Below are 165,687 nucleotides of genomic sequence, written 5' to 3' on the forward strand. Positions count from 1 at the left end.
AGGCCAATCATGAAAGCACCCACAAGACGGGTGCTTTTTTTGTATTAAATTATCTTATTTAGAGTCATACCTTAGCTAAAATAGTAAAATGAACTACCTTTTCTTTTGTTTGAATCTTTTACCAAGTCTAAAAGAATAAAAAGAGAGCACCTCTATTTAACATGTTATTGGTACAATATAATTAACAGAAAGAGAAGGCAGGGAAAATCAGAGTTCAGAAAGGAGGAAAACGAGGTGTCACACCAAGTTAGAATGCTTCCGTTAGGGGACAGTGCAATAAGAATGGAAGTAGGTAAGACAATATCCAAAGAAACAAACAGTCTTATTAGAGCCTACTTATACTTATTAAAAGAAACAAAAATGGTTGGAATTAATGAATGGGTACCAAGTTACACAGCGATAACCTTCTTTTACGATCCTTTTTTAATAAGCTATGAAAAAGCAGCAGAATGGTTATATGAGCTGTCTGCTCATTTGCAGAAAGTAAAACTGCCTCCTCCTGTTATTTATGATATCCCTACTTATTACGGAGGAGAAAGTGGCCCTGATTTAAAAAGGGTAGCAGAAATAAACAACTTATCTCCTGAGGAAGTAGTCAGTATTCACTCAAGTGAAAGTTATCTTATTTACATGATTGGCTTTACACCTGGTTTTCCCTACTTAGGGGGATGTCTGAAAAAATAGCTGCTCCTCGTTTAAGTAAGCCAAGGGGAAAAGTAGCAGAGGGATCCGTTGGAATAGCAGGAGAGCAAACTGGTATTTATTCATTAGAGAGTCCTGGAGGATGGAACATTATTGGCAGAACACCAATAAAATTATTTGATCAACATAGAGAGCACCCTTTTTTAGTGGAAAGTGGTAATTATATTCGCTTTGTTCCGGTAGAAAATGAGGAATATGAAAAAATAAAAATAGAGGTCGATAGAAGAGTATACCAGTTAACCACAAGGGTCATGGAGGGGACACATGAATTATCAAGTGGATTTAAACAGTGATTTAGGAGAGAGCTTTGGTGCTTACACCATAGGGCAAGATGAACAGGTTCTGGAGTTTGTAAGCTCAGCAAATGTAGCCTGTGGATACCATGCAGGAGATTATAACGTTATGGACAAGACGGTTAAATTAGCTAAAGAGAAAGGAGCAGGTATAGGAGCGCACCCCGGATTTCCTGATCTTGCGGGATTTGGACGAAGAAAGATGGAGATGACACCTGGTGAGGTCCATCGTCTTGTGACTTACCAGATTGGAGCCATAGAGGCCTTTTGTCGGGTTCACCAGGTTTCTCTTCAGCACGTGAAGCCTCATGGAGCCTTGTTTAACATTGCATCGGTGGATACAAAAACGGCAGAGGCGATAGCAGAAGCAGTGTACGATGTAAATCCATCACTTATACTATTTGGTTTAGCGGGGGGAGAATTAATTACGGCAGGGAAGCGATTGGGACTCAGATGTGCAAATGAGGTATTTGCTGATCGTACGTACTTGCCTGATGGGACATTAACTCCAAGAAGCAATCCTGAGGCCTTAATCCATAGCACTGAAGAGGCAGTCGAACGGGTGATTAAAATGATTACAAAAAAGCAGACGGAAGCGTTAGATGGTACGGTTATTGACTTAGACGCTGACACAATCTGCGTTCATGGAGATAAGCCGGAAGCTTTGGAATTTGTTAAACATGTCAGAAAGGTTTTTTCAGAGAACAATATTACTGTCCAGCCAATAGGTGAATGGAAATGAGTAAACCTCTATTCCTTGTGAAAAAGCCAGGAATGCAAACAACTATACAGGATAAAGGGAGAACGGGTTATCAGCAGTTTGGTGTAGTGGCTTCTGGGGCGATGGATCAATTTTCTTATCAAGCAGGAAACTTATTAGTTGGTAACAACCGCGGAGATGCTGCACTGGAAATAACCATGGCTGGCCCGCATTTACTTGCCCAAAGTGATGCTGTGGCAGTCATTACAGGTGCTGACCTTCAACCTCAATTAAATGGCCAGCCGGTTTCCCGGTGGATATCTTTTTCTATAAAAGAAGGAGATGAGCTGATATTTCATGGAGCGAAAAAGGGAGTAAGAGCTTATCTATGTATTTCGGGTGGCATAGCAGGCGAGAAAACACTTGGAAGTCAGTCAACTTATATGAAAGCAAGAATGGGAGGTATTGAAGGAAGGTCTGCAGTAAAGGGAGATACGATCTATAAAAACGTGGAGGATAGAACCGTAAAGCCGGGCAAAGGACTTCATTACTCTTTTATTCCTGACTATGATGACCTTTCCCCTCTGAGAGTCGTTCCAGGTCCAGAGGAAGAAGACTTTACCAAGGATGGACTTCATGCTTTTTATAACACTGAGTATATTGTCACTCAGGAAGCCGACCGTATGGGTATGAGACTTGAAGGGACACCGATAAAGCATCTAGACAAAGCTGATATCTTATCGGATGCCGTAGCATACGGTACCATTCAGGTGCCTAAGAACGGACAGCCTATGATTTTAATGGCTGACAGACAGACTACAGGCGGATACACCCGTATTGCCAATGTAATAAGCACGGACCTTCCTCGATTAGCGCAGCTTCTCCCTGGTAAAAAATCTCATTTGAAAAAGTGAGCGTAGAGACTGCCCATTCTTTGATGAAAAAACAAGAAAAAACTCTTACACAAATTGAATTTCTCAACTCGGAATCATGATGAAAAAGAACGACCAAACATAGGCGAATGGAGAGAACGTTATGACTAAGCATTTTAATACACAAACTGTACATTTTCAAAAGGGGGATGGGGAGAAGAACGTAAGTAAAACAAAGCCTATTTACCAAACTTCAGCTTTCACATTTGAGAGCTTAGAAGACATGGAAAGCTATTTTAGCGGAGAGAAGGAATATCTTTATACTCGTTACAGCAATCCCAACCCTGATGACTTAGGTGCAGGCGTTGCTCAATTAGAAGGAGCTCCCGCAGGCGCAGCCAGTTCTTCAGGGATGTCTGCAATTCTTGCAGGCGTTATGGCAGCTGCAAATCCGGGTGAGCATATTATAGTGCCAGAAGACTTATACGGAGGGACGTACCAATTATTTGAACAGGAATTAAAAGAATTTGGATATGAAATTTCAGTTATAGATTTTACAAGTATTAAGAATGTTGAAGAGGAGATTAAAGATAATACTGTTCTTCTTTACTCTGAGTCCATTGCCAACCCCCTGCTTAGAGCCGAAAATTTGCAAGAGCTGGTCTCGCTCGGTAAAACTCATAATTTAACCGTAATGATTGATAACACGTTTGCTACACCTTATTTAATACAGCCATACAAACAGGGCGCAGACATAGTGGTACATAGTGCTACAAAATACATAGGCGGTCATAGTGATGTAACGGCTGGAGTGGTAGTGGGCAATGAAGAGCTGATAGCAAAAGCAAAGAAAAAGATAATTAACTTAGGGGGAAGTTTGAGTCCTTTTGAAGCTTGGCTTGCCTGTAGAGGGTTAAAAACTTTAAGTGTAAGAATGGAGAGACAATGCGCCAATGCTAATGAGCTTGCTGTCTGGTTTAGGGAGCAAGAGGATATTAAGAAAGTTTACTATCCGGAAGCAGTCTCTGAAAGAGGGAACGGGGCAATGGTTAGTATTGAGCTGGAAGAGTACATTGATTTGCATACCTTCTTTTCCTCATTAGATTGGGTGAAAATTGTTCCTACATTAGCTGGCGTGGAAACAACTGTGTCCTATCCACTTGGAACCTCACATCGGACAGTGCCAGAGGAAATAAGAAAGTCGTTAGGTATCACAGCAGGAATTGTACGAATTTCGGTTGGAATAGAAGAGTCCAAGGATATTATTGAAGCATTTAACAGAGCCTTACAAGCTGCTAAAAAATAAAAACAGACAGCCGTCTAAAAACGGCTGTCTTTTGTATTCATCCAGTCCTGAAAATTTTGGTAGACAGAAATATTGTCACTGAATATTAATATAGGCAGGAAAAGAAAGGTCGCAAGTAACGCCATGTTAGCTCCGATCGCAGCTTTTACACATTGGATAAGATCCATGATAAAACCCTCATTTATAATAATATTCTAAATATTCTTATTAATATAATATCAAAACAAGTAACTTTTGCAAAAAAAACAAACTTGTAATGAAAATATATATAAGTGCTTGCATTGCATTAAGAACCGTGGTATATTTATATACGTGACGTTGAGAACGTCATAAAAGGTCTGGTGGCGACAGCGAAGAGGTCACACCCGTTCCCATGCCGAACACGGAAGTTAAGCTCTTCAGCGCCGATGATAATTGGGGGGCAACTCCCTGTGAAAGTAGGACGTTGCCAGGCCTTATCTAATTTTATAATATCGCGGGGTAGAGCAGTCTGGTAGCTCGTCGGGCTCATAACCCGGAGGTCGGAGGTTCAAATCCTCCCCCCGCAACCAAAATAATTTCCGCCACTACGTCGAATGACATCATTGTCAGGAAATATCAGTGGTACTCGTCAGAGTACAACCAAATAATCATTTATTAATAAGCTGAAAGAGGCTTTTTTTTATTGGTTTCAAAATGAGGTACATATATTTCAAAGCCGGCAAAGCAATCAAAGTATTGTTTTGCTTTTTTTGTGCAAACGGCTATCGAGAAGTGAATTTTCCAAAAGAATACGTTACACTGTAGAAAGAAAATGGATGATTTCAACAATATTACCGTTGACACTTCTAATATTGGAAAGAATGAGATTAGGATTGTTATGCGGGCATCTAACCTTAAGAAATAGTGAGTGTGACCTTATGATTCATGATGAATTTGATTGGATAAACAAAATTAAGCCAAAATCACACTATCAAAGCCATTTGCTTGAAGGTATTGGCGATGATGCTTCTGTTTATAAAACCGATGCATCTTATGATGAAATTATATGTGTTGATACTCTGGTTGAGGATGTGCATTTTAAGAAGACTACTCTCTCTCCATTTGATATAGGGCACAAGGCACTGGCCGTAAATATCAGTGATGTAGCCGCGATGGGAGGGTGGCCGGTCTTTTATTTAGTCTCTGTTGCTATTCCTTCTGACTGGTCGGAGGAAGAAATGGAGGAGCTTTATAAAGGGATGTCATCCTTGGCAGAGGGGTACAAAATGGACTTAATTGGCGGTGATACGGTCTCCACTACTGATAAACTGGTGATCTCTGTCACGGTTACCGGCCGTGTGGAAGCTGGAAAACGCCTATTAAGAAAAAATGCTCTGCCTGGAGATATAGTGTTTGTCACAGGTTCTCTTGGGAAGTCCGCGGCCGGACTTGCTCTTTTGCTCAAGAGGTCAAGAAACGCGCACTTTACAGCAAGAGAAAAACGGCTGACGATAGCTCACCAACGTCCGCGGCCTAAAGTAGAAGAAGCAAGGGTGATCAATTCTTTGAATACTCGGGGAGCATTGAATGACATAAGTGATGGAATTGGCAGCGAAGCGCATGAAATAGCTGAAGCGAGTAATGTTTCCATAGAGCTGGATGAAAGCAGTTTCCCTATTGCCCAGGAACTGCAGAGTGTAGATGCGGCCAAGCGGCTTGAATGGATGCTGTTTGGCGGTGAAGATTTTGAGCTTGTAGGAACGGTTAGGGAAAACGATTGGGAGCTGCTATCGGAAGCGATGAAAAAAGAAGGCCTCTCTTTATATAAGATTGGGACCGTGAAAGAAGGCCGTGGGGAAGTGTGGCTTAAAAAAGAGAAGAACGGACTGGTTCGTCTTAATAAAAAAGGCTACAATCATTTTAAATCATAAAGGTAAGGGAAGTTGGTGAGGGTAATGGCTGAAAGCTTTACGTTTATCACTAGATCACCTGAGGAAACCATTTCGTTAGGAGAACGCCTGGGCCGTGCTGCGCAGCCAAGTGATCTCGTTACCCTCTCAGGAGATTTAGGAGCGGGAAAAACACACTTTACAAAAGGAATTGCTGAAGGGGTGGAAGTGAAACGAGTGGTAAACAGTCCGACTTTTACCATAATTAAGGAGTATAAGGGCAGGCTTCCCTTGTATCATATGGACGTTTATCGTTTAGAAGAACAAGGGGGAGAAGACCTTGGTTTTGAGGAATACTTTGAAGGTGAGGGCCTCACGGTAGTTGAATGGGCGGAAATTATTAAAGAACAGCTCCCTGATCACTTTCTGGATATTATAATAAGAAGAGACAGCGATACACAAAGGACATTTACTTTTACCCCTTATGGGGAGAGATATATTCAACTAAGCAAGGAGCTGCAGGGGAAATGAAGATCCTGTCTATAGATACAACAACATATACACTTGGGGTAGGGGTTTCTGCTGAGGGAGAAATCAAAGGAGAGGTAATAACGAACCTTAAGAAGAATCATTCTATCAGCTGATGCCAGCTATAGATTACCTTTTAAAAGAAGCCTCCATAAAGACAAACGAACTGGACCGAATTGCTGTAGCAAAAGGACCTGGTTCCTATACTGGGGTTCGTATAGGAGTGACCACTGCCAAGTCGATGGCCTGGGCATTACATATCCCGGTCGTAGGGATATCCAGCTTGAAAATACTGGCTCAAAATGGGAAGCATTTTCAAGGATTGGTCTGCCCATTTATAGATGCTCGCCGGGGACAGGTGTACACCGGGCTTTACCAGGGCAGCCATGGTGAGAGCGAAATGGTGGAAAAAGACCGGATTACATTAATGGAGGATTGGCTGCAGGGACTCAAAAAGACAGAAAAGGACGTATTGTTTTTAAGTCAGGATATAGAAAAGCACCGTGAATTGATTGAGTACACCCTTGGGGATAAAGCTCTGTGTGGTACCATGCAGGAAAATTCCGTCCGTCCTGGTGAACTGTTAGCGTTGGGTGAAAAAGCTGAGTCGGGTCCATCTGTTCACGAATTTGTCCCTGAGTACATTCAGCTTGCGGAAGCTGAGAAGAAGTGGCTTGCTGATCAGAAAGGAAAGACGAATGGGTGAGAAGGTATCCGTGCGGTTTATGACGGTAGAGGATATAGATGGGGTACTGGAGGTAGAACAGGATTCATTTACTCTTCCGTGGAGCAGGGCTGCATTTGAAAGCGAGCTGACATCTAATCAATTTGCTCATTATCTTGTAGCCGATTGTGAAGAGGAGATTGTTGGTTATTGTGGTGTCTGGGTGGTGATAGATGATGCTCATATCACGAATATTGCAGTCCATTCCAATCATAGAGGAAAGAGTATAGGGGAACTGCTCTTAGCTAACGCGTTAGAAATGGCAAAGTCCTATGGAGCGTTGCGTATGAGTCTTGAAGTAAGAGTAACAAACCATGTTGCTCAGTCTTTATATAAAAAATATGGTTTTCAGCCGGGAGGCATCCGTAAAAATTATTATACGGATAATCTCGAGGATGCTTTAGTGATGTGGGTGAATTTACATGAACAATCAATTAACGAAAAATGATGCTCCAATCATACTGGCCATTGAAACCAGCTGTGACGAAACTGCTGCAGCTGTGATTAAGGGAGGCAAAGAGGTACTTTCAAACGTAGTGTCTTCTCAGATCGAGAGCCATAAGCGCTTTGGGGGAGTGGTCCCGGAGATTGCATCAAGACATCATGTGGAACAAATTACATTTATAGTGGAGGAAGCTTGAGTGAAGCCAATCTCACATTTAGCGATTTGGATGCTTTGGCTGTGACTGCAGGACCAGGGTTGGTTGGCGCATTGCTCATTGGGGTTAATGCTGCAAAAGCGATTGCTTTTGCTCATGGTCTGCCTTTAATCCCGGTACATCACATAGCCGGTCATATTTATGCAAACCAGCTGGAGAAACCTCTGGAGTTTCCTCTTATCTCTCTTGTAGTTTCAGGAGGGCACACAGAACTTATATACATGAAAGAAGACGGGCATTTTGAAGTGATTGGAGAAACTCGGGATGATGCAGTGGGAGAGGCATATGATAAGGTCGCTCGCACTTTGAAACTGCCGTACCCAGGGGGACCGGAAATAGATAAGCTTGCAGCAAAAGGGGAAGCCAATATTGACCTGCCCCGTGCATGGCTGGAAACAGGGTCATATGACTTTAGTTTCAGCGGGTTAAAGTCAGCAGTGATCAACGTTCTTCACAATGCGTCACAACGAGGTGAAGAGGTAAAGCCTGAGGACCTGGCCGCTAGTTTTCAGGCCAGTGTCGTGGAAGTTCTTGTTACAAAAGCGAAACAAGCTGCAGAAGAGTATAATGTAAAGCAGCTTGTTGTAGCTGGCGGAGTGGCTGCTAATAAAGGGTTAAGAGATTCATTGGAAAAAGCATTAGAAAACAGTGAAGCAGAGCTAAGGATTCCATCTTTAAAGCTATGCACAGACAATGCAGCCATGATTGGTGCAGCTGCGTATACAGGATGGAAAAGCAACAAGTTTGCAAAACTGGATTTGAATGGAGAGCCTGGCCTTCCCTTATCATAGGGAGGGTCTTTTTTTGTCAAAAGCTGTTGAAAAAACAACTGTGGATAATGGGGATAAATCAGTGAATAACTTTATATACGGGACTTTTGGATGTGTACGGATTAAACTGTGGATAAGTGGAGAAGTTTGTGTATAAATGAAAAAAACCCTTTTTAGATGGGTATACTGTTGTTGATAAGTATGTGGATAGTGTGGATATGTTAGAAAATTAACAAAGATAAGGTTGTTTGTAAATATGAGAGTTAAATTTGTCCACATAAGTATTCTGTGCCTATGGTTAAGCACCTGCCTTATATCGACAACAATTTCTGCCAAAAGTATTTCAGGGGACCATCTCACTCTCGTAGTTGTTCCGGAACTGTCTCTTGAAGACATAGAGTTTCTTTCAGCTGATAATGAAAGTTTATGGGACGAAGTTTCAATGACAGGTATAAATGTAAAAGCAGCCGGGCCTTCTTCATACATAAATGAAGCTATCACATTAAGTACTGGAGCCAGAGGAACAGGTGTGGCTGAGTGGAATGCATATAATCGAGGGGAAAAGGTTTTATCAACAGGCAGCCTTTCCGCAGAAGTACAATATAGAAAGCTTCAAGGAACTGCCCCTGTTTCCTCTATTATTCATCCACTTATCCACAGTCTTTCTAAAAAGAATACCCTTGAATCATTTGGTTCTAAACCTGGTTTGTTAGGAGGTCTGTTAGAAGAGAACGGAATTATGACAAATGTAGCAGGGACCAGTGACTATGAAGAGAAAAAAGTAAGATATGGTTCTTTATTTACAATGAATGAAAAAGGGGAGGCAAGGGGCCAGCTTAAGGAAGGAATGGTAAAGGTCCCTCACGCTCCTGGAGGCTGGAAGGTTGATCGTGAGGCTTTAACCGAGTGGCTGGAGAAGGTACGTCAAGAAAACGAAAAGTCATTTAGCGTAATAGAATGGGGAGAATTCTACCGTTTTCATAAGGATAAAGAAAAGATGGATCCCTCCTGGCAAAGAAGTTATCAACAGCAGCTTAGAAAAGAGCTGCAAACCTTTCTCCTTACCTTAAGGAATAACGAGCAAAATTTTATGGTGCTAGGTGTTACCGTGCCTAAGGAATTAAATGATAAAGGGTACCGGATAGCACCGGTAGCTTTGTGGGAAAAGGGCCAGCAGCATGGCTTGCCACTGTATTCTCACACGACAAGGCAGCCTTTTATCTCTTCCAATGTAGACATTGTGCCGACTATTCTATCTTATTTTCAAATTGAGGTTCCAGGAGAGCTTACAGGCACTCCCTTGACAAGAAAGGAAACAGAAGGGGAAGAGGATGGCAGGGAAGCCATGTTTACTCATTTTGACTGGCTGGCTGTTATTTATTCAACAAGGCCTGAAGTCCTTTTATCCTATATAATTCTGCTGGCTTTTCTTTTGTTTAGTTCATTTCTTTACGTGTGGAACAAAAGAGAGGATTCATCTAAAGCAAGGTATTTGCTGCCAGGGGTGCTACTTGGAGGAATGAGTTCACCCTTTTGGTTTTTAGTTACCCCTGTCCTGCTTAAGTCCATTTCTATCTATTGGTATGTGGGCCTTATATTCCTGCTGTCTTTCTTAACGGGTCTTCTTTTAGCTGTGAGGTCTGAGAAGGGAGTCTGGCTGTCATCTTTATTGCTCTTTATCATGGTTTCGTTTGATTTGCTTCTAGGTTCGCCTCTTATGCAGCGATCTTATCTTGGTTATGATCCGTTAATAGGGGCAAGGTATTACGGAATTGGCAATGAATATGCTGGTTTTTACGTTATCTCTGCCTTGTTTATTATTCATTATTGTCTGCGTAAAAAGTTTTGGAAGGCAGGGGGGGTTCTGGCAATCCTGACGCTGTTTTTCCTGGGAGCCTCCTTTCTTGGCTCAAATGCAGGTGCCACATTGTCAGCTGGATTAATGTTTAGCTTTCTTTTCTTTCAGCTGTTATTTCCTTCAGCAGGAAAGCTAAAGAAGCTGGCCCTGGCAGGAGGAGCGTTGATCGGTGCTCTTTCTTTTTTAAAGATTGTGCAGCTTGCAGGTCCTGTCACTCACATAGGAGAGGCTTTCCGACAGCTTGAAGGGGGAAACTTTTCTTATATACTGGAGATCATGATAAGAAAAGCAGAGATGAATTTAAAAATACTTCGTTATTCAAATTGGACCACATTGTTTGTCACAAGTTATGTTGTAGCAGCGCTGCTCTTAATCAAAGGGAAATTCAAGCTTTGGGATGACAGAGACAAAGTGGTCATTAAAGGGGGAGCTGCTGGTTCTATATTTCTTTTGCTGTTAAATGATTCTGGTGTTACAGCCGCAGCCACCTCTATGTTTTTTCTCATATGCGGAGCATTAATTTGGAAACTGCAAAAAGAAGCGTAGATCCTTCTGCGCTTCTTTTTGATTAAGTGTTTTATTGGTCCTCTTCCAGCTGAAGTTCTTCCCATTTTTCCATAAGTTCTTCGGCTTTCAGTCGGGATGTATCTATCTTTTCCTGAAGTTCCTGTGCTTTTTGATGACTTTCATAGATTTCAGGGTCAAGGAGCTTATTCTCCATCTCTTCAATTTCCTGCTCCAAGTCCTCAATTTCTTTTTCGATTGTTTCAATGTCTCTTTTTCGTTTTCTAGCTCGTTTCTTTGCTTCTTTATCAAGAAAATAAGATTCTTTATCCGAACCATTCTGCTCCTCTTGAGAAGAGGAAGATGCTTCTCTTTGACTGCGCAGTTCCTCTCGCTGGCGCTCTTCTTCTTTTTTCATCAGGTAGTAATCGTAATCACCGAGATAGTCTTTTAACCCTTCGCTTGTCATTTCAACTATTCGCGTAGACATCCGATTCAGGAAGTAGCGGTCGTGAGACACAAATAAAAGAGTACCCGGGTAGTCAAGAAGCGCTGATTCCAACACTTCCTTGCTATCTAAGTCTAAATGGTTTGTAGGTTCATCAAAAATTAGAAAGTTAGCCTTTTTCATCATCAGCTTTGCAAGGGCAAGACGAGCTTTCTCACCGCCGCTTAGTTCAGAGACGTGCTTAAGCACATCATCTCCGCTAAATAAAAAATTACCCAAAACAGTGCGGATGTCTTTTTCATTTGTTAACGGGTATTCATCCCATAATTCCTGTAAGACGGTCTTATTCGAAGTAAGCTGGGTCTGCTCCTGGTCGTAATAACCGACTGTAACTTTGCTCCCAAAAGAAATCGTACCATCTGAAGGTTTGACTTTATCGATAATTGCTTTTAATAAAGTAGTTTTTCCAACACCGTTAGGACCAATGAGGGCAACGCTTTCCTTGCGGTTTAATTGCAGATTCAGGTTAGTGAAAAGAGGCTTGCTGCCATCATAGGATACAGTTAAATTATTTACCTTTACTACTTCATTCCCGCTTTGCCGGTCGATATCAAAGGAAAATTTGGCTGATTTCTCATCTCCCAGCGGGCGGCTGAGGCTTTCCATTTTTTCAAGCTGTTTTCGCTTGCTTTGTGCTCTTTTGGAGGTGGAGGCTCTGGCAAGATTACGCTGGACAAAATCCACTAAGCGGGCTCTTTCCTCCTGGTTTTTTTCAAAAGCCTTTTGTTCAAGCTCATAGCGTTTTGCTTTTTCATCAAGGTAAAAGCTATAATTTCCTTGAAAAAGTGTGACTTCCTTCCATGCTACCTCATATACCTTATGAACGATTTTGTCCAAAAAGTAGCGGTCATGGGAGACAATCAAAATCGCCCCTTTGTAGCCGGTTAAGTATTGTTCGAGCCACGTCAGGGTTTCGATATCCAGGTGGTTTGTGGGCTCATCAAGAATAAGAAGCTCTGGCTTGGAAAGAAGGAGTTTGCCCAATGCTAAGCGGGTCTTTTGCCCGCCGCTTAAGCTTGAAATCGGGGTGCTGTAGTCAAAGGAGGCAAAGTTTAGACCTGACAAAATGCTGCGGATGTCGGCTTCGTATTGGTACCCGCCTCTTTCTTTGAACTCTACCTGGAGTTCGTCGTATTCTTTTAGTATCTTTTCATACTGGGCAGTGTTTTCGTACACAGCCGGGGTGGCCATCTTTTCTTCCAGGCGGCGAATTTGTTTCTCCATTTGAATGACCTCAGTATAAATGGAGAGCATTTCATCCCAGATAGACCGATGCGATTCAAGACCTGTATGCTGGGCAAGATAGCCCATTCTAATTCCTTTTGGGGTAATAATCTCCCCACTGTCATAAGAAGTCTGCCCTGAGATAATTTTTAAAAGGGTCGACTTTCCGGCTCCGTTTCTTCCAACGAGAGCAACTCTTTCGCCTGATTTCACTTCAAGCTTTATGTTATCAAGGAGCGTTTCCGCTCCAAACGATTTGGTAAGGTTCACGCATTGCAACAATATCATGTCTCTTCATCCTTGCTATAGAATTGGCAATCATGTTTCACTTCTCTTTAGTGTATCTTATTTAGGTCCCTGCAAAAAGAGAGAGATACATTGAAACGGTCTGAGCTGGCTCAATCTTTTTTACATATTCGTGAATTATGTCGCCTGGGACTTCTGTTCCCATTACATTCAAGAATGAAATGTTGTACAATAAGGAAGGTGAACGGCAGGTCCAACCCAGCCTAGCAGTTTTATAAGTAGCGGCGGTGCAAGAGTTACTTACTCTCGTAAGAATGAACGATACGTTGGAGGCTGCTATGAACATAGATCAACATAAAATACCGCAAGCAACAGCAAAGCGCCTGCCTTTATATTACCGGTTTTTGGAGAACCTCCATACTTCAGGAAAGCAGCGTGTATCATCTACAGAATTAAGTGAGGCAGTGAAGGTTGATTCTGCTACGATTCGCAGGGATTTTTCTTACTTTGGCGCTCTCGGGAAAAAAGGGTATGGCTATAATGTAAGCTATCTTTTATCATTTTTCGAAAAACACTCGAACAGGACGAGCAGACGAATGTCGTTTTGATTGGCGTGGGAAATTTAGGCACTGCACTATTAAGATACAACTTTTCTAAGAATGACAGCACGAAAATTATTCGCGCATTTGATGTAAATGATGATATTATAGGACATGAAATCAGTGGAGTGAAAATTGACGATATGAAAGATATCGCTTCCATTCAGGAGCTGGATGCCACAGTTGCTATTTTAACTGTGCCGGTGGCTGTCGCTCAAAAAACAGCCGATAGAATTGTGGAAGCGGGCATCAAAGGTATCATGAATTTTACTCCTGCAAGGTTAACTGTGCCGCCGCACATAAGTTCATCATATTGATTTGTCGGTAGAACTACAGTCCTTGATTTACTTTTTAAAAAACTATCCTCTTGAAGAAAAAGAGGAACAACTATAAGCGGAGGTGACCCCCTATGCCATTGGGTCCGGGAAGTATTGCATTAATCGTATTAGTAGCACTGTTGATTTTTGGTCCGAAAAAGCTGCCTGAGCTTGGAAGAGCGGCAGGTAATACATTAAGAGAATTTAAGAGCGCTACAAAAGGGTTAGTTGACGATGATGATAACAGCAAGAAGAAGGAAGAAGCTAATCAGGAAAAGTAATAGATAGGATGGGAAAGTAATGTCACAGAACGATATGTCCATTTATGATCACATTGGAGAGCTTCGCAAACGTGTGATCATGATTGTGGTTTTGCTACTCGTGGCGATGATTGGAGGATTTGTTCTAGCTCCGGTGTTAATCGGGTATTTGCAGAGCACCCCTCAGGCCCAAGATTTTCCAATGAATGCTTTTAAGCTGACGGATCCGATTATGGTTTACGTAAACTTTGCATTCTTAACAGGACTCATCCTAATATTTCCATTTCTCTTATACCAATTATGGGCGTTTGTCAGTCCAGGTTTATTAGAAAAAGAGCGTAAAGCCACACTTCTTATATACCGATTTCAACCTTATTGTTTTTTGGCGGACTTGCATTTGCTTACTTTATTTTGTTTCCTTTTGTCATAGATTTTGTAAGCAGGCTGGCTACTACGTTGAATATTACTGAGCAATATGGGATCAATGAATATTTCACTTTCTTGTTTAAGCTGACGATCCCATTTGGTTTTTTGTTTCAGCTGCCAGTCGTGGTCATGTTTTTAACAAGGCTTGGGATTGTTACTCCAGCTTACCTAAGAAAGATAAGGAAAATTGCTTACTTTGTCCTGTTGGTCATTGCAGGCTTTATTACTCCACCGGAGCTGCTGTCACACGTCATGGTGACACTGCCGCTGTTTTTGCTTTATGAAATAAGCATTATTATTTCCAGAATTTCTTATAAGAAAGTCTTGAAAGCAGAACAGGAAAAAATGGAGCAGTGGGCAAAAGAGGATGAAGAAAGACAAGCAAAATAAGAAACCACACTCGTATAGAGTGTGGTTTTTTATTGAGTGTACCTGCCAGGGTTATGGTGGATGAGAGAAAGTTCGAGGCTTACATGGTGGAAACTGTGGTATAGTAATATTGATATTTAGGGAAGCGAAGCGGTGGAATAGTTATGAACAGATTATCTGGAAAATGGATGGTTGTTGTATCCTTGCTGTTTGGAACGTTTACGATGATTTTAAATAACAGCATGCTGAATCCTGCCATTCCTCTTTTCATGGAAGTATTTGAAGTAGATGCAGTAGCTGCAGGGTGGATCATTACGATCTTTATGGTTTCTATGGGAATGACCATGCCGGTTACTGGCTATTTAGGAGATAAATTCGGGAAGAAAAAAGTATATCTAATGGGGCTTTCGTTATTTGTTCTAGGTTCTCTGCTGGGCAGCTTTTCGTGGACCCTGGAGGTTCTTATTTTCTTTCGTGCTATTCAAGGTATTGCCGGCGGAATTATGATGCCCTTGTCCATGGCTTTAATCTTTGAGGCATTTCCTCGTAAAGAGAGAGGAATGGCTACAGGAGTATGGGGCGTAGCTGCAATGATGGCGCCAACGATAGGTCCTACTCTGGGTGGAGTAATTGTTGAAATGGCAACCTGGCATTTTCTCTTTTTAGTCAACGTTCCCTTTGGTTTGCTTGCCTTAGTGGTAGCAACTATGTACTTAAAAGAAGTGCCGACTAATCCTGGTATTCGCTTTGACCGCTGGGGATTTCTTTTTGTTACTCTCGGTGTGGGAGCTATTTTGTTTGCGTTAGGAAACACCTCTTCTCTTGAACATTTGCAGGATCCGTTAAACGTGACCTTGATTCTCCTGGGCCTGGTTTCTATTTATTTTTTCGTCAGGGTGGAGAAAAGGGCGGAATTTCCATTGCTTGATCTGTCTATTTTGCGTATTAAAGCATATTCCCTCAGCATCTGGGTAACAGGGGTTACAAGCGTTGGTCTGTTTGCAGGAATATTTTTAATTCCTTTACTGATCCAGCAGGTATATGGTTTAAGTGCGATCATCACTGGTTTAGTCTTTTTACCGGCAGCTCTGCTGAGCGGAATCTTCATGAGTATCGGGGGAAGAATACTTGATCGCAGGGGAGCGACGGGGATTGTTACTTCCGGAGTCCTTATTCTTGGTGGCGGTACGATCGCCCTTTCATTTATGTCTATGGAAACAGCTTTGTTCTGGATTTTCTTTTGGATGGCTGTAAGAGGAGTTGGGATGGGCTTTTCCAGCATTCCTGCGACTACAGCCGGGATGAATGCTATTCCGGAAAAGGTTGTTTCAAGGGGATCGGCGATGAACAATGTATTCAGACAAATGAGCAATGCCCTCGGAATTGTCTTTGTCTCCATTTATTTTGAAGTGAGGAGATCCCAGCTTTTTGCTGAAAATGGCTTTTCCATTGAAGAAGCAAGCCTGCAGGCGATTAATGAAGGGTTTTTGATTATTGGCATTCTTACTCTTTTGACGGTGCCGGCAGCTTTTATGCTTGGTAAGAAGTCAAAAGAGGCAGAAATGGAAATAGAAAAAGAAGAAGAAAGAAAAAAAGCATAGCTCTGTACAGAGCTATGCTTTTTGTATCATTCCTTGCTATCGGCACGTTTTAATCCGAAGAAACGAAGTCCCACTAATATATCTACAGCCGCAATAGCGGCAAAAAACCATGTCCACACATTCCAGGAATTTTCCCGGACATTTTGCACAGCTAACACGATAAACATAATGCCAATCACTATATACATGGTTCCCATAAATCTTGGGGAAAATCTCATAAAAATAAGCCTCCAATAAATCCTTGCATCTGCTCTAACTGCCTTTGCATATCTTCAAGCCTGTCTCCAAGCACTACCTGCATCAGCACCGCATAAGCATTCATTGCGACGTGGGCTAAGATAGGAACGATAATCCTTCCTGTTTTTACATAAAGGTAAGAAAATACAAACCCAACAGCCATATAAACAAGAAGGTGTTCAAAGTCCAGATGTACAACAGCGAAAATAAGCGCGCTTATTAAAGCAGAGAAAAAGAAATTCATTCGCTTATAGAGTGCCCCAAAAATGACTTTTCGAAAAACAATTTCTTCAAGGATCGGACCAATCAAAGCAACAATAATGGCAAAGAAAGGCATCATCCGAACGATCTCAAGAATTTCTTGCGTGTTTTCTGAACCCGGGTCAATTCCCAAAGCGTATGTTTCAATTAAAATGGCTATATATTGAGCGATAAAGGCGAGAAACACACCAATAATAGCCCATTTTGTCGCATGTCCTTTACTTGTTACTCTCATATTAGGGTGTGGCGAGGAGCCTCTTTCTGGCAGAAGAAGCAATAAAATAATGAGTAACCCGATGACAAAGCTGATGATCGTCCACCATGCGACCATTTGGTTTATATCTGTAAACCCTAATCCCATTAAAAGAGGGATACCAATAATACCTGACAAATGAATGAGGATATAAGTAATAACAATCCACCAGTAGCGTTTATTCAAATTTGTGTCATCCCTTCATACAAATGATGTTTCTCGATGAATACAGTGAATATTGTATCATAATGGCTCTTATAAAAGGAGTAAAACGGCCCGTTCGTCACTAAATCATCAGCAATGGCTAAAAAGAGGGGAGAGAAAAATATGAACAAGAACATCTTATTTCAAAATGCTGTTTTATATGCAGAAGAAGAGAAGGTTAAGAACCCTCTTTTAATAATAAGAGACGGAAGGATTAGTGAAATAGTCAGGAATACGGAGCACCTCTCTACTAAGGAAGACATAGAGCTTCTCCATTTTCAGAAGACGGTAAAGGTGGTTCCTGGTTTTATCGATCTTCATATTCACGGTGCAGCCGGCTCGGATTTCATGGACGGGACGGAGGAGGCCATACGAACGATCCAGGAAAACTTGCCTGCAGAAGGGACTACTTCATTTCTGGCGGCCACCATGACCCAGGGAAAGGAAAAGGTCATCTCAGCATTACAACAAATAAACCTTTCCTCTGGAACAGCTGCCGGAGGAGCAGAGCTGTTGGGTGTTCATTTAGAGGGACCCTTTATTTCTCGAAAAAAGCAGGAGCTCAGCCTACTCAGGAAATTGTTCTTCCTAGTATAGAATTATTTGAAGAATTTCAAGGAGCAGCTGGCGGAAAGATCAGCATTGTCACATTAGCACCTGAGGAAGAGAAGGGGGAGGAGCTTACAAACCACTTATTCAAGAATGGAGTGATTGCATCTATCGGCCATTCCAATGCAACCGGGGAAGAAGCGTTACGTTCTTTTGGGAAAGGGATCAGCCATGCGACCCATTTGTTTAATGGAATGAGAGGGATTCATCACAGAGACATCGGGGCTGCCGGTGCTGTTCTGTTGGATCCCGACGTTTCCGCTGAAATCATTGCTGACGGTGTCCATATTGAACCTTATATGCTTCGACTTATTTACCAGGTCAAAAAAGCTGATAAGCTTATTTTAATTACTGATGCCATCCGTGCAAAAGGGATGAATAAGGGGATTTATGAGCTAGGCGGGCAAGAGGTATACGTGGGAAAGGAAGCAAGACTGGAGGACGGGACCCTGGCTGGTAGTATCCTTCCCATGAATGAAGCCATACAAAATATGATTGAATTCAGCGGATGCAGCTTCGAGGAAGCCATTCAAATGGCATCACTCAACCTGCTAAGCAGGCAGGGGCAGACAGTTACAAAGGCAGTATAAAAGAAGAAAAAGATGCTGATTTTACCGTTTTAAATGATGAGTTTGAAGTAGAAGCAACCTACGTAAAAGGGAGAAAAGCATTTGAGAAATGAGCACCTTATAACTAACCGTGTCATGGAGACGAGGAAAATGTCTAAAGATTTTTGAGTACATTTAAAGGTTTAATGGTATGTATTTGAGGAATAATATAGGGGTGTGTTTTTTACCATGAATAATACGTTTAAGGGAAATTTGTGAAAAAATTAGTTTCAGTACTTGCAAAAAAACTTACAAGTGATTATTATTATAATTGGAATTAGCACTCGACAAACCAGAGTGCTAATAATTAAAAATGTTAGGGATGCGTGATGGCTTCCAGCTTCATGCAACAAATATTAAAGGAGGGTGTTTATCTTGTTAAAGCCTCTTGGTGACCGCATTATCATTGAACAAATCGAGTCTGAAGAAAAAACAGCCAGCGGAATCGTACTTCCTGATTCTGCAAAAGAAAAGCCGCAAGAAGGAAAAGTTGTAGCTGTAGGGAGCGGCCGTGTAACAGAGAATGGTGAAAGAGTAGCGCTGGAAGTAAGTGAAGGCAACTCTGTTATTTTCTCTAAGTACGCTGGGACAGAAGTGAAGTATGAAGGTAAAGAATACCTTATCCTTCGTGAAAGTGACGTATTGGCTGTTATTGGGTAAGACTTGAACACTGCTTACTACATAATTTACTAATAGGAGGTCTTTATTATGGCAAAAGACATTAAGTTCCGTGAAGATGCTCGTCGTGCGATGCTTCGTGGTGTAGATGAACTTGCGAATGCTGTAAAAGTTACTCTAGGACCAAAAGGACGTAACGTAGTACTTGAAAAGAAATTTGGTTCTCCCCTTATCACTAACGATGGTGTCACGATCGCTAAAGAAGTAGAACTTGAAGATGCGTTTGAAAACATGGGTGCACAGCTTGTTGCTGAAGTAGCCAGCAAAACAAACGACATTGCCGGTGACGGTACGACAACTGCAACCGTACTTGCGCAAGCAATGATTCAAGAAGGACTGAAAAACGTTACTTCCGGTGCGAACCCAATGGGAATCCGCAAAGGGATTGAAAAAGCAACTGAGCTTGCTGTAGCTGAGCTTGCGAAAGTTTCCAAGCCAATTGAAAGCCGCGAGTCTATTGCACAAGTAGCTTCAATTTCTGCAGCTGACGAAGAAGTCGGCCAAATCATTGCTGAAGCAATGGAGCGCGTAGGAAACGATGGAGTGATCACAGTAGAAGAATCCAAAGGTTTCTCTACAGAGCTTGAAGTAGTAGAAGGTATGCAGTTCGACCGTGGATACGCTTCTCCTTATATGGTTACTGACTCAGACAAAATGGTTGCTGAGCTGGATAACCCTTACATTCTTATCACTGACAAGAAGATCTCTAACATTCAAGAGGTTCTTCCAGTACTTGAGCAAGTGGTTCAGCAAAACAAGCCAATCCTTATCGTTGCTGAAGACGTAGAAGGCGAAGCTCTTGCTACACTTGTTGTGAACAAACTGCGCGGTACATTTAACGCTGTAGCAGTCAAAGCACCTGGCTTTGGTGACCGTCGTAAAGCAATGCTTGAAGACCTTGCTGCGCTTACTGGCGGAGAAGTGATCACTGAGGACCTTGGCCTTGACCTTAAATCTGCTGATATTTCTCAGCTTGGACGCGCTGGAAGAGTCGTTATCACGAAAGACGACACAACCATCGTTGAAGGTGCAGGAGACCCAAGTGAAATCTCTGCTCGCGTGAATCAATTGAAGGCTCAAATCGAAGAAACTACTTCTGACTTTGACCGTGAAAAGCTGCAAGAGCGTCTTGCAAAGCTAGCAGGCGGCGTAGCCGTAGTTAAAGTTGGTGCAGCTTCCGAAACTGAAATGAAAGAGCGTAAGCTTCGCATCGAGGATGCCTTGAACTCTACTCGTGCTGCAGTAGAAGAAGGAATTGTATCCGGTGGTGGTACAGCTCTTATGAACGTTTATAAAGCGGTAGCAGCTATTGATGCAGAAGGCGATGAGGCTACAGGTATCAACATCGTGCTTCGCGCTCTTGAAGAGCCGCTTCGTCAAATCTCTCAAAATGCGGGTCTTGAAGGATCTGTCATTGTTGAGCGCATGAAAAACGAAAAAGTCGGCGTTGGATTTAACGCAGCTACCGGCGAGTGGGTAAACATGATTGACGCTGGTATCGTTGACCCAACCAAAGTTACTCGTTCTGCACTTCAACATGCAGCTTCCGTATCAGCAATGTTCCTGACAACAGAAGCTGTTATTGCCGACAAGCCTGAAGAAGAAGGCGCTGGCGGCGGCGGAATGCCTGACATGGGCGGAATGGGCGGAATGGGCGGCATGATGTAATGTCGCTTCCCATCCCCTTATGTAACAAGGGATTCTCTTGCTTGAAGAGTTGAAAGTGGGGCAATTGCTCACAAATTGCTCACATTGAGGAAGATTTTATTTTAAGCTTCTCATGAGTTCACTGAACTTGTGGGAAGCTTTTATTTTCCATTAAAGACATTGAAACCATTGTGAATATCTGTGCCCATATCCTAATTCAGACGAATACTAATTTTTTATAAGAAGTATTTTTTTAATTTTCTTTGGTAAGGGACTGAGATAATGACATTTCCATATGTACAGTGAAACGTTAGTAAAGCAAAGTACCACCCTCTTAAAAAACCTTACAAATTTACATGCCACTGAGTTGATTAGTCATCCTTCGCATGATTAGAGTATTTTAGGTATAAGGAAAGACCCCTAGGAGAATAGAGGTCTATAAAGACTATTAAAAGGACTATTAGAATGTTTTATCTTTTGCAGGATTTAACAACTTGCTGAATAGCTTCTATTAATTCCTTTTTTTCAAGCCTATTACTAGTAAGAAATACATCAATTAATGCCTGCAACCCAAAATCGCCCAAGGTTTTGCCTGCGTCCTAACCAATATCCCCTATAATACCTATGCCCTCTAGATAGCCCCAGTAAAACACCAGCATAGCTTCAACTTCTGACTGCACCTTTGATAGTGTTAAGATTTTGTTTTAATGCCATGTAGTAGAAAAGGGACCTACTGTAGTTATTGGTCTTCCACTTCACTCAGAGGATTGGATCACTTACTGTTTTTATCATTGGTATCCAAGTGCTCAATAATATTTTTCAAAGTGTCCTTTGTACCGACATTTCCTGGGAAAATAATATATGGCAGGCCAGGAAATTTACTTCCCGCATCGGTTGTCCATACTGGCACCCCAGGAGAAATTTGACCGGCTACAATCGCTTTTGTAACTCCTAACCCATTTGTACCGATATCACTGGATGTGATTCCACCCTTAGCAATGATAAAGGAAGGGCGAACAGCAAATGACTTTACTACATCAGTGAGGGCATCTGCAATTTTTACGGAAACGGCAAGTTTTTCATCTGCAGAAGAATGTTCAAGATTAACAAGTTCTCTTCTTGTATAAATTACAGCGGTTTGGCCTTGTTCTACCGCTTTCTCTGCTTCATTCCTAATTCTGTTTTGTTCTTCCGAAAATGCCTCTTTATTAAAAACTAAGTGGCAGTCGAACTCAATAAATGCCAGGCTTGTTAGCTGTTTTACTTGCTCAAGCTGTTCGGTTGTCTTCCTAACATGAGAACCAACAACCACTAATCCCCCATTTTTGAAGAACTGTCTCTAAGCTCTTGGCTGCTCAAAAGAGGTCTCGAAGAGATGTTCCCGATGATTTTTGTGAAAGTAGCCCCAGTTCTGAATAAGAACTGTTTTTGTTTAAAAAGAGCTTTTAGCAAGCCAATGCTGAAAACTCGAATGTCTTCCTCATTAACTGCATTCACTATTATTTTTTGAAAAGAAGTCGCTTCCATTAACTTTTCTTTAACTGCTTCTGTATTACCGCTTCGTATGAGCGGCAGGTCAATCGAAATAGCTTCTTCTTTGCTGAATAATCCATTTGTTTTTTCTTCAATATATTCCGCTAAATCGCTTGATGAGAAGCCGAAAGAAGGGTCCTTGGCAAATTCCGTTTCACCAACAGGTATCAAGGTGTTTTCCTGCTTTACATAGTGAACGTTATCGATTGTCCAGCGTCCGCCTTGTTCAAAAAAGGGTATAATAATTTCACCATCAAAGGCAGTTTCTTTTGAACAAGCTTCCAAGGATTGTCTCAAGGTTTCCGTCTCTAAAGGATAGTGACCTCTCATAGTCGAATCACCGCGACTTATAATAAGAAAAGGAATACCTAGTTTTTGAGATACATGATTAATTCTTTTTGCTATCGTTTGATGTACATCTTCTGTTTCTTTCACAGAAAATGAACGGGAGTTAGTTAAAATGAAAAACATTTGGTTTTCTTCATTGAAACCATCCTCTATTGACGTTAGATCCCAGTTGGTATAAACAGAGACTCCGTGCACCGTCTGTACGCCAGTTGGATCATCATCCAGTACGATAATTTTATGTTTGAATTGCCGGTAAAGTTCATCCCATTCTTGTTGAATTGATTTGCTTTGCTGTTGGGGTAATGCTTCTAGTGTTTTCGTTGCATCTAGTTTTGAAGACATTTGAATTATCCTTTCTGTAAAGGGGTGTGCTTTTCGTAATATTTTAGGAGACCGGCATGGTCTAGTTCTGCTTTGCCATCATTTACTAATTCCTTAAACATATCTAATACTTGATTCGTAACAGGCAGGGGAATATTTAGTGTTTCTCCCGTTTCAACTACGTTAGTGAGGTCTTTGGCGTTAATATCAATGCGGCCACCAGCTTTAAAATTTTCCTCTAGTATTAATGGGATCTTAGCTTCTAATACTGCACTTCCTGCTAGCCCGCCTCGAATTGCTTGAAACATCTTCTCAATATCTATTCCAGCTTCTGATGCTAAATTTACAGCCTCAGACATCGCTGCGATGTTTGCGTTTACAATAATTTGATTAGCCAGCTTTGTTGTCGTCCCGGCACCGGTTTCGCCTACTAAAATGACACTGCCAGCAACTCTATCTAAGATAGGCTTAACTTTATTGAATGCAGCTTCTTCTCCGCCGGCCATGATTGAGAGTGTTCCGTCAATGGCTTTTGGTTCTCCGCCGCTTACGGGTGCATCAATAAATTGGGCATCTATTTCCAGAAGTCGTGCATGCAATTTACGAGACATGACAGGAGAAATTGAGCTTAAGTCAACCACAATATGGTCAGAATGAAGCCTGTGAATTAATCCGTCGGTTCCGGTAACTACTTCTTCGACATGAGTGGAGTTGGGCAGCATAGTAAAAATAACATCACTTTTAACTGCCACGTCTCCTGGATTTTTAGCAGGTAGTGCTCCTTTATTTTGTAGATAATCTACCGCATCCCGGTTTATATCAAAAACAGTCACTTGGTAACCGGCTTTTAATAAGTTTTCAGTCATTGGTTTACCCATAATTCCTAATCCGATAAATCCTAATTTCATAGTTCTTACCCCTTTCAAATGATAAGGCTTTCAAGGATATGTAATATTGTATACTATTTAATTAATAATGTATACATTTTGAAAATAATAGTATACAAAAGAAGCTTTTAACTTTATACTTTCAACGGTATAATATAGAAACCAGCTTTATAGATTGGAGGGTAGCGCAAGGTAGGTATCTTGTGGCTAGAATGATATGGAAAAAAAACAATCTGCTTCGTCAATTGCTTATGTATATATCAGAGATCAAATTTTAAATGGATCATTTCCCCGAGGGACGAAATTAACTGAAGTAATGCTTGCAAAGGAGCTGGGTATCAGCCGCACTCCGATAAGAGAGGGCATTCGGAAACTTGAAGAAGAGGGATTGATTCAAAAAAAACGAGTGATTAATCCTACTGAGAAAGATTTGATAAATACGTTTGAAGTAAGGATACTCCTTGAGAGCTACGCGGCGAGAAGTGCGGCTTCCTTTATGACGCCTGCTGAAATGGATGAATTATATAACTGTATTAAGGTTGCAAGAGAGGGTATAAATGATGAGATAATGGCGGCCAACAAGCGCTTCCATGATCTTATTGTTCAATCGAGCAGAAACCAAATATTAATTGATACGATTGAGAGAATGCAATCAATAATCTTTTTATTTAGAAAAACTGTTGTTTATCATAATCGCCCAAACCTCATTGAGGAACATGAAGAGATGTACCATGCAATAAAAAAGAGAGACCCAGACAAAGCTGAAATTCTAATGAAAGACCACTTGAAGGCAGACCTCCAATTCTCTCTTCATGCATGGTAAAGAGTCTAGGTAACCGGAAAGAGATGTGTCGATCTAATGGGAAAACACGTCTAACGAGAAAGTGGTTGAAGCGGGTAGAAATGGGTAATGATTGAAATAGAGAATGTAGACAGTTGTCTGCTTACGATAGGATCGGTGATGCTAGGGGCAGGAATAAAGAAAAGGGAGAAGGTAACAATATTACAGATTATCCAGCTGACTAACTAAACGGGACTCACTGTAGGGTCCCGTTTTTTAATAATAGGAAACTCTGTCTAGAGTAAAAAAGAAGGGCTTCTGTTCTTTTTTAAAGTCCATCATTCCCACGACGGTGTTGTCATCTACTTTTTTAAAAAGGTCCTGAATAGGGTGCTGATCATAAATCATGGCGGCTGTCAGCTTCCCATGGTTTTCATCCATTCGTAGTCTTGCTTTGCTTTCTGTTGTGTGGAGAAGAGGGGAGAAAAAAGGAAAAGCTTTTTTCATTGCTTTTTCAGGGATTTTCTCTAGAGGGAGCTGTAAAGGCAGCAGACCGGGATTCACGTTGTAGAGCAAGCCGGATTTCTTTTGAAACACGAGGGGATGAACGTCTTCATTGTTAATAAATCGTTTTCCGTACCAAGGAACTGCTTCCAGTAAGCCGTTCAGAGGGTGTTTTGTTTTCAGTTCCCTTCCTTTCCAGGTTCCATGCATAAAAGTACGATCCACACATTCCAGCCTTTTAAAAAAGGATGTCACTTCTTTTTCTGTAAGGTCGCTTCTTTTGTACATGGCTTCTAAATCAGCTTTATTCTTCACTCTTTTTCCCTCCTGTTCTTGATTGGTATAAAATAAAAAAACGGCTGGTTTTCCAGCCGAAGAAGAGGGGTTTCACATTATCATGTATTTTCCCAATCACAACGTTTTCTAAACAGGTAACATGAAAAAAGCCCCCATACAAGAGGGCGCGTGGGATCTGATCAATTATTGTAAGAAAGCTCTTTTGATTTATCTCCAAAGCTCTTAGCTTTCTCTTCTGCTTCGTTTTTCTCGGCAATTTTTTGTTTTAAAGTAGCTGATAATACACGATGTAACGATGATTGATAAAACAGAAGCGAATCCGCTTACTAATCCTATTGCGTACATGCCAGTCAGGACTACAAAGAAGTCAAAAAGAAAATTTACTTTTCCAGGGTTCCAATTAAATTTCTTATGAAGGAACAGAGCAAGAATGTTAGCACCGCCAAGAGAGGCGCCATTTATAAATAGTATGGAAATACCAAGCCCAATACTCATTCCGCCTACAACTGCCCCTACGAAGGTTCAATTGAAAAGTCCGGGAGAATAAAAGCTGAGCTGCCAGTCATTACTGATAAAACAGTGACTGCAAAGATTGTAGACAGGGTAAAGTGCCATCCCATTCGAAGAACGGAAAACACATAAAAGGGAATATTAAATTAAAAAGAAAACCAAAGCAAACTGTAATGAGGTAAGGTAGGATACGTTTAAGGAAAGTCCAGCAGTACCGCCGGTCACAATTTCAGCATGGTTAAGAATAACAACGCCCACACTTGTAAGTAAACAACCAAACAAAATATTTATTATTCTTACCATGTGTTGTGTTCTCCTCCTTGAATTTTTTCTCATATATCAATGTTAGAATATATTTTGGGTAAATTACATACAAAAAAGAATGTATTTCATTCCCAAAGCCTTCAATTTAATATAATATAACTTTAAAATCCTTCATTATGGAAAGTGGGTGTCCCATATGGATGAAATTGATACTAGATTGTTAGAAATTCTGCAATTGGATGGCCGTATAAAGATCAGCGACCTTTCAAAACGTTTAGCGTTAAGCAGGCCGAGTGTGGCAGAAAGGCTGCATCGTTTAGAAGAAAACGGTGTCATAGAATGGTACGGGGCTAAGGTTTCTCCAGCAGCAATTGGACGAGGAGTTATGGTCTTTATTCAGGTGAGTGATCTCAAAATAACTCCTAAGGATTTTGAGGAAATGATTAAGGAAGAAACCGATATTATAGAATGTCATCGTGTGACCGGCACCGTAGGCTATTTTCTTAAAGCGGCGTTAACAGATATGGACAGTATGAGGATTCTGATTGACCGGCTGATTCCTTATGGCAATATTAATACCTCTGTCGTTTTAACTTCACCAGTACCCTATCGGACCCTTCTCCCTAAAGCAAAAGAGTAAACACAAAAATCCCTGAATCCTGTGATTCAGGGATTTTTTATGGTGAAAAGGGACAGTCGAAATGTAAAATTTGTAAAAAACCGATAAATTATCTGACAATAAACGGTACAAATTTACAACAGCCATGTAAAGTATGAAGTATCTTTTCACACATTCCACAAAGAGAGGGGATTTGTTTTGCAGACAATAATTGATATGTTAAACGATTTTTTATGGACGTATGTGCTGATTGCAGGCTTACTTGGCGCTGGGGTTTGGTTCACTGTACGTACCCGCTTTATGCAGTTTCGCTACCTTGGCGAAATGTTTAGAGTATTGTTTGACAAAACAAGGGATGTTGAAGGGATGAAGAGTATCAGCTCCTTCCGGTCTTTCTGTATAGGAGCAGCAACGAGAATTGGAACAGGAAACCTTGCCGGGGTGGCGGTGGCGATCACGCTTGGAGGACCCGGGGCGATTTTTTGGATGTGGCTGGTGGCTTTAGTCGGCGGGGCAACAGGTTTCATTGAAAGTACTCTTGCCCAGGTATTTAAAGTTCGGGATAAGGATGCTTATCGCGGAGGGCCTGCGTACTACATTCAGAAAGGGTTAAATATGCGCTGGCTTGGTATTTTGTTTGCTATATTAATTGCTATTACGTTTGGTCTTATCTTTAACTCTGTACAAAGTAATACCATAGCAGGCGCTTTTGATAATGCGTTTGGTATCCCACCTGTTGTGATGGGGATCGTCATGACAGTTCTGACAGCCGCTATTATCTTTGGCGGTGTCCACCGAATTGCAAAGTTTTCGAGTATTATTGTGCCAATCATGGCTGTAGTATACGTAGCCATTGCTATGGTGGTTGTTGCGATGAACTTTAGTGAGATTCCAGCTGTACTTGGGTTGATTGTCCGCAGTGCTTTCGGCCTTGAGCAGGCATTGGGTGGAGGCATTGGCGCAGCAATTATGATGGGTGTCCGGCGGGGACTTTTTTCCAACGAAGCGGGGATGGGAAGTGCCCCGAACGCAGCTGCTACAGCAAACGTTACTCACCCGGCTAAGCAAGGGTTTATTCAAACCTTAGGTGTATTTGTTGATACGCTGATTGTCTGCTCAGCTACTGCCTTTATTATCTTGCTTAATGCTGACTTTGCTGGAACAGGAGCCGAAGGGATTGGCCTTTTGCAAGATTCCCTGAGCCTTCAAATAGGCGGCTGGGCCAGTTACTTTGTTGCTTTTGCGATATTTACCTTTGCGTTTAGCTCCATTATTGGAAGTTACTACTATGGTGAAACAAATATTGAATTTATAAGAAAGAACAAAGCATTTGTGAACATTTACCGTTTATTAACTATGGCGTTGGTAATGTTTGGTTCCACAGCCAGTCTAGGACTGGTTTGGGACTTAGCAGATGTATTTATGGCCTTGATGACAATTATCAATTTAGTCGGGATTGTGCTGTTAGGTAACATTGCATTCAAGGTTCTAAGGGATTACGAAGAACAGCGTAGAGAAGGACTTGATCCTGTATTTTCTCCTTCTAAACTAGGGATTGAAAATACGGAAGCATGGGAAGAAGAAGAAAAATCAGACAAAATGGTTGTATAAGAAAAGAGTTAAAAGCCGTTGATACTGGTTCAATTTTGCTTTTAAATTTCATTCAAAATGGTATTGATTATCTCATGAAGGTGGTGTATTATATTTTCACAAGCTGCTTTGTGCGTGACTAATATATGTTTCAACCTTTAAGCTAAAATAGGGAGTTTTACATTGAGGTATGGAAGTCAAGCCTTCATGAAAGTAAGAAGGAAGACGGAAGTATTTCTGCAAACACCCACTTTCTGAAGTGGTGGTTTGGAACTCTATTATTAAGCGGCATAGCGGCCAAACTTTATCTGCAAAGGTCAATTCCTATATGGAATTGGCTTTTTTTACATAAAAAAATAAGAGCTTTCTATAAGAGAAGCTCTAATAATCTTTAAGTACAGGTCTGAAGCTTTCTTTTGTTTGGTCTATTCCTTGATATTCATTTAAGAGAACATCAAGTTTTTGACTACAGGTTACTGTTTTGGTGTGAGTCAGACCGAAACGTTTCGCTGTATAGAGCATTTCTTTTCTTTTTAGTTTGATCAAAAGCTGTAATAAATATTTCCTTTCATTCATTTCCTTTTCCTCCAGCTAGTAGTTGCTTTTGGTCTAGGCATATCTGAAAAAAACTCAGCTGTTCAAAAGCACATAGCTCATCATACATGCTGCCGAATAAAAATTCTGTCGAAATGTAGGATGTTCAAATATTTTTTCAGGAATATTTTCTTCTATAGAACTTTTTTACCGTTCTTTGAAGTTGTTCTGCTTTCATCCCATATCAGCTTCTCTACCAAGTAAAACTTAGAACCTGATAGCAGAGTTTATCTTACCTGAATCTTACCAAAACGGTTCCGTAGACTAGTGTTCCTCCAGGTTATGAACCTGCTTCAAGGGTGAAATTGAATAGAGAGTTTTTTTTAATTCTATCAATTTTTGGATGTAAAAAAGAAGCCAAAGAAACGAGTAGAATGTTATGATAAGGTGGAGCAGTTGTGCTCGCAGGTAAAGTGAAAAATGGAGGAATAGATGTGAAAATAGATCGTTCCGCACTTCAGACAGTGATAGAGAATATAGAGCGTGTGGTTGTAGGTAAGCGGAAAGAAATAGAATTAAGTCTCACCGCTCTTTTGGCTAAAGGACATGTACTGCTAGAGGATGTTCCTGGGGTGGGGAAAACAATGATGGTTCGGGCCATTGCCCGTTCAATAGGCTCTGAATTTAAGAGGATTCAATTTACCCCTGACCTTCTTCCATCGGATGTTACAGGGGTTTCTGTATACAACCAAAAGTCTATGAGCTTTGAATATCGCCCGGGACCGGTAATGGGCAATGTAGTTCTGGCAGATGAAATCAACCGAACATCTCCTAAGACTCAAGCCGCTTTACTCGAAGCGTTAGAAGAGAGCAGTGTAACGGTTGATGGAGAAACGAGAAAGCTTCAGGAATTGTTTTTTGTGATGGCCACTCAGAACCCTATTGAATATGGTGGCACCTATCCACTTCCTGAGGCACAGCTTGACCGCTTCTTATTCAAATTAAAAATGGGTTATCCAGACTATGAGGAAGAGCTGGAAGTGTTAAACAGGATCGAACAAGGTCATCCCATTGAAGAAATTGAACCAGTGTTAACTATAGAAGAAATCATAGATATGCAGAATGAAGTGAAAGAAGTTTACGTGGATCAGGTTGTTAAACACTATATTATTTCACTTGTGAATGAAACAAGAGAACATAAAGAAGTCTATCTTGGAGTGAGCCCACGAGGATCAATTGCATTAATGAAATCTGCCCAGGCTTTTGCTTACATTAATGGAAGAGAATATGTGATTCCAGACGATGTTAAGGAATTAGCTCCTTATACTTTGAGTCACCGTATGATCCTGCGGTCAGATCTCCAAATGACTAATCGGACTGGTGAAGATATCGTAAGGGACATTCTTTCACAATTAAAGGTGCCTGCCACCAGGAAAGAAGCTGTTCGCTAATGGAGGAAAAGGGCCGCCAGGCTGTAAAGGCCATGAAATTCTTTTTCCTCCTTTTGCTTCTTGCTGGCTTATATGCCTATGCCATGTTTCAAGGCGGATTTGTAAGCTGGTTTTTGTTTTACAGTGCTGTTTCTTTGGTAGGGATAAATCTTCTATTTGTTCTATTTCCCTGGAGGATGGTAGAGGTCAAGAGAAGTATTGAGACAACGACGCTTCCTAGCGAAGGAATTTGTGAGGTTACCTTAACTGTTACAAAAAAAGCTCCGTTTCCCCTTCTTTATTTCGCCGTTAAAGACAATGTGCCTGAAGGATTGCAGGGGACTGGGAAACCTGCAGGCATGGTCTTTTTTTCCCCATCGGAAAGACGTTCACCTATTCCTATGAGGTAAAGGGTGTACAACGAGGTGAATATGTTTTCTCTTCAATTGATCTTCAGGCAGGAGACATGTTCGGCTTCTTTAAAAGGCAAAGAAGAGCAGAAGAAAAGACAACACTCCTCGTTTATCCTTCTATTCACCCTTTGCGTAGTTGGAAGACTCACATGGAGAAGGATGCTGAGACTGAGGCTATTTCAACAAAAGTTTTAGAAGAAGCCTTATCCGTAGCAGGGGTCAGAGAATACGTACCTGGGGACAGAATGACAAGTATTGACTGGAAAATTTCTGCCCGGGCTGGAAAGCTGGTAACAAAGGAATTTGAGGCTCAAGAGGGAAAAGGCTACACGTTGTTTTTCGATCCATTTCAAAAAACAAAGGACCATACGTCATTTGAACTTGCCATAGAGTTTTCAGCTTCATTAGCTGATTTTTGTTTAAAGAAAGGAATACCATTGGGCTTCTTATTGATGCAGGTTGATAAAGAGAAACTGGAAAAGGCAAGCAGTAAAGCTCATTTTAAAGAGGTTTTTGAAGAGCTCTCAAAAGCCTCTCCCCAGTTACATTCATCCGTGCTCCATTCCCCGCCCAGCCTCGAGAAGAAAGATGGAGTTGTATATGTAGTTACTGATGTAAATGAGAAAGTAAAAGATCATATACAGCAGCTTTTATACCAGAGAAGAGAGGTTATCGTAATCTTTGTAAATACACGGTCCTTCGATGATAAGAGCGGTGAATTAAAGATACTGGATAATATAAAGCTTCAGGGTGCACAGGTGTTTCATGTGAAAGATTATCAATTTAATATAGATGCTAGGTAAGGACAGGTGGGAAAATATGAGGAGATTAGTAGGGTCCTTGCGTACACCCCGTCACTTTTTTGTTTATATGCTTGGTTTTTTACTGTTAACTGAGTGGCTGATGCCTCTTCCTGCTGTATCGGATACAGGTTTCATCTCTTTGTATGTAGGGGCAACAGCGCTCTTTTTTATGCTGACTTTTTTTAGAATTCCCTGGTGGCTCTCATCCCTTTAATGGGGATCATTATTATGTACGGGCTCCATCTTATATTTTTTCCGTATACATTTATGAGTGGTCCCTGGTGGCAGTTCTTCCTTTCTGATATAGGAGCGAACCTTTCATTAATAGCAGGTGGAGAATGGTTTTTCCTAACGGAAATGTTCAGGAGTTTTCTCTTTTTTATTTTAATGGCTATTATGAGTTATTTGATTTATTTCTGGGTGATTTACGTCCGGCGTATTTTTTTCTTTTTTGTAGTGACAGTAACGTATATTGCGGTTATGGATACTTTCCTTCCATACGACGGAACGTTTAGTATATTAAGAGTGTTTTTCATAGGGTTTCTTTTACTTGCTGTCCTCCAGTGGGACCGTGTGACAGGGGAATTTCCTGGCAGGGTAAAGTCCGGCCTGTGGGTTAAGTGGACATCTCTGGCTTTGGTTCTATTGTTCGTAGCAGGAAGCGTGGGAATCGCTGCTCCTAAAGAGGAACCTCAATGGGAGGATCCGATGCCGTTTTACAAAACCAGTCTGGGGTGAACCCAGGAGGGAGTGGAGAGACGGTAGAAGGCACACAGCGCATTGGCTACGGAGATAATGATGAAAGGTTGGGCGGAGGATTTGAGATGGATGAGTCCCCTGTCTTTCGAGCCTGGGCAGAACGAGGCCACTATTGGCGCGGTGAGTCAAAGAATGTCTACACAGGTCACGGCTGGGATGCTGATACTCCGGAAGAAAGAGCTCCTCAAAGCATGCACTATGAGGAAGGCATTCCTGTAGAGGAGCTGGACACAACGATAGAATTTGCGGAAGGAAGATCCTACGGCTTGCTATTCTATCCAGGGGAGCTTAGAGATGTGAACGTTCCCGGTGCTGACGTCACTCCATCAGTTGACCGGCATACAGGCCAGGCGGAAGTCCACTCAGAAGGATCGCATCTTGAATCTTCCCCCTATGAAGTATCTTATTCTTACCCTCAATTTCCTATCGAGAGAATGAGGGAGAATGCTTCAAGTGATCCTGATGATATTGAACACTATTATTTACAATTGCCAGACGAGCTTCCAGAACGGGTGGCAGATTTAGCTGAAGAATTGACTTCCGGGCACGATAATCGATATGACAAAGCCCGGGCAGTAGAAAGTTATTTAAACAGTTCAGAGTTCACTTATGAGACAGAAGATATTGCTGTGCCTGAAGAAGGACAGGATTATGTTGATCAATTTTTATTTGAAACCCAAGAGGGTTATTGTGACAACTTCTCTACCTCTATGGCTGTCCTCCTTCGTTCAGTTGATATTCCGACGCGCTGGGTCAAAGGGTTTACGAGGGGAGAAGAAGTAGAATATACAGCAGAAGGTTCTCTCTACGAGATTACAAATGCAAACGCTCATTCCTGGGTAGAAGTTTATTTTCCGGATGTAGGATGGGTTCCTTTTGAACCGACTCGGGGATTTTCATCTTCCTTTGATTATATTTTTGAAGAAACAGGCTTCCAGGATGAGGATTGGGAAGCAGAACAAACGGATCCATCTGAGGCAGACGTTGAGGAAGAACAAGAAGAGGGAGCTGCAGAAGAAGAGGAAGAAGAGGAAGCAGGAGCGGCTTCCGTAGAGGGGAGTATTCCCTGGTGGGTCTTTGCACTTCTGGCTGTTTTAGCTTTAACAGCGTTTATTTTTAGGCATTCGGTAATGAAACAAGTGACTCTCCTTCGATATAAAAAGGTTGAAACAAGCGAGGCGGCCTCTTTCATGAAAGCCTTTGAATCCCTCCTCTGGCTTTTAGGGTTTAATGGTATGAAAAGGGAAAACGGAGAAACACTCCGAGAATTTGCTGGCAGAGTCGATGAGGCATATGGGACAAAGGAAATGAGCTTACTGACAAGCTATTACGAAAAAATGTATTATGGAAATAAAACCACAGGCCCTGCAGACTGGAGCAGTGAAAAGAATGTCTGGGCAGGCCTCGTGAAGCGAATCGAGCCTTGACCGCAATAAAAGCGGTTGATAGAATATAACTCGTGTTTTAATGCAGAGAAGTCAACGTCATACACCTTCGTATATCCTGGGGATAGGGCCCAGAGTTTCTACCTGGTTACCGTAAATAACCAGACTACGGAGGCAGAGATATAATAGCTGAAGAATAAGCATGAGAAGCTAGAATCTGCCTTTGTTTTATTAGGTAATTCTGGCTTCTTTCTATTTAGGGGAGTTATTTTTGAAAATAGTATCCTGAATTTCAAGAAAACTTTTCTTTTTCTTCACTTTTCGTTAGGATAGTGGAGAATAATAAGAACATATGTCGGTTTATACAGAGCTTATTCATATCAAAGAAATACAGATAAAGGTGGAGAGAAAATGGAAAACATCCATGAGAAAATCATTGTGTTAGATTTTGGCGGTCAGTACAATCAGCTCATTACAAGAAGGATTCGGGATTTGGGAGTCTACAGTGAGCTTCATCCCAATTCTATATCTGCTGAAAAGGTAAAGGAAATGAAGCCGACTGGAATTATCTTCTCCGGCGGGCCAAATAGTGCTTACGTGGAAGGAGCACCAGGCTGTGATGCGGAAATCTTTGAACTTGGCATCCCTATCCTTGGTATTTGCTACGGCATGCAGCTTATGACTCACCATTTTGGCGGGAAAGTAGAAGAAGCCTCTCACCGTGAATATGGAAAAGCTCTTATTACTGTCGAAAACAACTCCCTTCTTTACAAAGATCTTCCAGAAGAGCAATCTGTATGGATGAGTCATGGTGATTTAATTAAAGCTCCTCCAGAAGGATTTACGGTTGATGCAACCAATCCATCCTGCCGGTAGCGGGAATGAGTGATGAAAGCCGGAATTTTTATGGCGTTCAATACCATCCAGAGGTAAGACATACACAATTTGGAGACGACCTGCTAAAAAACTTTGCATTTGAAATCTGCGGGTGTAAAGGCGATTGGTCCATGGCCAATTTTGTTGACGAGCAGGTTGAGCTGATCAGAGAACTTGTAGGCGAAAAGAAAGTACTGTGCGCCTTGAGCGGTGGAGTAGACTCCTCAGTTGTAGCTGCTTTAATCCATAGAGCCATTGGCGATCAGCTTACGTGTATGTTTATTGATCATGGTCTTCTTCGTAAAGATGAAGCCGAAGGTGTAATGGAAACCTTCAGCGGTGACTTTGATATGAATATGATTAAAATCGACGCGCAGGAACGTTTTCTCTCTAAGCTAAAAGGGGTTTCCGATCCTGAAGAAAAGCGTAAAATCATTGGTAATGAATTTATTTACTTGTTTGAAGAAGAGGCCGGCAAGCTGACAGATATGGATTATTTAGCACAAGGAACTCTCTATACTGACATTATTGAAAGTGGAACAGATACGGCTCAAACAATTAAGTCTCATCACAATGTGGGCGGCCTTCCTGAAGACATGAAGTTCGATTTAATTGAGCCTTTAAACACTCTCTTTAAGGATGAAGTACGTAAGCTTGGAACCGAGCTTGGGGTGCCTGATGAAATCGTATGGCGTCAGCCATTCCCTGGGCCAGGCCTTGGTATCCGTGTTCTTGGTGAAGTCACAGAAGAAAAATTAGAGATTGTCCGCGAATCCGATGCCATTCTTAGAGACGAGATCAAAAAAGCCGGCTTGGACCGTGAGATTTGGCAGTACTTTACGGCTCTTCCTGATATGCGCAGTGTAGGGGTAATGGGAGATGCTCGTACGTATGACTATACAGTAGGTATCCGTGCTGTGACTTCCATTGATGGAATGACTTCAGACTGGGCTCGTATCCCGTATGACGTGCTTGAGAAAATATCAACTCGAATCGTAAACGAAGTAAAGCATGTAAATCGAGTAGTGTACGATATTACTTCAAAACCGCCTGCGACAATTGAGTGGGAATAAATTACCGAATAATTACAAGGGAAATATAAATATTGTTCGTTTTTTCTGTTGACTCACGACGTGATTGCTGATAAAGTAAAAAATGTCGAAAGTCGTCATGTAAATATGTTCGTATAATCGCGGGAATATGGCCCGCGAGTCTCTACCAAGCTGCCGTAAATGGCTTGACTACGAAAGATCTACTGCAGAAAAACGAACGGACTATTTTCTGTAAGGATTTTTTGTTGTTGATGCTTCAGGTAGATACCTGAAGCATTTTTTATTGCTCCCAGGAGACCATGGTGCTAGATAGAACATACTTTCAACGGCTGCAGGCAATAAAAAAGTTCTGTAAGGAACAATATATTATAAAAGCACTGGAGAAAAGAAAGTAGGGGAAAAGCATGGATCGGTACTTTAATTTTAAAGAACATAACACCAGCTACCGCCAGGAAGCGGTTGGCGGGTTAACGACATTTTTGGCCATGGCTATATATTGTTTGTCAATCCACTGATATTGGCGGACGCAGGCATGGATGAAGGGGCGGTTTTTACAGCAACAGCGTTAGCTGCGGCTTTAGGAACTCTCATTATGGGACTTGTTGCTAAATATCCAATAGCTCTTGCACCTGGAATGGGTCTCAACGCATTTTTTGCATATACAGTCGTGCTTGGAATGGGGATTGAATGGCAGCTTGCTTTGTTTGGAGTATTTGTTTCAGGTATTATCTTCATTATCATTTCATTATTAGGAATCAGGGAAGCTATCATTAATGCAATCCCTGCTGAGTTGAAGTATGCTGCTGCAGCTGGTATTGGTCTTTTCATCGCTTTTATCGGCTTGAAAACGCCGGCATCGTTGTGCCTATGAAGCAACCGCAGTTACGCTTGGAGACATGAGCGAGGCAACAACACTGCTGGCAGCCTTTGGTCTTGTGGTAACTGTCATTTTAATGGTTAGAGGATTTCGTGGAGGAATTTTCTACGGGATGATTATCACGTCAATTGCTGGAATCATTGTTGGCTTAATTGATATGCCAAGCCAAGTAGTAGGTTCTGTACCAAGCCTGGCACCAACCTTTGGTGTCGCGATTACCAGCTTGTTTGAAGTCGAATGGACCACTACCTTAATGGTCCAGCTGTTAATCGTAATATTAACTTTCTTGTTTGTGGACTTTTTTGACACCGCTGGAACACTATATGCGGTAGCAAACCAAGCCGGTTTTGTAAAAAATAATAAGCTTCCTAGAGCTGGTAAAGCTTTGCTGTCTGACTCTTCTGCTTCATCTATTGGAGCACTGCTTGGAACATCAACAACAACAGCTTATATTGAATCATCGGCAGGTGTGGCTGCCGGAGGGAAAACCGGGTTCGCATCAGTCGTGACAGCTGGATTATTCTTGATTGCTATGTTCTTTTCACCGCTATTAGCTGTGGTAACAGAGGAAGTAACATCCGCTGCATTAATTATTGTAGGGGTGTTAATGGCAGCTTCCCTTGGCCTTATCGATTGGAAGAAGCTTGAAATTGCTGTTCCGGCTTTTCTAACGGTTGTCGCCATGCCTTTAACCTACAGCATTGCAAACGGAATTGCCCTTGGTTTTCTTTTCTACCCAATTACGATGGTAATGAAAGGACGTACAAAGGAAGTTCATCCTATCATGTTTTTATTGTTCTTTGTTTTCCTTGCTTACTTTATCTTTCTTGGAGAATAAATAAAATGCCTGCCTGCTTTCCCTTATTGAGGAAGCAGGCTTTTTTGTATCTTGATAAAATGTTCAAGTCAGGTGAGGGGGAAGAAGGGGAGGACAACCTTGAAATTTGAGCATCTCACTATGTACAAAGGATTGCTTTACAGCAGACCGAAAAAATCAGTCATAAACATAAGAAATAAAATGGCAGCAAAAAAGAACATTTGACTTACTGTGTAAAGGCAGGCTTTTGGATGAGACGCGTATTTCCACTCCATCACCGCTCGAACACTTTCAACCAGAAAGTAGTAGCCCAAAGGTATAATCAAAGGTGAGTGCAGCCAGGTGAGCTCTGCAGGCTGCTTTGTTGGTTCTCGTCCGTTATAAGCCGTGACAAGCACACTCAATGCTAACAGTCCAAGAAAGGTGAATTGGAGAAAAGAGTCGATTTTCTTATGAGTATCGTTGACATAGTCATTGGTAAACCACGGTTTCTTCTTCAGGTTAAGCCATTTTCTCATCCCTGCATTAAACATAAGAAACAGCAGGCTAATACCACTTAAAAGAATAATCAAATTTACCCAAAATAATAGATCCGTGCCATACATAAACAATTTTCCCTCTCCATTATCTCGTAGAATAATCTTCAACCAGTGTAACAAGAAAAAAATAGATAAAAAAGAAATAAAAGGAATAAAAGAGCTCTGTTTCTCTTTTTAAAATCCATATATTTTTATTCTAATACTGGAAGTGAAGAGAAAATAAAAAGTTTTAAAAAATAAAAAGAAGGATAGAATAAATGTTGACTTATGTCGAAAACCTTGTTATATTTTAGAAACATTCTTCTTGCGAGATAATATAACAAAGAACGCAAATGATCTGAATCTCATCATATAATGAGAAAAATGGGGCATTAGCTCAGCTGGGAGAGCGCCACACTGGCAGTGTGGAGGTCAGCGGTTCGAGCCCGCTATGCTCCACCAATACAAATGAACATTCTTGAATACAGCAAGTTGAATTTATGAAACCACGCAGTTCTCCAATCGGGGGGCTGCGTTTTATTATGGATACGGGTGTGGCCATTCTGCACCTGTATTTTTTTGTAGTTTAATAATTTTAGTTCAGTATAAATAAAGCGCTTCCCTTATTCATTGATAGATGCCCTTAAGAGGCCTTATAATATAGGTGAGTCTGTAAGGAGTGGAAAAAGAGAGAAATGCATACAAATACGAGGAAAACTGGAGGCGTATGATGAATTCTTTCAAAGCATTAGTTGTGGATAAAAGCGGAGATGAAGAGGTAAGTGTCAACGTAAAAGAGCTCCAACAAGATGACCTTCCTGCAGGTGATGTACTGATTAAAGTCCATTATTCCAGTGTGAACTTTAAAGACGGACTTGCTGCAACCAAAAATGGAAACATCGTATCCAGTTATCCGATGGTGCCCGGCATTGATCTTGCCGGAGTCGTAGAGTCATCGGATAGCAGCTCATTTTCTAAAGGTGATAAGGTCATTGTAACAAGCTACGATCTTGGCGTGGATCATTTCGGCGGATACAGTGAGTACGCAAGAGTTCCATCGGAATGGGTAGTGCCGCTGCCTCAAGGTCTATCCTTAAAAGAAGCAATGATTTTTGGCACAGCTGGATTTACTGCAGGGCTGTCTGTCATTAGGCTTCAAGAGGAAGGTGTTACTCCTGAAGATGGGCCGGTTCTAGTATCAGGAGCTACCGGAGGAGTCGGAAGCATGGCTGTGGCTATGCTTGCTAAGCTTGGATATGAGGTGGTAGCAAGCACAGGCAAAGAATCAGAACATAATTATTTAAAAGAACTGGGAGCATCTGAAATTGTGTCTCGTGAAGACTCAACCCTGAAAAAATCAGGCCCCTTGATAAACAAAGATGGGCAGGAGCCGTCGACCTGTTGGCGGGGAGACATTGTCTTATATTCTAAGCACCGTAAAGTATGGTGGGGCAGTCGCGGTAAGTGGACTGACTGGAGGCACAAAGGTACCGACGAGTGTGTTTCCTTTCATTTTGCGAGGCGTAAATCTAGTTGGAATAGATTCGGTCCATTGTCCAATGGAACGTCGTCAGAACGTATGGGAACGTCTGGCAGGTGATCTTAAGGTAGAAGATTTGCTTGAAACCATAGAGGATACAATTACTCTTGAAGAACTGCCTGACACGTTATCAGAGATTTTACAAGCAAAGGTAAGAGGAAGAAAAGTGGTAGAGCTATAACCTAAGAGTAGTGCTGCAGCCATAGAGAGTGGCTGCAGTTTTTATGGGGACTTGTGCCTTAGTAGAGATCGTGAAGAAGGGAGACCGGGAGCTGGAGCATAAGAAGCTCGGGTTTTGATATAAATTTGAATGTATTTAGCATTTAATTTTACATATTTTTTTGCTGTTCCTTAAGCCAGACAAATCTTTGAAAACCGAAATCAACAACAAAGACATCTGTTGGTTCTCGGGTCTCTACCTTTTATTTTAACTACTCTATTTTTTCCTTACTGTCATCCATATCTCACTTTTATTCTCTTTACTCGCAAGTATTTCCGGCCCCTCTACATGCTCGTATCCAGAGGAAGGAAACCATTCCGAATAGATTCTTCCCCAGGCATCTTGCACTTTATCCCAATCGCCCTCCACCTCAAACACCGCCCAAGTATTCTTTTGAATCTCAAGCTCTTCCAAATTTTCTGGGCATTGTTTCGTTGTAGCAGCTGCAATGTAGTAATCCAGTTCGCCATGTTGACTTCGTTCCTCAGAAAAATTTGTACATACATTGATGATCCCTCTAGGTTCTAATTCAGCTAAGCTTTCAATTTGTGTATATGTTTTATCACTAATAGACTCCCACATCCCCGATATTTCAGGGTTTGTACCTGCAGGCACCAGTGTAATCCTTTTTTCCAACCTGCCACTCGAAATGCGCTTTTCTCCTCAATTCTGTAATTCAATTCTGTTCCTCCTTTTATTGTTAGTTGGAAGGTCATTTTTGGAAAAGCTTTGAGTGAATGAGCATGGAGGCGTGCCTCTGTCGGAGTAACTCCATGAAGGCTTTGAAAGGCTCTTGTAAAGGCATCTGGTGAATGATAGCCATATTTCATTGCTATATCTATCACCTTTTCAGTGCTATTCTTCAAATCAAAAGCAGCATGTGTCAGTCGACGTCGTCTGATATATTCTGAAAGTGACACGCCAGCCAGGAATGAAAACATTCTTTTAAAGTGGTATTCCGAACATTGTGCAATTCTTGAAACTTCTTGAAAATCGATTTCATGCATCAAATTATCTTCAATATAGCTTATTGCTCCATTCATATTTTCCAGTGAATCCATCATCATGACCTCCCTTTCAACAATAGAATAACAATTATGGTGCAATGGACCCGACTATTGGTGCACACTTCTGCAGGGTTGATGATCATGCTCTTACATACAAAAATCATTACACACGTTCGTAATATATGGGTATCCAGGCATAATTCCAGGTGACTTTTTCTTATTTGGGCTTATTTATCGGTAGTCTGGATCGAAATATTTGTCCTTGCTTCAGTTGTTTCATTCTAGCGTTTTAAGCAAAAACTCATTTATTTATACCACTTTGCTTATAAACAATCTGCTAAAACCTACATTGAATAAAAGCCTATACATCCTGAAAAACATGTTTGCAGGATAAAAATCGGGTATAGGACAAGTAAGAGTATTTACTGACTCAAGTATTACTGCGTATAAGGAGGAAAAAGCATGAGTCTGGAAATCAAAGGGCTTGGGAAAGAAATAGAAGAAACACTTATAGAATACAGACGTTACTTTCACGAAAACCCAGAATTAAGCCAAGAGGAAGAGCATACCTCAAAAACGATTCAGAAATTTTTAGACGAGCATGACATACCATATGAAACTGGGTTTGCCACCCATGGTATCCTGGCGATTATTGAGGGAGAAAAGGAAGGGAAAACGATCGCTCTTCGTGGGGATATGGATGCATTGCCTATCGATGAAAAAACCGGACTCCCTTATGCTTCAAAGAAGGAAGGGGTCATGCATGCGTGCGGGCATGATGCTCATACTGCCATGTTGATGGGGGTTGCGCTTATCTTAAAAAAGAAGCAGGATAAGCTGCCCGGCAAGGTTCTCCTTGTCTTTCAGCCAGCGGAGGAGCTTTCGCCTATCGGAGGCGCTGAAGATATGATGAAAGACGGGGTGTTTTCTAAACACAAGCCTGATGCCATCTTTGCCCAACACGCTCAGCCAGAATTGGAAGTGGGAGAGGTAGGGGTGCTTTCTGGACCCGTTCAAGCGAATTCTGACCGCTTTAAGATAACTATTAAAGGAGAAGGAGGGCATGCCAGCAAGCCTCATCAAGGGAAGGATGCAATTGTGGTTGCAGGACAAGTGATTAGTGACCTGCAAACCATTATCAGTCGAAGCGTGGACCCTTTAGAGTCTGCTGTGCTGACTCTTGGAGAAATCCATGGTGGGAAACGCTATAACGTTCTTCCTGGCGAAGTAACCATAGAAGGAACACTTCGCACGTATAAAGATGATGTAAAAGAAACAGCAAGAAGCCGAATGGAAGACATTCTCTCAGGCCTTGAAGAAGCAATGGGGGTGACAATTCAGCTGGAATATCTGGATGGATATCCTGCAGTGGTAAACTCCAAAGAATGGGAAGAGACATTGCGTTCTTCCGTAGAAAAAATTGTCGGGCAAAAATCAATGCCAGAAGTACAGCCGAGCCTTGGTGGAGAGGACTTTGGGCGGTTTTTAGAAGAATATCCGGGCTTCTTTTATTGGATTGGCACAGCCATTCCTGGAAGGGAAAGACAGAAGCCTCTTCATGATGAGGAATTTGAATTTAACGAGGATACGTTAGTACCAGGGACAGAAATCATGGCCCAGCTTGCAGTGGATGCCTTGGAAAACCTGGCACAGAAGTAATGTCAAAAAGGACTTCGCAACATGCGAAGTCCTTTTTTAAATCATTATTCATTTTTAAATTTTTCTTCAAGGACACGGCAAAGCTCGGTTCCAACGGCGCTAGTCGAAGCATCGCCCCCTAAATCAGGAGTATTTGCTTTTTTCTCAGTTAGTACAGTTTCGATTGCTTCTAAAACGCGTGCACCCCAGTCTTCGTGACCAAAGTGGTCTAAAATCTGACTGACTGACCACACGGCAGCCAGAGGATTTGCAATGCCTTTTCCAGCAATGTCAGGAGCGGAACCGTGAACAGGCTCAAACATGGATGGGTAATTTCGTTCCGGGTTAATGTTTGCTCCGGCAGCCAGACCAAGTCCTCCGGCTAAGCCTGCCCCTAAATCTGTTACGATATCTCCAAACAGGTTGGAGGTGACAACGATTTCAAATCTTCCGGGGTCAGTGACAAAGAACATGGCCGCTGCATCAACCAAGTAAGAATAAGTGGTGACTTCCGGATAGTCCTGACTTACTTCTTCAAACACTTCATCCCAGAATACCATCGAGTAATTGAGGGCATTCCCTTTGCTTATGCTTGTTAATGATTTACCGGATTCTTTCGCAATTTCAAAAGCGTGACGGATAATTCTTTCCGTTCCTTTTCGGGAAAAGACCCCAGTCTGCAGAACCACTTCTTCAGGCTTTCCTTTAAAAAGCCAGTCGCCTGCACCGGCATACTCTCCTTCACTATTTTCACGTACAACGAGCATATCGATGTTTCTGAGCTTTGGATCGTCCTTTAACGGAGTGGATGAGCCATTTAATAGTTTTATAGGGCGGAGGTTCACATACTGATCAAAGCCTTTTCTTATTTTCAACAAAAGGTCCCATAAAGAAATATGATCAGGAACACCTGGAAATCCAACAGCTCCTAAATAGATTGCATCAAAGTCCTTTAATTTTTCAATGCCGTCATCATCCATCATTTTTCCGTTTTCCGTGTAATATTCACAACCCCATGGGAAGCTTTCAAACGAAAATGACAGGGAAGGATCTAACTCTTCAATCGTTTTTAACACCTTAAGCCCTTCAGTGGTTACTTCTGGTCCAATACCATCCCCTGGTATCACTGCAATACGGTATGTCATACAATCAACTCCTGCTATGTATAGATTAAAAAAGAAATGTCCGTGGAACGAAAATAAGACCAGGCGGACAGAACCTAGTCTTATTTTACTTTAAAATCTATCATAAAAGCGAATTCAAATGTAAACGATTAAAAATTAAGCAGATGCCAACACTTCTTTTACCGTCTCAGTAAAGGTTTCAAGCAGGAATTTATAATCTTCATCGTTTAAATTTAAAGGAGGGGAAAGTGCCAGAATATTATTATAGCCGGCAACTGTATCTGACGTTTTTCCAATAATAAGTCCTTTCTTTTTGCAAGAGCCAACAATTTTGGCTAGAATCTTTTCATCTAGTGGTTCCTTGGTCTCTTTATCCTGTACAAGCTCTATCCCGGCAAGGAGACCCTTTCCTCGTATGCTTCCCACGTTCGGCAAGGATTCAAGCGTCTTTAGGTCTTCGAGAAGTTTTTTGCCCAGGGTTGCAGAGTTTTCAACTAACTTTTCACTTTCCATAATCTCCAGATTTTTCAAGGCTGCAGCACAGGCCGCTGGATTGCCGCCAAATGTGTTTACATGACGGAAGTGGTCATGCTTGTCGTCTCCTTTAAAAGCTTCGTATATATCCTTGCGGACAGCAGTGGCTGAGAGCGGGAGATAGCCGCTTGTAATTCCTTTTGCCATGCTAATAATGTCCGGTTTCACATCGTAATGCATGAAACCAAACGGTTTTCCAGTTCTCCCAAAGCCGCAGATTACTTCATCAGCTATAAGGAGGGCATCATGTTTATCGCAAATTTCTCTCACTCTTTTCATGTAATTATCATGTGGAACAAGGATGCCCCCTCCTGTAATGATAGGCTCCATTATAACCCCGGCTACTGTATCACTTAATTCCCAGGTCATCGTCCGATCAATTTCATTTGCACACTCCAAACTGCAGGATTCAGCTTCCTTCCCAAAAGGGCAGCGGTAGCAGTCAGGTGGGGTCACGTGAAGAAAGCCTTGGGCTAGCGGTTCGTACTTGTAGCGTCTTTGCGCCTGACCGGTTGCCGCTAATGTTGCTATCGTATTTCCGTGATAGGAACGGTAACGGGAAATAAACTTATGTTTTCCGGGGCGTCCTGTTTGGTGGAAGTATTGACGCACAAGCTTAAACGCTGTTTCATTGGCCTCAGAGCCGCTGTTGGAGAAAAAGAACACATACTCATCACCAAGCCATTCGTTAAGCTTTTCTGCAAGCATAATAGCAGGGACGTGACTTTGGGTTAACGGATAATAAGGCATATCCAGCATTTGTTCATAGGCAGCCTCTGCAATCTCTTTTCTTCCGTACCCAGCGTTTACACACCACAAGCCAGACATTCCATCCAGATAGCGATTACCTTCAATGTCAGTAACCCATGAGCCTATAGCATGTTCGATAATCATTGATGGGTCAGGGCTGTGGGGACGCATGCCATGCCAGATATGTTCCTGGTCTTTCTTTTGAAAATCCTCGACGCTTGGAACACTTTTATGATCAGACATAAAAAACCTCCAGTTTTTAAATAAGTAATTTGTTCCTACTACACATGCTTATGAAGGCGCAGTTTCTTCATTGATTAAATGTTTTGGCTGCTTTCCTTGAAGGGCAGCACGCAGATCTTTTTCAGCCAGTCGAGACATATTTAGTTCATTCTCATGAGTGGAAGAACCAAGGTGAGGAGTGGTTACCACATTTTCCATATGCAGCAGCGGGTTATCTTTCTCAACAGGCTCTTGCTGGAAAACATCCAGACCGGCAGCCTTTATTTCCCCGGCTTGCAGAGCTTCAATAAGCGCTTTTTCATCGACTGTTTCGCCTCGTGAACCGTTAATAAAAATTCCTTCATTCTTCATTTTTTGGAAACCGTCACGGTTCATCAAATGCCTTGTCTCGTTGGTCAGAGGAGTCATTAAGCAGACAAAATCACTGCGCCCTAAAAGCTCATCAAAGGAGACAAACTCAGCATCATATTGATCCTCGGCTTCGGGTTTTTGAGAACGGTTATAGTAGAGGATGTTCATATCAAAGCCGAATCTGGCACGCTTGGCAATGGCTTGTCCGATTCTCCCCATACCTATAATGCCAAGCGTTTTATGGTGAACATCGGTTCCGAATTTTTCCTCCGGAAGAACCTTTGTCCATTCTCCATTCTTTACGTATTGATCTAGCTCGGGGATGCGGCGGGCTGTGCCCAGTAATATAGAGAAAATCGCATCAGCGGTTGTGTCAGTCAGCACACCTGGGGTATTTGTTGCCATAATGTTACGCTTTGTAAGAGCCTCTATATCCAGGTTGTCGTAGCCAACTGAGACATTACATACAACCTTTAAGTTAGGAGCATGGCTCAATAGTTGTTCGTTTACTTCCATTTCCACATTAATAATTCCTTCAGCTTTTTCTAATGCTTCTTTGAAGTCAGGATTGTCCAAACCTTCCAACTCAGTAAAATAGGAAAGATTGAAATCCTTTTCTAAGTCATTTATGACAGGAGAGGATATTCGATTATAAGCGAGGACATAAGGTCTATTGCTCACATGTCTTCACTCCTTTCACAAGGCTATATTGAATGTCGACAAACGACAAGACAGGTTAATGTTAAGTTGACACAAGATCAATGATTTGTCAAATACTATTTAGAAAATTCTGAAATGAAAAAAGGGATTAAGTTATTAAAATTAATAAAATATTCAAAAAATAATTTGACATATAAAATTAGTACCGATAAGATAAAAAACAACAATTGATTGTCGACAATCGTTATAAAACATTGCTTTTTTGGCAAAGTGACTGCTAGGTGTGGGCCAGAAGGTAGTTCTCTATAATCAACTGGAATGGATCAGGACAGGATAGTCAACAAAAATAAAATTACAGAAAAGGGAGAAAATTATGGTTAAAAGATCGTTGCCATCAAATCCCATAAAACAAAAGCCATTAAGTCAAGTGGCAGCAGAGGAATTGAGACGCAGAATATGGAGCGGTGAAATATCTTTTGGGCAAAGGCTGTTGGAGGCTAACCTTGCTTCCGAACTTGATATCAGCAGAAGCTCCTTGCGAGAGGCCTTGCAAACCCTTGAGTATGAAGGTTTAGTCATCAATAAAGCCCGCAAAGGCACATTTGTAAGTAGTTTTACTGATGATGATCTTCGTGAAATTAATGAAATAAGATTACATCTGGAGGTTCCGGCAATTGTGAAGGCTGCAGAAAATATTATAGAAAAGGACATTCAGTATCTGGAACTTCTCATAAGACACATGGAAGAGGAGAGTCAAAAAGATGACTGGCAACTTATGTTTAATTTAGATATAAGTTTCCATTTATACCTTATAAATTGCTGCGATAACTCAAGAATTAAAAAAATGTATAACATTATTCAAATGCAGATTCGAACATTTCTCTCCCAGTTAGGTAAGTACTACAGTAAAAATGTAAATCAATTTATTGAAGAGCATAAGGAACTTTTAGAAGCGGTAAAATCAAGGGATAAAAAAAGAGTTGAAGCAGTAGCATCGGCGCACATTTTGGATGCAGGGGATTTTTCTTTCGAGCATTAGCTTTAAAGAATGCATCTGTAAACAATAAAGTTTTCTTCCCGTTGAATTTGCAGAATATTTAAATAAGGAGGATTAGTCTTGAAATCAAAACAAAAGATACATAGTTATATCCAAAAGGAAAGAGAAAATTATATTACATTTTTCAAAAAAATGATAAAAGAGCCAGTGTTGCAGGAGCCGAAGAGGGAGTACAGTCTCTTGTTGCCGAGCGTTTAAAAGAAAGTGGACTGGAAGTAGAGATGTGGGAACTGGATTATAAGGAACTATCGCAAAGTCCCTTTTTTAACTCTGAAAGAACAGATTTTAATGGAAGTCCTAATGTAGTAGGTGTGTGGAAAGGGAGCGGTGGTGGCAGGTCGGTTATCTTAAATGGACACGTCGACGTGGTTCCTGAAGGGGAAATAGCCCAGTGGAATGATGACCCTTTTTCAGCAAAAGAAGAGAACGGCAGGATATATGGAAGGGGGACGACAGACATGAAGGGAGGGAACCTTTCTGCTCTAATAGCGTTGGAGTCCCTTCTGCATAATGGGTACAAGCTAAAAGGAGACGTAATCTTTGAAAGTGTAGTTGAGGAAGAGAGCGGAGGATCAGGCACCCTGGCAGCCATTCAAAAAGGGTATAAAGCAGATGTTGCGCTTATTCCTGAACCAAGTGAGTTAAGGATTTTTCCAAAACAACAAGGGTCTATGTGGTTTGAGGTTTCAATCAAAGGGATCTCTGCTCACGGAGGAACAAGGTATGAGGGAGTAAGTGCAGTTGAGAAAGGCATAATTGTTTATCAACATATAGCGGAGCTTGAAAAGAAAAGAAATGACCGAATAACAGATCCTTTGTATGAAGACAATCCTATTCCAATTCCAATAAACATGGGGAAATTTCAAGGAGGTTACTTCCCTTCTTCAGTACCCGACCGTGCCACGATAGAAGGAAGAATGGGGATAGAACCAGGGGAGACCATAGAGGAGGCTAAAAAGGAGTTTGAGGAGTGGCTTGACGGGCTTTCCTCCAAAGATGACTGGTTCAAAGACAACCCTGTGGACGTTAAGTGGTTTGGTTTAAGATTGCCGCCAGGAAATTGCGATCTTGATCACCCAATGATGGATATTTTACAGAAGAGCTATAAAGAGACTAAAGGGAAAGAAGCTGTTGTAGCTGGTTCAACCTGGGGAACTGATGGCGGCCTTCTAACACAAGTGGGGAACATCCCCTCTATCATTTTTGGTCCAGGAACAACAAAGGTATGTCATTATCCAAACGAATACATTGAAATTGAACATATTTTTGAAGTGGCAGAGATCATGGCGCTTGCTATTCTCCAATGGTGTGGTCACACAGAGCAGTAAAAGGAAAGGGTCAGAAAAAATGCAAGCATTACATTTTATTAATGGCAAATAGACAGGCTCGCAGTTGAGAAGAAAAGAGGTCATAAACCCGGCAACCCAAGAGGCGGTAGGGAGTATTGCCTATTAGTTACAGGAGGTGAAAGAAAATCAGGAAGCGGATATTCCGCTCCAACCGTATTAAAGGATGTTAATAAATGATGCTTGTCATGAATGAGTAAACCTTTGGACCTGTAGCTCCTGTTAAGGAATAAGACTTGCTAATAACTCTCCATATGGGCCTGGCAGCTTATGTTTTTACCGAAAGTTTTTAGACTCAACGAAAAGCTGGATTACGGTATTGTAGATTGGAATGATGGCACTCCATCTGTTCCTCAAGCACCGTTTGGAGGCATAAAAGAAAGTGGCATTGGAAGAGAGAGACCAGCAAGGAATAAAAAATATTTTAGAAACACAGTATGTTTTTCTTAGGGTTGTAATAAGAGAGGTCCCTTAAAAGGTTTATACGCGGAAGAGAATAAATAAAAATAAGGAAGTGGTGAGCCGATGAAAAAGTGGATAGCGTGTATAGGGGCAGGAACTTTACTAACGGTTGCAGGTTGTGGGAACGGCGGGGAGGAAGTGGACCAGGAAGCGGCAGAGGGTTCTACAGGTGGAAATGGCGGGAGTGATGAAGAATTCACTATTGGCGTTACTCATACGGTTCCTGAAACAGGATCTACCCATCTAGGCATGGAGCGTTTTAAGGAACTTGTTGAAGAGAATACAAACGGGCAAGTTACAGTGGAAGTTTATCCGAACGGCCAGCTTTATGCGTCAGAAAGAGAAGCAATTGAGGCAGTCCAGTCAAGAAACATTGAAATGACTGTTACAGCTTCTGCTCCTGTGGCTGGATTTGACAGTAAATTCTTAGTTCTGGATTTACCATTCTTATTTCCGGATCATGAGACCGCCTATGAAGCTCTAGATGGAGATTTTGGACAAGAACTGCTTGACCGTCTTCCAGACGTTGGATTAAGAGGGTTGGCCTATGGGGAGACAGGTATGCGTCAAATTACCAATAACAGCCATCCCATTGAATCGCCAGATGATTTAGATGGATTAAGTATACGAACAATGGAAAACCAGGTGCACATTGAAACGTTTAATGCCTATGGAGCCGATGCCTCACCGTTTGCTTTTGGCGAACTTTATAGCGCTTTGCAGCAAAATATTTATGATTCTATGGAAAACCCTATTAATTTGATTGATCAAATGAATTTTTATGAAGTACAAGAATACCTTTCAATCACCAATCATGCATACACGGCAACGGTAGCATTTATTAATGATGACTTTTTTATGGACATGCCCGAGGAGTATCAAGGAATTGTACAAGATTCCGCTAGAAAAGCTCTTGATTATCAAAGAGGACTTGCAAGAGAGCAGGATGAAGAGGGCCTAGAAGTCATTCAGGATCATATGGAAATCAATGAACTCACAGAAGAACAAATCAACTCCTTTATTGAAGCTTCAGAGCCTGTATATGAAATGTTCCAGGATGATATTGGTGAAGACCTCCTAGAGCAGGCACGTTCCTTCAGCCAGTAATATTGTTCCCTATCCTTTGCCATGTCATTGCTTTGTTTTATTTGTTTTTAAAACCTTCTTATTAATTTTTTCATCAAAGAATTGTGGTGTTTGCTGTCAGCTTCTCCTTGCTCCCTTCTGAATCCATTGTATGGACGCTGAGCCCATTAGTGGTACTGCAGAACTGGATACCTGTTTACATCCAAAGTTTTGAAGCTACCAAGCATCCACAAGGAGGTTTGTTGTAACTGTGCCCTAGCCAGAGATGGAGTGGTGCAAAAGCTTTTTATAACTATTGGGCGGGGAGAAAATAGGAGCAGGTTTCCATCAGGCAGAGTCAGTAGCACCGACTGATTCTTCAATAGAAAGGAAGAGAAAACCGGACTTGGCTGGATGATAGTTGTTAAAAATCACTATATATTCTTTTGCAGAGCCTTTTAAGAAGTAAAAAAGATTGCCTGTTAGATGGAGGGGAGCTAGGAAAGGGGGAAAGGTAATGTGGAGGATATTAGATGAAAGATTTGAAGAGATAATCCTTGTAACAACAATGGTAATTATGGTTTTCACAATATTTGCTCAAGTATCTTCGATTTGTTTTAGGCAGTTCGTTTAGCTGGGGAGCTGAGCTGGCCCGGTACATGCACATATGGCAGGTATGGATGGGAGCAAGTTTAGGCATTCGGCGCCAAGAACATGTGCGAATAGACGTGTTTGTTAATAAGTTTCCTCCGATGGCGCGGGTGGTTATGGATATAACTGCATTGCTTGTTTGGTTTGGTTTTGCAATGTTCCTTGCTATACAGGGGACAATCTATATAAATGGTATATTTGAGAGCGGTCAACGAAGCCCCTCATTAGAAGTTCCTATGTGGGTTCCTTATTTAGCAATTCCACTTGCAGGTCTGCTTATGGGAGTACGCCTTGTGCAGCAAATTATAAAAAGAGTAAGAGCTCCTTATGAAGTGCAGGGAAAGGGGGAGATGTAGTGTGACCATAGCAATTTTATTTGGGTCATTTTTCTTCCTGGTTTTAATCGGGCTTCCTATTGCTCTTTCATTAGGAGCTGCTTCTCTCTTAACTATTGTGTTAACAACAAATATGCCCACGAATACAATCATCCAAAATGCTTTTACTTCTTTGGACTCCTTTCCGTTAATGGCTATACCGTTTTTTATTTTAGCTGGGGCACTCATGAGCAGCGGAGGAATCTCCAGAAGACTGCTTGACCTGGCCAGTGTTCTAGTTGGCTACTTAGTTGGTGGCCTTGCCATGGTTACTGTAGTAGCGAGCATGTTTTTCTCTGCGATTTCAGGTTCAGGCCCTGCTACTGTAGCAGCAATTGGTTCTTTTATGATTCCCTCAATGAAACAAAGGAATTATGGTGAAGGGTTTGCAGCGGCAATTACTGCAGCTTCTGGTTCAATAGGCGTCCTGATCCCCCTTCTATTCCTTTTGTAATGTATGGGTGGTAGGGAGTGTCTCAATCGGCTCTATGTTTTTGGCAGGTATCCTTCCAGGTATTATTTTAGGGTTTTGTTTACTAATAGTAGCATATGCCATCTCGAAGAAAAATAAGTATGTAGGTACAGGTAAACCGCCAACATTTATGGATGTACTAAAAGCGTTAAACGAAGCAAAATATGCTCTTCTCATTCCGGTCATTATCCTGGGCGGCATTTATGCTGGAATATTCTCCGCTACTGAATCCGCAGCAGTGGCGGCTGTATATGCTTTATTTATTGGAGTGTTTGTATATAAAGAGTTGAATATTAAAAGCTTATACCAAAGCATAGCGCAAGCAGCTATTACTAATTCTACAACCGTTATAATCATTGGCTTCTCTATATCTTTTGCTTATTTAATGACAATGGAAAGAATCCCGAACACAATTGCTGACTTTATTGTAGGGATTTCAGAGAGCCCTATTATTATTATGTTAGTGATTAACGTTTTTCTTCTTATAGTAGGAATGTTTATAGATACCATTTCAGCATTGGTTATATTGACGCCTATCCTTTTACCTGTTGTTACTAATATCGGGATTGATCCTGTCCATTTTGGAGTGATTTTAGTGACAAACCTTGCAATTGGATTTATTACACCGCCTCTTGGCGTAAATCTTTTCGTAGCGTCAGGAGTAGGAAAGGTACCTTTTGAAAGTATCTCTAAAGCAATTATTCCTATTTTTCTAGTAATGATTATTGCATTGTTAGTTATCACTTATGTCCCAGAACTATCAACCTTTATACCAAGTTTAGCCGATTAATGATATGGTTGATAGCAAAAGAAATGAAACATGCAGACACCTTTTCTTATTTCGGAGATTTAGTACTTTAAGTATATAAGTGAATATAGCTCCTCTTTCACGATATAGTGTCAAAACGTTTTGTTGCTAAAAAATATGGTGATTGAAATGTGAAAGTAAAAAAGGACTTAGCTTGTGGCAATAGAGTTTAATATTCTTTACCTAAAAATAAATCATCATTAACCAGAAAGAGAGTGTCCCCAAAACTAAGACTTTTGGGGACACTCTCTTAGTGTTATGAAGGCAGGCAGGAATTAAATTGAGGCAGACGGGAAAACAAGGCTTTAGCATCCGAGTACCCGGCTTCGTATAAAGCAGTGAGCTTCTCCTGGCTTTTCTCTGTACGGCTGATTGACACCTCTCTAGAAGGTCTTAGCACAAAGATCTTACCTGTTTCTTCAAGTTCGTCAATGTAATTGAGGGTACGATTATAGAGCTGATGCCTGGTTTCTATCGTTTCAATTAGATTAGGATACTTGCGCAGCAGTTTGTTTGTCACTCGCTGCATTCGTGATCCTTTCTTTCTGTACCCTTTTTCACGAGTAAGAATTACAATGTTTCTTTTGTATCCTGCTTCTTCTGATTTTTTTATTGGTATGGGGTCTGCAACTCCGCCATCAACAAGCTCTCTTCCCTCATAATTTACAACAGGTGAGAGAAGGGGAATGCTGCTGGAAGCACGCACAGCATTGAGTAAATCGTCACATTGGCTGCTTTTAATGTAATAAGGCTTGCCGGTTCTGCAGTCTGTCGTTCCTATAACCAGCTCTTGATCGCTTTCTGCAATTTCCTTAAAATCCAGTGGAACAATTTTAGTAGGGATTTCATCAAAGAGAAAGTTCATGCCAAACAAACTTCTTTCACGAAGGAGGTTCCGAAAGCCCAGAAACCTTGGATCATTTACAAGCCCAATGTTAACTTGCTTGTTTCTTCCGTGCTGGCGGGATAAATAGGAGCAGGCCATAGATGCTCCTGCTGAGACACCTACAATGTAAGGAAAATGAATATTATGGGTTAAAAAGTATTCCAGAGCTCCGGCTGTATATAGACCGCGCATGCCCCCTCCTTCTAAAACAAGACCTGTATCTTTCATACGCTTTCTCCTCCCGGTTACTTCGATTCCTGTAATGAATTGTATCAAAAGCATGGAAAGAGTGTAAGGAAAAGGTGGTCAGCAGCCCAAAGGAAGGTAATTAAATTTTTTCTGCTCACAAATAAAAGCCGGGCTCCAAATTCTGCCCGGCTTAAACAGTGTCTCTGTGTTTACTTTGCAATAGCCGCTGCTTTCCGCTCAAGCCATGGCATGATGTCTTCATAAGAGCTTTTGGCATCCTTATAACCAGCTTCATATAAGGAGGATAATTTTGTTTCATCCTTTTCTATAAAAGTGATACAGGCTTCCTTGAGGGGCGGAGGACTTTGATTCTTCCTTCTTCTTCTAGTTTTTCGACCTCTTCCATTGCCTGATTATAGCGAAGGTGACGGGAGAAGATTGACTGAATCAATTTTTCGTGCTGAGGATATAGCTTTTCCGCCAGCTTTTTTAATTTGTAAGGCTTTTTTCGATAGCCTTTGGGTTGAGTAAGAACAACAAGGTTCTGCTCAAACCCGTCGTTAAATGCTTTGCGGAGAGGAATGGGGTCAGCGATTCCCCCATCAAGAAGCTCTTTTCCCTTAAATTGTACCATAGGAGCGATAAAAGGAAGGCTGCTTGAAGCGCGAACAGCATCCAATAGCTCTATGTCATCAGAGTGATCAATGTAATATGGTTCGCCTGTTTGGCAATCAGTCGTTACAATAACAAACCGTTCCGGGCAAGTTGAAATGCTGGTTACATCTAAGGGCTCAATTTTGGTAGGTACTTCTTTATAGATAAAATCCATGCCAAAGAGGCTTCCTTCTTTAAAAAGGTTTCGGAAGCTTAAAAAACGAGGGTCTCTAACATGGTCAATTCCCACTTTTCTATTTCTGCCTTTTTGTCCTGAAAGGTAGGAGCAAGCGTTAGAAGCGCCGGCGGAAACTCCTATGACATAGGGAAATCGTATATTTGAATCCAGGAAGAATTCCAGGACCCTGCTGTATAGGCGCTTCGCATGCCGCCCCCTTCTAGAACAAGACCCGTGCTGTCCATATACCAGAACTCCTTTTAGATTGGTTGGTGAAGTTTCTCGGGATTATGCATAAGGGGAATCAGTGTCGCTTAAACCGAGAGAGTATTCTCTTTATATAGGAAAAAACCTGCTTATATTTTACTTCCCGTTCTCTCTATCAGCAAACGTCAAATTTCTTAGTTGCTTATTAAAAGAATCTTACGAGTTTATCCTTTAGCACGCGTGGGAATGAATGAAGCAACAGAGGTGAAAATCAGAGGATGTGAGGTCATGCCGGTTATCCGATCGGTCAGCACAGTGGACTTGCCCTGCCAGGTATCTCAGCAAGACACCATGAGGGTAGTAAGAGAAATGTTTAAGGATCATTTCTATGACATCGACAGGTTATTAACGGTGTTTGGGAATGGACAAATAGAAAATCGAAATCTGGTAAAACCGTTAGAGTGGTTTACAGATGATCACAGCTTTCAAGAGAGAAATGATATATATATAAAAGAAGCAGTCAGTCTAGGAAGTGAGGCGGTCACCTGTTGTCTGAAAGAAAACGACGTTACTGCTAAGGAGATCGACGCTATTATATATGTCTCAAGTTCAGGACTTGCCACACCCTCGATCGAAGCCAGAATTATGAATATGCTGGCGTTTCCAGCTCATACAAAACGTATTCCCCTTTGGGGCCTCGGGTGTGCCGGAGGCGCTGCAGGAATCAGCAGAGCTCATGAATATTGCCTGGCTTATCCTGGGGCACGTGTTCTGGTTTTATGTGTTGAATTATGCAGCCTGACCTTCCAAAGAGAAGATACTACCAAAAGCAACCTGATTGGCACTTCTCTTTTTTCCGATGGAGTGGCCTGCGCGTTAATAGAAGGGGATCAAATTGAAACAAACGAAAAGAAGGAAAAGGCTTACCCCAATACGAAGGCAGTCCAATCTACATTGATGAGAAATTCCGAAGATGTGATGGGATGGGACGTAAAGGACAATGGTTTAAATGTGATCTTTTCAAGGGATATTCCAAGCATAATAGAATCGTGCTTAAGCCTAATGTAGAAGAATTCCTGTTAACAATCGGCAAAACGGTTGAAGAGATTTCCTACTTTGTTGCCCATCCTGGAGGGAAGAAGGTACTCACTGCTTACGAAAAGGCAATGTCCTTTACAGAGGCAAAAACTGAGGATTCAAGAAAAGTATTAGCCCACTATGGAAACATGTCTTCTCCGACTGTATTGTATGTACTTAAGGAAACCATGAATAAACAGCCGGTTGCTGGAGAAGAAGGACTGCTGACAGCGTTGGGTCCGGGATTTAGCTCTGAGCTTGTATGGCTTGAATGGAAGTGAGGAAGTGAAATGGTGTTCTTCAGTATACTTGTAGCAATTGTAATTATTCAGCGCTTGATTGAGCTGCTGTATGCCAAAAGAAATGAGAAATGGATGAAAGCAGAGGGGGCGGTGGAATACGGAAGCAAGCATTATCCGTTCATTGTTCTGCTTCATGTTTTGTTTTTTGTATCTATACTTATTGAAGGAACTATTAATGAAGGACAGACAGGGCCAGGCTGGTTTTTCTTTTTCCTTTTATTTATTGCCGCTCAAGTGATGAGGGTGTGGGCTTTGGCTTCTCTAGGGAAGTTTTGGAACACTAAGATTATAGTCCTCCCTGGGGAAAACAAAGTGGCTAAGGGGCCTTACCGGTGGGTGAAGCATCCGAATTATATCGTGGTGGCAACTGAAATTGCAGCACTGCCTCTTATATTTGGTGCATATTTTACAGCAATCGTTTTTACGATATTAAATGCTCTCTTGCTTTTGGTTGTTAGAATACCTGCAGAAGAGAAGGCGTTAACTGCACTGAAGCAAGAACAGGCTGAACGTAAGGTTTCGGTTTCCAGAGAGTAGAGGCTGGGATAAAATTGTCACACCTAAGCAAATCTCTAATTATCTTCTTTTGATAATTGTACTCCATTAGAGTCATTCTCCTGGTCGAAACCAATTGAATACTGAACACAAAACATGAGCTCTCACTAATGGGAAGGACTCTTCTCTTTAGGTGGGAGCCTTTTTGTATTTCACATATACTGGGCAATAACATATACTGACCATAACTTGGCTGAAAAGGGTGTATGTGTATGCCAGTCATCAATAACATTTTTAATATCAAAATAAACAACATCTCTTCAAATGCATCGGTAAACTTTGGGAATGCTGTTCATGAAGGTCATAACGTAAATGATAAATCACAGGGAACAAATACTGCGATCGGAGACCTTTCTCCTCTGTCTGCCTGGAACAAAAACCAGCTTCTTGATCCAGATGTGAATGATATGGTTGCAAACGAGCCGGAATTCCTTACTAAAAGTGTCAATTCAGCTAAATCTATTTAAGGAGGAATAACCAAGAGTGGTAAAAGTCTCTATCTTAAATTTAAAGGTGGATAGCATTTCAACCAATGCATCTCTCAATATTGGGAAGACGCTCATTGTGCAAAAGCCTCCAGAAGAAAATGATGTTGAGGAGCCTGAGGCTGTTGACGACGTATCCCCGCCGCCGCCGGGTCCCCCTCCTCCAGCACCTCCCGCTGTCTAATTCAAGAAGGCCATCCTTAACGGGATGGCCTTCTTCGGTATTGAACAGGAACATGGTCTTGATATTTTTCTTCATTCGGTTTTCTTGGCAAACGTATGGTGAGCAGTCCGTTTTCGTAGGCTGCATTAATGCCTTCCGCATCTACTGGAAAAGGAAGGTCAACAGTACGGTGGAAGTTTCCGTGATTCAGTTCAGTCTGGATAGGGCGGCTATCCTCAGGTTCTTTCCAGCGTAAGGTTCCTTTAATATAAAGTTTATGAGGGTCCACTGACAGTCTAACGTCTTTTTCACTTTGAAGGCCGGGAAGACCCATGATAATCATCGCTTCCTTTTCCGCCTCGTACACATTTAAATAAGGACTTGTGCTGCATGACCTCAGAGAAGTCGGTCCAAAAGTCTTCATCAAGAACCTTTTCGGCATACTTTTGCCATTGCATCATTTTTTCAAAAGCATTCATAACTGTCCCCTCCTATTAATAAACTCCGCAGTCATCTATGGTCTAACATTTTATGTCGTGAAAGGTAAAGGCGTTCATATAGTTATATAGAAGAGAAAGATTGGATGATCAATTCCCGCTCAAAGCAGTTTGGAGGATCCTAATGTATATAGACCTTTACAGCTGGGCTCAACATATGGAAAAGCGAATCAAGAAGCTGGAGGAAGAGAATGAGGAATTGCGTAAGCAAATAGAGGCAATGAACAAAACGACAATTGAAAATGTTAACTATAAGATTCAGGAGCTTCACGTAAAGGAATTAAAGGGAACCTTAAATATTGGGTGGGCTGGAAAAGCCTCGCCGGAAGAAGTGGAGGATTTGCTGCAGGATATTACGATAGATAGTGAAAATAAAGACGATAATTGACGAAGGATTATGGCTTCCCTGCACTTTTATTTTTCATGATATATTTTTTTGAAATAATGAGAAGGCGGGGTGTTGTGATTGCTGGATATGCTGCTTAATAATGCAGTCACAATGATAATAATCATTCTAATTATTAACATTGTATATGTAACCCTTTTTACGATTCGAATGATTTTTACCTTAAAAGGTCAGAGGTATTTTGCAGCTAGTGTAAGTATAATAGAAATTATTATTTACGTCATTGGATTGGGGCTTGTATTGGATAACCTGGACCAGATTGCCAACCTGATTGCATATGCGATAGGATATGGCACAGGAGTAATCGTTGGAATGAAAATTGAAGAAAAGCTTGCACTTGGGTATATAACCGTAAATGTAATTACGAAAGAATACGAGCCGGATATCCCGAACGCATTAAGAGACAAGGGGTACGGGGTGACAAACTGGGTAGCATACGGAAGAGAGGGCGAACGCCTGATGATGCAGATCTTAACATCCAGGAAATCGGAAGCGGTATTGTATCAAACAGTTAAGCAGCTGGATCCAAAAGCTTTTATTATTTCTCATGAACCGAAAGCTTTCTTTGGAGGCTTTTGGGTTAAGGGTGTTAGAAAGTAAGCGTGACAGTTTGTTACATTTTGTTGCAGATGTTCGATACGATGCTCTCATGGAGCTAAAGGTACACGTGCGACATCAATATATGCTTTACAACATTACAACATTCGCAATTCACGGTTTTTTATGCCTCGATCATTGCCTGCACCCTAGGGAAAACCACTCTGCGACGGCTCATACTATTTTCCGAGGACGTCTGCGTTTATCACAATCAAATGACTCATAAAAAATTGGGCTTTAACAGAGCCTTTTAAAAAAAGATCAGCAAAGAACATTCAAGGGAGTGGCATAGAAAATGGCTAAGAAGAAGCAGCAAAAACAGCAGAACAAGCAGCCCGACAAAAAAAAGTTTGAAGTGATGGAAACGGAAAGCATAGCAGAGTGCCTTCAAAGGATGGACAAAGAAGGATACAGGCCGGTGAGAAGAATGGAAGAACCGATTTTTGAAGAGAAGGAAGGAAACGGTACGACAGAAGTTATACCTGTGAGGCAGTTAGTTATTTTTGAAGGGAAAAAGAAGTAAAAGGCGAACGTTTATAAAAACATAAGAAAAAATGTTCGATTTTTGTTGACAGATCTTCTTCCATCTTGTTACTATAAAGCTGAAGAAAATGACTGAATTCATAAAAAAGAAATTTCATATATCCTCATATATCATTGGGAATAAGGCCCAAAAGTTTCTACCCGGTGACCGTAAATCACTGGACTATGGGGGGAAGCACGTTGGATTACAGGTAGTGAGGCCGGCTTTTGCCGGTCAAAGAAATAACTACTGCAAATCTTTCGTTAAAAAAGCCCCGGGAACCCGGTCTGCTTTCTCTCGTAAGAAAGGGACTTATTTTTCGGGGTATTATTATGTAAAAAAAAGGAAATTTAATTGTTGAAAAATGAAGGAGGAACCTTCGTGGCACCTTTAGTCGGGGTAATTATGGGAAGTACGTCAGATTGGGATACAATGGAGCATACCTGTACCATACTCGAGGAATTACACATACCATTTGAAAAAAAAGTAGTCTCCGCACATAGAACACCTGATTTAATGTTTGAGTATGCAGAACAGGCTAAAGCCAAAGGATTGAAAGTAATCATTGCTGGAGCTGGCGGAGCAGCCCACCTTCCAGGAATGGTCGCTGCAAAGACCTCTCTCCCAGTCATAGGAGTTCCCGTTCAATCTAAAGCACTAAATGGTCTGGACTCATTATTATCAATTGTACAAATGCCAGGTGGCGTGCCGGTGGCAACTGTAGCCATTGGAAAAGCGGGAGCCACGAACGCAGGCCTTCTTGCGGCCGAAATGATTGGAGCATTTGACGAGGGAGTAAGTGAAAGACTGGAGCAGCGCAGAGAAGAGATAAAGAATACAGTGCTAGAAACGAGTGACACGCTATGAGTAAAGTGATTATACCTGGTCAAACAATTGGGATACTTGGCGGCGGACAGCTCGGCAGAATGATGGCTCTATCTGCCAGGGAAATGGGATACAAAATTGCTGTAATGGAACCGAAAAAGAATTCGCCAACAGGGCAGATTGCAGACGTAGAGGTTATTGCTTCCTACGATGATCAGTCGGGTGCCAGGGAAATGGCAGAGCATTGTGATGTCTTCACCTATGAATTTGAAAATATTGAAGCGGACACTGCAGGTTTTTAGAAAGTCATCTCTACCTCCCGCAAGGAAAGGACCTTCTTTTTATCACCCAGCACAGAATACGTGAAAAAAAAGCTATTCAAGAAGCCGGGGTGGAAGTTGCTCCTTATAAGGAGATTACTTCTTTAGAGGACCTGGAGGCATCCATCCAGGAATTAGGACTTCCTGCAGTCCTTAAAACCTGCCGAGGCGGTTATGATGGAAAGGGACAAGTGGTCATTCAACAGGCTGAAGAAGCTGAAAAGGCTTATAGCTCTTTAAAGGAATCAGGAGAGCTTGTGCTTGAAGCGTGGATTCCATTTAAGAAAGAGATCTCTGTGATCGTTACACGGAGTACGAACGGCGAAACAGCAACATTCCCTCTGGGAGAAAACATTCATGTACATAATATTCTCCACCAAACGATTGTACCGGCAAGAGTGGAGGCCCAGGTTAAGGACAAAGCAGAAACAATAGCTCTTCAGCTGGCAGAGCATATAAAACTCGTCGGTACACTGGCAGTAGAAATGTTTTTAACAGAAGAAGATACCATTTATGTGAATGAGCTGGCTCCCAGACCTCATAATTCAGGACATTACACGATTAATGCCTGTGAAACGTCACAGTTTGCCCAGCACATCCGTGCCATCTGCGGTCTGCCGCTTGGAAAAACAGATCTTTTAAAACCAGCGGTTATGACAAATATTTTAGGTGAAGATCTTCCAAAGGTATTAGACCACGTTCAAGACATTCGAGATGCACATCTTCACCTTTACGGAAAAGAAGAAGCTCGTCCCCAGAGAAAAATGGGGCACATTACTGTAATGGGTGAGAGTGTGGAAGAGGCATTAGGCCGGACCAGCAACCTTGGACTTTGGAATAAGTAAAAAAGAGCGTATGCTTATTATAGAGAAAAGTAGTAAGGAAAGCTGAACAACCCAGGATACCTGAATGGTCATTTTTCTATAAACCATGTAAAAAGAGAGACAGAGTGGAGGAAGTCACATGATTGAACGTTATACACGCCCGGAAATGGGATCAATTTGGACAGAAGAAAATCGATATAATGCCTGGCTCGAGGTTGAGATTGTAGCCTGTGAAGCGTGGGCAGAGCTTGGTGAAATCCCAAAAGAAGATGTAAAGAAAATTAGAGAGAACGCAGGATTTAATGTGAACAGAATTCACGAAATTGAGGCTGAAACCCGCCACGATGTTGTTGCTTTCACAAGAGCGGTTTCAGAAACTCTCGGAGATGAACGTAAATGGGTTCATTATGGGTTAACCTCAACAGATGTTGTTGATACTGCCCTTTCTTATTTGTTAAAGCAGGCTAATGAAATCATCCAAAAGGATCTGGAGAATTTCATCGATATACTTAAAAATAAAGCTCAAGAGCACAAGTACACTGTCATGATGGGAAGAACACATGGTGTCCATGCAGAACCAACAACCTTTGGACTTAAGCTTGCTCTCTGGTATGAAGAAATGAAAAGAAACCTTGAACGTTTCAAGCACGCGTCCGAGGGAGTCCGGTTTGGAAAGCTTTCAGGTGCTGTTGGAACCTTTGCAAACATTCCGCCATTTATAGAAGAGTTTGTTTGTGACAAGCTTGGACTTGAGGCTGCACCTATTTCAACCCAGACTCTGCAGCGTGATCGTCACGCTCATTACGTCGGAACACTTGCTTTAATCGCCGCTTCCATTGAAAAGATGGCCGTTGAAATCCGTGGGCTGCAAAAAAGTGAAACCCGTGAGGTAGAAGAGTTCTTTGCTAAAGGCCAAAAAGGCTCCTCTGCTATGCCTCATAAGCGTAACCCTATTGGTTCTGAAAATATGACCGGCCTTGCTCGTGTCATCCGGGGCCACATGGTGACAGCTTACGAAAATGTACCTTTATGGCATGAAAGAGACATCTCGCATTCATCTGCAGAACGAATCATATTGCCAGATTCCACGATAGCCCTGAACTATATGCTGAATCGTTTCGGAAATATTGTAAAAAATCTTACTGTATTCCCTGAAAATATGAAGGCAAACATGGAGAAGACCTTCGGACTGATTTATTCTCAGCGTGTCCTTTTGACTCTGATTAACAAAGGGATGGTCCGTGAAGAAGCCTATGATTTAGTTCAGCCTAAGGCAATGGAGGCGTGGGAAAAAGGAGTTCCTTTCCGCACCCTCGTGGAGCAAGAGGAAAAGATTACCTCTGTTCTTACTGAAAAAGAGATTGATGACTGCTTTGACTATAACCACCATTTAAGCCAGGTAGATACGCTGTTTAAAAGAGTAGGCCTGGAATAGAAAATATTATGACTGAAGGAAGTGTTCCAGGCTTCCTTCAGCAAAAAAAGACTTTTTATTTTGAAATTTGGAAAAAGGGGCGTTCATCAGTGGAAAAAAGAGGTCTTCTTTATGAAGGGAAAGCAAAAAAGCTTTTCGTAACCGACGATCCTTCTCTCTTGTGGGTAGAGTACAAAGATGAAGCAACAGCGTTCAATGGTGAGAAAAAGGACAACATGACAGGCAAAGGACGGTTGAATAATGAGATCTCAAGCATTTTATTCGATTCACTGCATGCCGGCGGAATAGCGACTCACTTTGTTCAAAGGTTATCTGAAACTGAACAGCTAGTGAAAAAGACAGACATTATTCCACTTGAAGTAGTGGTCCGTAACATTGTTGCCGGAAGCTTGAAGAAAAGAACCGGAATGTCTGAAGGAGAAGAGCTGGCTCCAGCCATTGTTGAATTTTACTACAAGGATGATGACCTGGGAGATCCGCTTATTAATGAAGATCACATCAGAGCGCTGCAGGCTGCTACTGCCGAACAAGTCAAGGAACTGAAAAAGCAGGCTCTTGAAATCAATGAAACATTGAAATCATACTTCTTGGAAAATGATCTCCTGCTTGTTGATTTCAAGCTGGAATTTGGAGTGACCCAAGAAGGAACAGTTCTTTTGGCTGATGAGATTTCACCTGACACATGCCGTTTATGGGACAAAGATACAAAAGAGAAGTTTGATAAAGATCTATACCGCTTTGGTATCGGGAGCCTGCAAGATGGTTACAGCGAGATATTAAAAAGACTGGGAGGCGCAAAACATGGTTAAAGTGCATGTCTACGTTACATTAAAGTCCGGAGTATTAGACCCTCAAGGAAGTGCTGTAAAGAACTCTCTTCATACGTTAGGGTACAACGAAGTGCAGGAAGTTAAGGTCGGGAAGTTCATGGAGCTTACTGTGGAAAACGGCGAAAACCTTGAAGAAAGAGTAAAGGAAATGTGTGAGAAACTTCTCTCCAATCCGGTTATTGAAGATTATTCCTTTGAAATTGAGGAGGTTGTCTCTTCATGAAGTTTGCAGTCATTGTTTTTCCAGGGTCAAACTGTGATTCAGACATGTACCATGCCATTAAAGATGAACTAAAAGAAGAGGCTGAATTCGTTTGGTATACCGAGAAGAGCGTGGCAGATTATGATGCCATTTTAATTCCAGGAGGCTTTTCATACGGCGATTATCTGCGCTCAGGAGCGATTGCCCGTTTTGCGCCGATTATGGAGAGTGTTATTAAGGAAGCTGAAGCAGGTAAACCAGTTCTAGGTGTATGCAACGGGTTTCAAGTGCTTCTTGAAGCGGGTCTTCTTCCTGGAGCAATGAAAAGAAACAAAGACCTTAAATTTATTTGCAGGCCGGCTGATCTAGTTGTTGAAAATAACCGTACGTGGTTTACCTCGATGTATAAGGACAAAGAAGTGGTTTCCATTCCGGTTGCTCATGGTGAAGGAAACTATGAGTGTGATGAGCAAACACTAGAAAGTTTAAAAGAGAACAAGCAAATTGTATTTACCTATAAGGATGACATTAATGGATCAAGAGAGCAGATTGCAGGGATTTCTAATGAAAAAGGAAATGTACTTGGCATGATGCCTCATCCAGAGCGAGCAGTTAATGAAATATTAGGAAGCGCTGATGGATTAACGCTGTTTCAATCTTTGTTAAAAAACTGGAGGGAATCACATGTCCTTACTTCTTGAGCCGTCACCAGAGCAAATTAAAGCAGATAAAGTCTACCAGGAGATGGGATTAACAGATAAAGAATTTGCCATGGTGGAAAAGATTCTCGGTCGTCTGCCTAACTATACAGAAACGGGACTTTTTTCCGTCATGTGGTCCGAGCATTGCAGCTACAAAAATTCCAAAGTCCTCCTTAAAAAATTCCCGGTCAGTGGCGAAAAAGTATTGCAAGGACCTGGAGAAGGGGCCGGAATCATTGATATTGGCGATGAGCAGGCGGTAGTTTTTAAAATTGAAAGCCATAATCATCCTTCTGCAATTGAACCTTACCAAGGAGCGGCTACTGGCGTCGGCGGAATTCTTAGGGATGTATTTTCCATGGGAGCCCGTCCGGTTGCCTTATTAAATTCACTTCGTTTTGGGGAACTTACTTCTCCTCGTGTTCGATATTTATTTGAAGAAGTAGTGGCCGGGATTGCTGGCTATGGCAACTGTATGGGGGTTCCAACTGTCGGCGGAGAAGTTCAGTTTGATCCGTGTTATGAAGGAAATCCGCTGGTAAATGCCATGTGTGTCGGCCTCATTGACCACAAGGATATTCAAAAAGGACGAGCAGCGGGTGCTGGGAATACAGTCATGTACGTAGGTGCAAGCACAGGAAAAGACGGCATTCACGGAGCGACGTTTGCTTCTGAAGAGTTAAGTGAAGAATCGGAAAGCAAAAGACCCGCAGTTCAAGTGGGAGATCCTTTTATGGAAAAGCTCTTGCTTGAGGCTTGTTTAGAGCTTGTTCAGCTGGATTCTTTGATCGGGATTCAAGACATGGGTGCTGCAGGCTTAACATCTTCTTCAGCAGAAATGGCGAGCAAAGGCGGATCAGGCATTGAAATGAACCTTGACCTTGTTCCTCAGCGTGAACTGAATATGACACCATACGAAATGATGCTTTCAGAATCTCAAGAACGAATGCTTCTCGTTGTCAAAAAAGGACACGAACAAGAAGTGAAAGATATTTGTGCAAAGTGGAATCTTCTTGCAGCTGAAATTGGTACGGTGACAGAGGATAAAAACCTTCGCTTAATTCATAAGGGCGAAACAGTGGCGGACGTGCCTGTAGATGCATTGGCAGAAGATGCACCAGTGTACCACCAGCCATCAAAAGAACCTTCTTATTTTAAGAAATTCCAGGAAAAAGAACACAGTGTTCCTGCTGTTGAGAGTATTGAAGATACGTTTTATCAATTGCTGAAGCGGCTACAATCGCCAGTAAAGAGTGGGTGTATGATCAGTACGATTACATGGTGCAGACCAATACCGTTGTTCACCCGGGATCTGATGCAGCAGTCATTCGTGTAAGAGACACAAACAAGGCTCTCGCCATGACAACTGATTGTAATTCCCGCTATATTTACCTTGACCCGGAAGCTGGCGGAAAGATAGCTGTGGCAGAAGCGGCAAGAAACATTGTTTGTTCAGGGGGAGAGCCCCTCGGAGTGACTGATTGCTTAAATTATGGAAGTCCTGAAAACCCGGAGATTTTCTGGCAGCTCGAAAAATCCACAGATGGGATGAGTGAGGCTTGTCGTGAATTGCATGCGCCTGTAATTGGAGGAAACGTCTCCCTTTACAATGAAACGAAAAAAGGTGCGGTCTACCCAACTCCGGTAGTAGGGATGGTTGGTTTAATAGAAGATCTTTCTCATATCACCACCCAGACCTTTAAAACTAAAGGAGATCTAATTTATTTAATTGGTGAAACAAAAGCAGAATTTGGAGGCAGTGAACTTCAGCAAATGCTTGATGGATCCATTTCCGGGAAAGCTCCTCACATTGATTTGGAAACAGAGAAGCTTCAACAGGAACAGCTGTTAAAAGCGATTCGCACCGGAGTAATCGCTTCAGCCCATGATGTGGCAGAAGGCGGATTGGCAATTGCTTTAGCGGAAAGTGTGATGAACACAGAATTAGGAGCTGAGGTTGCCATCGAAGGAGATACTGTGACCCAGTTGTTTGCTGAAAGTCAATCCAGATTTATTGTAAGTGTGAAGCCTGAAGATAAAGCTAAATTCGAAGAGATTGTTAGAAACAGTACACAAATTGGTGAAGTGACCGGTCAGTCAATGTTAAAGGTACAACAACATTCTGGAGAAGTAGTGCTGCAGGCTTCCACGAAAAAAGTGGAGGAGGCCTGGAAAGGAGCTATTCCATGCTTGGTGAAATCAAAGGGTTAAATGAAGAGTGCGGTGTTTTTGCAGTTTGGAATCATAAGGATGCAGCCCAGATTACCTATTATGGACTTCACAGTCTGCAACATCGTGGACAGGAAGGTGCAGGGATCGTGGTCAGTGACGGGGACAAGCTGTCAATCCACAAAGGGTTAGGACTAGTAACAGAAGCAATTAAAGAAGGAGACCTCGAAAGACTGCAGGGGCACGCTTCTGTCGGCCACGTCCGCTACGCTACAGCGGGCGGCGGCGGTCTTGTAAACTGTCAGCCATTGCTATTTCAATCTCAAACAGGCGGTCTTGCTGTTGCTCATAACGGAAATTTAGTGAATGCCAATGGACTAAAGCATCAGCTTGAAGGACAGGGGAGCATTTTTCAATCTACTTCAGATACGGAGGTCCTCGCCCACCTGGTCAAAAGAAGCGTGTATCCAAGGCTCGAGGATAAAGTCACCAATGCCTTATCCATGATTAAAGGAGCATATGCCTTTGCGGTCATGACAGAGAACAAGCTGATGGTTGCTTTAGATCCAAATGGCCTGCGCCCATTGTCCATAGGTAAAATTGGAGAAGGGTATGTCATTTCTTCTGAGACCTGTGCTTTTGATGTTGTGGGTGCTGAATATTTACGTGAAGTACAGCCTGGAGAACTTATAACCTTTGATGCTGATGGCATGCACTCAGAAATTTTCTCTTCCTCTTCTGCTCGGAGCATTTGCAGCATGGAGTATATTTACTTTGCCAGACCTGATTCTAATGTAGATGAGATTAACGTCCATAGTGCCAGGAAAAACCTTGGAAGACAATTGGCACAAGAACTGCCTGTTGAAGCTGACGTTGTAACCGGCGTACCTGATTCCTCCATTTCTGCAGCGATCGGTTATGCTGAGGAAGCTGGCATTCCTTATGAGCTTGGCCTCATAAAAAACCGCTATGTGGGCAGAACATTTATCCAGCCTTCTCAGGAGCTTAGGGAACAGGGAGTGAAAATGAAGCTATCTGCTGTCCGAGGCATTGTAGAAGGAAAGAGAGTGGTCATGGTAGATGACTCGATTGTGCGCGGGACAACAAGCAGACGTATTGTAAAGCTATTAAAGGATGCAGGAGCGAAAGAGGTACACGTGCGGATCAGTTCGCCGCCAATTACACATCCTTGTTTTTACGGTATTGATACATCTACCAAGTCGGAGCTCATTGCATCAAGTCACTCGGTTGAAGAGATGAGAGAAATGATGGGCGCTGACAGCTTGTCCTTTTTGAGCGTCGATGGGATGTTAAAAGGAATTGGACGCAAGCAGGAAAGTTCAAGCTGTGGCCAGTGTCTTGCGTGTTTTACTGGAAACTATCCGACCGAAATTTACCCGGATACTCTTCACCCTCATGATAAAGTATTGAACAGTTAAGAATGTAATGACAAGGAGGCCTATACAATGTCTGAAGCTTACAAACAGGCCGGTGTAGACGTTGAAGCTGGATACGAAGCAGTCAATCGAATGAAAAAACATGTCAACATGACAATGCGTCCGGAGGTCATGGGAGGTTTAGGAGCTTTTGGCGGTATGTTTGATCTTTCTTCCTTACCGTACAAGGAACCTGTCCTTATTTCGGGAACAGATGGAGTCGGTACAAAGCTCATGCTTGCTTTTATGATGGACAAGCATGATACTATCGGAAAAGATGCAGTAGCTATGTGCGTAAATGATATCGTGGTACAGGGTGCTGAACCCCTTTATTTCCTTGATTACATTGCCTGCGGAAAAGCCTATCCTGAAAAGATTGAAGCGATTGTAAAAGGTGTGGCTGAAGGGTGCAAAGAGGCAAACTCAGCTCTTATTGGCGGGGAAACAGCTGAAATGCCAGGGATGTATGAAGAAGAAGAGTACGACATTGCTGGATTCTCAGTAGGGGTAGCCGAGAAGTCAAAATTAATTACAGGGGAGAAGATTCAAACAGGTGATGTGCTGATAGGACTTTCTTCTTCTGGCGTTCACAGTAACGGTTTTTCCCTTGTCCGGAAGGTATTGCTTGAGAATTCAGGCCTCTCCCTGCATGAAACATATGCCCCTTTTCAGCGTTCTTTAGGAGAGGAACTCCTTGAGCCGACAAAAATTTATGTATCTCCTGTATTAAGCTTGATGAACAAGGTGGACATAAAAGGGATGGCCCATGTGACAGGCGGCGGCTTTTATGAAAACATTCCCCGCATGCTTACCAATGGCTGCGGTGCATCAGTTGACCCTTCTTCCTGGAAAAGGCCGGAGATCTTTTCCTTTATTCAGGAAAAGGGCGAATTAAGTGAAAAGGATATGTTTGGCACGTTTAATATGGGAATCGGTTTTGTTGTTTGTGTCAGTGAAGGGGAAGCAGAGAAAGCTTTGAAGCATGTAAGAGAACAGGGAGAAGAAGCTTATGTGATTGGGAAGGTCACAGACAAAGAGGGTATAGAGATTCAGGGGGTGTCCTCGTGACAACGTTAGCCGTGTTTGCTTCAGGAAGCGGCACAAATTTTCAATCCATAGCAGAAGCCATTCATGCTGGAAAACTGGACGCTTCAATAGCGCTTGTTGTTTGCGATAAAAAGGAAGCTATCGTGCTGCAAAGGGCACAGAAGCTTGGAATTGATACATTTGTTTTTCAGGCTTCAGACTTTCCAAGTAAAGCATCATATGAAAAGGTTATTTTAGAGGAACTAAAAAGTCGTGATGTTGAATTTCTTGTTTTGGCCGGGTATATGCGTTTAGTTGGAGATACACTTTTGCAAGAGTATCCAGGAAAAATCGTTAACATCCATCCTTCGTTGCTGCCGTCCTTTCCGGGAAAAGATGCGATAGGGCAAGCACTTCAAGCATCAGTTAAGGTTACGGGAGTCACCATCCATCTTGTTGATGATGGCATGGACACAGGCCCGATTATAGCCCAGGAAGCAATTGTCATAGGGAAAGATGACAATAGAGAGACAGTAACGAAAGCTATTCAGACTGTAGAGCACAGGCTCTATCCCCAAACCTTGAAGAACATTTTAGAACGCCAAAATGTAAGTGAATATCACTAAAAACTTTTGTATTTTTCAGCCCAACTCGGGCTTTCTTTTTTACAACATTTCCACTTGTATTATTCAAAAGTCATGAAGGGAGCTAGACATCAACATGAGTTTAAAAAGAGCATTGGTAAGTGTTTCGAACAAAGAGGGGATTGTACCCTTTGTTAAAAAGCTGGTTCAGGAAGGTGTAGAAGTAGTCTCTACCGGTGGAACCAAACGTGTATTGGAAGAAGCAAATGTACCGGTTACGGGGATTTCTGAAGTCACAGGTTTTCCTGAAATATTAGATGGAAGAGTGAAGACTCTTCATCCTGCGATCCATGGCGGCCTCTTGGCTATGCGTGAAAAAGAAGAGCATCTAGATCAACTAAGAGAGCATAATATTACACCTATTGATCTGGTTATTGTGAATTTATATCCTTTTAAAGAGACGATCGCCAAGGAAGGAACCACTTTTGAAGAAGCCATTGAAAATATCGATATCGGCGGACCTGGAATGCTTCGGGCAGCAGCCAAAAACCATCGCCACGTTACAGTTGTAACAGACCCGGAGGATTACGAGATCGTTCTTGAAGAAATCAAAGAAACAGGCGAAGTCAGCAGCAAAACAAAGCAGCGCCTGGCAGCAAAAGTGTTCCGTCATACCGCTTCTTATGATGCTATGATTTCCACATATTTAACAAAAGAAACAGGAGAGCTGTATCCTGAATCCTATACCGTTACATACGAAAAGAAACAAGATTTGCGTTATGGAGAAAACCCTCATCAGCAGGCAGCTTTTTATAAACAGCCTTTAGGGCCGGAAAGCTCTATTGCCAATGCCGAACAGCTTCACGGAAAAGAGCTTTCATATAACAATATCAATGACGCAGATGCGGCATTGTCCATTGTAAAGGAATTTAATGAGCCTGCCGCTGTTGCGATTAAGCATATGAACCCTTGCGGGTTGGTGTGGGACAGACCATTAAGGAGGCATTTGAAAGGCTTATGAAGCAGACCCTGTTTCCATTTTTGGCGGTATTATCGCTGTGAATGAGGAAGTGGACGAAGACACGGCTTTGCAGATGAAAGAGATATTTCTTGAAATCATCATTGCACCTTCTTTCTCAGAAGAGGCTAAGGAAATTCTAACTGGCAAGAAAAATCTTCGCCTATTGACGATTAACCTTAAAGATACAGGCAGTGAAGCCCAAAGAAAAGTTACAACAGTGCACGGGGGAGCCCTTGTCCAAGAAGAAGATGTAAAAGGCTTTGAAGACGCAGAGATAAAAGTTGTAACAAACAGAGAGCCATCTGAGGAAGAATGGAAAGACCTGAAGCTCGCCTGGAAAGTCGTCAAGCACGTAAAGTCTAATGCCATTGTGTTAGCAAAAGACCAGAAAACCGTAGGTGTGGGAGCAGGACAAATGAACCGGGTAGGCTCTGCTAAAATTGCCCTTGAACAAGCCGCGGAGAATGCTCAAGGAAGTGCCATGGGCTCTGATGCCTTCTTTCCAATGAAGGACACAGTGGAAGAGGCAGGAAAATCAGGTGTCACTGCGATTATTCAACCAGGAGGCTCTATTCGAGACGAAGAATCCATCGAGAAAGCTAATGAGCTGGGCATAACGATGGTCTTTACAGGAGTGCGTCATTTCAAACATTAAGAAGGCATTAGGTAGTGGAGCAGTAAGAGGTTAGTAAGGGGATAACGAGGAGGGTGAGTGCAATGAACGTTTTAGTGGTTGGCAGCGGCGGACGTGAACACGCTCTTGCATGGAAATTTTCGCAAAGTAAAACAGTAACCAAAGTCTACGTGGCGCCTGGAAATGATGGGATGAGCAATGTAGCCGATATCGTGCCTATTAAGGAAAGTGAGCAGGATCAGATTGTGGAGTTTGCTAAACAGAACGAGATAGGATTGACCTTTGTTGGTCCTGAGGTTCCACTTCTTGATGGGCTGGTTAATCGTCTTCAGCAGGAGAATGTTCTTGTTTTTGGCCCGACTCAAGAAGCCGCTCTTATTGAAGGAAGCAAGTCATTTGCTAAGGAATTAATGGAAAAGTACCAGATCCCGACAGGATATTATGAGGTTTTCTCAGAGTATGAGGCTGCAGCAGCTTATGTGAAGAAGCAGGGAGCACCTATTGTCATTAAAGCCGATGGACTGGCAGCAGGAAAAGGCGTGACTGTGGCAATGACAGAAGAAGAAGCTGTCGCAAGTCTTAAGGATATCCTTCTAGATGATAAATTTGGAGAAGCCGGCGCCCAGGTGGTCATTGAGGAATACCTTGATGGTGAGGAGCTTTCGTTAATGGCATTTGTTCACGGCCATACGGTAGTTCCAATGGTTGGTTCTCAGGATCACAAGCGTGCTTATGATGGAGACAAGGGACCGAATACTGGCGGAATGGGCGCTTATAGTCCGGTACCCCAGTTTAACGAAACTGAGGTTCAGCGTGCAGTTGAGGAAGTTCTTCAGCCAATGGCGGATGCTCTTGTCGAAGAAAACCGGTTTTTTACAGGAATTCTATATGCAGGCTTAATGATGACAACCAGCGGGCCTAAGGTAATTGAGTTTAATGCACGGTTTGGGGACCTGAGACGCAAGTAGTCTTACCGAGAATGGAGTCTGATTTATGTGAAATCATCTTTTCCATCCTTGATGGGAATAAGCCGGAAATCAAGTGGACGGAAGATGCTGTAGTGGGGGTAGTGGCGGCAGCGAAAGGCTACCCTGGTTCGTACGAAAAGGGACACGAGATCACTGGTCTCCAGGAAGGTGAGTACACTTTTTATGCAGGGGTTAAAAAAGAAAACGACCGCCTGGTTACCTCAGGCGGCCGTGTGCTGTTGCATGCAGAAAAAGCGCCAACGTTAAAAGAAGCCCAACAAAGAACTTATAAAAAACTTAGCACACTTGAAGAACAACACCTTTTTTATCGAAAAGATATTGGAGAGAAAGCTATTTCACGTATTTCTTTTTAACAAATACAGCTCCAACGGCCATGAGAGAACCAATGAGCATTGAGTAAACAAATAATGTATGGGTGACATACTCCCAGTAAGCATTAAACATATTATCACTCCTTGCTATCAGGATTCCTCATGAAGCCGGTAAACATTCTTAACAAAAAAGGGGCCCCGGCAACGGGTCCCTTTTTTAATTAAAGCTGATTCATGGAAGGGCCGGTTTCAGACTGTCCTTCGCTTTGGCTGTCAGCTTCTTGTACAGTATCCTGAACCATTTTTGTAATCGGGCAAAAACGCGTAATCCCTTCTCCTACCTTCATAGCTCCCATCATGGCAGCTAACAAATACATTGAACTGGACGAACGCTTTGTTAATTTAGCTGTTGCCCAAGCCAGTATTGTTAATCCGCAAGTGATTCTGCATAATGCATTCAAAATTCCTATGTTGGATTTCATGACAAAGACCTTCCTTTCTATATGGGAACATGATAAGATGAGGGCACACTTTCGTAAGGTAATGGACGAAAATGTGATATAATGCTACCATACATTCCCATAATACTAATTTGATATTTTACACAATTGAAAGCAGGTGGTGGACATGGCAGCACAGCTTTTTCGATGGACGAAACCAATGCTGCGTGAGCAGCTTTCTGTTATAAGAGAAGAGAAACCTCCCACAAAGGTTTTGAAAAATGCTACGTATTTAAGCAGTCCTCGTAAGGATTGGTTAAAGGGGAACATTTGGATTTATGAAGACCGGATTGTTTATGTGGGGAAAGATTTTCCCGTTAATACAAAGAACACCGAAATTGTAGACTGTACTGATAAATACATAGTACCAGGCTATATAGAACCCCACGCTCACCCGTTTCAATTATATAATCCCCATACCTTGCTGAGTATGCATCTAAACGGGGAACAACGACCCTCATTAACGACAACATGTTTTTCTTTTTGAATATTGAAAAAAGAAAGCGCTTACTTTGATAGAGGAGCTTGACCAGCTGCCAACGAGCATGTTCTGGTGGTGCAGATACGATGCACAGACTGAAATGGAGGAAGAAGATTCCTTATTTTCACCTTCTAACATGAAGGCATGGCTGGATCATCCTCTTGTCCTGCAGGGAGGGGAACTCACAGGGTGGCCGAAAGTGATGCACGGTGATGATACGATTTTACATTGGATGCAATACACAAAGGAGATCAATAAGCCTATTGAAGGGCATCTTCCGGGAGCTTCCGAGAGGACATTAACACAGTTGTCTGTTCTTGGAGTAAATAGCGACCATGAAGCAATGACGGGAGAAGAGGCTCTACGCAGGCTGGATCTAGGCTGATTACTTCATTGCGTTACTCATCGATCCGCCCTGATTTGCCAAAGATCTTAGAGGAGCTTAAGGAGAGTGAAGTAAAAGATTACAGCCGTTTTTTATTCACCACTGATGGTTCTACCCCGGCGTTTTACAAAAACGGGGTTATTGATAATATGATTGCTATTGCAATTGAAAAGGGTGTCCCTGTAATTGATGCGTATGAAATGGCTTCTTACAATGTAGCCAGGCACTACTCCATAGACGACCAAATTGGGATGGTCGCACCTGGAAGAATAGCTCATTTGAATATTTTGGATGATACGGAAAATCCCCTGCCGAGCTCAGTTTTAGCTAAAGGTAAGTGGGTCCTTTACGAGGGAGAGTGCAGATATCCAGATAAACATTTCTCCTGGGAGGAGCATGGAGTGTATCCATTTTTAGTGGACTGGACACTAACAGAGGAAGACTTGACTTTCTCCATGCCTATGGGACTTGAACTGGTGAACTCAGTGATTTTGAAGCCTTATCAGGTTACTGTGGACGCCACGCAAGATGTCCTTTCTTCAGATCATGATGAAAGTTATTTTATTATGATTGATCGTCATGGAAAGTGGAGAATTAACACGGTTATCAAAGGGTTTGCAACAAATGTTCAGGGGTTTGCTACCACTTATTCCAATACTGGAGACGTAGTTCTTATAGGGAAAAGCAAAAAAGATATGCTCCGTGCCTTTAAAGAGCTTAAAACTCATAATGGCGGCATGTTCCTGGTGGAAAATGATGAGGTAGTTATGAGTATGCCTTTGACCCTGTTTGGTGCTATGTCACTGGAATGTATGGAAAATGTCATGGAGCAGCATGAGCAGTTGGAACAAGCATTAAAGGAACGAGGATACCCTCATGACGATCCTATTTACAGTGTTCTCTTCTTTTCTTCCACGCATTTGCCATATATCCGGGTCACTCAAAAAGGAATCTATGATGTTCATAAGAAAAGTGTACTCTTTCCTTCGATTATGCGTTAAACTATAAAAGTAAGTTTGAAACTCGGAAAAGGTTGGAACGAGATGACAAAGTGGATCATAATTTTTATTAGTGTCACGTTCCTTGGAGCGGCGGTCGTATTGTGGGCTGGATTAACAGGAAGTAATAGTGAAAACCCTTATGATCCTTTTTCCAGCAGCAAAGAAGCTCGTTCCCAAGAAAAGGGTGACGACAGTGTTATTTACCTTTAACCGGGGAACAAGCAGATTCTCACATTGTTAACCGTCCTCTTGCAGTTATCATTAATAACCATCCGGAAGCGCGGCCTCAGTCCGGACTGCAGCATGCGGATGTTGTATACGAAGTATTAAGTGAAGGTGCGGTCACTAGGTTTGTTGCTATTTATCAGAGTCAGCAGCCAGTTAGAATAGGTCCGGTACGCAGTGCTCGAGGATACCATATTAACCTGGCTAACGGTTTTGATGCATTCTTTGTTACGCATGGCTGGAGCCCGGAGGCAGAAGGATGCTCGAAAACAACGCAGCTCCCTATCTAAGCGGACTTCATCATGACGGAACGCTGTTTCAAAGATCATCGGATCGGTCTGCGCCGCATAATTCTTATATTTCTTATAGCGATGCACTATCCGGGCTTACGAGTAAGGGTTATGAAGCAGAGTACGAGGTTAGGCCCCTTCCATTTGCTGAGGAAGAAACATTGGAGCAGACTGCCGAGGCTTCCAAAGCTGAAATCAATTACTTGGACCAATATGATGTTACCTATACTTTTGATCAGCAATCAGGGTCATATTTACGGGCCACGGATAATAAGAAAGATATCGACTTAGAGACACAGGAGCCTATTACTATATCTAACATTCTTATTTTGGAAGCCCCTCATAAAGAAGTGGACGAACAAGGAAGAAGAAGTATTGAGCTGTCAACTGGAGGAAATGGAATCCTTCTTCAAAAGGGACAAGCTTATGATGTGGAATGGAAAACATAGACGGGCGTCTTTTGCCTGTGAAAAATGGCAAGACCGTTCCGCTTGTACCGGGAAATACCTGGATTAACATTGTCCCTTCATCTCCAGGAGTAGATCACGCAGTAAAACTAAGCCCATAAGACAGAAAGATTACATGAGAATCAGGATGAAAGAGGTGTCCTTCATTGCAAATTGATAAGTTAAGGGGAAAAGAGCTCGACCAACTGTTTAACGCCATTTTATCCCTTCGTGATCTCGAAGAATGTTACCAGTTTTTTGACGATCTTTGCACTGTAAATGAAATTCAATCTCTTGCCCAGCGTTTGGAAGTAGCACGTATGCTTCAGCAAGGATATACCTACCACAAAATTGAAACAGAAACCGGAGCGAGTACAGCAACGATTTCTCGTGTGAAGCGCTGCTTAAATTATGGAAACGACAGCTATCAAATGACATTGGACCGGGTTAAAGAACAGGAAGAAAAAGTAGAGTAAGGAATTGGCATGCCTAGGACAGGGCATGTCTTTTTTTGTGGACTTGGTAGACAAGAGAAATTATAGAAGAAAACCTTACAAAGATATTACTGTAATAAAGGCCAACACCTATAATGTAGACAGTATGAGCAGGGAGATGATTTACATTGCCACATTCAACTGCACAAGAGAAATCCATGAAGAAAACCATTGCTCAAATTTATAATAAGGTTAACCAGGAGATGTATGGCCTGGGAGTTAGAAAGCAAAAAATTGAGGTCTTAGAGGATAAAATTATTATTTTTGGCTTGCACAAAAGAGTGCAGGCTTTGCATGCGATTGGACAGAAGCATCCCGAGCTTACATTATCAGTTGATTACACTCTTATTCAAGAATTTAAAGAACGCTTAAAAAAGGAATTGGAGAGCCAGTTGAATCTAAAAGTAAAAACCATCCTTAAAGATTTTGACCCTAAGAGTGAGGAAGCAGTGGCTGTCATTTACTTAACAGAAAAGCAATAAAAAGAGTGTAAGCATTTCTTACGTAAATTCACACAGGCAACAAACTATTTTTACAATAAAGGCAAGATAAGTCGATAGCACGATTAGGTATAGGAGAACGAGCTGTTGTAACGGTTGTTTTCTTATCCACAGATTGATCGGGAGCTTCCTCTCTGCTTGCCGGAGAGGTGAAGAAACCGGGGAAATGATGTTAGCGTATTTGGCTATGCATTTCTCCGGTTTTTTGTTCCAAAAACCAAAAATCTACTTGTGTGAATGAGTATGCAAATGGTTGAAGTGAAGGAGGTATATAACAAATGCATGAAAAGATAATCCATTATCCCTTATTTAAAAAACAAGACATTGATGCTTTCTTTGCTTTATTTCAAAATAACCTGGCTAACTTTGTTATCATCGCAGTCACACTTTTAGGGATGGGGTTTCCAGCAAGCATTGTTTTTGGTCAAGTGATTCCTGGAGCAGCTGTTGCCGTGTTAGCAGGAAATTTATATTATGCACATTCGGCAAAGAGGCTGGCACAAAAAGAGGGCAGGATTGATGTTACAGCTCTTTCTTATGGAATTAGCACACCCGTGATGTTTGTTTTTTTATTTGGCGTTACTCTGCAGCTTACACTCTAACCAATGATCCGGAATTGGCTTGGAGGATAGCAGTTGCGGCAGCTTTTCTTAGCGGACTGATTGAGTGTCTTGTGAGCTTCGCTGGAAAATGGGTTAGAAAAAACATACCAAGACCGGCGATGCTTGGAGCTCTGGCAGGGGTAGCTCTTACCTTTGTGGCTGGCGAAATGCTTTTTGCCACCCTTGAAATGCCTATGATAGGAATACTTGTACTTGGAATTATTCTTCTAGGGTTCATTGGAAAAGTATCAATGCCATTTAATATTCCTTCTTCATTGTTCGCTATTGTCATTGGGACATTGTTAGCTTTTCTTCTTGGCCAGCACAGTGCAGGAAATATTACCGAAGGCCTTAGCAACGTGGGGTTTTACCCCCTTCTACCTACCTTAGCTGCGTTTGATGGTATGGTTTACCTTTTTACTGGATTGATTGGATTATTAGCAGTTCTTGTCCCGATTACGATTTATAACGCAATAGAGACCATGAATAATGTAGAGCCATGGCAGTAGAGGGCGATGAATATGATGTGCGTGAATGCCAGGCGGTTGACGGAGCAGGAACAATGATTGGTGCCTTGTTTGGAGGGATCTTTCCAACAACCGTTTATATAGCATCTGTGGGCTCAAAATGGATGGGAGCTGGGCGTGGATACAGCATCTTAAATGGGATCGTTTATGCCGCAGCAGCCATGTTTGGTCTAATTGCTGCGATGGCTGAGATCATTCCCGTGGCTGTTATCGCTCCAATCCTTGTATTCGTAGGCATTTCCATGGTATCCACAGCGTTTCAGAATAACCATACAAAATATTACCCAGCTGTGGCTATTGCCATGCTCCCTTATTTTGCAAATTATATAATGACAAACTTTCAAGGTGATGCAGGCGATATTGTACAAGAGCTCTCCACTGGAATTATTCCCTTAGGAGAAGGAGCAATGTTCACCGGAATCGTTTTAGGGGCAGTTACAGCTTTTATAACCGACAAGCATTTTGGAAAAGCAGCAATTTTTTCGTTAATAGGTGCTTTGTTATCCTTTTTAGGATTTATGCATGCATCTGAACTGCAGGTGGCTGCTGCACCTGATTTTATGGCAGGTTACCTGCTTCTGGCAGGGCTTTTTAGTTACTACTACCTTCGGCAGGAAAAAGCAGTTCAGCGCGAAACATTAGATACCCTGCCATCAGAGAAAACCAAGATAAGTTAACAGCCGCTTAAAGAGCGAAAAAGGAGGAACTTGCATGGAAAGCACTTTAATAAAGAATGCAGAAATTATTACGATGAATGAATCCATGGACATTATTTATGGTGATTTGTTCATAGAAGGAAAGCAAATAAAAAAGATTGGAGAGGACTTAACAGAAGTAACAAGGCCGGAGACGAAAGTTATAGATGCACAAGGAAAAACCATTCTTCCCGGTTTTGTTCAGACCCACATTCACTTATGCCAAACCTTGTTTCGCGGTCAAGCTGATGATATGGAACTGATGGATTGGCTGCAAAACAAGCTGTGGCCTCTAGAAGCAGCACATGACAGTGAATCACTTTATTATTCTGCCATGCTGGGACTAGGAGAATTAATTCAGGGGGGCACAACAACAGTCGTGGATATGGAAACTGTAAACCACACTGAAGCCGCATTTCAAGCTATGGCGAAGTCGGGAATCAGGGCCTTATCCGGAAAAGTGATGATGGACTTAGGAGATAATTTGCCGCCTCAGCTTTTAGAGAGCACGAAGCATTCAGTTGAACATAGTGTTCAGCTGCTTGAAAAATGGCATGGACATGATGGGGGACGTCTACAATATGCTTTTTGTCCGCGCTTTGTCGTCTCCTGTACAGAGAATTTGCTCACTGAGGTAAGAGACTTATCACACTTTTATAATGTTCTTGTTCATACTCACGCCTCGGAAAACAAGGACGAAATCAGAATCGTGGAAGAACAGCGCGGGATGAGAAATGTAGAGTACCTTGACCATATTGGATTAGCAAATGAACGCTTGGTTCTGGCTCATTGCATATGGCTGAACGAAAGAGAAAAGCAGATTATCAAGGAGAGAAACGTAAAGGTCACTCACTGCCCTGGTTCTAACTTGAAACTGGCGTCTGGCATAGCGGATGTATACGGCATGACAGAAGAAGGAATTCAGGTCAGCCTTGGAGGAGACGGAGCTCCTTGTAATAACACACTCAACATGTTTCAAGAGATGAAGCTTGCCGCTCTTCTCCCCAAACCTTACCACGGGCCGACAGCGATGCCGGCAGAGAAAGTATTGAAAATGGCCACAATTGGCGGGGCGAAAGCGGTGGGTTTGGAAGATGAAATTGGAAGCTTAGAAGAAGGAAAGAAAGCAGATCTCTTTATGGTTAACCTAAAGAAGTTTCATTCTTATCCTTCAGAGACGGTTGATCCTATCTCCAGAATTGTATATTCAGCTAGTGCCCAAGATGTGGAAATGACAATGATTAACGGTGACATCGTCATGGAGGAGCGAAAGCTTACACACATTGATGAAGAAGAAGTGTTAACAAAATCAAATGAGTCAATAAAACGATTGCTTGCGAAAATGCCCAGTCTTGCCTAGAAGAGCATAGGGAGCAAAAGAAGAGGTCAGGACACGTAAAGGAGGAGCAAAGGATGGATACAATTTACGAGGTTTTGGAAGAAATTGATTCCTCTTCTCAAAGAGCAATGCTTGCAACCATTATTCATGTTGAAGGATCGGCATATCGAAAAGAAGGAACATCGATGCTTGTCAAGGGAGACGGAGCTCAAATTGGTGTTTTGAGTGCGGGGTGCCTTGAGGAGGACATCCTTGCTCGCAAAGACAGTGTTCTGGCTCGAGGGTCCACAAAAGTTGTTTATGACATGAGAAACAGTGATGAAATTTCTTGGGGGGAAGGCTCAGGCTGTAATGGAAAGATTGAAATTCTTCTAGAACCCCTCGATGATATTTTTTTAAAACAGCTGAAAATGTTAGGGTCCCAGTTGGCGAAGGGAAAAGAAGTGCTCATGGGAAAAAAGATAGATGTTGAGGAACAACGGGCAGAATGCTTCTTTTTAACTGACGATGACGTTGTATTTGGAGATTGGGATATTGACCGCCATATTGACTCTCTTAAGGAATTGAGGGACAAAGCATCAAAAGAAGGACTTAAAAGTGGTAAGCAACTGAGCCTGGATCCGCTTACTGAGGTTTATTTTCAATATTTTCAGCCTAAACCACGGTTATTTATTTTTGGTGCAGGGCCTGATGCGGTCCCGCTGGCATCCTTTGCTGACCAATCGGGCTTTACTGTTACTGTAGCTGATTGGAGGCCGGCTTTATGTACAAAAGAAAGGTTTCCAGAGGCAGTCAATCTTATGACTGGGTTTCCTGAAGATCTTTTGCAACAGATCACTTTTACTCCCAAAGATAGTGTGATTCTTATGACTCATAATTTTCATAAAGATAAAGAAATTTTATCTCACGTGAAAGATAAGCCGCTGCGTTATTTAGGGGTGCTTGGATCCCAATCAAGAACTTCCCGTTTGCTTGAGAAAAAGGATGTTCCCTCTTTTATTCACAGCCCTATAGGGCTTGATATAGGCGCAGAGGGGCCGGAGCAAATCGCTCTTAGTGTTGCGGCTGAGCTAGTAAAAGTTGTTAAGAAAACGCCAGGGCATGAGAAGGTTTCTACCTAATGAAACCCAAGGTCATAGGTATTTTGCTTGCGGGCGGCAAAAGCCGCCGAATGGGTGAAAATAAGCTGGCTCTTTTCTTAGGTCAGTTATCGATAGGCAGTCTCTCCTTAAAAACAGCGTTAGATTCTAGTCTTGATCATATTTTGGTTGTTACAGATGAAAAGGACCAGTTGGAGTGGGTAGACCCCCTGCTTTTTTCCCCTTTTTACCGAAGCCGTTGGACTCAGGTAAAAGCAAAACAGACTGACTTGGGGCAGGCGTATTCCTTACGAGCAGGACTTAACAAGGCGGAAACAGAGGAAGTGTATGGTGCAGTCGTATTACTTGGAGACCAGCCTTTCTATCTTTATCGCTTTTAGAGGAAGTGATCATTCAAAGCAGAGAGGCGGTGGGAAGCGCTAATCAATATGCAGCTGCAAGCTTTAAGGATAGAATTCAGCCTCCGATCTTTTTATCTAGAGATCTTTTTCCAAAGCTGATGAAGCTTCAAGGAGATCAAGGTGCACGGGCTGTCTTGCGTCATGATCCCTTAATTAAAGGAGTGGTGATAGAAAATGACAAATGGGAAAATTTTTATGATATTGATACAAAGGAAGAGTACCAATGGATAAAAGAAGTGAAGAGCCATTAACAGAACATCAAACAGACCCTTTTTACACAATCGTCTGGACCCCTGCAAAGGTGGCAGAAGCATGGAAAAAAAAGATCCAATATAAGGAAGATGCATTATTTATAGCGGGAGGAACCTTTATTCAGCTTCAAAGAGAGAAGGGGACCCCACTGCCAAAGCATATGATCAGTTTAGAAAAAATAAAGGAAATGAAAGGAATTACAAAGGAAGAAAGTGAAGAAGGCACATTTTTGAAAATAGGAGCTTTGACCACTTTAGCTGGTTGCCTTCGTGATGATGACCTTAAGGAGCATTATCCTTTCTTCATCGAAGCCGTAAAGAATGTTGCTGCTCCAGCTGTGCGGAGCCGCGGGACCATTGGGGGGAATATCTCATATGGAAAAGGAGACATTATCCCTGCATTACTCGTATTACAGGCTAAAGTGACATATTTTAATGAGGCTGAATATATTACCGAACCAATTGAGGAGTACATGGATGCTATATATGGTAAGGATCAAGACCCAACTTCTCGTCTATTAGTAAGTGTTAGTCTTCCTTTTGAGGAGGCCCAGAACAAACCCTTTAGATTTTACAAAAAAGTAGGACGCCGAGAGGCATTTACTGCTTCCATGCTCACCGTAGCTTGTTCTGGAGAGCTTGATTCAAAGGACGGCATGGGGACCCTAAAGAATATTCGACTTGCCTGTGGCGGAGGGGACCACCATCCTGAAAGGCTGGCTGGCTGTGAAAAATTGCTCGAAGATACTGTCTATCACCCGTTACTCATGAAAGACCTCTATGATGGCGTGATGGAAGAATTCAGCCAATGTCAGACCCTTTTTCATCGGCATCTTATAAAAAGAAAGTAGCGGCAAATATTATGGTTTCAGAGTTACACAGACTGATTGAGCAAAAAAGAAAGGAGGAATAGGATGGAGACGGCAAACGAACCACATATCAGTCGAAACAAAGTGCGGCCTGACGGGGTTTCAAAAATAACGGGAGACCTGAAATACTTGAGTGACCTCACATTTCCAAATATGCTTTATGGAAAGATACTAAGGAGTGAGCACCCTCACGCAGCAATACTTTCTATTTCTACTGAAAAAGCTGAGAGAGTGCCTGGTGTAAAAGCGGTAGCTACGTATAAAGATGTTCCTGGACTAAATGGCTACGGAATTGTCCAGCCGGACCAGCCTGTATTTTGTCAGGACCGGGTAAGGTACGTGGGAGACGCTGTGGCGGCTGTGGCCGCGGAGACAGAAGAAGCAGCAGCCTATGCCATGGATCTGATAGAGATAGAATATGAAAAGTTGGACGTTATTGATGATCCCAAAAAAGCCTTAAATAGAGATGCCCCTAAGCTTCATCCAGACGGAAATCTCCTTCATCGCGCTGGGTATTCAAAGGGGACGGTAATGGACAGCTTTGCACAATGCACTGAAGTAGTAGAAGAGACGTACCAGCTCCCCCGGCAGCTGCATGGTTACATGGAAACGGAGGGGGGAGTTATTGTTCCTGAAGCAGATGGAGGAATTACAGTATATATTGGGACTCAGCACGGCTTTAAAGATCGTTTTCAATTATCAAGAATTCTTGCGCTTCCCGAAGAAAAGATCAGGGTCGTATCAAGTCCAATGGGCGGATCTTTTGGCGGGAAAGACGAGTTGAATATCCAGCCTTACGCTGCAATATTAGCACTCTTAACAAAGCAGCCTGTAAAAATTCACCAAACAAGAAAGGAATCGTTTATCTCCAGTATTAAGAGGCATCCGATGAGAATTACAATGAAGACGGGGGCAAATGATGAAGGAAAAATTCTTGCACACAAAGTGGACATTGTTGCCGATACAGGAGCTTATTCTACCCTGGGTCCTGCGATATTAGATTTTGCTGTCGAGCATGCAGTGGGACCTTATATTATTCCAAACGTTGAAGTAAATGGCATTTCGGTGTTTACAAACAATGGAGTGGCAGGTGAATTTAGAGGCTTTGGGGGCAATCAGGTAACGTTTGCACTAGAAGGTCAAGTTGAGCGGTTAGCTGAGAAACTGAACATTAACCCGGTAGTGTTTCGAAAAGCTAATATCAGAAGGGAGGAGGACTTAGGACCTTTAGGTCAAAGAATTGCTCCTACAGAGGGAGCAGCTTATGTATTAGAAGAGATTAAGAAGGTGTCAGACAGAAGAGTCTCAAAGCCAAAGGAAATCCAGGAACCCTGGAAGAAAAAAGGAACAGGTATTGCTATTACAATGCATGGCGGAGGCCTGGGGTACGGCCGTCTTGACCTGCAGGAGGAAGGCTTTCCTTACGGGAAGATGGGAAAATCGAAATTTCTTTTGGTTTTGAAGAAGTGGGGCAGGGGATTTTGTCTGTTATTGATACGATTATTACAGAGGAACTAGGCTGTTCATCAGAAGATATAGACATTGTTATTGGAGACACCAATACGGTTCCAGCCTCGGGCTCAACCACAGCTTCAAGAGGAACCAGCATGGTCTGGCATGCTGTTCAGAGGTTGAAAGGTACTTTTATAAAAGAAGTACTAAAGCGGGCGGAACAGGTGACAACTATTCCTAAGCATCAACTGAGCCTGGGAAAAGGCGGAGTTTATATAACGAAGGATGATTCAAAAAATCTGCTGATGACCTTTGAAGATATTATGCAACAGTGTAACGGTAAACCAGTCGCGGTAAACACAAGTTTTGATTTTCCGACTACACCAGATGAAATAGATTCAGGTCATTTTTTATATACCTTTAGCGGTGTATTTGCTGAAGTGGAAGTGAATCTATTATCTGGAAAGGTAAAAGTAACCCATCTTGACCAGGCTGTCTCAGCAGGACCGTGGTAAGTCATTTGGGATACACGGGGCAAATAGAAGGCGGAGGCGTGATGGCGCTTGGCTACACATTGTTTGAAGAGGCTTTAATGGTTGACAGCAAATATGTAACCGACAATCTTGATTCTTATATGATGCCAAGTATTAGTGATGTTCCTTTTGACATGGATGTAAAGGCGGTAGAAATGCTGACTGAGGGAGACATATATGGGCCCAGGGGAGTAGGGGAAATCGGAACAGTAGCAGTATCACCGGCGGTTACAGCTGCGATTAAGAATGCCGTTGGATGCTGGGTATCTAAGCTGCCAGTATCATCAGAGGAATTGCTCCAAGCTGTTTCCAATGAGAAGGGGGTCCTGTCATGGATAAAAAATTAGCAATGCAAGAGCCGCCAGCAGAACAACAGATGGTAAACATCTTTCTAACTATTAATAACAAGCCTGTATATCTTACAGTTCCGCCTGCCTATAGACTCATTGATATGTTAAGGAAGGAATTAAACTTTACAGGCACCAAAATTTCTTGCAGCATCGGCCGCTGCGGAGCGTGTTCGGTGTTTCTGAACGGGGAGCTTGTAAATGCTTGTCTCGTACTTGCTTATCAAGTCGATGGAGGTACTATTACAACTATAGAAGGGGTGGGAGAAGAAGGAGAGCTGGACCCCGTTCAAGAAGCCTTTTTAAATGAAGGAGGCTTTCAATGCGGGTATTGCACCCCGGGTATGATCATGGCGGTGAAAGCATTACTCAAAGAAATTGAAATACCTTCAGAAGCAGACATTAAAGAAGCCTTATCAGGAAACATCTGCGCTGTACAGGGTATGCCGGAATTATACGTGCTGTTTACAGGGCTGTTGAAAACACCCAGAAGAAAGGAGAGTGATCTGCAGATCACTCTCCTTTCTTTTTTCTTTTCTTGCCTGAAACCCCGTAGGGAGGATGTTTTGGCATTGATAGTTGTAATATAAAAAGAGATTTATTTACTAGATTATGGTAGCATTTGATGTGGATGATCTTTTCAACGAACGAATGAAAATACATTAAATTATACGATTAGTTATACTTACTGAGAAACTTTTATTTGGCGGTGTTTTATGGAGAAATCCCCTATTGTTCAAGAATATTCTTTTGATAAACAAGCTCAAGTATTAGACTTGATTCTTCAAATACAACAAAAAGAATACAATGTACCAATAACAAAATATGACCAGCCTGATTTGTTTATTATAGAAGAATATTATCAGTCGGGAAAAGGGAACTTTTGGGTAGCTCTTTACAATGAGGTTGTAGTTGGGACCATTAGTCTTTTAGATATAGGAAATAATGAAGCTGCTTTAAGAAAAATGTTTGTAAATAAAGATTACCGTGGAGAAAAATATAAAACGGCAAGCTTGTTATTAGATACAGCAATAAAATGGGCTGTAGAACATAAAATCAAAGCAATCTATCTTGGAACTACACCCCAATTTTTGGCTGCTCACAGGTTTTATGAAAAAAATGGATTTATAAGCATTCTTCTAGGTGATTTACCAAAGGGTTTTCAAGTGTTACAAGTAGATAAAAAATTTTATAAGTATGAGCTTGAATAAATTAGAAGACAACATGCTCTAAAAATAATGGGTACATTAGCTTAGCTGAAACGAGTATAGCTGCTCGCATTTTGGGGTGGTTTTTTCCCCTCTCGCAAGTATCGTAACGTCAAAACCAGACAAGGGTCAGGCTGCATTTTTTTATAACAATGCCTTATTACATCTTGTTGTTGGATTTGGGTTAAAAGACGCTCGCTGGCTCCTGGAATGGGGTATGAAGTGAAGCATCACTTGTGTATTGGTCTTCGCTCATGAATTGCCGAAAGTGTCTCGTGATTAACAATCAATATACTTGTCAAAATCAATATTTGCCTTTACAGAGCCTGCCGAAAAAAGGGTCTCATCAAAAGTTAGACTTTTGTGAGACTCTTTTCTTTTTATTCACCTAGGAAAGCAAAGTAAGCAATAAAGACAAAGAATAAAATATACATGATTGGATGAACCTCTTTTGATCTTCCTTTTAGTACCATAGTTACAGGATAAAAGATAAAGCCAAGAGCGATCCCATTTGCAATGCTGTAAGTTAATGGCATGGCCACTACAGTCAAGAAAGCAGGGACAGCTATCTCAAGTTTTTTCCAGTCGATCAACCCAAGAGATGCAGCCATAAGCACTCCAACAACAATTAGCGCTGCAGACGTCACCTGGTCGGTGACAACAGCTAGCAGGGGAGAAAAAAACATAGACACTAAGAATAAAAGTGCTGTAATAAGAGAAGCAAATCCAGTTCTTCCTCCAGCAGCTACCCCGCTCGAAGATTCAATATAAGCGGTAGTAGTGGAAGTTCCTAATAACGCTCCAATAGAGGTGGCAGAGGAATCGGAAAGCAGAGCCTTCCCTGCACGCGGCAGCTTGTTATTCTTCACAAATCCCGCCTGATTTGCGACTGCATAAAGGGTGCCGGCAGTGTCGAAGAAGTCAACAAAGAGAAAGGTCAACCCCACAATAAGCAGCTGCACCATTAAGGCGGTCGTCCACTCTACTTGAAATAAGCTTGTAACGGCTACCCCAAAGGTAGGGGCAAGACTTGGAACAGCGCCGACAATTTGTGAAGGCATATCAATCAACCCGACGATAATACCAGCGACAGACGTAAGAACCATTCCATAAAAGATCCCGCCCTTAAATCCTCGAACCATTAAAATAACAGTAACCACCAGACCGAAGGCCGCGAGAAGAGTGGTTGCCTGGCTCATATCTCCCAGTGTTACGGCTGTGGCTTCATCAGGAACAACAATTCCGGCATTTTTCAGTCCAATAAATGCGATAAAGAGTCCTATACCGGAGGCCGCTGCATATTTCAGTTCTGCAGGAATCGCATTGATAATGGCTTCCCTTATCCCAAACAGGGTAATAATAATAAAAACAATCCCCGATACCAAAACTCCAAACAATGCAAGCTGCCATTCAATTCCCATTCCGAGCACGACTGTATAAGCAAAAAATGCGTTTAATCCCATTCCAGGTGCAAGAGCTATCGGATAGTTAGCAACAAGCCCCATAATGAGAGTTCCTACGGCGGCGGCTAAGGCTGTAGCGGTAAAAACCGCCCCTTCATCCATTCCAGCGTCCGCCAATATTAAGGGATTAACAAACAAAATGTAAGCCATCGCTAAAAAAGGTTGTAAGTCCGGCTAAGGATTCCTGGCGCAAATTTGTCTGGTGCTTATCAAATTGAAAATATCGCTTCATAAGTTACCTCCTGTATTTGTGGTTGGGTAATTTTGAAAAAATAAGAAAGGACTAAATGCTCTTCATTTTAGGAAGCGATTTTTTCAATGGGAAATACAGAAAACACCCAATTGGCTTTGAGTGTTTTCTAAAGGTGCGAATGTGTTCAGCTTCCTCTGTACACTTGGTATCCCCACGGAGAGACAAGTAAGGGTACATGATAGTGAGAGGAAGAGTCAGAGATTCCAAAACGAACAGAAACTTTATCTAAAAAACGAGGGTCTTTGTCCTGTATTTCTTTTTTTCGGAAGTAATCACCGATATGAAAAAGAAGCTCGTATTCTCCTTTCTTCATGTCTTTTTCTGATAAAAGAGGTTCGGAAAGCCTCCCATCCTCATTAGTTACTGCCACGGCCAGCGGGGTTATTTGATTGTTTATTACCCGGCTAAGGTGAATTTCTACGTTGTGAGCTGGTGTGCCATGAGTTAAATCCAGGATATGAGTGGTAAGTGAGCTCATGACTTTTCGTCCTCCTTATTTATAAGTATCACTAGTAACAGCTTTTTTAGCTGAAGTATTCAGGTCATCCTTTGTGACACTAAATCTCTGGAATCCGTATGGGAGTCGGGGTTCTGTATACACTTTTCCTTCTGAGCCTGGAATGTCTTCAACAACTACATCCCATGTGCGGTTTTGAGACTGAAAGGTAACTTCCTTGAGCTGTGGAAATCTTTCAAGGACGCGGCAGCCAATAAGGTAAATCAGATATTGTATTGATGGGGATTCAATTTCGTCAAACACAGTGCTTGCGATATCTTTTACCTGCTCGGCTGCAACGTAATTCAATGGGTTGGTTCCTAATGAGTCTTGTTGGTTCTCGTATGTCCAGCCAATGTTTAAGTAGATGAAGAGAGGACGGTTGCCGTCTTCAGGAAGAGTGGTGTATTCGTCTCTGATGAAGCCGACAAAGGAGTTGCCCTTCACCTTTACTAGCTGAAGGTCAGTAATTTCACTGGAGTGGCCGGTCACTTCCATCTTTTCATTTATTCTTTCTAATGAAACTGTAGAACGGGCTTGTTCATTACGAGACCTTTTAAAGACAAGATCACTAGAGGAGGATTCCCCGTTTTTGATGCCCACAGCTGATTCAAAAGGAATTTCTACCCCAGTCATTTTAATAGTGTCTACATGGGTATATTTTTCAAGAAAACGCCGGGCAGTGTAATCCAGGAAACCTTCAAGAGTGGATCCTTCATAATCAGCTAAATGTCTTTGAATGAAGTTTTTCATAGAGTCTGTGGCAACAACCAGACTGTTATCTCCTTCTGCAAAGGAAGGGAGAAAAGCCTTTCCTCCTATTTCTATTGAGGCGTTTACTCCAAACACAGTGTTGCTTTTTCCTTCAAAAGTTGATTCAGGAATTTGCTGTAGACCAGTGAGGGGCGGCATAAAAGTTCGGTAAGCAAATACGTCCCCTTTTCCATAAGTCATCAATCTGGATTCTGAAGTCATATGATCATCTCCTTTGTAAGTTTCCTTTAAACGAAAAAGTGCTATTTTGTATACTTCACCTAAAGCTTTCTCGAATTCTTCATTTTGACTGTTAGTAACCCTCTCTTGCAGAGAATCATAAATATCTCTTTTTGTCTTTCCTTTTACAGCAAAGATAAAAGGGAAATTAAATTTTTTTTCATAGTCCTCATTCAATTTGTAAAACTCTTCAGACTCTTCAGGAGATAAATCGTGCAGGCCGGCTCCTTGTTGTTCCTTAGTTGAGGTGATACTCATCTTTTTTTTGGCCCCAAGCTTTGGATGAGCTCGTATCAAATCAAGCTTATCCTCTTTGCCTGCTTCTTTCACCACTTCAATCATTCCTTGATGAAGGTCGGTAATTGAAGTATAGGCCTTCCTTCAGCCGCCTTGCGGGCAATCCAGGGGGAATGCTCAAAGACCTCACCAAGCTCTTGTGTAAATTCTTCAACGGTAAGTTTGTTCAACTGTTCAAGGGTCATCATAAACGGATTTCTCCTCTCTTGTATTTTGTAATTTACGCGCTCATTTTTTGTTCTTGAACAGGCAGCTCTACTTTACCTGAACGGATGCTGAAGAATAGATTAAGTAAAATGGCCGCTATGCTTCCAGTGATCACGCCATCACTGACTAAGATATGAAGGCTTGGAGGAAGTGCAGCAAATAACTCGGGCACATAAGTGGATCCTATACTTAAAGAAATAGAGCAAGCGACAATAAGCAGATTGTACTGATTGTTTAAATCAACGGCACTAAGCATCCGAATACCGGAAGAAACGACCATACCAAACATGACAACGGTCGCACCGCCTAGCACAGCTGTAGGAATTGCAGTAGCAAGAGCGGCTATTTTAGGGATAAAACCTAAAAATATGAGGATACCTCCAGCGGCCAGGACAACATTTCTAGTTTTCACTTTTGTTAGTTCAAGGAGGCCGACATTTTGGGCGAAGGTATTAATAGGAAAGGAGTTTACAAACCCACCCAATAAAATGGCAAAACCTTCTGCTCTGTAGCCTTTTGTAAGGTCTCTTTGATTTATCTCTTTTCCACACACTCTGCCAGCTGCAAAGAACATTCCAGTAGATTCCACCACAATCACCATTCCTACAATCATCATCGTAATAATGGCTCCAGGCTCAAAGACAGGTGTGCCAAAATAGAATAACTGGGGAGTAAGTACCCAAGAGGCATCGCCAACGCCGGACAAGTCTACTTTTCCCATAAAATAAGCAGTGACCGTTCCTGCAATAATTCCGGCGAGAACAGAGAGGGCGCGGGCAAACCCCGTAAAGAATCGGTTAAGCAGCAAGATTACTGCTAATACCCCAAAAGCCAGCAGTAAGTTTTCCGATGAGCCAAAGTCACTGCTTCCTTCACCCCCAGCCATGTTTGTGACTCCTACAGGAATGAGAGACAAGCCGATAATCGTAACAACTGTGCCAGTGACGACCGGCGGAAACAGTTTTACCATTTTTCCCAGCAGAGGTGCACATACCAGGATGAAAAGTCCGGCGACAATGATTGCGCCATAGATGGCATTTACGCCGTACTGATTGCCAATGCCGATCATGGGAGTGACGGCTACAAACGAACTTCCTAACACAATGGGGAGGCCTATACCTATGTATTTGTTCCTCCAGGCCTGGATGAGAGTAGCAATTCCGCAAGTCAATAAATCAATACCAACCAAGTAAGCTAACTGAGTAGGGGTTAGGTTTAAGGCTCTCCCTACAATTAAAGGAACTAAAATTGCTCCAGCATACATGGCTAAGACATGTTGAAGACCAAGTGAGAACACCTTAGCTCCTTTTGGGTTATCATCCATTTTTGCTTTACCTCCTTGTACCTGCCTGTAAATGTCGTGTTAACTTTAGTAACATAATATAGGAGGGAGAGGGGGATGTCATTATGCAAGTTAACTGAATTTACTTAAAAGATTATATACATACTACAAATCGGTCAGGGTAAAGCACATACAATGTTACTTTTCTTTACGTATTATTCCTTCAAAGGTTCAAGGAAGTTTGTATTCTTAAAGCCAGTCTTAAACGCAGGGAGGTATCGGGATCTTTTAAACTTTTTCCTAAAAGCTCCTCGCACTTTTCCAATCTGTAAATAACTGTATTTCGGTGGATGTACAAACGTTTGGCAGTTTCAGAGATTTGACAGTGTGTCTCCAGATACACAGATAAAGTGTGTAAAAGTCCCTGATCCTTATATTCTGGTTCAGAAAGCTTCTGAAGAGTGTAATCATAAAACTTTCTCAAATCGTCTGTTGGGATCATTCTAAGGAGCTCTGTTATATCTTTTGTTTGGTAGGTTTGAATGAAATTTGCCTTTCCGGACAGCTGGCCGGTTTGCAGGGCATCAGCTGCTTCATCATAGGCCTCTTTCACTTCAATGACTGATGGGATATATTGCTCACTCCAAATGAAAGAGTACGCTGGAACTGTTTTTGGACACCCTGTTGGATGGTTTGAAGGTAGATAAAGCCGATGCACTGGTCTCCTGAGAGTAATCATTCACTTCAAGGAGGATGACGCAGGTGTTTCCTTTAATAAAAAAATGAGTTTGAAAAGAAAAAGCTGCAAGTTCTCCTTCCAAGTATTCATAGGCTGTATCTGTTTCCATTTGATACTGGGTGAAACTAATTGCTTTTTCATCACGATCCAACTTTCCTACAATACAAATATATTTCTTTGCATTTTGAAGGTGAAATTCTTTTGAACGGTTGATGATCTCCTCTTTGGAAGAAAACACCCCTTCCACAAAGTTGCTGAAAAACTCATTCCTCGCCCTTTGTTCGTATTGCTTTAATGCATTTTCCTTCATTAGCTCAAAGGAAATAACATTGGCCGCCTGCTCAATCGTTAAAGCCATTCCTTGATTGTTGAGAAGCTCCTCGCCGAGAACAAGAAGGTACCCGCATTTCCTTGCATGGGTATAAACTGGGAACACTGATACCATCTCAGTGTGGTGCTCCTCTGAAATCATAGAAAAGCAGGAAAATGAATTCGCGGGAAGTAAAAAATCAAAGTTCTGTGTATACATAGTTTTAATAGTTTCTATAAGAGTAGAAGGCTCATGAGACGAACTGATAAGCTTTGAATGCTGATCTAATAGAATAATAGGCTGTTTAATAATAGAGGACACTCTTCCAAGCAGGCTTTTTAAATCCTTTCCGCCCACAATGTGTGCAGTAAATTGGTGTTGGGCTTCAATAGCATCGTTCAGTTCTGTTGTGCGGTAATTCAAAATAGTACTCAGGATTTGATTGACAATGCTTCCTAAGCTGACATCAATGGGGAGATCAATGATAGGAAACGAGAGCTCATCAGCTAAGGAAAGCACTTCTTCAGGGATCTCATGGAGAAATCTTTGTGTTTTAATCCCCAGCCCCGCACACTCGCAGCTTGCCATATGCCTGATTAAGCCCAGTAATCGAGAAGGTTCATCTTTAAAGTGGTAGGCGGTGGTAACCAGTAAATCGCCGTTTTTTAAATAATCACTAATGTCGGGAGCGTCCATCATATTAACGTGGCAAACCTCCCGGTGATTTCCGCTTTCGCCTGCTAGCATTTGTGCTTCTTTAAACAAAGGCAGGTCCATAACACCCTTTATATCCATCTTTATCCCTTCTTTCGTGTGAGTAAAGGTAACGTATGTAAAATTTCTTTTGGTTATTTTGTATAAATAAAATCGAAAAAACTGCTATTTTTGCCGATGAATAATTTTTATATTAGCAGTAAAATGAAATACATACAAAGGCATTGTTAAGAAAGTTAACATAAAAAAGGAGAGATTTTATGAAGGTGTACTCAAGGACCTCGTTTCCTCTTCCAGTCGAGCAGTTGAACGCAATGGTCGAGTGGCTCTCTGGTTTTACTGAAAACAAAGGCAGTGGAGTCACCAGATTGTTATATTCCGAAGAGTGGTTAGAAGCACAGGAAGCATTAAAAAGAAAAATGGAAGAAGGTGGCCTTGACACTTATTATGATGATACAGGAAATCTATTCGGCAGGCTTGAAGGAACGATAGATGCTGATTCTACCGTATTAACAGGGTCTCATATAGATTCGGTTGTCAATGGCGGAAAGTACGACGGCGCATACGGCATCATTGCCAGTTTCCTTGCTGTGGAACACCTTTACAGAAAATACGGCCGCCCATCAAAAACAATCGAGGTAGTGTCTCTTTGTGAAGAAGAGGGCAGCCGTTTTCCTCTTACTTTCTGGGGGTCTGGAAACATTACGGGAGTCTATAAGGACAAGGACATAACACATATAGCTGACAAATCAGGTGTTTCTTTAAAGGAAGCCATGAACAAGGCAGGGTTTGGGAGAGGAATTCATCGCTTGCCTTACCGAGAAAATATAGAAGCTTTCATTGAGCTTCATATCGAGCAAGGCAGTGTTCTCGAAAAAAGCGGTAATTCTCTTGGAGTAGTGACTCATATTGTCGGTCAACGCCGCTATACTGTTTCCATAAAAGGGAAAAGCAATCATGCGGGGACCACTCCGATGCAGGATCGTCATGATGCGATGACCACTGCAGCGGAACTGATTACGTATATTACGGCCAAAGTCCAGAAAGCTGATCCTCATTTGGTGGCCACGGTCGGTAAACTTGACGCTACTCCCAATGTTCCAAATGTCATTGCGGAAGAAGTGTCGTTCACCCTGGATATTCGCCATTATGATGAGGGAATGTTAGAAAAAGTCTGTGCGGAAATATTTCAACATGTTGAGGTCGTTTCCCAGGAAAAGAAGGTCAACATTTCTTTTTCCCAATGGACAGACGTGAAGCCAGTGGAAATGGATGCTTTCTTACAAGAAAAGGCCATCGGAGTTTCAACAAGGCAGCAGCTGTCATTTCAAAAGATGCTTAGTGGAGCAGGGCACGATGCTCAGTTGTTTGGTACTCATTGCCCCACATCTTTAATTTTTGTTCCAAGCGTAAATGGAGTCAGCCACTCTCCTGAAGAATACACAAAGGCAGAGGATTTAACACAAGGAGTCCAGATGCTGACTGAGTTATTATACGAGATGGCATATGATAAGGGAGGCGAAGAAAAATGACATATTCTGAACTGCAAACACCACAGCGTACAATTATGACCCCCGGTCCTGTTGAAGTGGATCCGCGGGTGTTACGAGCGATGAGTACTCCTATTCTAGGTCAGTTTGATCCTGCATTTACCTCTATTATGAACAAGACAATGGACATGCTGCGAGAGGTGTTTCAAACTACAAACAAGTGGGCTTTTCCTGTTGATGGGACTTCCCGCTCTGGTATCGAGGCAGTGCTTGCGAGTGTGATTAAACCGGGAGACAAAGTATTTATCCCGGTATTTGGAAGGTTTGGTCACCTTCTTATGGAAATTTGTGAACGATACGGGGGAGAAATTTCGACCATAGAGTGTGAATGGGGAAACGTCTTTGATCCCCAGGTTGTTATCCAGGAAATGAAAAATGTTCAGCCGGATATTGTGGCAATGGTACATGGTGAAACATCCACTGGATGCATGCAGCCTTTGAAAGAAATCGGGAGAGCCTGTCGAGAACAAGATATACTGTTTGTTGTAGATGCGGTGGCAACCATTGGCGGCACTGAGGTAAAGGTAGATGAATGGTGCATTGATGCAGCTGTTGGCGGGACCCAGAAATGTTTGTCTGTGCCATCGGGCATGGCCCCGGTAACATATAATGAAAGAATTGAAAAAGTAGTACTGTCTAGAAAGAAAGTTGAAAAGGGAATTGCAACTCCCTTAGATGAACAAAACCAGTCTGATGGGCCTAAGATTACAAGTAATTACTTTGATTTAAGTCAGCTTCAGGACTATTGGAGTCCGCGCAGACTGAACCATCATACAGAAGCAACTTCTATGCTTTATGCTCTTCATGAAGGGCTCCGCTTGGTTTTAGAAGAAGGTCTGGAAAATCGGTTTAATCGTCATCTTACTCATGAACAAGCGTTAGGAGCAGGTGTGAAGGCCATGGGGCTCTCATTGTTTGTGGAAGAAGAATGGAAGCTTCCAATGGTAACATGTATAAAAATCCCGGTAGGAATTGATGGAGATTCTGTACGAACCATGCTATTGGAGCAATTTGGCGTGGAAATAGCCACTTCTTTTGGTCCTCTTCATGGTAAGATTTGGCGTATTGGAACAATGGGTTACAGCTGCCGGAAAGAAAATGTTCTCCTTGTGCTTGCTGCGCTTGAAGCTGTTTTGCTTTACCACGGGGCAGAAGTGAAACCTGGAAAAGCACTTCAGGCAGCCCTGGCCTATTATACGGAAGAAAGCAATGAAGTCTCCCTTTCCATGTAAGAAAGAAAATTCTATCGCGAAAGGAGAGAAAAAAAGATGTATGATTATCATCTTGTCATTAAAAACGGAAAAGTGGTTACTCCAAATGGGGTGAAAGACTACGAGATTGGAATTAAGGATGGCCTGATATCTGCTCTGGAACAAGAAGTGAAAGGAAGTACGGAGCAGATTTGGAATGCGCAAGGACAATACATTTTCCCCGGTGCCATTGATGTTCATGTTCACTTTAACGAACCGGGAAGAGAGGTTTGGGAAGGTTTTTCCACTGGCTCTGCCATGCTTGCGGCAGGCGGCGTCACCACATTTTTTGACATGCCTTTAAATGGCATCCCCTCTACGGTGACAAAGGAAGCGTTTGAGGAAAAAAAGAGTATAGCTAGTTCGAAGTCCCTTGTAGATTTTGGGTTGTGGGGCGGGCTGGTTCCTGGAAATGAAGAAGAATTATCAGCTCTTTCAGAGAGCGGAGTAGTCGGTTTCAAAGCGTTTATGTCTCCAAGCGGTAATGAAGAATTTGAACGAGCAGATGATGATACTCTCTTAAAAGGTATGAGAAGAATTGCACAGCTTGGGAAGGTTTTGGCACTTCATGCTGAAAGCACACCAATTGTAGAATTACTGCAGAAAGAAAAGGAATCCCAAGGGCTGAGTGACGCAGATGCGTATGCTTCTTCTCGTCCGATTGAAGCTGAAGTTGAAGCAGTGCAGCGGGCCATTTCATTTGCCAGGATAACCGGCTGTCCCCTGCATTTTGTCCATATCAGCAGTGCAGCGGCTGCCGTGGAGATCCAGAAAGCAAAGCAGGAGGGATTAGATATTACATTGGAAACCTGTCCACACTACCTGCTATTTACACATCAGGACCTCGCTCAAAAAGGAGCATTAGCTAAATGTGCTCCGCCTCTTAGAAAGAAACATGAGCGGGAGAGACTGGTTGAGGCGCTGGTGAAAGGACAAATAGATATGGTTTCTTCTGACCATTCACCTTGTACCCCTGATTTAAAAGACCAGGATAATATGTTTACAGCGTGGGGCGGCATTAATGGAGGGCAGTTTACTTTGCTTTCAATGATTGAGCTTGCTCTTATATATGATCTGCCTTTTCACGAGGTAGCCCAGTGGACAGCTTCGGCACCTGCAAGGAGGTTTGGTCTAGATAAAATAAAAGGGGAACTGAAGGTTGGCTTGCAGGCAGATCTGGCCGTTGTTCATACCAGTGATGCATTTACAGCAGTCAAGGACAATATGTATGACAAGCACAAATTCAGTGTGTACGAAGGACGGACCTTTCCTTGCAGTGTTGCGGCAGTGTTTTCAAGCGGAGAAATAGTGTATGAAAAAAACAAGGGTCTGATTTCGACCAGGCCTGGTGGTAAGTGGCTCAAGCCAGTTGAAAATGATCTATCCTCGGCAGCATGTATTAAAAAGAGAGGGTGAGTGTATGAATAGCGACGTTCTTTATCAGCCTTACGTTTCAAAGAGAAATCCAGTCTTCGCAAAAAAGGGGATGGTGGCTACCTCTCATCCTCTAGCAGCAGAAGCAGGAAAAGAAATGTTAATGAAGGGAGGAAATGCGGTAGATGCGGCGATTGCTACAGCTGCAGCTTTAACAGTAGTGGAACCTACATCCAATAGCATGGGCGGGGATTCCTTTGCGTTAGTGTGGATAGATGGAAGGCTCCACGGTTTAAATGCCAGTGGGAAATCACCTCGAAAAATGTCCATGGAGGCGGTAAAGGAAGCCGGGTATAAGGAGATACCTGAACATGGGCTGATTCCGGTCACTGTGCCTGGTGCTCCAGGTTCATGGGCCGAGCTTTCAGAAAAGTTTGGTCGGCTGCCGTTTAAGGATGTATTGGCTCCTGCCATTTCCTTGGCAGAAGAAGGGTTTCCCGTTTCTCCGGTAGTTTCAAAGTATTGGAAAAGGTCTTATGAGTTATTTAAAGAGGTATTAACAGGAGAAGAGTTTTCAAATTGGTTCGATACGTTTTCACTTTCTGGAAGATGTCCGGAAGCAGGTGAGATATGGAAAGCGCCAGATCATGCGGAAACCTTGCGAAAGATTGGGGATTCGAATGGAGATGCATTTTACAAAGGGGAACTTGCAGACCAGATAGACAGCTACTCCAGAAATCACGGCGGCTTAATTAGAAAAGAAGACCTTGAGGATTTTACGCCAGAGTGGGTAGAACCTATTTCTACCTCTTATAAAGGGTTTGATATATGGGAAATCCCTCCTAATGGTCAGGGATTAAATACACTTCTTGCTTTAAACATTCTAGAAGATATGAACCTCTCTGAAAAAGAAACAGTCGATACTTATCACTTATTAATTGAAGCTATGAAACTAGGATTTGCAGATGGTCTTCATTATATTACCGACCCACATGAAATGTCTGTAAGGGTAAAAGATTTGCTTTCTGAAGAATATGCGAAGGAAAGGAGAAAGAAAATAAGTGATAAGGCAATGACACCTGAAGCGGGGGAACCTCCAAAAGGAGGAACAGTGTATATTGCCGCAGCTGATAATGAAGGGAACATGGTTTCTTTTATTCAGAGCAGTTATATGGACTTTGGTTCAGGTGTTGTAGTGCCTGGTACAGGGATTAACCTGCAAAATAGAGGGCATGGGTTCAGTTTGAATAAAGGACACGTGAATGCTCTATCGCCGAGAAAGAAAACATACCACACGATTATCCCTGGTTTCTTAACAAAAGAGAACCAGCCAGTGGGACCTTTTGGAGTAATGGGGGCATTCATGCAGCCGCAAGGTCATCTGCAGGTTCTTACCAGCACGATCAACTTTCATTTAAACCCTCAAGCAGCATTAGATGCACCGAGATGGCGGTGGCTTGAAGAGAAAACGATAGAGGTCGAACCCCACTTTCCGGACCATATTGCTCAGTCTCTTGAGCGAAAAGGTCACCAGATTAAAAAAGCAGTAGATGAAACCGGATTTGGGCGAGGGCAGGTTATTTGGAGAGATCCAGCAACAGGAGTACTTACAGGAGGGACAGATTCACGGGCAGATGGTCATATTGCTGTTTGGTAAACAACTGGCACACTAGACAACTGGTGTGCTTTTCTGCATTTTTGGGAATGAAAAAGCCTATGGAATAGAAATTGGAAGAAGGGCAGGAAGGTGTATGGGAGGGAAAAGAGAAGTAATTATAGGGATGGCCATTATGTATGGCTGCTTATGACCAAAGAGCAGCAAAAGGAGGAGCAAGTATGAGATTGGCAACAATTCTACATAACGGTGAGGAACAGGCAGCTGTCATGACAGAGAATGGGCCTGTCCTTATGAAAGATGTAAGTGAGTTGAGCGGTGGAAAATGGGAAACGGATTTGTTTTCGATTATCCAGCAAGGACAGCTGGACGAAATAAGACATTGGTATAAAGAAAACAGCGAGCAGCTGCAAGGAAAAGAAGTCTCAGCGGAAGAATATACGTTTAAGCCTTTATACCGTCATCCAAGCAAAATCTGGGGGATTGGATTAAATTACGTAGACCATGCTGCGGATTTAAGTGAAAAAGCACCTAGTACAGAACCGGCTAGCTTTATGAAGCCTGACACTACAATCATTGGGCCCCGTGATACGATTAACATACCAAGACAATCGTCTCGAACCACAGCGGAAGCGGAGCTGGGAGTTATTATTGGTAAAGAATGCAAAGATGTTTCTGAAGAAGAAGCGCCTGCATACATAGCAGGTTTTACTACAATCATAGATATGACCGCTGAAGATATCCTTGAAAAAAACCCACGGTATTTAACCAGGTCAAAGAGCTTTGACACTTTCTTCAGCTTTGGACCTTTTCTCGTTACTCCTGACGAGGTAGAGGAGGTAAACGATTTAAAAGTAGCGACCATCATTAATGGAGAGGTGCACCGTGAGAATGTCGTTTCGAATATGACTTTTACTCCCTGGAACCTGGTATCTTTTCATTCTCAAGTGATGACGTTGAAGCCTGGAGACATTATTTCAACAGGAACTCCTGGTGCTGTTCCTATTAAGGAGGGAGACATAGTAGAGTGTCATATTGAAGGGTTTGAGCCTTGGTAAATTCGGTAAAGGATGTAAAGAAGTAGGATTGTATAAAGATTGTAATTAGAAAGAGAAGCCTTTTGTATTAGGCTTCTCTTTTATTGGAGGTATTTTGTTGGAGCTTCCCCTACAAGGTAAGGGAGGGAGAAAGACTGGGTGACCACACGAAAATCTGTTTTTATAGATTCAACCAAGTTTCTTACACACTTAAATATCTGCTTACTTCTGTTTCTATGAGTGACTCTCCTTCATACACGATGGTACCTTTGTTTACGACATAAAAATAATCACCTACAGTCTGGGCGAAGTCGAAATTTTGTTCAACGAGGAGCATAGAGGTGCTGCCTTCTTTTTTTAGGTCAATAATGACATTCTGAATGGCCTGAACAATGTTGGGTTGAATTCCTTCAGCAGGCTCATCAAGCAAGAGGAAGTCTGGTTCGGCAACCAAAGCGCGGGCAATGGCGAGCTGTTGCTGCTGGCCTCCGCTGAGATCCCCGCCTTTCCTATTCTTCATTTCTCGTAAGACAGGGAAGTATTCATAAATAATATTATCGATTTTCTTGTTTACATTCTTACGTCCTTCAAGACCATTAATAGATTTTCATACACCGTAAGATACGGGAAGATATCTCTCCCCTGGTACGTACCCATGCCGCTCTTCGCTCTTTTGTCTGGTGAGGTCTTCGTTACGTTTTTATCTTGAAAATGAATGGAGCCTTTTTTAGCTTTTAACAGGCCGATAACAGCTTTGATAAGGGTGGACTTTCCTACACCGTTTCTCCCCATGATACATACAACCTGCCCTTTTTTTACCTTAAGAGAAATATCTCTTATGACGGTGCTTTCCTCGTAAGCGACCTCAAGTTCCCGAAGTTGCAGCATAAGGTGGTACCTCCTTGCGCCCTAAGTATACTTCCATTACCTGTTCATTCTGCTGAACTTCCCTCATGCTTCCTTCACAAAGGAGTGAGCCTTCGTGCATGACAGTTACTCTTTCTGAATACTTTTCTACAAAATCCATGTCGTGTTCAACCACAATGATAGAGCATTCCTTCTTTAGTTCACGTAGGAGGTGGCCGGTGGTTTCTTCTTCCTCTTCAGTCATGCCGGCAATTGGCTCATCAAGTAGAAGAAGGTCAGGTTCCTGCATCATTACCATCCCTATTTCTAACCATTGCTTCTGTCCATGTGACAAATTTATTGCTTTTTTATCTTTTTCATTTGTTAACCCTATCGTACGTAATTGATTTGTAATGCGTTCGTTTTCACTGTCGGACAGAGAAGCAGTTAGAATAGAGAATAAACCTTTCTTTTGTTTCATTGAGACTTCTAAATTTTCAAAGACAGTAAGGTGAGGGAAAATGGACGGCGCTTGAAACTTTCTGCCAATCCCGTGACGGGCAATCTGATACTCTTTCATTTTCGATAAGTCGTACTCCTTCTTGAATAACAGCTTTCCGGTACTGCTTTTGGTCTTGCCGCAAAGAACATCCAGGAAAGTTGTTTTTCCAGCGCCATTTGGGCCGATTAGAAAGTGAAGCTCATGTTCTTTTAACTGGAAAGAAAAAGAATTAAGAGCTAAGAAGTCATCAAATTTTACAGAAACGTTCTCACACTGCAGTATTTTTTTGCTCTGTTGTCGCTCGGTTCTTTCTTTTTCATACTGATCTCCTCTTCCTTTTTTGAATTTAGCACCTAATGACATTAATCCTCCTGGCAAAAACACAACAATTAAGACAAAAACAGCGCCGATAAAGAACAGCCAGAAATCAGGATAGGATTCACTGAAAAAAGTACTTGCAGAGTTAGTAATGATAGCACCTATCACGGGACCGATAAGTGTTCCTCTGCCCCCAAGAGCAACCCAAAGAATCATTTCAATAGATGGCACAATCCCGATCATGGTTGGTGAAATAATACCAACTTGTAGAACAAATAACATTCCTGCCAGGCCAGCTATCCCGGCAGAGAGAGAGAAGACAAAAATCTTAAACACAGAGGCGTCGTAGCCTGAGTAGCGAAGGCGATTTTCGCCATCACGGATAGCTATTAAAACTTTTCCAAGACGACTGTTTACCAGTTTGGAACAAAGGAAAAAGACAACGACGAGGCAGGCGATTGTAATAAAGTAAATGGCTTGCTGAGTGGATGCCTGGTTTAAGGAAAATCCAAAAACGGTATGAAAGCCTGTAAGCCCGTTAGTGCCTCCTGTATAGTTTTGCTGGCTGACAATTAACGTAGTTGTCACCAGCACAAGAGCTTGAGTAAGAATTGTGAAATAAACTCCTCTAATTCTATTACGAAAGGTAAATAGGCCCAGGGCTCCAGCTAAGAGCATAGGTACTATTATGGCCAGCGGGATAGCGATAAAAGGATTTTCCATAATCGACCAGAACCAGGGGAGCTCCAGAATACCACTCCACATCATGAAATCAGGGACGCTGGAAGAAGCTGATTCCAGCAAGAGATACATCGCCATAATATAGGCTCCTAGTCCAAAGAAGATACCATGACCTAAGCTTAAGATACCGGTGTAGCCCCACAGAAGATCCAGGCCAATTACCAAAATAGCTAATGCTAAAAAGCGGCCAAGGAGATTCAGACGGAAATCGGATAAGAAAAGGGGAGCCAGCAGCAGGGCAAGGACTAGAATTAAGAACATGCCTTGTTTGCTGACGAGCATCTTCACAAGTGATTGTTGCATAAGAAACTTCTCCTTTTTTGGTATTAGTCAACGGATCTCGTGCGAAGTGAAAAAATTCCGGACGGTTTCCATTGAAGAAAGGCAATAATAAGAGCAAAAATTAGTACTTTTCCCAGTGAAGCATTCGTCCAGTATTCAAATAGTGTGTTGAAAATCCCGATCCCGAAAGCTCCTGCGATGGTTCCGGCAAGCATACCGACACCGCTACAACTACCACCATGAAAGCATCAATAATATAATAGGTACCTATGGTTGGACCGACAGGACCAATTAATGAAAGAGCCGTACCTGCCACACCAGCAAACCCTGCTCCTAAGGCAAAGGTCGTGGCGTCAATTCTGCGAGAGGAGACTCCTACGCATTTAGCCATGTCTCTATTTTGCATCACTGCCCGAATGCGGCGGCCATTTGATGTCTTGTAAAAATAGAGGTAAAGAAGAAAAGTGCAGGAAGCCACCAATAAAATAATAAATAACCGCGAATAGGGTAAGGTGACAGACAATATTTGGATACCGCCAGTGAGGAAGCTTGGATTTTCCACCCCTACATTGGGAGCTCCAAATATCGTTCTGGCTGCCTGCTGCAAAATAAGGCCTGCACCAAACGTGGCGAGGAGACTGTCTAAAGGCCTTCCGTACAAGTGCCTTATGACAGTGAGTTCCAGGAGCAAGCCTATTCCTGCAGCAAGAAGAAATGCAAAAGGAATCGCCAGGATGAAATACCAGTCAAAGAGATGAGCAGGGACGTATGTGATAAAAAACATTTGAACCATATAGGCTGAATAGGCTCCTATCATAATTAACTCTCCATGTGCCATATTAATAACGTTCATCAAACCAAACGTAATTGCCAGGCCAAGGGCGATAAGAAGAAGGATAGAACCGAGACTCAGGCCGTTAAATATTTGTATTAAGTAGCTTTCCAATAGTAAAACCTCCTTCTTAAGGTAAATAGAAGGTAAGTAGCCCTGGCATTCACCAAGGCTACCATTTTCGTCTGCTTATTCTTCTTCCGGCACGAAATCACTTAATCCCTCTGCCCACTCATAATTTTCCAGGAATGGATCAGGCTTTACAGGCTCTCCTGAATTCCATATTTCCTCAAATTGACCGTCAGCTTGAATTTCGCCGATTCGAACAGTTTTATAGACGTGCTGATTTTCTCCATCAAACTGTATCGGACCTCCCGGAGCATCGATTTCAATTCCGGCAGCGGCTTCACGGACAGCGTCCACGTCTGTCGTGCCAGCTTCTTCTACTGCTGCCGCCCACAAATGAACCATGAAGTAAGCGGCCTCAATAGGATCTCCAGTTACTCTGTCCTCTCCGTAAGCTTCTTTGTACTTCTCGACGAATGCTTCATTTTCCGGGGTATCCGTCGTTTGATAATAGTTCCAGCTCGCATAGTGACCTTCAAGGACATCTGCCCCAATTCCACGGATTTCTTCTTCAGCGACACTTACAGACATGATAGTTACATCCTCTGAGGTAATACCTGCATCGGCAAGCTGGTTAAAGAAGGCCACATTACTGTCACCGTTCAGTGTGTTAAAGATAACTTCCGGCTGTTCGTCGCGGATTCTTGAGATGATCGTGTTGTAATCGGTGTGGCCGAGCGGGGTGTACTGTTCATCAAGAACAGTCCCTCCCTGTGCTTCTAATTGAAGCGTAATAATTTGGTTTGCCAAGCGAGGAAAGACATAATCAGAACCTAAAAGAAAGAATTCTGTCCCTTCGTTTTCAAGGAGCCATTCTACTGCAGGAACGATCTGCTGGTTAGGGGCTGCACCGGAGTAGAAAATGTTAGGTGAAGCTTCCATGCCCTCATATTGCACCGGGTAAAACAATAACCCGTCATTTTCTTCAACTACAGGAAGCATTGCCTTGCGGCTGGCGGAAGTCCAGCCTCCAAAGATAATAGGAACCTCATCTTGCTGTAAGAGTTTAGCTGTCCGTTCCGAGAAGGTTGGCCAGTCTGAGGCTCCATCTTCAATAATAGGGACAAGCTCTTTACCGAGGACGCCGCCTGCTTCATTTATTTCTTCAATAGCAAGGAGCTCTGCATCCCTTAATGATGTTTCGCTCATAGCCATTGTCCCGCTGAGGGAATGAAGGATGCCGACGGGAATTTGATCGTCCTCAACGACTACTTCTTCTCCGGCTTCAGGAATGTCCTCTGTACTTGAATCTTCAACATCACCTGCTTCTGGTACCGGATCTGCACCTTCCGCTTCGTCAGCAGAGGAATCGGTGTTCTCTGCACATGCTGTTAATAAAACAGCAAGGAGTAATGCAAGGCAAAGCATGACCAAAGGTTTGTTTGCTTTCTTCAACTACACACGCCTCCATCCATATGTAAAATAGTGTGAAAATTAGCACATTTTTAAATTACCATGGGTTATTGAAGAAAAGTGTATTTAGGTTAGATTATTTATCAAAATATTTAATATATAGGTTTACTTGTTATTTCAAAATACAGTAAAATTTATAGTAGGGAAGTGAATTTAGTTAACGCAATTGAGGTAAGTTTTCTTACATAAAAGTTCGATACTATATATTCATGAAAAGAGAGGGTGAAGGAAATGAAATTGTCACCAATAGAACAAGAGAAGCTGATGATTTTCATGGCTGGAGAGCTGGCTCAAAAAAGAAAGGATAGAGGGGTAAAGCTAAATTATCCTGAGGCTGTAGCCATGATTAGTTCTTTCATCTTAGAAGGGGCCAGGGATGGGAGAACAGTCGCAGAGCTAATGAGTACCGGAAAAGAGGTTCTTACAAGCGAGGATGTTATGGAAGGCGTGCCAGAAATGATAGATAATGTTCAGGTTGAAGCGACCTTCCCTGACGGCGTGAAATTAGTAACCGTTCATAATCCAATCATATAAAAAAGGAGAATGGTGGTATGAAACCTGGCGAAATTCGTACAGAGGAAGGTTTTATTGAAATTAACCAAGGCAGGAAGGTAAAAACCATAAGGGTTAGCAATACGGGAGACCGCCCGATTCAAGTGGGCTCTCATTATCATTTTTTCGAAGCGAATAGATTTTTATCTTTTCCCAGAGATGAAGCGTTTGGAATGCGTTTAAATGTAGCATCAGGGACAGCCGTCAGGTTTGAGCCCGGGGAAGAAAAAGAAGTTGAATTAGTGGAATGCGGAGGTAATAAGAGATTTTTCGGGTTAAATGCCTTAACAGAGGGAGACCTTGATAAGTCTAAAGAGGCGGTGCAGAAAGCGAAAGAAAATGGGTTCAAAGGAGTGTAATAATGAAAATATCCAGAAAACAATATGCCGGGACCTATGGGCCGACGACAGGTGACCAGGTCCGCCTGGCTGACACAAATTTATGGATTGAAGTTGAAAAGGACTACACTACCTACGGAGACGAAGCTAAATTCGGCGGCGGGAAAGTCCTCCGTGACGGCATGGGTCAAAATGGTGTGAGAACAAGAGAAGAAGGGTCCTTGACCTTATTATTACAAATGCTTTAATTCTTGATTACACAGGGATTTATAAAGCTGATGTCGGCATAAAGAATGGGCGAATTGAAGGAATCGGTAAAGGTGGAAATCCGGACATTATGGATGGAGTGGACGTTAATATGATTGTTGGTCCCTCTACCGAAGTGATTGCCGGCGAAGGACAGATTTTAACAGCAGGAGGCATTGATGCCCACATTCATTTCATCAGCCTCAGCAAATTGAGGTAGCGATTTCTTCTGGAGTGACCACAATGATAGGCGGAGGAACCGGTCCGGCAACGGGGACGAATGCTACAACATGCACGCCGGGTGAGTGGAACATCCACAGAATGCTTGAAGCAGCTGAGGCCTTTCCAGTTAACTTAGGGTTCTTAGGGAAAGGGAATGGTTCTGGCAAGGAAACGCTTCGAGAGCAAGTGAAGGCAGGGGCCATAGGCTTGAAGCTTCATGAAGATTGGGGAACTACGCCCGCTGCCATTGATACCTGCTTGTCAGTGGCTGATGAACTTGATGTCCAAGTGGCGATTCACACGGATACTCTTAACGAGGCAGGATTTGTAGAAGATACGATTAATGCTATTGGGGACAGAGTGATTCATACATATCACACGGAAGGAGCAGGAGGGGGACATGCCCCTGATATCATGAAAATTGCAGCCTATCCGAATGTTTTGCCTTCTTCCACTAACCCGACTCGTCCCTTTACTCATAACACGATCGATGAACATCTGGATATGTTAATGGTTTGCCACCATCTTGATCATAATGTTCCGGAGGATGTAGCTTTTGCAGACTCAAGGATACGTCCGGAAACCATTGCAGCAGAAGACATCCTTCACGACCTTGGTGTTCTCAGTATGATTTCTTCCGATTCTCAAGCAATGGGCAGAGTTGGTGAAGTAATCATACGTACATGGCAGACAGCCGATAAAATGAAGAAGCAAAGAGGTTTGCTTACAGAAGGACAAACTAATGACAACGAACGTGCAAAAAGATACATTGCCAAATACACAATTAATCCTGCGATTACCCATGGCATCAGCCACGAAGTAGGATCAATAGAGAATGGAAAGTGGGCTGATCTTGTGTTGTGGAACCCTGCCTTTTTTGGGGTGAAACCCGAAATTATCATCAAAGGCGGTCATATTGCTCATGCGCAAATGGGAGATCCTAATGCATCTATCCCAACTCCTCAGCCTGTTTTTCAGCGCCCGATGTTCGCAAGCTATGGAAGAGCATTAAGCCGCTCCACTTTTACGTTCCTCTCCCAAAGTGCTTATGACAATGGTGTTCATGAAAAGCTGGGACTTAATAAGAAAATCGGGGTAGTAAAAGGATGCAGGGATATCGGTAAGAAAGACATGAAAAACAACACAGAGACCCCGGAACTTTCCATTAATCCAGAAACCTATGAAGTACTTGTCAACAACGAAAAAATAGAATGTGAGCCGTTAAAAGAAGTTTCAATGGCCCAGCGTTATTTCTTATTTTAAAAGGTGAAGGGTGACAGCTATGTATGTACAAAAAACATTGGGAAACATTTCTGAAAAGAGTAGCAGCGGAAAAAGCCAGGAGTGGCTGGAGCTGGACTGGGAAGAGCTTAGCAAACGAATTATTAGAAAAAAGACATCCGAAGGAAGAGATGTAGCCATTGCCTTAGAAGAAGGGGAAAACCTGCAGGTCGGTGACATTTTGTATGAAGACGAACAGGTGCAGGTTGTTGTCCGTACCTCTCTTGAAAAGGTGTATGTAGTTACTCCTCAAACCATGGTTGAAATGGGAAAGGCTGCTTTTGAATTAGGGAACAGACATACACCATGCATCATAGAGGATAATGAAATTGTTGTCCGCTATGATTCCACGCTGCCTGTCCTATTTGAAGATGCCGGTGTAAATTACCGGGAAGAAGAAAGAAGATTTCAAAAGCCATTTAAATACAAAGGGCACTCTCATTAAGATGACTTATCAATTTCTTCATTTAATGCAAATACATGATTCAGCTTTTCCTATTGGCTCGTACACTCAGTCTTTCGGAATGGAAACCTATATTCAAAGTGACCTGGTCAAAGATAAAAAGACGTTAAAGGAATTTTGCCTTTCTTACCTTCACGGCAACCTTCTGACTGGGGATGGATTGTTAGTAAAGGAAGCATACGAGAAGACTCTTCATAAGGAGTGGGAGCAGGTTGAGGTGCTGGAAAAGCTTTGTCATGGCATGAAGCTGGCCAAGGAGTCCAGAGATGGCAGCCTGATGATGGGGAAGCAATTTTTTAAAGCTGTCAGCCTGTTGCACCCAAACGGAGAATTAGCTCAGTTAGAAACCTTGTGGAAGGATAAGGAAAGAAAAGGGCATTATCCCATCGTGTACGGGGCGTACGCAGCCACTATGGGATTTAGTAAGGAGGAAGCACTTGGTGCCTTCCTTTACTCCTCAGTCAGCGGGCTCATTCATAATGCGGTCAGGTCAGTACCTTAGGGCAAAGTACAGGAGTTGAACTCATTCATGAATTACTCCCTATCTTCACGGAAGCAGCCAGAGAAATTCAATCTTTTACATTAGAGAAACTAGGAAACCAAGCTATTGGATTGGAACTGGCTTCAATGGAACATGAAACATTACGAACAAGATTATTCATTTCATAATATGGAGGTAGAAATATGAAACCAGTTAGAATTGGTATTGGAGGGCCGGTTGGTTCCGGGAAAACGGCTTTAGTTCAGACACTGACAAGAGCTCTTCATGAGGATTATGAACTTGCGGTTATTACAAACGATATATATACAAAAGAGGATGCTCAGTACTTAGCCAAGCATGGGGTGTTATCAGAAGACCGAATCATCGGTGTGGAAACAGGGGGCTGCCCGCACACTGCCATTAGAGAAGATGCTTCTATGAACTTTGAAGCCATTGATGCTTTAAAGAGCAGATTCAACAATTTAGATATGATCTTTGTGGAAAGCGGCGGAGATAATTTGTCTGCTACGTTCAGCCTGAGCTTGTAGACGGCTTTATTTATGTGATCGATACAGCTGAAGGTCAGGACATTCCTAGAAAAGGCGGCCCTGGTGTTACTCGTTCTGATTTTCTAGTCATCAATAAAATTGATCTTGCTCCTTATGTAGGAGTTGACCTGGACCAGATGGAAAAGGATGCAAAAGAAGCGAGAGGGGAGCGTCCATTTACTTTCACGAACCAAAAGACCTCCGAGGGAATTGAGGAAGTAATTTCATGGATCAAGCATTCCCTGCTCTTTGAAGATGTTGAAAAGAGTGGAGAAATAAAGAGTGGCTCTTAAAGAGAGGTTAAATCTAAAAGGACAGCTCACCTTGTCCTTCATTCAAAAAAATAACAAAACTGTCCTTAACAAAGTGTACCAGCATCCCCCTCTAAGAGTCAGCAGAGTTCTTTATCCAGAAAGCGAGGAAGAAGCTGTGGTTTATTTGGTAGAAACCTCTGGAGGAATGGTAGCAGGGGATGAAAACGACTTTGGTTTTCGTTTAGGGGAGAATACTCATGTTCGCATGATCCCTCAGTCAGCTACAAAGGTTTATCCTGAAAAAGAGGGCTTGTGGAGCACTCAGAGGTTTCATGTAGAGGTAGGGGAGAATGCATTTTTAGAATACGCTCCAGAGTCTGTTATTCCATTTCAGGATGCAAGATTTCTGAGTGAGACCAGAGTGCATATGAACGACAGTGCTCATTTGGTTTGGGGAGATATCCTTGCACCAGGGCGAAAGGATAAAGATGAGTCCTTCCAGTACAAAGCAGTAGATACCCTTTTTGAAATTACAAAAGATGAGGAGCTCCTTTGTTTTGACCGTTTTTCTTATTCGCCCTCTGAGAATGAAAGGCAGCTGGGCCTAGGCGGTTTTGATACATTTGTTTATTATGCAACGATTTGGGCGGTTTCTCCTTCATTACATAGAAACTCACTGGCTGAATTTCAAAGCTTGTTAGGAACGGCTGCAAAAACCAGGGGAGCAGTGACAGAAGTAGAAGAGGGAGCATGGCACTTTCGGTGGTTAAGTAATGATCTGATTGAGCTGAAAAAAGAAATGAATCACGTGCAGGAGAAGGTCAAAGAAATTATTAATGAGTATCAAAGATAACAAAACGAGCTCAGAGCAATGGCTGCTCTGAGCTCGTTTTATGGTATGTACCTCGGTAACAGAAAAAAGGGTCAGTCTCAAAAGCTTTCCTGCTTGAGGCTGACCCGTTTCTTTCATTAAGAGGCTTTTTTGTTTTCCTTGAAGTACTCCACCCATGGCCGGATGGCTATATAGAGACCTGCGATCACCAGCCAGCCAAACGCAAGGTATGTCCACCCTTTGAAAAATTGCAGGCTGTAATTATATCCTGTAATAAACATGATTCCTGGGAAAAGAATGATCAACACAAATGTTAGTCCGAATACCCATCTTGTACACAATTTAGCATCTCTTAATAACTGCTTATCTTCTTCCATGCTTAGACTACTTCCTTCCTTGCACCGGATTCAAGTGCACCTTCTTCTTCTACTTCATCATCAAAGCTTTTAAACTGATCTTTTAACGCTTCAAAGTCGAATTCTTCTTTAGAGAGCAAGGCATGTCCTATAGAAATGGCTCCACTTACGGCAAATACAGTAACATTACCGGCCAGCATAGAATTGAGTTCTCCCAAGGATGCAACACTGACTTGTCCATAAGAGACGTAAGCAGTCGTCACCCATACGGTTACACCAGAAATCATCCCTAACAATGCTCCGTAAAAACATCCTGTGTTGGTTGCGCGTTTCCAAAGCAGTCCTAACGTTAATGGAATAACGGCACCACTTACAAAAATACCCATAGCCATGTAAACAAAGCCTAAACCTATTCCTATGTTGAAAAGTAAGATAGACAGGAATCCCATAGAGAGTCCAAAGCTAAGAGTAACGATACGTGATACTTTTAATGTTTGTTTACTGCTTGCCGTTGGGTTAATCGATTTACGATAAATATCAGTTACGACAATATTTGTAATGGCTGTAAGTTCGGCTGCGCCAGTAGACATCACAGCCATAAACAACATCACTAAGAATAAAATTGACCCGACAGAACCTAATAAATGAGCTGCCATGAGGGGAGCGGAGGCATCTGGATCAGTTATGCTTAATCCTAGACCTGCTGCACTTACCCCTAAGAAGGTAGCAATCGCAAATGGGATGGAAAACCATGCAATCCCGCCATAAATATAAGCTCTGGAAGCAGCGCTGTCTTTACTTGCTATAGCACGCTGCCAGTAAGACTGGTCAACAAATACCGCGCCAAAGTTTCCGATAATATTGATCATCCCGAAAAACAATCCAGGGATAGAGGCCATAGTAAGCATCTGCTGTGACTCAGGAAGTGAGCTGAGTCCTTCGTATACAGTAGATACGCCAAAATTCAGATAAACAACAGTTGCAAAAATCGTTAAGATAACAAATATCATTACAGTATTTAAGTAGTCTGCTATAAAAGAAGCTTTTAAACCGCCGATCATTGTATAAATGGTGAAAGTCAGCGGAATCAAGAAAGCAGCAGCGTAAATATTCATCCCAGTTAGTGAATTTAAAGCAATCGCTCCGCCAAGTATAACCATGGCAGTTACAATAATATTTGTCATGAGGCAAACACCATCATGAGTTTATGATTTTTCTTATCAAACCGTTTTCCGATAAATTCCAAGAACGTGTGAGCTTTTGGTGCCTTTCGTTTCAAGTGAAGAGCTACAACAGCAAATAATAGGACCTGGATACAAGCACCGGCTGCGTACCAGTATGGACCGCTGATTCCGTATTGAAAGCCGGTAGATGACGACATCATCAGTGTAGCTGCCCACGTCCACGCCGCAATGATAGAAGCGCTTGCCAGGCCGACACCAACACTTCTGCCGGCAGTACTAAATTGTTCTGCGGTCATTTCCTTTCCTCTGCGTTTATGCATGACAATGGTTAGAGTGGTGAAAAATAATCCGAATATTAGCAAAATTAAATATCCTGTACTTGGTGTTAACATAATCTTCCTCCATTTGTTGAATATAAATTAATTTTTTTAATAATTAGCCTCATGGTGTTTTATTGGATTTTGATTTCAGGTCCGTCTGGATGTTGGTGAGCCCGTTTTCCACAACAGAGGTGGTAAGTTTTTGAGCTTATGTAGTCTCATTGCTTTACTGCCTCCTTTGATTTCTATGTACTTACACTAACACGGGAAAAAAGCAGATAGTACATTCATGTGAGGTTATCTAACATAAAAACTTCACAAAGGAGGTTAATATACATTCCATACGATGTAAATGTTTTGAAAAAGTGGGGAAGTATGAAAGGAAGAAAAAAGACAGTGAAGAGAGTTTACATCTCTTTCACTGCCTGAGGCTGGGCTATTCAATAGCTTCAATATTTAGAAAGTCAAACTGCTTTACGTCAAACAATCCCTTATCTGTTACTTTTAACTCTGGAATAACTGGAAGTGCTAAAAACGAAAGAGTTAGCAGAGGGTCAAAATGACCAGTAAATCCAATTTGCTTTAATGCATCGTTTACTTCTTCAATTTGCCTCATTACCACATGAGAAGGCTGGTCAGAAATCAGGCCTGATATAGAAAGAGGAATAGAAGCAATACTTGCTTTGTCTTTTACTACTGCTATGCCGCCTTTTTGGTGCTGTACTTGTTCGATTGCTGCGATCATATCCTCATCATTTGCTCCGCAAACCATAAGGTTATGGGAATCATGAGCAACAGTAGATGCAATAGCCCCATCGGTAAAAGTCATTCCCTTTACAATGCTTTTGCCTATATTTCCAGTTGCATTGTGTCTTTCGATGACAGCAAGCTTTAAATACGTGTGATCTGAGATGAAAGCTCCATTGTTTACTGGCACTTTTTCTACTACGTGTCTTGTATGAATAGCATTGGGTCTCACTTCAATAACATGAGCCTTTGCTTCCTTTTCCTTAAACATGATTGTTAAATCCTCTACTGTGACAGGCTTAAGAGAAACACTTTCAGTAAGATTTTTTGGAACTGGATGCGGAACTGGATCCGGCCCGCAGTACTCGCCCTCTTTTGCGACCAGTTTTCCTGAGCTGTACACCTCATGGATGTCGAGCTTGTAGGGATCATTCAGCAAAACAAGGTCTGCATCAAATCCAGGTGCTACAGCACCTTTTTCCTTTAAGCCGAAACATTGAGCAGCATGAAAACTCCCCATGGAAATAGCAGTTACAGTCGATGCCCTCCTTTATTGCAAGCCGGACGTTGTAATTTATGCTTCCGGTTCTTTTCAGGTCATCTAAGTGCTTATCATCTGTTACAAATAAACATCTGCTTGCATTTTTTTCTGTCACAACCCCTATCAGTGAGGTTAGGTCTTTAGCCGCTGACCCTTCTCTAATCATAAGCCACATGCCTCGTTCAAGCCTGGCCTTCGCTTCTTCCTCTGTAACTGCTTCGTGATCGGTGGAAATGCCTGCCGTGCGATACGTGTTAATATCTTCCGGCTGCAGCCCTGCTGCATGGCCGTCGATAGGCTTATTTCCATTAATGGCATCAAGAAGCTTCTCAATCATATCAGGCCTTCCCTTCCTGACAGCAGGGAAATCCATGACTTCAGCCAAGCCCAGCACTCTTTTATGATTGTAAAAAGGAGAGAGGTCTTCAGCCTTTAGAACAGCTCCGGAATTCTCAAATTCAGTGGAAGGAACGCAGGAAGGAAGCATAAAAAAGACATGCAGAGGCAGTGATTCCGTGGCGTCGAGCATGTACTGCATTCCTTCTGTCCCAGAAACATTGGCAATTTCATGGGGGTCTGTCACAATAGATGTAACACCATGACTGAGAAGAACTTTGCTCAGCTCTGCTGGAGCAACCATAGAAGATTCCATATGAACATGGCCGTCAATAAATCCCGGACTTAAGTACTTTCCTTTGCCATCTATCACCGTTTCACCTTCAAACGCACCCAGCCCGACAATTTTGCCTTTTTCCACCGCTACATCTGTTTCTTTCCATTCTTTGTTAAATACATCAGCCACTTTTACATTTTTAAAAACAATTTCTGCTTTTTTACGTCCAGTGGCTGCATTTAAACGTTCTTGTAATATATGTTCCTCCACCATGCATTCACCCTTTAAGTTTTCTTCTATCCTACAGAAATGAAGGTGCATATGAAAGGGGATTGATAAATCTTCTCTCATATTTATCCTATTCCAATAAATCAAATGATTTAGACTTTTTGAGTCTGTGTAAAGGAAAACAAATGTAACACAGATGCAGGCTTTATCTTTCCGTTTGATCTGCTGAGTACAATAATTGAGGAGACGAAAATGAAGGATTACATGAAAGAATCTGTTTGTCAATTTGTGAATCGTTTTGGCCTGCCATGGTGTATAGAAGAAGATAATCTTAAAAAGGCTCTATCCGAGTTATACGGGGAAAATAGAACGGACATTTATGCGTTGATTCTGGCCTTGAATTGTGAGGTTCCAGAGAGGGTTCTCCAACAAGATAGTGGGATTACTTACGGGGAAGCTATGGCCTTAGCCGAAAAGCTTATGACTGAAAACATAAGACCTGTTACGGCAAAATGGGCCGTGCATGTATGGTGTCAAGCTTTGGGCAGAGAATCACCTTTTCACAATGTTCGCCCTCCCTTTCCACAGCTTGTAAATGAACCTAAATTTCTTGTCATGGAAAGTCTTTGCAGTGAACATGAAAACAAGAAGGAAGGTAAGGATGAGCGTTTTAGAAAACGGGTACGAAAGCTCCTGTTTAAGAAATAAATTTTTACCGTCTTATAGATGATAGGTGGATGGATACAGAAGGTTAGAAGAAGGCTGAAGCTGAGATGAAAAAAGGAAAGAATTTGACACATATCATAGGGGTGAACCCATTTCGAGATCATTTTGTTTTCTGATATAATCAGAGTTTGAAGAACAGAACAATAACCAGTCGGAGGATATAAATGCTTTCCTATAATGAATGGAAACATGTATTTAAACTTGATCCAGCCAAGGAAATAGCTGATGATCTGTTAGAAAAGGTTTGTGAATCTGGCACGGATGCTATTATTATCGGAGGCAGTGATAATGTTACGTTTGATAACACGCTGGCTCTTCTATCAAGAGTACGAAGGTATTCCGTTGCCTGTGCACTGGAGGTCTCGGCCCTGGATGCGTTGACCCCAGGGTTCGATTATTTTCTCATCCCGTCAGTATTAAATGCCGGCCAAACAAAATGGGTGACAGGTTTACATCGTCAGGCGTTAAAGGAGTTCGGCCATTTAATGAATTGGGAGGAGATCATTACAGAAGGCTATTGTATTTTAAACAAGAGTTCAAAAGCTGCTCAGCTTACCCAAGCAGATACGGAGTTAAGCGCGGATGATGTGGAAGCCTACGCATTAATGGCTGATAAGATGTTTAATCTCCCTGTATTCTATGTAGAATACAGCGGGGAATACGGAGATCCTGAAATTGTCCAGAAGGCAAAACAGTCGCTGCAGCATGCCCGCTTGTTTTATGGCGGCGGGATCAAAACACCTGAGCAGGCAAGGGAAATGGCTGCCTATGCAGATACTGTGGTTGTGGGCAACATCATATATGAAAATAGCAGGCAGGCATTAAAAACAGTCAAAGCCGTTAAAGAAGTAAAAGAAAATTGAAGGATGCCAAAAGGGAAGGTATAATAAAATTACACGAACATACGTTTTGAGGTGGTGATACTGTGCAACAGCAAATTATTGAAAAAATGCTTTCGGGATTGAATCCAGAACAAAAACGTGCTGTTAAGCACACAGATGGGCCGTTACTTATAATGGCAGGAGCGGGCAGCGGAAAGACAAGAGTTCTGACTCACCGCATTGCCTACATCATAAGGGAAAAAGGGGTAGCTCCATATAATATTCTGGCGCTGACATTTACGAATAAAGCTGCCAGAGAAATGAAAGACAGAGTAGCTCAGCTTGTTGGAGGAACAGCAGAAGATATATGGATGTCTACGTTTCACTCTATGTGTGTAAGGATTTTACGCAGAGATGCAGATCGTATAGGAATCAATCGAAACTTCTCCATCCTTGACAGCTCAGACCAGCTGTCTGTCATTAAGCAGATCTTAAAGGATCAAAATATTGATTCCAAGAAATTTGAACCACGTTCCCTCCTTGGAGCTATTTCTTCGGCAAAGAACATTCTGGATTCTCCTGAGAAATTTGCGGAAAAGGCCGATGGCCCTTTTGAGGAAATTGCAGCTGATGTGTACAAAGAGTATCAAAAGCGTCTGAAGAAAAATCATTCTCTGGACTTTGATGATTTGATTATGACAACAATTAAGCTGTTCAAACAGGTGCCGGAAGTTTTGGAATTTTACCAGAGGAAATTTCAATACATTCACGTAGACGAGTACCAGGATACAAACAATGCCCAATATGTATTAGTGAACATGATTGCTGAACGTTACCGGAATATTTGTGTTGTAGGGGATTCTGACCAGTCTATTTACCGCTGGCGAGGAGCAGATATTCAAAACATCCTTTCTTTTGAAGAGGATTATGAAGAAGCTGTTACGATTCTTCTTGAACAAAACTACCGGTCAACGAAAAAGATTTTACAGGCAGCGAACGAAGTGATCAAAAACAACACCGGACGCAAGCCCAAAAATCTCTGGACGGATAATGATGAGGGGCAAAACCTTTACTTTTTTGAAGCGGCAGACGAGCGTGATGAAGCTGTCTACATTATCGACCAGATCAAGCAAGCGGTTCAAAAGAAAGGCCTTAAGTATTCTGATGTAGCCATACTGTACCGGACAAATGCCCAGTCCCGTGTGATTGAGGAAATGTTTTTAAAGTCAAACATTAACTATAATATGATTGGCGGAACAAAGTTCTACGACCGTAAAGAGATTAAGGATGTTCTTGCCTATCTCCGCCTGGTTGCTAACCTGATGATGATATCAGCCTGGCAAGAATCATTAATGTGCCAAAACGCGGGATCGGTGCGACGACCGTAGACAAGGTTGCAGCTTATGCAATGGCTCACGATCTTTCCATGTTTTCTGCTTTGCAGGAGGCAGAGCAGATCGGTCTTAATGCCCGTACGACAAGTAAGCTGAAAGATTTTGCTGATAAGGTCGGCAACTGGATCCAGCAGCAGGATTATTTATCAGTGACAGAATTGGTTGAAGAACTAATTGAAAAAACAGGTTACAGGGATATGTTAAAAGAAGATAAAAGCCTTGAATCTCAGAGCCGCTTAGAAAATATTGAAGAGTTTATGTCTGTTACGAAGGATTTTGAAAAGAATAATGATGACAAATCCCTTATTTCTTTTTTAACTGATCTTGCACTAATAGCAGACATTGACCAAATGGATGAAGAAGAGGAAGATGAAGCAGTTGTAATGATGACCCTTCACTCTGCCAAAGGTCTGGAATTTCCTCTTGTCTTTCTCGTAGGAATGGAAGAAGGAATTTTCCCCCATAACCGCTCACTGTTTGAGGCAGAAGAGATGGAGGAGGAAAGACGTCTTGCCTACGTGGGAATTACCCGTGCAGAGCAGGAACTGCATTTAACGCGGGCAAACATGCGCCAATTATACGGACGTACACAGGCTAATCCAATGTCACGCTTTATTAAGGAGCTTCCTGAAGAACTGCTGGACGGGTTGGAGAAAAAGGAGACACCTGCCTGGATGAAAACAAGCAGAGGTGCCGGCCAGGAGCTGATGGGACGAAACCGCGGAGGAAGCAGCCCACAGGGAGGCCGAACTGCCTCTTCACGCCCTGCAACGATGACGACAGGCGGAAACGAATTTGACTGGCAGGTTGGCGATAAGGCGGAACACAAAAAATGGGGAACTGGCACCGTGGTAAGCAAAAAGGGTGAAGGGGAGAACCTTGAACTTGATATTGCTTTTCCAAAAGAAGGAATTAAAAGGCTGTTTGCTAAATTCGCTCCAATAAAAAAAGGTTAAAATCCCGTAAAAATAATGAAAACACATCCTGATTATCATCGTGACAAACAAAGCAGAAAGGATTGGAAGCCATGGATGAGAAGCAGATTGAAGAGCGGGTGAAGAAACTCCGTGAGCTTCTGGATAAATACGGCTATCATTATTATGTTTTGGATCAGCCTCTTGTTTCCGATGCGGAGTATGACCAGCTCATGCAGGAGCTATTGAAGCTTGAAGAGGAAAATCCGGATCTCATCACGAATGATTCGCCGACTGTACGTGTCGGTGGAGAGCCTTATCTCACTTTGAGAAAGTCCAGCATGAAATTCCTATGTTAAGCCTTGCTAACGCCTTTAATGAACAGGAGCTGCGAGATTTTGACCGAAGAGTAAGGCAGGGAATCGGAGAAAGTCCAGCTTATATATGTGAATTGAAAATAGATGGATTGGCAGTCTCTTTAACCTATGAAAATGGGGTTTTTGTCCGTGGAGCTACTCGAGGGGACGGAACAACAGGTGAGGATATTACAAGCAACCTGCGCACCGTTAAGTCCATCCCTTTGCGTATTAAGCAGGACGCAGATATAGAAGTTCGCGGAGAAGTGTTTATGCCAAAGCAATCGTTTGAAGCACTGAATGCAGCAAAAGAAGAAAATGGCGAAGTTCTATTTGCGAACCCAAGAAATGCTGCTGCTGGATCCCTCAGACAGCTGGATCCAAAGGTAGCAGCAAAACGTAACCTTGATATCTTTCTGTACTCGATTGGCAACGATAAAGGAATAGGTCTGGCTTCTCATTATGAAGCGTTGTCTTTTATGAAAGAAGCAGGTTTTAAGGTGAATCCTGAAACTGAATTTTGTGAGTCTATAGATGAAGTTATTGAGTACGTAAACGGTTGGCTTGACCGCAGGGATGATCTTTCTTATGAAATTGACGGTATTGTTATAAAGGTAGACAGCATAAAACAGCAGCAGGAGCTTGGCTTTACCGCGAAAAGTCCGCGCTGGGCCATAGCTTATAAATTTCCGGCTGAAGAGGTGGTTACTACCCTTGAAGGTATTACCTGACTGTTGGAAGGACTGGAGTTGTCACACCTAATGCTCATTTAGCACCAGTTAGAGTGGCGGGAACGACCGTACAGAGGGCAACACTTCATAATGAGGATTTAATCCGGGATAAGGACCTTAAAATAGGCGATCAAGTGGTGATCAAAAAGCAGGGGATATTATCCCTAAAGTTGTAAGAGTGCTTACGGAGCTTAGGACAGGGGAGGAAAGAGACTTTTCTATGCCGGAAGAGTGTCCGGCTTGCGAAAGTGAGCTGGTCAGGCTGGAAGAAGAAGTAGCCCTGCGCTGTCTTAACCCCAAATGCCCTGCACAAATTCGTGAAGGCTTGATTCACTTTGTGTCAAGAAATGCAATGAATATTGACGGCTTGGGGGAAAAGGTGATTTCTCAGCTCTTTGCTCACGAACTCGTAACCGATGTAGCAGATTTATACAAGCTGGAGCGGGAAGAGTTATTAAAATTAGAACGAATGGGTGAGAAATCAGTAGAAAACCTTCTGAATGCCATTGAAAACTCTAAGACAAATTCCTTGGAAAAGCTCCTATTCGGTCTGGGAATCCGTTTTGTCGGCTCCAAAGCAGCTAAGACATTGGCTCAGGAATTTGAAACGATGGAAAATCTCCAGAAAGCCACTTACGAGGATTTGTTTGCTGTATATGAAATTGGTGACAAAATGGCAGACTCTATTGTGAGCTTCTTTGACCAACCGGAAGTAGAAGAACTGTTAACAGAACTAAAAAGCCTGGGAGTTAACATGACTTATACGGGACCAAAAGCCGACAAAGAATCACAAGCGGATTCTGTTTTTAACGGAAAAACGGTTGTGTTAACCGGAAAGCTTTCTCTCCTGACCAGAAATGAAGCAAAAGAGAAAATAGAAGCCTTAGGCGGTAAAGTCACAGGAAGTGTAAGCAAGAGCACAGACCTATTAGTAGCAGGTGAAGATGCTGGTTCAAAGCTGGAAAAGGCAAAAAACTGGAAGTTGAAGTGTGGGATGAAAACCGTTTTATCGAGGAAACAGGTGGAGTGGAGTAATAAGGGAAAGGAGAAGGAGAAGGTTCCTTCTCCTTCTTTTCGAGAATTGATTTATTTTTCTCTTGAGCGCTTGGATGGAAAAGCCTATGATAAAACAAGACATCCAAATCATGGCTGTTTTACCTGTAAAAGAAGCCAGCTTTATAAGTGGTGCCTAATAAATAAGATTGAGATCAGGGAATGAGGAGATGGGAATAATGGTTAAGAAAGCGGGTTGCTTTGCTTTTGCGGCCCTCATTTTACTTTCAGGCTGCCTGCCCGGGTTAGAAACAGATGAAACGGCAGACGTGGAAGAAAGTGATGAAGATGGAGCAGACACGGTTGTTGAAGTGAGTCCGGAAATTCCAAGTTTGGACAGTTATTACAGAAGCATTTTACAGGACGGACAGTATCGACATGGAGCGACCAGAGGGTTCAGCACATCGGTGGTTTACAACCGTATGGACTTAGAAAGGCTGGAGGTAGGCCTTACGGAACTGGCGTCTGATCAATTTGATCCTTCTTCTTATTTCTTTAGTGAAGGCCAGTTTATTACGAGAAGTGACTTGAACAGCTGGTTACGTCGTTATGAAGAACCGGAAGATGAAGACGACGAGGGGAATCTCCTTGGATTGAACCCGCCCCTTGGAGAAGGAAGCTCTTTTGAAGAAAGAGAAAGAAATTCTCCTCGCTATTTGTCTCATATTCTAGAACATAATTATGTAACAGAAAATGAAAATGGCAACTTGGAGATTGGCGGACTGGCCATAGGAATTTCCTTAAACAGTGCCTATTATTTTAGAGAACGTCACGATGATGGAAGTTACGGTCCCTGGTTTGATGAAGAAATCGATGAAGAGGTTAGTCTGGAAGAGGGCCAGAGGATTGCCCAGGAGGTACTGGAACGCCTAAGAAGTGAAGACAGGGAAGACGGAAGATTGGAAGACGTTCCAATCGTTTTTGCACTCTTTAGAGAAGCACCTCGTCAGTCTTCTGTGCCAGGTGAGTTTATAGCCACAGCAGTGGCTGATCCCGGCCAGGACGTAGGCGGATGGCAAACCTTAAACGAAGCTCATTATTTGTTTCCTTCCGGAACTGCTGAAAATGAGCAAAGAACAGATGCGGAGAGGTTTAATCAATTTAGTAATGATATAAACAGATTCTTTGAAAACTATGTGGGTGTAGTTGGAAATGGTTATTATCAAAATGACCAGATGCAAAGAATGGAGATTGAGATTCCGATCCGTTTTTACAGTAAAACAGAAGTAATAGCATTTACCCAGCATGTGACTGACCGGGTGGAACAGCATTTTTCTCCTGAAATTGAAGTCCGGATTCGTGTGACTGCTTCGGGAGAAGAGGAAGCCTTAATTGTAAGAGAGCCCGACGAGGAACCATATATCCATATTCATTAAAAGCACGGCAAGAAAGCAGATGTCAGGGAAACTTTCTTCAATGTTTGTCTTTCTTGCCTTTTGTTGCTTGTACATGTTGGATTTGGTATCATCAATGTATTGTGAAAAAGGACGATTTTAACGGAGGTGACAGGCAGTGAGCAGAATTACGAAAGAGCAGGTCTTACACGTTGCTTATCTCGCGCGCATGTCTTTGACAGAAGAAGAAGTAGAAAAGTTCACTAAAGATCTTGACGATATAATTGGATCAGCAGAACAGTTAAATGAAGTAGATACAACAAACGTAGAACCAACGACCCATGTTTAGATCTTCACAATGTTCTTAGAAAAGATGAAGTAAGACCGTCTTTGGATCGTGAAGACGTACTCAAAAATGCACCAGATCATGAGGATGGCCGATTTAAAGTGCCGTCTATTCTTGAATAAAGGAGGGAGCTCACCGTGTCTATTTTAGAAGAGAGTTTTTCTACGATACATAAAAGGCTCGAAAACAAAGAAATTACTGTCTCAGAACTGGTTGATGCTTCATTTAAGCGCATCAATGAAGTAGATGATAAAGTTAAGGCCTTTCTCACATTAAATGAAGAAGAAGCACGCAGCCACGCAAAGAATCTCGATGAAGCTTTGGAAAAAGAGGGAGTAAACGGTGCCTTTTCGGGATACCTGCTGGAATTAAAGATAACATTACGACAAAAGGTGTTCGCACCACCTGTGCAAGTAAAATTCTCGCAAACTTTGAGCCTGTTCATGACGCCACAGTGATTGAGGGGTTAAACAAGGCAAATTCTGTTCAAATTGGAAAGTTAAATATGGATGAATTTGCTATGGGGTCTTCTAATGAAAATTCAGGTTTTTTCGTGACCCGTAATCCTTGGAACACCGATTATGTGCCAGGAGGATCGAGCGGGGGCTCAGCAGCCGCTGTAGCAGCTGGAGAAGTTCCTTTTACTCTTGGTTCTGATACAGGTGGTTCTATAAGGGAACCGGCAGCTTATTGTGGAGTTGTGGGGCTAAAGCCTACATACGGACGAGTATCTCGTTACGGACTGGTAGCATTTGCTTCCTCTCTTGACCAAATCGGGCCCATTACCCGTACAGTAGAAGACAATGCTCTTGTTCTTCAGCAAATCGCTGGTCACTCTAACATGGATTCCACGTCCGCAGATATTCCTGTTCCAGATTTTCTCAGCATGATTACTGGTGAAATCAAAGGCAAGCGGATTGGCGTGCCGAAAGAATATTTATCTGAAGGTGTAGAACAAGGTGTTAAAGACAGGGTACTAGAGGCATTAAAAGTGCTAGAAGATCTAGGTGCGAGCTGGGAAGAAGTATCTCTTCCTCACTCTAAATATGCGGTTTCCTGCTACTACCTGCTGGCTTCTTCTGAAGCATCAGCCAACCTTGCCCGCTTTGATGGTGTACGCTACGGTGTAAGATCAGATAATGCAAATGATTTACTTGAAATGTATCAGCGCTCTCGTGACGAGGGATTTGGCGATGAAGTAAAGCGCCGTATTATGCTTGGAACCTTCGCATTAAGCAGTGGTTATTACGATGCTTATTATAAGAAAGCACAAAAGGTCCGTACTCTTATCAAAAGAGATTTTGAAGAAGTTCTTCAAACTTTGATGTGATCGTAGGGCCGACCTCGCCAACAACAGCATTTAAAATTGGCGAGCAGGTGGATGATCCTCTTACCATGTACGCTAACGACGTGATGACTATTCCAATTAATCTGGCTGGTGTCCCTGCCATTTCCGTACCTTGCGGCTTCTCTCAAGGAATGCCGGTAGGACTGCAAATCATCGGTAAGCCGTTCGAAGAAGGAGAAGTCTACCGAATGGCTCATGCCTATGAACAAGCTACAGAATACTATAAAGAAAAGCCGGAATTGTAAGGGGGATAAGGAAATGAAATTTGAAACAGTCATTGGACTCGAAGTGCATTCAGAATTAAAGACAAATTCCAAGATTTTCTGCGGATGTTCAACTGAATTCGGAGCACCTCCAAACACCCATACCTGTCCGGTATGCCTAGGACATCCTGGTGTGCTTCCTGTATTAAATGAACGGGCGGTTGAATATGCAGTAAAAGCAGCCATGGCCTTAAATTGTGATATTGCTGAAAATACAAAGTTTGACCGGAAAAACTATTTCTATCCAGACAGCCCAAAAGCCTATCAAATTTCCCAATTCGATAAGCCTGTTGGTGAGAATGGCTGGATTGAAATTGAAGTAGAGGGCAAAAAGAAGAGAATCGGTATTACCCGTCTCCATTTGGAGGAAGATGCGGGAAAGCTGACTCATGATGAATACGGTGAGCATTCCTTGGTGGACTTTAACCGAGTAGGAACACCACTCGTTGAAATCGTTTCTGAGCCGGATATTGAGACACCTGAAGAAGCCTACGCTTATCTTGAAAAGTTAAAAGCTATTCTTCAGTATACAGAGGTTTCCGATTGTAAGATGGAAGAAGGCTCCCTTCGCTGTGACGCTAACATTTCGTTGCGTCCTGCAGGACAAGTGGAGTTTGGAACAAAAACAGAGCTGAAAAACCTTAACTCTTTTGCAAATGTACAAAAGGGACTGGCTTTTGAAGAAAAACGGCAGGAGCAGGAGCTTCTTTCCGGTGGAGAAATTCTACAAGAAACACGCCGCTGGGACGATGCAAAGAAAGAAACAATCCTCATGCGTGTGAAGGAAGGCTCTGATGATTACCGTTACTTCCCGGAACCAGACTTGGTAGCTCTTCACATTGATCATGAGTGGAAGGAAAAAATCAAAGAAACCATTCCTGAACTTCCTGATGAAAGAAAAACCCGTTATATTAATGAGTTAGGACTCTCAGCGTATGATGCCGGTGTAATCACTCAATCAAAGGCAATGTCTGATTACTTTGAAGAGACGGTTGAAAAGGGCGGAGACGCCAAGCAGGCAGCTAACTGGCTGATGGGCGAAGTAAATGCGTACATGAACGCAAACGGTAAAGACCTTGAGGAATTAGCTCTTACTCCAGAGTCATTATCGAAGTTAATCGCTCTTATTGAAAAGGGGACAATTTCAAGCAAGATTGCGAAAAAGGTATTTGCTGACCTGGTTGAAAAGGGCGGAGACCCAGAGGAGATCGTAAAAGAGAAAGGTCTTGTTCAAATCTCCGACGAAGGAGAGTTGAAAAAGATTGTAGACGAAATTCTCGATAATAACCAGCAATCTATTGAAGACTTTAAAAATGGAAAAGATAAAGCTTTTGGATTCCTTGTTGGACAGACAATGAAGCAGACCAAGGGTAAAGCAAACCCTCAAATGGTTAACAAGCTTATAAAAGAAGGAATTGACCAAAGATAGCATTTTCATCCCTGCCTTTCTACAAGGCGGGGATTTTTTATTATTCTCTCGTGGGCCATACGAATATTTTTTAATAGGGATTTAATTTCCTTTGGATCCTTAGTTCATGATAGTTATCATTTTTGAAAACAAGTTATGGAGAGTGAAACAGAGAATATAATATAAAGAGACAAAAGGGCAGGATTGAACAGAATGTTTCTCTCATGAGGGATTAACAAGAAAACAACTTGAAACGGTTTTAATTTTGCTGTGAGGTGTTTTCTTTCTTAAAGAGACGGATATGACATTTATAAGCGGACACACTGTTGTTTTTTAAGGAGAGAACCTCTTAGGCAAAGTGGAAGTAAAAAGTAGAGTTTAGAAAAGATTAAATGATATAGTTATAGGGTAGAAAGTAAGAGCTGGATGTCAAAAGTGTACATTTGCGTAAGTTAATTATAGATATGCAATACTGACAGAAAAAGCATGCAGAAAAGCTCAGAGTTCTTCTGTGGCCCAGGAAAGACATGCTATTGAGGATAACTCTATATTTGAGAAAACAGGAGTGCGCACGCCTATGAAAACAGCCAGAGTCATTTATAATCCGACAGCAGGACGGGAACAAACAAAAAAGCAATTAGCATATATACTTGACCGCCTGGAAACAGCAGGTTTCGAAGCATCAGCTCATATGACGAAAAGAGAAGGATGTGCCAAAGAGGCAGCCAGAAAAGCGGGAGAAAAAGGGTATGATGTCGTTATTGCTGCCGGTGGGGACGGAACGATATTTGAAGTTGTCAACGGGCTGGCTGAATTGCCTTATCGTCCCAAGCTCGGTCTGATTCCTGCCGGCACGACAAATGATTTGGCCCGCGCCCTTGGCATTCATGGGAATGATATTGAAAAAACGTGCGATGTTCTGTGCGATGATTACACAAAACCCGTGGATATAGGAAAGGTTGGCAATCAATATTTTGTAAACATTGCTGCTGCTGGCAAGTTAACTGAACTAACCTATGATACACCTAGTAAACTAAAGACGATGATGGGGCAGCTTGCTTATTATGTCAAAGGCTTTGAAAAGCTAAGGTCACTTAATCCTCAGCATGTAAGAATTGAATATGATGGAAAGCTCTTTGAGGATGAAATTATGATGTTTCTTATTTGTAATACGAATTCTGTAGGAGGTTTCGAGAAGCTTTGTCCACAGGCTTCCTATAATGATGGTATGTTTGACCTGATTATCGTTAAAAAAATGAATCTGCCTGAATTTGTACGTCTTGGGGGACAAGCGCTTAACGGTGAACATATTCATCATGACAAAATTGTGTATGTCCAGGCAAATCGAATAAAGGTTTATGTTGAAGGGGACATGCAATTAAATTTGGACGGTGAATTTGGGGGAATGCTCCCAGCTGAATTTGTTAATCTTCATCAGCATTTTGAGATGCTTTGTCCGAAAAATAAGTCGGAGACAAAATAAAAAGGTAAACCTGTTCAGGCTTACCTTTTTTGTTCTGCGGACTTAACATGCAGAAATAAGTATGAAGCTAGCGCCGTTACTTTATTAGTTTCCAGCTTTAACGAGAAATAAAGACCAAATTCCAACAGCAATGGAAACTATGCTTGTGAAAATTACCATCCAGTGCATTCCCAACAGCCCCTCTCTTACTAAGTTTCAGATAAAGTCCGTGGACAAAAACTAACATCTCATTATTAAAGAATATAATTCTTAAGGAAAAAAATCAATGAAAAATGTAGGAACTTTCTTTAAAACGGGAAAAAAGATCAATACATCATACTCTTTCTAAGGAGGGGAACAATGGCCGAAAAAATAAAAATAAGCGTCGTCGTCACCCTTCTTGCTTATACGGTGCTTATTGTCCTTTCACTGCTGATCACTTCTGGTATAGATGGTGAAATGATAGGAATGTGGGGGATCTGGGCAGGGGTGATCCTGTTAATAGCAGCCCTTCCCTTGTCAAAAAACGCCAGAAGGAGCAGGCAACAGGATGTGACCATTGATGAGAGTGTACAGGCAAATGCAACCAAAGAAAGCAATGAATCTGTTCAAAAGCAAAATCCGCCCGTAGTGGCAGGAGTAGTCTGGGGGGCAACAGTCACCATTGTTATAGCCCTAGGCCTGTTATTCATATAAAAGCCGCTCCCTGAAAAAAGGAGCGGCTTTAGTATTTATCTGGTCTGGCCCAGTTCTTCACGTTCTTCTGGAGTAAAAACCCGGGATCTTGTAAAGAAACGTTTTCCTTCTGGTCCTTCAAGGGAAAACATTCCCCCGCGTCCATCAACCACGTCAATGATTAACTGTGTGTGTTTCCAGTATTCATATTGATCCTTCGATATATAAAAGGGGGAACGACCGATCTCCCCTAAAAGAACATCACTGTCGCCTACCTGAAAATCCCCTTCTGGAAAGCACATGGGAGAACTGCCATCACAACATCCGCCTGACTGGTGAAACATCAAAGGCCCATGGACTGCTTTTAACTTTTCGATCAGCTCAAGTGCTGCATTAGTAGCAGTTACTTTTTCAACCACACCTCTCATCCTTTCAAAGACCCCCGGCTGCTCATGCTGCCGGGGGTGTTTTTTATCTTAAAAGAAACCTAAGGCATCTTCGCTGTAGCTTACGAGAAGATTTTTCGTCTGCTGATAATGACTAAGCATCATCTTATGATTTTCTCTTCCAATTCCTGATTTTTTGTACCCGCCAAAAGCAGCGTGAGCCGGGTATGCATGATAGCAGTTTGTCCAGACACGCCCAGCCTGGATGTCACGGCCAAAGCGGTAAGCGGTATTAATGTTTCTGGACCACACACCAGCCCCTAATCCGTAAAGAGTATCATTGGCAATTGAAAGGGCTTCTTCTTTGTCTTTAAAAGTTGTGACCGAAACGACGGGGCCGAAAATTTCTTCCTGGAAAATACGCATATCGTTTCTTCCTTTAAACACAGTAGGCTGGACATAATAACCATTGGCCAGGTTTCCTTCAAGTGTGTTTCTCGAGCCTCCGGTGAGAACTTCTGCTCCTTCTTGTTTTCCAATATCAAGATAGGAAAGGATTTTTTCTAGCTGCTCCTGAGAAGCCTGGGCTCCCATCATTGTATCTGTATCAAGAGGATCACCAATTTTAATTTCATTGACTCGCTTTAAGGCCCGGTCCATAAACTGATCATAAATGGATTCTTGTATTAAAGCACGAGACGGGCAGGTGCAGACTTCCCCCTGGTTTAAAGCAAACATGACAAATCCTTCAATGGCTTTGTTTAGAAACTTGTCGTCTTTCTCCATTACATCTTCAAAGAAAATGTTAGGAGACTTTCCGCCCAGCTCCAATGTGACTGGAATGATATTTTGAGAAGCATACTGCATGATGAGTCTTCCTGTTGTTGTTTCCCCGGTAAAGGCAACTTTGGCTACTCTATCACTGGAAGCAAGGGGCTTGCCAGCTTCTACTCCAAAACCGCTTACAATATTTAACACACCTGGCGGCAGGAGATCTTCTATTAATTCAAGCAGAACAAAAATACTAGAAGGAGTCTGTTCGGCAGGTTTAAGGACGATAGTGTTGCCGGCAGCAAGGGCAGGAGCAATTTTCCATGTTGCCATCAAGAGCGGGAAGTTCCATGGAATAATCTGCCCGACTACGCCAAGAGGCTCGTTAAAGTGGTAGGCCACGGTATCGTCATCAATTTGGCTGAGAGATCCTTCTTCACTGCGAATAACCCCGGCAAAATATCTGAAGTGATCAACCGCAAGAGGGATGTCTGCATTTAAAGTTTCCCTGACCGCTTTGCCGTTTTCCCAGGTTTCTGCAACAGCGAGCATTTCCAGGTTTTCTTCCATTCTATCTGCTATTTTGTTAAGTATATTTGCTCTTTCTGCGGGCGGTGTTTTGCCCCAGCTGTCCTTCGCCTCATGGGCTGCATCAAGAGCAAGGTTTACATCTTCTGAAGAGGATCTTGCCAGCTCGCAAAAGACCTCTCCGGTAATCGGGGTTACATTTTCAAAATACTGATTGTTTACAGGGGGCTTCCATTCCCCGCCAATGTAATTGTCATAGCGGTCTCTGAATTGGACAAGTGAGTTTGGAGTATTCGGCTGATCATAGCGCATGCAAATCATCCTCCCTGGTAGATAAATAGTTTTCATAGACTGTAAGTATCTACCTAGACATATGCAGTACCTTGATAAAGCAGAACAATTCGATTTCTTTACTGATTAACTGTTCCGGTTCTTTTCCTCCCCCTGTTTTGAGATCGCTTTCATTTTATCATTTTTTCAGAAAATACAAATAATAACTCTATAATCTGGTTAAAATTTGTATTTTTTTACAAAAAGAATAAAAGCTTAATAGGGAAGACAAAAGTAGAAAAATGAATTGACACCGCTTTCAGCCTATGATTTACTAGTATGTAAGTTAATCAATCTGGCGGAGACATGGAGACCAACAAATGCGTTTATACGAGGGAAAGTATGTTCCTTGGTATAAGCGATTTTGCTGGTCTCTTTTTGTTTTAGCCAGAATATGAAAGGTAAGGGGTGGTCCTCGGCATGAGTCCGTTCATAGGAGAATTACTAGGAACGATGATCTTAATACTGTTTGGAGCAGGGGTCGTAGCAGGAGTTGTATTAAGAGGCACAAAGGCAGAGAATTCCGGCTGGATCGTCATCACTGTGGCCTGGGGGCTTGGAGTGACGATGGGTGTGTATGCTGTTGGGAGAATAAGCGATGCCCATCTTAATCCAGCAGTAACGATAGGATTTGCGTTGATCGGAGATTTCCCCTGGAGTGAGGTACCAGGCTATGTCACTGCACAAGTTATCGGAGCATTTATTGGTGCTTCACTCATTTGGCTTCAATACTATCCTCATTTTAAGAAAACAGAGGATGAAGGGGCAAAGCTTGGCGTATTTGCTACCTCACCTGCTATCCGGCATTCACCTTCCAACTTCTTCAGTGAAGTACTTGGAACGTTCGTACTGGTTCTTGGCCTGCTGTTTATTGGGGCAAATGAATTCACAGAAGGCTTAAATCCTTTAATTGTAGGCGCTTTAATTATAGCTATTGGTTTATCATTAGGGGGGACTACCGGATATGCGATTAATCCGGCAAGAGATCTTGGACCCGTCTTGCTCATTTCTTTTGGCCGATCGCAAACAAAGGCTCCTCAGACTGGGCATATGCATGGATTCCCATAGCGGGACCAGTAATTGGCGGAGGACTTGGAGCCTTTTTTACAGTGCAGCTTTTGAAGGAGTCATTTACTCAGCCCTTTGGCTGTTTATCATTTTCTTTGCCGTGGTACAAGGACTTACCATAGTATTAGAAAGAAGAAAGAATATCAGCGAAGAATTTAAAGAAGATGTTATCCATCGTAGAAAAGTAGATGCATAAGGGTAGGGAGGCTTAACAATGGAGAAAAAATATATTCTATCACTTGATCAAGGAACGACAAGCTCGCGGGCCATTCTATTTGATAAAGAAGGAGAAATCATTTCTGTCAGCCAAAAAGAATTTACACAGCTTTTTCCAAAGCCAGGATGGGTGGAGCATGATGCCAACGAGATATGGAGTTCCATTCTTTCAGTGATTGCCGGGGCGCTGGCCCAAGCTAGTATTTCCCCTAAGGAAATAGCCAGCATAGGTATTACAAATCAAAGAGAGACGACAGTCATCTGGGAAAAAGAGACCGGAAGACCAATCTATAATGCTATTGTCTGGCAGTCCAGGCAAACGAGAGAAATATGTGAAGAACTCTCAAACCAAGGGCTTGATCAAACCTTCAGAGATAAAACAGGCCTTTTAATAGATGCCTATTTTTCCGGAACGAAGGTAAAATGGATTCTAGACCATGTGGACGGGGCAAGAGAAAGAGCAGAAAAAGGAGAGCTTCTCTTTGGGACAATTGATACGTGGCTAATTTGGAAGCTGACTGGCGGTGAGGCCCATGTTACTGATTACTCCAACGCTTCACGGACTCTCATGTTTAATATCCACGAGCTGAAATGGGATGATGATCTTTTAGAAATTTTGGATGTCCCAAAAGCAATGCTCCCTGAAGTGAAGCCATCTTCAGAAGTATATGGGGAAACCGTAAGCTATCACTTTTTTGGTGAAAGAGTGCCAGTGGCTGGAGCAGCAGGAGACCAACAGGCCGCACTGTTCGGCCAGGCTTGCTTTGAAGAAGGCATGGCAAAAAACACGTACGGAACAGGCTGCTTTATGCTTATGAATACAGGAGAAAAAGCAGTAGCCTCCGAGCATGGGTTACTTACTACTCTTGCCTGGGGGATTGATGGCAAAGTAAACTACGCACTGGAAGGAAGTATATTTGTTGCGGGATCTGCCATTCAGTGGCTTCGCGACGGTCTGCGTATGCTAAAGAATGCCTCTGACAGTGAGAAGTATGCTGAAAGAGTCTCTTCTACTGACGGAGTTTACGTAGTGCCTGCTTTCGTTGGTCTGGGAACTCCTTACTGGGATTCAGATGTTCGAGGGGCCGTATTTGGGTTGACAAGAGGAACAGAAAAAGAGCATTTTGTGAGAGCTACTCTTGAATCTCTTGCCTATCAGACAAAGGATGTACTCCAGGCAATGGAAGCAGATGCAGATACAGAGCTTAAGTCCCTGCGCGTGGATGGGGGAGCGGTTGCTAATAACTTCCTGATGCAATTTCAAAGTGATATCTTAGGCGCAAGAGTGGAAAGGCCAAATGTGAAGGAAACCACTGCCTTAGGAGCAGCATACTTGGCAGGGCTGGCTGTAGGCTTTTGGAAGGACAAAGAAGAAATCAGCAAGCAGTGGAAAGTGGAAAAGTATTTTGAACCTGAAATCGCAGAAGAGGAACGAGAGAAATTGTACGGTGGATGGAAAAAAGCTATTCAAGCAGCACAGGCTTTTAAATAAATGAGAAAACCTGGCCGGAGAACCGGTCAGGTTTTTGTTTGGGAAGGATTTTGGAAGCTTTTTGTGTACAACTGTCTTCAGAGGAGATAATATAAGAAATCAGGCAGAATGTGGTACAATCACGATAGCTTACACAACAGCCATAAAGGATGAACGATATAGATGAGTAAACAAAATAAGCAGGGAAACGCCCCTGTCCAAAAAAACGAAATTATTGATGTTACCTTCGAAGATTTAACTCATGAAGGGGCAGGAGTCGCAAAGGTTGACGGGTATGCCTTGTTTGTTCCCAATGCTCTTCCGGGTGAACAGGCGAAGGTGAAAGTGGTGAAGACCAAGAAAGGATATGGATTTGGAAAACTGCTGGAGCATACGAAAGAAAGTGAATACAGGGTTGAACCACCCTGTCCGATTTATAAGCAGTGCGGGGGATGCCAGCTTCAGCACCTTTCCTATGAAGGACAGCTTGATTATAAGCAGAACCAAGTGAAAAATGTCCTGCAAAGGATCGGAGGGCTGGAAAATGTGACTGTCCATCCTACGTTAGGTATGGAGGATCCCTGGCGCTACCGCAACAAGGCTCAAGTTCCGGTAGGAATGGAGGAAGGGGGGCTTGTGGCGGGCTTTTACCAGCAGCGAAGCCACCAGATTATTAATATGGAACGCTGTGTCATTCAGGATGAGGCGAATGATGAAGCGGTATCAAGGGTAAAAGAGATCGCTGATCAATATGGTATTAAAGCGTATGATGAAAAAATTCATAAAGGAACACTCCGCCATATTGTTGCCCGCCATGCTCTAAATACAGGTCAATTGATGGTAGTACTTGTCACCAAAGGAACTGAGCTGCCTAACAAAAAGAATATAATAGAAGAAATCCGTCAGGCTTTGCCTAATGTGAAATCCATCGTACAAAACATTAATCCCAAACGGACAAATGTTATCTTTGGAGAACAGACAAAAGTGCTCTGGGGCGAAGAATATATATATGACACGATCGGTGAGATTAAGTTTGCCATATCGGCCCGCTCCTTTTACCAGGTGAACCCGAAGCAAACAAAGGTCCTTTACGACAAAGCCCTGGAATATGGAAATTTGACTGGAAGAGAAACAGTTATTGATGCATACTGCGGCATCGGAACCATTTCCTTATTCCTCGCCCAGAAAGCAAAGCACGTCTACGGAGTAGAAATAGTGCCCGAGGCCATTTCCGATGCAAAACGAAACGCGAAGCTGAATCACATGGATAATGTAGATTTTGCTGTCGGAGAAGCAGAGGAAGTGATCCCCTGGTGGCATACAGCTCAAGGCATCACACCAGACGTGATTGTGGTAGACCCGCCGCGGAAAGGCTGCGATGAAAAGCTGTTAGAAACGATTGTAAAGATGAAGCCGGAAAGAGTGGTATATGTGTCATGTAACCCGGCAACGCTGGCAAGAGATTTGAAGATATTAGAAGAGGGCGGATTTGAAACCAAAGAAGTACAGCCCGTCGATATGTTCCCACAGACAACACATGTGGAGTGCGTTTCACACTTAGTTCGAAAAAAATAATAGAGGAGAAGTACATCTCCTCAACCTTAGAAAGATTATAAAAAACCTTCATTTAACTCCTTTTTAATGACAGAGACCTGAGCGTAGGCTTGGTTTTCTGTCATTTTTTATCAATGCTTTGCTTTTCAATCAATTTTCCTCATAAATAACTTTGGTCTCGTTTTGTCTTTTATTATCGAAACTGTTATTAAGGACAATAGCAATTGGTATAATTACCCATGTGCGAAAAACAAAATTATGAAGGAGTGGTTTACTTGAAGTTCTACAAAGTCTTTATTGCACTAATCTTACTAGGTTGTCCTAGCACTAGTAGCAGCTTTTTCTAACGGAAATAGCAATGGACATGAAAACGGAAAAGGCAAAAATTCAAACGGGCACATTTCTCATGAAGTTTGGGTAACTGACCAACACAAACACAGAAATGAGATTCACATCATCAACGGTACTACTCATAAAACCGAAGAAACCCTAACACGAGAAGATGGTGTTGGTGACACTCCGCATATGCTCGTATTTGATAACGAAGGCGAATACGCTTATGTCGCTAATATGGGTTCTGGAGACGTTTCTGTTATACGAGGAGAAGATAGAAAGATCATCGATACTATCGAAACAAGACCTGGAGCGCACGCAGCTTACCCTACTAATAAAGGAGACAAAGTTGTTGTAGCAAACACACCTAACGGAAGTATTTCAGTTATTAATGCCAACAGGGAAGAAGAAGAATTCTCTAAAGAAAAAACGGTCGATTTAAAAGACTACGAAGAATTACAAGATAATGAAGGGTTTGAAAATCTGAACCTGTATGCCTATATTTTACGGCAGATGACAAGTATTTTTATACTACTGTTGCTGGAGGGGGCTTATTAGTATTTGAGACAGAGACTTTAAATTTAAAAACATACTTTACAAAAGATGAAGTCGCTCCTCACGGATGCGGTTTGATTTTGTCTCCCGATAATAAATATATGTATGCAAACGCTGGTAGTTCAGAATTAGGTGAGTATTATGTATTTGACACTCAATCTCACAAATTATTAGAAACACATAACAGTCAAGGATATGACGCTCATGGTATCGACATTCACCCAAACAATGAGAACCTTTGGATGGTCAACAGGCAATCAAACAACGCTAGCATTGTCGACATTGAAAACAATGAGATTATCGACCAAGTAGACTACGTTGGCGACGCTCCAGACCTACTTCGTTTCTCACCTAATGGGCAATGGGCTTATGTAACAACAAGAGGACCTGAACCTGGAACCGGAACCCATACGTTGGCAGGAGACAGGCCGGGTCTCTCCATTATTAACACCAACTCTCTTAAAAAAGTTAAACAAATTCCTATAGATGGTGGAGACATCCACGGTCTAGATATCAGAATCCCATAATGAAAAAGCACCAGATAGGATTTTATCTGGTGCTTTGTTATGCTTTTGTATAATAAAGTTTGATAAGGTCTTACAAATTTACTAGGCAAACTAACAAACATAACAGTTGGAGATTGCTTTGTGACAATAAGTTTAAGGGGGGGGAATTATTGATTATATATGATGACATTTACGGTGAATTTGAAGTAGAGAAAGTATTAGAAGAATTAATTTTTAGTGATCCAGTTCAAAGGTTGAAGGGAATTCATCAAGGTGGAGCAAGTTACTTGGTGAATCAGAAATGGAATGAAACACGCCTTGACCACTCAATAGGTGTCATGTTGTTAATTAGAAAACTTGGTGGTTCATTAGAAGAGCAGATTGCAGGGTTATTGCATGATGTTTCCCATACAGCTTTTTCTCATGTCATTGATTTTGTCTTTGAAAATAAAGAAGAAGACTATCATGAGAAATATATAAAGATGTTGTTAAAAACTCCGATATACCGGTAATTTTAGCTAAATATGATTACAACTATGAAAAAATTCTGTTTGACGATTCAAAGTGGACATTGTTAGAACAGGCCGCACCTGAATTATGTGCGGATAGGGTAGATTATACTCTTCGTGACATGTATAAATATGGAAACGTATCACTAGAAGAGGTACATGATTTTTTGAAAGATTTGATTGTGATTGAAGGGAAAATGTATCTTCAAAGCATTGATGTAGCTGAATGGTTTGTTGAAACGTATTACAAGGAAGTAATTGACTTCTTTATGGACCCGTTAAATATTTATGGATATGATATCTTAGCTAAGACTCTGAAACTTTCATTAGAAAAAAATGTATTAAACTCTAATGACTTCCTTGGCCAAGATGACGAGTTAATAAATAAAATCAAATCATCAGAGGATAAGGAGTTACTTAGTTTGTTAAGAAAGCTCAATCCGAATGTGCAAGTAAAAGAAGATAGAGAGTATTACGATTTATACCGAAGAAACAAACTTCGACTGATTAACCCTTCTGTATATAGGAATGGAGAATTAAAACGAGCGTCAAAATTATCAGAAAGAGTAAGGATAATGGGCAATGTAGCTTATGAGAAAGCCACAGGAGGGATGTATGTAAGAATACTCTCTAATTAGGAATACAATTTTATTAAGATGACTGACGGGGGTGCGACAGCTTAATAAGGTTTTCGCCTTTCTCTTATTGAAGCAACGAGACAATTCTGTTTAAGCTTGTCGTAAGGAAATTAAATATTTAGTTATTACAGTAGGGGGAAACAATTGAGTATTGATTACTCTACTATTTTTAACTCATTACCTGAAGAGAAAGTTTTAGTTGGAATAGTAGATTTACATAAAAATATTTTTGGCACTTCAGATGATTTGATTACCAAAATGAGAAGTAAACAAAAATTATTAGTTATTATTGCGATGGACGGTACAAAGGTAATTGGTTATAAGATTGGGTATGAACTTGATAAGAATAAATTTTATAAGTTGGTTAGGTGGGGTGGATAAAATTATAGAAAACATGGTATTGCTTCTGAGTTAATGGAAAACAACATCGATATATAAAGGAACAGGGTTATAGTGTTATTCAAACAAAAACAATGAATAAATGGCGTAGTATGTTAGTGTTGAATATAAAGAAAGGGTTTGATGTTACTGATACTTATATTGACGAAAAAGGATTACACAAAATCATTCTTGAAAAGAAATTACTCAACTAACGAGGAAAAATAAAGTTAAACCTTATAAGTCGCTCATTTCCTTAATAGTAAGGGAATGGGCGACTTTTTCAAAGACAGAACCCTGCTTCTTTGATATCAATCAACTTTTAGGGAGATCGTTTCTTCCTTCTCTCCTTTGGGGGTTTCCCACGAAAGCGTGACGCTTGTTTCATTTATGCCTTCTTGAAAAGACCTTACACTCTGGGCAGTAGTCCCGCCGCTTCCACCGCTGCCCCCTAGGCTGAATTCTGAGGTTCCCTCCTCTATTTCGTTACGTTCTCCTGAAGAACCTCTGCTTTGAGATGCAGGGTAATGAAATTCATAAGAAAGGGAATGAATAGGTTCATCAGACTTATAGGTAGCTATTCCGTACTCTTCAAATTCATCATTCTCGCTAAAATAATATTCCATCTCTATGTTCCAATGTACTCCATTCCCCGTTGCGGAAAATTCTTCACTATTATCCAAGGTACAACTGACAAGCAAAAATAAGGATAACAACAATAACGGGCTGGAAAAGTTGTGTATCAAGTCTATTCACCGCCTTTTGCAAGAGAGCAGGATTAAGAAGGTTGCCTATGTATCTTTTCTCGCAGTTTGTTATGCTCCTTCATTTTCTCAACAACTCTATCTGTTTGTTTTCGATAGTTCAGCTAAGTGACGCTAAAAGAATATTGGAATTACAATAATCAAGTTTCCGCTCATTTTCTTCTAAGCTTAGCTATTTTATAAAATATGAAATGATAAAAGATTTCTTCCCAAAAACAACCCTGAGAGTAAGATTTTTTTGAAGCGCCCCTTTAATGCAAAAAAGCAGGAGATGCCTATTTCCGGCTTCCTGCTATATTTTTTTATGGGAGAGTTTCTGTGAAATATAACCATTTCTTCTTTTATTTTAAGTGTAACAAAAATATGGAGACATTTATTAGAAAAAAGTAAATAAATTTCCTTTTAAACGCGGTATACTGAATATACATTGCATGCATAAAAAGGAAGTGAACACCATGACATTGCCACTTGTCATAGACGCTCATCTATTATTTCTATTACATCTTCTCTTATTAATTTTGCCTTTATTTTTATACGTGCTTTTCTATTTTGATCAACCGTTTAAGCAGCATACGATACCAGAACCTCTCTTGATAGTGGCTCTTTCCGTTTTACTGCTCATTACATTGTTTACTCCCATTGAGATACATGAGGGAATCCGCTTTGATCTCAGGCTTGTTCCTATGATAATAGGTTTTTTATTTTTAGGACCGAAAGTGGGCTGATCTTGTTTTTTATTTATGGATTTATGAGAATTGTTTTCTTTCCCTATGAACATATCACGCTTGTTACTGTTCCATATATCCTCCTCTATATATTCCTGTGGTTTGTGTACCCTTATTTTGTTAAGGGATCGTTAAAGCACAAAGCATTCTTCATTACGTTCATCCATGTGTTTTACTTATTTATATTTACTGCAAACATTAGAATGCTCAGACCGATAGATTCTTTAGAGTTTCTTACAATTGCAGACCTGGCTGCGATGCAGCTTTTGTTTATACTTCTGGTTACTTACTTTCTGGAAAAAATAAAGAAAAAATGCTCAATTGCGTCAAGACTATATTCAATTAGAGAAATCTAAAGTACTAAGTGAAATGGCCAGTACTGTCGCACATGAGGTAAAAAACCCGCTCACGACAGTTCAGGGGTTTGTTCAACTGTTAGGGAATGAAAAAGTAGATACCAACAAAAAAGAGTGGTATGTGTCGATAGTTCTGGAGGAGTTAAAAAGGGCGGAAGGCATTATAACTGACTATTTAAGCTTATCCAAACATACTGATGAGATAACATCACTACTCGTAAAGGAAGAAGTCAATTATGCTGTAGAAATAATGAAACCTTTTGCTATGAGATTCGGGGTAAATATTATTACTGACATCAACACGGATGGAAAGATTGAGGGGAATTCACAGAAGTTGAGGCAGTCATTGATCAATATTATAAAAAACGGGGTAGAAGCCATGGAATCAAGGGAGGGACGTTAGAGGTAAAGGCTGTAAACAAAGGAGAAAAAGTAATCATAAGCATAACAGATGAAGGACCGGGGATGACAAGAGACCAGATCAGCCAGCTTGGATCTTTTTATTCGACGAAGGAAACAGGAAGCGGGATTGGTACTATGGTGACACGCAGCATTATCGAACAAATGAAAGGAACAGTCAATTATGAGAGTGAAAAATCTAAAGGGACCACCGTTCAGCTGACTCTGCCTTTGTCAGGTGCTGAAACGGGTTCTGAAAATGAGTAAATCAATTCTTGAAGTGCCAGGTAAGCAGCTGGCACTTTTTTGTGACGGAAAAACAAAACAGGGAGTCAAAGCATAAGCTTTATTAATGTTAAATGTCCTGAAGGTAATGTACAATGTAAAGCAGGAAATGTTATCCAAGTTGTGTGAAGGTATATCAAAATGGGAAAAGCAGACATTAAAAAGGTTAATGTCTTTAGTAGCGTATCTACATGTTTATAAATGAACGACTAAGTCAAATAAAGAAAAGGAGATAGGATGACACAGAGAAAAGACATTACAGAAGCAGGTTGGAATTTAGACAACAGTTATGCCCGTCTGCCTAAATTGTTTTTTAGCAGCCTTGAACCTGACCCGGTTCGTTCACCTAAGCTTGTCATTTTTAATCACTCACTTGCAGAATCAATAGGATTGGAACCAGAAGCCTTGGAGAGTGACGATGGAGCAGCCTTGTTTGCTGGTAATGAGATCCTGAAGGTTCAAATCCTCTAGCCCAGGCATATGCTGGTCATCAATTCGGAAATTTTACCATGCTGGGGGACGGACGGGCCCTGCTCCTGGGAGAACAGATGACTTCATCAGGAGAGCGGTTTGATATTCAGCTTAAAGGTTCAGGTAGAACCCCATACTCTCGCGGGGGAGATGGCCGAGCGGGCCTTGGACCGATGCTGAGAGAATATATTATGAGTGAAGCGATGCACGCGCTAGGAGTGCCTACTAATCGAAGTTTAGCAGTTGTCACCACAGGTGAACCGGTGTACCGGGAAAATATCCTGCCAGGAGCTGTGTTAACCCGAGTAGCCTCCAGTCATCTCCGAGTAGGAACCTTTCAATATGCAGCCAAGGGGACATCGGTTGAAGATTTGCAGGCGTTAGCCGATTATGCAATAGAGAGGCATTTCCCAGGTATAAAAGAACATGACCGTCCCTATTTATCCTTGCTTGGAAGAGTAGTCGAGCGTCAAGCTGACTTGATAGCAAAGTGGCAGCTTGTTGGCTTTATACACGGAGTAATGAATACAGACAATATGACTGTAAGTGGAGAAACAATAGATTACGGCCCTTGTGCATTCATGAATGCCTATGATCCGGAAACGGTATTCAGTTCAATTGATGTTGGGGGCCGGTACGCCTATGGCAATCAGCCGCCAATTGCCGGCTGGAATCTCGCACGGTTTGCTGAAACCTTGCTGCCGTTGATTGAGAAAGACCAGGAACAGGCTGTGAGTCTTGCCCAGGATGAGGTTTCTCGTTTTCCTGAGCTCTTTAAGCAAAACTGGCTCGAAGGAATGAGGTCAAAGCTAGGATTATTTAGTAAAGAGGAAGAAGATGAGTCTCTCATTGAAAATCTCCTTACTATCATGCAGAGGCATGAAGCTGACTTCACGAATACATTTAGGGCTTTAACGTTAGGCAAGCTGGAGGGCTCAAGTCTATTTGATGCTGAAGACTTTAGTAAGTGGCATGAAAAGTGGCAGGAAAGAGTCAGCAGGCAAGAGGTTTCAAAAGACTCTATTCAAGAGGTAATGAGAAAAAGCAACCCATCTGTCATCCCGCGTAATCATCGGGTGGAAGAGGCGCTTGAAGCTGCCGTGGAACATGAAGAATACAGCGTAATGGAAAAGCTTCTTGATGTTCTAGCAGACCCTTATGCTTATTCCCCGGAACAGGATGAATACACTACGCTGCCTGCACCTTCAGGACGTCCTTACCGGACTTATTGCGGAACGTAAGGAAAAGTAAATAGAAGAAAACACAACACAGGAACCCCCGTTTTTATTAAAAGACGGGGGTTCTTTCATTCTCATTTTTCTTTGAGAGCTCTACATTTCTCTATCCGTTGGTAAGATGACTTGAAGCATACCGTGTACTTAAATAAAGAGGCCTAAGCCTGTTGCAGTGATCATAGCAAGAAGCAGCATGATCTTCTCAAAATAAGAGACTTGGTGATGATTTTCTACGTTCATTTTCAATACAAGAAACGCAGCAATGGAAACAGTAACAAGGAGAACCAATGCCGCTCCTATACGGTCGCTTCCAAGCCAGAAAATGCTGATACCCGACGCAAATAGATAAAGCAGGGCAGGAATACGTGCATAGTACAGGCCGAACTTTTCGGCAAACCATACGACACTGGTTCTTTTTTGCGGGACAGCTTTTTTGTCTGCTTCAAGATCAGGAATATGGTGAACCATTACCCAGGCTAAGCAAAACAAGGCATTAATGACAGCATTCTGCCAGGCCCATAAAGGGATTTCTCCGAGAATCAGCCACGGACCGGCAAAACCAAGAAAAAGGATAGAAATAAATAAACTAAGCCATTCCCCAAGAAAAGGCCGATAGCTTAAGCGAAGAGGCGGAAGAGAATAGGAAGCTGCTGCCCACACCCCTATCACTAATAAAATAGACAATCTGTAATAAGAAAATAAGGCAAGGAGTAAAGCAAGCAATATAAGAATAATGGCGAGCCACTTCCCTACTAGCCAAAGTGTTTTAGGCGGCACCAGTTCATTCTGAACTATGCGGCTTCCCCCCGATAATATAGCCGGGCTGTGCTGGTCAGTGCCAGACTGGAAATCAGTGTAGTCGTTCAAAGCATGCGTGAGGACCCCGTGAATCAAAAAAGCAGAGAAGGTTAAAAAAAGAAACATGAACAATAAATACCCGTTTGAAATGGTATAGTACAAAAATAAAGGAAGCATGGTAGAGACAATTGTTGCAACACTTGAAGAAAGCACAGCAACAGCGCGAAGTAATAACCATCCAATCCGAAAGCTTGAGAGGATACGTTGATCCATGGCAGTAACCCTTTCTTTCATTCGTTCTGTATTGTTTAATAAGGACAATTAGTGAGTGTAACCTAGACCAAAACTTATACTCGTACATTATATGTTCAACGCTTTGCATGTCTTTTCCTTGAAATATTTTTTACAGCTTACCATCCCACCTTTTATAGTTCTTGTTTTTTACAAGGTGCCTCTCATTTTATATGAAAAGGGAAGTGTATGAAAAGTACAAGGCATGTTATTGTAGAGCTTGTCTATTCTTTCTTAAAGGAGGAGAATTCTAATTTATCCATACATATTAATGATACTTGTTGTCATCTTTTACGCTGGCAACATTCTTGTTGGGAAAGCAATGAATGATCTGCCGCCTTTCACAATTGCGTTCTTTCGTTTGTTAGTGGCTTTTATTGTTTTAGTTCCGATTGGATTTCTTACCGCCTGGAAATACCGGATGACGTTCTGGAAATATAAAAAGCCTTTTTTAATTATGACATTAACTGGTGTTACTTTTTTTAATACGTTTATATATGGATCCCTGCAATTTACTACCGCTACCAATGTCGCTGTCCTTGAAACAGTGATACCAGTAACCACGGTTATTTTAAGCGCCTTTATGCTGAAGGAACGATTGGCAGGTGTTCAGTGGATTGGGGTTTTCTTATCTTTTTTTGGAGCGGTATGGGTGGTTTTGGATGGCAGGATATTTGGCATAACAGCCATGGCCTGGAACATTGGTGATGTCATTATGATTGGAGCCATTATCACGTGGGCTGTCTACACAATCTTTGTAAAAAAGTACATGCATCTCTTTCCACCTTATGCTGCTCTGTTTGTGATGACAGGAGTTTCAGTCGTTGTTCTTTTACCTATTGTCCTAATTGAATGGATTGTTACTGGGGTGCCTGCTTTTGATCCTTCTAGTCACGTGAGCGGCCTTTTATACTTAGGAATCTTTCCTTCTTTTATCGCTCTGGTCTTTTATAATCGTGCAGTGGATCTTTTGAGTCCCTCCAAAGCTTCTGTATTTTTGAACTTTCTCCCCGTTTTCACTATGGCAGGAGCATATTTGTGGCTTGATGAAACCATAACGGGAATGCAGGTGCTTGGGTCTCTTATCGTAATTGCCGGTGTAATCATAACTACACAGTTTTCTGGCAAACGTGAAAAAGTACGATCAACAAAGTCACAGGGATACTGATCTTTTCTGCGAAAGTTACTAAACTTGATTAGTGACAGGACAAAAACTAAATCTGAAGGTAAAAGGGTATAACAGTAGTAAAAGTGACAAAAGGTGGGGTCAAGATGAAGGTTAGTCTGGAAGTGAAGTACAAAACGCCGAAAGGGACGGAAACCTCGTTCACCTCAGAGGAGATGAAGGTAGAAAAAGCGTTGCTGATTGCTGAAGATTTGCAAAAAACAGGCAGAGTAAAAGAAGTTATCTTTGTTGACCAGCTGCAAACGAGATGGACTATTAAAGAGATAAAAAAATATGTAGAGGAAGTAGAAACGGAACCTCATAATATAACGGTGTATTTTGACGGGGGTTTTGACCACAGTTCACGAAAGTCTGGTCTTGGCTGTGCAATTTACTATGAACAAAACGGCAAGTCATTTCGAATGCGCAAAAACGCACAGGTTGATGACCTTGATACAAATAATGAAGCAGAGTATGCTGCTCTTTATTTTGGTTTACAGGAACTAGAGCTTTTGGGCGTTCACCATTTACCAGTGACTTTTATCGGGGATTCTCAAGTAGTGGTCAATCAGCTTAATGGAGAGTGGCCTTGTATGGAAGAGACGCTAAATACATGGGCTGAAAGAATAGAGCGAAAGATTAAAGAGCTTGGAATCACTCCAGAATTCACCCTTGTAACAAGAAAAAAGAACCAGGAAGCTGATCAATTAGCTTCGCAAGCCCTTAAGGATATAGAAATTACAAGTACACTTGAAATATAGCGAAATTTAGTGTCTGTCCACTTCAAGGGCAGGCGCTTTTTTTAATTGATCATCCCTCTTCCGGGCATACTAGCTTGTAACAATGCTGTCAGGAGGGATAAATGTGAGCACTAATGAAAATGCCATCTCTATTTTTGCTTTAGGCGGGTTAAACGAAGTAGGGAAAAACATGTATGCCATTGAGTATAAAGATGAAATTATTGTGATTGACTGTGGAAATAAGTTTCCGGATGAAAGCTTGTTAGGGATTGATTTAATTATTCCGGATATGACCTATTTAGTAGAAAATAAGGAAAAGGTTAAAGCGTTAATTGTAACCCATGGTCATGAAGACCATATAGGAGGCATCCCATTTTTCCTGAAGAAAATAAATGTTCCTGTGTTTGCGACGCGTTTTACATTAGGGTTAATTGAATTAAAATTAAAGGAACATAGAATTCTCCGGGAAACGGAATTAAACCAAATCGATTCAAATTCAAGTCTTACTATCGGTGAAATAAATGTAACCTTTTTCAAAGTGACTCACAGTATTCCTGATTGTTTGGGTATTGTGTTTAGAACTCCAGAAGGAAATGTCGTACATACCGGGGATTTTAAGTTTGATTTAACGCCGGCCATGGACGAACACGCCGAATTTCACAAAATAGCTGACATCGGCATGGAAGGAGTTCTGGCTTTGCTTTCTGAAAGCACAAACGCAGAGCGTCCTGGATCGACCCCTTCAGAGCAGATTGTAGGAGAAAATGTGGAAGAGGTATTTATGAAAGCGGAAGGAAAAGTTTTTCTCTCCACCTTTGCTTCAAATGTAAGCCGTGTTCAACAGGTTGTGGATGCTTCACGGAAAACGAATCGTAAACTGGCTCTCCTTGGACGAAGCATGGTAAACGTCGTAAATGTTGCTATGGAGCGAGGGTATTTAGATGTGCCCGATGGGATGTTAATTGATAAAAAGGAGGTACACGAATTTCCACCTGAGAAGGTTGCTGTTTTGTGTACTGGAAGTCAGGGAGAACCGTTAGCCGCTTTATCGCGTCTGTCTACCGGGAACTTTCGGGATGTGGAGATTTTTGCTGGAGATACAGTGATTCTTGCGGCGGGGCCTATTCCGGGAAATGAACGAAGTGTCAGCAAGATAGTTGATAATTTATTTACCCTTGGAGCACATGTGATATATGGAACGGGAAGCTCTTCGGGGATGCACGTCTCAGGGCATGGGTATCAGGAGGACTTAAAGTTAATGCTCACTCTCCTTAAGCCAAAATATTTTATCCCGATTCATGGGGAACATCGGATGCTTCACCATCACCGATTGCTCGCTGAATCTGTCGGTGTTCAAAAAGACCATACATTTGTCATGGGTAACGGTGAGATCGTGGATATTCAATATGGGGAAGCCCGTTCAACGAGAAAAATACCTGCAGGGAATACGTATGTAGACGGTATCGGTCTTGACGATGTAGAAGACATTGTCCTTCGTGACCGGAAACAGCTTTCTGAAGATGGAATGCTTGTTATCGTGCTAACAATGAGTAAGACTGAAAAGAAGCTGGTCTCAGACCCTGACACTATTTCCAGAGGCTTTGTCTACATGAAAGATTCTGACGAGCTTATTAAGGATGTAAATAAGCTGATAGAAAAGACTGTAAGCAACATGAAAGAAGAAGATAGAAGTGAATGGAATGTAATCAAACAACAGGTCAGAAAAGCCGCTGGGAAGCACTTGTTTCAGCAAACGAAGAAAAAGCCGATGATTTTGCCTATTATCATTGAAGTGTAATATATTTAGAAGCCAAAAGCAGGAGTGGGAAAAGGGAACGATCCTATTCACAACTCCTGCTTTATTTTCCACGTGTCAGATTTACCGTGTCATTTTGTATTGACGGTTAAAAATTGCCTCGCTGGCTGATTCCACTTGCCTTTTGAAGGTTGGGTCACTTCCCTTTAACATTTTGCCATTTCTTTTTACAGGGGTACCGGCTACGAAAACAGAATCAATATTTTCAGGTCGGGCACTCTGGACAATAGCCCCGATAATTTCGTTATTTAAGGGATGCAAATTAAAAGAATTGGGGTTGATAAAGATAAGGTCAGCTTCTTTCCCTTCTTCAAGAGTTCCGGTCTTTTCTTCTAACCCCAGAGCTTTCGCCCCGTTAGCTGTAGCAAAAGTATAAGCGTCGGCTGTGGAAAGGGGAAGGTCTCCCGGCATTTCTCCTCTTTCTAGAAGCTTTTCATTTTGAAGAGCCCTTTCAGCCTGGAGTGCGAATTTCATTTGAGAAAACATATCGCCGGCAGTAGAAACGACTACATCCACTCCTAGAGTTACGAGGCCGTTATTCTCATAAACGCGTCCAGTGGCAGGGTATCCGTGTCCCATCATCATTTCCACTTCAGGTGTTACAGAAACAGACGCACCAGTTTCACCAATAAGTTTGTATTCATGAGGCATGACAGTGTTTACATGAACAAGATTAATATCGGGTCCTAATAAATCAGCGTGATACAGTCTTTCTATAGAGCGATCATGAGGACCCCATGTCCCAAAGCCAATATGCATAGAAGAAATGCAGTCTAACTCCCTGGCCAGATGAATGTCATCAACGGCCGTTTCCCAGGAGCTGAATTCCGGACCTCGAACTCCTAGAGCCATAGTAAGAAGCTGGTCATTTGTCTGGAAATACTCCTTCTTAATTCGCCTGCTATCAACAGGATGTCTTTTTTCGCTGTCTCTTGACCAATATTCATTGTGACCCGAAGTTCCGTGAGCAAATACTGCGCGAATACCTGCATCCTGCAGACCTTTAATGCACGCATCGGCGTGCTCCGGGGTTTCCAGCATGGAGTAATCTAAAAGGGTGGTAACACCCGCATCAAGGGCCTCCAAGGAACCCCATAGATTAGCAAGATAGCTGTCTTCAGGTGTTAAGCGGGAACCCAGGTTATTAAAATAAATACGTTCTAAGTAGGTTTGCAGAGACCAATCAGTGCCAATGTGGCGAATCAATGATTCCCATACATGACGGTGTGTATCTACAAAGCCTGGAGCAATAATCATGTTCCGTGCATCAATTTCTTCTGTAACATCAATATCGTCAATTACGGGCCGTATTTCTTGAATATGTTTTCCTTCAATGAGAATATCCTTTTCTTCCAAGGTTCCGTACTTAGAGTTTAAGACCAGTCCATTTTTTATTAAGGTTCGCTTCATCTGCATCTCTCCTTCATTAGAATTACTAGTGTATCTTCAAGTTCAGAATAATTGGATCATTTTAGAAGTGTCAATTCTTTCGAGGAAGAGAAGGAGGATATCCTTATTTACGTAGGAAAATGTAACTGGAAAGACGTGTGAGTAATACAAAGCACTAAGACCTATATGACAGAAGATAACAGGAAAACGTGGGTGAAATAAAAGGTTTGCTTTAATTTAGTAAGTGTGATGAACTCTAGATAAGCACAGCTGTATTTTTAAGAACACCTATTTATCAGGCCTGGAAGCTTGATAAAGTATTATTACACCCTATATAGTTGTTGTAGCAACTATATATAAAAACTATATATAAAGACAAAGGAGTGTCATTATGAGTGAAGCTGTTCAAAGAAATATAAAGGATCACTGGTATGTGAAATATGAAGAAGCAAGCTTTCCCTTCATACAGAAAGGATGGGTGCTGCCAGTCGATAGGTGGGCAGACTTTGATCCATTTATCTTAATGGCAGAGGATTGGTTTAAAAGAGGGCGTTTTCAGACCACCCGCACAGAGGATTTCAAACTGTCACCTATGTGATCGACGGCAGGCTTGAACACATTGATAACGGAGGTGGAAGAGATATTTTAGAGCCGGGGGATATGCAGTATATGAATGCGGGCTGGTCGGCCAGGCATGCAGAGGAAGCAGTGGGCAATGATATTGCTCATACCCTGCAGTTGTGGTTAAACCTCCCAAGAGATCTTCGTCATTCTGAAACGTCCTATCAAAATGTCTACGCTGAAGATGCTCCCGTAGTTTCTTTTCAAGGAGGAACAGTAAAAGTTTTTTCCGGAGATGTTGCCGGTGTAACTGGTCCTTTGCAATCGGCAGTTCCAATCACCATGTCTGAAATCACTCTGACGGAGGGAGCCTCTTATACTCATAAATTGCCTGAAACTCATAATGCGTTTGTTTATGTCCTTTCAGGTGACATAGAATTTGGAGAGAGTCCTGTAAATTTAAAAAAACATGGAGCAGGAACCTTAACTTTTAAAGAAAACGGGAATGAAAATAATGAGAGTGATCTTTTTATGAAGGCAAACAGCAGGCGTTCAAAGGTTCTTGTTTACTCAGGTACACCGATCAGGGAAGAGATTGTACCTTACGGACCTTTGTGATGAGCACGATGGATGAAATTAAAGAAGCATATCGTGATTTTCATAATGGAAAGTTTGGTCCCCCTGCCGTATAAGGTATAAGAGAAAGATATTATTACTCTCAAACAGGAGGTGTCTCATTTGGATGTTTTAAAGGCAATTGAGACAAGAAGGAGCAATGGGTTAGTTTCTGATAAACCTGTTCCAGAAGAATTACTCGAAAAAGTTTTAGAGGCCGGTACGTGGGCTCCAAATCACCATAGAACAGAGCCCTGGCGTTATTTTGTATTAACGGGAACTGCCAGAGAACCGTTAGGCGAGGTCCTGGCGGAAATTACTGCTAAAGAAATGGAAGACCCGGAAAGTGAAACGAACAAAAAGAAATTAGAAAGAGTAAAGGCAAACCCCTTTAGGCTCCTGTTATCATTGCCGTGGGAGTAGAACCGAGTGAAAAGTCAAGGGTAATGGCGAAAGAAGAACACGCCGCTGTCTATGCTTCTATTCAAAACATGCTTTTAGCCGCCCATAGCCTTGGGCTTGGAGTCTTCTGGCGAACAGGCGAAGCGTGCTACAATACAAGGATTAATGAACTGTTCGGACTCTCTGAAAAAGGTGAAATGCTTGCCTTCCTCTATCTCGGCTACCCCAAAAAGGAAATGCCAGCAGGAAAAAGAAAGCATTACAGTGAAGTTACGACCTGGATAAAAGATAAGGGATTTTTCCACAAAGCGTAATTCGAATAAGGCAAAACCGGGGACCAAAGAGGCGTTCCTGGTTTTTTTGTGATTTAGAAGTACATACAGTCCTGCAAGAAAAACAAAAAACACTCTAGGTTATTGCTTATGAATTAATGAATGCAGAATAAGTAATGGGTATACATGCAGTGAAGTCCCTATAATACTGATTAGTTGAGAAACAAAGAAAGGAAATAATAGTTATCAAAACCTTTCACCACTTAGCCGATAATAATGACGACAATATAAACTAGTGGAGGGCAAAATGATAAGCTATGAGACGTTAGGAAAGCAATTTATTGGTGGGAAATGGAGACAGGGTCAAAGCAGTCGTCTCTTAAAAAATATTAATCCTTATAACGATGAAGTCCTTACTGAAATTACAGCAGCCACGGTAGATGATATAGACGAGGCTTATGCCTCTGCTCTTGAATCCAAAAGGGAGTGGGATAAGGTAAACGCTTATAAAAAGCGTGATATTCTTGAAAAGGCTGTAGATTACATAAAAGAGCATGAAGAGGAAATAACAGAAATTATTGTAGAAGAGCTAGGGGGAACCCGTCTGAAAGCAGCATTTGAAATTTCTTTGGTCAAAAATATGATTAAAGAAGCAGCTACCTTTCCTTTACGAATGGAAGGTAAAATTCTTCCCTCGACGGAAGATAGCAAAGAAAACAGACTTTATCGGATACCAGCAGGTGTAGTGGGAGTCATCAGCCATTTAATTTCCCTTTTTTCTTATCCGTAAAGTCAGTTGCCCCAGCTCTAGGAGCAGGCAATGGTGTAGTGCTGAAACCACACGAAGATTCTCCTGTAACAGGCGGCACTCTAGTCGCCAAAATCTTTGAGGAAGCAGGAATTCCGAATGGACTTTTAAACGTAGTCATAACAGACATTGATGAAATCGGTGATGCTTTTGTTGAACATCCAATACCAAGGATTATTTCCTTTACAGGCTCTACTGCGGTAGGCAGTCATATTGGCCAGTTGGCCGTAAAAAACTTTAAAAAACCATTGTTAGAACTGGGCGGCAATAGTGCTTTTATCATTATGAAGGATGCAGATTTAGATTATGCAGTACAAGCAGCCGTTTTCAGTCGTTTTACTCACCAGGGACAAATATGTATGTCTTCCAATCGCATACTCGTACAGAAACCAATCTATGATGAGTTTATAGAAAAGTATGCTGAGAAGGTATCCTCACTTAAAACAGGAGATCCAAAAGATCCGAATACAATTATTGGACCAGTGATCAATACAAGACAAGCAGGTAATTTGAAAATGGCTGTGGAAAAAGGGATTGAGGCGGGGGCTGTGCCCGTGGTGAGGGGGGCCATAACGGGAAGAATGGTGGAACCAACTGTGCTCGCAGATGTGACTCCTGATATGCTTGCTGCCCAGGAAGAACTGTTTGGCCCGGTGGTATGTGTCATTCCTTTTGAGACGGAGGAGGAAGCAATATCTATTGCGAATAATTCAAAGTTTGGTCTTAGTGGTGCAGTTCACACGGCGAATCTTGAAAAAGGCGTGGAAATGGCTAAGAAAATTCATACAGGAATGATTCATGTTAATGACATTACCATTAATGATGAACCTATAGTTGCATTCGGGGGAGAAAAACAATCTGGATTGGGACGTTTAAATGGAGAATGGAGTTTGGAAGAATTTACAACCTTGCAATGGGTATCAGTGAACTATGAACAAAGGCAATTTCCCTATTAAATAAAAGGATGGTAGATGTGTAATGAGTGAAGCTGTGAGAGAAGAGTCTGGAACAAGTGCGGAACTAATAGATGCTTTTGTAAAAATAGCACCATTTTTAAATAGTTTAGTACAAGACGATATTACGGTAGGTATTTATGATACTGAGAAATTAATTATTAATATTCCAGCAAAAACGTTTTCTTTGAACGTAAAGCCTGGAGACCCTCTTACACAAGGAGATATTGTTACCGATGCAATTAAAGATGGTCAAGAAAAAAACGTCTCTGGTCCCTAAGGAATTGTTTGGTTTCCCATTGATCGCTCGTGCTATCCCTCTTTATGATCAGTCAGGGAATATTGTAGGGGGAGTAGGCATGGGAACTAGCTTGGAAAAAGCGAACCAGCTCTTTGAAATGGCCGAAAGCTTTTCGGCAATCGTTGAGGAGACGGCGGCTTCTATAGAAGAAATTAATAAATCAGTGGTCATGCTGACTGAGCGAGTGACCGAAGTCTCTTTGCAAATGGAAAATGTAAGTTCAAGCGCAGATGAGATTGGCCAAATTTCAACTGTTGTCAAAGGGATCTCTGACCAAAGTAATTTACTCGGGCTAAATGCTGCCATTGAGGCAGCTCGAGCCGGTGATTCAGGAAAAGGGTTTTCTGTGGTGGCCAATGAAATTCGCAAGCTGGCAACAAATTCAAAAGAAAACGTTGATCAGATTAATGAGATCACTAATACTATTCAAGAATTGCTTCAACAGTTAAATGAAGCTTTTCAAGACATTAATAGTCTCACAGACACGCAAGCTGGATCTATCCAGGAGTTTTCAGCCACGATTCAGGAGATAAGCAAAACAGCCCAAGATTTAGCTGAAATGGCAGAAAGCTCTTTACGTACATAATATGGTTGATTTACAAGAGAGTGTTGATCCAAAATAATAGAGGGACACATGCCAAGCTCTCCCTTCAACGATTAGCCACTTCTTTTTCTGATGTCGCGTCCTTTTAAATGAGCTTAACCGTAGTCATTAATAAAACCGGATTAGGAATTAACAAAGAGCAGAACCTTTTTCAAAAGGTCTACTGCTCTTTGTTGTCTACAGGAAGGTTTGTTGGTGTTGTCATGTCGCTCCGTTCTTTTCCATAGTGTTTTTACCCTTCTTTAATATTACTCAAGCTAATTCACTGTTTATTTCTACTACTATTAACAAGGATATGGATAGAATTGTAAAGAATAATATTAGCAATTAGTTTTATTGTAGATGGAGGAGATTACTATGAACGCCAAAGTTTTAATAATAGCAGCAATGTTGGTATTACTCATTGGTGCATTCAGCTATTTTCAACTATCAGAAGTGACGAGCAGTGGAGAAGCGGAAAAGGTTGAGCATCAATGGTATATTGAGGCAAAGGATTTCATAGAAGAGAGCGATAATGACAAAAGCAAGGGTCTTCAAGAAGCCATAGATTTTGCAGTCGATTCAAATATTGGCAAAGTAAAATTACTAGGAAATGCAACCTACACATTGAACTCAGGACTGTTATTGAAAGAGGGGGTAGCTTTAGTATTAGGGGAGAATACAAGGTTATCTGTTGAAGGTGATTTTCGCGTGATCGAAATGGAAGAAAATTCTTCATTATCAAACGGCTTTATCGAAATAAACACAGAAGAATTTTCTTCTGAAGTCATTTATCTAGACGGAAGATCACAATTTTGGTCCTGGGGAAAAACAAAGGTTGAAAATGTAGCTCTTATTAATACGACAGGAACCAATCAAGGAACAGGTCTGTCTCTTCATTCTCAAGAGGCCGATCATTATGTAAGCTTTGTAAACTTTAATAATATCAACATTGTAGGCTTTGAAACCGGTATACGTTTACAAGCTGATAATCCTGATGAGGAAGAGGGTTACAGCTGGGTTAATGGAAATAGATTCCATAATATTACTTTGGATAGCTGTGTCTACTGTATAGAATTAAATAGTTCTGTCACTATTCCTGATGAAGTTACAGGGAATTCGTTTCAAGGTTTGCAGGTTCAGTTATCTGATATAACAGAAAAAGTTCTATCTATTAGTGGTTCAGATAATAGATTTGAAGGGGTAATATGGGATGTTCATCTTATAGAGCAGGAGGAAGCAGTCATTGAATTTACCCAGGATTCTTACCAAAACAAGTTATCTTCTAATATGAGAGATGGATACATAGAAGACAATGGAGAGAGTAACTATTCTATCTCACCAGGAGAAAATGGAGATACTAATTAACTTTATTATTGTCCAGCATCATATTTTTAAACAAAATGGTTCTTTTATTGTTCTTTATAGAAAACAAAAAATGAGTAAGAATAAGAATTTTACAGAAATAAGAAGGATACTTGTGGTGATTTGGTAATTCAATCTATTTTGAGGATTTTATTTTTTAAAAAAAAGGAATATAATCAAAAAACATTCTATAAACAGCACAAAACACTACTTTTTTATGTTAATTTTATATTTTTTTGTTCATTTGTTCTCAATAAAGCACAAATTTAATCTTAATGAAGAACAATATTGTAAACAAAAAAGGAGTGAACGGCATGAAGGTATTGGTAACAGGAGGAGCAGGGTTTATTGGGTCTCATGTTGTTGATGAATTATTACTAAAAGGGTACCAAGTAAGTGTCGTTGACAATTTAATTACAGGGAAAAAAGAAAACCTGCCAAATGGCGTGACCTTCTATAAAGTGGATATTCGTGATAATTTAAATGAAATTTTTGAAAAAGAAAACCCGGATTATGTGATTCATATGGCTGCTCAAGTATCTGTTTCACATTCTATATCCAGGCCTGTATATGACGGGGAGCAGAATATACTTGCAACAATTAATGTGTTAAAAGCATGCGTTCAATTTAAAGTAAAGAAAATAATTTTTGCGTCAACAGCTGCCGTGTATGGTGAACCCCATTACTTGCCTATTGATGAAAATCATGAATGGAAACCAATATCTTTTTACGGACTTTCAAAGCTTAATGCTGAATCATATATAAAGATGTTTTCAGAATTATACGGTTTGAATTATACCATTTTAAGATATGCAAATGTTTATGGAATGCGCCAAGATGCTCATGGTGAAGCCGGAGTGGTCGCTATATTTATAGAAAAAATAATGAAAGGGGATAGGCCGACCATATTTGGGGACGGGCTGCAAACCAGGGATTTCATATTTGTAAAGGACGTAGCCAAAGCTAATGTAGCAGCATTAGAAAATGGAGACGACATGGTTTTTAATGTAAGCACTGAAAAAAAGACATCAGTAGTTGAGATTATTGATGAGATGGCAGAAGCTTTTAATAAAGAGATATCTCCACAATTCACAGAAGAAAGAGAAGGAGATATAAGAGATAGTTATTTGTCGAATAGAATAACAACATCTGAATTAGGCTGGGAACCAATGTATACACTATCAGAGGGACTGCATGACACTATAAATTACTATAAAAACATTGCCGTAGAGATTATATAGTGCTTGGGGGAGAAAAACATGGATGAAAGTGTGGATATTAAGGGAATATTGAAAATCTTAAGAAGACGGATAGTAACAATTGTCATCACTTCTTTTTGTGTGTTTGCATTGATTGCTCTCTCCTTAATTTTTTTAGTTAAACCTACCTATGAAGCGACTGGTTATTTGTTGGTTGGTGAACTGAAAACCGAAGAACAATACTACGGTGAACGTCAAGAGATCGATATGCTTTTGGCTTCATCTATCGACTTTATTAAAAGTCCCATTATTTTGAATACCATAAATGGAGAATTTAATATTCCTCATGATGAATTGATCGAAAAGATTACTATTAATAACAATGATAACTCGCAAATCATTAACGTGGTTGTAAGGGATAATGATCCGCAAATTGCTAAAGGATTGGCCTCTACTATAACAGAAACGACTGTAGAAACTATGAACGGATCTTTTGACATGGATGCTATTCAAGTTCTTAGCAACACAGAAGAAACCATTTCTTTAACACGAGTGGATAATGTAGCACTGAACTTAGTGATTGGTTTTGTGGTGTCGTTAATAATGGGTGGGAGTTTAGCGTTAATGAGGGATTATTTCGATGACTCTATAAAAAGCCATAAGGAAATTGAAGTCTTAGGTCTCACTGTGTTAGGGGAAGTTAATCTAAAAGATCAGCCACGAAGTCAGAAGACTAAGGCGAATAAAGGATTGGAAGTCGCTAAGAGAAAGAAAGGAGGAAAGATAAGTGCTGAAAAATCATATTAAGAATAAATTGAATGTGATGAGCGGTAGTAGAAGTAACGAACAAATTAAAGTGATAAGTGCAAGTTTAGAAAATGAGCTGTCTAAAGGATCCGTATCTTTTATGATTACTTCTCCTCAACCCAGCAGTGATACAGCGGTTATATCGGCCAAGGTAGCAGCAGCCATGGCTCACCAGGATAAAAAGATATTGCTGGTGGATGGCAATGTTAGAATGCCCTTGTTGCATGAGACTTTTGAAGTGAGCAATAGCACCGGCCTTGTGGATACTCTGATATGGAATGGCCCGGAAAAAATGGTCAAAAATGAAAAGGAAACCAATATAAAGGGTCTGTTTTTGCTTCCCGCAGGCGAACATAGAGTATCCAGGGGAAGTATTTAAAATTAGTAAGGTCAACAAGCTCATTACTTACTGGAAAGAGATTTATGACGTTATTATTTTTGCAGCGCCAGCTGCCATTCCTTATTCTGAACCGTATGTACTGGCAACCGGTTGCGATGGAGTAATAATAGTAGTTCAAAAGAATAGTACAAAAACAGAGGAGCTGCATAAAGCCAAGGAGAGCCTCGAAAGAAGCAATAATAGGATTCTTGGGGTAATTTACCAAAGAAAGTAAAAAGATAGTAGCCAGGTATTTCGTTATTAAGGTGGTAATATGAAAAAAAACTCCATCGCAAAAAATGTAATTCATCTATTTTACAGCACGGCCTTATCAAGCGCAATCAATGCTTCAGCGTTAATTGTACTAGCATACTACTTACATTCATATAATTATGGATTATTCAGTGTCGTATTAGCGATTGCCATGATCATGGGGTATTTTACTGATGCTGGATTAAGTGGCATTGTCTTAAGAGAAGGATCCAAAAAAGAAGTAGATACACCTATATTAATGTCTTCTTATATAAAGCTACGCTTTACACTGCTATTGATTGTTTTTATTGGAGGATTCTTGATGATTGAAATTGTCCATCAAAACAATCAGGAATTAGTGAAGACAGCTTATTATTTAATTATTCCCATGGTTACAGGGGTCGCATTACAAAGCATAGGAACCACGTATTTTCAGTTAGTTGAAAAAATGCATTTTTTTGGATTGATCCGTATCGTCTCGGCTGTTTGTCTTTTACTAACTTTATCTATTGGAATGGCTGCTTCGTTAAGTCCATACCTGATCTCTTTTCTCTATGGTTTTTCCTATATGATGGGTGGATTATTTGGACTATATCTAGTAAGGAAACATATAAGAATTCCTGTGAAATGTCGCTTTCATAAGGGGATTTTACAAAACATAGGGCTTTTACCATTGGTGGATTCTTATTTATCATCTTGCCGCACTTAGGTCCTATTGTGTTAGAAAACACAATCAGTCTGGCTGAGGTTGGGTTGTTTGCTGTTGCGTATAGAATACCGCAGGCATTGCAGCAAATTCCATTTGTTGTTGCTGGAGCTTATTACCCGGTTTTGTTTAGGTACTATAACCAACGATTACTTGTTGAACATTTGAAGCTTAACATTAACCAAATCAAGTTTATGGCTTTGATAGGGATGGCTATGTGTGTTATATTTTTTCACCTTTCTGAATTTGTTATTAGCCTTCTTTTTGGGACGGACTGGCTTGGAGCTGTTCTTCCATTAAAAATCCTTTCCGTCATGCTTTTTCTTCAGTCTGTTAATATAGCTCTTGCTGACGGCCTGACTTCAAGGTCCCGCCAAAATCATCGGATGACAGTACAGTTAATTGCCGTTATATTGGGAGCAGTAATGTATTATTATTTCAGCCTTCCGTATGGGGTAATAGGGGCTGCTTTGGCAGGAGTTTGTATTGAAATACTGGCATTGACAGGGTTTTGGTTATGCAACCCCATCGGGTTGTTATAGCCAAAAGAGCAATTTTACCCTACATGACATTTTTTGCAATCAGTGTAGGGGTTTGCAGTTATTTCTTGAACCATATTCCATTGTTAGCCCTTATAATTAATTTACTGTTTATTGGAATCTTTATGATGCTGGATAAAGAAATGAGAGGGAAAATTAAGGAGTTTATTATAACAAAAACATTGGTTGATCGTTCTGGCATAAATAAATCAGAGGGGGTAAAAGATGGAGCCTAATAAACTCTCAACGTCTGTTCCTTCAAACCTTACTCTGATTCTGATGTTTTTGATGGTAACTTTAGCCAACTATGGTTTATATATAGGATTTGCTTTAAAGCCCTATATGATCTTTCTATTTGTCTTTATTATGTTCCATCTATCTTCTTTATATTTTCAAAGAGTTCACCTTTTTGAAATTATTATGGTGATGTTTTATATCATGTATGTCTTCTCTGGAGCATTTGCTTTATATCCTGGCTCAAGTTTTAGAATCATGGTAGGTATTATCATTTATTTAACTTGTTATTTTATTATGAAATCCATTATCTTACATTTTTCTTCAAAACAGGTTGAAAAAGGTCTTTCATATGCAGGAATAATCTTCAACCTTGCTAGCATAGTTTTGTATATTATTGGATTAAATAAACTTGGCTTTACTTTTCAAGGTGAAAGAATTGTTGAGCTTGGAGTCATGGTGGATAGAACGTACCCACGTCTTATTGGTTTGTTGGAGGATCCGAATTTTTTTGTTTTTTATAATACGATATTTTTTGCTTACTTTTTATGTAACACACATGGATTAAGAAACAAAGTGGGCTTGGGTCTCTGTATAATTACAAGTTTACTAACTTTTTCGAGAGGAGGGCTGTTGGCTCTTTTCATTATTTTATTAATCTATTTACTTATGAATAAGCCGGTAAAACAGGCCAGGATGTTGTTTAGTTTGATTGCTTCTACAAGCATTCTCTTTTATATCACTGTCTTTCATTTAAACCTTAATTTATGGGGAATGATAGATGCCAGGTTTGAAGACTTTTCAACGGATGGAGGAAGCGGGCGTTTTGAGTTATGGGAAAGAGCCTGGGAGTTTTTTAATTCTAGTATAGTAGTCGGAATCGGAGCCTTTAATTTTTCAGATTATAATGAATTTTATTTCAATGATGACCTAAGTGTGCACAATACCTTTTTAGATATTTTATCTGAATCCGGCTTACTTGGCATTCTTCCCTTTACTTTGTTTGTAGTAGTTGTATTTGTACAAATGCTCCAGTATCAGGTCTACAGAAAAAACCTTATTTATTATTAACCTTTATCGGCTATGTTCTTCAAATGCTGTCACTTTCAGTGATTATAAACGATATGTTTTTCATGTATTTGGCTATACTTTCCGTCTACTTGCATAAAGAGAGATTAAAAGAAAAAGAACTGCTATTTAACACAAAAAAAGGGGCAGGCACGTCTCCTGTTTCGCCACAACAAATAAACCATGCAAGTGGATAAAGGAGGACTAAAAATGAATGTGCTTTTACTTACAGATAAGTTAATAACCGGAGGAGCTGAAATTTACTTTTGTAAGCTAATGAATAAATTACATCATGATAACTGTAATTTCTATGCTGCCGCTGGTCCCGGAGAGCTTTATGAAAAGCTGACTCAAACAAAGCATTTTTTGCAATTGGATCGCAATTCTCATCTTAAAAATATAAGAAAGCTTCGTAAGATGGTAACAGAAAAAGATATAAACATTATTCATGCCAATAGCTTACGCATGGTTTTCTACTCAATTATTCTTCAACGGCTCGCAAGAAAACCGGTCCAAATTATTTATACAAAGCATAATGTTACTTATTTAGAAAAGCAACATCCAGCCCTTTTTAGCAAGATAATTAATAAACACGTTGGCAGGGTTATTACAGTTAGTGTATGTGAGAAAGATAATTTAGTAGATTTAGGGGTAGACAGTCGGATATTAGTAACAGTGCATAATGGAGTAGATTTACAACAGTTCACATTCAAGCGTGATAGTAAGAGAAATATAAGAAAGGTAGGAATATTAGCGAGATTATCCAAGGAAAAGAATATTGAGTTCTTCATTGATGTAGCAAACACATGTAAAAACCGTTTAAATATGGAATTCCTTATAGGTGGGGTTGGGACAGAGCTCGAGCAGTTAGAAACAAAAATTAACCAATTGAATTTACAAGAAAATGTAAAAATGGTTGGAGCCGTTAACAAACCAGAGGAATTTCTAAAAAGCATTGATATTTTGCTGTTAACCTCTCATAGAGAAGTATTCCCAATGGTGATCTTAGAAGCAATGGCAGTAGGGACCCCGATTATTTCCATTGATAGAGGAGGGGTGGGAGAAGCTGTGATAGACAAGTCGACGGGTATGCTAATCTCTCAGCATGATAAAAACCATTTTGCTGAACAAATCGAGATTCTAACAAATGATGAAAGCATCCGCAGACACATTATAATTAACGCAAGGGCCAAGGTAGAAAAGGAATTCTCATTGGATGCAATGGTCAATGATACCCTGTCCCAGTATATTGATCTTCATAAAACACAAAAGGAAATGATGATGAAAGAGAGGGAGGCCCATGTCTAATAAAGGGGTACTCTCCATTACAAAAAAAGAATTGTTTTAGTTTGTGGGTAAGAGAGGAGGAAAAAGCATGAACATAGAGTCCAATATTCGCCTCGGTAAATTGTTTTTAATTTTATTGCATTTGGTACTGTTATATGTCGGATTTTTGGCAGCCTACGGGGTTTATGAAGCCCTCTCTTCAACAAATGATCTTTTAATAAACCATCAACTTATTCTAATTACATCGTTAGTAGCAATTGTAAGCTTTAATTTATTTGATTTATATTCAAGCTGGAAAAGAAAAAGTATCAAAAACCTTGTTTATTCAATTGTATTGGCGCTTTCGACTGTGTGTTTAATTAATTTAGGGATATCTTGGTTTTCTGTAGTTCCCTTGTCTTCTGGATTGGTGTTACTGGCCTTTGCCTTTCAACTATTTTTTGTTGGCGGCATGCATATCCCTTTATGGTCCATACAAAAAAAGAATCATGGCTTAAAAAAAGTTTTGATAATAGGGGAAGACAAAGGAGAGGACGCAGGCCTGGCAAAGAAAATACTTAAGCATCAACCAGGCTGGTTTCTAGTGCATGGATATACTAATGTAAAAAATAAAAATTTAACAAAGAGTGATTTGAGTGTAGTAGATGCAGTATTGATAAGCCAAGTATTACTGAAGATAAGAAAGCGGAAATGGTCCAGTTAATCAGCAGTAACGGAAAAGAAATTATGGTTGTACCTACCTTTTATAATTTGTTGTTGACTGAGTTGAAGCCAGAACAAATCGATGACATGCTTGTATATTCTTTAAAACCAATGGTTGCAAATAAAGGAACCTTACAGGTAAAACGCCTAATTGATTTTGTATTTTCCATCCTAATAATAATTGCAGCTAGTCCAATTATTATTGCCTTGTTTGTCTTAATTCCTCTTACTTCAAGAGGACCAGCTATTTTTAAGCAGGAAAGAATAGGGCTTCATGAAAAACCATACATTACTTATAAATTTAGAAGTATGGTTCAGGATGCCGAAAAACTAACGGGTCCAGTTCTCGCTTCCGAACACGATCCACGGATCACTAAGCTTGGAAGAATAATGAGGGCTTTGCGACTGGATGAGCTACCTCAGCTGTTTAATGTTGTGAAGGGTGACATGAGTTTAGTAGGTCCCAGACCTGAAAGAGACTTTTTATAAAAAATTTAAGAAAGATATACCTGAGTATGAGCATAGGTTTGCCGTTAAACCAGGTATTACAGGTGTTGCTCAAGTATTGGCTAATTATACAACGACTGTTGAAGATAAACTTAGATTCGACCTTATGTATGTAAGGAATTTATCTTTAATGCTTGATATTAAAATATTATTTCAAACCTTAAGAGTGGTACTACAGAGAGAGCAGGCGAAAGGAGTGGCAGATGCTGAGATAGAAGAAACACAAAAGAAAATAAAAGTAATGGAACAGCACTAACTAAATATAAAGAAAAGAAATGATTAGGATTCCCACCAATCTATGTATATTCATGTGATTATTAACCACCGTTCAGTCTAGATTCAACAGTGCAAATAGCATTGAAAGGGGAAGTGAATAACACTAGAGTAACGGAAATCATGGGTGGTGCGAGGTCCTCCTCACATGTTAAAAAATAAAAGCAGCTAAAACAATAACTAATAATCAATCCACTAACAAAGAAAACGAAAATGCATAATCAACTTCCTTAGTTGATTGTTTGGAGTGAGATTCTCACACTTTTTTCAAAGTGTGCGGGTTCTTTATTTGTTTGAATTTTTAATTCCTCCGTGCAAAGCTGAACAGTGTACATAGGTTGCAACATCCTTATCGTGTTTGAAAATAAAAGGCAGGTCAAGACTATGTCAACAGTAGGTGATTAGAGAGAAACTGTGATGTACCTCACGGCTCCTCCCTTGTCAATTTATTATAATCAGCCTAATAATAAAAAAAGCCTTCCATCGTCCTGCTTACTTCTCTATAGTTTCTTTATTTCCGCATTTATTTACAGGTGGTTTCAAAGTATGGGGGATGTTTTTGGTGTAAATGTAAGGGGCTGTATTCATGACCTTTGGTATTATTATGATTGGAGTGTTTTATTCCTTTATTTATCTATTCGCATATAAATTGGTGCCTTCAAATAAGCTGAGACGTGAAAAGTGGATTTCTTTTGTTGGCGGGTTAGCAGCTTCTTATGTATTTATTTATGTATTACCATATCTTCACGACCATCAGCATGCCATCAAAGAAGAATATGGCGTTTAGCCACTCAAACTGAACTATATTTTGTATGCTTAGTAGGTTTACTCGTTTTTTACGGGGTACAGAAATACTCTGAGGGGAATTTTAGTAAAGTACAAAGTGCATCAAGCACCTCAAACTTTTGGGTGCAGGTATCCTTCTTTGCCCTTTATAACATATTGGTTTCTTATACTCTTGTTTCTACTGAAGTAAGCGGTGTGCAGGCTATGTTTTATGCCTCTGCTCTAGGGCTTCATTTTCTGGTTGTAGCTCATGATATTTGGAGGTATTATCCAACCCAATATGTCGCTGTGGGCAGATATATTATGGCTTCAGGGGTAATGATAGGCTGGATAATGGGGATTTGGCTGTCTATCTCTTATTTACTAGAAGCTATTATTTTTGCATTTATCTCAGGGGCAATGATTCTTAATGTTTTAAGTAATGAGCTCCCCAAACACCGTGAGGCTCATTATCCAACCTTTGCGTTTGGAGTAATTCTTTATACAAGCTCTGCTATGTTTTTTAAGTTCTTTTTTGAATGGTAATTTTAATTGTTGGAGGGAGTAAAGCGGTGAATTCTATATATTCCTCTATTCTGGTAGCAGTAGATGGGACAAAGGAAGCTATGCTTGCATTACAAAGAGCGCTAGAAATGGCAAAAGAAAATGACAGTAAGCTGATTATTTCTCATGTAATTGATTACAGTGCGTTTCCCAAAAAGCAGCAAGAAGACCCCGCTTTTATGAAGTTGGCTGAAAGGCACGGGAATGTTCTCCTTGGTATCTGTGAAAGAGAAGCTAGATCCGCGGGATTGAAAGATGTGGAGACCACCCTTAACTTTGGATCTCCTGTCGTGAAAATATCTAAGGAACGCTCGCTGGAATTTGGTAGTGATCTAGTGATAGTGGGAAAGGAATCTAATGAGAAATATGTAAGGGTTTCAGAAAGCATTGCCCGCCATTGCTCATGTGACGTGTTAATTGTCCAAGAAGATTAAAACAGTACTTATTTTAAATAAATGATAAAAGCCAATTAAAATTTCAGTAGAAAATAATCGAAATATAAATAAGAGAAAGTGTAAAAAGCACCCAGGCGGTGCTTTTTTGATAGTTAACCTTAGGTGTAAAACCTAATCAATTATATTTTTCACTCGTCCTACCTGGCCATCTTCGAGTCTGACTTTAATACCGTGAGGATGAGTTGCTGATTTTGTTAATAGGTCTTTTACAATTCCTTGAGTCAGCTTGCCGCTTCGCTGATCCTTTTTTAATACAATCTCTACTTTTAAACCCGGGTACAAACTGCTGCGCTGAGTGCCATTCATAAAGCAAACCGCCTTTCTTTCAGAGTTTTTTCTGTACATACAGCTTATCATGTCTCCCTGGCAGTTAGTAGAACTCATTGGCATAAATGGCAAGGGGGAGATTATTGTATGAATTTTATATTTTGTCACAATCTAACAGTGACTACCAGAGGAACAGAGCGGGTAACAGTGAAAATAGGATCATACATTAATTATGGAGGACAGGAGCTATGCCATTTATGAAGATAAATGGATTAAAAACATATTATGAATCAAAAGGTAAAGGGGAAGCCATTGTTTTTATTCATTGCCCCGTGCATCCCAGCGATGTTTACCGTCCTGAATTGGAGGAATTATCTTCAGACTATCATGTCATTTCAATGGATATACGAGGACACGGGAGAACAGCCTCCTCCCCAGATCCATGGGATTTTTCAGATATAGCAAATGACCTGAAAGAACTTTTGGGCAGGCTTGGTATTGAAAAAGCATGGCTTTGCGGTTATTCAGCAGGCTGCTCTATTGCCTTTGAATTTACGTTTAAGTACCCTGGGGCTGTCAAAGGCCTGATTCAACTCGGCCCTGTCCCTAAGGTGGAGGATGGCCTTCTTTATTTTATTGTGAAGAATGGAATTCGGTTATCGCTTATAGATAAACCCGCGTTGTTCCTTGCCTTTTTTGGAGCCATCATCAATACAAATGACTGGCAAAGGTTTTTGAGTTTGCTTAAAGCATCTTTACCAACAAACGGGCTGGATGCCTCACAGTTTTATCACGCCTTTTTGCATTATGATTGTACAAAACGTCTTCCTTCTATTAAAGTACCTGTTTTACTTGTATACGGGGAAAAGGACAGAATTACTGGTAAGTATGCTTTGCCCATGAAAGGTTTTTTGCCGGACAGTACATTGATTTTTATAAAAAAATGCGGACATGAGATTCCTTTAAAAAGAAGTGTTGAATTGAACCTGCGCATCAAAGAATTTATTTCATGATTACAGGAGTGTGCATGTATGGAAACCGGGTTAGCATTTGCCGGAGGAGGAATACCGGGGTCGGCAGCTGTAGGAGTGCTGCTCGCTTTTGAAGAAGCTGGAATTAAGGTTTCACACGTTACCGGATCAAGTTCTGGAGCTATGGTAGCGGCGTTATACGCCTATGGCCATAAAGCAGAGACTTTAAAAAGGATTGTTCCTTCGTTAAACAGGCGTCTGCTTGATTTTGACTGGAGATCTCTTCTCTATAGAGCCTTATTTATTCGGCCCCGAGTAGAAGGGATATTGAAAGGGGAACGTTTACGAAATATTATGGTACAACACACAGGATGAACCTCTGTCTTCCTTGAAAATACCATGCGGAATCGTAGCAACTGATTACGGGCGGGGGACAAGCGTTGTTTTTTCTTCAAATTCTGTGGAAGATTATGAATATGTGAACAATACTTCAATAGCAGATGCCGTAAGGGCTAGCTTTGCGATTCCAGTACTCTTTAAACCGTATCATTATGGAGAAAGAATGTTGATTGATGGTGGCGTTACCTCAAATTGTCCTGTCAGAATATGCAGGGCATTGGGAGCAGAACGCGTTATTTCTGTAGATCCTATTACACCTATTATCAATGCAAAGTCTGGTTCAGCAAACATCGTCAAAGTCATCAATAACGTCATCAACCTTTCATTGAAAACCCAAATGGAAGCAGAGCATAAGGAAGCCGATTATAATCTCTATCCGGAGGTAGGAGCTATCGGGGCTTTTGACTTTCGGAAGGCTAGTCATTGTATTGATTTAGGGTATGAGACAGCTATGGCGAAAATAGAAGAAATAAAAAAAGTATTAACAGAACAAGAACAAGAGTATTGAGGATATGCTGACATAATAGAAAATTTTACTAAAAGCATGGACAAAGGGAAGGAATCAGCTATATACTCAGAAGTATAATTAAATAATAATAAACAGGTGTTGTAAGTTGGTTTTATACATTACAGCTTAAAAGGGAAGCTGGTGAAAGTCCGGCACGGTTCCCGCCACTGTAAATCTGAGTAACCTGCAAAGATCCACTGCTGGAAAGCGGGAAGGAGCAGGAAACAATGAAGATAAGTCAGGAGACCTGCCTGTATGATTACACATGGACCTACGGGAAATAGGGAGGGGTGTTTGCTGAATTAATTGTATTAAGGTTCATTCCTTATGCTACATAGTTTGATAGAAGCATTCAGGCCGCTGTGGTTTGTTTGCTTTTTTTTGTTGTTAATTAGAATAGGGTACTATCCTCTATCAGTTGTCTGTGTCGTGACGCTGGCAGTCTTACTAGTGAAAAACTCAAAAATAGAAGAGGAGAGAATAAAATGAGTGATACAGTAAAAGGACCATTTAGAGCAGATCATGTAGGCAGTTTCTTAAGGCCGGAACGATTAAAAAAAGCCCGCCTGCAGAGGAACAGAGGGGAAATCACAGCTGAGGAACTATGGGAAATGGAGAATGAAGAAATAAAACGACTGGTAGATAAACAAAAAGAAGCTGGCTTAAAAGCTGTAACAGATGGGGAATTCAGACGTGCATGGTTCCATTTGGATTTCATGAAAGAAGTAGAAGGAATGGAATTTGTCACGTTGGATAAAGGCCTTATCTTCAGCGGAGGAACGGAAACAAAGGCAGAAGGTGCTAAGGTGACGGGCAAGCTGAATTTTGGCGATCATCCTGTGGTGAAGGAATACAAATTCCTTCACAGTATTAAGGGAGACCATGAAGCAAGAATCACAATACCGAGTCCCAGCATGTTTATTTTCAGGACAGTAACGGATGAAGAAAAAAATTCTATTCTTCAGAATCTGAACTCTTTGCTGATCTAGTTAAAGTATACAAAGACGCAATCAGTGCTTTATATGACGCAGCTGCCGCCACCTGCAATTTGATGATACTACTTGGTCATTATTCCTGGAGGCCGAGAAGGACAAGGACCTGGTTCTGTCGGGGGGACTGCTTCAGGCCAGAGGTCTTGACCCACAAGAAACCCTTGAATTATTCGTTGACACTGTAAATGAGCGATCGCAGACAAACCAAATGATATGACAATAACAATGCACGTTTGCAGAGGGAACTATAAGTCCACGTATGCATCAAGCGGCAGTTATGATGCGGTTTCCGAGATTATGTTCAAGAAATTAAACGTAGATGCTTTATTTCTTGAATTTGATGATGAACGTTCCGGAGGCTTTGAACCGTTAAGCCATGTAGAGCGCGAAGATTTTTATGTGGTCCTTGGTCTGATCACATCTAAATTTCCAGAGCTAGAGGATCCAGATCTAATTCAGAACAGAATTGAAGAAGCAGGAGAATATCTAAGAAAAGAGCAGTTATGCTTAAGCCCTCAATGTGGTTTTGCCTCCACAGAAGAAGGGAACCTTCTTACCGAAGAAGAACAATGGGCCAAGGTGCGGCATGTGGTCAGCATCGCAAATGACGTATGAAAATAGTGAGAAGAGCCTCATCGAAAAATCGATGAGGCTTTTTTTAATAAAGGCTTGGTTACATTTTGTGGTTACTATT

138 protein-coding genes, 2 tRNA genes, 1 rRNA gene, 1 other RNA gene, 38 pseudogenes and 4 riboswitches are annotated in these 165,687 nt (G+C 41.6%); of the genes and pseudogenes, 137 read left to right on the top strand and 43 right to left on the bottom strand.

Annotation, left to right across the window (positions count from 1 at the left end; all coding sequences use genetic code 11):
* Nucleotides 1-282 precede the first annotated feature (282 nt).
* The 4 genes and pseudogenes from pxpB to JCM19033_RS07795 all read left to right on the top strand — a co-directional run bounded on the left by pxpB (nucleotide 283) and on the right by JCM19033_RS07795 (nucleotide 3,873).
* Nucleotides 283-995: pseudogene (gene pxpB, locus JCM19033_RS07780) on the top strand (5-oxoprolinase subunit PxpB).
* Nucleotides 967-1,737, top strand: a complete 771-nt coding sequence (locus tag JCM19033_RS07785; protein ID WP_054635901.1) for a LamB/YcsF family protein — start codon at nucleotides 967-969, stop codon at nucleotides 1,735-1,737. The pseudogene pxpB and the gene JCM19033_RS07785 overlap by 29 nt, the downstream one beginning before the upstream one ends.
* Nucleotides 1,734-2,609: a biotin-dependent carboxyltransferase family protein gene (locus JCM19033_RS07790; protein WP_269758067.1), complete on the top strand. Its 876-nt coding sequence runs from the start codon at nucleotides 1,734-1,736 to the stop codon at nucleotides 2,607-2,609. The genes JCM19033_RS07785 and JCM19033_RS07790 overlap by 4 nt, the downstream gene beginning before the upstream one ends.
* Nucleotides 2,610-2,730: 121 nt before the next feature.
* Nucleotides 2,731-3,873, top strand: a complete 1,143-nt coding sequence (locus JCM19033_RS07795; protein WP_054635902.1) for a PLP-dependent aspartate aminotransferase family protein — start codon at nucleotides 2,731-2,733, stop codon at nucleotides 3,871-3,873.
* Between the two features lie 14 nt (nucleotides 3,874-3,887).
* Here the strand turns inward: JCM19033_RS07795 and JCM19033_RS23310 are convergent, their stop codons facing one another.
* Nucleotides 3,888-4,040, bottom strand: a complete 153-nt coding sequence (locus JCM19033_RS23310; protein WP_157049793.1) for a hypothetical protein — start codon at nucleotides 4,038-4,040, stop codon at nucleotides 3,888-3,890.
* A 170-nt stretch (nucleotides 4,041-4,210) separates the two neighbouring features.
* On the opposite strand from JCM19033_RS23310, the gene rrf reads away from it, so the two are divergent.
* From rrf to JCM19033_RS07835, 8 genes and pseudogenes are all read left to right on the top strand, one after another.
* Nucleotides 4,211-4,327, top strand: a 5S ribosomal RNA gene (gene rrf, locus JCM19033_RS07800).
* A gap of 20 nt (nucleotides 4,328-4,347) precedes the next feature.
* Nucleotides 4,348-4,424 (top strand) — tRNA-Met (locus JCM19033_RS07805).
* A gap of 246 nt (nucleotides 4,425-4,670) precedes the next feature.
* Nucleotides 4,671-5,765, top strand: a complete 1,095-nt coding sequence (gene thiL, locus JCM19033_RS07810) for a thiamine-phosphate kinase (RefSeq protein ID WP_269758068.1) — start codon at nucleotides 4,671-4,673, stop codon at nucleotides 5,763-5,765.
* A gap of 24 nt (nucleotides 5,766-5,789) precedes the next feature.
* Entirely contained in the window at nucleotides 5,790-6,254 is a 465-nt protein-coding gene (gene tsaE, locus JCM19033_RS07815) for a tRNA (adenosine(37)-N6)-threonylcarbamoyltransferase complex ATPase subunit type 1 TsaE (RefSeq protein WP_054635903.1), read from the top strand.
* Nucleotides 6,251-6,957 (top strand): annotated as a pseudogene (gene tsaB / locus JCM19033_RS07820) (tRNA (adenosine(37)-N6)-threonylcarbamoyltransferase complex dimerization subunit type 1 TsaB). The gene tsaE and the pseudogene tsaB overlap by 4 nt, the downstream one beginning before the upstream one ends.
* Nucleotides 6,950-7,423, top strand: coding sequence for a ribosomal protein S18-alanine N-acetyltransferase (rimI, locus tag JCM19033_RS07825; protein WP_054635904.1), 474 nt, complete (start codon nucleotides 6,950-6,952; stop codon nucleotides 7,421-7,423). The pseudogene tsaB and the gene rimI overlap by 8 nt, the downstream one beginning before the upstream one ends.
* A pseudogene (gene tsaD / locus JCM19033_RS07830) lies at nucleotides 7,398-8,425 on the top strand (tRNA (adenosine(37)-N6)-threonylcarbamoyltransferase complex transferase subunit TsaD). Before rimI ends, tsaD begins: the two are co-directional and overlap by 26 nt.
* Before the next feature lie 235 nt (nucleotides 8,426-8,660).
* Nucleotides 8,661-10,808 carry a hypothetical protein gene (locus JCM19033_RS07835; RefSeq protein ID WP_054635905.1) on the top strand — a complete coding sequence of 716 codons (2,148 nt, stop codon included), beginning with the start codon at nucleotides 8,661-8,663 and terminating at the stop codon, nucleotides 10,806-10,808.
* A 31-nt stretch (nucleotides 10,809-10,839) separates the two neighbouring features.
* On the opposite strand, the gene JCM19033_RS07840 is transcribed toward JCM19033_RS07835, so the two are convergent.
* A complete protein-coding gene (locus JCM19033_RS07840) occupies nucleotides 10,840-12,786 on the bottom strand; it encodes an ABC-F family ATP-binding cassette domain-containing protein (protein WP_054635906.1) in 1,947 nt (648 codons plus the stop codon).
* 296 nt (nucleotides 12,787-13,082) lie between these two features.
* On the opposite strand from JCM19033_RS07840, the pseudogene JCM19033_RS07845 reads away from it, so the two are divergent.
* The 4 genes and pseudogenes from JCM19033_RS07845 (at nucleotide 13,083) to JCM19033_RS07860 (ending at nucleotide 16,316) form a co-directional block, all read left to right on the top strand.
* Nucleotides 13,083-13,736 (top strand): annotated as a pseudogene (locus JCM19033_RS07845) (redox-sensing transcriptional repressor Rex).
* A gap of 16 nt (nucleotides 13,737-13,752) precedes the next feature.
* On the top strand, nucleotides 13,753-13,941 hold the full coding sequence (locus JCM19033_RS07850) for a twin-arginine translocase TatA/TatE family subunit (protein WP_054635907.1): 189 nt from the start codon (nucleotides 13,753-13,755) through the stop codon (nucleotides 13,939-13,941).
* A gap of 19 nt (nucleotides 13,942-13,960) precedes the next feature.
* A pseudogene (gene tatC, locus JCM19033_RS07855) lies at nucleotides 13,961-14,736 on the top strand (twin-arginine translocase subunit TatC).
* 143 nt (nucleotides 14,737-14,879) lie between these two features.
* Nucleotides 14,880-16,316: an MDR family MFS transporter gene (locus JCM19033_RS07860; protein ID WP_054635908.1), complete on the top strand. Its 1,437-nt coding sequence runs from the start codon at nucleotides 14,880-14,882 to the stop codon at nucleotides 16,314-16,316.
* A 26-nt stretch (nucleotides 16,317-16,342) separates the two neighbouring features.
* Here the strand turns inward: JCM19033_RS07860 and JCM19033_RS07865 are convergent, their stop codons facing one another.
* Nucleotides 16,343-16,534, bottom strand: coding sequence for a YdiK family protein (locus JCM19033_RS07865; protein WP_054635909.1), 192 nt, complete (start codon nucleotides 16,532-16,534; stop codon nucleotides 16,343-16,345).
* Nucleotides 16,531-17,253 carry a CPBP family intramembrane glutamic endopeptidase gene (locus tag JCM19033_RS07870; protein WP_054635910.1) on the bottom strand — a complete coding sequence of 241 codons (723 nt, stop codon included), beginning with the start codon at nucleotides 17,251-17,253 and terminating at the stop codon, nucleotides 16,531-16,533. Before JCM19033_RS07870 ends, JCM19033_RS07865 begins: the two co-directional genes overlap by 4 nt.
* Nucleotides 17,254-17,619: 366 nt before the next feature.
* Between JCM19033_RS07870 and JCM19033_RS28060 the strand changes: the two genes are divergently transcribed.
* The 4 genes and pseudogenes from JCM19033_RS28060 (at nucleotide 17,620) to groL (ending at nucleotide 20,834) form a co-directional block, all read left to right on the top strand.
* Nucleotides 17,620-17,868, top strand: a complete 249-nt coding sequence (locus JCM19033_RS28060; RefSeq protein WP_269758081.1) for a hypothetical protein — start codon at nucleotides 17,620-17,622, stop codon at nucleotides 17,866-17,868.
* Nucleotides 17,838-18,562: pseudogene (gene nagA, locus JCM19033_RS25365) on the top strand (N-acetylglucosamine-6-phosphate deacetylase); the annotation flags it as partial. The gene JCM19033_RS28060 and the pseudogene nagA, both read left to right, overlap by 31 nt.
* Nucleotides 18,563-18,863: 301 nt before the next feature.
* Nucleotides 18,864-19,148: a co-chaperone GroES gene (gene groES, locus JCM19033_RS07880; protein ID WP_054635911.1), complete on the top strand. Its 285-nt coding sequence runs from the start codon at nucleotides 18,864-18,866 to the stop codon at nucleotides 19,146-19,148.
* Between the two features lie 48 nt (nucleotides 19,149-19,196).
* On the top strand, nucleotides 19,197-20,834 hold the full coding sequence (groL, locus tag JCM19033_RS07885) for a chaperonin GroEL (protein WP_054635912.1): 1,638 nt from the start codon (nucleotides 19,197-19,199) through the stop codon (nucleotides 20,832-20,834).
* A gap of 751 nt (nucleotides 20,835-21,585) precedes the next feature.
* Here groL and JCM19033_RS25370 read toward each other — a convergent pair.
* From JCM19033_RS25370 to garR, 3 genes are read right to left on the bottom strand one after another with little or no spacing between them, the layout of a single operon-like run.
* Nucleotides 21,586-22,125, bottom strand: coding sequence for a nucleotide-binding domain containing protein (locus JCM19033_RS25370; RefSeq protein ID WP_269758069.1), 540 nt, complete (start codon nucleotides 22,123-22,125; stop codon nucleotides 21,586-21,588).
* Nucleotides 22,125-23,036 (bottom strand): four-carbon acid sugar kinase family protein, encoded by a 912-nt coding sequence (locus tag JCM19033_RS25375; protein WP_269758070.1) that lies wholly within the window; start codon nucleotides 23,034-23,036, stop codon nucleotides 22,125-22,127. The genes JCM19033_RS25370 and JCM19033_RS25375 overlap by 1 nt, the downstream gene beginning before the upstream one ends.
* A 5-nt stretch (nucleotides 23,037-23,041) precedes the next feature.
* Complete coding sequence (gene garR / locus JCM19033_RS07895) at nucleotides 23,042-23,923, bottom strand: 2-hydroxy-3-oxopropionate reductase (protein ID WP_054635913.1); 882 nt, start codon at nucleotides 23,921-23,923, stop codon at nucleotides 23,042-23,044.
* 196 nt (nucleotides 23,924-24,119) lie between these two features.
* On the opposite strand from garR, the gene JCM19033_RS07900 reads away from it, so the two are divergent.
* The gene (locus JCM19033_RS07900; RefSeq protein ID WP_054635914.1) at nucleotides 24,120-24,725 is read left to right on the top strand and encodes a GntR family transcriptional regulator; all 606 of its coding nucleotides are present in this window, start codon (nucleotides 24,120-24,122) and stop codon (nucleotides 24,723-24,725) included.
* Nucleotides 24,726-24,959: 234 nt separating this feature from the next.
* Here the strand turns inward: JCM19033_RS07900 and JCM19033_RS07905 are convergent, their stop codons facing one another.
* The 3 genes from JCM19033_RS07905 to JCM19033_RS25385 form a co-directional block, all read right to left on the bottom strand.
* On the bottom strand, nucleotides 24,960-25,502 hold the full coding sequence (locus JCM19033_RS07905) for a DUF4334 domain-containing protein (RefSeq protein WP_269758071.1): 543 nt from the start codon (nucleotides 25,500-25,502) through the stop codon (nucleotides 24,960-24,962).
* A gap of 204 nt (nucleotides 25,503-25,706) precedes the next feature.
* Nucleotides 25,707-25,979, bottom strand: coding sequence for a YitT family protein (locus JCM19033_RS25380; protein WP_374701217.1), 273 nt, complete (start codon nucleotides 25,977-25,979; stop codon nucleotides 25,707-25,709).
* A gap of 156 nt (nucleotides 25,980-26,135) precedes the next feature.
* Nucleotides 26,136-26,297, bottom strand: coding sequence for a YitT family protein (locus JCM19033_RS25385; RefSeq protein WP_269758072.1), 162 nt, complete (start codon nucleotides 26,295-26,297; stop codon nucleotides 26,136-26,138).
* Between the two features lie 157 nt (nucleotides 26,298-26,454).
* Between JCM19033_RS25385 and JCM19033_RS07920 the strand changes: the two genes are divergently transcribed.
* The 3 genes from JCM19033_RS07920 to ssrS all read left to right on the top strand — a co-directional run bounded on the left by JCM19033_RS07920 (nucleotide 26,455) and on the right by ssrS (nucleotide 28,771).
* Nucleotides 26,455-26,898: an Lrp/AsnC family transcriptional regulator gene (locus tag JCM19033_RS07920; protein WP_054635916.1), complete on the top strand. Its 444-nt coding sequence runs from the start codon at nucleotides 26,455-26,457 to the stop codon at nucleotides 26,896-26,898.
* Between the two features lie 195 nt (nucleotides 26,899-27,093).
* Nucleotides 27,094-28,488, top strand: coding sequence for a sodium:alanine symporter family protein (locus JCM19033_RS07925; protein WP_054636008.1), 1,395 nt, complete (start codon nucleotides 27,094-27,096; stop codon nucleotides 28,486-28,488).
* A gap of 97 nt (nucleotides 28,489-28,585) precedes the next feature.
* Nucleotides 28,586-28,771: non-coding RNA, 6S RNA (gene ssrS, locus JCM19033_RS22050), on the top strand.
* A gap of 77 nt (nucleotides 28,772-28,848) precedes the next feature.
* Here ssrS and JCM19033_RS07930 read toward each other — a convergent pair.
* Nucleotides 28,849-29,043 carry an aspartyl-phosphate phosphatase Spo0E family protein gene (locus JCM19033_RS07930; RefSeq protein WP_054635917.1) on the bottom strand — a complete coding sequence of 65 codons (195 nt, stop codon included), beginning with the start codon at nucleotides 29,041-29,043 and terminating at the stop codon, nucleotides 28,849-28,851.
* A 416-nt stretch (nucleotides 29,044-29,459) separates the two neighbouring features.
* Here JCM19033_RS07930 and JCM19033_RS07935 point away from each other — a divergent pair, with 416 nt between their 5' ends.
* From JCM19033_RS07935 to JCM19033_RS07970, 8 genes and pseudogenes are all read left to right on the top strand, one after another.
* Nucleotides 29,460-30,452: an AAA family ATPase gene (locus tag JCM19033_RS07935; RefSeq protein WP_374701218.1), complete on the top strand. Its 993-nt coding sequence runs from the start codon at nucleotides 29,460-29,462 to the stop codon at nucleotides 30,450-30,452.
* Complete coding sequence (locus JCM19033_RS07940) at nucleotides 30,452-30,841, top strand: hypothetical protein (protein ID WP_054635918.1); 390 nt, start codon at nucleotides 30,452-30,454, stop codon at nucleotides 30,839-30,841. Before JCM19033_RS07935 ends, JCM19033_RS07940 begins: the two co-directional genes overlap by 1 nt.
* A 56-nt stretch (nucleotides 30,842-30,897) precedes the next feature.
* Entirely contained in the window at nucleotides 30,898-31,647 is a 750-nt protein-coding gene (locus JCM19033_RS07945; RefSeq protein WP_054635919.1) for a DUF58 domain-containing protein, read from the top strand.
* Between the two features lie 16 nt (nucleotides 31,648-31,663).
* Nucleotides 31,664-31,861 carry a hypothetical protein gene (locus JCM19033_RS07950; protein ID WP_054635920.1) on the top strand — a complete coding sequence of 66 codons (198 nt, stop codon included), beginning with the start codon at nucleotides 31,664-31,666 and terminating at the stop codon, nucleotides 31,859-31,861.
* Complete coding sequence (locus JCM19033_RS07955; protein WP_054635921.1) at nucleotides 31,861-32,385, top strand: hypothetical protein; 525 nt, start codon at nucleotides 31,861-31,863, stop codon at nucleotides 32,383-32,385. The genes JCM19033_RS07950 and JCM19033_RS07955 overlap by 1 nt, the downstream gene beginning before the upstream one ends.
* Nucleotides 32,343-33,833, top strand: coding sequence for a transglutaminase domain-containing protein (locus JCM19033_RS07960; protein WP_054635922.1), 1,491 nt, complete (start codon nucleotides 32,343-32,345; stop codon nucleotides 33,831-33,833). Before JCM19033_RS07955 ends, JCM19033_RS07960 begins: the two co-directional genes overlap by 43 nt.
* Nucleotides 33,834-33,880: 47 nt before the next feature.
* Nucleotides 33,881-33,980: riboswitch (purine riboswitch) on the top strand.
* Nucleotides 33,981-34,202: 222 nt separating this feature from the next.
* Nucleotides 34,203-35,740: pseudogene (guaA, locus tag JCM19033_RS07965) on the top strand (glutamine-hydrolyzing GMP synthase).
* Nucleotides 35,741-35,829: 89 nt separating this feature from the next.
* Nucleotides 35,830-35,931: riboswitch (purine riboswitch) on the top strand.
* A gap of 192 nt (nucleotides 35,932-36,123) precedes the next feature.
* A pseudogene (locus JCM19033_RS07970) lies at nucleotides 36,124-37,434 on the top strand (NCS2 family permease).
* Between the two features lie 137 nt (nucleotides 37,435-37,571).
* Here the strand turns inward: JCM19033_RS07970 and JCM19033_RS07975 are convergent.
* A complete protein-coding gene (locus JCM19033_RS07975) occupies nucleotides 37,572-38,018 on the bottom strand; it encodes a DUF4181 domain-containing protein (protein WP_198153447.1) in 447 nt (148 codons plus the stop codon).
* A gap of 299 nt (nucleotides 38,019-38,317) precedes the next feature.
* Between JCM19033_RS07975 and JCM19033_RS07980 the strand changes: the two genes are divergently transcribed.
* Both JCM19033_RS07980 and JCM19033_RS07985 read left to right on the top strand, forming a co-directional pair.
* Nucleotides 38,318-38,393 (top strand) — tRNA-Ala (locus JCM19033_RS07980).
* Between the two features lie 265 nt (nucleotides 38,394-38,658).
* Nucleotides 38,659-39,652, top strand: a pseudogene (locus JCM19033_RS07985) (acryloyl-CoA reductase).
* Nucleotides 39,653-39,907: 255 nt separating this feature from the next.
* On the opposite strand, the pseudogene JCM19033_RS07990 reads toward JCM19033_RS07985, so the two are convergent.
* Nucleotides 39,908-40,752 (bottom strand): annotated as a pseudogene (locus JCM19033_RS07990) (GyrI-like domain-containing protein).
* A 408-nt stretch (nucleotides 40,753-41,160) separates the two neighbouring features.
* On the opposite strand from JCM19033_RS07990, the gene JCM19033_RS07995 reads away from it, so the two are divergent.
* Complete coding sequence (locus JCM19033_RS07995) at nucleotides 41,161-42,357, top strand: M20 family metallopeptidase (protein WP_054635924.1); 1,197 nt, start codon at nucleotides 41,161-41,163, stop codon at nucleotides 42,355-42,357.
* A 44-nt stretch (nucleotides 42,358-42,401) separates the two neighbouring features.
* Here the strand turns inward: JCM19033_RS07995 and JCM19033_RS08000 are convergent, their stop codons facing one another.
* The 3 genes from JCM19033_RS08000 to JCM19033_RS08010 all read right to left on the bottom strand — a co-directional run bounded on the left by JCM19033_RS08000 (nucleotide 42,402) and on the right by JCM19033_RS08010 (nucleotide 46,019).
* Entirely contained in the window at nucleotides 42,402-43,481 is a 1,080-nt protein-coding gene (locus JCM19033_RS08000) for a tartrate dehydrogenase (protein ID WP_054635925.1), read from the bottom strand.
* Between the two features lie 135 nt (nucleotides 43,482-43,616).
* The gene (locus JCM19033_RS08005; RefSeq protein WP_054635926.1) at nucleotides 43,617-44,987 is read right to left on the bottom strand and encodes an aspartate aminotransferase family protein; all 1,371 of its coding nucleotides are present in this window, start codon (nucleotides 44,985-44,987) and stop codon (nucleotides 43,617-43,619) included.
* A 48-nt stretch (nucleotides 44,988-45,035) separates the two neighbouring features.
* The gene (locus JCM19033_RS08010) at nucleotides 45,036-46,019 is read right to left on the bottom strand and encodes a D-glycerate dehydrogenase (protein WP_054635927.1); all 984 of its coding nucleotides are present in this window, start codon (nucleotides 46,017-46,019) and stop codon (nucleotides 45,036-45,038) included.
* Nucleotides 46,020-46,425: 406 nt separating this feature from the next.
* Between JCM19033_RS08010 and JCM19033_RS08015 the strand changes: the two genes are divergently transcribed.
* The 6 genes and pseudogenes from JCM19033_RS08015 (at nucleotide 46,426) to JCM19033_RS08035 (ending at nucleotide 52,215) form a co-directional block, all read left to right on the top strand.
* Nucleotides 46,426-47,037 (top strand): GntR family transcriptional regulator, encoded by a 612-nt coding sequence (locus JCM19033_RS08015; RefSeq protein ID WP_198153448.1) that lies wholly within the window; start codon nucleotides 46,426-46,428, stop codon nucleotides 47,035-47,037.
* A 137-nt stretch (nucleotides 47,038-47,174) separates the two neighbouring features.
* A complete protein-coding gene (locus JCM19033_RS08020) occupies nucleotides 47,175-48,383 on the top strand; it encodes a peptidase (RefSeq protein ID WP_083465335.1) in 1,209 nt (402 codons plus the stop codon).
* A 288-nt stretch (nucleotides 48,384-48,671) separates the two neighbouring features.
* Nucleotides 48,672-48,851 (top strand): aldehyde dehydrogenase family protein, encoded by a 180-nt coding sequence (locus JCM19033_RS23315; RefSeq protein ID WP_157049794.1) that lies wholly within the window; start codon nucleotides 48,672-48,674, stop codon nucleotides 48,849-48,851.
* Between the two features lie 75 nt (nucleotides 48,852-48,926).
* Nucleotides 48,927-49,970: a DctP family TRAP transporter solute-binding subunit gene (locus tag JCM19033_RS08025; RefSeq protein ID WP_054635929.1), complete on the top strand. Its 1,044-nt coding sequence runs from the start codon at nucleotides 48,927-48,929 to the stop codon at nucleotides 49,968-49,970.
* Between the two features lie 617 nt (nucleotides 49,971-50,587).
* On the top strand, nucleotides 50,588-50,935 hold the full coding sequence (locus JCM19033_RS08030) for a TRAP transporter small permease (RefSeq protein WP_054635930.1): 348 nt from the start codon (nucleotides 50,588-50,590) through the stop codon (nucleotides 50,933-50,935).
* A gap of 1 nt (nucleotide 50,936) precedes the next feature.
* Nucleotides 50,937-52,215 (top strand): annotated as a pseudogene (locus JCM19033_RS08035) (TRAP transporter large permease).
* A gap of 274 nt (nucleotides 52,216-52,489) precedes the next feature.
* Here the strand turns inward: JCM19033_RS08035 and JCM19033_RS08040 are convergent.
* Nucleotides 52,490-53,347 carry a patatin family protein gene (locus tag JCM19033_RS08040; RefSeq protein WP_054635931.1) on the bottom strand — a complete coding sequence of 286 codons (858 nt, stop codon included), beginning with the start codon at nucleotides 53,345-53,347 and terminating at the stop codon, nucleotides 52,490-52,492.
* Nucleotides 53,348-53,633: 286 nt separating this feature from the next.
* Nucleotides 53,634-54,323: a patatin family protein gene (locus tag JCM19033_RS08045; RefSeq protein ID WP_306301280.1), complete on the bottom strand. Its 690-nt coding sequence runs from the start codon at nucleotides 54,321-54,323 to the stop codon at nucleotides 53,634-53,636.
* Between the two features lie 312 nt (nucleotides 54,324-54,635).
* Between JCM19033_RS08045 and JCM19033_RS08050 the strand changes: the two are divergent.
* The 4 genes and pseudogenes from JCM19033_RS08050 to JCM19033_RS08065 all read left to right on the top strand — a co-directional run bounded on the left by JCM19033_RS08050 (nucleotide 54,636) and on the right by JCM19033_RS08065 (nucleotide 56,950).
* Nucleotides 54,636-55,705: pseudogene (locus JCM19033_RS08050) on the top strand (type III polyketide synthase).
* Nucleotides 55,706-55,714: 9 nt separating this feature from the next.
* Nucleotides 55,715-56,263, top strand: a complete 549-nt coding sequence (locus JCM19033_RS08055) for an isoprenylcysteine carboxyl methyltransferase family protein (RefSeq protein ID WP_157049795.1) — start codon at nucleotides 55,715-55,717, stop codon at nucleotides 56,261-56,263.
* A 230-nt stretch (nucleotides 56,264-56,493) separates the two neighbouring features.
* Entirely contained in the window at nucleotides 56,494-56,748 is a 255-nt protein-coding gene (locus JCM19033_RS08060; protein ID WP_054635933.1) for a spore germination protein, read from the top strand.
* Nucleotides 56,749-56,764: 16 nt separating this feature from the next.
* Nucleotides 56,765-56,950, top strand: coding sequence for a hypothetical protein (locus JCM19033_RS08065; protein WP_054635934.1), 186 nt, complete (start codon nucleotides 56,765-56,767; stop codon nucleotides 56,948-56,950).
* 16 nt (nucleotides 56,951-56,966) lie between these two features.
* Here the strand turns inward: JCM19033_RS08065 and JCM19033_RS08070 are convergent, their stop codons facing one another.
* A complete protein-coding gene (locus tag JCM19033_RS08070; RefSeq protein ID WP_198153450.1) occupies nucleotides 56,967-57,272 on the bottom strand; it encodes an Hsp20/alpha crystallin family protein in 306 nt (101 codons plus the stop codon).
* Nucleotides 57,238-57,408: a hypothetical protein gene (locus JCM19033_RS24175; RefSeq protein WP_198153451.1), complete on the bottom strand. Its 171-nt coding sequence runs from the start codon at nucleotides 57,406-57,408 to the stop codon at nucleotides 57,238-57,240. The genes JCM19033_RS08070 and JCM19033_RS24175 overlap by 35 nt, the downstream gene beginning before the upstream one ends.
* Before the next feature lie 142 nt (nucleotides 57,409-57,550).
* Here JCM19033_RS24175 and gerPC point away from each other — a divergent pair, with 142 nt between their 5' ends.
* The 15 genes and pseudogenes from gerPC (at nucleotide 57,551) to purD (ending at nucleotide 72,301) form a co-directional block, all read left to right on the top strand.
* Complete coding sequence (gene gerPC, locus JCM19033_RS08075) at nucleotides 57,551-57,814, top strand: spore germination protein GerPC (RefSeq protein ID WP_054635936.1); 264 nt, start codon at nucleotides 57,551-57,553, stop codon at nucleotides 57,812-57,814.
* Nucleotides 57,815-57,901: 87 nt separating this feature from the next.
* The gene (locus tag JCM19033_RS08080) at nucleotides 57,902-58,432 is read left to right on the top strand and encodes a DUF2179 domain-containing protein (protein ID WP_198153452.1); all 531 of its coding nucleotides are present in this window, start codon (nucleotides 57,902-57,904) and stop codon (nucleotides 58,430-58,432) included.
* Between the two features lie 292 nt (nucleotides 58,433-58,724).
* Entirely contained in the window at nucleotides 58,725-58,952 is a 228-nt protein-coding gene (locus JCM19033_RS08085; protein WP_054635937.1) for an NETI motif-containing protein, read from the top strand.
* 104 nt (nucleotides 58,953-59,056) lie between these two features.
* Nucleotides 59,057-59,158, top strand: a riboswitch (purine riboswitch).
* A gap of 175 nt (nucleotides 59,159-59,333) precedes the next feature.
* The gene (purE, locus tag JCM19033_RS08095) at nucleotides 59,334-59,819 is read left to right on the top strand and encodes a 5-(carboxyamino)imidazole ribonucleotide mutase (RefSeq protein ID WP_054636011.1); all 486 of its coding nucleotides are present in this window, start codon (nucleotides 59,334-59,336) and stop codon (nucleotides 59,817-59,819) included.
* Nucleotides 59,816-60,942 (top strand): annotated as a pseudogene (gene purK / locus JCM19033_RS08100) (5-(carboxyamino)imidazole ribonucleotide synthase). Before purE ends, purK begins: the two are co-directional and overlap by 4 nt.
* Before the next feature lie 118 nt (nucleotides 60,943-61,060).
* The gene (gene purB / locus JCM19033_RS08105; protein ID WP_054635939.1) at nucleotides 61,061-62,356 is read left to right on the top strand and encodes an adenylosuccinate lyase; all 1,296 of its coding nucleotides are present in this window, start codon (nucleotides 61,061-61,063) and stop codon (nucleotides 62,354-62,356) included.
* An 89-nt stretch (nucleotides 62,357-62,445) separates the two neighbouring features.
* Complete coding sequence (purC, locus tag JCM19033_RS08110; RefSeq protein WP_054636012.1) at nucleotides 62,446-63,165, top strand: phosphoribosylaminoimidazolesuccinocarboxamide synthase; 720 nt, start codon at nucleotides 62,446-62,448, stop codon at nucleotides 63,163-63,165.
* Entirely contained in the window at nucleotides 63,158-63,409 is a 252-nt protein-coding gene (purS, locus tag JCM19033_RS08115) for a phosphoribosylformylglycinamidine synthase subunit PurS (protein WP_054635940.1), read from the top strand. The genes purC and purS overlap by 8 nt, the downstream gene beginning before the upstream one ends.
* Nucleotides 63,406-64,089, top strand: coding sequence for a phosphoribosylformylglycinamidine synthase subunit PurQ (purQ, locus tag JCM19033_RS08120; protein ID WP_054635941.1), 684 nt, complete (start codon nucleotides 63,406-63,408; stop codon nucleotides 64,087-64,089). The genes purS and purQ overlap by 4 nt, the downstream gene beginning before the upstream one ends.
* Nucleotides 64,073-66,300, top strand: a pseudogene (gene purL, locus JCM19033_RS08125) (phosphoribosylformylglycinamidine synthase subunit PurL). Before purQ ends, purL begins: the two are co-directional and overlap by 17 nt.
* Nucleotides 66,276-67,697 (top strand): amidophosphoribosyltransferase, encoded by a 1,422-nt coding sequence (gene purF / locus JCM19033_RS08130; protein ID WP_054635942.1) that lies wholly within the window; start codon nucleotides 66,276-66,278, stop codon nucleotides 67,695-67,697. The pseudogene purL and the gene purF overlap by 25 nt, the downstream one beginning before the upstream one ends.
* A gap of 27 nt (nucleotides 67,698-67,724) precedes the next feature.
* On the top strand, nucleotides 67,725-68,762 hold the full coding sequence (gene purM / locus JCM19033_RS08135) for a phosphoribosylformylglycinamidine cyclo-ligase (RefSeq protein ID WP_054635943.1): 1,038 nt from the start codon (nucleotides 67,725-67,727) through the stop codon (nucleotides 68,760-68,762).
* A complete protein-coding gene (gene purN / locus JCM19033_RS08140) occupies nucleotides 68,759-69,346 on the top strand; it encodes a phosphoribosylglycinamide formyltransferase (protein ID WP_054635944.1) in 588 nt (195 codons plus the stop codon). The genes purM and purN overlap by 4 nt, the downstream gene beginning before the upstream one ends.
* Nucleotides 69,347-69,440: 94 nt before the next feature.
* Nucleotides 69,441-70,980 (top strand): annotated as a pseudogene (gene purH / locus JCM19033_RS08145) (bifunctional phosphoribosylaminoimidazolecarboxamide formyltransferase/IMP cyclohydrolase).
* Between the two features lie 62 nt (nucleotides 70,981-71,042).
* Nucleotides 71,043-72,301: pseudogene (gene purD, locus JCM19033_RS08150) on the top strand (phosphoribosylamine--glycine ligase).
* Here the strand turns inward: purD and JCM19033_RS28065 are convergent.
* Entirely contained in the window at nucleotides 72,279-72,392 is a 114-nt protein-coding gene (locus JCM19033_RS28065; RefSeq protein WP_332835271.1) for an EYxxD motif small membrane protein, read from the bottom strand. The pseudogene purD and the gene JCM19033_RS28065 sit on opposite strands and share 23 nt — an antisense overlap.
* 88 nt (nucleotides 72,393-72,480) lie before the next feature.
* A complete protein-coding gene (locus JCM19033_RS08155; RefSeq protein ID WP_054635945.1) occupies nucleotides 72,481-72,741 on the bottom strand; it encodes a DUF2892 domain-containing protein in 261 nt (86 codons plus the stop codon).
* 145 nt (nucleotides 72,742-72,886) lie between these two features.
* Between JCM19033_RS08155 and JCM19033_RS08160 the strand changes: the two are divergent.
* The 17 genes and pseudogenes from JCM19033_RS08160 (at nucleotide 72,887) to JCM19033_RS08220 (ending at nucleotide 85,908) form a co-directional block, all read left to right on the top strand.
* Nucleotides 72,887-74,626, top strand: a pseudogene (locus tag JCM19033_RS08160) (adenine deaminase C-terminal domain-containing protein).
* A gap of 42 nt (nucleotides 74,627-74,668) precedes the next feature.
* Nucleotides 74,669-74,836, top strand: coding sequence for a hypothetical protein (locus JCM19033_RS23320; protein WP_157049796.1), 168 nt, complete (start codon nucleotides 74,669-74,671; stop codon nucleotides 74,834-74,836).
* Between the two features lie 50 nt (nucleotides 74,837-74,886).
* A complete protein-coding gene (locus JCM19033_RS28070) occupies nucleotides 74,887-75,141 on the top strand; it encodes a DUF3048 domain-containing protein (protein ID WP_374701220.1) in 255 nt (84 codons plus the stop codon).
* A complete protein-coding gene (locus JCM19033_RS08165) occupies nucleotides 75,111-75,590 on the top strand; it encodes a DUF3048 C-terminal domain-containing protein (RefSeq protein WP_054635946.1) in 480 nt (159 codons plus the stop codon). The genes JCM19033_RS28070 and JCM19033_RS08165 overlap by 31 nt, the downstream gene beginning before the upstream one ends.
* Before the next feature lie 164 nt (nucleotides 75,591-75,754).
* On the top strand, nucleotides 75,755-76,063 hold the full coding sequence (locus JCM19033_RS08170) for a YerC/YecD family TrpR-related protein (protein WP_054635947.1): 309 nt from the start codon (nucleotides 75,755-75,757) through the stop codon (nucleotides 76,061-76,063).
* 146 nt (nucleotides 76,064-76,209) lie between these two features.
* Nucleotides 76,210-76,563: a Na-translocating system protein MpsC family protein gene (locus JCM19033_RS08175; RefSeq protein WP_157049797.1), complete on the top strand. Its 354-nt coding sequence runs from the start codon at nucleotides 76,210-76,212 to the stop codon at nucleotides 76,561-76,563.
* 296 nt (nucleotides 76,564-76,859) lie between these two features.
* Entirely contained in the window at nucleotides 76,860-77,183 is a 324-nt protein-coding gene (locus tag JCM19033_RS27305; protein ID WP_306301275.1) for a hypothetical protein, read from the top strand.
* 14 nt (nucleotides 77,184-77,197) lie between these two features.
* Nucleotides 77,198-77,692, top strand: coding sequence for a hypothetical protein (locus JCM19033_RS27310; protein ID WP_306301276.1), 495 nt, complete (start codon nucleotides 77,198-77,200; stop codon nucleotides 77,690-77,692).
* Nucleotides 77,683-78,387 (top strand): solute carrier family 23 protein, encoded by a 705-nt coding sequence (locus JCM19033_RS27315; RefSeq protein WP_306301277.1) that lies wholly within the window; start codon nucleotides 77,683-77,685, stop codon nucleotides 78,385-78,387. The genes JCM19033_RS27310 and JCM19033_RS27315 overlap by 10 nt, the downstream gene beginning before the upstream one ends.
* Before the next feature lie 34 nt (nucleotides 78,388-78,421).
* Nucleotides 78,422-79,765 (top strand): 5'-deoxyadenosine deaminase, encoded by a 1,344-nt coding sequence (locus JCM19033_RS08185; RefSeq protein ID WP_054635948.1) that lies wholly within the window; start codon nucleotides 78,422-78,424, stop codon nucleotides 79,763-79,765.
* A gap of 53 nt (nucleotides 79,766-79,818) precedes the next feature.
* The gene (locus JCM19033_RS08190) at nucleotides 79,819-80,865 is read left to right on the top strand and encodes an XdhC family protein (protein ID WP_054635949.1); all 1,047 of its coding nucleotides are present in this window, start codon (nucleotides 79,819-79,821) and stop codon (nucleotides 80,863-80,865) included.
* The gene (locus JCM19033_RS08195) at nucleotides 80,865-81,224 is read left to right on the top strand and encodes an NTP transferase domain-containing protein (RefSeq protein ID WP_054635950.1); all 360 of its coding nucleotides are present in this window, start codon (nucleotides 80,865-80,867) and stop codon (nucleotides 81,222-81,224) included. The genes JCM19033_RS08190 and JCM19033_RS08195 overlap by 1 nt, the downstream gene beginning before the upstream one ends.
* 29 nt (nucleotides 81,225-81,253) lie before the next feature.
* Nucleotides 81,254-81,496, top strand: a complete 243-nt coding sequence (locus tag JCM19033_RS08200; protein ID WP_157049798.1) for a hypothetical protein — start codon at nucleotides 81,254-81,256, stop codon at nucleotides 81,494-81,496.
* A complete protein-coding gene (locus JCM19033_RS08205) occupies nucleotides 81,469-82,347 on the top strand; it encodes a xanthine dehydrogenase family protein subunit M (RefSeq protein WP_054635952.1) in 879 nt (292 codons plus the stop codon). Before JCM19033_RS08200 ends, JCM19033_RS08205 begins: the two co-directional genes overlap by 28 nt.
* Before the next feature lie 63 nt (nucleotides 82,348-82,410).
* Nucleotides 82,411-84,697, top strand: a pseudogene (pucD, locus tag JCM19033_RS08210) (xanthine dehydrogenase subunit D).
* A pseudogene (locus tag JCM19033_RS08215) lies at nucleotides 84,682-85,202 on the top strand ((2Fe-2S)-binding protein). Before pucD ends, JCM19033_RS08215 begins: the two co-directional pseudogenes overlap by 16 nt.
* A 211-nt stretch (nucleotides 85,203-85,413) precedes the next feature.
* Complete coding sequence (locus JCM19033_RS08220) at nucleotides 85,414-85,908, top strand: GNAT family N-acetyltransferase (protein ID WP_054635953.1); 495 nt, start codon at nucleotides 85,414-85,416, stop codon at nucleotides 85,906-85,908.
* Between the two features lie 377 nt (nucleotides 85,909-86,285).
* Here the strand turns inward: JCM19033_RS08220 and JCM19033_RS08225 are convergent.
* From JCM19033_RS08225 to JCM19033_RS08245, 5 genes and pseudogenes are all read right to left on the bottom strand, one after another.
* Nucleotides 86,286-87,600 (bottom strand): annotated as a pseudogene (locus JCM19033_RS08225) (NCS2 family permease).
* 145 nt (nucleotides 87,601-87,745) lie between these two features.
* Nucleotides 87,746-88,099 (bottom strand): hydroxyisourate hydrolase, encoded by a 354-nt coding sequence (uraH, locus tag JCM19033_RS08230; RefSeq protein ID WP_054635954.1) that lies wholly within the window; start codon nucleotides 88,097-88,099, stop codon nucleotides 87,746-87,748.
* 15 nt (nucleotides 88,100-88,114) lie between these two features.
* A pseudogene (pucL, locus tag JCM19033_RS08235) lies at nucleotides 88,115-89,595 on the bottom strand (factor-independent urate hydroxylase).
* A 32-nt stretch (nucleotides 89,596-89,627) separates the two neighbouring features.
* A complete protein-coding gene (locus JCM19033_RS08240; protein ID WP_054635955.1) occupies nucleotides 89,628-90,938 on the bottom strand; it encodes a nucleobase:cation symporter-2 family protein in 1,311 nt (436 codons plus the stop codon).
* Between the two features lie 181 nt (nucleotides 90,939-91,119).
* Nucleotides 91,120-92,740 (bottom strand): annotated as a pseudogene (locus JCM19033_RS08245) (PucR family transcriptional regulator).
* A gap of 179 nt (nucleotides 92,741-92,919) precedes the next feature.
* Between JCM19033_RS08245 and allC the strand changes: the two are divergent.
* The 5 genes from allC (at nucleotide 92,920) to JCM19033_RS08270 (ending at nucleotide 99,506) form a co-directional block, all read left to right on the top strand.
* Nucleotides 92,920-94,191 carry an allantoate deiminase gene (gene allC / locus JCM19033_RS08250; RefSeq protein ID WP_054635956.1) on the top strand — a complete coding sequence of 424 codons (1,272 nt, stop codon included), beginning with the start codon at nucleotides 92,920-92,922 and terminating at the stop codon, nucleotides 94,189-94,191.
* Complete coding sequence (locus tag JCM19033_RS08255) at nucleotides 94,188-95,441, top strand: alanine--glyoxylate aminotransferase family protein (RefSeq protein WP_054635957.1); 1,254 nt, start codon at nucleotides 94,188-94,190, stop codon at nucleotides 95,439-95,441. Before allC ends, JCM19033_RS08255 begins: the two co-directional genes overlap by 4 nt.
* A 36-nt stretch (nucleotides 95,442-95,477) precedes the next feature.
* On the top strand, nucleotides 95,478-96,875 hold the full coding sequence (locus JCM19033_RS08260; protein ID WP_054635958.1) for an allantoinase: 1,398 nt from the start codon (nucleotides 95,478-95,480) through the stop codon (nucleotides 96,873-96,875).
* A gap of 4 nt (nucleotides 96,876-96,879) precedes the next feature.
* The gene (gene ggt, locus JCM19033_RS08265; RefSeq protein ID WP_054635959.1) at nucleotides 96,880-98,490 is read left to right on the top strand and encodes a gamma-glutamyltransferase; all 1,611 of its coding nucleotides are present in this window, start codon (nucleotides 96,880-96,882) and stop codon (nucleotides 98,488-98,490) included.
* A 137-nt stretch (nucleotides 98,491-98,627) separates the two neighbouring features.
* Nucleotides 98,628-99,506, top strand: a complete 879-nt coding sequence (locus tag JCM19033_RS08270; RefSeq protein WP_269758073.1) for a fumarylacetoacetate hydrolase family protein — start codon at nucleotides 98,628-98,630, stop codon at nucleotides 99,504-99,506.
* 181 nt (nucleotides 99,507-99,687) lie between these two features.
* On the opposite strand, the gene JCM19033_RS27320 is transcribed toward JCM19033_RS08270, so the two are convergent.
* The 6 genes and pseudogenes from JCM19033_RS27320 to urtA form a co-directional block, all read right to left on the bottom strand.
* Nucleotides 99,688-100,005, bottom strand: a complete 318-nt coding sequence (locus JCM19033_RS27320; RefSeq protein ID WP_306301278.1) for an ATP-binding cassette domain-containing protein — start codon at nucleotides 100,003-100,005, stop codon at nucleotides 99,688-99,690.
* Between the two features lie 50 nt (nucleotides 100,006-100,055).
* A complete protein-coding gene (locus JCM19033_RS27325) occupies nucleotides 100,056-100,373 on the bottom strand; it encodes an ATP-binding cassette domain-containing protein (RefSeq protein ID WP_306301279.1) in 318 nt (105 codons plus the stop codon).
* On the bottom strand, nucleotides 100,351-101,196 hold the full coding sequence (gene urtD, locus JCM19033_RS24180) for an urea ABC transporter ATP-binding protein UrtD (RefSeq protein ID WP_198153454.1): 846 nt from the start codon (nucleotides 101,194-101,196) through the stop codon (nucleotides 100,351-100,353). The genes JCM19033_RS27325 and urtD overlap by 23 nt, the downstream gene beginning before the upstream one ends.
* Nucleotides 101,197-101,199: 3 nt before the next feature.
* Nucleotides 101,200-102,195: pseudogene (gene urtC / locus JCM19033_RS24185) on the bottom strand (urea ABC transporter permease subunit UrtC); the annotation flags it as partial.
* 23 nt (nucleotides 102,196-102,218) lie between these two features.
* Nucleotides 102,219-103,120 (bottom strand): annotated as a pseudogene (gene urtB / locus JCM19033_RS08285) (urea ABC transporter permease subunit UrtB).
* Between the two features lie 75 nt (nucleotides 103,121-103,195).
* Nucleotides 103,196-104,500 carry an urea ABC transporter substrate-binding protein gene (gene urtA / locus JCM19033_RS08290; protein WP_083465344.1) on the bottom strand — a complete coding sequence of 435 codons (1,305 nt, stop codon included), beginning with the start codon at nucleotides 104,498-104,500 and terminating at the stop codon, nucleotides 103,196-103,198.
* A gap of 276 nt (nucleotides 104,501-104,776) precedes the next feature.
* Between urtA and ureA the strand changes: the two genes are divergently transcribed.
* From ureA to JCM19033_RS08325, 7 genes and pseudogenes are all read left to right on the top strand, one after another.
* Entirely contained in the window at nucleotides 104,777-105,079 is a 303-nt protein-coding gene (gene ureA / locus JCM19033_RS08295) for an urease subunit gamma (RefSeq protein ID WP_054635962.1), read from the top strand.
* 17 nt (nucleotides 105,080-105,096) lie between these two features.
* Nucleotides 105,097-105,456: an urease subunit beta gene (ureB, locus tag JCM19033_RS08300; RefSeq protein ID WP_054635963.1), complete on the top strand. Its 360-nt coding sequence runs from the start codon at nucleotides 105,097-105,099 to the stop codon at nucleotides 105,454-105,456.
* A 2-nt stretch (nucleotides 105,457-105,458) separates the two neighbouring features.
* Nucleotides 105,459-107,166, top strand: a pseudogene (gene ureC / locus JCM19033_RS08305) (urease subunit alpha).
* 19 nt (nucleotides 107,167-107,185) lie between these two features.
* Nucleotides 107,186-107,629 carry an urease accessory protein UreE gene (locus tag JCM19033_RS08310; protein WP_054635964.1) on the top strand — a complete coding sequence of 148 codons (444 nt, stop codon included), beginning with the start codon at nucleotides 107,186-107,188 and terminating at the stop codon, nucleotides 107,627-107,629.
* Between the two features lies 1 nt (nucleotide 107,630).
* Nucleotides 107,631-108,149, top strand: a complete 519-nt coding sequence (locus JCM19033_RS08315) for an urease accessory protein UreF (protein WP_269758074.1) — start codon at nucleotides 107,631-107,633, stop codon at nucleotides 108,147-108,149.
* A 182-nt stretch (nucleotides 108,150-108,331) separates the two neighbouring features.
* Nucleotides 108,332-108,969, top strand: a pseudogene (gene ureG, locus JCM19033_RS08320) (urease accessory protein UreG).
* On the top strand, nucleotides 108,959-109,783 hold the full coding sequence (locus tag JCM19033_RS08325; protein ID WP_054635965.1) for an urease accessory protein UreD: 825 nt from the start codon (nucleotides 108,959-108,961) through the stop codon (nucleotides 109,781-109,783). The pseudogene ureG and the gene JCM19033_RS08325 overlap by 11 nt, the downstream one beginning before the upstream one ends.
* A 116-nt stretch (nucleotides 109,784-109,899) precedes the next feature.
* Here JCM19033_RS08325 and JCM19033_RS08330 read toward each other — a convergent pair whose 3' ends face one another.
* From JCM19033_RS08330 to ade, 4 genes and pseudogenes are all read right to left on the bottom strand, one after another.
* Nucleotides 109,900-110,139, bottom strand: a complete 240-nt coding sequence (locus tag JCM19033_RS08330) for a hypothetical protein (RefSeq protein WP_054635966.1) — start codon at nucleotides 110,137-110,139, stop codon at nucleotides 109,900-109,902.
* Between the two features lie 2 nt (nucleotides 110,140-110,141).
* Nucleotides 110,142-111,302, bottom strand: coding sequence for a sodium:solute symporter family protein (locus tag JCM19033_RS08335; RefSeq protein ID WP_269758075.1), 1,161 nt, complete (start codon nucleotides 111,300-111,302; stop codon nucleotides 110,142-110,144).
* Nucleotides 111,299-111,694, bottom strand: a complete 396-nt coding sequence (locus tag JCM19033_RS25390; RefSeq protein ID WP_269758076.1) for a hypothetical protein — start codon at nucleotides 111,692-111,694, stop codon at nucleotides 111,299-111,301. The genes JCM19033_RS08335 and JCM19033_RS25390 overlap by 4 nt, the downstream gene beginning before the upstream one ends.
* A 364-nt stretch (nucleotides 111,695-112,058) precedes the next feature.
* Nucleotides 112,059-113,793 (bottom strand): annotated as a pseudogene (gene ade / locus JCM19033_RS08340) (adenine deaminase).
* Nucleotides 113,794-114,003: 210 nt separating this feature from the next.
* Here ade and JCM19033_RS08345 point away from each other — a divergent pair.
* The 10 genes and pseudogenes from JCM19033_RS08345 (at nucleotide 114,004) to JCM19033_RS08395 (ending at nucleotide 126,603) form a co-directional block, all read left to right on the top strand.
* Nucleotides 114,004-114,459 (top strand): hypothetical protein, encoded by a 456-nt coding sequence (locus JCM19033_RS08345; RefSeq protein ID WP_054635967.1) that lies wholly within the window; start codon nucleotides 114,004-114,006, stop codon nucleotides 114,457-114,459.
* Nucleotides 114,460-114,641: 182 nt separating this feature from the next.
* Entirely contained in the window at nucleotides 114,642-115,340 is a 699-nt protein-coding gene (locus tag JCM19033_RS08350; protein WP_054635968.1) for a heptaprenylglyceryl phosphate synthase, read from the top strand.
* 86 nt (nucleotides 115,341-115,426) lie between these two features.
* A pseudogene (gene pcrA / locus JCM19033_RS08355) lies at nucleotides 115,427-117,648 on the top strand (DNA helicase PcrA).
* Between the two features lie 71 nt (nucleotides 117,649-117,719).
* A pseudogene (gene ligA, locus JCM19033_RS08360) lies at nucleotides 117,720-119,728 on the top strand (NAD-dependent DNA ligase LigA).
* Between the two features lie 197 nt (nucleotides 119,729-119,925).
* On the top strand, nucleotides 119,926-121,122 hold the full coding sequence (locus JCM19033_RS08370; protein WP_054635970.1) for a CamS family sex pheromone protein: 1,197 nt from the start codon (nucleotides 119,926-119,928) through the stop codon (nucleotides 121,120-121,122).
* A gap of 136 nt (nucleotides 121,123-121,258) precedes the next feature.
* Nucleotides 121,259-121,548: pseudogene (gatC, locus tag JCM19033_RS08375) on the top strand (Asp-tRNA(Asn)/Glu-tRNA(Gln) amidotransferase subunit GatC).
* A gap of 15 nt (nucleotides 121,549-121,563) precedes the next feature.
* A pseudogene (gatA, locus tag JCM19033_RS25395) lies at nucleotides 121,564-123,019 on the top strand (Asp-tRNA(Asn)/Glu-tRNA(Gln) amidotransferase subunit GatA).
* A 13-nt stretch (nucleotides 123,020-123,032) separates the two neighbouring features.
* The gene (gene gatB, locus JCM19033_RS08385; RefSeq protein ID WP_054635971.1) at nucleotides 123,033-124,466 is read left to right on the top strand and encodes an Asp-tRNA(Asn)/Glu-tRNA(Gln) amidotransferase subunit GatB; all 1,434 of its coding nucleotides are present in this window, start codon (nucleotides 123,033-123,035) and stop codon (nucleotides 124,464-124,466) included.
* A 556-nt stretch (nucleotides 124,467-125,022) separates the two neighbouring features.
* Nucleotides 125,023-125,928 carry a diacylglycerol kinase gene (locus tag JCM19033_RS08390; protein ID WP_054635972.1) on the top strand — a complete coding sequence of 302 codons (906 nt, stop codon included), beginning with the start codon at nucleotides 125,023-125,025 and terminating at the stop codon, nucleotides 125,926-125,928.
* A gap of 339 nt (nucleotides 125,929-126,267) precedes the next feature.
* Complete coding sequence (locus tag JCM19033_RS08395) at nucleotides 126,268-126,603, top strand: hypothetical protein (RefSeq protein ID WP_054635973.1); 336 nt, start codon at nucleotides 126,268-126,270, stop codon at nucleotides 126,601-126,603.
* Between the two features lie 35 nt (nucleotides 126,604-126,638).
* Here the strand turns inward: JCM19033_RS08395 and JCM19033_RS08400 are convergent, their stop codons facing one another.
* On the bottom strand, nucleotides 126,639-127,001 hold the full coding sequence (locus JCM19033_RS08400) for a DUF779 domain-containing protein (RefSeq protein WP_054636014.1): 363 nt from the start codon (nucleotides 126,999-127,001) through the stop codon (nucleotides 126,639-126,641).
* A gap of 57 nt (nucleotides 127,002-127,058) precedes the next feature.
* Nucleotides 127,059-128,579: an aldehyde dehydrogenase gene (gene adh / locus JCM19033_RS08405; protein ID WP_054635974.1), complete on the bottom strand. Its 1,521-nt coding sequence runs from the start codon at nucleotides 128,577-128,579 to the stop codon at nucleotides 127,059-127,061.
* A 438-nt stretch (nucleotides 128,580-129,017) separates the two neighbouring features.
* Between adh and JCM19033_RS08410 the strand changes: the two are divergent.
* From JCM19033_RS08410 to JCM19033_RS25400, 7 genes and pseudogenes are all read left to right on the top strand, one after another.
* A pseudogene (locus JCM19033_RS08410) lies at nucleotides 129,018-129,861 on the top strand (MIP/aquaporin family protein).
* A gap of 18 nt (nucleotides 129,862-129,879) precedes the next feature.
* Nucleotides 129,880-131,373: a glycerol kinase GlpK gene (gene glpK / locus JCM19033_RS08415; protein WP_054635975.1), complete on the top strand. Its 1,494-nt coding sequence runs from the start codon at nucleotides 129,880-129,882 to the stop codon at nucleotides 131,371-131,373.
* Nucleotides 131,374-131,535: 162 nt separating this feature from the next.
* Nucleotides 131,536-132,927, top strand: a complete 1,392-nt coding sequence (gene rlmD, locus JCM19033_RS08420) for a 23S rRNA (uracil(1939)-C(5))-methyltransferase RlmD (RefSeq protein ID WP_054635976.1) — start codon at nucleotides 131,536-131,538, stop codon at nucleotides 132,925-132,927.
* A gap of 504 nt (nucleotides 132,928-133,431) precedes the next feature.
* Nucleotides 133,432-133,797, top strand: a complete 366-nt coding sequence (locus tag JCM19033_RS08425) for a YncE family protein (RefSeq protein ID WP_054635977.1) — start codon at nucleotides 133,432-133,434, stop codon at nucleotides 133,795-133,797.
* A 239-nt stretch (nucleotides 133,798-134,036) separates the two neighbouring features.
* Nucleotides 134,037-134,321 (top strand): YncE family protein, encoded by a 285-nt coding sequence (locus JCM19033_RS23340; protein WP_157049801.1) that lies wholly within the window; start codon nucleotides 134,037-134,039, stop codon nucleotides 134,319-134,321.
* A gap of 149 nt (nucleotides 134,322-134,470) precedes the next feature.
* A pseudogene (locus tag JCM19033_RS08435) lies at nucleotides 134,471-135,447 on the top strand (HD domain-containing protein).
* 144 nt (nucleotides 135,448-135,591) lie between these two features.
* Nucleotides 135,592-135,828 carry a hypothetical protein gene (locus JCM19033_RS25400; RefSeq protein ID WP_269758077.1) on the top strand — a complete coding sequence of 79 codons (237 nt, stop codon included), beginning with the start codon at nucleotides 135,592-135,594 and terminating at the stop codon, nucleotides 135,826-135,828.
* Nucleotides 135,829-136,136: 308 nt separating this feature from the next.
* Here the strand turns inward: JCM19033_RS25400 and JCM19033_RS08445 are convergent, their stop codons facing one another.
* Nucleotides 136,137-136,571, bottom strand: coding sequence for a hypothetical protein (locus JCM19033_RS08445; RefSeq protein WP_054635979.1), 435 nt, complete (start codon nucleotides 136,569-136,571; stop codon nucleotides 136,137-136,139).
* Nucleotides 136,572-137,044: 473 nt separating this feature from the next.
* Between JCM19033_RS08445 and JCM19033_RS08450 the strand changes: the two genes are divergently transcribed.
* From JCM19033_RS08450 to JCM19033_RS08470, 4 genes and pseudogenes are all read left to right on the top strand, one after another.
* Nucleotides 137,045-137,314: a LytS/YhcK type 5TM receptor domain-containing protein gene (locus JCM19033_RS08450; RefSeq protein WP_054635980.1), complete on the top strand. Its 270-nt coding sequence runs from the start codon at nucleotides 137,045-137,047 to the stop codon at nucleotides 137,312-137,314.
* Nucleotides 137,315-137,635: 321 nt separating this feature from the next.
* Nucleotides 137,636-138,073, top strand: a complete 438-nt coding sequence (locus JCM19033_RS08460; protein ID WP_054635982.1) for a HAMP domain-containing sensor histidine kinase — start codon at nucleotides 137,636-137,638, stop codon at nucleotides 138,071-138,073.
* 41 nt (nucleotides 138,074-138,114) lie between these two features.
* Nucleotides 138,115-138,336, top strand: coding sequence for an ATP-binding protein (locus tag JCM19033_RS22065; RefSeq protein ID WP_269758083.1), 222 nt, complete (start codon nucleotides 138,115-138,117; stop codon nucleotides 138,334-138,336).
* Nucleotides 138,337-138,591: 255 nt separating this feature from the next.
* Nucleotides 138,592-140,066, top strand: a pseudogene (locus tag JCM19033_RS08470) (YdiU family protein).
* A gap of 138 nt (nucleotides 140,067-140,204) precedes the next feature.
* Here the strand turns inward: JCM19033_RS08470 and JCM19033_RS08475 are convergent.
* On the bottom strand, nucleotides 140,205-141,152 hold the full coding sequence (locus tag JCM19033_RS08475) for a prenyltransferase (protein ID WP_269758078.1): 948 nt from the start codon (nucleotides 141,150-141,152) through the stop codon (nucleotides 140,205-140,207).
* 268 nt (nucleotides 141,153-141,420) lie between these two features.
* Between JCM19033_RS08475 and JCM19033_RS08480 the strand changes: the two genes are divergently transcribed.
* The 3 genes from JCM19033_RS08480 (at nucleotide 141,421) to JCM19033_RS08490 (ending at nucleotide 144,852) form a co-directional block, all read left to right on the top strand.
* Complete coding sequence (locus JCM19033_RS08480) at nucleotides 141,421-142,317, top strand: DMT family transporter (protein ID WP_054635985.1); 897 nt, start codon at nucleotides 141,421-141,423, stop codon at nucleotides 142,315-142,317.
* A gap of 104 nt (nucleotides 142,318-142,421) precedes the next feature.
* Entirely contained in the window at nucleotides 142,422-143,075 is a 654-nt protein-coding gene (locus tag JCM19033_RS08485; RefSeq protein WP_054635986.1) for a ribonuclease H family protein, read from the top strand.
* Between the two features lie 103 nt (nucleotides 143,076-143,178).
* Nucleotides 143,179-144,852, top strand: coding sequence for a ribonuclease J (locus JCM19033_RS08490; protein WP_054635987.1), 1,674 nt, complete (start codon nucleotides 143,179-143,181; stop codon nucleotides 144,850-144,852).
* A gap of 81 nt (nucleotides 144,853-144,933) precedes the next feature.
* Here JCM19033_RS08490 and JCM19033_RS08495 read toward each other — a convergent pair whose 3' ends face one another.
* Nucleotides 144,934-146,280, bottom strand: a complete 1,347-nt coding sequence (locus JCM19033_RS08495; RefSeq protein WP_054635988.1) for an amidohydrolase family protein — start codon at nucleotides 146,278-146,280, stop codon at nucleotides 144,934-144,936.
* A gap of 370 nt (nucleotides 146,281-146,650) precedes the next feature.
* Here JCM19033_RS08495 and JCM19033_RS08500 point away from each other — a divergent pair.
* The 20 genes and pseudogenes from JCM19033_RS08500 to JCM19033_RS08585 all read left to right on the top strand — a co-directional run bounded on the left by JCM19033_RS08500 (nucleotide 146,651) and on the right by JCM19033_RS08585 (nucleotide 161,835).
* Nucleotides 146,651-147,512, top strand: a pseudogene (locus JCM19033_RS08500) (pirin family protein).
* Between the two features lie 46 nt (nucleotides 147,513-147,558).
* Nucleotides 147,559-147,858, top strand: a complete 300-nt coding sequence (locus JCM19033_RS25405) for a nitroreductase family protein (protein ID WP_269758079.1) — start codon at nucleotides 147,559-147,561, stop codon at nucleotides 147,856-147,858.
* Nucleotides 147,849-148,151, top strand: coding sequence for a nitroreductase family protein (locus JCM19033_RS25410; protein WP_269758080.1), 303 nt, complete (start codon nucleotides 147,849-147,851; stop codon nucleotides 148,149-148,151). The genes JCM19033_RS25405 and JCM19033_RS25410 overlap by 10 nt, the downstream gene beginning before the upstream one ends.
* Before the next feature lie 265 nt (nucleotides 148,152-148,416).
* A pseudogene (locus tag JCM19033_RS08510) lies at nucleotides 148,417-149,873 on the top strand (aldehyde dehydrogenase family protein).
* Between the two features lie 22 nt (nucleotides 149,874-149,895).
* Nucleotides 149,896-150,757: pseudogene (locus JCM19033_RS08515) on the top strand (methyl-accepting chemotaxis protein).
* A 375-nt stretch (nucleotides 150,758-151,132) separates the two neighbouring features.
* Entirely contained in the window at nucleotides 151,133-152,122 is a 990-nt protein-coding gene (locus tag JCM19033_RS08520) for a hypothetical protein (RefSeq protein ID WP_054635989.1), read from the top strand.
* Nucleotides 152,123-152,433: 311 nt separating this feature from the next.
* Nucleotides 152,434-153,360: an NAD-dependent epimerase/dehydratase family protein gene (locus JCM19033_RS08525; RefSeq protein ID WP_054635990.1), complete on the top strand. Its 927-nt coding sequence runs from the start codon at nucleotides 152,434-152,436 to the stop codon at nucleotides 153,358-153,360.
* Nucleotides 153,361-153,378: 18 nt separating this feature from the next.
* Nucleotides 153,379-154,125 (top strand): YveK family protein, encoded by a 747-nt coding sequence (locus JCM19033_RS08530; protein ID WP_054635991.1) that lies wholly within the window; start codon nucleotides 153,379-153,381, stop codon nucleotides 154,123-154,125.
* Nucleotides 154,106-154,504 carry a hypothetical protein gene (locus JCM19033_RS08535; protein WP_054635992.1) on the top strand — a complete coding sequence of 133 codons (399 nt, stop codon included), beginning with the start codon at nucleotides 154,106-154,108 and terminating at the stop codon, nucleotides 154,502-154,504. The genes JCM19033_RS08530 and JCM19033_RS08535 overlap by 20 nt, the downstream gene beginning before the upstream one ends.
* Before the next feature lie 274 nt (nucleotides 154,505-154,778).
* Nucleotides 154,779-155,465: an oligosaccharide flippase family protein gene (locus JCM19033_RS08540; RefSeq protein WP_054635993.1), complete on the top strand. Its 687-nt coding sequence runs from the start codon at nucleotides 154,779-154,781 to the stop codon at nucleotides 155,463-155,465.
* A complete protein-coding gene (locus tag JCM19033_RS08545; protein WP_054635994.1) occupies nucleotides 155,453-156,004 on the top strand; it encodes an oligosaccharide flippase family protein in 552 nt (183 codons plus the stop codon). Before JCM19033_RS08540 ends, JCM19033_RS08545 begins: the two co-directional genes overlap by 13 nt.
* A 23-nt stretch (nucleotides 156,005-156,027) precedes the next feature.
* Nucleotides 156,028-156,237: a hypothetical protein gene (locus tag JCM19033_RS23345; RefSeq protein WP_157049805.1), complete on the top strand. Its 210-nt coding sequence runs from the start codon at nucleotides 156,028-156,030 to the stop codon at nucleotides 156,235-156,237.
* Nucleotides 156,227-157,306: an O-antigen ligase gene (locus JCM19033_RS08550; protein WP_054635995.1), complete on the top strand. Its 1,080-nt coding sequence runs from the start codon at nucleotides 156,227-156,229 to the stop codon at nucleotides 157,304-157,306. The genes JCM19033_RS23345 and JCM19033_RS08550 overlap by 11 nt, the downstream gene beginning before the upstream one ends.
* Before the next feature lie 207 nt (nucleotides 157,307-157,513).
* On the top strand, nucleotides 157,514-158,611 hold the full coding sequence (locus JCM19033_RS08555) for a glycosyltransferase family 4 protein (protein ID WP_054635996.1): 1,098 nt from the start codon (nucleotides 157,514-157,516) through the stop codon (nucleotides 158,609-158,611).
* 67 nt (nucleotides 158,612-158,678) lie between these two features.
* Nucleotides 158,679-159,293 (top strand): hypothetical protein, encoded by a 615-nt coding sequence (locus tag JCM19033_RS08560; protein WP_054635997.1) that lies wholly within the window; start codon nucleotides 158,679-158,681, stop codon nucleotides 159,291-159,293.
* Nucleotides 159,281-159,781: a sugar transferase gene (locus tag JCM19033_RS08565; RefSeq protein WP_054635998.1), complete on the top strand. Its 501-nt coding sequence runs from the start codon at nucleotides 159,281-159,283 to the stop codon at nucleotides 159,779-159,781. The genes JCM19033_RS08560 and JCM19033_RS08565 overlap by 13 nt, the downstream gene beginning before the upstream one ends.
* Entirely contained in the window at nucleotides 159,762-160,055 is a 294-nt protein-coding gene (locus tag JCM19033_RS08570; RefSeq protein WP_083465340.1) for a sugar transferase, read from the top strand. Before JCM19033_RS08565 ends, JCM19033_RS08570 begins: the two co-directional genes overlap by 20 nt.
* A gap of 603 nt (nucleotides 160,056-160,658) precedes the next feature.
* Entirely contained in the window at nucleotides 160,659-160,859 is a 201-nt protein-coding gene (locus JCM19033_RS08575) for a hypothetical protein (protein ID WP_054636000.1), read from the top strand.
* Between the two features lie 122 nt (nucleotides 160,860-160,981).
* Nucleotides 160,982-161,383, top strand: coding sequence for a hypothetical protein (locus JCM19033_RS08580; protein WP_198153453.1), 402 nt, complete (start codon nucleotides 160,982-160,984; stop codon nucleotides 161,381-161,383).
* Nucleotides 161,384-161,409: 26 nt separating this feature from the next.
* Complete coding sequence (locus JCM19033_RS08585) at nucleotides 161,410-161,835, top strand: universal stress protein (RefSeq protein ID WP_054636002.1); 426 nt, start codon at nucleotides 161,410-161,412, stop codon at nucleotides 161,833-161,835.
* A gap of 132 nt (nucleotides 161,836-161,967) precedes the next feature.
* Here the strand turns inward: JCM19033_RS08585 and JCM19033_RS08590 are convergent, their stop codons facing one another.
* Nucleotides 161,968-162,162: a YwbE family protein gene (locus JCM19033_RS08590; protein ID WP_054636015.1), complete on the bottom strand. Its 195-nt coding sequence runs from the start codon at nucleotides 162,160-162,162 to the stop codon at nucleotides 161,968-161,970.
* A gap of 209 nt (nucleotides 162,163-162,371) precedes the next feature.
* Between JCM19033_RS08590 and JCM19033_RS08595 the strand changes: the two genes are divergently transcribed.
* From JCM19033_RS08595 to JCM19033_RS08610, 4 genes and pseudogenes are all read left to right on the top strand, one after another.
* The gene (locus JCM19033_RS08595) at nucleotides 162,372-163,136 is read left to right on the top strand and encodes an alpha/beta fold hydrolase (protein WP_054636003.1); all 765 of its coding nucleotides are present in this window, start codon (nucleotides 162,372-162,374) and stop codon (nucleotides 163,134-163,136) included.
* 18 nt (nucleotides 163,137-163,154) lie between these two features.
* The gene (locus JCM19033_RS08600) at nucleotides 163,155-163,469 is read left to right on the top strand and encodes a patatin-like phospholipase family protein (RefSeq protein ID WP_054636004.1); all 315 of its coding nucleotides are present in this window, start codon (nucleotides 163,155-163,157) and stop codon (nucleotides 163,467-163,469) included.
* 13 nt (nucleotides 163,470-163,482) lie between these two features.
* Nucleotides 163,483-164,001 carry a patatin-like phospholipase family protein gene (locus JCM19033_RS08605; protein WP_054636005.1) on the top strand — a complete coding sequence of 173 codons (519 nt, stop codon included), beginning with the start codon at nucleotides 163,483-163,485 and terminating at the stop codon, nucleotides 163,999-164,001.
* A gap of 77 nt (nucleotides 164,002-164,078) precedes the next feature.
* Nucleotides 164,079-164,271: riboswitch (cobalamin riboswitch) on the top strand.
* Between the two features lie 215 nt (nucleotides 164,272-164,486).
* Nucleotides 164,487-165,608, top strand: a pseudogene (locus tag JCM19033_RS08610) (5-methyltetrahydropteroyltriglutamate--homocysteine S-methyltransferase).
* Nucleotides 165,609-165,687: the final 79 nt, after the last annotated feature.

It is taken from the genome of Thalassobacillus sp. C254, assembly GCF_001310615.1.

Excerpts from the sequence above, each read along its gene's own strand:
- JCM19033_RS07835 (WP_054635905.1), top strand. The coding sequence starts at position 8,661 with ATGAGAGTTAAATTTGTCCACATAAGTATTCTGTGCCTATGGTTAAGC.
- JCM19033_RS08550 (WP_054635995.1), top strand. The coding sequence starts at position 156,227 with ATGGAGCCTAATAAACTCTCAACGTCTGTTCCTTCAAACCTTACTCTG.
- JCM19033_RS08480 (WP_054635985.1), top strand. The coding sequence starts at position 141,421 with ATGATACTTGTTGTCATCTTTTACGCTGGCAACATTCTTGTTGGGAAA.
- JCM19033_RS28065 (WP_332835271.1), bottom strand. The coding sequence starts at position 72,392 with ATGTTTAATGCTTACTGGGAGTATGTCACCCATACATTATTTGTTTAC.
- JCM19033_RS08025 (WP_054635929.1), top strand. The coding sequence starts at position 48,927 with ATGAAAAAGTGGATAGCGTGTATAGGGGCAGGAACTTTACTAACGGTT.
- JCM19033_RS08040 (WP_054635931.1), bottom strand. The coding sequence starts at position 53,347 with ATGAAAGATACAGGTCTTGTTTTAGAAGGAGGGGGCATGCGCGGTCTA.
- JCM19033_RS08240 (WP_054635955.1), bottom strand. The coding sequence starts at position 90,938 with ATGGATGATAACCCAAAAGGAGCTAAGGTGTTCTCACTTGGTCTTCAA.
- JCM19033_RS08565 (WP_054635998.1), top strand. The coding sequence starts at position 159,281 with ATGGTCCAGTTAATCAGCAGTAACGGAAAAGAAATTATGGTTGTACCT.
- JCM19033_RS08595 (WP_054636003.1), top strand. The coding sequence starts at position 162,372 with ATGCCATTTATGAAGATAAATGGATTAAAAACATATTATGAATCAAAA.
- JCM19033_RS08335 (WP_269758075.1), bottom strand. The coding sequence starts at position 111,302 with ATGACAAATATTATTGTAACTGCCATGGTTATACTTGGCGGAGCGATT.
- JCM19033_RS07900 (WP_054635914.1), top strand. The coding sequence starts at position 24,120 with ATGGAAAAAAAACAATCTGCTTCGTCAATTGCTTATGTATATATCAGA.
- JCM19033_RS08495 (WP_054635988.1), bottom strand. The coding sequence starts at position 146,280 with ATGAAGCGAACCTTAATAAAAAATGGACTGGTCTTAAACTCTAAGTAC.
- JCM19033_RS27305 (WP_306301275.1), top strand. The coding sequence starts at position 76,860 with ATGCATGAAAAGATAATCCATTATCCCTTATTTAAAAAACAAGACATT.
- JCM19033_RS08205 (WP_054635952.1), top strand. The coding sequence starts at position 81,469 with ATGGATAAAAGAAGTGAAGAGCCATTAACAGAACATCAAACAGACCCT.
- JCM19033_RS07950 (WP_054635920.1), top strand. The coding sequence starts at position 31,664 with ATGAGGAGATTAGTAGGGTCCTTGCGTACACCCCGTCACTTTTTTGTT.
- JCM19033_RS08395 (WP_054635973.1), top strand. The coding sequence starts at position 126,268 with ATGGCCGAAAAAATAAAAATAAGCGTCGTCGTCACCCTTCTTGCTTAT.
- JCM19033_RS07995 (WP_054635924.1), top strand. The coding sequence starts at position 41,161 with ATGAGTCTGGAAATCAAAGGGCTTGGGAAAGAAATAGAAGAAACACTT.
- JCM19033_RS07865 (WP_054635909.1), bottom strand. The coding sequence starts at position 16,534 with ATGAGATTTTCCCCAAGATTTATGGGAACCATGTATATAGTGATTGGC.
- JCM19033_RS08475 (WP_269758078.1), bottom strand. The coding sequence starts at position 141,152 with ATGAAAGAAAGGGTTACTGCCATGGATCAACGTATCCTCTCAAGCTTT.
- JCM19033_RS08525 (WP_054635990.1), top strand. The coding sequence starts at position 152,434 with ATGAAGGTATTGGTAACAGGAGGAGCAGGGTTTATTGGGTCTCATGTT.
- JCM19033_RS25375 (WP_269758070.1), bottom strand. The coding sequence starts at position 23,036 with ATGTCTTCAAAACTAGATGCAACGAAAACACTAGAAGCATTACCCCAA.
- purF (WP_054635942.1), top strand. The coding sequence starts at position 66,276 with ATGCTTGGTGAAATCAAAGGGTTAAATGAAGAGTGCGGTGTTTTTGCA.
- JCM19033_RS07955 (WP_054635921.1), top strand. The coding sequence starts at position 31,861 with ATGGGGATCATTATTATGTACGGGCTCCATCTTATATTTTTTCCGTAT.
- JCM19033_RS25390 (WP_269758076.1), bottom strand. The coding sequence starts at position 111,694 with ATGTTAACACCAAGTACAGGATATTTAATTTTGCTAATATTCGGATTA.
- ggt (WP_054635959.1), top strand. The coding sequence starts at position 96,880 with ATGAATAGCGACGTTCTTTATCAGCCTTACGTTTCAAAGAGAAATCCA.
- JCM19033_RS27320 (WP_306301278.1), bottom strand. The coding sequence starts at position 100,005 with ATGAAGAATAGGAAAGGCGGGGATCTCAGCGGAGGCCAGCAGCAACAG.
- JCM19033_RS23310 (WP_157049793.1), bottom strand. The coding sequence starts at position 4,040 with ATGGATCTTATCCAATGTGTAAAAGCTGCGATCGGAGCTAACATGGCG.
- JCM19033_RS27325 (WP_306301279.1), bottom strand. The coding sequence starts at position 100,373 with ATGCTGCAACTTCGGGAACTTGAGGTCGCTTACGAGGAAAGCACCGTC.
- glpK (WP_054635975.1), top strand. The coding sequence starts at position 129,880 with ATGGAGAAAAAATATATTCTATCACTTGATCAAGGAACGACAAGCTCG.
- JCM19033_RS08485 (WP_054635986.1), top strand. The coding sequence starts at position 142,422 with ATGAAGGTTAGTCTGGAAGTGAAGTACAAAACGCCGAAAGGGACGGAA.
- JCM19033_RS23345 (WP_157049805.1), top strand. The coding sequence starts at position 156,028 with ATGACATTTTTTGCAATCAGTGTAGGGGTTTGCAGTTATTTCTTGAAC.
- JCM19033_RS28060 (WP_269758081.1), top strand. The coding sequence starts at position 17,620 with ATGGACGGGACGGAGGAGGCCATACGAACGATCCAGGAAAACTTGCCT.
- garR (WP_054635913.1), bottom strand. The coding sequence starts at position 23,923 with ATGAAATTAGGATTTATCGGATTAGGAATTATGGGTAAACCAATGACT.
- JCM19033_RS08165 (WP_054635946.1), top strand. The coding sequence starts at position 75,111 with ATGCTCGAAAACAACGCAGCTCCCTATCTAAGCGGACTTCATCATGAC.
- JCM19033_RS23320 (WP_157049796.1), top strand. The coding sequence starts at position 74,669 with ATGACAAAGTGGATCATAATTTTTATTAGTGTCACGTTCCTTGGAGCG.
- JCM19033_RS08310 (WP_054635964.1), top strand. The coding sequence starts at position 107,186 with ATGTATGTACAAAAAACATTGGGAAACATTTCTGAAAAGAGTAGCAGC.
- JCM19033_RS07860 (WP_054635908.1), top strand. The coding sequence starts at position 14,880 with ATGAACAGATTATCTGGAAAATGGATGGTTGTTGTATCCTTGCTGTTT.
- JCM19033_RS08195 (WP_054635950.1), top strand. The coding sequence starts at position 80,865 with ATGAAACCCAAGGTCATAGGTATTTTGCTTGCGGGCGGCAAAAGCCGC.
- JCM19033_RS08190 (WP_054635949.1), top strand. The coding sequence starts at position 79,819 with ATGGATACAATTTACGAGGTTTTGGAAGAAATTGATTCCTCTTCTCAA.
- adh (WP_054635974.1), bottom strand. The coding sequence starts at position 128,579 with ATGCGCTATGATCAGCCGAATACTCCAAACTCACTTGTCCAATTCAGA.
- JCM19033_RS07795 (WP_054635902.1), top strand. The coding sequence starts at position 2,731 with ATGACTAAGCATTTTAATACACAAACTGTACATTTTCAAAAGGGGGAT.
- JCM19033_RS08260 (WP_054635958.1), top strand. The coding sequence starts at position 95,478 with ATGTATGATTATCATCTTGTCATTAAAAACGGAAAAGTGGTTACTCCA.
- purM (WP_054635943.1), top strand. The coding sequence starts at position 67,725 with ATGTCTGAAGCTTACAAACAGGCCGGTGTAGACGTTGAAGCTGGATAC.
- JCM19033_RS08000 (WP_054635925.1), bottom strand. The coding sequence starts at position 43,481 with ATGACATACCGTATTGCAGTGATACCAGGGGATGGTATTGGACCAGAA.
- JCM19033_RS08070 (WP_198153450.1), bottom strand. The coding sequence starts at position 57,272 with ATGATTATCATGGGTCTTCCCGGCCTTCAAAGTGAAAAAGACGTTAGA.
- JCM19033_RS08085 (WP_054635937.1), top strand. The coding sequence starts at position 58,725 with ATGGCTAAGAAGAAGCAGCAAAAACAGCAGAACAAGCAGCCCGACAAA.
- JCM19033_RS08390 (WP_054635972.1), top strand. The coding sequence starts at position 125,023 with ATGAAAACAGCCAGAGTCATTTATAATCCGACAGCAGGACGGGAACAA.
- uraH (WP_054635954.1), bottom strand. The coding sequence starts at position 88,099 with ATGAGCTCACTTACCACTCATATCCTGGATTTAACTCATGGCACACCA.
- JCM19033_RS08575 (WP_054636000.1), top strand. The coding sequence starts at position 160,659 with ATGACCTTTGGTATTATTATGATTGGAGTGTTTTATTCCTTTATTTAT.
- JCM19033_RS08345 (WP_054635967.1), top strand. The coding sequence starts at position 114,004 with ATGAAGGATTACATGAAAGAATCTGTTTGTCAATTTGTGAATCGTTTT.
- JCM19033_RS23340 (WP_157049801.1), top strand. The coding sequence starts at position 134,037 with ATGGTCAACAGGCAATCAAACAACGCTAGCATTGTCGACATTGAAAAC.
- JCM19033_RS08005 (WP_054635926.1), bottom strand. The coding sequence starts at position 44,987 with ATGTCTGATCATAAAAGTGTTCCAAGCGTCGAGGATTTTCAAAAGAAA.
- JCM19033_RS08330 (WP_054635966.1), bottom strand. The coding sequence starts at position 110,139 with ATGGAAGAAGATAAGCAGTTATTAAGAGATGCTAAATTGTGTACAAGA.
- JCM19033_RS08370 (WP_054635970.1), top strand. The coding sequence starts at position 119,926 with ATGGTTAAGAAAGCGGGTTGCTTTGCTTTTGCGGCCCTCATTTTACTT.
- ureA (WP_054635962.1), top strand. The coding sequence starts at position 104,777 with ATGAAATTGTCACCAATAGAACAAGAGAAGCTGATGATTTTCATGGCT.
- JCM19033_RS08270 (WP_269758073.1), top strand. The coding sequence starts at position 98,628 with ATGGCTGCTTATGACCAAAGAGCAGCAAAAGGAGGAGCAAGTATGAGA.
- JCM19033_RS08080 (WP_198153452.1), top strand. The coding sequence starts at position 57,902 with ATGCTGCTTAATAATGCAGTCACAATGATAATAATCATTCTAATTATT.
- JCM19033_RS07785 (WP_054635901.1), top strand. The coding sequence starts at position 967 with ATGAATTATCAAGTGGATTTAAACAGTGATTTAGGAGAGAGCTTTGGT.
- JCM19033_RS08600 (WP_054636004.1), top strand. The coding sequence starts at position 163,155 with ATGGAAACCGGGTTAGCATTTGCCGGAGGAGGAATACCGGGGTCGGCA.
- JCM19033_RS07920 (WP_054635916.1), top strand. The coding sequence starts at position 26,455 with ATGGATGAAATTGATACTAGATTGTTAGAAATTCTGCAATTGGATGGC.
- tsaE (WP_054635903.1), top strand. The coding sequence starts at position 5,790 with ATGGCTGAAAGCTTTACGTTTATCACTAGATCACCTGAGGAAACCATT.
- JCM19033_RS08350 (WP_054635968.1), top strand. The coding sequence starts at position 114,642 with ATGCTTTCCTATAATGAATGGAAACATGTATTTAAACTTGATCCAGCC.
- JCM19033_RS08185 (WP_054635948.1), top strand. The coding sequence starts at position 78,422 with ATGGAAAGCACTTTAATAAAGAATGCAGAAATTATTACGATGAATGAA.
- JCM19033_RS07850 (WP_054635907.1), top strand. The coding sequence starts at position 13,753 with ATGCCATTGGGTCCGGGAAGTATTGCATTAATCGTATTAGTAGCACTG.
- JCM19033_RS08055 (WP_157049795.1), top strand. The coding sequence starts at position 55,715 with ATGGTGTTCTTCAGTATACTTGTAGCAATTGTAATTATTCAGCGCTTG.
- JCM19033_RS08030 (WP_054635930.1), top strand. The coding sequence starts at position 50,588 with ATGCACATATGGCAGGTATGGATGGGAGCAAGTTTAGGCATTCGGCGC.
- JCM19033_RS07975 (WP_198153447.1), bottom strand. The coding sequence starts at position 38,018 with ATGTATGGCACGGATCTATTATTTTGGGTAAATTTGATTATTCTTTTA.
- allC (WP_054635956.1), top strand. The coding sequence starts at position 92,920 with ATGAAGGTGTACTCAAGGACCTCGTTTCCTCTTCCAGTCGAGCAGTTG.
- thiL (WP_269758068.1), top strand. The coding sequence starts at position 4,671 with ATGATTTCAACAATATTACCGTTGACACTTCTAATATTGGAAAGAATG.
- JCM19033_RS08530 (WP_054635991.1), top strand. The coding sequence starts at position 153,379 with ATGGATGAAAGTGTGGATATTAAGGGAATATTGAAAATCTTAAGAAGA.
- JCM19033_RS08060 (WP_054635933.1), top strand. The coding sequence starts at position 56,494 with ATGCCAGTCATCAATAACATTTTTAATATCAAAATAAACAACATCTCT.
- JCM19033_RS08520 (WP_054635989.1), top strand. The coding sequence starts at position 151,133 with ATGAACGCCAAAGTTTTAATAATAGCAGCAATGTTGGTATTACTCATT.
- rlmD (WP_054635976.1), top strand. The coding sequence starts at position 131,536 with ATGAGTAAACAAAATAAGCAGGGAAACGCCCCTGTCCAAAAAAACGAA.
- purQ (WP_054635941.1), top strand. The coding sequence starts at position 63,406 with ATGAAGTTTGCAGTCATTGTTTTTCCAGGGTCAAACTGTGATTCAGAC.
- JCM19033_RS23315 (WP_157049794.1), top strand. The coding sequence starts at position 48,672 with ATGTTTTTACCGAAAGTTTTTAGACTCAACGAAAAGCTGGATTACGGT.
- urtA (WP_083465344.1), bottom strand. The coding sequence starts at position 104,500 with ATGCTTTGCCTTGCATTACTCCTTGCTGTTTTATTAACAGCATGTGCA.
- JCM19033_RS08540 (WP_054635993.1), top strand. The coding sequence starts at position 154,779 with ATGAAAAAAAACTCCATCGCAAAAAATGTAATTCATCTATTTTACAGC.
- JCM19033_RS08590 (WP_054636015.1), bottom strand. The coding sequence starts at position 162,162 with ATGAATGGCACTCAGCGCAGCAGTTTGTACCCGGGTTTAAAAGTAGAG.
- purB (WP_054635939.1), top strand. The coding sequence starts at position 61,061 with ATGATTGAACGTTATACACGCCCGGAAATGGGATCAATTTGGACAGAA.
- gatB (WP_054635971.1), top strand. The coding sequence starts at position 123,033 with ATGAAATTTGAAACAGTCATTGGACTCGAAGTGCATTCAGAATTAAAG.
- JCM19033_RS08555 (WP_054635996.1), top strand. The coding sequence starts at position 157,514 with ATGAATGTGCTTTTACTTACAGATAAGTTAATAACCGGAGGAGCTGAA.
- JCM19033_RS07960 (WP_054635922.1), top strand. The coding sequence starts at position 32,343 with ATGGGAGGATCCGATGCCGTTTTACAAAACCAGTCTGGGGTGAACCCA.
- gerPC (WP_054635936.1), top strand. The coding sequence starts at position 57,551 with ATGTATATAGACCTTTACAGCTGGGCTCAACATATGGAAAAGCGAATC.
- groL (WP_054635912.1), top strand. The coding sequence starts at position 19,197 with ATGGCAAAAGACATTAAGTTCCGTGAAGATGCTCGTCGTGCGATGCTT.
- urtD (WP_198153454.1), bottom strand. The coding sequence starts at position 101,196 with ATGTCATTAGGTGCTAAATTCAAAAAAGGAAGAGGAGATCAGTATGAA.
- ureB (WP_054635963.1), top strand. The coding sequence starts at position 105,097 with ATGAAACCTGGCGAAATTCGTACAGAGGAAGGTTTTATTGAAATTAAC.
- JCM19033_RS24175 (WP_198153451.1), bottom strand. The coding sequence starts at position 57,408 with ATGAATGCTTTTGAAAAAATGATGCAATGGCAAAAGTATGCCGAAAAG.
- JCM19033_RS08155 (WP_054635945.1), bottom strand. The coding sequence starts at position 72,741 with ATGAAATCCAACATAGGAATTTTGAATGCATTATGCAGAATCACTTGC.
- JCM19033_RS08255 (WP_054635957.1), top strand. The coding sequence starts at position 94,188 with ATGACATATTCTGAACTGCAAACACCACAGCGTACAATTATGACCCCC.
- JCM19033_RS07930 (WP_054635917.1), bottom strand. The coding sequence starts at position 29,043 with ATGAATGAAAGGAAATATTTATTACAGCTTTTGATCAAACTAAAAAGA.
- JCM19033_RS07945 (WP_054635919.1), top strand. The coding sequence starts at position 30,898 with ATGTTCGGCTTCTTTAAAAGGCAAAGAAGAGCAGAAGAAAAGACAACA.
- JCM19033_RS08315 (WP_269758074.1), top strand. The coding sequence starts at position 107,631 with ATGACTTATCAATTTCTTCATTTAATGCAAATACATGATTCAGCTTTT.
- JCM19033_RS08560 (WP_054635997.1), top strand. The coding sequence starts at position 158,679 with ATGAACATAGAGTCCAATATTCGCCTCGGTAAATTGTTTTTAATTTTA.
- JCM19033_RS27315 (WP_306301277.1), top strand. The coding sequence starts at position 77,683 with ATGGCAGTAGAGGGCGATGAATATGATGTGCGTGAATGCCAGGCGGTT.
- JCM19033_RS25380 (WP_374701217.1), bottom strand. The coding sequence starts at position 25,979 with ATGAGTATTGGGCTTGGTATTTCCATACTATTTATAAATGGCGCCTCT.
- purS (WP_054635940.1), top strand. The coding sequence starts at position 63,158 with ATGGTTAAAGTGCATGTCTACGTTACATTAAAGTCCGGAGTATTAGAC.
- JCM19033_RS25385 (WP_269758072.1), bottom strand. The coding sequence starts at position 26,297 with ATGGTAAGAATAATAAATATTTTGTTTGGTTGTTTACTTACAAGTGTG.
- rimI (WP_054635904.1), top strand. The coding sequence starts at position 6,950 with ATGGGTGAGAAGGTATCCGTGCGGTTTATGACGGTAGAGGATATAGAT.
- JCM19033_RS07940 (WP_054635918.1), top strand. The coding sequence starts at position 30,452 with ATGGAGGAAAAGGGCCGCCAGGCTGTAAAGGCCATGAAATTCTTTTTC.
- JCM19033_RS08425 (WP_054635977.1), top strand. The coding sequence starts at position 133,432 with ATGCTCGTATTTGATAACGAAGGCGAATACGCTTATGTCGCTAATATG.
- JCM19033_RS08450 (WP_054635980.1), top strand. The coding sequence starts at position 137,045 with ATGACATTGCCACTTGTCATAGACGCTCATCTATTATTTCTATTACAT.
- JCM19033_RS07925 (WP_054636008.1), top strand. The coding sequence starts at position 27,094 with ATGTTAAACGATTTTTTATGGACGTATGTGCTGATTGCAGGCTTACTT.
- JCM19033_RS07840 (WP_054635906.1), bottom strand. The coding sequence starts at position 12,786 with ATGATATTGTTGCAATGCGTGAACCTTACCAAATCGTTTGGAGCGGAA.
- JCM19033_RS07790 (WP_269758067.1), top strand. The coding sequence starts at position 1,734 with ATGAGTAAACCTCTATTCCTTGTGAAAAAGCCAGGAATGCAAACAACT.
- JCM19033_RS08220 (WP_054635953.1), top strand. The coding sequence starts at position 85,414 with ATGGAGAAATCCCCTATTGTTCAAGAATATTCTTTTGATAAACAAGCT.